Origin of the sequence: Mesorhizobium sp. dw_380, from assembly GCF_018588885.1 — a bacterium.
Lineage (GTDB): Bacteria > Pseudomonadota > Alphaproteobacteria > Rhizobiales > Rhizobiaceae > Mesorhizobium.
The window spans coordinates 1-224779 of record NZ_JAFFIW010000006.1 but is presented as its reverse complement, the minus strand read 5'-3'; the positions used below and the strand labels follow the sequence as shown (position 1 = coordinate 224779).

235 protein-coding genes, 1 tRNA gene, 3 pseudogenes and 1 riboswitch (1 of these 240 cut by a window edge) are annotated in these 224779 nt (G+C 61.4%); of the genes and pseudogenes, 88 read left to right on the top strand and 151 right to left on the bottom strand.

Annotated elements, in window-relative coordinates; translation table 11 throughout:
- From JT360_RS08740 to JT360_RS08720, 5 genes are all read left to right on the top strand, one after another.
- Positions 1 to 374 carry the end of an ABC transporter permease gene (locus tag JT360_RS08740; protein WP_214471117.1) on the top strand. Its footprint begins 451 nt before the window's first position, so 374 of the gene's 825 nt are visible here — the last part of the coding sequence; its start codon lies beyond the left edge, outside the window; its stop codon occupies positions 372 to 374.
- 120 nt (positions 375 to 494) lie between these two features.
- A complete protein-coding gene (locus JT360_RS08735; RefSeq protein WP_214471115.1) occupies positions 495 to 1364 on the top strand; it encodes an NAD(P)-dependent oxidoreductase in 870 nt (289 codons plus the stop codon).
- A gap of 6 nt (positions 1365 to 1370) precedes the next feature.
- Positions 1371 to 2075 carry a DNA alkylation repair protein gene (locus JT360_RS08730; RefSeq protein WP_214471114.1) on the top strand — a complete coding sequence of 235 codons (705 nt, stop codon included), beginning with the start codon at positions 1371 to 1373 and terminating at the stop codon, positions 2073 to 2075.
- A complete protein-coding gene (locus JT360_RS08725; protein ID WP_214471113.1) occupies positions 2035 to 2613 on the top strand; it encodes a GNAT family N-acetyltransferase in 579 nt (192 codons plus the stop codon). The genes JT360_RS08730 and JT360_RS08725 overlap by 41 nt, the downstream gene beginning before the upstream one ends.
- A 45-nt stretch (positions 2614 to 2658) precedes the next feature.
- Positions 2659 to 3222: a DUF3299 domain-containing protein gene (locus JT360_RS08720; RefSeq protein ID WP_214471111.1), complete on the top strand. Its 564-nt coding sequence runs from the start codon at positions 2659 to 2661 to the stop codon at positions 3220 to 3222.
- 14 nt (positions 3223 to 3236) lie between these two features.
- Here the strand turns inward: JT360_RS08720 and JT360_RS08715 are convergent, their stop codons facing one another.
- From JT360_RS08715 to JT360_RS08700, 4 genes are all read right to left on the bottom strand, one after another.
- Positions 3237 to 3728 (bottom strand): Lrp/AsnC family transcriptional regulator, encoded by a 492-nt coding sequence (locus JT360_RS08715; protein WP_006205209.1) that lies wholly within the window; start codon positions 3726 to 3728, stop codon positions 3237 to 3239.
- Positions 3729 to 3836: 108 nt separating this feature from the next.
- Positions 3837 to 4511, bottom strand: coding sequence for a uracil-DNA glycosylase family protein (locus tag JT360_RS08710; protein WP_214471109.1), 675 nt, complete (start codon positions 4509 to 4511; stop codon positions 3837 to 3839).
- The gene (locus JT360_RS08705; protein ID WP_214471108.1) at positions 4451 to 5062 is read right to left on the bottom strand and encodes a glutathione S-transferase; all 612 of its coding nucleotides are present in this window, start codon (positions 5060 to 5062) and stop codon (positions 4451 to 4453) included. Before JT360_RS08705 ends, JT360_RS08710 begins: the two co-directional genes overlap by 61 nt.
- Positions 5063 to 5094: 32 nt before the next feature.
- Positions 5095 to 5718 (bottom strand): thermonuclease family protein, encoded by a 624-nt coding sequence (locus JT360_RS08700; RefSeq protein ID WP_214471106.1) that lies wholly within the window; start codon positions 5716 to 5718, stop codon positions 5095 to 5097.
- 73 nt (positions 5719 to 5791) lie between these two features.
- Here JT360_RS08700 and JT360_RS08695 point away from each other — a divergent pair, with 73 nt between their 5' ends.
- Together JT360_RS08695 and JT360_RS08690 are read left to right on the top strand one after the other, a co-directional pair.
- The gene (locus JT360_RS08695; protein WP_214471105.1) at positions 5792 to 7312 is read left to right on the top strand and encodes a sensor histidine kinase; all 1521 of its coding nucleotides are present in this window, start codon (positions 5792 to 5794) and stop codon (positions 7310 to 7312) included.
- Positions 7313 to 7363: 51 nt separating this feature from the next.
- A complete protein-coding gene (locus tag JT360_RS08690) occupies positions 7364 to 7891 on the top strand; it encodes a GNAT family N-acetyltransferase (protein WP_214471103.1) in 528 nt (175 codons plus the stop codon).
- Positions 7892 to 7913: 22 nt separating this feature from the next.
- Here JT360_RS08690 and JT360_RS08685 read toward each other — a convergent pair whose 3' ends face one another.
- On the bottom strand, positions 7914 to 8912 hold the full coding sequence (locus tag JT360_RS08685) for a nicotinate-nucleotide--dimethylbenzimidazole phosphoribosyltransferase (protein WP_214471102.1): 999 nt from the start codon (positions 8910 to 8912) through the stop codon (positions 7914 to 7916).
- Positions 8913 to 9110: 198 nt separating this feature from the next.
- Between JT360_RS08685 and JT360_RS08680 the strand changes: the two genes are divergently transcribed.
- Entirely contained in the window at positions 9111 to 9341 is a 231-nt protein-coding gene (locus JT360_RS08680; RefSeq protein ID WP_214471101.1) for a DUF1289 domain-containing protein, read from the top strand.
- Between the two features lie 10 nt (positions 9342 to 9351).
- On the top strand, positions 9352 to 10056 hold the full coding sequence (locus JT360_RS08675; RefSeq protein WP_214471099.1) for a TIGR02281 family clan AA aspartic protease: 705 nt from the start codon (positions 9352 to 9354) through the stop codon (positions 10054 to 10056).
- 2 nt (positions 10057 to 10058) lie between these two features.
- Here the strand turns inward: JT360_RS08675 and dusA are convergent, their stop codons facing one another.
- Positions 10059 to 11093 carry a tRNA dihydrouridine(20/20a) synthase DusA gene (dusA, locus tag JT360_RS08670; protein WP_214471097.1) on the bottom strand — a complete coding sequence of 345 codons (1035 nt, stop codon included), beginning with the start codon at positions 11091 to 11093 and terminating at the stop codon, positions 10059 to 10061.
- 95 nt (positions 11094 to 11188) lie between these two features.
- On the opposite strand from dusA, the gene JT360_RS08665 reads away from it, so the two are divergent.
- The 5 genes from JT360_RS08665 to JT360_RS08645 all read left to right on the top strand — a co-directional run bounded on the left by JT360_RS08665 (position 11189) and on the right by JT360_RS08645 (position 14482).
- Positions 11189 to 12289, top strand: coding sequence for a tyrosine-type recombinase/integrase (locus JT360_RS08665; RefSeq protein ID WP_214471167.1), 1101 nt, complete (start codon positions 11189 to 11191; stop codon positions 12287 to 12289).
- Positions 12286 to 12888, top strand: coding sequence for a hypothetical protein (locus JT360_RS08660; protein ID WP_214471095.1), 603 nt, complete (start codon positions 12286 to 12288; stop codon positions 12886 to 12888). The genes JT360_RS08665 and JT360_RS08660 overlap by 4 nt, the downstream gene beginning before the upstream one ends.
- Before the next feature lie 77 nt (positions 12889 to 12965).
- Positions 12966 to 13166 carry a helix-turn-helix transcriptional regulator gene (locus tag JT360_RS08655; RefSeq protein ID WP_214471093.1) on the top strand — a complete coding sequence of 67 codons (201 nt, stop codon included), beginning with the start codon at positions 12966 to 12968 and terminating at the stop codon, positions 13164 to 13166.
- Positions 13167 to 13358: a hypothetical protein gene (locus tag JT360_RS08650; protein ID WP_214471091.1), complete on the top strand. Its 192-nt coding sequence runs from the start codon at positions 13167 to 13169 to the stop codon at positions 13356 to 13358.
- 344 nt (positions 13359 to 13702) lie between these two features.
- The gene (locus JT360_RS08645) at positions 13703 to 14482 is read left to right on the top strand and encodes a helix-turn-helix domain-containing protein (RefSeq protein ID WP_214471089.1); all 780 of its coding nucleotides are present in this window, start codon (positions 13703 to 13705) and stop codon (positions 14480 to 14482) included.
- Between the two features lie 28 nt (positions 14483 to 14510).
- Here the strand turns inward: JT360_RS08645 and JT360_RS08640 are convergent, their stop codons facing one another.
- Entirely contained in the window at positions 14511 to 14714 is a 204-nt protein-coding gene (locus tag JT360_RS08640; RefSeq protein WP_214471088.1) for a hypothetical protein, read from the bottom strand.
- 41 nt (positions 14715 to 14755) lie between these two features.
- Here JT360_RS08640 and JT360_RS08635 point away from each other — a divergent pair, with 41 nt between their 5' ends.
- The 10 genes from JT360_RS08635 (at position 14756) to JT360_RS08595 (ending at position 19126) form a co-directional block, all read left to right on the top strand.
- A complete protein-coding gene (locus tag JT360_RS08635; protein WP_214471086.1) occupies positions 14756 to 15040 on the top strand; it encodes a hypothetical protein in 285 nt (94 codons plus the stop codon).
- A 156-nt stretch (positions 15041 to 15196) separates the two neighbouring features.
- The gene (locus tag JT360_RS08630; protein WP_214471085.1) at positions 15197 to 15877 is read left to right on the top strand and encodes an ATP-dependent Clp protease proteolytic subunit; all 681 of its coding nucleotides are present in this window, start codon (positions 15197 to 15199) and stop codon (positions 15875 to 15877) included.
- The gene (locus tag JT360_RS08625) at positions 15874 to 16038 is read left to right on the top strand and encodes a hypothetical protein (protein ID WP_214471084.1); all 165 of its coding nucleotides are present in this window, start codon (positions 15874 to 15876) and stop codon (positions 16036 to 16038) included. Before JT360_RS08630 ends, JT360_RS08625 begins: the two co-directional genes overlap by 4 nt.
- Positions 16017 to 16958 (top strand): hypothetical protein, encoded by a 942-nt coding sequence (locus JT360_RS08620; protein WP_214471082.1) that lies wholly within the window; start codon positions 16017 to 16019, stop codon positions 16956 to 16958. Before JT360_RS08625 ends, JT360_RS08620 begins: the two co-directional genes overlap by 22 nt.
- Positions 16955 to 17173, top strand: a complete 219-nt coding sequence (locus JT360_RS08615; RefSeq protein ID WP_214471081.1) for a hypothetical protein — start codon at positions 16955 to 16957, stop codon at positions 17171 to 17173. Before JT360_RS08620 ends, JT360_RS08615 begins: the two co-directional genes overlap by 4 nt.
- 16 nt (positions 17174 to 17189) lie before the next feature.
- A complete protein-coding gene (locus JT360_RS08610) occupies positions 17190 to 17417 on the top strand; it encodes a hypothetical protein (RefSeq protein ID WP_214471079.1) in 228 nt (75 codons plus the stop codon).
- A 129-nt stretch (positions 17418 to 17546) separates the two neighbouring features.
- Complete coding sequence (locus tag JT360_RS34050; protein WP_352126998.1) at positions 17547 to 17960, top strand: P27 family phage terminase small subunit; 414 nt, start codon at positions 17547 to 17549, stop codon at positions 17958 to 17960.
- A 4-nt stretch (positions 17961 to 17964) separates the two neighbouring features.
- Positions 17965 to 18225, top strand: a complete 261-nt coding sequence (locus JT360_RS08605; protein ID WP_214471078.1) for a hypothetical protein — start codon at positions 17965 to 17967, stop codon at positions 18223 to 18225.
- Complete coding sequence (locus tag JT360_RS08600; protein WP_214471076.1) at positions 18222 to 18500, top strand: hypothetical protein; 279 nt, start codon at positions 18222 to 18224, stop codon at positions 18498 to 18500. The genes JT360_RS08605 and JT360_RS08600 overlap by 4 nt, the downstream gene beginning before the upstream one ends.
- On the top strand, positions 18491 to 19126 hold the full coding sequence (locus JT360_RS08595) for an SPRY domain-containing protein (protein WP_214471075.1): 636 nt from the start codon (positions 18491 to 18493) through the stop codon (positions 19124 to 19126). The genes JT360_RS08600 and JT360_RS08595 overlap by 10 nt, the downstream gene beginning before the upstream one ends.
- A 6-nt stretch (positions 19127 to 19132) precedes the next feature.
- Here JT360_RS08595 and JT360_RS08590 read toward each other — a convergent pair whose 3' ends face one another.
- Positions 19133 to 19330, bottom strand: coding sequence for a hypothetical protein (locus JT360_RS08590; protein ID WP_214471074.1), 198 nt, complete (start codon positions 19328 to 19330; stop codon positions 19133 to 19135).
- Between the two features lie 255 nt (positions 19331 to 19585).
- On the bottom strand, positions 19586 to 19873 hold the full coding sequence (locus tag JT360_RS08585) for a hypothetical protein (protein ID WP_214471072.1): 288 nt from the start codon (positions 19871 to 19873) through the stop codon (positions 19586 to 19588).
- A gap of 119 nt (positions 19874 to 19992) precedes the next feature.
- On the opposite strand from JT360_RS08585, the gene JT360_RS08580 reads away from it, so the two are divergent.
- Positions 19993 to 20289, top strand: a complete 297-nt coding sequence (locus JT360_RS08580; protein WP_214471071.1) for an HNH endonuclease — start codon at positions 19993 to 19995, stop codon at positions 20287 to 20289.
- A gap of 367 nt (positions 20290 to 20656) precedes the next feature.
- On the top strand, positions 20657 to 20809 hold the full coding sequence (locus tag JT360_RS08575) for a hypothetical protein (RefSeq protein ID WP_214471070.1): 153 nt from the start codon (positions 20657 to 20659) through the stop codon (positions 20807 to 20809).
- Positions 20810 to 21004: 195 nt separating this feature from the next.
- Here JT360_RS08575 and JT360_RS08570 read toward each other — a convergent pair whose 3' ends face one another.
- Both JT360_RS08570 and JT360_RS08565 read right to left on the bottom strand, forming a co-directional pair.
- Entirely contained in the window at positions 21005 to 21193 is a 189-nt protein-coding gene (locus tag JT360_RS08570; RefSeq protein WP_214471068.1) for a hypothetical protein, read from the bottom strand.
- 67 nt (positions 21194 to 21260) lie between these two features.
- Positions 21261 to 21461 (bottom strand): hypothetical protein, encoded by a 201-nt coding sequence (locus JT360_RS08565; RefSeq protein WP_214471067.1) that lies wholly within the window; start codon positions 21459 to 21461, stop codon positions 21261 to 21263.
- A gap of 85 nt (positions 21462 to 21546) precedes the next feature.
- Between JT360_RS08565 and JT360_RS08560 the strand changes: the two genes are divergently transcribed.
- The 3 genes from JT360_RS08560 to JT360_RS08550 all read left to right on the top strand — a co-directional run bounded on the left by JT360_RS08560 (position 21547) and on the right by JT360_RS08550 (position 23351).
- The gene (locus tag JT360_RS08560) at positions 21547 to 22410 is read left to right on the top strand and encodes an ATP-dependent DNA ligase (RefSeq protein WP_214471066.1); all 864 of its coding nucleotides are present in this window, start codon (positions 21547 to 21549) and stop codon (positions 22408 to 22410) included.
- A gap of 108 nt (positions 22411 to 22518) precedes the next feature.
- Positions 22519 to 23007 carry a hypothetical protein gene (locus tag JT360_RS08555; protein WP_214471064.1) on the top strand — a complete coding sequence of 163 codons (489 nt, stop codon included), beginning with the start codon at positions 22519 to 22521 and terminating at the stop codon, positions 23005 to 23007.
- A 56-nt stretch (positions 23008 to 23063) separates the two neighbouring features.
- A complete protein-coding gene (locus tag JT360_RS08550) occupies positions 23064 to 23351 on the top strand; it encodes a hypothetical protein (protein WP_214471063.1) in 288 nt (95 codons plus the stop codon).
- A 60-nt stretch (positions 23352 to 23411) separates the two neighbouring features.
- Here JT360_RS08550 and JT360_RS08545 read toward each other — a convergent pair whose 3' ends face one another.
- From JT360_RS08545 to JT360_RS08525, 5 genes are all read right to left on the bottom strand, one after another.
- Positions 23412 to 23963: a hypothetical protein gene (locus JT360_RS08545; RefSeq protein WP_214471062.1), complete on the bottom strand. Its 552-nt coding sequence runs from the start codon at positions 23961 to 23963 to the stop codon at positions 23412 to 23414.
- Positions 23964 to 23973: 10 nt separating this feature from the next.
- Complete coding sequence (locus JT360_RS08540; RefSeq protein WP_214471061.1) at positions 23974 to 24774, bottom strand: hypothetical protein; 801 nt, start codon at positions 24772 to 24774, stop codon at positions 23974 to 23976.
- 44 nt (positions 24775 to 24818) lie between these two features.
- The gene (locus JT360_RS08535; RefSeq protein ID WP_214471060.1) at positions 24819 to 25127 is read right to left on the bottom strand and encodes a hypothetical protein; all 309 of its coding nucleotides are present in this window, start codon (positions 25125 to 25127) and stop codon (positions 24819 to 24821) included.
- A 96-nt stretch (positions 25128 to 25223) separates the two neighbouring features.
- A complete protein-coding gene (locus JT360_RS08530; RefSeq protein WP_214471058.1) occupies positions 25224 to 25433 on the bottom strand; it encodes a hypothetical protein in 210 nt (69 codons plus the stop codon).
- Positions 25430 to 25633, bottom strand: a complete 204-nt coding sequence (locus JT360_RS08525) for a helix-turn-helix domain-containing protein (RefSeq protein WP_502845461.1) — start codon at positions 25631 to 25633, stop codon at positions 25430 to 25432. The genes JT360_RS08530 and JT360_RS08525 overlap by 4 nt, the downstream gene beginning before the upstream one ends.
- A 111-nt stretch (positions 25634 to 25744) precedes the next feature.
- On the opposite strand from JT360_RS08525, the gene JT360_RS08520 reads away from it, so the two are divergent.
- Positions 25745 to 26449: a hypothetical protein gene (locus JT360_RS08520; RefSeq protein ID WP_214471054.1), complete on the top strand. Its 705-nt coding sequence runs from the start codon at positions 25745 to 25747 to the stop codon at positions 26447 to 26449.
- Complete coding sequence (locus JT360_RS08515) at positions 26446 to 26829, top strand: peptidylprolyl isomerase (RefSeq protein ID WP_214471053.1); 384 nt, start codon at positions 26446 to 26448, stop codon at positions 26827 to 26829. Before JT360_RS08520 ends, JT360_RS08515 begins: the two co-directional genes overlap by 4 nt.
- A gap of 808 nt (positions 26830 to 27637) precedes the next feature.
- On the opposite strand, the gene JT360_RS08510 is transcribed toward JT360_RS08515, so the two are convergent.
- From JT360_RS08510 to uxuA, 13 genes are all read right to left on the bottom strand, one after another.
- Positions 27638 to 28471 (bottom strand): SMP-30/gluconolactonase/LRE family protein, encoded by an 834-nt coding sequence (locus JT360_RS08510; RefSeq protein ID WP_214471051.1) that lies wholly within the window; start codon positions 28469 to 28471, stop codon positions 27638 to 27640.
- Positions 28472 to 28478: 7 nt separating this feature from the next.
- The gene (locus JT360_RS08505) at positions 28479 to 30248 is read right to left on the bottom strand and encodes a CoA-transferase (protein ID WP_214471049.1); all 1770 of its coding nucleotides are present in this window, start codon (positions 30246 to 30248) and stop codon (positions 28479 to 28481) included.
- A gap of 14 nt (positions 30249 to 30262) precedes the next feature.
- Complete coding sequence (locus JT360_RS08500; protein ID WP_214471048.1) at positions 30263 to 31279, bottom strand: hypothetical protein; 1017 nt, start codon at positions 31277 to 31279, stop codon at positions 30263 to 30265.
- Positions 31276 to 32064, bottom strand: coding sequence for an enoyl-CoA hydratase/isomerase family protein (locus tag JT360_RS08495; protein ID WP_214471047.1), 789 nt, complete (start codon positions 32062 to 32064; stop codon positions 31276 to 31278). Before JT360_RS08495 ends, JT360_RS08500 begins: the two co-directional genes overlap by 4 nt.
- Positions 32065 to 32066: 2 nt before the next feature.
- A complete protein-coding gene (locus JT360_RS08490) occupies positions 32067 to 33272 on the bottom strand; it encodes a CaiB/BaiF CoA transferase family protein (protein WP_214471045.1) in 1206 nt (401 codons plus the stop codon).
- Positions 33273 to 33294: 22 nt separating this feature from the next.
- Positions 33295 to 34080, bottom strand: a complete 786-nt coding sequence (locus tag JT360_RS08485) for an SDR family NAD(P)-dependent oxidoreductase (protein WP_214471044.1) — start codon at positions 34078 to 34080, stop codon at positions 33295 to 33297.
- A gap of 1 nt (position 34081) precedes the next feature.
- Positions 34082 to 35077, bottom strand: a complete 996-nt coding sequence (locus JT360_RS08480) for an ABC transporter permease (protein WP_214471042.1) — start codon at positions 35075 to 35077, stop codon at positions 34082 to 34084.
- Positions 35078 to 35119: 42 nt separating this feature from the next.
- Positions 35120 to 36652: a sugar ABC transporter ATP-binding protein gene (locus JT360_RS08475; protein WP_214471041.1), complete on the bottom strand. Its 1533-nt coding sequence runs from the start codon at positions 36650 to 36652 to the stop codon at positions 35120 to 35122.
- Positions 36642 to 37625: an ABC transporter permease gene (locus JT360_RS08470; RefSeq protein ID WP_214471040.1), complete on the bottom strand. Its 984-nt coding sequence runs from the start codon at positions 37623 to 37625 to the stop codon at positions 36642 to 36644. The genes JT360_RS08475 and JT360_RS08470 overlap by 11 nt, the downstream gene beginning before the upstream one ends.
- Positions 37626 to 37757: 132 nt before the next feature.
- Positions 37758 to 38789 (bottom strand): sugar ABC transporter substrate-binding protein, encoded by a 1032-nt coding sequence (locus JT360_RS08465; RefSeq protein ID WP_214471038.1) that lies wholly within the window; start codon positions 38787 to 38789, stop codon positions 37758 to 37760.
- 27 nt (positions 38790 to 38816) lie between these two features.
- Complete coding sequence (locus JT360_RS08460; RefSeq protein ID WP_214471036.1) at positions 38817 to 39668, bottom strand: IclR family transcriptional regulator; 852 nt, start codon at positions 39666 to 39668, stop codon at positions 38817 to 38819.
- Positions 39668 to 40810: an ABC transporter substrate-binding protein gene (locus JT360_RS08455; protein WP_214471034.1), complete on the bottom strand. Its 1143-nt coding sequence runs from the start codon at positions 40808 to 40810 to the stop codon at positions 39668 to 39670. The genes JT360_RS08460 and JT360_RS08455 overlap by 1 nt, the downstream gene beginning before the upstream one ends.
- A gap of 119 nt (positions 40811 to 40929) precedes the next feature.
- Positions 40930 to 42114 (bottom strand): mannonate dehydratase, encoded by a 1185-nt coding sequence (gene uxuA / locus JT360_RS08450; RefSeq protein ID WP_214471033.1) that lies wholly within the window; start codon positions 42112 to 42114, stop codon positions 40930 to 40932.
- A 164-nt stretch (positions 42115 to 42278) separates the two neighbouring features.
- Between uxuA and JT360_RS08445 the strand changes: the two genes are divergently transcribed.
- The 3 genes from JT360_RS08445 to JT360_RS08435 are packed head-to-tail and all read left to right on the top strand — an operon-like array spanning position 42279 to position 44932.
- Positions 42279 to 43061, top strand: coding sequence for a FadR/GntR family transcriptional regulator (locus JT360_RS08445; protein ID WP_214471031.1), 783 nt, complete (start codon positions 42279 to 42281; stop codon positions 43059 to 43061).
- Positions 43054 to 43839 carry an SDR family NAD(P)-dependent oxidoreductase gene (locus JT360_RS08440; RefSeq protein WP_214471030.1) on the top strand — a complete coding sequence of 262 codons (786 nt, stop codon included), beginning with the start codon at positions 43054 to 43056 and terminating at the stop codon, positions 43837 to 43839. The genes JT360_RS08445 and JT360_RS08440 overlap by 8 nt, the downstream gene beginning before the upstream one ends.
- A gap of 4 nt (positions 43840 to 43843) precedes the next feature.
- Positions 43844 to 44932 (top strand): mannonate dehydratase, encoded by a 1089-nt coding sequence (locus JT360_RS08435; protein ID WP_214471029.1) that lies wholly within the window; start codon positions 43844 to 43846, stop codon positions 44930 to 44932.
- 192 nt (positions 44933 to 45124) lie between these two features.
- Here JT360_RS08435 and JT360_RS08430 read toward each other — a convergent pair whose 3' ends face one another.
- The 16 genes from JT360_RS08430 to JT360_RS08355 form a co-directional block, all read right to left on the bottom strand.
- On the bottom strand, positions 45125 to 45463 hold the full coding sequence (locus JT360_RS08430; RefSeq protein WP_214471027.1) for a DUF190 domain-containing protein: 339 nt from the start codon (positions 45461 to 45463) through the stop codon (positions 45125 to 45127).
- Positions 45464 to 45466: 3 nt separating this feature from the next.
- A complete protein-coding gene (crcB, locus tag JT360_RS08425) occupies positions 45467 to 45961 on the bottom strand; it encodes a fluoride efflux transporter CrcB (protein ID WP_214471025.1) in 495 nt (164 codons plus the stop codon).
- The gene (gene crcB / locus JT360_RS08420; protein ID WP_214471024.1) at positions 45958 to 46359 is read right to left on the bottom strand and encodes a fluoride efflux transporter CrcB; all 402 of its coding nucleotides are present in this window, start codon (positions 46357 to 46359) and stop codon (positions 45958 to 45960) included. Before crcB (JT360_RS08420) ends, crcB (JT360_RS08425) begins: the two co-directional genes overlap by 4 nt.
- 18 nt (positions 46360 to 46377) lie before the next feature.
- Complete coding sequence (locus JT360_RS08415; RefSeq protein WP_214471022.1) at positions 46378 to 46683, bottom strand: hypothetical protein; 306 nt, start codon at positions 46681 to 46683, stop codon at positions 46378 to 46380.
- Between the two features lie 21 nt (positions 46684 to 46704).
- Positions 46705 to 48225, bottom strand: a complete 1521-nt coding sequence (locus JT360_RS08410) for a MutS-related protein (protein WP_214471020.1) — start codon at positions 48223 to 48225, stop codon at positions 46705 to 46707.
- Positions 48222 to 49880 (bottom strand): MutS-related protein, encoded by a 1659-nt coding sequence (locus tag JT360_RS08405; protein WP_214471019.1) that lies wholly within the window; start codon positions 49878 to 49880, stop codon positions 48222 to 48224. The genes JT360_RS08410 and JT360_RS08405 overlap by 4 nt, the downstream gene beginning before the upstream one ends.
- Positions 49877 to 50296 carry a universal stress protein gene (locus JT360_RS08400; RefSeq protein WP_214471017.1) on the bottom strand — a complete coding sequence of 140 codons (420 nt, stop codon included), beginning with the start codon at positions 50294 to 50296 and terminating at the stop codon, positions 49877 to 49879. The genes JT360_RS08405 and JT360_RS08400 overlap by 4 nt, the downstream gene beginning before the upstream one ends.
- Position 50297: 1 nt before the next feature.
- Complete coding sequence (locus JT360_RS08395; protein ID WP_214471016.1) at positions 50298 to 51458, bottom strand: cation:proton antiporter; 1161 nt, start codon at positions 51456 to 51458, stop codon at positions 50298 to 50300.
- Between the two features lie 116 nt (positions 51459 to 51574).
- Positions 51575 to 51636, bottom strand: a riboswitch (Fluoride riboswitch).
- A gap of 213 nt (positions 51637 to 51849) precedes the next feature.
- Positions 51850 to 52152 (bottom strand): DUF982 domain-containing protein, encoded by a 303-nt coding sequence (locus tag JT360_RS08390; RefSeq protein ID WP_214471015.1) that lies wholly within the window; start codon positions 52150 to 52152, stop codon positions 51850 to 51852.
- A 135-nt stretch (positions 52153 to 52287) separates the two neighbouring features.
- On the bottom strand, positions 52288 to 53274 hold the full coding sequence (locus JT360_RS08385) for an ABC transporter ATP-binding protein (protein WP_214471014.1): 987 nt from the start codon (positions 53272 to 53274) through the stop codon (positions 52288 to 52290).
- A gap of 8 nt (positions 53275 to 53282) precedes the next feature.
- Complete coding sequence (locus tag JT360_RS08380) at positions 53283 to 54242, bottom strand: ABC transporter ATP-binding protein (protein WP_214471013.1); 960 nt, start codon at positions 54240 to 54242, stop codon at positions 53283 to 53285.
- On the bottom strand, positions 54239 to 55210 hold the full coding sequence (locus JT360_RS08375; protein WP_214471011.1) for an ABC transporter permease: 972 nt from the start codon (positions 55208 to 55210) through the stop codon (positions 54239 to 54241). Before JT360_RS08375 ends, JT360_RS08380 begins: the two co-directional genes overlap by 4 nt.
- Positions 55210 to 56226 (bottom strand): ABC transporter permease, encoded by a 1017-nt coding sequence (locus JT360_RS08370; protein WP_214471010.1) that lies wholly within the window; start codon positions 56224 to 56226, stop codon positions 55210 to 55212. Before JT360_RS08370 ends, JT360_RS08375 begins: the two co-directional genes overlap by 1 nt.
- A 23-nt stretch (positions 56227 to 56249) precedes the next feature.
- Complete coding sequence (locus tag JT360_RS08365; RefSeq protein WP_214471009.1) at positions 56250 to 57911, bottom strand: ABC transporter substrate-binding protein; 1662 nt, start codon at positions 57909 to 57911, stop codon at positions 56250 to 56252.
- A gap of 17 nt (positions 57912 to 57928) precedes the next feature.
- Complete coding sequence (locus JT360_RS08360) at positions 57929 to 58834, bottom strand: proline iminopeptidase-family hydrolase (protein WP_214471007.1); 906 nt, start codon at positions 58832 to 58834, stop codon at positions 57929 to 57931.
- Between the two features lie 49 nt (positions 58835 to 58883).
- Positions 58884 to 60398 carry a leucyl aminopeptidase gene (locus JT360_RS08355; protein ID WP_214471005.1) on the bottom strand — a complete coding sequence of 505 codons (1515 nt, stop codon included), beginning with the start codon at positions 60396 to 60398 and terminating at the stop codon, positions 58884 to 58886.
- A 259-nt stretch (positions 60399 to 60657) separates the two neighbouring features.
- On the opposite strand from JT360_RS08355, the gene JT360_RS08350 reads away from it, so the two are divergent.
- On the top strand, positions 60658 to 61560 hold the full coding sequence (locus JT360_RS08350) for a LysR substrate-binding domain-containing protein (RefSeq protein ID WP_214471003.1): 903 nt from the start codon (positions 60658 to 60660) through the stop codon (positions 61558 to 61560).
- Positions 61561 to 61766: 206 nt separating this feature from the next.
- The gene (locus tag JT360_RS08345) at positions 61767 to 63224 is read left to right on the top strand and encodes an NCS1 family nucleobase:cation symporter-1 (RefSeq protein ID WP_214471001.1); all 1458 of its coding nucleotides are present in this window, start codon (positions 61767 to 61769) and stop codon (positions 63222 to 63224) included.
- 75 nt (positions 63225 to 63299) lie between these two features.
- Here the strand turns inward: JT360_RS08345 and JT360_RS08340 are convergent, their stop codons facing one another.
- The 5 genes from JT360_RS08340 to tpiA all read right to left on the bottom strand — a co-directional run bounded on the left by JT360_RS08340 (position 63300) and on the right by tpiA (position 68424).
- Complete coding sequence (locus JT360_RS08340) at positions 63300 to 63839, bottom strand: DUF1697 domain-containing protein (protein WP_214471000.1); 540 nt, start codon at positions 63837 to 63839, stop codon at positions 63300 to 63302.
- Positions 63840 to 63863: 24 nt separating this feature from the next.
- Positions 63864 to 65501: a CTP synthase gene (pyrG, locus tag JT360_RS08335; RefSeq protein WP_284731552.1), complete on the bottom strand. Its 1638-nt coding sequence runs from the start codon at positions 65499 to 65501 to the stop codon at positions 63864 to 63866.
- 196 nt (positions 65502 to 65697) lie between these two features.
- Positions 65698 to 66819: a L,D-transpeptidase gene (locus JT360_RS08330; RefSeq protein WP_214470998.1), complete on the bottom strand. Its 1122-nt coding sequence runs from the start codon at positions 66817 to 66819 to the stop codon at positions 65698 to 65700.
- A 211-nt stretch (positions 66820 to 67030) separates the two neighbouring features.
- Positions 67031 to 67486, bottom strand: a complete 456-nt coding sequence (gene secG / locus JT360_RS08325; RefSeq protein ID WP_214470997.1) for a preprotein translocase subunit SecG — start codon at positions 67484 to 67486, stop codon at positions 67031 to 67033.
- A 167-nt stretch (positions 67487 to 67653) separates the two neighbouring features.
- Positions 67654 to 68424 (bottom strand): triose-phosphate isomerase, encoded by a 771-nt coding sequence (tpiA, locus tag JT360_RS08320; protein ID WP_214470996.1) that lies wholly within the window; start codon positions 68422 to 68424, stop codon positions 67654 to 67656.
- Between the two features lie 144 nt (positions 68425 to 68568).
- On the opposite strand from tpiA, the gene JT360_RS08315 reads away from it, so the two are divergent.
- The 5 genes from JT360_RS08315 to JT360_RS08295 all read left to right on the top strand — a co-directional run bounded on the left by JT360_RS08315 (position 68569) and on the right by JT360_RS08295 (position 74074).
- On the top strand, positions 68569 to 70461 hold the full coding sequence (locus tag JT360_RS08315) for a SurA N-terminal domain-containing protein (protein ID WP_214470994.1): 1893 nt from the start codon (positions 68569 to 68571) through the stop codon (positions 70459 to 70461).
- Complete coding sequence (trpD, locus tag JT360_RS08310; protein WP_214470993.1) at positions 70458 to 71468, top strand: anthranilate phosphoribosyltransferase; 1011 nt, start codon at positions 70458 to 70460, stop codon at positions 71466 to 71468. The genes JT360_RS08315 and trpD overlap by 4 nt, the downstream gene beginning before the upstream one ends.
- A gap of 3 nt (positions 71469 to 71471) precedes the next feature.
- The gene (gene trpC, locus JT360_RS08305) at positions 71472 to 72320 is read left to right on the top strand and encodes an indole-3-glycerol phosphate synthase TrpC (RefSeq protein WP_214470992.1); all 849 of its coding nucleotides are present in this window, start codon (positions 71472 to 71474) and stop codon (positions 72318 to 72320) included.
- A gap of 66 nt (positions 72321 to 72386) precedes the next feature.
- Positions 72387 to 72869 carry a cyclic pyranopterin monophosphate synthase MoaC gene (gene moaC / locus JT360_RS08300; RefSeq protein ID WP_214470991.1) on the top strand — a complete coding sequence of 161 codons (483 nt, stop codon included), beginning with the start codon at positions 72387 to 72389 and terminating at the stop codon, positions 72867 to 72869.
- Entirely contained in the window at positions 72869 to 74074 is a 1206-nt protein-coding gene (locus JT360_RS08295) for a molybdopterin molybdotransferase MoeA (RefSeq protein ID WP_214470989.1), read from the top strand. Before moaC ends, JT360_RS08295 begins: the two co-directional genes overlap by 1 nt.
- Positions 74075 to 74121: 47 nt before the next feature.
- Here JT360_RS08295 and JT360_RS08290 read toward each other — a convergent pair whose 3' ends face one another.
- Entirely contained in the window at positions 74122 to 74952 is an 831-nt protein-coding gene (locus JT360_RS08290) for a hormone-sensitive lipase (protein ID WP_214470988.1), read from the bottom strand.
- Positions 74953 to 75265: 313 nt separating this feature from the next.
- On the opposite strand from JT360_RS08290, the gene JT360_RS08285 reads away from it, so the two are divergent.
- Together JT360_RS08285 and kynA are read left to right on the top strand one after the other, a co-directional pair.
- Positions 75266 to 76891, top strand: coding sequence for an AMP-binding protein (locus JT360_RS08285; protein ID WP_214470986.1), 1626 nt, complete (start codon positions 75266 to 75268; stop codon positions 76889 to 76891).
- Positions 76888 to 77724: a tryptophan 2,3-dioxygenase gene (gene kynA, locus JT360_RS08280; RefSeq protein WP_250888674.1), complete on the top strand. Its 837-nt coding sequence runs from the start codon at positions 76888 to 76890 to the stop codon at positions 77722 to 77724. The genes JT360_RS08285 and kynA overlap by 4 nt, the downstream gene beginning before the upstream one ends.
- A gap of 68 nt (positions 77725 to 77792) precedes the next feature.
- Here the strand turns inward: kynA and kynU are convergent, their stop codons facing one another.
- From kynU to JT360_RS08260, 4 genes are read right to left on the bottom strand one after another with little or no spacing between them, the layout of a single operon-like run.
- Entirely contained in the window at positions 77793 to 79040 is a 1248-nt protein-coding gene (gene kynU / locus JT360_RS08275) for a kynureninase (RefSeq protein WP_214470985.1), read from the bottom strand.
- A gap of 18 nt (positions 79041 to 79058) precedes the next feature.
- The gene (locus JT360_RS08270) at positions 79059 to 79982 is read right to left on the bottom strand and encodes an ABC transporter permease (RefSeq protein WP_214470984.1); all 924 of its coding nucleotides are present in this window, start codon (positions 79980 to 79982) and stop codon (positions 79059 to 79061) included.
- A gap of 5 nt (positions 79983 to 79987) precedes the next feature.
- Entirely contained in the window at positions 79988 to 80767 is a 780-nt protein-coding gene (locus JT360_RS08265; RefSeq protein WP_214470983.1) for an ABC transporter ATP-binding protein, read from the bottom strand.
- 58 nt (positions 80768 to 80825) lie between these two features.
- A complete protein-coding gene (locus JT360_RS08260) occupies positions 80826 to 81812 on the bottom strand; it encodes an ABC transporter substrate-binding protein (protein ID WP_214470982.1) in 987 nt (328 codons plus the stop codon).
- Positions 81813 to 81963: 151 nt separating this feature from the next.
- Here JT360_RS08260 and JT360_RS08255 point away from each other — a divergent pair, with 151 nt between their 5' ends.
- Entirely contained in the window at positions 81964 to 82737 is a 774-nt protein-coding gene (locus JT360_RS08255; protein ID WP_214470980.1) for a GntR family transcriptional regulator, read from the top strand.
- A 449-nt stretch (positions 82738 to 83186) separates the two neighbouring features.
- Positions 83187 to 83939: a transcriptional repressor LexA gene (gene lexA / locus JT360_RS08250; protein WP_214470979.1), complete on the top strand. Its 753-nt coding sequence runs from the start codon at positions 83187 to 83189 to the stop codon at positions 83937 to 83939.
- On the opposite strand, the gene JT360_RS08245 is transcribed toward lexA, so the two are convergent.
- On the bottom strand, positions 83933 to 86386 hold the full coding sequence (locus JT360_RS08245; RefSeq protein ID WP_214470977.1) for a ComEC/Rec2 family competence protein: 2454 nt from the start codon (positions 86384 to 86386) through the stop codon (positions 83933 to 83935). The genes lexA and JT360_RS08245 overlap by 7 nt on opposite strands.
- Positions 86387 to 86487: 101 nt before the next feature.
- On the opposite strand from JT360_RS08245, the gene gltX reads away from it, so the two are divergent.
- Positions 86488 to 87912 carry a glutamate--tRNA ligase gene (gltX, locus tag JT360_RS08240; protein WP_214470975.1) on the top strand — a complete coding sequence of 475 codons (1425 nt, stop codon included), beginning with the start codon at positions 86488 to 86490 and terminating at the stop codon, positions 87910 to 87912.
- Between the two features lie 183 nt (positions 87913 to 88095).
- The gene (gltA, locus tag JT360_RS08235) at positions 88096 to 89424 is read left to right on the top strand and encodes a citrate synthase (protein ID WP_214470974.1); all 1329 of its coding nucleotides are present in this window, start codon (positions 88096 to 88098) and stop codon (positions 89422 to 89424) included.
- A 73-nt stretch (positions 89425 to 89497) separates the two neighbouring features.
- On the opposite strand, the gene lpxB is transcribed toward gltA, so the two are convergent.
- The 13 genes from lpxB to JT360_RS08170 all read right to left on the bottom strand — a co-directional run bounded on the left by lpxB (position 89498) and on the right by JT360_RS08170 (position 102626).
- The gene (lpxB, locus tag JT360_RS08230; protein WP_214470972.1) at positions 89498 to 90676 is read right to left on the bottom strand and encodes a lipid-A-disaccharide synthase; all 1179 of its coding nucleotides are present in this window, start codon (positions 90674 to 90676) and stop codon (positions 89498 to 89500) included.
- On the bottom strand, positions 90669 to 91583 hold the full coding sequence (locus JT360_RS08225) for an LpxI family protein (RefSeq protein ID WP_214470971.1): 915 nt from the start codon (positions 91581 to 91583) through the stop codon (positions 90669 to 90671). Before JT360_RS08225 ends, lpxB begins: the two co-directional genes overlap by 8 nt.
- Complete coding sequence (gene lpxA, locus JT360_RS08220) at positions 91555 to 92388, bottom strand: acyl-ACP--UDP-N-acetylglucosamine O-acyltransferase (RefSeq protein ID WP_214470970.1); 834 nt, start codon at positions 92386 to 92388, stop codon at positions 91555 to 91557. Before lpxA ends, JT360_RS08225 begins: the two co-directional genes overlap by 29 nt.
- 13 nt (positions 92389 to 92401) lie before the next feature.
- On the bottom strand, positions 92402 to 92869 hold the full coding sequence (gene fabZ, locus JT360_RS08215) for a 3-hydroxyacyl-ACP dehydratase FabZ (RefSeq protein WP_214470969.1): 468 nt from the start codon (positions 92867 to 92869) through the stop codon (positions 92402 to 92404).
- A complete protein-coding gene (lpxD, locus tag JT360_RS08210; RefSeq protein ID WP_214470968.1) occupies positions 92862 to 93917 on the bottom strand; it encodes a UDP-3-O-(3-hydroxymyristoyl)glucosamine N-acyltransferase in 1056 nt (351 codons plus the stop codon). Before lpxD ends, fabZ begins: the two co-directional genes overlap by 8 nt.
- A gap of 74 nt (positions 93918 to 93991) precedes the next feature.
- A complete protein-coding gene (gene bamA, locus JT360_RS08205; protein WP_214470966.1) occupies positions 93992 to 96373 on the bottom strand; it encodes an outer membrane protein assembly factor BamA in 2382 nt (793 codons plus the stop codon).
- A gap of 217 nt (positions 96374 to 96590) precedes the next feature.
- Positions 96591 to 97733, bottom strand: a complete 1143-nt coding sequence (gene rseP, locus JT360_RS08200; RefSeq protein ID WP_214470964.1) for an RIP metalloprotease RseP — start codon at positions 97731 to 97733, stop codon at positions 96591 to 96593.
- 96 nt (positions 97734 to 97829) lie between these two features.
- Positions 97830 to 98648, bottom strand: a complete 819-nt coding sequence (locus tag JT360_RS08195) for a phosphatidate cytidylyltransferase (RefSeq protein WP_214470963.1) — start codon at positions 98646 to 98648, stop codon at positions 97830 to 97832.
- Complete coding sequence (locus JT360_RS08190) at positions 98645 to 99379, bottom strand: isoprenyl transferase (RefSeq protein WP_214470962.1); 735 nt, start codon at positions 99377 to 99379, stop codon at positions 98645 to 98647. Before JT360_RS08190 ends, JT360_RS08195 begins: the two co-directional genes overlap by 4 nt.
- A 32-nt stretch (positions 99380 to 99411) precedes the next feature.
- Positions 99412 to 99966: a ribosome recycling factor gene (gene frr / locus JT360_RS08185; RefSeq protein WP_214470961.1), complete on the bottom strand. Its 555-nt coding sequence runs from the start codon at positions 99964 to 99966 to the stop codon at positions 99412 to 99414.
- Positions 99967 to 100074: 108 nt separating this feature from the next.
- Positions 100075 to 100797, bottom strand: a complete 723-nt coding sequence (pyrH, locus tag JT360_RS08180; RefSeq protein WP_214471165.1) for a UMP kinase — start codon at positions 100795 to 100797, stop codon at positions 100075 to 100077.
- 160 nt (positions 100798 to 100957) lie between these two features.
- Positions 100958 to 102067 (bottom strand): aldo/keto reductase, encoded by a 1110-nt coding sequence (locus JT360_RS08175; protein WP_214470960.1) that lies wholly within the window; start codon positions 102065 to 102067, stop codon positions 100958 to 100960.
- 31 nt (positions 102068 to 102098) lie between these two features.
- Positions 102099 to 102626: a nuclear transport factor 2 family protein gene (locus tag JT360_RS08170; RefSeq protein WP_214470959.1), complete on the bottom strand. Its 528-nt coding sequence runs from the start codon at positions 102624 to 102626 to the stop codon at positions 102099 to 102101.
- Between the two features lie 115 nt (positions 102627 to 102741).
- Here JT360_RS08170 and JT360_RS08165 point away from each other — a divergent pair, with 115 nt between their 5' ends.
- Positions 102742 to 103677 carry a LysR family transcriptional regulator gene (locus JT360_RS08165; RefSeq protein WP_214470958.1) on the top strand — a complete coding sequence of 312 codons (936 nt, stop codon included), beginning with the start codon at positions 102742 to 102744 and terminating at the stop codon, positions 103675 to 103677.
- A 13-nt stretch (positions 103678 to 103690) separates the two neighbouring features.
- On the opposite strand, the gene tsf is transcribed toward JT360_RS08165, so the two are convergent.
- The 5 genes from tsf to JT360_RS08140 form a co-directional block, all read right to left on the bottom strand.
- A complete protein-coding gene (gene tsf / locus JT360_RS08160) occupies positions 103691 to 104611 on the bottom strand; it encodes a translation elongation factor Ts (RefSeq protein WP_214470956.1) in 921 nt (306 codons plus the stop codon).
- Positions 104612 to 104723: 112 nt separating this feature from the next.
- Positions 104724 to 105512: a 30S ribosomal protein S2 gene (rpsB, locus tag JT360_RS08155; RefSeq protein WP_023812937.1), complete on the bottom strand. Its 789-nt coding sequence runs from the start codon at positions 105510 to 105512 to the stop codon at positions 104724 to 104726.
- Positions 105513 to 105689: 177 nt separating this feature from the next.
- Positions 105690 to 106301 (bottom strand): LysE family translocator, encoded by a 612-nt coding sequence (locus tag JT360_RS08150; RefSeq protein ID WP_214470955.1) that lies wholly within the window; start codon positions 106299 to 106301, stop codon positions 105690 to 105692.
- Positions 106298 to 106576: a DUF4031 domain-containing protein gene (locus tag JT360_RS08145; protein WP_214470954.1), complete on the bottom strand. Its 279-nt coding sequence runs from the start codon at positions 106574 to 106576 to the stop codon at positions 106298 to 106300. The genes JT360_RS08150 and JT360_RS08145 overlap by 4 nt, the downstream gene beginning before the upstream one ends.
- 31 nt (positions 106577 to 106607) lie before the next feature.
- The gene (locus JT360_RS08140) at positions 106608 to 107438 is read right to left on the bottom strand and encodes a cell envelope integrity EipB family protein (RefSeq protein ID WP_214470952.1); all 831 of its coding nucleotides are present in this window, start codon (positions 107436 to 107438) and stop codon (positions 106608 to 106610) included.
- A 138-nt stretch (positions 107439 to 107576) separates the two neighbouring features.
- Between JT360_RS08140 and JT360_RS08135 the strand changes: the two genes are divergently transcribed.
- The 5 genes from JT360_RS08135 (at position 107577) to JT360_RS08115 (ending at position 111944) form a co-directional block, all read left to right on the top strand.
- Entirely contained in the window at positions 107577 to 108041 is a 465-nt protein-coding gene (locus JT360_RS08135) for a RidA family protein (protein ID WP_214470950.1), read from the top strand.
- Between the two features lie 14 nt (positions 108042 to 108055).
- Positions 108056 to 108784: a glycerophosphodiester phosphodiesterase gene (locus tag JT360_RS08130; RefSeq protein ID WP_214471164.1), complete on the top strand. Its 729-nt coding sequence runs from the start codon at positions 108056 to 108058 to the stop codon at positions 108782 to 108784.
- 55 nt (positions 108785 to 108839) lie between these two features.
- On the top strand, positions 108840 to 110054 hold the full coding sequence (locus JT360_RS08125) for a GNAT family N-acetyltransferase (protein ID WP_214470948.1): 1215 nt from the start codon (positions 108840 to 108842) through the stop codon (positions 110052 to 110054).
- A gap of 204 nt (positions 110055 to 110258) precedes the next feature.
- Positions 110259 to 110696, top strand: a complete 438-nt coding sequence (locus JT360_RS08120; protein ID WP_214470946.1) for an HIT family protein — start codon at positions 110259 to 110261, stop codon at positions 110694 to 110696.
- A 93-nt stretch (positions 110697 to 110789) separates the two neighbouring features.
- Entirely contained in the window at positions 110790 to 111944 is a 1155-nt protein-coding gene (locus JT360_RS08115; RefSeq protein WP_352126997.1) for a phosphatase PAP2 family protein, read from the top strand.
- Here the strand turns inward: JT360_RS08115 and JT360_RS08110 are convergent.
- The 4 genes and pseudogenes from JT360_RS08110 to JT360_RS08095 all read right to left on the bottom strand — a co-directional run bounded on the left by JT360_RS08110 (position 111945) and on the right by JT360_RS08095 (position 116077).
- Positions 111945 to 112585: pseudogene (locus JT360_RS08110) on the bottom strand (chloramphenicol phosphotransferase CPT family protein).
- 79 nt (positions 112586 to 112664) lie between these two features.
- Positions 112665 to 115133 (bottom strand): ATP-dependent Clp protease ATP-binding subunit ClpA, encoded by a 2469-nt coding sequence (gene clpA / locus JT360_RS08105; RefSeq protein ID WP_214470945.1) that lies wholly within the window; start codon positions 115131 to 115133, stop codon positions 112665 to 112667.
- A gap of 6 nt (positions 115134 to 115139) precedes the next feature.
- Positions 115140 to 115469 (bottom strand): ATP-dependent Clp protease adapter ClpS, encoded by a 330-nt coding sequence (clpS, locus tag JT360_RS08100; protein ID WP_027029050.1) that lies wholly within the window; start codon positions 115467 to 115469, stop codon positions 115140 to 115142.
- Positions 115470 to 115747: 278 nt separating this feature from the next.
- Positions 115748 to 116077 carry a phasin family protein gene (locus tag JT360_RS08095; RefSeq protein ID WP_095200145.1) on the bottom strand — a complete coding sequence of 110 codons (330 nt, stop codon included), beginning with the start codon at positions 116075 to 116077 and terminating at the stop codon, positions 115748 to 115750.
- A 287-nt stretch (positions 116078 to 116364) separates the two neighbouring features.
- Here JT360_RS08095 and JT360_RS08090 point away from each other — a divergent pair, with 287 nt between their 5' ends.
- Positions 116365 to 117825, top strand: coding sequence for an SPOR domain-containing protein (locus tag JT360_RS08090; RefSeq protein WP_214470944.1), 1461 nt, complete (start codon positions 116365 to 116367; stop codon positions 117823 to 117825).
- 46 nt (positions 117826 to 117871) lie between these two features.
- Here JT360_RS08090 and JT360_RS08085 read toward each other — a convergent pair whose 3' ends face one another.
- From JT360_RS08085 to JT360_RS08075, 3 genes are all read right to left on the bottom strand, one after another.
- Entirely contained in the window at positions 117872 to 118573 is a 702-nt protein-coding gene (locus tag JT360_RS08085; RefSeq protein ID WP_214470943.1) for a DnaJ domain-containing protein, read from the bottom strand.
- Between the two features lie 269 nt (positions 118574 to 118842).
- Positions 118843 to 119280: a DUF1489 family protein gene (locus JT360_RS08080; protein ID WP_214470942.1), complete on the bottom strand. Its 438-nt coding sequence runs from the start codon at positions 119278 to 119280 to the stop codon at positions 118843 to 118845.
- A gap of 77 nt (positions 119281 to 119357) precedes the next feature.
- On the bottom strand, positions 119358 to 120761 hold the full coding sequence (locus tag JT360_RS08075) for an L-serine ammonia-lyase (RefSeq protein ID WP_214470941.1): 1404 nt from the start codon (positions 120759 to 120761) through the stop codon (positions 119358 to 119360).
- A 190-nt stretch (positions 120762 to 120951) separates the two neighbouring features.
- On the opposite strand from JT360_RS08075, the gene JT360_RS08070 reads away from it, so the two are divergent.
- Entirely contained in the window at positions 120952 to 121647 is a 696-nt protein-coding gene (locus JT360_RS08070; protein ID WP_214470940.1) for a cysteine hydrolase family protein, read from the top strand.
- 135 nt (positions 121648 to 121782) lie between these two features.
- Positions 121783 to 122526: a DUF599 domain-containing protein gene (locus JT360_RS08065; protein WP_214470938.1), complete on the top strand. Its 744-nt coding sequence runs from the start codon at positions 121783 to 121785 to the stop codon at positions 122524 to 122526.
- On the opposite strand, the gene JT360_RS08060 is transcribed toward JT360_RS08065, so the two are convergent.
- Positions 122475 to 123272: a YdcF family protein gene (locus JT360_RS08060; protein ID WP_214470937.1), complete on the bottom strand. Its 798-nt coding sequence runs from the start codon at positions 123270 to 123272 to the stop codon at positions 122475 to 122477. The two genes, JT360_RS08065 and JT360_RS08060, sit on opposite strands and share 52 nt — an antisense overlap.
- 173 nt (positions 123273 to 123445) lie before the next feature.
- On the opposite strand from JT360_RS08060, the gene JT360_RS08055 reads away from it, so the two are divergent.
- Positions 123446 to 124212, top strand: a protein-coding gene (locus JT360_RS08055; RefSeq protein WP_214470935.1) for an IS5 family transposase whose coding sequence is annotated in 2 segments (ribosomal slippage) — positions 123446 to 123791 and positions 123791 to 124212 — 768 coding nt in all. Because the reading frame shifts where the segments join, the coding sequence is not laid out codon by codon here.
- A gap of 30 nt (positions 124213 to 124242) precedes the next feature.
- Here JT360_RS08055 and JT360_RS08050 read toward each other — a convergent pair.
- From JT360_RS08050 to JT360_RS08030, 5 genes are all read right to left on the bottom strand, one after another.
- Positions 124243 to 125808, bottom strand: coding sequence for an amidase (locus JT360_RS08050; protein ID WP_214470934.1), 1566 nt, complete (start codon positions 125806 to 125808; stop codon positions 124243 to 124245).
- A complete protein-coding gene (locus tag JT360_RS08045; protein ID WP_214470933.1) occupies positions 125805 to 126263 on the bottom strand; it encodes a GNAT family N-acetyltransferase in 459 nt (152 codons plus the stop codon). Before JT360_RS08045 ends, JT360_RS08050 begins: the two co-directional genes overlap by 4 nt.
- A 7-nt stretch (positions 126264 to 126270) precedes the next feature.
- The gene (gatC, locus tag JT360_RS08040) at positions 126271 to 126558 is read right to left on the bottom strand and encodes an Asp-tRNA(Asn)/Glu-tRNA(Gln) amidotransferase subunit GatC (protein ID WP_027166257.1); all 288 of its coding nucleotides are present in this window, start codon (positions 126556 to 126558) and stop codon (positions 126271 to 126273) included.
- An 89-nt stretch (positions 126559 to 126647) separates the two neighbouring features.
- Positions 126648 to 127064, bottom strand: a complete 417-nt coding sequence (locus JT360_RS08035; protein WP_214470931.1) for a hypothetical protein — start codon at positions 127062 to 127064, stop codon at positions 126648 to 126650.
- Positions 127065 to 127088: 24 nt separating this feature from the next.
- Entirely contained in the window at positions 127089 to 127796 is a 708-nt protein-coding gene (locus JT360_RS08030) for a metal-dependent hydrolase (RefSeq protein WP_214470929.1), read from the bottom strand.
- A gap of 124 nt (positions 127797 to 127920) precedes the next feature.
- Here JT360_RS08030 and ruvX point away from each other — a divergent pair, with 124 nt between their 5' ends.
- Positions 127921 to 128427, top strand: a complete 507-nt coding sequence (ruvX, locus tag JT360_RS08025; protein WP_214470928.1) for a Holliday junction resolvase RuvX — start codon at positions 127921 to 127923, stop codon at positions 128425 to 128427.
- On the opposite strand, the gene JT360_RS08020 is transcribed toward ruvX, so the two are convergent.
- From JT360_RS08020 to JT360_RS08010, 3 genes are all read right to left on the bottom strand, one after another.
- Positions 128345 to 128686 carry a DUF6105 family protein gene (locus JT360_RS08020; protein ID WP_214470927.1) on the bottom strand — a complete coding sequence of 114 codons (342 nt, stop codon included), beginning with the start codon at positions 128684 to 128686 and terminating at the stop codon, positions 128345 to 128347. The genes ruvX and JT360_RS08020 overlap by 83 nt on opposite strands.
- Entirely contained in the window at positions 128686 to 129243 is a 558-nt protein-coding gene (locus JT360_RS08015) for a hypothetical protein (RefSeq protein ID WP_214470926.1), read from the bottom strand. Before JT360_RS08015 ends, JT360_RS08020 begins: the two co-directional genes overlap by 1 nt.
- Positions 129244 to 129389: 146 nt before the next feature.
- On the bottom strand, positions 129390 to 131018 hold the full coding sequence (locus tag JT360_RS08010) for a DNA alkylation response protein (RefSeq protein WP_214470925.1): 1629 nt from the start codon (positions 131016 to 131018) through the stop codon (positions 129390 to 129392).
- A 178-nt stretch (positions 131019 to 131196) separates the two neighbouring features.
- Here JT360_RS08010 and JT360_RS08005 point away from each other — a divergent pair, with 178 nt between their 5' ends.
- The 4 genes from JT360_RS08005 to dprA are packed head-to-tail and all read left to right on the top strand — an operon-like array spanning position 131197 to position 135214.
- A complete protein-coding gene (locus JT360_RS08005) occupies positions 131197 to 132162 on the top strand; it encodes an aspartate carbamoyltransferase catalytic subunit (RefSeq protein WP_214470924.1) in 966 nt (321 codons plus the stop codon).
- The gene (locus JT360_RS08000; RefSeq protein ID WP_214470923.1) at positions 132159 to 133445 is read left to right on the top strand and encodes a dihydroorotase; all 1287 of its coding nucleotides are present in this window, start codon (positions 132159 to 132161) and stop codon (positions 133443 to 133445) included. The genes JT360_RS08005 and JT360_RS08000 overlap by 4 nt, the downstream gene beginning before the upstream one ends.
- A gap of 54 nt (positions 133446 to 133499) precedes the next feature.
- On the top strand, positions 133500 to 134087 hold the full coding sequence (plsY, locus tag JT360_RS07995; protein WP_214470922.1) for a glycerol-3-phosphate 1-O-acyltransferase PlsY: 588 nt from the start codon (positions 133500 to 133502) through the stop codon (positions 134085 to 134087).
- On the top strand, positions 134084 to 135214 hold the full coding sequence (gene dprA / locus JT360_RS07990) for a DNA-processing protein DprA (protein ID WP_214470921.1): 1131 nt from the start codon (positions 134084 to 134086) through the stop codon (positions 135212 to 135214). Before plsY ends, dprA begins: the two co-directional genes overlap by 4 nt.
- A gap of 64 nt (positions 135215 to 135278) precedes the next feature.
- Here the strand turns inward: dprA and JT360_RS07985 are convergent, their stop codons facing one another.
- The 5 genes from JT360_RS07985 to JT360_RS07965 all read right to left on the bottom strand — a co-directional run bounded on the left by JT360_RS07985 (position 135279) and on the right by JT360_RS07965 (position 141421).
- On the bottom strand, positions 135279 to 135491 hold the full coding sequence (locus tag JT360_RS07985; protein ID WP_214470920.1) for a hypothetical protein: 213 nt from the start codon (positions 135489 to 135491) through the stop codon (positions 135279 to 135281).
- A gap of 16 nt (positions 135492 to 135507) precedes the next feature.
- On the bottom strand, positions 135508 to 136290 hold the full coding sequence (otsB, locus tag JT360_RS07980) for a trehalose-phosphatase (protein ID WP_214470919.1): 783 nt from the start codon (positions 136288 to 136290) through the stop codon (positions 135508 to 135510).
- On the bottom strand, positions 136290 to 138056 hold the full coding sequence (locus JT360_RS07975) for an alpha,alpha-trehalose-phosphate synthase (UDP-forming) (RefSeq protein ID WP_214470918.1): 1767 nt from the start codon (positions 138054 to 138056) through the stop codon (positions 136290 to 136292). Before JT360_RS07975 ends, otsB begins: the two co-directional genes overlap by 1 nt.
- Before the next feature lie 101 nt (positions 138057 to 138157).
- Positions 138158 to 140320 carry an amylo-alpha-1,6-glucosidase gene (locus JT360_RS07970; protein ID WP_214471162.1) on the bottom strand — a complete coding sequence of 721 codons (2163 nt, stop codon included), beginning with the start codon at positions 140318 to 140320 and terminating at the stop codon, positions 138158 to 138160.
- Between the two features lie 39 nt (positions 140321 to 140359).
- The gene (locus tag JT360_RS07965; protein WP_214470917.1) at positions 140360 to 141421 is read right to left on the bottom strand and encodes a glycosyltransferase family 4 protein; all 1062 of its coding nucleotides are present in this window, start codon (positions 141419 to 141421) and stop codon (positions 140360 to 140362) included.
- Between the two features lie 158 nt (positions 141422 to 141579).
- On the opposite strand from JT360_RS07965, the gene JT360_RS07960 reads away from it, so the two are divergent.
- The gene (locus JT360_RS07960) at positions 141580 to 142083 is read left to right on the top strand and encodes a hypothetical protein (RefSeq protein WP_250888671.1); all 504 of its coding nucleotides are present in this window, start codon (positions 141580 to 141582) and stop codon (positions 142081 to 142083) included.
- A 28-nt stretch (positions 142084 to 142111) separates the two neighbouring features.
- Here JT360_RS07960 and JT360_RS07955 read toward each other — a convergent pair whose 3' ends face one another.
- Positions 142112 to 142255 (bottom strand): hypothetical protein, encoded by a 144-nt coding sequence (locus JT360_RS07955; protein ID WP_214470916.1) that lies wholly within the window; start codon positions 142253 to 142255, stop codon positions 142112 to 142114.
- 342 nt (positions 142256 to 142597) lie between these two features.
- Positions 142598 to 143317: a carbonic anhydrase gene (locus tag JT360_RS33520; protein WP_214470915.1), complete on the bottom strand. Its 720-nt coding sequence runs from the start codon at positions 143315 to 143317 to the stop codon at positions 142598 to 142600.
- A gap of 507 nt (positions 143318 to 143824) precedes the next feature.
- Here JT360_RS33520 and JT360_RS34225 point away from each other — a divergent pair.
- A pseudogene (locus JT360_RS34225) lies at positions 143825 to 143959 on the top strand (IS481 family transposase); the annotation flags it as partial.
- Between the two features lie 39 nt (positions 143960 to 143998).
- On the opposite strand, the gene JT360_RS07945 reads toward JT360_RS34225, so the two are convergent.
- Positions 143999 to 144074 (bottom strand) — tRNA-Lys (locus JT360_RS07945).
- 230 nt (positions 144075 to 144304) lie between these two features.
- Here JT360_RS07945 and JT360_RS07940 point away from each other — a divergent pair.
- Positions 144305 to 144775 (top strand): BA14K family protein, encoded by a 471-nt coding sequence (locus tag JT360_RS07940; protein WP_214470914.1) that lies wholly within the window; start codon positions 144305 to 144307, stop codon positions 144773 to 144775.
- Between the two features lie 83 nt (positions 144776 to 144858).
- Here the strand turns inward: JT360_RS07940 and JT360_RS33515 are convergent, their stop codons facing one another.
- From JT360_RS33515 to JT360_RS07860, 17 genes are all read right to left on the bottom strand, one after another.
- Entirely contained in the window at positions 144859 to 145155 is a 297-nt protein-coding gene (locus tag JT360_RS33515; RefSeq protein WP_352127000.1) for a DUF6882 domain-containing protein, read from the bottom strand.
- Entirely contained in the window at positions 145077 to 145334 is a 258-nt protein-coding gene (locus JT360_RS33510) for a hypothetical protein (RefSeq protein WP_250888669.1), read from the bottom strand. Before JT360_RS33510 ends, JT360_RS33515 begins: the two co-directional genes overlap by 79 nt.
- A gap of 30 nt (positions 145335 to 145364) precedes the next feature.
- The gene (gene glpK / locus JT360_RS07930; protein ID WP_214470913.1) at positions 145365 to 146858 is read right to left on the bottom strand and encodes a glycerol kinase GlpK; all 1494 of its coding nucleotides are present in this window, start codon (positions 146856 to 146858) and stop codon (positions 145365 to 145367) included.
- A gap of 92 nt (positions 146859 to 146950) precedes the next feature.
- Positions 146951 to 148675 (bottom strand): ABC transporter substrate-binding protein, encoded by a 1725-nt coding sequence (locus JT360_RS07925; protein WP_214470912.1) that lies wholly within the window; start codon positions 148673 to 148675, stop codon positions 146951 to 146953.
- 83 nt (positions 148676 to 148758) lie between these two features.
- The gene (locus tag JT360_RS07920) at positions 148759 to 149046 is read right to left on the bottom strand and encodes a DUF2160 domain-containing protein (protein WP_214470911.1); all 288 of its coding nucleotides are present in this window, start codon (positions 149044 to 149046) and stop codon (positions 148759 to 148761) included.
- A 2-nt stretch (positions 149047 to 149048) separates the two neighbouring features.
- The gene (locus JT360_RS07915; protein ID WP_214470910.1) at positions 149049 to 149969 is read right to left on the bottom strand and encodes a carbohydrate ABC transporter permease; all 921 of its coding nucleotides are present in this window, start codon (positions 149967 to 149969) and stop codon (positions 149049 to 149051) included.
- Between the two features lies 1 nt (position 149970).
- Positions 149971 to 150837, bottom strand: a complete 867-nt coding sequence (locus JT360_RS07910; RefSeq protein ID WP_027044598.1) for a carbohydrate ABC transporter permease — start codon at positions 150835 to 150837, stop codon at positions 149971 to 149973.
- Positions 150838 to 151905 (bottom strand): ABC transporter ATP-binding protein, encoded by a 1068-nt coding sequence (locus JT360_RS07905; protein WP_214470909.1) that lies wholly within the window; start codon positions 151903 to 151905, stop codon positions 150838 to 150840.
- A gap of 10 nt (positions 151906 to 151915) precedes the next feature.
- Entirely contained in the window at positions 151916 to 152995 is a 1080-nt protein-coding gene (locus tag JT360_RS07900; RefSeq protein WP_214470908.1) for an ABC transporter ATP-binding protein, read from the bottom strand.
- 42 nt (positions 152996 to 153037) lie between these two features.
- A complete protein-coding gene (gene glpD / locus JT360_RS07895; RefSeq protein ID WP_214470907.1) occupies positions 153038 to 154564 on the bottom strand; it encodes a glycerol-3-phosphate dehydrogenase in 1527 nt (508 codons plus the stop codon).
- A 137-nt stretch (positions 154565 to 154701) separates the two neighbouring features.
- The gene (locus JT360_RS07890) at positions 154702 to 155469 is read right to left on the bottom strand and encodes a DeoR/GlpR family DNA-binding transcription regulator (protein ID WP_199644289.1); all 768 of its coding nucleotides are present in this window, start codon (positions 155467 to 155469) and stop codon (positions 154702 to 154704) included.
- 128 nt (positions 155470 to 155597) lie between these two features.
- Entirely contained in the window at positions 155598 to 157010 is a 1413-nt protein-coding gene (locus JT360_RS07885; protein ID WP_214470906.1) for a pyridoxal phosphate-dependent decarboxylase family protein, read from the bottom strand.
- 108 nt (positions 157011 to 157118) lie between these two features.
- The gene (locus tag JT360_RS07880) at positions 157119 to 157850 is read right to left on the bottom strand and encodes a proteasome-type protease (protein WP_214470905.1); all 732 of its coding nucleotides are present in this window, start codon (positions 157848 to 157850) and stop codon (positions 157119 to 157121) included.
- Between the two features lie 31 nt (positions 157851 to 157881).
- Complete coding sequence (locus JT360_RS07875; RefSeq protein ID WP_214470904.1) at positions 157882 to 158673, bottom strand: transglutaminase family protein; 792 nt, start codon at positions 158671 to 158673, stop codon at positions 157882 to 157884.
- Between the two features lie 65 nt (positions 158674 to 158738).
- Positions 158739 to 159680: an alpha-E domain-containing protein gene (locus tag JT360_RS07870; protein WP_214470903.1), complete on the bottom strand. Its 942-nt coding sequence runs from the start codon at positions 159678 to 159680 to the stop codon at positions 158739 to 158741.
- 134 nt (positions 159681 to 159814) lie between these two features.
- The gene (locus tag JT360_RS07865) at positions 159815 to 161227 is read right to left on the bottom strand and encodes a circularly permuted type 2 ATP-grasp protein (protein ID WP_214470902.1); all 1413 of its coding nucleotides are present in this window, start codon (positions 161225 to 161227) and stop codon (positions 159815 to 159817) included.
- A gap of 172 nt (positions 161228 to 161399) precedes the next feature.
- Positions 161400 to 161636, bottom strand: coding sequence for an Lrp/AsnC family transcriptional regulator (locus tag JT360_RS07860; RefSeq protein ID WP_010909609.1), 237 nt, complete (start codon positions 161634 to 161636; stop codon positions 161400 to 161402).
- A gap of 312 nt (positions 161637 to 161948) precedes the next feature.
- Between JT360_RS07860 and JT360_RS07855 the strand changes: the two genes are divergently transcribed.
- A complete protein-coding gene (locus JT360_RS07855; RefSeq protein WP_214470901.1) occupies positions 161949 to 162362 on the top strand; it encodes a DUF4864 domain-containing protein in 414 nt (137 codons plus the stop codon).
- An 11-nt stretch (positions 162363 to 162373) separates the two neighbouring features.
- Here the strand turns inward: JT360_RS07855 and JT360_RS07850 are convergent, their stop codons facing one another.
- From JT360_RS07850 to coaD, 8 genes are all read right to left on the bottom strand, one after another.
- Positions 162374 to 163099 carry an SDR family NAD(P)-dependent oxidoreductase gene (locus JT360_RS07850; RefSeq protein ID WP_214470900.1) on the bottom strand — a complete coding sequence of 242 codons (726 nt, stop codon included), beginning with the start codon at positions 163097 to 163099 and terminating at the stop codon, positions 162374 to 162376.
- A gap of 73 nt (positions 163100 to 163172) precedes the next feature.
- Positions 163173 to 164303, bottom strand: a complete 1131-nt coding sequence (tgt, locus tag JT360_RS07845; RefSeq protein WP_214470899.1) for a tRNA guanosine(34) transglycosylase Tgt — start codon at positions 164301 to 164303, stop codon at positions 163173 to 163175.
- On the bottom strand, positions 164296 to 164565 hold the full coding sequence (locus JT360_RS07840; RefSeq protein WP_214470898.1) for a hypothetical protein: 270 nt from the start codon (positions 164563 to 164565) through the stop codon (positions 164296 to 164298). The genes tgt and JT360_RS07840 overlap by 8 nt, the downstream gene beginning before the upstream one ends.
- Entirely contained in the window at positions 164555 to 165643 is a 1089-nt protein-coding gene (gene queA / locus JT360_RS07835; protein WP_214470897.1) for a tRNA preQ1(34) S-adenosylmethionine ribosyltransferase-isomerase QueA, read from the bottom strand. Before queA ends, JT360_RS07840 begins: the two co-directional genes overlap by 11 nt.
- A 6-nt stretch (positions 165644 to 165649) precedes the next feature.
- Positions 165650 to 166099: a DMT family transporter gene (locus JT360_RS07830; RefSeq protein ID WP_214470896.1), complete on the bottom strand. Its 450-nt coding sequence runs from the start codon at positions 166097 to 166099 to the stop codon at positions 165650 to 165652.
- Positions 166100 to 166111: 12 nt separating this feature from the next.
- On the bottom strand, positions 166112 to 166624 hold the full coding sequence (locus JT360_RS07825; protein WP_214470895.1) for a peptidylprolyl isomerase: 513 nt from the start codon (positions 166622 to 166624) through the stop codon (positions 166112 to 166114).
- 27 nt (positions 166625 to 166651) lie between these two features.
- A complete protein-coding gene (locus JT360_RS07820) occupies positions 166652 to 167146 on the bottom strand; it encodes a peptidylprolyl isomerase (protein ID WP_250888676.1) in 495 nt (164 codons plus the stop codon).
- Positions 167147 to 167313: 167 nt separating this feature from the next.
- Positions 167314 to 167814 (bottom strand): pantetheine-phosphate adenylyltransferase, encoded by a 501-nt coding sequence (coaD, locus tag JT360_RS07815; RefSeq protein WP_214470893.1) that lies wholly within the window; start codon positions 167812 to 167814, stop codon positions 167314 to 167316.
- Positions 167815 to 168007: 193 nt separating this feature from the next.
- On the opposite strand from coaD, the gene JT360_RS07810 reads away from it, so the two are divergent.
- Positions 168008 to 168160 (top strand): hypothetical protein, encoded by a 153-nt coding sequence (locus JT360_RS07810; RefSeq protein ID WP_214470892.1) that lies wholly within the window; start codon positions 168008 to 168010, stop codon positions 168158 to 168160.
- 73 nt (positions 168161 to 168233) lie between these two features.
- On the opposite strand, the gene gyrA is transcribed toward JT360_RS07810, so the two are convergent.
- The 3 genes from gyrA to JT360_RS07795 all read right to left on the bottom strand — a co-directional run bounded on the left by gyrA (position 168234) and on the right by JT360_RS07795 (position 172206).
- Positions 168234 to 171035, bottom strand: a complete 2802-nt coding sequence (gene gyrA, locus JT360_RS07805) for a DNA gyrase subunit A (RefSeq protein ID WP_214470891.1) — start codon at positions 171033 to 171035, stop codon at positions 168234 to 168236.
- Between the two features lie 24 nt (positions 171036 to 171059).
- Complete coding sequence (locus tag JT360_RS07800; protein ID WP_214470890.1) at positions 171060 to 171212, bottom strand: hypothetical protein; 153 nt, start codon at positions 171210 to 171212, stop codon at positions 171060 to 171062.
- Positions 171213 to 171357: 145 nt separating this feature from the next.
- Positions 171358 to 172206: a helix-turn-helix transcriptional regulator gene (locus JT360_RS07795; RefSeq protein ID WP_214470889.1), complete on the bottom strand. Its 849-nt coding sequence runs from the start codon at positions 172204 to 172206 to the stop codon at positions 171358 to 171360.
- Between the two features lie 85 nt (positions 172207 to 172291).
- Between JT360_RS07795 and JT360_RS07790 the strand changes: the two genes are divergently transcribed.
- Together JT360_RS07790 and JT360_RS07785 are read left to right on the top strand one after the other, a co-directional pair.
- Positions 172292 to 172825: a hypothetical protein gene (locus tag JT360_RS07790; protein WP_214470888.1), complete on the top strand. Its 534-nt coding sequence runs from the start codon at positions 172292 to 172294 to the stop codon at positions 172823 to 172825.
- A 195-nt stretch (positions 172826 to 173020) separates the two neighbouring features.
- On the top strand, positions 173021 to 173650 hold the full coding sequence (locus JT360_RS07785; RefSeq protein ID WP_214470887.1) for a MarC family protein: 630 nt from the start codon (positions 173021 to 173023) through the stop codon (positions 173648 to 173650).
- Positions 173651 to 173676: 26 nt separating this feature from the next.
- On the opposite strand, the gene JT360_RS07780 is transcribed toward JT360_RS07785, so the two are convergent.
- Together JT360_RS07780 and JT360_RS07775 are read right to left on the bottom strand one after the other, a co-directional pair.
- A complete protein-coding gene (locus JT360_RS07780; protein ID WP_214470886.1) occupies positions 173677 to 174102 on the bottom strand; it encodes an OsmC family protein in 426 nt (141 codons plus the stop codon).
- Between the two features lie 513 nt (positions 174103 to 174615).
- On the bottom strand, positions 174616 to 174885 hold the full coding sequence (locus tag JT360_RS07775) for a hypothetical protein (RefSeq protein ID WP_140750205.1): 270 nt from the start codon (positions 174883 to 174885) through the stop codon (positions 174616 to 174618).
- A 176-nt stretch (positions 174886 to 175061) separates the two neighbouring features.
- On the opposite strand from JT360_RS07775, the gene JT360_RS07770 reads away from it, so the two are divergent.
- From JT360_RS07770 to JT360_RS07760, 3 genes are all read left to right on the top strand, one after another.
- Positions 175062 to 175403, top strand: coding sequence for a hypothetical protein (locus tag JT360_RS07770; protein WP_214470885.1), 342 nt, complete (start codon positions 175062 to 175064; stop codon positions 175401 to 175403).
- A 386-nt stretch (positions 175404 to 175789) separates the two neighbouring features.
- Entirely contained in the window at positions 175790 to 176503 is a 714-nt protein-coding gene (locus JT360_RS07765; RefSeq protein WP_214470884.1) for an ATP-dependent metallopeptidase FtsH/Yme1/Tma family protein, read from the top strand.
- A 92-nt stretch (positions 176504 to 176595) separates the two neighbouring features.
- Positions 176596 to 177354 (top strand): metallophosphoesterase, encoded by a 759-nt coding sequence (locus JT360_RS07760; RefSeq protein WP_214470883.1) that lies wholly within the window; start codon positions 176596 to 176598, stop codon positions 177352 to 177354.
- Positions 177355 to 177516: 162 nt separating this feature from the next.
- Here JT360_RS07760 and JT360_RS07755 read toward each other — a convergent pair whose 3' ends face one another.
- From JT360_RS07755 to JT360_RS07720, 8 genes are all read right to left on the bottom strand, one after another.
- Positions 177517 to 179364 carry a hypothetical protein gene (locus tag JT360_RS07755; RefSeq protein WP_214470882.1) on the bottom strand — a complete coding sequence of 616 codons (1848 nt, stop codon included), beginning with the start codon at positions 179362 to 179364 and terminating at the stop codon, positions 177517 to 177519.
- An 11-nt stretch (positions 179365 to 179375) separates the two neighbouring features.
- Positions 179376 to 179597 (bottom strand): hypothetical protein, encoded by a 222-nt coding sequence (locus JT360_RS07750; protein ID WP_135900566.1) that lies wholly within the window; start codon positions 179595 to 179597, stop codon positions 179376 to 179378.
- A gap of 1081 nt (positions 179598 to 180678) precedes the next feature.
- Complete coding sequence (locus JT360_RS07745; RefSeq protein ID WP_214470881.1) at positions 180679 to 181836, bottom strand: dCTP deaminase/dUTPase family protein; 1158 nt, start codon at positions 181834 to 181836, stop codon at positions 180679 to 180681.
- Between the two features lie 216 nt (positions 181837 to 182052).
- Complete coding sequence (locus JT360_RS07740) at positions 182053 to 183117, bottom strand: dCTP deaminase/dUTPase family protein (protein ID WP_214470880.1); 1065 nt, start codon at positions 183115 to 183117, stop codon at positions 182053 to 182055.
- The gene (locus JT360_RS07735) at positions 183114 to 184163 is read right to left on the bottom strand and encodes an adenylosuccinate synthetase (protein WP_214470879.1); all 1050 of its coding nucleotides are present in this window, start codon (positions 184161 to 184163) and stop codon (positions 183114 to 183116) included. Before JT360_RS07735 ends, JT360_RS07740 begins: the two co-directional genes overlap by 4 nt.
- On the bottom strand, positions 184145 to 186019 hold the full coding sequence (locus JT360_RS07730; RefSeq protein ID WP_214470878.1) for a ribonuclease H-like domain-containing protein: 1875 nt from the start codon (positions 186017 to 186019) through the stop codon (positions 184145 to 184147). The genes JT360_RS07735 and JT360_RS07730 overlap by 19 nt, the downstream gene beginning before the upstream one ends.
- Before the next feature lie 542 nt (positions 186020 to 186561).
- Complete coding sequence (locus tag JT360_RS34045) at positions 186562 to 187386, bottom strand: 23S rRNA (adenine(2030)-N(6))-methyltransferase RlmJ (protein WP_214470877.1); 825 nt, start codon at positions 187384 to 187386, stop codon at positions 186562 to 186564.
- Between the two features lie 178 nt (positions 187387 to 187564).
- Positions 187565 to 188260 carry an HD domain-containing protein gene (locus tag JT360_RS07720; RefSeq protein WP_214470876.1) on the bottom strand — a complete coding sequence of 232 codons (696 nt, stop codon included), beginning with the start codon at positions 188258 to 188260 and terminating at the stop codon, positions 187565 to 187567.
- Positions 188261 to 188502: 242 nt separating this feature from the next.
- Here JT360_RS07720 and JT360_RS07715 point away from each other — a divergent pair, with 242 nt between their 5' ends.
- From JT360_RS07715 to JT360_RS07700, 4 genes are read left to right on the top strand one after another with little or no spacing between them, the layout of a single operon-like run.
- Positions 188503 to 191241 (top strand): type I restriction endonuclease subunit R, encoded by a 2739-nt coding sequence (locus JT360_RS07715; RefSeq protein WP_214470875.1) that lies wholly within the window; start codon positions 188503 to 188505, stop codon positions 191239 to 191241.
- Entirely contained in the window at positions 191241 to 192155 is a 915-nt protein-coding gene (locus JT360_RS07710; protein ID WP_214470874.1) for a restriction endonuclease subunit S, read from the top strand. Before JT360_RS07715 ends, JT360_RS07710 begins: the two co-directional genes overlap by 1 nt.
- Entirely contained in the window at positions 192127 to 193845 is a 1719-nt protein-coding gene (locus tag JT360_RS07705) for a DUF262 domain-containing protein (RefSeq protein WP_214470873.1), read from the top strand. Before JT360_RS07710 ends, JT360_RS07705 begins: the two co-directional genes overlap by 29 nt.
- A complete protein-coding gene (locus JT360_RS07700; protein WP_214470872.1) occupies positions 193842 to 195299 on the top strand; it encodes a class I SAM-dependent DNA methyltransferase in 1458 nt (485 codons plus the stop codon). Before JT360_RS07705 ends, JT360_RS07700 begins: the two co-directional genes overlap by 4 nt.
- Positions 195300 to 195478: 179 nt before the next feature.
- Here the strand turns inward: JT360_RS07700 and JT360_RS07695 are convergent, their stop codons facing one another.
- The 5 genes from JT360_RS07695 to JT360_RS07675 form a co-directional block, all read right to left on the bottom strand.
- Positions 195479 to 195922, bottom strand: a complete 444-nt coding sequence (locus JT360_RS07695; protein ID WP_214470871.1) for a hypothetical protein — start codon at positions 195920 to 195922, stop codon at positions 195479 to 195481.
- On the bottom strand, positions 195906 to 197549 hold the full coding sequence (locus tag JT360_RS07690; RefSeq protein WP_214470870.1) for a hypothetical protein: 1644 nt from the start codon (positions 197547 to 197549) through the stop codon (positions 195906 to 195908). Before JT360_RS07690 ends, JT360_RS07695 begins: the two co-directional genes overlap by 17 nt.
- Before the next feature lie 376 nt (positions 197550 to 197925).
- Entirely contained in the window at positions 197926 to 199503 is a 1578-nt protein-coding gene (locus tag JT360_RS07685; RefSeq protein ID WP_214470869.1) for a site-specific integrase, read from the bottom strand.
- Complete coding sequence (locus tag JT360_RS07680; protein ID WP_214470868.1) at positions 199496 to 200761, bottom strand: site-specific integrase; 1266 nt, start codon at positions 200759 to 200761, stop codon at positions 199496 to 199498. Before JT360_RS07680 ends, JT360_RS07685 begins: the two co-directional genes overlap by 8 nt.
- A gap of 1120 nt (positions 200762 to 201881) precedes the next feature.
- Entirely contained in the window at positions 201882 to 202403 is a 522-nt protein-coding gene (locus JT360_RS07675; RefSeq protein WP_214470867.1) for a single-stranded DNA-binding protein, read from the bottom strand.
- A 227-nt stretch (positions 202404 to 202630) separates the two neighbouring features.
- Between JT360_RS07675 and JT360_RS07670 the strand changes: the two genes are divergently transcribed.
- The 9 genes from JT360_RS07670 to JT360_RS07630 all read left to right on the top strand — a co-directional run bounded on the left by JT360_RS07670 (position 202631) and on the right by JT360_RS07630 (position 211129).
- A complete protein-coding gene (locus tag JT360_RS07670) occupies positions 202631 to 202945 on the top strand; it encodes an ArsR/SmtB family transcription factor (protein WP_214470866.1) in 315 nt (104 codons plus the stop codon).
- A 50-nt stretch (positions 202946 to 202995) separates the two neighbouring features.
- Positions 202996 to 203466 (top strand): SRPBCC family protein, encoded by a 471-nt coding sequence (locus JT360_RS07665; protein ID WP_214470865.1) that lies wholly within the window; start codon positions 202996 to 202998, stop codon positions 203464 to 203466.
- A gap of 22 nt (positions 203467 to 203488) precedes the next feature.
- Complete coding sequence (locus JT360_RS07660) at positions 203489 to 204094, top strand: ATP-dependent Clp protease proteolytic subunit (protein WP_214470864.1); 606 nt, start codon at positions 203489 to 203491, stop codon at positions 204092 to 204094.
- Positions 204095 to 204184: 90 nt separating this feature from the next.
- Positions 204185 to 204484, top strand: a complete 300-nt coding sequence (locus JT360_RS07655; RefSeq protein WP_214470863.1) for a hypothetical protein — start codon at positions 204185 to 204187, stop codon at positions 204482 to 204484.
- Between the two features lie 694 nt (positions 204485 to 205178).
- Positions 205179 to 208100, top strand: a complete 2922-nt coding sequence (gene uvrA / locus JT360_RS07650; RefSeq protein WP_214470862.1) for an excinuclease ABC subunit UvrA — start codon at positions 205179 to 205181, stop codon at positions 208098 to 208100.
- 9 nt (positions 208101 to 208109) lie between these two features.
- On the top strand, positions 208110 to 208580 hold the full coding sequence (locus JT360_RS07645) for a GNAT family N-acetyltransferase (protein ID WP_214470861.1): 471 nt from the start codon (positions 208110 to 208112) through the stop codon (positions 208578 to 208580).
- A 25-nt stretch (positions 208581 to 208605) separates the two neighbouring features.
- Positions 208606 to 209412, top strand: a complete 807-nt coding sequence (locus tag JT360_RS07640) for a DUF72 domain-containing protein (protein ID WP_214470860.1) — start codon at positions 208606 to 208608, stop codon at positions 209410 to 209412.
- 195 nt (positions 209413 to 209607) lie between these two features.
- Positions 209608 to 209865, top strand: coding sequence for a hypothetical protein (locus JT360_RS07635; RefSeq protein WP_214470859.1), 258 nt, complete (start codon positions 209608 to 209610; stop codon positions 209863 to 209865).
- A gap of 115 nt (positions 209866 to 209980) precedes the next feature.
- A complete protein-coding gene (locus JT360_RS07630; RefSeq protein WP_214470858.1) occupies positions 209981 to 211129 on the top strand; it encodes a GGDEF domain-containing protein in 1149 nt (382 codons plus the stop codon).
- Positions 211130 to 211179: 50 nt separating this feature from the next.
- On the opposite strand, the gene JT360_RS07625 is transcribed toward JT360_RS07630, so the two are convergent.
- The 6 genes from JT360_RS07625 to urtA form a co-directional block, all read right to left on the bottom strand.
- Positions 211180 to 211356 (bottom strand): hypothetical protein, encoded by a 177-nt coding sequence (locus tag JT360_RS07625; protein WP_013531844.1) that lies wholly within the window; start codon positions 211354 to 211356, stop codon positions 211180 to 211182.
- 396 nt (positions 211357 to 211752) lie between these two features.
- Positions 211753 to 212448 carry an urea ABC transporter ATP-binding subunit UrtE gene (gene urtE, locus JT360_RS07620; RefSeq protein ID WP_214470857.1) on the bottom strand — a complete coding sequence of 232 codons (696 nt, stop codon included), beginning with the start codon at positions 212446 to 212448 and terminating at the stop codon, positions 211753 to 211755.
- Between the two features lie 69 nt (positions 212449 to 212517).
- Positions 212518 to 213264: an urea ABC transporter ATP-binding protein UrtD gene (gene urtD / locus JT360_RS07615; RefSeq protein WP_214470856.1), complete on the bottom strand. Its 747-nt coding sequence runs from the start codon at positions 213262 to 213264 to the stop codon at positions 212518 to 212520.
- A 6-nt stretch (positions 213265 to 213270) separates the two neighbouring features.
- Positions 213271 to 214503, bottom strand: a complete 1233-nt coding sequence (urtC, locus tag JT360_RS07610; protein ID WP_502845462.1) for an urea ABC transporter permease subunit UrtC — start codon at positions 214501 to 214503, stop codon at positions 213271 to 213273.
- Entirely contained in the window at positions 214503 to 216119 is a 1617-nt protein-coding gene (gene urtB, locus JT360_RS07605; protein ID WP_214470854.1) for an urea ABC transporter permease subunit UrtB, read from the bottom strand. Before urtB ends, urtC begins: the two co-directional genes overlap by 1 nt.
- 115 nt (positions 216120 to 216234) lie before the next feature.
- Positions 216235 to 217515 (bottom strand): urea ABC transporter substrate-binding protein, encoded by a 1281-nt coding sequence (urtA, locus tag JT360_RS07600; RefSeq protein ID WP_250888666.1) that lies wholly within the window; start codon positions 217513 to 217515, stop codon positions 216235 to 216237.
- Between the two features lie 344 nt (positions 217516 to 217859).
- On the opposite strand from urtA, the gene JT360_RS07595 reads away from it, so the two are divergent.
- Positions 217860 to 218258 carry a hypothetical protein gene (locus JT360_RS07595; protein WP_214470852.1) on the top strand — a complete coding sequence of 133 codons (399 nt, stop codon included), beginning with the start codon at positions 217860 to 217862 and terminating at the stop codon, positions 218256 to 218258.
- Between the two features lie 70 nt (positions 218259 to 218328).
- On the opposite strand, the gene JT360_RS07590 is transcribed toward JT360_RS07595, so the two are convergent.
- From JT360_RS07590 to JT360_RS07580, 3 genes are all read right to left on the bottom strand, one after another.
- Positions 218329 to 219900 (bottom strand): GMC family oxidoreductase, encoded by a 1572-nt coding sequence (locus JT360_RS07590; protein WP_214470851.1) that lies wholly within the window; start codon positions 219898 to 219900, stop codon positions 218329 to 218331.
- 47 nt (positions 219901 to 219947) lie between these two features.
- Positions 219948 to 220478 (bottom strand): gluconate 2-dehydrogenase subunit 3 family protein, encoded by a 531-nt coding sequence (locus JT360_RS07585; protein ID WP_214470850.1) that lies wholly within the window; start codon positions 220476 to 220478, stop codon positions 219948 to 219950.
- Positions 220479 to 220549: 71 nt separating this feature from the next.
- A complete protein-coding gene (locus JT360_RS07580; protein WP_214470849.1) occupies positions 220550 to 220945 on the bottom strand; it encodes a VOC family protein in 396 nt (131 codons plus the stop codon).
- 233 nt (positions 220946 to 221178) lie between these two features.
- Between JT360_RS07580 and JT360_RS07575 the strand changes: the two genes are divergently transcribed.
- On the top strand, positions 221179 to 221484 hold the full coding sequence (locus JT360_RS07575) for a ribbon-helix-helix domain-containing protein (protein ID WP_214470848.1): 306 nt from the start codon (positions 221179 to 221181) through the stop codon (positions 221482 to 221484).
- Positions 221485 to 221494: 10 nt separating this feature from the next.
- Here JT360_RS07575 and cckA read toward each other — a convergent pair whose 3' ends face one another.
- Positions 221495 to 224071 carry a cell cycle histidine kinase CckA gene (gene cckA / locus JT360_RS07570; protein WP_214470847.1) on the bottom strand — a complete coding sequence of 859 codons (2577 nt, stop codon included), beginning with the start codon at positions 224069 to 224071 and terminating at the stop codon, positions 221495 to 221497.
- A 326-nt stretch (positions 224072 to 224397) separates the two neighbouring features.
- Between cckA and JT360_RS07565 the strand changes: the two are divergent.
- Positions 224398 to 224779, top strand: a pseudogene (locus JT360_RS07565) (flagellar biosynthetic protein FliO); the annotation flags it as partial.

Sequence of the window (224779 nt, the reverse complement as noted above, 5' to 3'; positions counted from 1 at the left end):
CGCTCAACACCGCCGCCTACCAGGCGGAGATCCTGCGTGGCGCCATTGAGAGTGTGCCCAGGGGTCAATGGGAAGGGGCCGCCTCGCTCGGCCTGCACAAGCTGCAGACATTGCGCAAGGTCATCCTGCCGCAGGCGATCATCGTGGCGTTGCGGCCCTACGGCAATGAACTGGTTCTGATGATCAAGGCCTCGGCCATCGTCGCCATCATCACGGTCTACGACCTGATGGGCAATGCGAAACTCGCTTACGCCAAATCCTTCGACTTCCAGGCCTATGTTTGGGTTGCCATCGTCTATCTGGTGATGGTCGAGATCCTGCGCCATGGCGTCGAATGGATCGAGCGCAGGATCACGATTCACCTGCACCGCTGACGTATCATCGATGCTGTTTCCGATCAGCCTGTGCCAGTCGATGCGGCGGCGCGCGCCTTGACGAATTCGCCGCATGGCCTAGAGCTTCCGCAACTGAAATCCGTCGGAAAAGGCAAGCTCATGGCATCTGTGGCATTTCTCGGTCTTGGCGTGATGGGATACCCGATGGCCGGACACCTCAGGAGCAAGGGTGGCCACGACGTCACCGTCTACAACCGCACCAAGGCCAAAGCCGAACAGTGGGTTGGCCAGCATGGCGGCAGCCTTGCGGTGACGCCGGCGGAGGCCGCCAAGGACAAGGACTTTGTCTTTTCCTGCGTCGGCAATGATGACGATCTGCGCTCGGTGACGACAGGTCCGGACGGTGCCTTCAAGTCGATGAAGAAGGGTTCGATCTTCATCGACAACACCACGGCCTCGGCCGAGGTCGCGCGCGAATTGGCGGAAGCCGCGCAAGTCGGCGGGTTTTCATTTCTCGACGCGCCGGTTTCCGGTGGCCAGGCCGGTGCCGAGAACGGTGTGCTGACCGTCATGGTCGGCGGCGATCAGGCTGCCTTCGACAAGGCCCGGCCGGTTATCGACGCCTATGCCCGCATGGTCGGACTGATGGGGTCGGCGGGCGCCGGCCAGCTGACCAAGATGATCAACCAGATCTGCATCGCCGGACTGGTGCAGGGACTGTCGGAAGGCATCCATTTCGGCAAGAGGGCCGGGCTCGACATCGAGAAAGTGATCGAGGTGATCTCCAAGGGCGCGGCCGGTTCCTGGCAGATGGAGAACCGTCACAAGACCATGAATGCCGGCAAGTATGATTTCGGTTTCGCCGTCGACTGGATGCGCAAGGATCTCGGCATCTGCCTGGCGGAGGCCGACCGCAACGGCGCCAGGCTGCCGGTTACCGCGCTTGTCGACCAGTTCTACAAGGATGTGCAGGCAATGGGCGGCAAGCGCTGGGACACGTCCTCGCTGCTGGCGCGGCTGGAGAAGTAGGCGGCCATGTCCCTGCCCGCTCCAGACTGGGCCGCGCAGGACATCATCGCGCATCTCCGCTCGATCGGCAGGGCGGAGAACCGCGCCGGCATGGCGCGGTTCGGCATCAACACCGCGACCGCGCTCGGTGTCGGCAACGCCGATTTGCGGCCCTTGGCGCGCAAGCTGAAGCGCAACCATGAGCGGTCCTTGGCGCTGTGGGACAGCGGCATTCGCGAAGCCCGGCTGATGGCGGTGTTCACAGGCGAGCCGAAAAAGATCAACGTCGAGGAGTGCCGGCGCTGGGCCGGCGATTTCGATTCCTGGGAAGTCGTCGATACCGCCTCCGACCTGTTCGTCGATACGCCGTTCTGGCGGGCGCTGATCGAGGAGTTCGCGGCCGACGAGCGCCAATTCGTCCGCCGCACGGCCTTTGCCATGCTGGCATGGGCAGCCGTGCATCTGAAAAAGGAGCCGGACGCGACGTTCCTGTCCTATTTGCCTCTGATCGAAGCGCATGCCGGCGATGAGCGCAATTTCGTCAGGAAAGCGGTCAATTGGGCGCTGCGGCAGATCGGCAAACGATCGACGGGCCTGCACGCCCCTGCCCTGGCCCTGGCGCAGAAGCTTGCCGACTCCAAAGACAAGACCGCGCGCTGGATCGGCAAGGATGCGGTGAAGGAACTGTCACATGCCAAAACGCTCGAACGCCTCGCCGGCAGAAAAGTTTGATCTTGCCGATATCCGTTTCACCGAGGTGACGCGGGCAACGCGCGGCAGCTTCGAGACCTTGTTCGACCAGCCGGGTGCGCCAAAATACTGCTGGTGCATGGCGTGGCGGCACTCCGGCCCGGAGCATATCCCGAATGATGAGAAAAAGCGCCGGATGATGGCACTTGTTGATGCCGGCACGCCGGTCGGCATGCTCGCCCGGATCGGCGGCAAGACCGTCGCCTGGTGTTCGGTCGCGCCGCGCGAAACCTATCGAAGGCTTTCAAAGCAGCAGGACGACAGCGAGACCGGCGTATGGTCGATCGTCTGCTTCTACGTGCCAAGGGCGCTACGCGGCGGCGGCCTCGCCTCCGCATTGCTCGATGCGGCCATTGACCATGCGTTCGCCAAGGGTGCGCGTGTCATTGAGGCCTATCCGGTGGACGAGGCGTCGCCAAGCTACCGTTTCATGGGCTTTCGCGACATGTTTGCGGCGCGCGGCTTTCGCGAGGCCGGCATGGCCGGTTCTCGCCGACATGTGATGCGGCTCGAGCATTGACGTCATTGGCAGCGGCGTCTTTACTCCTGGGCAAAGGAAGCGGCCATGAACCATTTCAGATCAACTATAGCGCTGGCGGCCGCACTTTCTCTCTCCGCGGCCGGCGCCTCGGCCGGGACCATGCACATCTTCTGGAAGGATTTGCGCCCGGCGACCCAGGCGGTGGCCGGAGATGCCGGCCTGCCGATGATCGCGGCAAAATTGCCCGATCACGGCGAGACGCTTTCGCTTGATCTGCAGGACAGGACCATACAATTAGCTGGCTATGCTTTGCCGGTCGATCGCGACGGCGATCTCGTCTATCAGTTCCTGCTGGTGCCGTGGACGGGTGCGTGCAGCCACATGCCGACGCCGCCGCCCAACCAGATCGTGCTGGTCACTCCCGCGCATCCCTACAAGATGTCGGAAGCCTACCAGCCGGTTGCCGTCACCGGCGCCCTGAAGCCGGACATGGAGAAAAGCCAGCTGTTCATTCTCGACGGCGTCAGCGTCATCCAGTCCGGCTACACCCTGCGCAAGGCGGAGGTGGCCAGTGTCGACATTGTGCCCGACAGCGTCACGCTGCCGGTGAACTCGCCCTGGAGTTTCCTCAACAAGAAGAAAAACTGAGCTGCGCTGTCGGCTCAGGCGGCGTTGGCACCCGATTCCTTGTCCAGCACCATATAGTCGAGCGGGATTTCGGTCGTGTACTTGATCTGCTCCATGGCGAAGGACGACGACACGTCACGGATTTCGATCTTGGCGATCAGCCGCTTGTAGAAGGCGTCGTAGGCGGCGATGTCGGGCACCACGACGCGCAGCAGGTAGTCGACGTCGCCGCTCATGCGGTAGAATTCGACCACCTCGGGAAATTCCTGGATGACCTCGGAAAACCGCCGCAGCCATTCATGGCTGTGTGAGTTGGTGCGGATCGACACGAAGACCGTGACCCGAACATTGACCTTTTCATGGTCGAGAATGGCGACGCGCCGCTTGATGACGCCTTCCTCCTCGAGCTTCTGAATGCGGCGCCAGCAGGGCGTGGTCGACAGGCCGACTTTCTTGGCAACATCGGCAACCGCGAGCGTCGCGTCCTCTTGCAGGAGGCGGAGAATTTTTCGGTCAAGGCGGTCCATCGGAGGCTCCTGGGGGAATAGTTTGGCTATAATCCCTTTTATTTAGGGCTTTCACAAGAAAGAAATTCTGCTGATCGCCACCAAAGCGAGTGATTTCTTGCTTAGTGCCTAACCGAGACGATAGCGGATTTCCGAGCGCAGGAAAGGCAGCAAATCCATTTCAAACCACGGATTCTGCTTCAGCCAGCCGGTGTTGCGCCAGGATGGATGCGGCAGCGGCAGCACTTTCGCACCGACGGAATTCTCCCAGATGGCGCGCCAGTCCATCACCGTCGCCGTCAGCGAGGGGCGGCGCGCGGCGCCCATGTGCCAGGACTGCGCATAGAGCCCAATCGTCAGCACCAGGTCGATCCGCGGCATCAGGGCCATCAAAGGCGCGCGCCAGGTGGGCGCGCATTCGCGCCTTGGCGGCAGGTCGCCGCCCTTGGCATCTTGTCCGGGAAAGCAGAAGCCCATTGGCACGATGGCGAATTTCTCGGTGTCGTAGAATTCCTCGCTGGTCACATCAAGCCAGTTGCGCAGGCGGTCGCCCGAGGCATCGGTGAACGGCATGCCTGATAGGTGCACCTTGGTTCCCGGCGCCTGGCTGGCGATCAGGATGCGCGCGCTGGACGAGGGCCGCAGAACCGGACGCGGCTCATGGGGCAGTGGTTTGCCGATGGGGTTTTCGATGCAGATGCGGCAGGCCCGGACCTTGGCTGCAAAGCTGTCCAGTTCCACGCTCAAGCGGCGGCACTCGGCCGGTTGGAGATCGCCTGATGCCAACGCAAGACATTGGTGCATTCCTCCGGCACCCTGATACGGGCCGGCTTCATGAAGTCGATGGCGATCAAGCCGGTGATATCGGCAATCGAGTAGTCGTCGCCAGCGGCGAATTCGCGGCTCGCCAACTCGCGGTCGAGGAGATTCAGGAATTCGACCGCCTTCGGCTTGTTGGCCTCGCCCCATTCGGGGATCTGCGGGATTTCCCATTCCTTCATGGCCGGATGGATATGGCGAAAAGCCTGCGTGACGCAACTAAGCAGGTTGAACTCCATCCGTCTCTGCCACATCTCGACCAGCGCCTTGCCGAGCGCGCCACGTCCGAACAGGGCAGGCTCCGGATGCAACTCCTCGAAATAGCGGCAGATTGCGACGGATTCGGTAAGGATGGTGCCGTCGTCAAGCTCAAGCACCGGCAGGCGTCGCAAAGGGTTGCGCGAGCTCACCATTTGGCCCTTGTGCTCCAGTGCGCCCATGTCGACGGGCACCAGCGGAACCGTGATCCCCTTCTCGGCGAGGAAAACACGAACCCGCCGCGGGTTGGGCGCCCGGCCGCCGTCGAAGAGCTTCATTCGATCCTCCGTTACCTTCCACCAGATACGCTTCACCAGAAGCGGAATATCTCCCGCACGGCGTCGCCGATCGACGCCAGCGTGCCGTGCTTTCGCTCCACGACCTCGCCGTGATGGCTGTCGCGCCAGTCCTGCGGCTGGTCGAACGTGCCCGCCCAGATACCAGCCTTTGCCGCCCTGGCAACAGTCTCCTCGCTTTCGAAATCGCCATAGGCGACGGCCCAACCCGCCTCGACCTGGGCGCGGTTGAGATCGGTGCCGCCAGCCTTGCAGTCGCCAAGCAATCGGCCATAACGATCCCGCTGCCAACCGCTGCAGGTGACCGGCCTGCCGGCGATCAGGCGTACCAGGGACTGGCGCGCAAGCGTGCCGCAGGCATAGTCGGCGCCGTTCCTGCGGCAGGTCTGGGTGTATTCCGGGGCGTCGATGCCGCGCATGCGGATACGCTCGGTGCCGAGTGTGATCGAATCGCCGTCATTGATAATCGCCGCGCCTTGCGTCTTGCGCGTCTCCACCCGATCGAGGCGCGCCGCCAGCAGGATCAGCAGCCCCAGAATGATGACGGCCAACCCGTAGTCGAGCACTTTGCGCCACAGGCTTCTTGGGCGCGGCGCCGCGTACCGACGGCGCGATCTTGGCGACCAGGAACGGCTCATATGGCAAACGGTTGGTTAATCATTCGAACGTAGCTTAACACCTTGAAACCGCTGCACGTAAATTGAAGTTTTGATGCCCTTGCAACGCTCGAACACAGCGGACAAGTTCATTGTGGACCGCCGGAAACGGCATCGCAACAGCGATGTCGCGCGCGCGGTGCGCAAGACGCGCGACCGTCTTTCGCAGCAGGCCGGCAATCCCGATTTCGACCGCGAACTGCTAAAGCTCCACGCCCGGGCGATGACGAGCGGCGCCGTGGCGATCCCGCTGCTCGTCCTGGCGATCGCCGCGGCCGGCCGGCTCGTCGGCGTCGGCAATGAGATCGGGCTTTGGGCGTTGTTCACGCTGACCTGCTATACCATCGTGGCTTTCATGGCGCGACGCATCGAGCGTACGGAAGCTTCCCAGCTCAACTCCTTGCAAACGCGACGGGAATTCCTGGTCGGCCATTTCCTTTGCGGCCTCGGCTGGGCCTGGTTCGTCTGGCTTGGCTGCGGCGCCTGCGACGTCGACCAATTCCAGGTGATCAAGGCAGTGGTGCTGCTGTTTGCCATGGCCTGGACGGCTCTCATGGCCTCATCTCTCAGCGGAGCGCTGCTGGCGACCTTTGCCGTACCGGTGGCGGTCTATGCCTATGTCGGCACCAAGCTTTGGATGCCGGTTGAGGCGATCATGGCCGGACTGCTTGTCTTGTCGCTGCCTTTCTTTGTCTACGTCGCCAGTCACCGCAACCGCTCCTCCAGAATGATGTTGTCGTTCCGCTCCGAAATGGATGCGCTGATCGTCGAATTGGAGACGGCGAAATCGATGTCCGATGAGGCGCGGCGGCGGGCCGAGGACGCCAATTTGGCAAAGTCGCGGTTCCTCGCTTCGATGAGCCATGAATTGCGCACGCCGCTCAACGCCATTCTCGGCTTTTCCGAGGTGATGGCGAACGAAGTGCTGGGGCCGATGAGCAATCCCACCTATCGCGACTACGCCAACGACGTGCATGATTCCGGCCAGCATCTGCTGGACCTGATCAACGAGATACTCGACCTTTCGCGCATCGAGGCCGGTCGCTACCAGCTCAACGAAGAGCCGGTGATGTTGCTCAACATCGTCGAGGATTGCTGCCATATGATGGAGTTGAAGGCGCGCAACAAGGATATCCGCGTCGTCCAGGATTTCGAGCAGACATTGCCGCGGCTGTTTGCCGACGAGCGCGCCGTGCGCCAGATCACGCTCAACCTTCTGTCCAACGCCATCAAGTTCACCGCCACCGGGGGCGAAATCCGCGTCCGCGTCGGCTGGACGGCCGGCGGCGGGCAATACATTTCGATCAAGGACAATGGCCCCGGCATTCCCGAGGACGAGATCCCGGTGGTGCTTTCAGCCTTCGGGCAGGGCTCGATCGCCATCAAGAGCGCCGAGCAGGGCACCGGGCTTGGCCTGCCGATCGTGCAAGGGCTGCTTGCCATGCATGGCGGCGAGTTCGAACTCCATTCCAAGCTGCGCGAAGGCACCGAGGCGATCGCCATCTTCCCGCTGAGCCGGGTGATGGAAGAACTGCCGGCGCTGCCGACCGCGGCGGTGGCGGTGCGCAGGCGGTAGCAGTCCTGCGGCCTGTTTCCATCCGGCCTGGAAGAAGGAACGCGGACCGCAATGACCGCACATTGGGATGCCAGCGGCGTCGAAATCAAATCAGAACGGCTTCGCCTGAAGCTGTTTAAGGCCGACGACGCTGAAGAGGTCTTTGCCGCCATCACGCCCGCGATCACCCGGTTCATGCAGTGGGAGCCGCCTCGATCACCAATGGCCTTTGCCGAGGTATGGCGCTCCTGGCTGACGCCGATCCTTGACGGATCGGATTTGCATTTCGTCGTGCGCGCGTTGGCTGACGATCGTTGTCTGGGGCTTGTCGGACTTCACGCGGCTACGACCGCCTGTCCCGAGATCGGAATTTGGATAAGGGAGGACGCCCATGGAAACGGCTTCGGCCGGGAGGCCGTTGCCGCTGTGGCGGCCTGGGCATCCGACGAACTCGATCCGGATTGCTTCGCCTACCCTGTCGCCGAAGAAAACGTGGCGAGCAGAAGAATCGCGGAAGACCTTGGCGGCCGCGTAGTCGGGACCCGCTCCAATTCGAAATATAGTTCAGTCGTCTATCGTATCCCCAATTTCAGGCGTTGACGCGCCGGGGGCCGAAAGACTCTTAGCCCCGAACAGCCGCCGCCATGCCTGAACTGGTCAGCGCCGCCGCCTTGACCAGGCCTGCGGCAAGAGCTGCGCCTGCTCCTTCGCCATGGCTTATACCCAGGTCGAGCAACGGGCGCAGGCCGATCCGCTCGGCGGCCCGTGCATGCGCGGGCTCCGACGACAGGCTGGCGAGAAGACAATGGTCAAGAGCTGCAGGGTTCGCGGCGTGCAGTGCCGCCGCGGCTGCCGTTGCTGCAAAGCCGTCGAGCAGCACCGGGATCTTCTGCATCCGCGCGGCGATGATGGCGCCGGCTATCGCGGCGAACTCGCGGCCGCCGACGCGACGCAGCGCCTCCAACGGGTCTTCGAGATGGCCGCGGTGAAAGGCCATCGCCGCATCGACCACCTCCGCCTTGCGGGCCTGCATCGCCGCATCGGCGCCCGATCCCGGGCCGACCCAGTCGGCACCCCTGCCCCCGAACAGCGCCGCAAACAGCGCCGCGGCTATGGTGGAATTGCCGACGCCGAGATCGCCGAGGCAAAGCAGGTCGGTGCCGCCGGCGATCGCTTCCATGCCGAAGGCCATGGTGGCCGCACAGCCGCGCTCATCCAGCGCGGCATCATCCGTGATATCGCCGGTCGGGATATGCAGGGCAAGATCGAACACTTTCAGCCCAAGATCGTTGGCAATGCAGATCTGGTTGATCGCCGCACCGCCGGCCGCGCAAAGCTCGACCGCTTCGGCGGTTGCCGCCACCGGCCGTGGCGAAACGCCATGCCTGACGACACCATGATTGCCGGCAAAGACCGCCATTAGCGGCCTTGTGACGGCGGGCGGAGCCCGGCCGCTCCAGGCAGCAAGCCACGCGGCGATGTCCTCGATACGGCCGAGCGAATTCGCCGGCTTGTCGGCCTTGGCAAACAGAGTGCGAACCCGCGCCTCGGCTTTGAAGTCGGCTGCCGGCAGGGTGTCGAGCAGGTTGCGAAAATCGTCGAAGGGCAGTGCGCTGGTCATGTGATGGGCAATCATTCCTGGAACTGGTGAGCGGCATAGCTGCCTTGCGTGGTCGACACAACCTCCTCCTGATCATCCTCTTTGATTGCCGCAAAGGCGGCTGCGGAGGGCGCGATCGCGAGGGCTTGCATTGGCTTTGCCGTTGCACCATGTGGAGGTGGAAGAGCGGATTCCGGACGGGTCCCTCAAGAGAAAGTCATGACGGCCATCGAATCCCCCTGCATCCTGGTCTGTTCGATCGACATGAAAACCGGCTTCTGCTTCGGGTGCGGTCGCACGCGCGAGGAAATCGGCGCCTGGATGGGGATGACGCCGGAAACGCGGCGCGGCGTGATGGCCGAACTGCCTGCCCGGATGGAAACCGTCGAGCGCCGGCCGCGCCGGGAAACGCGCCGTACCCGCATGGCACGCGAACGCGACGCACTTTAGCGAGGGGCGGATGAGCCGGCTGTTCTGGATTCTAATGGCTGTGATCGGCGTCGCAGCAGTCCTGCTGATGTTCAACGATTCCGCCGGCAGCACGCTCGGCATCGAGAATTATGATTTCGGCCGGCTGATCTGGCTTGGCGCCTTCGGCGCCGTTATTGGCGCCGGCCTGCTGCGGTCAGGCCGCCCGTTGGGCGCCATGGCCCGCAATCTCGGCGCCTGGGCGGCAATCGTGCTCGCGCTGATCGCAGGCTACCAGTATCGCTACGAACTGCAGGACGTTGCCAGCCGGGTGACCGCGGGCCTCGTTCCCGGCAGTCCGCTGGCGCTCGGCATCGAAGACGGCCACGCCACCGTGACCCTCGACAAGGCCGAAAATGGTCATTTCGAAGCGCGCATCCTGGTCAATGGCAATCCAGTGCGGGCCGTTGTCGACACCGGCGCGACCAGCACCGTGCTGACGTCCGAAGACGCGCAAGCTGCCGGATTCAACCCGGCCGCACTCAACTACACGATAGCGGTATCGACGGCCAACGGCATGGCACGCGCCGCGGCTGTGAAAACCGACCAACTCGCGATCGGCGGCATCGTGCGCAAGGACATGCCTGTCATGGTCGCGGCGCCCGGCATGCTCAGCCAAAGCCTGCTCGGCATGAACTTTATCGGCTCGCTGTCGGGCTTCGACGTGCGCGGCGACCGCATGATCCTCAGGGACTGAGGTCAGGCGGCTTCCGCGACCCCGCCAGCGAATTCAACGGCCGCGAACGCCGTCTTCAGCACATCGGGCCCGGCGCCGGGCCGCGTCGCGTCGGTCGACAGGATCTGCCGATAACGGCGCGCACCGGGCAGCCCGTGGAACAGTCCGACCATATGTCGGGTGACATGCCCGAGCCGCCCGCCCTGTTCTATGTGGCGCGCCGCATAATCCGCCATCGCATCGATCAGCGCGGCAAAATCGAACGCCTCGGGCTTCGCGCCGTAGAAGTCCGCGTCAACGCCGGCCAAAATGCCGGGCGTGTGGTAGGCAGCGCGGCCGAGCATGGCGCCGTCGACATGATCGAGATGCGCCCGCGCCTCCTCAAGCGACTGAATACCGCCATTGATGCCAATGAATTCGTTTGGTTTTCTGGCCTTCAGCCGATAGACCCTGTTGTAGTCTAGCGGCGGGACATCGCGGTTTTCCTTGGGGCTCAGCCCTTCCAGCCACGCCTTGCGTGCATGCACCCACAGGGCGTCGGCGCCGGCATCGAAAACCCCGTCCGCCAGCGCATCGAGCGCCGGCTCCGGATCCTGTTCGTCGACGCCGATGCGGCATTTGACGGTGACGGGGATCTTCACCGATGCCTTCATCGCCGCGACGCAGCCGGCGACGAGGTCGGGCACTTTCATCAGGCACGCACCGAACGTGCCCGACTGGACGCGGTCGGACGGGCAGCCGACATTGAGGTTGACCTCGTCATAGCCGAAGGCTTCGCCGATGCGCGCTGCCTCGGCAAGTTTTGCTGGATCGGAGCCGCCGAGCTGCAGGGCAACCGGATGTTCCGCTTGATCGAAGCCAAGCAGCCGCTCGCGCGTCCCGTGGATGACCGCGTCTGCCACCACCATTTCAGTATAGAGCAGCGCATGGCTCGTCAGCTGGCGATGGAAGAAGCGGCAATGCCGATCCGTCCAGTCCATCATGGGTGCAATCGACACGACCGGGACGCCGGAAATCCGGGCTTTCTCGTAGTGATCTGCGGGCTTGGTGCCGGTCATATGTTGTAGCTCATTGCAGGGCATTGTTGCATTTTGCAGGGCATTGTTGTAACGGATACAACATTGTTGTAGGCGAATGGGGCGATGTTGTAGCGATGGGCACGATAGTTACCAGAACGCGAAGCGACGGGAAACCGTCCTACCTATGTCAGATCGCCAGGAAAAGCGACGGCAAGACCGTCCGGGAAAACCGAACGTTCCGCGACCACAAGGCAGCAAAGGCGTGGCTGCGGCAACGGGAAGCCGAACTCGACAACCCGAAGGCTTTCAAGGCCGCGACGCAAGAGGTCAAGACGCTCGGCGACGCCATAGGCCGATACCTGGAGGAATATGGTGGCGAGATCGGCAAGACCAAAGCCGCCTGCCTTGCGGCAATTCAACGTCACTCAATAGCCGGTATGTCGTGCGCCGACATCGGCAGCGACGACATCGTTTCCTTTGCGAGGACCATTCACACCGTCACTGGCTTGGCGAACCCCGGACCGTCGACCATCAACAACTACCTCTCGCACATGGCCAGCGTCTTCGCCATTGCCAAGAAAGCGTGGGGCTATCCGCTCGACCCGGAGGCGATGTCCGACGCGATGTTCGTGCTGCGAAAGCAGAGGGCCATTGCCAAGTCGGACAAGCGGGAAAGGCGCCCTACCCTCGATGAGCTCGACCGGCTGCTGACGTTCTTTCAGGAGCGCGCAGAACGTGCGCCGCATTCCGCGCCAATGGTCGAGATCGTACTGTTCGCCGCATTCTCGACGCGCCGCATGGAAGAGATCACGCGAATCCGTTGGACCGACTTCGAGGCGACGACAGCGGACCATGCCGGCCGCGTTATGGTCCGCGACATGAAGAACCCTGGCGCGAAACGTGGCAACGATGTCTGGTGCGAGTTGCCGCCGGAGGCAGAAGCCATTGTGTTGCGGATGAAACCGACCACCGGCGGCGGCGAATACATTTTCCCCTACACCACCGACGCCATCGGCGCCGCCTTCACTCGTGCTTGCAAGATGCTCGACATTGAGGGTCTGCATTTCCACGACCTTCGCCACGAAGGCGTCTCACGGCTGTTCGAGGCCGGCTGGAACATCCCGCACGTTGCGCTTGTGTCCGGGCATCGCTCTTGGGCATCCCTGCAGCGCTACGCGCAGCTCCGGCAGCGAGACGACAAGTTTGCAGGCTGGAAGTGGAGGCCGAAACTATGAGCGGGCGCGCCGCCGACCTAGCCTACCGACTCGAAATCGCTGAGCAGCACGCGGCGCAGATTGTCGCGGACAAGCGACTTCCAAAAATGCGTGACTTCCAACCTGATCCCGCGTGGAAAACGTTCTTCGCCGATGCCATCAATCCCGCTCGCCACAAGAACGTCTTTGACGACGTGCGCTTCTATCTGAAGGTCGCTGCATCCAACGAGATGGACCCTGACGAAGCCTACGACAAAGCCGAAGAGAAACTTAGAGAGTTCGACGGCATCCGGAACTATCTCGCAGAGGCCATTGCGCGCTGGGATGCGGACTCGCAACAACGACGCGCACGTCAGCCCAGGAAGCAAAGAGCCATCTGGAAAAGAGCCATCGCCGAGCACTTGGCTGCCACGGTAGGAGGAACGAAAAAGGAGCAATGGGCCGCCATACCGGACCGAAGTCCCGGCCTCTTAATCAGGCTCGATGATAACGATGAAGAGATCGAGGCTTATCGCGATGGCGACAAACTTCTGTGCGAGATCGGCGGCAAGATTGAGGAAATTGCCTTCTCTACATTCCACGACACCTACATGAAGAAAAGCAGGACGGTTAGCGGCTAACCATCCTAAGCAGCCAGCTACAGCCCTTTCCAACGCGCCACAATTGGGTGGAGCGGCTGGCAAGGGAGACAACGTAGATGCTGCTCAACTCCGAGCAAACTGCATCGCGCATCGGCAAGTCCAAGTCGTGGCTGGAGCATTCCCGGCAGACTGGCGCTGGGCCGCGCTATCTGAAGATTGGCCACCAAGTTCGCTACCGCCCCGAAGACATCGACGGGTGGCTCGAACAGCAGGCGCGCACGCGCGTCTGGCAATTTGACAAGCCGGAGGCCGCATAAATGGTCAACTCCGGCATCGACCACGAAAGCACCGAGCTTATCAGCCAGGCGGCGCTCTGGCTGGCCACCACGCCCAAGCATAGCCGCCCGCATTCCTCAGTTGTGGAAATCAGGAAGCGCTTTGGTCTCACCAGCCTGGAGGCGATTTCGGCCATTCGGGAAGCCGACCTCATCAAAGCGAGGGCCGCCTGAATGGACATGAAAACGAAAGAGCCGGCCGCGCTTGAGACGCGAACCGGCTCCGAAATGTCTTGCTTGGCAGCTACAGACAGTTCGGACAGTAGCCCACCAGCCTCCACCCCGCAAGCGCGGTGGCGCCAGCGTAACCCGATCGCCTACTGGTGCCACAGCGCCACACGTTCGGCTCTCAGGCGCGGAATCATCCAGCGGCAGGATTGCGAATTTTGCGGCGATCACCGGACTGATGCCCACCACGAATCGCATTTGGAGCCTCTGCGCATTCGCTGGGCCTGTCGGCTACATCACAAGCAACTTGAGCGCGAACTGAAGCTTTCGCAGCAATCCGAGGCGAGCTGATGGCACCGGCAAAGGAAACGTTTTCGCCTGTGCCGTGCAGGGTGATGGGCGACAAGACACTGACTCGCGAAGATCTGCGGGTGCTCATAGCGCTGGCCGCGCACGACCGTTTCGGCGCCAACGGCATCGGCTGTTACGCAAGCCATCCACGTCTTGCGGGGCTCGTTGGATGTCACCTGAAAGCTCTCTCGCGGTCGCTGAGCATCTTGGCGGAAAAGAAGTATCTGACGGCCAAGCAGCACCCATTGAACCGACGACTTAGGGTTTATTCAGTCGTCTATACCGAGTTCGATGCACTCTATCTCAAGGCCGGGATAGGTAGCGAACCCGCTACCTATGACGACACCAAAGGTAGCGAACCCGTTACCTATCATCAGCCGACAGGTAGCAGCACAGTTACCGAAATCGGCCCAATAGGTAGCGGCGATTTTGAGAAAACCGAGCAGGATCAATCACTTCCTGAGGTAAATATATTAGGTGAAACCTATAATAGATCCCGCGAAACGATTTTAATAGATCCCGTTGAAACGGCGTCATCGACGAAAGCGCCTTTCGAAAAAGGGGCAAGGAAGGCAGCGAACACCACCAGTGTCGGCGCCATGTTGGCGATGGTCGAGCGCTCGTTGAAGAACGGTGGCGACACTTCCCGGCTGCGCTACTGGCTCACCTGGCTTGACGGCCTTGTCGGTGAACGTGCCACCCTGGACAACAAGGATCAGAATTACGGTCGAGCCTGCCGCCTCTTCGAAGAGATCGGGGGGACGCTCGATGCTGCGTGACCTCATTCACCAAGGACGCCGGCCGGGGTCAACCCCCGCGAACTACCAGGCGGTCTGCCGCCTCGACCAGACGCCGCATCCTGCTGCTCCGCTCGATGTTTTCGGCCACCAATTCTTCGGTGCGTTTGAGAGCGATCTCGGTCCGTTTGATGCGCTGCTGGGCATTGGCGATCTCGGCCGCCATCCCGAGTCCGTGGTGTTCTTTGTCGTTCATCATGAGTTTGTAACCCATGGATGGCGATATCGTTCCCTGTCGGGCGAAACGGGTGCCACATGAGCACCGGGCGCAAACTCGATCGACCGTGCCGGCATTGTGGCGGCAGTCTCAATGGCAAGCGCAGCGATGCGCGGTTCTGCAACGTGAATTGCAGGAATGCTCACTTCAAGCGTCGGATGGGCCGAGTTGAAGCAACGCCTGCCCAGGTCATCATCACTAAGCAGGAGCGTGAAGCTCTCATCGAGGCCGGGCACCTGGAAATCCAAGACGAGCACGACCCGGCGAAGGTCCGCGAAGCGTTCTATGCCATGTGGGACGATTTTCTCAGCCAGTATGCGTAACTCAAACGCCCGGTTACGCTTATTGCGCTCGTGGTAAATTGGCGCCGTGATTTGAATTCCACCTACAAACGCGGAGCGCTGCATGCTTGCCCGTCTGAAATCTTCGCCGCCGACTGATGCCCGCCATTTCCGGGCAGTGCTGATTGGAGCTCGACGTTGACCGAGCCTGATCTCCTCAACCGCATCGCCCTGCTTGAGCAGCAAGTCGGCGAATTTTTGCCGGCGGCGCTGGAGCGCAAGCGCAGCGGGCTGGAGCCGGGTGACTGGTTGATGGCGCAAGTTCGAGCCAAGGCTGAAATTGGCCGCGACCAGGCAAACATGTCGGTCATCGAGACGGCGGAAATACGCATCATCGGCGACATAGACGACGCCATGGCCTTGAGCGCTCACGATCAGCTTGAGGCGGCTCGGCTGTCTCCTGGGATCAATGTTCTGATCGATACCGAGGGCGGTAACTTCGATGCCGCCGTTCGGATCTATCGCGCCATCCGCTGGCACCCTGGCACAAAGCGGGCGAAGCTCGGCAAGCGGTGCATGTCGGCCGGCGTGTTGATTTCGATGGCATGTGACCATCGTGTGGCATCAGCCAACTCCCAATATTTGATGCACCTCACCGCGGACAGTCCGGACGGCCGAGACCGCTGGACGCTGCTCCGGCACATAGCTGCAATGCGCCAGCTTCGGAAGCTGGACAGCTTGTACCTGAACGTCATCGCCGACCGCTCCGGCGCCGATCTCGCCGCGTTGGCGATGGAGGCCGCAAAGGACGAGCAGCAGTCGCTTCAGTGGTGCCTTCAGAACAATCTCATCACTGCGATCGAGGAGGTCGGCGAATGAAACGAAACCGCGTTGTGACACTCAGTGGCGGCCCGCCGGCACCGCGCAAGGAATTCGTGGTGCCTCTCAACGAGACCGGAGCTGAGCGCAAGCGCCGCCTAGGCATGGCGGAATACCGGTATCAGCGCGAATTGGCTGCATGGAAGCGCGCGAAGAAATGACCAGGAAACCCGCCCTTGTCGATCGGCGCGCCGCCGATCTCGCCAAGATCGATGTCGAGATCGAACGCCTCAGCAAGCAACTTGCCGGAAAAAAATCGGCGATCGATGCCGACAAGCGGCTTCATGCTCTCGATCAGAACGCGGATTTACAGAAGCGTCTCGGTGCCGAGGCTAACAAGATAGGCGAACTGATCGAGAATCTCCGCGACAAGCGGTTCAAGGCAGAGATTGGCGAGGCAGCGGAGATTCCCGCACCCAAGCCGTCTACGCCACCTACGGAGCCAACCCAGCGTCGCGCATGGGATCTCCAGCCGGCCCAGGAACCGGAATATCCAGCCGTCGCCCGAACCGCCGCAAACCACAAAACGTTTTCCGACGCGTTCGACAGGCTTAGTGCCTTTTGTGTGTACCGGCGGGCCCTCGCGCTAAAAGCGGCTGGGTGCCATCCAGACGATCGGGTGCCCCTAGACTTGGCAGCAGCGATTGCCGCGCAAAGTCAGGCCAGCTTCATCTGGCTAGCGCATCGGTGTCAGGCGATGGAGACCCGCCTCGCCGAGATCGAGAACCGTCCCGCGGCCGAGCATCGCGCCAACACCAAACCTTTGCAGCGGTCCGTAACCAAGGTTCTGAAGCACGACGCCACCGGCCGGATCGCAGAATTCGAAAAGGTCGACGGCGAGGCGGAACAGATCGACGTCTGGCAACGGCTTGAGCAGGTCGAGAAGCAACTCTCTCAGGTTCAGGGCGGTGGCATCCGCTACGCAGGCGTGTGGTCGCAGGACAAGAAATATACGCCCGGCGAGTTTGTGACGCATGGCGGCGCAATGTGGGCAGCCAAGGTGCAGTCGACCGGAGTCAAGCCAGGCGAAGGCGGCCTGTGCTGGCAACTGGCAGTGAAAGCAGGAAGGGACGCGAGATGACCCTCGACCAAGCAGACCAGACATTGCGCGATGCAATGAAGCAGGCACTCACGGAATACGCCTTAGACATGCATTCGCGTGGGATCGGACACGAGGAGATCAGCACCAAGCTCGATGCCTACTTCGAGGTGATGAAGACATGGCGATGGGACACCCTGACCACGATCACCCGCATCATCAACGAACCCAAGGCACCAACGCACTCCCTGCAGTGAACATGGATCAATCAACGTGACAGACCGACACACAATCGCAAATGACAACACCGAGTTCGATCAGGTTGACGTGACGCTCACGGAAGACCGCAAGAGCGTCTTGCTCCACGCCTATGTTGGTGAGCGGCTCTACATGCAGACTGTCGGCACCTCATCGACGGAGCTGGACGCAGAGACCGTCGAGGATGTCGACCGCGACAAGTGGCGCGCCAAGGCCAAGCCGGAAGGTTGGGTAAAGCTGTGACCTCTATGACCGCGACCACCACCCGGGGGGCCGAACAGGATTCAGGCCTCATTCTCCCTAGACCGCTTGCGATAGGTTTTCTTTCAATTCTGCTCCCCCGGTTCAACCCGCGCGCGCGAGGTTTGCGTAATGGGCGCTAGGGGTCCGGTTTCAGCAGCATCATTGAATGTGGTCCCGATCGCCAACCAGTCTGGCGGCAAGAGTGTCCGCGTTCCCAAGGTGCCGGCACCCGCGCATCTCTCGGCAGCCAGCAAAAAATGGTGGGCTGAGGTAAACGCTGAATACAGTTTGGAAGCCCATCACCTTCGCTTGCTGCAGATGGCTTGCGAGTCTTGGGAGCGCACTCAAGCGGCTCGCGCGGCGATTGCGAGATTCGGGCTCACCTTCACAGATTCACAGGGCAACCCGAAGGCGCGGCCTGAGATCGCGATTGAGCGAGACAGCAAGATCGGCTTCGCCAGGCTCGTTCGGGAATTGGATCTCGACGGAGAGCCGGCTCCGGAGTCGCGGCGCCCTCCTGCAATCCGAAGCAACAGGGATTGATCAGATGCCGGTGAAAAGAAGGGCGGGGAAGAAACACATTTCAGCGGAGGTCCAGGCATGGGCCGAGTTGTTTCAGACCGGGCACGATGGTTTCGGCGATCTCTCGGAGCTTGGCTACCCCTGGACACGCGAAGGCGAGGAAGCGGCACGCTGGGCCGCGCCGGAGGCCTGGGCACGTCTCGGTGCCGCTTTTCTCAACACGCGGCCCGACTGGTGGACAACGACGCCTGCATGGGCGTTGGACAAGTTCGGAGATCCACAATGAAGCGCCGCCTTTCCAAAACCAAGACGGTGAAGATCACGCCAGAAGCTGTCGCGGCTTTTGAAGCAGGCGACCGCCAGACCCTGCATCACGCTCTCGGACTTCGTCCGTGGGAACCTAATCCCTTGGAGATCGATGGTCCGACCTCGCCGGCATGGGCAAGCGATGGCACAGCCTGGTCTCAGGCATGGCCAGACATGTGGACCATCCGGCAGGAATTGGAGGCGGCATGTCGATGTTCGAACGCTAAGCAAAAGGGACGAAACCAATGCTTCTGATCAACCAACTGATCGGATTTGGCGCAACCTCTGACGCCGCGCCGGCAATCGGTACGCTGAACCCATCTGACAAAGCCGCTGACATCGTTCTGTCAAATGGAAATCTGACGGCCACCAACAACAGCTTTGCTGGCGCCTGGGCGACTTGCCGCTCGCAGACATCGCACAGCAGCGGACAGTGGTATTGGGAATGGACAGTGGGGCAAAAAGGCTCAAACAACGGAGTCGCCGGCTTCCTCAACTCCACGGCACCTCTCAATGTCGGCCTCAATTCGTTCATCGGCTGCGATGTCAATGGCGTCGGCCTGGTCACGAACGGCCAAGTCGTCCAGAATTTCGCCTTCACCAGCTATCTGGCAACCATCGTCAATGGGGATATTTGCCCCATGGCCATTGACCTGACCGCGCACCTGCTCTGGGTCAGGATCGGCGCCGGCAATTGGAATGGGTCGGGAGTGGCAAATCCGGCCACTGGCGTCGGGGGCATCTCGTTGCCGAGCGGCCTCAACTCTGGTGCTGTTTTTGCCGGCATCAGCGTGGTGAACCATGACGACTTCAGCACCGCCAATTTCGGCGGCAGTGCCTTTAGCCAGGCGCCGCCCTCTGGCTTCAGTGCCTGGGGCTAAACTCTCTCATACCACACCGGGATGCAGTATCTGGCCGATATCGACGGTTGGCAGTTGCGGCTCGTCGTGAACGGTCGCTTTCAACGCAACGTCGACGCCGGCAAAAGCGGCGAGAATGGCAAAAGTCACCAGCACAACCCCGAGCCGAGCGCTCTTTGGAGTTGCCTTCACAGCTTCGACTAGGTCATCGAACGTGGTATCCATCCGCGGAAGCTAGTCGAGAATCGGCGAACAACCGGTTAACACATCGGATCAGTCGATGATGATCTGCCCCTCGGCATCGTCGTCGATGCTCAGCGTGCTTAGCCTGTGATGCCAATAGCGACACTTGGCCGAATGATGCACCAGCGTCCCGTGGTCATCTCGTGACGAAAACTCGTTCTCCCGAGGGCAGAATGCGACTCTTGCCGTTTAGAGTCCAGATACGCCGTCGGACCCTAGCCGGCGAAGGCGTGGACGCTACCAGCGCCCTTCGTCTCGCGCCCTATCGTCGACGGCTCGCTGCATGGCTTCGTCACGCCCGCATCCGTGCTTCCGCGAATAATAGGAGATGAGCGACTGTCGGCGGTCTTCTGTCATCATCGCGAACACGTTTCGAAAACGCCGTTCATTGGGTGACATTGCCTTTGGGCGTTTTCGACCCGTGATCAATAGAAACACGGCAGCGACCACTGCCATCGCGACGACGGCTACCCCGATGGCGGGCATGTTGCCCATGGCGAAAGCAACGATGTGCTTAATGTCCAAATGACTTGTCCTTGTGCACCGCACCACTTTGGCGGGCCCGACGGCGTAGTCAAGCATCCTCTAAATGCAAGGATTGACGTTCTCTCGCGGACATGATCCCTTTTGTTTGGGGGATATGCATGCCGACACTAAAAGATCCGCAATACCGGGCATTTGCACGACGCGAGGTTCATAGGCGTCAGGGTGGGAGATGCTTGTACTGTCACCGCGAGTTCACCGAGGCTGGCGAACTGGCAATGACCCTTGAGCACTTGAAGGCCAAGATGAAAGGCGGAACCGACCATCTCAAAAACTTGGCGGCCGCTTGCTGGCACTGCAACCAGCATCGCGGCAAGCAGATGAACACCACCAAGCTGCTGAAAGAGGCGAAGATGGCCAAGAGGGCAGCGGATGCTCGCTCCGAAGAAAAAGTCTAAGAGGGCTTATCCGAACAGCGATCGTTTCGGAGAGGACGGCCGGCGCCTCTACAGCGCCTACGCTCAAGCGGATGGAATGAAACGCGTCAATCGGCGCAAACGGCAGCGCCGTCTCATGTTCATAGCCGGAGCGTCAGTCGCAGCGGTTGTGAGCGCTTTGCTCTACCTGACCGGGGCCGGCTAAGTGGCCTTGCGCGCCGGCGCGAATTTCGACGGCTCCGACGATCTTCTGGTAAACACGTTTTCTAGGAATTGTCCGTTCGGCCCTGCCGCCGCTGCCTGTACATCCGAGGTCAGCGACGACATAGCAACGGGCCAACCAATATGTAGACGCCGGCCGCCGCGAACATACACCCAGGCTATCAGAATGGCATCATTCGAACAGCGGGGCGTTTTATCCGGCCAGTGCCATTCCAACGGCAATGCCGAGCCCGATAGCAAGGCCTGTGGCGAGATTAGCGGCCAATTTCAGGGCAATGTCACCGACGATGGCGCGAACGCCCCTGTGGGGCTGCACTAGCGCTTTGGAGAGGTCATCAAACACCGTATCCATGCCGAGATTCTAGATCGGATCTGGCTGAATGTGAATCCCCAGCGTCATGGCGTTATCGCACCAGTGCTTAGCAACTGCTAATTTAAGGGTGGAGGGAAAAATGCGAGAACAGCGAACTCACGGAACGCCCTGGCCGCGGCGGCGAAGAACGCCCGCTGGCGGCTATAGTGGACCGATCACGCCTTCCATCAGAAAGGCTCCCAGCGCACTCATCAGTGCCTCGGCCGTTTCCTTGTCGAGTTGCAGCTCGACCTCATCATCGTCATCCGTGATCAGCAGCAAGGTGCCTTTCAGCGGATTGCGCGACGTGACCACCACATCATCGTCCTGAAACTCGACTTCGCGGGCCATGACCTCCGTCCCTCGATTGATCGTACCAACATGCCGCACGAGTGACGCGAAAGGAAGCTTCGGAGATTTAGTTTTGGTCGCCGGTCAGCTTCTCGACCGTTGCAATGATCGCCTTCGCCAAGGCTTCGGCCTCGTGCACAGGTTCTGGTCCGTAGAGCCCGAGCACTGCCTCCCGGCTGGGCAAAACACCGGCGGGACATGTCTCCTCGATCGCCATCCTGATCAGGTGCAAGGCCGCTTCGCAGTCTTCCATGTCGATCGTCGCCATGCCGGTGAAAACACCCAATTCGTCTAAAATGTTCCGGAACTATTTTAGCGCGCTCTAATTGAATCGCACTATTGCGAGTCAGTGCATGCGTCTGAAGTTCATCAAGCCCATGGAGCCCGAATTGGTCGACACGCCACCGCAGGGCGATGAGTGGCTTCATGAGTTCAAATTCGATGGCTACCGCACGCAGGTTATAAAGGATGAGGACGGCATCCGCCTCTACACCAAGAACGGTTATGACTGGACTGCTCGGTACCGACATCTCGCTGAAGAGGCGGAAGCGATCGAGGCGGAAAGCTTCATCATCGATGGCGAGGCGATCAAGGTCAATGAGGCTGGCCTAGCCGATTTCCGCGCCCTGCAATCGGCCGTCACCAGTCGCAAGCCCTCGCGCGACCTGTACTTGGTGGCATTCGACCTCCTGCACCTGAACGGACATGATTTGCGCAACATGCCGGTGGAAGACCGGCGCGAGATCCTACAGGAGATGATTCCAGCCGTCGGCCGCATTCAGTTCAGCAAAGCTATGCCTGGCACCGGCGATGCCGTCTATCACTTGGTCGACAAGGCGGGGATGGAGGGCATAGTTTCGAAGCGTCGGGATAGCCTATATCGCAGCGGTCCAACGATGAACTGGCGCAAGATCAAGTGCTATGCGGAGAAGGAAATGGACATCATCGGCGTGCAGCGCGAGGCCGGCAAGCCGGCCATGGTGCTGATGGCCGACAAGGGCCGCTATGCAGGCGGCGCCTTCGTCACGTTCAAGGCCGACATGCGCCAGCGACTGTGGGACCGCGTGCAAGGCAAGGTTGGCGGGCCGGCGCCTGTAGGACTCAAGAGCAACAAGGCCGAATGGCTGAAGCCTGGTCTCGTCGGGCGCGTGCGGTTCCTGAAGGGCGAGGAGAAGCTGCGCCACGCTAAGTTGCTCGATTTCAGGGACAAGCAATAGAGACTCGGAAGATCTATGACCCCACTACCGCAGCTAATTTAGCTGAAATGCAGGGAGTGATCTGCTTCGGCCATTCTTTTGCGCAGATTGGTCGATAAAGAGCGCCCCATGGACATCCGGTTGAAACGGGCGATTGCTGTCTACGTACTGACCATTGGGTTCACCGCTGACGCGGCGATGGCTTTCGAAGACACGGAGGAGCCTGTTCGCAACACGACTAAGCCTGTCGTGATTGTTCGCGAGCCCTGGACCGCTGATGCCTTCATCGACGGATTCACCAGGGAGATCGCAGATCTGCCGTTCATCAGGGCATACGCTTACTCCGAAGCGATCGACAGGTTTTGCTTTCCTGAGAAGCCCGATGTGGGCTCAATCTTGAGGGAGACAGCTCGTTCTCAGGATTCATTCAAGCCGGGAATGCTCGCCAGCGCTGAGCGCGATGCGGCAGACCATCTCCGAGGCGAGTATCTGGCTTGCGCTCCGGCGGCGAAATTCGTCGAGCGAACGGTCGCTCAAATACCAGCACTGGCAAATAAGTTCACATTACTGATGAGACAACTCGCCCACGCCAAGGAATTGAAAGCTGCTGGTCATTGACATCGAAATCGGGAATATAATCCTCCCGTTGCGGCGACCCTTCACAGGAGATCGCCATGCCCAAAACCCTCGCCGATACCCTGGCTGCCCGCGAAACGATGCATGTGATTTGCTCGCATCCGGCTTGCGGCAGATCGACCCGGCTTGACCTCCAGGCGCTAATCGATCGCCTCGGGCCGGATCACGGTTCCATGCACCAGGATCTTGTCGGGCTGTTCATCTGCTCGGCATGCGAGGCCGCTGGACGCGATCGGCGGCCGGTGTTCTTCACATGCATTCCTGATTACGAACGCCACCAGCAGGCCCGCATGAAGGACTGGAAGCCGACGTTCCGCAAGCGCTAGGCTGGGGCTTCTGCCGCAACCGCTCCCGTTCCTCTCGACCGCCGGATCGCGTCTACCGCGCTATGATTGAAGCTCGGAAGTGAATTTGAAGATGCGGTTATGTAGATTTTCGAAAGCCTTCTGATCGGTCTCTATCGTTGACGCATTTACCCCGACAGGATTTGTGCGGAGTGTCCCCGTCGAGTACCAGGGAGCGCCCCACCGATATAGAATCTGGCCGGTGACTTCGAACGGGCCCTTGGCTTCCGGGAGTTGGAATTCTGTCCACATTGTTATGTGGCCATGCGCAATGCGGTGTCGTTTGATCGAGAGGTCGGCGGCAGCCGTTAGAAGGTCTTGGAGGATAGCCTCATTCTCTTGGCTCGGCTTTAGGCAGAAGTACCTTTCGCCGGCCGCACGAATAGCAGCCATCCGATCAACAAAGCGCCGATTATCTGAGCCATATTCCATCAGCGCATCTGGTTGCTCGGGAAGGCCTGTGAAGGCTGCGAACAGGCGGGCGAACGCTTCCTCCATAGCTTCCCATGCGTGGATCGCCCGGCCCACGGCGTTATAAAGTAGGTTAGGGTCTGTTTCGCCTTCGGGCAGCGACACCTTTGGCTTGCTCTTCATTGGGTTGGCTTCACTCAGGCGTTTCGTTCACCACCGCCGCATCGCTCTGCGCGATCTCTTTTCGCATCCTTTGCGCAAATTCCTCAGTCGGCTCATTTGTGGATTCGTGCCAGTCCGCCGGATAGAATTTAAAGTTGACCAAGAACATTCCGCCTAGCAGCACCGTCCAGACCGTGATTGCCACCGAAAGCGCCGAAATGGCCTTCGCAATCCAACGAGCGTCCGAACTCACAATGTCTGCGAAAACTCGGACGATCATGAACGCCGGATAGAGGAACATGCAGGCAGCAACTATCAGCACAACGACGGTCAAAATTATGAACGCTATCGATTGGCCCCGACCAGATTTCTCGCCATGGACTCGCGGGACGATAGCATCTCCCCATAGATTGTGTGCCATCTTATCGATCAGAAGAAGCGGGAAGTTCTGAATGTCTATGCGGCTGCCAAGCTTGAGCAAAATTCGAAAAATGATTTGCTCATCGATCATCGCAAATGTCGTGTTGAGCAATGAGCCGGCAGTCAACAGAGCGATGATTGGCGCAAGATCTTTCGTGATCTGAACGGTGAGACCACCATAGGAAAAACTGCTGCCTGAGATTAGATCAAAAAACGCGAGCAGCGTGGCGAGCAAGAACGTTTGGGCTGCACCCTTGCCAACCCGCGTGACGATCTCAAGCCGCCTGGCGGCAATGCCGTTGAGGAAATCCTCCTGATAGAAGCGCGTCCCAAAATCTCGATACAAGAAGGATTGGAACGTGAGAGCACATCGTTCGATGAGACTCATTCTGGTAAATTTGGGCTTTGACACTTACGCTTGCTCCTATCCATTCGAATCTTATGCAGCCCAGAGGATTAGGGCTGTGTGAGACCAATTCGGCAGGATGCGCTCGCTACAGGCGCTGCTACCAGCGAGATGTCGACGTCCGCCGATCCAAACGCCGTCTCTCCAGGGGCTAAGTTCGATAGGAGAGCGCCGCCTACTTTTACAGCCGTTCCGGCGGAATTCATAAATGCGCAATTGATGAAAACGGAGTCAAAGGCGTTCGTTCCGGAGTTTGTTACGCGAGCGATGGCGCTGGCGATGTGACGCCTATTGTCGATCGTCACCGAATCGACGGTCACGCTTAAACCGGACGCGAGTGCGACGAACGCGATGATCATCTGTCTCCCCCAAGCCGCGAGCATCGCCCCAGCCGCGAGCATCGCCCCAGTCGAGCGCGAACGCAAGCCGTCCTCCAGAGAGAGTGCTTGACGATCTCAGGCTAGATTTGTCCAGAACAAGATCGCCTGACAGGCGAAGCCCACACAGGCCGATATCCCGCCTGCAGCATTCCACCGGCCCGCGCGCTGCAACTCTCCGATGAACGTGTCGATATTGTCGGGGACGCGGATCGATGCTGCCACGAGCCAAAAAGCTGCAGCGAGGCCGGTCGAGACAAGTCCGATCAGATTGATCCAGAAGGTCATTGCTTCCTCAACCTCACCCCGGCGCCGCCGCCATTCTCGGGGATGAACTCGACGCCGGCAGCTTCGAGCGCGCGGCGGATGGCTTCAACCGTGCCTTCCCTCATCGCCTCGCCGCGCTCAAGACGCGCAATTGTGTTGGGTGACACTTCGGCTTTCGTCGCCAACTCCCTTACGCCGAGGCCAATTGCCGCCCTCGCCATTTTGCACTGCGCAGCGTTCATTAGTAACCCTGTTACTTTTTAGCTTGATATGAAGCGGATCGTTTGGCTATAGTAACCCCGTTACTAAACATGCTCAAGGAGCAAATCACCATGCCGAAACTCACGTTTCCGGCGGCCGGCGAAGCTATGCCCGGCGCCGAGGTAATGCCGATCACTGGGAGATTTTCCCGCCGCCTATTGCTTGGCGCGTTTGCCGCTGCTCCCGCCATGGCGGCCACAGCAGCGTTAGCCGCGACCATTCCGGCCGCGCCTGCCGAGCATCCCGACGCCGAACTGTTCCGGCTCGACTGCGAAATGGAGGAAGCCCAAGCCAGGATGGAACAGGCTTCCAAGGTCGAGAAAAAGATCTATCGGAAATGCGCCAAGCTCTACCCGCCAAAGCCTGCGGAATGGGAAGAGCCGCGCATGCCAGATGATGTAATGGAGGCATTCGCAGCCGCGACGATTGGAGACACGTGGAACAACAAGCTCCCGACCATCTGGACAGCGTGGAACAAGGAGGTCACTGCGCAGAGATCCGCCTGGAAGGCCTTGAAGGAAGCCCATGCCGAGAAGGTGGATGCGATAAACCGCGAGGGCGGGCTCTACGCTGTAGACGACGCCTCCGATGCCCGCTTCGCCGAGGTGGGGCAGGTCGGCAAGCGAATTTTCGCAACGCCGGCTCACACGCTCGACGGGATGGTGATCAAGCTCCGAGCATCGGACAGGCTTAGCCTCGAGGATTTTCCAGACAATGAGGCTTTCGTGTCGATCGCGGCCGACATCAGGCGCCTTGCACAAGGGGCGAAGTCATGAACGCGCACACGCCCGTTCTGAAGCCCTACGGCATGCCGAAGGGGATGAACCCACGCGAATGGCGCCAGTCGGTCGAGAAGCGTCTGAACGACCTGCTGGACCGCGCCATGAGCCTCATAACGGCGCTCGACCTCATGGAAGCTGACTATAGCGACGATGAGGGCACCGGAGACGATGAGCCATCGCTCGGCTGGGGAGATCGCACCGGGCAATCGTTCCTGGCCACTGCGCCGAATCTCCCGCCCGGTGACGTGCTCGACCTGGAGCTAGACAACGCGGACGATGAGGACGGCCACGACGCCGAACCCGATCAATGCGACGGCGAAACCGTGACCTGGGAGAACGATCACCAGTCGCAGGCTGTGCTGGTGTCGCTATGACCGCGAAGACCGAAACCGAGGTACTACGCCTTTTCAGGCAACTCTCGCCCGACAAGCGGAAGGCATTCCTTGCCGTGCTTCATCTGCTGATGCCGCTAGGCTGATAAGTGGATAACTCGGAATGGCCCGGATGCTTCGGTGGCGGGCCATTCTTATTTCTGTGGCAGAAAAGTCACGCAACTCGAATATGCAGTGCTTCAACCGGCGCGCGCTTATTATCCAGTTAAGCGAGGCGTACCGTCGTCAACGGGGCGAAGGGGACGCCCCCTTGACCGCATTTCCTCCCGAACTAGCGCCCGCTGCCTCTCGGTGGCGGGCTTTTTCATGCCGACAAAACTACAACTTTTCCTACAACATCACCACTGGAACCCAACGTTTGCAAGGTTGTCCGTCCAGTCCATCATAGGTGCAATAGCCAGTCTATGGTCTTGATTTTTCAGCATTTTTTCTTCTACATCAAATCGTTAGAACCTGCCGAGTGCACACGAACGCCAAGTCCGTCGCGAAGGGCGCTACGTCAGCGAGACCCTCCTGCGCCGAGACAACGCACGGCGCTGGGCAACCGACGCCGAGCGCCAACGATCGTGGTGAGGCGCCGACCAATCCCGCATAGCGCGCCCGAAAACCTTCGGCGAACTCATAGCCCTCCATATCGGCGACATGTGCAATGTAGGCAAGCCCTCTCTCCGGTCCAAGGCCGCGACACTCGACATGCTGCAAAGACATCTTGGAAAGATCAATATGGCGGCGCTCGATCGATAGGATTTGCACCGGTCACCATGAGCATTTGACGACGTGCGTCGGTTTATCAACCGGACAAGGTCAAATCGATCTCGGTAATGTGCCAACGGCCAAGATTCGCGGTGTAGAGCTTGTCGCCCTTGAAGGCGATGTTGGTGGGGTGCGCCAGCGTGGTCGCCGCCGGATCCTCGATCAGCACTTCGAGACCTCGGTCCTGCCGCCAGCGATAGATCCGGCTTGGCTCGTAGCACGAGATGAACAGCGAGCCGTCGGGCGCGAAGGCCAAGCCATCCGGAACATTGTGCACGCCTTCGACGATGACCTTTCGCGGCCCTGCCGCGCCGTCGGGAAGGATTGGCACATGGCTGATGCAGGGCGCATCGCTTTCCACGACGTAGAGGCCGTTGCCATCTGGCGCCATGGCCATGCCATTGGCGAACGACATCGCTTCCCGGCACCACAGGCCGCCCTCGCCGGTCTCGAGGTCGTAGCGGAAGATGCCCGAGCGCTTGTCCTCGCCAACACTGTCCGACACGTAGAGCCAGCCTCTCGCTTCGTCGACGACCGGATAGTTCGGCACGCGGATGCCGGACGACGCGAAGCGCTCCATGTGACCTGTCGCGGCATCCCAGCGGAAGATCGCGGCATGCCGGAGGTCGCAGGCAAAGCAGTTGCCCGCGCTGTCGAAAGCGATGCCGAGCAAAAAGCCATCCGTGCCGCCCATGCGCTCGACAGAGCCGCCGTCGGCTGCCAGGCGCAGGAGGTCGCCGGTTTCGGTGCCGCACCAGATCGAACCGTCCTGGTGGACGGCCACGCCCTCCGGATGTGCGACGCGCGGGCTGGTGAAGATGCCGTCGAAGAAGACGCGCGCGGCGGACATATCGAGCAACGGCTTTGCCATGGAGTCCTCAGTTTCCGACAAGCGATCCCTGTGCGGCGATGCAGCGCTCGACCGCGGCGCGGTCGGCCTTGAGGATCTCGGCGATCAGCGCGCCGCGTTCCTTGGCGCTGACGAATTCCAGGCGACGCAGACCAAGCGGGTCGATGCGGTTTCGCAAGGTGGCGAGCGTATCGTCGGAAGGCAGCGGAACCTCCCCGCAACCGGCGTCGAACGTCACCGCAAATCCGGTGGCGTCACGGATCTGCTGCCGCGTGACGCCCGGAATGGTTTCGATGACGACCAAATCCCTTGAAGTCTCGTCGAGCCGGAACACGCAGAGATCGGTGAAGACCAACGCTTTGCCTGCACGATAGCCCATCGGCCCACGCTCGGCCGCCGTCAGCAGCCCACGGGCGGAACTGACGATCTCGACATCATCCACCAGCGACTGCACCGAATGACGGGGAATGTAGAGCAAATAGTCGCGATGCATGTTGGCGACGTCGGCCATGCCGCCCTGACCGGACAATCGGATCAGGCCGCCGCTTGGCTTGCGCAGTGCGATTGTGTTGACGCGGCCGCGCCGGTCGACCTGCGCCGCGCCGACGATCTCGTGCGTCACCGCTCCGGCCTGATAGTAGGTCGAGTAGGTGTCGTCGCCGCCGGCATATGCCGCCGCCGTCTCGCAATCGAGGCTCTCGATCAGCGACAGGATCATCGGGCTCGGCGCGATATCCAGATGGCCGCAACTCATCGTCGCGATGATCATGTCCGGCGCATGCGTCGCCTTGGCCAGCCGGTAGGCGACGTTGGCCAGCGGCGAGACCGCGCCGGCGCTGGCGAAGCTCTCATTGTCGAGTTCGGCAGCGATGCGCGCGGCAATGATCTCGTCGACCGACGCTTTCTTTTCGGCGTGCGCGAGCATTGGCGTGGCGAGGATCGTCCCAGCACGAATCTTCGCAGCCTTTTGATGCAATTCCGGCACGCCTTCGGACGGCAGGCGCAGACTGTCCACTAATGGCGTTTCCCTGGCCGTGAATGCCGCCGACAATGCCTGGTAGTCCGTGACATAGAATGGCAGGCACGAGGCCGGATAGGCGCCGCCCGGCGCCAGCGCAATGGCCGAAACCTGGTTGCGGGTGAGGATGCTCTGACGGCCGTCCTGCCGCAGCGCCCCGACAGGGACGATTTCCTCGACGGTGACCAGCACCTGACGTGCCGCGCCCGCCATGGCGAAGTCCAGCGCGCGCGGCCCGATGATCTGGACGTTACCGCTTTCATCCGCGCGCTGCGAGTGGACGACGAATGTATCGAGCCGCAATGGCGGGATGAACCCGGTCGAGGCTCCATCAATGGGATCGGGCGCGGCGCGCGCGCCCGGAACGCGCGCCAGCATGCCGGATCCCTCCGGAAGTTGGAACGGCATCGATGGCAGGTTCTGCTGTGCTGCCCGCAGCGCCTGGATCATGGCCAGTGCCGTCCAATCGCGAACCGGTATCGCACCGCTCTCGGCGGCCGCGCGAAAACGCGGCGGAAGTCCAAAAATGTCGAGGCTGGAAAAGCAGAGGTCGATTTCCGCAACCGCATCCGCTTCGAGCAGCAGTTCAAGCGGCAAGCCGCCGGCCCAGCAGATATAGCGCAGGTCCTTGACGCTCGATTTGGCTATCGCACGCAGCAATGCGATCGGCAGCCGGGCGAAATGATGGCCGCCGACGCCAAACGAGTGGCCGTGGCCGACCATGGCCACCAGTCCCTTGATATCGGTGAAGCGCGGCCGGTTCGACTTGACCAGAGACATTGCGGCACGGTTCGTCACAGCGCGGCTGCCTCGATGCGGTAGCGGGTCACGAACGGCTTTTCGGGCGAAAATTCCAGCGCCGTCGCAATGCCGGATTGCGCGATGGGATTGTCGGCCAGCGCGGTCGCCGGGCCGAGTCCGAATGGCGAGCAGATCGGCTCGATCCCAATGGCGACATGACGCCCATTCCAGGGTGCGGCCTTGCGGCCGCGATTGGAGTACCAGAGCAGAAGGCTTGGGAAATGCTCCTTCTGCCAGGACAGTTGCATCCGGTACCCATCCTCATGGTTGGCGAGTGCCGCGACACCGTCGACGCCTTCGATCTGCAGCAGCTCCTCCGTGTCGGCAGCCAAAGGAAGTCGCGAGGCATCGACCACTCCGCCTGTACGCGATGGCACGGCTGTCAGTTCGAAGAACGTTTTGTTCCGGGCAAACAGCGCCGCGCCGGGTTCGACGTCGTGCGGGTAGGTGCGGCCCTCGTCGAAGCCACCGAATTGCAGCGTGGCCGCACCCGTCTCGAACGGCAGCCGGAATACTGGATGCAGGCCGATCGGCAAGCGGCAGGCACGGCGAACGACGATCTTCAACACGATGTCGATGGCCGGCGCTGACGGGTCGGGCCGCACTGTCCGTTCAATGCGCTCGACCGGACCTCCCTCGGGATAGGCTAGCATCAGCGACAATGACCCGCGGTCACTGGCACGCCATGTCCACCCGTGATTGGAGCCATGGCCATGAATTTCTTCGTCGGTTGCTGGCGAACCCATCACCCGTGCCCAGTTCTCGGGCCACCCTTCAGCAGGCACCGAATAGCCGAAGGGCACGCAGGGCCATTCGCCGCGCAGCTTGCGCAGAATGCCCGGCAGCGCTTCCGCCGCAGGTTCATTCGACCACGGCGCGATGTGCATCGGCGAGACCTGCCTACCGTCATCGAGGATGAAAGTAACCGGCGCCAGCATCGCGCCGAGACGCTGGACGGTCAGCGCGCCATGCGCCCAGCCCAGTCCGCGATAGTCGTCGCCCGTGTTCACGGCGCGCCCGTCCTTGTCTTTGTCGTACTCTTGTGGGCGAATTCCTTGACGCGCTGCTGGCCGATCTCGCCGCGGTAGAGCTCACCCAATGTGTCGCGTTCCATGGCAAGGCCGTCGGCCAGATCGCCGGACACGGCATGCGCCGTCAACGCCTTCAGCGCTTCGATAGCCGGGGCGGGTTCGGCGGCGATCATTTCGGCGAGTTCCAGGGCGCGGGGCATAAGCCGATCGACATCGACGATCTCGTGAACCAGGCCGGCAGCGACGAATTCCGAGGCCGGCACGATGGCGCCGGTCATCAGCAGAAAATTGGCGCGATTGCGGCCGAGCTTGGCGACGCTGCGCTGTGTGCCGCCGCCGCCAGGGATCAATCCGAGCTTGATTTCCGGCAGGCCGAGTTTCGCGAACTGGTTGGCGATCACGATGTCGCAGCACAGCACCAGTTCCATGCCGCCGCCCAGGGCGAAGCCGTTGACCGCCGCGATCACCGGCTTGCGATTGTTCTCGATCGCCGCGTACATGCGCGTGCCGGCGGCCTGGAAAATGTCGAACTCAGGCCCGGTCTGCGCGGCGTATTCCTTGATGTCGGCGCCGGCCATGAAGCCACGCCCCTCACCGGTCACCACGATCGCCCCGACATCAGCATCGTCCGACAGCGCCTCGAAGGCCTCGGTGATCTCGCCTTGCATCAGCCGGTTCATGGCGTTGAGCTGGTCGGCGCGGTGGAAGGTGACGACCGCGATGCGACCCAAGATTTCGACGGTGAGTGTCTGGTAGCCAGTCATCGTCAGGCCGCATCCACGGTCATGTCGCCGGATGCTTCCAATGCGGCGATCTCGTCCCTGGACAGGCCGAACTCGGCCAGGATTTCGCGGCCATGCTGGCCGACCAGCGGGGCCGGCCGCTCGATGGTTGCGGGCGTCTCGCTCATCTTGACCGCGGGTGCCACCACTCGCACCTTGCCCCCGCGCGGGTGATCGTAGCTGGTGATCATGCCCATATGCTTGACCTGCGGGTCCTCCGCCGCGCGGCGGATATCCTTCACCTCGGCGCACCAGATGTCGGCCGCCAGCAGCCGTGCCAAAAGATCCTGCGTGGTGAATTTCCTGGTCTCGGCATTGACCTTCTCGAACACCTCGTCGCGCTTGTCGAACAGGGTTTTCAGGTCGTCGTAGACGGCAAGCTGCGGCGCCTGAAGGACCTCGTACAGTGTCTTGAAAGGGCTCATGGCGATCGATACGTAACCGCCGTCCTTCGTCTCGTATATGCCGAACGGCGCCTGCATGCCGGGATGGCCGATGCCGGAATTGGGCCGCACGAAATCCTCGCCGAGGTTGAGCACGGCGACATATTCCTGGTTGAGATGCGCCAGCAGGCCGGCCAGCAGGTTGACCTCGATCTTCTGGCCCTTGCCGCTCTTCTCGCGGTAATAGAGCGCCGACAGGATGCCGTAGACCATGTTCATGGCGCCGATCTGGTCGGCAAGGCCGGCGCCGGCGGGAACCGGGGCCTGGTCACCGCGACCGGTGTTGGCGATCAGCCCGGCAAGACCCTGGATCAGCATGTCCTGGCCGGGGCGTTCGACATAGGGGCCTTCCTCGCCATAGCCGGAACCAGAACAATAGATGATGCGCGGATTGACGGCCTTGAAGTCCTCATAGCCGTAGCCGAGCTTGGCCAGCACGCCGGGGCGGAAATTCTGCACCACCACGTCGGCGCTTTTCGCCATCTCCATGATAATGGCATGCACCTTGCGACTCTTCAGGTTGAGCGCGATCGAGCGCTTGTTGCGGTTCCAGGCCAAGAAGTTCGGGCTCTCCGAGCCACCCACCCATTTGGCGAAGAAGGTCATGCCCCGGAACATGTCGCCGGCGCCGGCACGCTCGATCTTGATGACGTCGGCGCCCATGTCGCCGAGCAGCTGCGTGGCGAACGGCCCTTGCAGCAGATGGCTGAAATCGAGGATGCGGACGCCTTCGAGGGCCTTGTTCATTTCAAATCTCGTTTCAACGTTTTCAAAGCAGTTCGGGGACGTAGCGCGGCGCTGCGGTCAGCCCGCCATCGACGCGCAGATCGGTGCCGGTGGTGAAGCCGGCGGCATCGGAGGCAAGATAGACGGCGGCCTCGGCCACTTCGGAAGGTTCGCCGATGCGGCCGAGCGGATGCATTTTCACCCAAGCCTTAGCGAGGTTGCCGCCGATCTCTTTGACCAGCCTGTCGTTCATCGGTGTGTTGATGGTGCCCGGCGAGATCGAATTGACGCGGATGTTCACCGGGCCGAACTCGACCGCCATCTGACGCGTCATCGCCATTACCGCGCCCTTGGCGCCGGCATAGGCGGTCCAGCCATCGAGGCCGATATGGCCCTGTGCCGAGGCCATGTTGATGATCGAGCCCGATTTCTGCGCGATCATGTGCGGCAGCGCATATTTGCAGCCGCGAAACACGCTGGTCAGGTTGACTGATATCAGCCGGTGCCACTGCTCGTCGGTCATCTCGTGCACCGGCATGCCGCCAATGGCGATGGCGGCGTTGTTGACCAGGACGTCGAGGCGCCCGGTCCTTTTGACCGCGCTGTCGATGAGGCCGGCGATGTCAGCCTCTTGCGAGACGTCGCAATGCACATAATCGGCCTCGTGGCCGGCCGCGCGCAATTCGGCCGCGAAGGCCTCGCCGGCGCTGTCGGCGATATCGCCCAGGAAGACATGCGCGCCTTCGCGCGCCATCGCCTGCGCGATCGCGTGGCCTATACCGTCGGCGGCACCGGTGATGATGGCGGTTTTTCCTTCGAGACGGGCCATGTCAGCCTCCATTCGCGCGCCGGCGTTTCGCCTCGTCGAAGGCGACCGCGGCGATGATGATCATGCCGGTGATGACCAGCTGCCATTCGGTCGGCAGGCCAAGTCCGCGCAGGCCGTTGGACAGGAACTGCAGGATCAGCACGCCGAGCGCCATGCCGGTCAGGCTACCGATGCCGCCGGCAAGGCTGACCCCGCCGAGCACCGTCGCCGCCACGACCTGGAATTCGAAATTCAACCCCGCCGTGTGCTGCGCCGAGCCGACACGCGCTGCCAGGATGATGCCGGCGACCGTCGCCAGCAGCGCGCTGATGATGAAGCAGATGAACTTGACACGCCGCACATCGTAGCCCGCCAGCCGCGCCACTTCCTGATTGCCTCCGACGGCATAGATCTGACGTCCGAAAGGCCGGTGCTGCATCACGTAGGCAAAGGCGGCAAGAAGCACGATAGCGATGACCGCCGAATAGGGCAGTACGTTGAACAGGCGGCCATCCGACAGTGCAATGAAGCTGTCGAGGCTGGCATCGTCGGGGATGGCGCGCTGGCCGGTGTAGAGATAGACGCCGCCGCGCATGATGAACATCGTGCCCAGCGTGACGATCAGCGAGTTGATGCCGGCATAGGCGGTGAGATAGCCGTTCACCAGCCCGATGATCAGTCCGAACAGCAGCGCGCCACTGATGCCGAGCAGCAGCGAGTTGGTGTCGTTCATGATGATGATCAGCGGCAGGGCGATGGTGGCGAGCAGCGATCCGATCGAGATGTCGACCTCGCCTGAGATGAAGACGACGGCGCAGCCGATGCCGGCGATCAGCGGCAGCGACGCCTGGCCAAGCACGTTGGTCAAATTGCGCACCGAGAAAAAGTTCTCGACCGTGACGGAGAAGAACGCCAGCACCAGGAGGAGGCAGACCAGCAGCGCCAGTTCCTGCCGGGCAAAGAGCCGCGCCAGCATCGACGGCTGGGCTTTTGCGGAAGCCGTGCCTGCAAGGCTCATCACTTGCTCCCTTCAAGGATGTGGGACTGAAGCACCATGGTCCTACCCGATCGCCGCATTGAGGATCTTCTCCTGCGTGGCTTCCTCGCGCGACATGATCGCGGTCAGGCGCCCTTCGCACATCACTGCGATGCGGTCGGCGAGGCCGAGCAGCTCCGGCATCTCGGACGTCATCATGATGACCGCCAGACCCTCGCCGGCGAGCCGGTCGATCAGCGCGAAGATTTCCGACTTGGCGCCGACATCGATGCCGCGCGTCGGCTCGTCGACGACGATCACCTTCAGACCCCGCATCAGCCAGCGCGCGATCAGCACCTTCTGCTGATTGCCGCCCGACAGGTTCTTCACCTGCTGGAACAGGCTGGGCGTCTTGATGCGAAAGCGATCGACATAGTCCTGCACCGCCCGGTGCTCGCTGGCCTTGTCGACGAACCCCAGGCGGGCGAAGGCTCCGAGCGAGGCGAGGCTTGCATTCTGGTACACAGGCAGCTCGCCCATCAGCCCTTCGCTCTTGCGATCCTCGGTGAGCAAGCCGATGCCGAGCTTGACGCCGGTGCGCGTATCGTGCGGGGCGAGCCGGCTGCCGTCGACGGTGATCGTACCCGCTGTGATCGGGTCATAGCCGACGATCGCCTTGGCAAGTTCGGTGCGGCCAGCGCCCATCAATCCGAAGAAGCCGAGAACCTCGCCGGCGCGCGCCTCGAACGACACGTCGTTGAGTTTCTTTGCGGTGCTGAGCTTCTCGACCGACAGCGCGATCTTGCTGCCCGCCGCGCCGCGCTTGCGCGGGAACAGATTGTCGATGCGCCGGCCGATCATGTCCTGGATCAGCGTGTCGCTGGTGTGCTCGCCGATCGGCCTGGTCGAGATGTGGCGCCCGTCGCGCAGTACCGTCACCGTGTCGGCGATCTCGAACACCTCGTCGAGCTTGTGGCTGACATAGACGACTGCGATGCCGAGGGCCGCGAGCCTGCGGATGACGGTGAACAGCAGCGAGACTTCATTGGGCGTGAGCGAGGATGTCGGCTCGTCCATCACCACGACGCGGGCTTCATGGGCGAGCGCGCGGGCGATCTCGACCATCTGCTGCTGGCTGACCGGCAGCGAACCCGTGCGCGCCGACGGATCGACGTTGAAGCCGATCCTGTCGAACAGTGCGGCTGAATCGGCGCGGATCTTCTTCCAGTCGATCGAGCCGGCTCTGCCGGTCGGATAGCCTTCGAGGAAGATGTTTTCGGCAACGGTGAATTCGGAGATCAGTGCGATCTCCTGGAACACGACCTTGATGCCTTCCTTCAAGCTGTCGCGCGGCGACTTGATGTCGACCTCGCGCCCGCGCATGCGGATTGTGCCGGCATCCTTGCCGTAGACCCCGGCGATGATCTTGATCAGCGTCGACTTGCCGGCGCCGTTCTCGCCCATCAAGGCATGGATCTTGCCGGGCTCCAGGATGAAGTCGACATTGTCCAGCGCGACGACGCCCGGGAAGCGCTTGTCGATGCCGCGCAGTTCGAGCGCCGGCACATTGGTGTCGATGGCCGCGCCTTTTTCGGGGTGAAGGAAATCAACGGACATTGGCTCTGTTCCGGATGATGTCGAGATAGGTGGCCAGGATGATGACGACACCCGGCACCACCATCTGCAGGTCCTGGTTCCAGCCGAGGATGATGATACCATTGTCGATCACCTTCAGCACCAACACGCCGAGCAAGGTGCCGAACAGCGAGCCGCGCCCGCCGAGCAGGCTGGTGCCGCCCAGGATGACGGCGGCAATGACGGTCAGTTCGAAGCCGCGCCCGGCGGTCGGCTGGCCGGCATTCATCAGCGACGACAGGATCATGCCGGCAACGCCGACACAGAGCCCGGTGACGACGAAGGCGAACAGCTTGAGCCGCTCCGAGCGCAGGCCGGACAGGCGCACCGCCTTGTCATTGGCGCCGACCGCGTAGAGGTAACGGCCGAGCGTGGTGAAGCGCAAGGTGATATAGGCGACCACGAAGATCAGCGCCGCCAGGATGACGGGCACCGGCACCGCGCCGACATAGCCGGCGCCGAGATCGGTAAAGCTCGCCATCTGGTTGTGGTTCTGCACCGCCTCGCGCGTGAACAGATAGACGCCGCCCTGCAGCATCATCATCGTGCCGATGGTAGCGATCAGCGAGTTGACCCTGAGCCGGGTGACGACCAGTCCGTTGAACAGGCCGACGCCGCCGGCGAAGGCAAGTGCCGCCAGCATTCCGAGCGAGAGGCTGTGGGTGGAATTAAGCACCGCCATGCCGATGCATCCGACAAAGGCGAGCGAGGCGCCGACCGAGAGGTCGACCTCGGCGGTGATGATGAGCATGGTCATGCCCGAGGCGACGATCAGCACCAGCGCGCACTGGCGCAAGATGGCGATGATGTTGGCCTCCGAATAGAATTGCGGCGCCGCGATCGAGATGGCGATGCACAGCGCGGCCAGGATGGCGCCCAGCACGAGTTGGCTGCTGCCCAGAAGCTGGCGGCCGACAAAGCGCTTCGGCGCGGAGGCGTGTGTAAGCTCGCTCATCTCAGTCCATTCCGGGTTAGTCCATTCCGGGCCGCTCGCGCAAAGCGTCGATCCGACGCCCCCCGCCTAACCGCCAACAGCCTTTGACCGCACGTCCTTCCCGCGACGCGGGAAGGACGATGTCGGCCAGCCTTATTTCTTCAGGTCGGCAGAGGTCTTCATGCACTTTGCCGGCGGCTGCAGTGCGTTGACGGCATCCCATTTGATGGTGCGCGCGGTGCCGTCATAGTTGTAGTATTTCTTCCAGTCCTCGCCGTTCATCGGCGCGGTCGGGCTGACGATGTGCTCCGGCACTTCTTCATTGTTGAAGAGCTTGACCGCGGCGTCGATGGCGGTGAAGCCTTCCTTCTCCGGGAACATCGCGGCTTCGATGCGGTAGGACGGCTCGTTCTGCATGGCGTTGATGAAGGCAAGTCCTTCGCCGCCGGTGCCTACGGTCAATAAATTGTCCTGCGACTTGCCGGCCGCCTTCCAGGCCTGCAGGCCACCCAGCGAGGATGAATCGTTGATGCCGTAGATGATATTGATGTCGGCATTCTTGGCCAGAGCCGCCGAAGAGACTTCGAGCGCCCGATCCGGATTGCCGCCGCCGTCGAGGTCGTGCACCATCACCGCGTCGGGAATGATGGTCTTCAACCCATCCATGAAGCCGTGCGAGCGCAGCACCGTGGCGGAAAGCAGCGGCAGGCCGACATTCATCACCTTGGCGACGCCGCCAAGTTTCTCCTTGGCGTATTTGCCGGCTTCGACGCCGGAGAAATAGCCGGTGTCGTAGTCGCAGATGGCCACCATCGTGGTCATGCCCTTGACCGGGTTGCCTTCAAGCACCACGGGGATGTCGGCAGCTTTGGCTTGGCGCAGCAGCGGCACCACGCCTTCTTCATTCACCGGGGTGATAATCAGCACGTCGACCCCCTTGGCGATGAAGTCTTCGGCCGCAGCGACCTGCTTGGATATGTCGAGATTGGCGTCCTGGACCTCGACTTCGATGCCGAGTTCCTTGCCGTGAGCCTTCATGCCCTTGATGACGTTCTGATACCACTCATGGGTGGCGTAATTGGTGACGTAGCCGATGCGCTTGGGCATGTTCTCGGCATGCGCGGTCGCCGCGCCCATCGCCAGCACGGCGGCGGATGCGAACAGGATTGATTTGGACCAGTTCATGTTTCTTCTCCCAGATTATCGCTTTTGTCAGTCGCTGAACGGGTAATCCCCCCGCTCCGGGTCGGCACGTAACAAAGAAGTGGATTCGCCCCAGCCAAGCGCCGCCGATATCTTCTCGGCGGCCGTCCGGGTGCGCTCGAAGACCGTTTGCCGGTCGAACCGCGCCGCCTTCTGCGGCAGCAGCGGAACGGTGAGCGCCGCGATGACGGCGCCGGTGTGGTCGCGCACCGGCATCGAGATGTTGGTGCAGCCTTCAACCGCCAAGGAGGCACGCATCTCGTAGCCGAGCCTCGCAACCTCGTTCAGCCGCGCTTCGATTTCGACCCGCGCGCCCTGTCCCTCACCGGCAGCAACGATCCGCTCAACGATGCGGTCGCGTTCGGCGCGATTCGAATGGGCGAGCAGCACAGCGCCCGAACTGGTCTCGAGGATCGGGAAATGCGAGCCCAGCGCAACCGAGTAGCGCATAGGCAGCGGTGAATCGATCTGCAGCACCACCAGCGCGTTCTGGCCTTCGCGCACCACGAGGTGACAGCTTTGATCGGCGTTGGCGGTCAGCTCGCGCATCACCGGCAGCGCGCATTCGACCAGCCGGTTTACCGGCGGATGCATATGCGCCAGCTCGAACAGTTTTAGCGACAGCCGGAAGCGGTCCGACTGCGTGCGGAAGATGTAGCCACGCTTCTCCAAGAGAAGCAGGATGCGATAGATTTCGTGGATGGAGCGGCCGAGGCCGGCCGCGATCTCGGTTTGGGTCAGCATTTCGGCGCTGGCGGCCATGAACTCCAGAACATCGAGCGCCTTATCCACTGCCGGCACGCGATAGCCGCTGCGGCCGCCTTCGGCTTCGTCGAGTGTTTCGGCAACACTGGCGGTCATCACGCGACGCTCCGTTCCGGTTGCCTGGTTTCGCGGTAGAGGCGATTGACGTGGTCAGCGAGTTCGGCCGCCGATATGTCGCCGGCGATAGCAGCGGCGGCATGCGGTGCGCATTCGCGGAAGAAGGCGATGAAGCCAGGATGCGTCGGGCGCAGATAAGACGAGGCTATCGTCCGCAGCGTCGAGCTGAAGAAATCGCCGGAGAGATCGTTGACCCCGGCATCCTTCCAGGCCGCCAGGGATCCCGGCTGTCCACCCGACTTCACATAGTCGCCGCGCTGGTATTCGGGCGAGCACAGGAATAGCGCGTAGTCGATCGCGGCCTGCTTGTGCCTGGACCGGGCGCTGACGCCGATGCCGGCACCGCCGAGCAGGGCGCCGGCGCAGTTCGGGGTCGGCACGTCAGCGAAGCGCAGATAGGGCCTGTCGGTTTTTGCGGCGTAGTTCACATAACCGAAGGCGAACGGCACATAGACCACGTCGTCACGCTCGATCATGTGATCGTAGCAGCGGATCGGGTTCCATTTCGATGAGTTTGGATGCGACAGGCTCGCCAGTTCGCGCAATTGCGCGATCGCCCGCTCTACCCTCCCCTTTGCAATGAATTCTTCGCCATCTTCCTGCGGCTGGCCGAGGGTCAGAAGCAGGCACATGGCATCCGTCGGTACGGAAGGCAGGCCGAGCCACTTGCCGTCCCGGCGCGCCTGCCGTCCGAGTTCGATCACCTCGTCATGCGTGCGCGGAACCGGCCCGTAGCGCTCCAAGAGATCCGGGCGATAGGAAGCGACTTGGCAGGCGGCATCGATCGGCAGCGCCCACTGACGGCCATTCTTTGTGTAGGAGCGCCAGGACGCGCCGACTGAATCGCCTTCGAAGAAACGGATCTGCTCCGCTGACAGATACGCGTCGAACGGCACCATCAGCTCGTCCTGCGCGATGTCGCCGATGAAGGGGTGGTCGAACACGATCAGATCGTAAGTGCCGAGGATTGGGCCGAGCGCGCCTTCGCCGAATTCATGGAGGCTGCGGCGGTCCCATTCGATTTCCACGCCGGAATTGGCTGCGCGATATGGCGCCACGCTGGCGTCGAGGGGCCCCCAGCAACGGCGATGATCCCACGCAAGACCGCGCAGCCGCGTCATTTCAGATATTCCTCCCTGGAACCGGGCACATCCGCCCGGCCGATAGTCGTAACAGCTATTTTCACCTAGACAAGTCTTTTTTATATACGCAAAACTGCTTCTTGTCCGCCTGGCGATCGTCAGGCCAGGCCGAAGCGCTCCACGGCGCGCATGATGCCGCGCAGTTCGGCGAGGCCTTTCAGGCGGCCGATCAGCGAGTAGCCGGGATTGATCTTTTTCTTACCGATGTCGTCGGCGAGCAGATGGCCGTGATCCGGCCGCATCGGGATGCGCCAGTCGGCGCGGCCTTCCTGGCGGCGGCGCGTCTCCTCCTGCATCAAAGCGAGGATGACATGCGCCATATCGGTGCCACCCTCGAGATGTTCGGCTTCATAGAACGAGCCGTCCTCCTCGATGGTGATGTTGCGCAGATGGACGAAATGGATGCGATCAGCGAATTCCTTGACCATGGCGACGATGTCGTTGTCGGCGCGCGTGCCATAGGAGCCGGTGCAGAAGGTCAGGCCATTGGCCGGGCTGTTGACGGCGTTGAGAATGAAGCGGGCATCATCTGCGGTCGAGACGACGCGCGGCAGGCCATAGAGCGAGAAAGGCGGGTCGTCGGGATGGATGCACATGCGCACCCCTTCCTCTTCGGCGACCGGTATGATCTCACGCAGGAACCAGGCAAGGTTGTCGCGCAACTCCTTCGGCCCGATCGCGTCGTATTCGGCCAACGCCTCGCGAAAGCTGTCCCTGTCGTAGCGGCGCTCGGTTGCCGGCAGGCCGGCGATGAGGTTGCGCTCGATCTGGTCGACCTGCTCCGAGGTCAGCGCCTTCAGCCGCTTCTCGGCCTCGGCAATGCGCGCCGGCGTATAGCTGGCGGCGCCGTTCTTGCGCTGCAGCACGAAGAGATCATAGGCGGCAAAGTCGACGGCGTCGAAGCGCAGCGCATAGCCGGTTGTCGGCAGGCGATACATGAGGTCGGTGCGCGTCCAGTCCACCACCGGCATGAAATTGTAGCAGATCGTTTCGATGCCGGCCCTGGCGAGCGCCCGGATGCTGTCGCGATAATAGCCGGCATAGCGCTCGCGTTCCGGCGCGCCGATCTTGAAGGAATTGTGGACCGGAATGCTCTCGACAACCGACCATGTCAGGCCGGCGGCCTCGATGATCCGCTTGCGCTCGAGCACGTCGGCTTCGGGCCAGGCCCTGCCATCGTAGATGTGGTGAAGCGCCGAAACCACGCCGGTGGCGCCTGCCTGCTTGACATGCTCAAGCGTCACCGGATCATCCGGACCATACCAGCGCCAACACTGTTCCATGAAGCCTCCTCAACGTTTCGGGGGCGACCATATTGTTGGACCACAAGCGTGTCAATAAGCCGGAATATCGTTCATCTCACTCGTCAAATGCATTTTTCGGCGGCTTCCAGTTGATTTCTCATCTGCTCGCCTTTAGTTTGGTCCAACAAATAGGAGGCAATTGCTTGGATCAAGCTGACCACGAAGCGACGGACGATGCGTTAGCCAGCAGTTCGGCCGTCGACCAGACCGTGCGGCAGATCCTCGACCTTATTCGCAACCGCGCCATGTCCGTCGGCGACGTGCTGCCTACCGAGCGGGAGCTTGGCGAATTGTTCGGCGCCAGCCGCAACACGATACGCGAGGCGCTGCGCACTATCCGCACCTACGGCTTGATCGATCCCAAGCCGCGTGTCGGCGCGGTGCTGGCCGATCGCCAGAATGTTGCGATCCAGAACTTCTTCGCCGCGCAGATGGATATTTCCAGGACCTCGTTTCACGACATACAGGGGTTTCGCCGCATCATCGAAGTGAGCGTCGGGGACCACCTCATTCTCAATGCCAGCGCCGCCGAGCTCGACGCCCTGGACGAGGTCAACGGCCTGATCGAAACCAGCAAGGATGTTCAGGAAGCCGCACAGCGCGATTTCGATTTCCATCTGGCGCTGATGAAGCTCGCCGGCAATCGCATGCTGGTCCAGACCTATCAGTTCCTGTCGCCAGTCATCCTGCACATCATGACCGTCGGCAAATCGATCCGTCCGATCCTTAGCGAAACACGCCGTGCCCATGGCGAGATCATCGCCGCTTTGCGCGCGCGCGACCGCATCGCCTACAGCTACCTGATGAGCCGGCATCTTGATTTCGGCCTGCGCTTCGTTCCCGACGACCTCGAAAACACCCGGACCTCGCCGGCAACGCCTGCCCAGCCGGAACCGACATCTTCCAAGGATTTGCATCATGTCTGATTTTGAGAACAAGGTGGCGCTGATCACCGGCACGACCGGCATCGCGCTCGCCACCGCGAGGCGTCTGGCGCAAGCTGGCGCGGCAATCATCGCCTGCGGCATCGACCGGGCCGCAAATTCGGCGATGAAAGCGGAACTGGAAAGCTTCGAACCCGGGGCGCGGGTCCTGGACATCGACGTCTCCGTTGCCGATCAGGTCCGTGATGCGGTCGCGGCTGGTGTCGAGCGGTTCGGCGGCCTCGATATCATCGTCAATTCCGCCGCGGTCCATCCCTACGGAACCGCGACGACGACCGACTGGGAAACCTGGAACCGGGCGATGACGGTCAATGTCGGCTCGATCTACCTGACCGCGCATTTCGGCATTCCGGAAATGATCAAGCGCGGCGGTGGCGCCATCGTCAATGTCGCCTCGGTGCAAGGCTTCGCCTGCCAGCAGAACGTTGCCGCCTATGCCACGACCAAGGGCGCCATCCACACGCTGACGCGTTCGCTCGCGCTCGACTACGCGGCATCAGGCATCCGGGTCAATTCGGTCAGCCCGGGCTCGATCCGTACGCCGATCCTGGAGAAGGCCGCGCGCGGCGAAAACGGCAGCGATGCCGATGTCGAGGAAGCCTATAGGCGCTTCGGTGCGGCGCATCCGCTTGGCCGCATCGGCGAACCCGAGGAAGTGGCGGAACTCATCGCCTTTCTATGCTCCTCCAAGGCCGGCTTCTGCACCGGCGCGGATTACAAAATAGATGGCGGCCTGACCGCCGGCATCGGCGTGAAGTAGAACCATGAAGATCGGTCTTGGCCTTTACCGGGAATCGCTGACGCCGGACAATTTCCGCTTTGCCCGCCAGGCAGGCGCCACACACATTGTTGCCCACCTCACCAACTATTTTCGCGGGCGCGATCCTTCGCTCTCCGCCGGCAGCGAGAAGGAAGGCTGGGGCGACTGCTCCACCGATGAGCTCTGGAACTATGAGGATTTTGCCGGCCTGGTGAAAACCGTGCGCGATAATGGGCTGGAAATCGCCGCGATCGAGAATTTCTCGCCGCGCTTCTGGTCCGATATTTTGCTCGATGGCCCCGATAGGGCAAAGCAGATCGAAGGCTTGAAGCGTCTGATCCGCGATGCCGGACGCGCCGGCATTCCCTGCATCGGCTACAACTTTTCCATTGCCGGCGTCTGGGGCTGGTCGCGCGGACCGTTCGCGCGCGGCGAGGCGATGTCGGTGGGACTCGACCTCGCGGCCATCGATCCCGATCTGTCCCTCCCCGATGGCGTCGTCTGGAACATGCGCTACCGCGCCGGCCGGCCGAATGCCGAGCCCGTGACGGTGAGCAGCGTTGAGCTTTGGCAGCGGCTCGGCGCGTTCTTGCGGGAAGTCATTCCGGTGGCCGAGCAATCCGGCGTGGTGCTCGCCGCGCACCCCGACGATCCGCCGGCCGAAACACTGCGGGGCACTGCACGGCTCGTCAACCGGCCGGAGAAATACGACCGGCTGATGGACATCGTCGACTCGCCGTCCAACGGGCTGGAGCTCTGCCTGGGCTCGCTGCAGGAGATGCCGGGCGCCGACGAGATTTACGGGCATGTCCGGCGCTTTGCCCGAAGAAAGCGGATCGGCTATATCCATTTCCGCAATGTGCGCGGCAAGGTGCCCAGATATCACGAGACCTTCGTCGACGACGGCGACATCGACATGGCCGAGATCGTCCGCATCCTGCGCGACGAAAACTATGATGGCGTCATGATCCCCGACCACACGCCGGAAATGTCCTGCGATGCGCCCTGGCACGCCGGAAAGGCCTTTGCATTGGGCTACATGCGTGCGCTCGTCCAGAACGCTGCAGCGCTGGGGCCTTCTCGCATCGCCTAAGCCATCATCGGCGATTGCCGAGGCCGTTGCGTCGTCACGGTTGGTGAACGAAACACATTCGGCAAACCATGCTCAGTCAGCTGCGGGTTGGATATGATCAAAGAGATAAGAGGCATGGCTGCACCTAAGCTTGGGGCGAGACTGAAATCCAGAACGCTCCGAAGGCACGCCGCGTGGACCATCAGAGCAAACTCAATTTCGATTGGCCCCGTACTGCAGCACCTGGACCTTCTCCAGCGTCACCAGGCCGCTGCTCATGATCGCTTCCAGCACCGGCAGGAAAGCGTTGATCTTGTCCTCGCCGTCGACGATCTCGACGACAATCGGCAAGTCTTCCGAAAGCCGGAGGATCTTTGTCGTGTGCAGCCGGCTCGAATGGCCGAAGCCCATGCCGCCCCGCAATACCGTCGCGCCCGCCATATGCATTTCGCGGGCCTTGAGCACGATTGATTCATAGAGCGGATGACCGTCGTCCCGGTCGTCCTCGCCGATGAAAATGCGCAGAAGCATCGCCTGTCTTGGTATCTGCATGATTCAGACTCCTCCCAACCTGTTGAGACGCGATGCCACCATGTGGCCGAGCCACACTGCAAAAAGCCAGGTCACAATCGAGACGCCGACGTTCAACCCTGCCATCGGCCAGTGGCCTCCCTGCAAGAGACGGAACGTTTCGAGGCTGAAAGTCGAAAAAGTTGTGAACCCACCGCAGATCCCGGTCATGACAAACTGACGCCACCGCGTCCCGGCAAGCACGCGTCCATCCGGCCCGGTCAACGTCGCATAAAAGCCGATGATGAACGAACCCAGGACGTTCACGAACAAGGTGCCCCAGGGAAAACCCGGACCGAGCCAAGCAAGGGCGCTGATCGAGGCAAGAGCGCGCAATACGCTGCCGATGACAGCGCCGGCGGAAACGGCAAGATAGAGTTGCGCGATCTCAGGGATCGCCTGCCGTCGGACCTTGCCCGGGCTTTCTGATTGCAACGGCGGGGGTTGCTCGTCGGCCTGGACTTCCTCCAACTGGTTCATGCGTTCGCACCCCACATGGCCGTGCCGACCACATATCCGAGCGCCACCGCTGACAGGCAGAGAAGAAGCGACAAGGTCACGTTGACGCCCGCACGCAGGAACTGGCCGTCACGGACGAGCGCCAGTGTCTGCAGGCTGAACGACGAAACGGTGGTGTAGCTGCCAAGGAATCCAGTGGCAGCGAATTGCCAGGCGACAGGCATCGGCAACATTCCCCCTATCGCGGCGGCGGCGAGCACGCCCATGAAGAACGCACCGCTGACATTGATGACCATCGTGCCCAAGGGAAACGTCTCGCCGATGTGGCGGCCAACGAGGCCGGACACGAAATACCGTGTCGGGCCGCCGATAGCGCTTCCCAGAATGACCCATATCAATCCCTGGAGAACATCCTTCATGCTCCGAAGCCCGATTTGCTATGGTTGATCTGCTGGCGGCTTGTCGCCGCGCTTTGACCGGGCGTCGAGGTCCATTCCCTCGATCAGCATATGCACACGCGCAACGCCAAGGCCGACCGCCTGCCAAATAGCCGTGGCCAGTATGATGGTGCCCATCAAGATGAGGGCACCTGTCCGCTCGGCTGCATCCCTGCCGGCCTGATCGTAGAGCACATAGGTCCCTGTGAAGAGCACGAGGATCAGCAGCAGGGTTAGCAACGTGTAGCCGTCCGCCCATCTCTTGTGCAGCCGGACGATCCGGACGAAATCGGCTTCCCTACTCATGTTCGCCTCGCTTGTTGTGTCCTACTGGTGGAGTTCATGGCCCGTAGAAGGAGTCTCGAATATCCTATGATACAAATCTTCGCCGTAGCTTGTCTGCAACGGCTCGCCCTCGTTTAATCTGAAAGTTCGCGTTCCATCGGCCTGCCTTTCGGCGCGCAGGAATTTCACGTCGGGCCGTTCCGTGTTGTGAAGATCGTGCGCAAATTCGTACAGATGCGTAACGAAGAAGACTTTGATCCCCTGCTCGGTCAGTGCGTTCACGATTTGGGTAGCGATCTGCGACCCCTCTCTTTCGTTGGTTGCGGCAAACGACTCGTTGAACAAGACCATCGAGCCGGATGTCGTATGATCCACGATGTCGCTCATTCTGGCGAGTTCCTCGTCCAGCTTGCCACTCTTCATCGTGGCATCTTCCTCGCGCCTGTAATGCGTGATGACGCCGTCGCAGACGCTGGCGCGAAGGGATTGCGCCGGCGCGAACATGCCGCATTGCATCATCAGCTGGGCAAGGCCAATACCCCGGAGGAATGTCGACTTTCCGCCTTGGTTGGCGCCGGTAATGACGACCATCTCCTTCCCGTTCGCATCCAGATCATTGCCGACGACCCGCTGCCCTTTGGTCAGTGCAAGGCAGATGTCGTACAGGCCGACGAACGTTTGCCGGTGCTCCGTGCTGTCGACCGGCTCCGGGAAGCAGATCGGCTCGCCGAGCTCGGAAAGCCGCTTGTTCAGGTTGAGGCAGCCCAGATAGAACGCAAGTTCGGCCCGCAACTGCCTGAAGAAACTGAGAATGTGATCGTTGGATTGCGCGAGCGCGTTGGCTGCGAGGTTGAGGCCTCGGTCCCGCAACTCCGAAAGCGCCCTGGCGCCATTTTCATCGCGAGAAGCAAGCTGGTAGCTGTAGGCAGGAACTTTCCTCGCGAAAATACGCCTTATCCACCCGCGGTCGATGTCGAGCGGCTTGCGCAGGACGTAGTTCACACCCTTGTTGCCCGCTCCCAGCTCCGCGCTGACCAAGACCCCGTTCCAGAATTTCAGCTCTTTCAGATGCTCCTGGACCTCGGCGAAATAGTCATCGCCGAGTTCGCTGGCGAGCATGGCAAAAAATGTCCTGAACCCCTCGGAGCTGAAGTTTCCGGCATGGCTTTCGCCGAAGGCGCGAAGTTTCTTCAGGGACACGATGAACAGGCCCATCACATCGACCGACCGGCGCAGCACCGAATCGGGATATCCCATGACGAGCCCCCAGTGGTTCTTCCTTTCGCCCTCTATGGCATCGACCGCGATCTCATAGATGGCATGGACGACGGCTGGTTTGTCCAGGCAGTCCTTCAGAACGTCCTGGCGGTAGACGATGGACGACGGATCAGTCGCGGATGCCAGGATGCCCCGTCTTGCCATGTCCTTCAGAAATGCATCGCCGTGCGCCATGGCCTCGAACAGCGTGCCGAGTTCGAGGTCTTGGGTCAGATCCTGTTCGTTCCACGGCAAGGCATCCTGCAGATCAAAATCATGATCCCTGTGCATGAGAAGCGGCTTCATGTCCGCAGCCTTTCCTTCAAGTCGTCATACGCGAGGCGATGTCGTCTTGCGATCGCCATGGCGTAGGCTCGACCATCCGCGGGCTTTCTGACGATCTTGTAGGTGCGCTCCGCCGAATTCGTCGTGCCGACCGTGCTCACCAGGCTGACGGTTTTCTCATTAAGGGATGCCAATTCATCGACGAATGTCACGCAGACGCACAGCGCGTCGAGTGCGGCAATGCTTGCCACCACTTTCTTGCCCAGGAACAGGGCATCGTGCAGCGTGGTCGAGGTGAATATCTCGTTCATGATCACGATGCTGTTCGGGGTTGCCTGTCCGAGACTGTCGTGAATCCGGATCAGGTCTTCCTCAAGCTTGCCGTGCTGCGTGTGGATGTCCTCCTCTTTCTCGAAATGCGTGAACAGCTTGTCGAACAGGAACAAACTGGCTTCCCTGCCGGGAACCGGGCATCCGACGCTCGCCAGGAAATGCAGCTGCCCGAAGGTCCGGGCAAAGGTGGTTTTTCCCCCCTGGTTCGGCCCTGTCACCACGAAAATGCGTTCGGGGTTCTGTAGGTGGAAGTCGTTGCAGACGATCGAAGTGTTCTCGGCGATCAGTTTCCCGGCAAGCGCCAGATCGAAGCCGTCGACGCTGCCGATCGCCTTGTCGCTGGCTGAAACCCGAGGGTAGCAGAAGCTGAGCCCGGCATGCTTGAAGCGTTCGATGTATTGGAGATAGCCGATGTAAAACTGCACCTCGCGGTCGAAAGCGGAGATTTTCGGGTCAAGATAGATTGCATTGCGGGCACAGAAGTCGCTAAGCGCGAGAAACACGTCCGGGTAGAGTTTCGCGACCATACCCAGGACCGCCGCCTCGATATGGTTCATATCCAGCGTGTCACGGAATTCGACCAGGTAGCTTTTCACCGCCCCGCGTTTGAATTTTTCGAATGTTCTTTCCACCTCGGCGCTGTAATCGATCTCGGATTCCGGTTTGCGGACCCTGATGCGAGTACCTTTGATGTTCATGCAATACTTCACGGTCGAAAGACCGTAATAGAGGCCTTTGGCTTCGTTCCGAAGCGAGGCGAAGGGGGCAGAGCCTATATAGCCGGCCAGGAATTCGCGAAACGCGACAAAGCCGCGTGAGCGCAGATCGGCGGTGCCCAGATCTCTCGCCAGGCCGGCTACGGCCTCGCAGTAGGTCGAGACTGCGTCCAGAAACAATCTTTCCTTCTGGTATTTGTAGTAAAGCTTGCCGGATTTTGTGATCTGCTCGCGCATCTGTCGCATCTTGCGCGTGAACTCCGTGACGAATTCGAAGAGCGCCTCGCTTTCGAGGTCGCGAAACACCTCGTGACGATAGTGGATCGCATCGACACCGTGCAGGGACGCGTGAAAGAACGGCCGCAATTCGTACTCTTCCCGGCCAGCCGTGACGGCCGCGATGATCTGGTCGAGATTGAGGTCCACGAAACAGGCCGGTGTTTCGGGAATTTCCTCGGGCGCCTCACCGAATATGCTTTGGAAAACCTTGGGCCCGAGCTCCGGATGCGGCGGACGCGCCTCGGCATTCTTTGCAGGGATCGGGCGGCCGGGCGATGCGCCGTTTCGCTTCGCTTCCCGCTCATCGACCGAAGCGAACTGCCCCGAGATTTGACGGCCGTCGTTCATTTCACCACCAGCACGTGGCAGGGTGCTAGTTCGACCAGACGATCGGTGGTGCCCCCGATCAATCGGTTGTAAAGGGCGGAGTGGCCCATGAAGCCAACGACCAGCAGGTCGTATCCGCCGCGCTCGATGAATTCGACGATGCTCGACACCGCATGACCGGAGACGACGTGAGTCTCGATCTTCACGCGGGCGGCCGTCGCCTGGGACCGGGCTTGTCCGATCACCCTTTCGTAGCGGTGATTTTCCTCGAGCTGTTCTTCGATTATCTCGTCGATGGTTGCCGGGGCGATCGGCATTTCCTCGACGCAGATCATGTCCAGCCTTGCCTTGAGCCGATGGGCCAGCTTGATAGCGACGGACAGCGCCCTTGCGCCTCCCTCGGAGCCGTCATTGGCGATCAAGATCTTCTCGTACATGTCAGGCCTCCTCTTCCGAGGACAGTGCCGGGTCCCTGCCGATCGGCTTGAACGCCGGCTGGAACCAGCGCTGGGCAATCAGCGTCGGCACCAGGGCGCTGCCGATCACGGCCGTCACCAGGATCGTGTACTGGTGCTGGTCTATGACGTGGTTGGTGAGGCCGAAAAGGGCCGAGATCGTGCCGAAGGTCAGTCCGGTCGACATCAGAAGCGTCGTGTACATGCCTTCGCGCGCCTCGAACCGGAACACCTTGGTGAGCGGCAGGATACCGACGAACTTGGTTGCCATCTTGATGGCGAGAAAGACCGCGATCAGTCCGGCTGCGGAAACGACGGCATGGAAGTCGACGAACGACCCGGCTTTCAGGAAGTAGAAGGGGGTCAGGATGGTGAAGGCGATGATGCGCATGCGGTGGGGCAATTCTGGATCGGCAAGGAAAGCGGGGGCCAACGCCATGCCGACCAGGTAGGCCGGCAGCACCGCCTCGCTGCCGGCGATCGAGGCAAGTCCGCCGAGGCCGAGCAGCACCAGCGAGATGAATTTTGTTTCCGGTTCGCTGACCCGGTGACCAACCTTGGTGAAGAACCACGGTGCGAAGCGCGGCAGCATCCAGAGCGCGGCAGCGGTGACAGCCCCGAACAGCGCCAGCCAATAGTCGAAATGCGCGAAGACGATGCCAAGCGCGAGCACCGTGCCGAGATCGTTGATGAAGCAGGCGGCAAGGATGATCTTGCCCATCTCGGATTTGTTGAAGCCGGTCTCCACCATGACCGCGTAGACGACCGCGACCGAAGTCGTCGACAGCGATATGCCGGCGATCTGCGCCTGCGGCCACGGCCAGCCGATGACGTAGTGTGCGTAAAGCAGAACCCCCAGATAAGGCGCGATGAACCCGACGACGCCGATCGTCATGCTCGACCAGAAATGCTTGCGCACGACACGGCTGTCGATTTCGGTGCCCGCGAGGCAGGTGAGCAGGATTGCGCCGAAGCCGGCGAGGAAGTTTACCCACTCGGTCAGGTGAAGGCCGATGGTGTTGCCGGCGACAGCGCCGACGATGATCTCGATCAGAGCGACCGATATCGCCACCCGTATGGAGATGATCGACGCGAACAGAGCCAGCCCCAACCAGACCGCTGAAACCAGCCAGACGTTTTCCATCGTGCACTCCTTGCGGCCGGAACGGGCCGGCAATCTCGGGTGCGTGGAAGCGGCAATAAAAAACCCGCATCGCGGCGGGTCGGTCGGTCACTCGTCCGGCTCCCACCGCGCGTCTCCACGCGGCAGGAGTCATCAGCCCTTGTGGGCGGTTTTGGGGGACTCCATCCCCTTGCAATTCAACATAAGGAGGTTGTGTAGAATCGGCAAGACCGGCAGCCGGCCAACTCGTGAACAACAAAGGTAAGGCCTGATCGAACTTGACTGCGCACATCATTACGGGGCGCAGTGCCCCTGATTTGCTGTGACCTTGCGCTCACGTCGACCCCAGACACACAAAAACCCGGCTGCGCCGTTACGCACGCAGCCTTCGCATTCAACGCCGCAGCGCCGCTTACCGTCGCAAGGCGTACACGTCTGCCTTGTGTTCGCTGGCGACCGGCAGCGCCATGTCGTCGTCCAGAAGTCGGGTGATCCTGGCAAAGCCGGTGAACGCTTTCCTGGCTTCCTCGGCCGACATCTGACCTGACAAAGCGGCCGCGCAGCAATTCAGCGCGCACTGATACACAGGTCCACGTCGTCCCGTCGGCCACTTACGCAAGAAAACCATCGCCTCGGCGACACTATCCACTTCTTCTACAGGGTGTCCCTGCCCGCGGGATATCCGCACGGGCGCAAAGAAATGCAGGTAGTCCATTGGTTCCTCCCGGTCGATCGCGATGCGCGTGATCGAACCGTATAAAACGCACCAACTGGCGGTTGGTTCCAGAAAAAAATGGAATCGTTAGAAAATCTTTTGGTCCCCATGCGACCATTCGTGCGCCTGTGGCGGCTACACCGTCGCAAAGTGGCAGGCGGCTTTGCGGCCCGGTCGATATTCCCTCAGCTCCGGCCGCTCCGTGCGGCAACGGTCAGCAGCAATCGGGCATCGTGGGTGAAAGCGGCACCCGGATGGCGGCTTGAGCGGGCTCGGCACGTCGCCGGTGAGGATGATGCGCTGGCGCGTGCCGCTGGGCGTCGTCTCCACGACGGGAACAGCCGAGATCAGTGCCTGGCTGTAGGGATGTGCCGGGGCTGCAAACACCTCCGCCGCCGGACCTTCCTCGACGATCGAGCCGAGATACATGACCGCGATGCGCGTCGAGACCTGGCGCACCACCGACAGGTCATGGGCGATGAAGATGTAGGTGAGTTGCAGCTTCTCCTGCAGGTCGGCAAGCAGATTGACGATCTGCGCCTGCACCGACACGTCGAGCGCGGAGACGGGTTCATCCAGCACGACGAGATCGGGGTTAAGGGCAATCGCCCGCGCAATGCCGACACGCTGGCGTTGGCCGCCGGAGAATTCGTGCGGATATCGCATGACATGATCGGGCAACAGCCCAACGAGGTCGAACAGTTCGGCGACGCGCGCGGTGATCTCGCGGGACGAAAGCTTGCCGTGGATGCGCAGCGGCTCGGCTACGAGGTCGCCAACACGCCGGCGCGGATTGAGCGAGGCCGACGGATCCTGGAAGACCATTTGCAGGCGGCGCCGCAACGGCCTGAGTTCGGCCAGCGATTTCGAGGTGATGTCGTCGCCTTCGAACAGAAGCTCACCGTCCGATATGTCGTAGAGCCTCACCAGGCAGCGCGCCAGCGTGGACTTGCCGCATCCGGATTCGCCGACCAGCCCAACTGTCTCGCCGCGCCGCACGGTCAGCGACACATTGTCGACCGCATGCACGGTTCGCTTGCCTTCGGCGGAAAAGCGGGTGCCGATCGAGAAGCGCTTGCCGAGCGAGCGCGTCTCGAGGATTGGGCGGTCTTTGTCGGTCATCGGTCCGCTCATGCCTGTGCCACCCGGAAGCATGCCACGGCGTGGGTGCCGCTCCCAAGGTCGGGCTTGCCGGTCACGCAGGGTTCGTAGTGCGCCGGGCAACGCGGACCGAAAGCGCAGCCCTGCGGCAATCGCAGCAGCGACGGCGGCGAGCCGGGAATGGCCGGCAGACGGCACGGTTTTTCACCGGTCAATGGCGGGATCGAACCGAGCAGCGCCCGCGTATAGGGATGTCGCGGGTCGGAAAACAGCTCCATGCGGCTGCCGCGCTCCACCACGCGGCCCGCATACATGACCATGACCCGGTCGGCGAGTTCGGAAACTACGCCCATGTCATGCGTGATGAAGACGACAGCCGACTTATGCGTCGCGCGCAGCTTGCGCACGAGGTCGAGAATGCCGGCCTGCACCGTGACGTCGAGCGCCGTGGTCGGCTCGTCCGCCACCAGCAATGCCGGATTGCAGGACAGAGCCATTGCAATCACCGCCCGCTGGCGCATGCCGCCTGAAAGCTGATGCGGATAGCGCGACATCGCCTCGTGCGGATTGGGAAAATTCACCTCGGCCAACAGTTCTTCCACGCGCTCCAGCGCCTTGGCCTTGCTGATGTTGCGATGCGCGCGGATCTGTTCGGCGATCTGCCAGCCGATCGTGTAGACAGGCGTCAGCGCCGTCATCGGATCCTGGAAGATCATCGCGATCTCGTTGCCGCGCAGCCGCCTGAGTTCGCGCGGCGGCAGCCCCACGAGCTCGCGGCCCTTGTAGCGGATCGAGCCTTCGATGGTGGCGTTGGGGTCGGTGATGAGGCCCATCACGGCCAGCAGCGACACCGTCTTGCCGGAGCCGGATTCGCCGACGACACCGAGGATCTCGCTTTCCTCGAGGTCGAAGGAAACGCCATCGATGGCGCGCACCAGACCGTCATTGGTGCGGAAGGATACACTGAGATCACGCACCGACAGTATCATGATGTCCTCAGGCGCGGATCGAGAAGGATGTAGACGAAATCGACGACGGCATTGGCGACGACCACAAACATCGAAGCGTACATTACCGTCGCCATGATCATAGGCAGATCGAGGTTCTGCAGCGCGTCGTAGGTGAGCTTGCCGATGCCATGCAGCCCGAACACCACCTCGGTCAAAAGGGCCGAGCCGCCCACCAGGGCGCCGAAGTCGAGGCCGAACAGGGTGACGAACGCAATGAGCGATGTGCGCAAGGCATGGCGCAGCAGGATCCGCGTCTCCGACAGGCCCTTGGCCCGGGCGGTGCGAATATAGTCTTCCTGCAGGGATTCGATGATGGCCGCGCGCAACACGCGCCCGTAAATGCCGATGTAGAGAATGGCCAGCGTGATCCACGGAATGACCAGTGTCAGGAACCAGCCTTTCGGATCGTCGGAAAGATTCTTGTAACCGAGCGGCGGCACCCAGGAGAACGCCCAGCTGTCGTGATAGCGGCTTTGGGTGATCAGGTTCATCACCTCGCCCAGCCAGTAGACCGGCATGGATATGCCGAGAAGCCCCAGGGCCATCAGAAGCTTGTCCAGCCAGCTGTCGCGGGTGGCGGCGGCGACGATGCCGATGACGATGGAGACAACCACCCACAGGATCGCCGCCCCGAAGACCAGCGAGAGCGTGACGGGAATCGAATCCATGACCGCCGGCACCACCTTCCAGCCGCGATTGACGAAGGAGGTCAGGTCACCCGTAACGAAGATCTTCTCCATCATCTTCACATATTGCACGTAGAGCGGCCGGTCGAAGCCGAAGCTGTGGCGCACCGCGTCCAGCACCTCGGGCGATGCATTGCGGCCGGCGATGCGTGCCGCCGGGTCAGCGCCCGGCGTGGCGAAGAAGATCAGGAAGACGATGACCGAGATGCCGAACATCACGAACAGCATCTGACCGAAACGACGCAGGATGGCGTAGATCATCAGTCGCGCCCCAGCCGAACCTTGGAGCGCGGGTCGAGCGCGTCGCGCAGGCCGTCGCCGAAGACATTGAGCGCCATCACGGAAACCGCGATTGCGAGACCCGGCACGAGTGCCACCAGCGGCCTGGTATAAAGCAGCGCCTGTCCGTCCTGGATGATGGTGCCCCAACTCGCGGCCGGCGGCTGCACGCCGATCGACAGGAAGGAGAGTGCCGATTCCGTCAGCATGTTGAGCGCCATCATCAGCGGCACGAAGACGATCAGCGTGGTGGTGATGTTGGGCAGGATGTCGCGCCACAGTATGCGCCATCCCGGTACGCCCAGATTGACCGCGGCGTGGACGAATTCGCTGTGGCGCAACGACAGCACCTGCCCGCGTATCGGGCGCGCCACATAGGGCACGTAGACAATACCGATGATGATGACCGGCAGCCACAGGCTGCCGGATTCGATTTCGATCGGCCCGATCGAAATGCCCTGCGCGATGGTGACGATGGAAAGCGAAATCGCCAGCAAATAGATCGGAAACGCCCACAGGACATCCAGCAAGCGCGACAGCACCGTGTCGGTGACACCGCCGAAATAGCCGGCGATCAGTCCCGCCGCCGTGCCGAGGATCAGGGTGAAGATGGTGGCGGCCCCGGAAATCAGCAGCGAGATCAGCCCGCCATAGAGCATCCTGGCCATGACATCGCGCCCCTGGCTGTCGGCACCGAGGAAGTAATTGCCGAGCCGCCAAGTCGGACCGAGCGGCGTGTAGCCAAGCCCGAGCCCCTCCGTCGATTGTTCCATCACGGGAACGTCGGCGCCGTCGATCTGGATGACGGCGTCGAGCGTAGAGGCAAATGGGTCCACATCAGCCCATTTCGCATAGAGAGGCGCACTGAGACAGGCAAGGACGATGAGGAGGAACACGGCCAGGGAGGCCATGGCGGCCCTGTCCGTTGCCAGCTTCGCAAACGCGACGGCCCAGGGCCCTCGCGTCTTGCGCGGCATGGCGACAGCTTCGTTCGACACGGGACGTGCCCCTCCGCAGTTCGTTACTGCACCCAGGACTGGGTGATCATCCAGTTGAACTGCCGGTTGAACTTGAAATTGCCAACACGTTTGCTGACGAAGTCAAGCCGCTTCGGCGTGAAGAGGCCGACGGCCGGTGCCTTGTCCGTGACTTGCTTGTCGACTTCGGCCCACAATTTGTCGGCGGCTTTCTGGTCGGTCACGCCGAGGTCCAGCGCCTTTTGCATCTTGGCATCGATATCCTTGTCGCAGAAGCCGGCAATGTTGATCGAAGCGTCCGAACCTTCGCGGAAGGAGGCGCAGCTGAACAGGATGTTCAGGAAGTCGGAAGCCGCCGGATAATCCTTGTACCATTGGGTCACGGACATCTGCACCTTGTTGTTGGTGTTCTGGATGTAAGTGAACTGGATGTTGGACGAGATCGGCTTGACGTCGGCGACATAGCCGATGGTGGTCAGCACGCTCTGCAGATAGACGCCGATGGACCGTGAAATGGCGGTGTCCTCGACAATGATGGTCACCTTCTGGCCCTTCGTGCCGGATTCCTCGACGAGCTGCTTTGCCTTGTCGAGATCGGGCGCCGACCATTTGGCTCCGGGGTTCTTGGTGAAGGAGCAGTAGTCTTCATGGCCGGGGAAGTCAGGCGGCAGAACCTGGCAGACCGGCGAGGCCAGCACCTTGCCGCCGAACAGCTTGACCAGCGTGTTGCGGTCGACCGCGTAGGCGACGGCCTGGCGCGCCTTTTCGTTGTCGAACGGAGCGAGACGGTTGTTCAGCGGCGCGTACCACCACGCCGAAAGTGGCGAGATGTGCAACTGGTCCACGGACTTGCTGCCAAGTTCGCCCAGGCGGTCGCTCGGCAGCGCATCGAACATCCAGTCCGCTTCGCCGTTCTGGATCGCCGTGACGGCTGCTTCCTCGGAAAGGCCGAAATCATATTGGACGACATCCGGATAGCCGTCAGGCTGCGCTTCCTCGCTCCACTGTTTGAAATTGGGGTTGCGGGAAACCGTCATGCCCTTGTTCGGGTCGAAGGCGGAGATCATGTACGCGCCGGTGCTGGGGATGGGCTTGGAGCCCATGTCTTCCGCGGGCGTGTCCGCCGGCAGGACCACGGCGTGGGGCAAGGCGAGCTTGTAGAGGATCTCAGCGTCAGGCTTGGTGAGATTGATGGTGATGGTGCCGGCGGCTTCATCGCCGACAACGCCGCCTTCCAGCGTGCAGCTTTTGGTATCGGCCAGGCATTTGTCGGCGCCGACGATGCCGGCATAGAAGGTGCCGGAGGTCGGCCCGGAAATCTTGAAGATGCGCTGGAAGGAGGCGACGACGTCCTTCACGCCAAGATCCTGGCCGCTGGAGAACTTGATGCCCTTGCGCAGCTTGAAGGTGAAGGTCTTGCCGTCATTGCTGACCTGCGGCAGCGCCTCGGCGAGGTCAGGCACGATGGTAAAGCCGTCAATGCCCTCGGCCTTGCGGAACGCCACCAGGCCGTCATAGATCGGCTGGTACATCTGCCAGCCCTGGTCGGTGTAATTGATGTGCGGATCGAGCGTTCCCGCCGCGGAGCGGGCCAGAAGGCGAATGGTGCCGCCTCGGTGCTCTTTGAGATATTCGGCCTGTGCCGGGGCCAGCCATGTGCCGGCCAGAAGTGCCGCGGCCGATGCCGCCAGAAGCAGTTTCTTCATGCTTAGTTCCCCTTTTTTCAGTTGTCGTTGTGGTCCAGGAAGTCTCCCACCACCCGCATGCATCGATCCTGCTCTTCAACATGCGGCATGTGGCTGGAATGCTCGAATATCTCCCAGTGCGATCCCTTGATGCGGTCCTTGTAGGGCTGAACGGTCGCCGGCGTGGCCTCGTCGTGGCGTCCGGAGATGATCAGCGTGGGAACATCGATAGCCGGCAGGCGGTCGACGATGCTCCAATTCTTCAGGGTTCCAATGACGTGGAACTCGTTTGGCCCATTCATCAGATGATAGACGGTCGGGTTGCGCACGACCTGGGCGAAGCTCTCCGTCACCTCGGGCGGGAACGGCACGACCCGACAGACATGCCGCTCGTAGAACACCATGGTCGCCGCCTGGTAGGCCGGATCGTCCGTCGTGCCGGCCTGCTCGTGCCGGGTCAGCGTCTCCTGCACATCCCCGGGCAGGTCGGCGCGCAACCGGTTGGCCTCTTCGACCCAGAGCTTCATGGAGGCCGGCGAGTTGGCGATGGTCAGCGACTTCAAACCCCGAGGCCGCGTGACCGCATATTCGGCGCCCAGCATGCCGCCCCAGCTCTGGCCGAGGACGTGAAAGCCCGCGCGAATGCCGAGATGGTCGACAAGGTTTTCAAGCTCATTGATGAAAAGCCGGGGCGTCCAGAAGTCGGCACCCTTCTCGGGCAGCAAGGTGGAATTGCCGCAGCCCAACTGGTCGTAGTGGATGACGGCACGATCTCTTCGGGCAAGAAGCTTGTAGGCATCGACATAATTATAGGCGACGCCGGGCCCGCCATGCAGGATCACCACAGGAGGCTTTTCGCCGGCGAGTTCGCCGCTGACCCGATACCAGGTCTCGTAGTTGCCGAAGGTGGCCCTTCCTTCCCTGCCAATGATCTCAGACGACATTCCGGTTCTCTGTATGGTTGAAAGGCATCTTGCGGGTTCGTGACGGCGACTAGTTCCTGCTGCGGCTGGCGTGCACCCACTCTTCCAGCATTTGCACGCCGAAGGCGGTGGCCCCTTGCCTGCCCAGGGGCCGATCGGTGTCGGTCAGCTCCTTGCTGGCAATGTCGAGATGCACCCAAGGCCGGTCTTCCGTGAAATGGCGCAGGAAGGCCGCTGCATAGGGAGCATCGCCATCTTCCATGTCCTTGGCGTGGTGCCGCAGATCCGCGAAAGGCGATTGCAGCCCCTCGTCGTAGGCCCGGTCGAGCGGCAGCTGCCAGAACCGCTCGCCGACCGTTTCGCCGGCAGCGATCATCTGCGACGCTATGGCATCGTCGGTGCTGAACAGGCCGGCGAATATCGATCCGAGGCCGCGCGTCACCGAATAGGTCAGCGTCGCCAGATCGACGATCACCGACGGATTGAAGCGCGTGGCCGCATAGTGGAGGCAGTCAGCCAGGAGCAGGCGTCCTTCTGCATCCGTGTCGAACACCTCCACGGTCTGTCCCGAGGCCGTCGTGATGATATCGCGCGGTTTGAGCGCGGTGCCGGAAGGCATGTTCTCGGCAATGCCGAGAACTCCTACAGCGTGCACCGGACTGCCTTGCCGGGCGAGCGCGATCAGCAGGCCGACGACAGCAGCCGCACCGCCCATGTCGGCCTTCATGTCGAACATCTGCTCGCCGCGCTTGATGCAGAGGCCGCCGGAATCGAAACAGACGCCTTTGCCGACGAAGGCCAGCGGTTGGGAAGGCGCGCCTTTGCCGCGATAGCGCAGGACTGCAACTCTCGGCGGCCGCACCGAGCCTGAGCCGACGGCCAGCAGCGCGTTCATGCCGAGCTCTTTCAATTGCGCGGCATCGAGCATTTCGATATCGATGCCGGCTTCGCGCAGCGGCTCCAGATGATCGTGGAAATTGTCGGGGTGGAGATGGTTCGGCGGCAGGTTGACCAGCGTGCGCGCATATTCGACGCCATCGGCAATGGCATTGATCCGCGCCAGCGCCGAGGTCAGTTCCGGGCCGCCTGCCCCAACCAGTTGCACCCGCAGGGTCCGATCCGCTCCCGCTCCCTGGCGCCGGTTGCGCATGTCGAAACGATAGCGCCGCAGCCGCATGCCAAGCGCGACCCTAGCCAGGATTTCCGGACCCGGCAGCTCGACGCCGGCGATCGGGTCAAGGACAAGCGTGGCCGCGCATTCGCATTTGCTTTCCAGATGCGCGGCAAGCAAACCGCCGGCACGCGCCAATGACAGGCTGGTTACGGCTTCAGCCTTGCCCAAGGCCAGAACGATCACGCGCCGGGCCGATACCGCCTGCGGGGCGATAAGATCGATGCAGGTGCCGGATTCAACCAAGGCCGCCGGATCGGAGCAGGCACGAGAAAGAATTCCGCCCATTTCAGCATCCAGGGCCGCTGCCCGGGGGCCAAAGCCTGCCTGGGCAGTTTGCAAGATCACGACGACGGAGGTTTCCGCGGAAATCTCGTCGGCCGCTTCAAAGACCGGCACTGGCGATTGAGGCATAGGCGGTCGTTCTCCTTTACGGGCGATTTCGGCCGAGGCTGCTTGCGCAGTGCGCACAGCTTCGCCTGCCACCGATGGAAACCGGTCAGGCCGGTCTCCGCCGTTGGTGGAACGGGGCCGAAGTCCCCAAATAGTCGTTTTCTTAAGGCGGCTTAGTTGCTCTTGCCCTTCTGGGTATCCCCGAACAGGGCAAGCGATCAAACGCCAATTTTGTCCATGTCGATTGACAAAAACTCAACTGACATTTCATGATCGGCCAATGGCCCTACCCTCACTCAACGGCATGCGCGCTTTCGAGGCCGCCGCACGTCTCGGCAGCGTCAAGGACGCAGCCGAAGAGTTGCACCTGACGCCCTCTGCCATCAGCCGCCACATCCGCGCACTTGAAAGGAATCTCGGCCAGGATCTGTTCGAGCGCGGCTTTCGCCAGATAACGCCGACCATCAGAGGCTCTTACTATGCGCGCAGCCTCTCCGAAGCGTTCGAGGCCATCTGGCGCGCCACTGACGATGTCAGCGTCTCCGATGGCCCGAGCCACGGCAGGATCCAACGTGTCAGGGTCTTGTGCGTCCCGGCTGTCCTGAATCTTTGGCTGGCGGACCGGTTGCCGAATTTTCGCCGGCAGCATCCGGCGGTGGAGTTGGAGATATCGACCTCGGGCAAGCGCGCCAACTTCGATTTGGCCATTGTCGACGAGTTCGTCTACAAGGCCGGCCCGGCCTTGACGCTGCTGATCCCGCTGGTTCTGACGCCGGTCTGTGCGCCCTCACTGCTCGAAGGGCCTGTGCCGCTGCGATCGCCCGCCGATCTGGTCAATCACCACCTGATCCATGAATGCGAGACCATGAGGTGGAAGCGTTGGCTGGAGCAGGAAGGTGTTTTGGACACGACGCCGAAATCCAGCACAACCCTGGATGATTGCACGCTGATCATGCGCGAGGCGATCAATGGCGCTGGAATAGCGCTTGCCGACACCATGATGGCACAGGATTTTCTGCAGCAAGGCAAACTTGTCGCCCCGTTCCATGCCCGCCACACCTATCCGGCCGGCATCTACCTGCACCAGCGTCGCAGCATCGGCAACAAGCCGGGCACGGGCCTGTTTCAGGATTGGTTATTGTCCGAAGTCGAGGACCACAAGCGGGTGATGGCCATCGCTTAGGCAGAGCCACCGTTCCCGAGATTCGAATCACCTCGCCGGTGGAATTCAGCAGCGGCCACCATAGCGCGCCCTCGATAATCGCGGTTCGCATTGAATATCTTTAAGGCCAAAGCCGGCAAATTGGTTGCTTGTCGGTTCCCCGGCGTCAGGCGTAACCTCCGCGGTCAACGCGTGAGGGCGCGTTTTTGCAAAAGGGGAACATTGCAATGACGATACAAGGCGCATCGCCTGATCTATACAATGAGGACCTCGCTCCGGCCCAGGTTCGAAACTGGGGACCATTCTCGATCTTCAACGTCTGGACATCGGACGTTCACAGCCTATGGGGCTATTATCTCGCCGCCAGCCTGTTTCTGTTCTGCGGCGGCTTCGTCAACTTCATCATCGCCATCGGCATCGGGTCGCTGATCATCTACGCCCTGATGAACCTGGTCGGCTATGCCGGTGTTAAGACCGGCGTGCCCTACCCGGTGCTTGCCCGCGCTTCCTTCGGCATCTGGGGCGCCAACATACCGGCGCTGGTGCGCGCCGTTGTCGCCTGCTTCTGGTACGGCGCGCAAACGGCTGCTGCCTCCGGCGCCATCGTCGCACTGCTGATCCGCTCGCAATGGTTCGCCGATTTCAATGCCAACACGCATTTCCTCGGCCATTCCGGCCTGGAAGTGATCTGCTTCGTCGTGATCTGGGCGCTGCAGCTGCTGATCATCCAGCGCGGCATGGAGACGGTGCGCCGCTTCCAGGATTGGGCGGGGCCGGCCGTCTGGGTGATGATGCTGATCCTGGCGATCTATCTCTGCGTCAAATCCGGAACCTTCGCTTTCACCAGCGACATCCCGATGGACGTACTCCTGGAGAAGACCAAGGATGCCGGCGTGCCGGGCACACCGGGCTCGTGGACGGCGCTGTTCGCGGTGGCGGCGATCTGGGTGACCTACTTCTCGGCACTCTATCTCAACTTCTGCGATTTCGCCCGCTATGCGCCCGACCAGGCGTCGCTGCGCAAGGGCAACATCTGGGGCCTGCCGGTGAACCTGATCCTGTTTTCGCTGGTCGCCGGCGTCACCACCATCGCCGCCTATGACGTCTATCACGAGGTGCTGCTGCATCCCGACCAGATCTCGGCCAAGTTCGACAGCTGGTTCCTGGCGGCACTTGCGGCCCTGACCTTCGCGGTTGCGACCCTGGGCATCAACGTCGTGGCCAACTTCGTCTCGCCGGCCTTCGACTTCTCCAACGTCTTCCCCAGGCAGATCGACTTCAAGAAGGGCGGCTACATCGCCGCACTGATCGCGCTGGTGCTCTATCCCTTCGCGCCGTGGGAAGGCAGTGCCGCATCCTTCGTCAACGTCATCGGCGCGACGATGGGACCGATCTTCGGCGTCATGATGGTGGACTATTACCTGATCCGGAAGGGTGAGGTCGACGTCGAGGCGCTGTATCGCGAGGACGGCGAGTTCCGCTTTCAGGGCGGCTGGCACGTCAATGCCTTCATTGCCGCCGGCATTGGCGCCGTCTTCTCGTCGATCCTGCCGAACTTCACCAGCTGGCTGCCGTCCTGGTGGGGCGTCTATGGCTGGTTCTTCGGCGTCGCCATTGCCGGCATCATCTATTACGTCCTGCGCACCGCCGCCTTGGGTGCCGGCGCCAAGATGGCGAAGGCCTGAAAATTAGGGAGTAGGCAGTAGGCGCTAGGGAATAGAGAACCGCTTCCCTACTGCCTACTGCCTACTGCCTACTGCCTAACTGCCTACCATCTCGGCCAGCTTTTGCACCGTGTTCCAGTTGCGCGACGTGCCTATGCCCATCCGCTTGTGACTGGCGGCCGCAAGCAGCCGCGAGCTTGGCCTTTCACGCGAGAACACCAGCCATATGTCGCCGCCGACCAGGAGCACCTTCTCGTCCTCGGCGGCACAGGTCTGAAGTCCCGATAGGGCATCTTCGGCCACGGGTTTGCGCATCACGCGCACCGCGACCTGGTCGCCGGCTTCCGCCGATTCTCTGGGGAATGGATTGCAGCTTGCGAGTTTCAGCCAATCTCCGGCACCACGGACAATGATGTCGACGTGGCGGCCAAAGGCCGTTTCAAAGGCGGCCTCCAGCCGCTTTTCAAGTGCGGAGATCGTGGTCTTGTCACTCTCGAAGACAAGATTGCCGGTCGCCACCAGCGTACGAACATTCCTGAGGCCGAGGCCTTCCGCCATCGCCTTGAGGTCCGACATGACGACCCGGCGCCCCTCGCCCAAAATAATGCTGTAGAGGAGCGCGACATAGGTCTGCATGAGGCGCGGTCCCGCTTGACGAGCCTATACCAGGCGCGACTGCTCGACCGCCGCCTCGATGAAGCTGGCGAACAGCGGATGCGGATCGAGCGGCCGGCTCTTCAATTCGGGGTGATACTGCACGCCGATGAACCAGGGATGGTCGGGGTATTCGACCGTTTCCGGCAGCACGCCGTCAGGCGACATGCCGGCAAACACCAGGCCGCAATCCTCCAGCCGCTCCTTGTAGTCGACATTGACTTCATAGCGGTGGCGATGGCGTTCGGAAATCTGCGTATCGCCATAGATCTCGGCGATCTTGGAGCCCTTGGCGAGATCGGCCTGATAGGCGCCGAGCCGCATCGTGCCGCCGAGATCGCCGGTTTCCCGGCGCTTCTCCAGCATGTTGCCTTTCAGCCATTCGGTCATCAGGCCGACGACCGGTTCGTTTGTCGGGCCGAACTCGGTCGAGGACGCGTGCTCGACGCCCGCCAGCGACCGCGCCGCCTCGATGCAGGCCATCTGCATGCCGAAGCAGATGCCGAAATATGGCACCTTGCGCTCACGCGCGAACTTCGCCGCCAGGATCTTGCCTTCGGAGCCGCGCTCGCCAAAGCCGCCGGGAACCAGGATGCCGTGCACCTTTTCCAGCCACGGCGTCGGATCTTCCTTTTCGAAGATCTCCGATTCGATCCAGTCGAGCTTGACCTTGACGTGGTTGGCCAGGCCGCCATGCGAAAGCGCCTCGATCAGCGATTTGTAGGCGTCCTTGAGGCCGGTATATTTGCCGACGACGGCGATGGTCACCTCGCCTTCCGGATTGTGGATGCGGTTGGACACCGCTTGCCAGGGCTCCATGCGCGGCTTCGGCGCCGGGTCGATGCCGAAAGCGGCCAGCACTTCCGAATCGAGCCCTTCCTTGTGATAGGCCATCGGCACGTCATAGATGTGCGGCACGTCGAGCGCCTGGATGACCGCGCTTTCCCGGACATTGCAGAATAGCGACAGCTTTCTGCGCTCTTCCTTCGGAATGGCGCGGTCGGCACGGACCAGCAGGATGTCGGGCGCGATGCCTATGCCGCGCAATTCCTTGACCGAATGCTGGGTCGGTTTGGTTTTCAGCTCACCTGCCGTTGGGATGTAGGGCATCAGCGTCAAGTGTACGTAGACGGCGTTGTTGCGCGGCAGATCGTTGCCGAGCTGGCGGATCGCCTCGAGGAACGGCATCGCCTCGATGTCGCCGACCGTGCCGCCGATCTCGCACAGCACGAAATCATAGTCGTCATTGCCGTTGAGGACGAAATTCTTGATCTCGTCGGTGACGTGCGGAATGACCTGCACGGTCGCGCCGAGATAGTCGCCGCGCCGCTCGCGCTCGATGATGTTCTTGTAGATGCGGCCGGTAGTGATGTTGTCCTGCTGGTTGGCCGAGCGGCCGGTGAAGCGCTCGTAGTGGCCAAGATCGAGATCGGTCTCGGCACCGTCGTCGGTGACGAACACCTCGCCGTGCTGGTACGGCGACATCGTGCCGGGATCGACATTGAGGTAAGGGTCGAGTTTTTTGATACGTGCGCGATAGCCTCGCGCCTGCAGGAGAGCCCCAAGGGCCGCTGCGGCTATGCCTTTTCCAAGAGAGGAAACCACGCCGCCTGTGATGAATACATATCGCGCCATGGGAGTCATCGCTTAACGCGGCTGGATTGATTCCGCCAGAGAAAAAACCACCGCGAAGGCTTTTTCCCGAGAAGGCGCTCGGACCGTGATCCCGAAAAGTGGAATCCGGTTTTCGGACTGGCCCGTAGCCAAATAGACTTGGTCGTGGGCAAGGCAAAACAAAAGGGCCGGCTGAGCCGGCCCTTTCGGCATGATGGTGAAAACGTCAGATGATGACGACTTTGGTGCCTACCCTGACGCGGCTGTAGAGGTCCATGACGTGCTCGTTCATCATCCGGAAGCAGCCATTGGAGGCGCTGGTTCCGATCGATTGCGGCGCGATCGTGCCGTGGATACGCAGATGCGTGTCCTTCTTGCCGTCATAGAGATAGATGGCGCGCGCGCCGAGCGGGTTCTGGCCACCGCCGGGCATGCCGTCCTTGTACTGGCCGTAGTGCTTCGGCTCACGCTTCTGCATGTCGAGCGTCGGGATCCAGCGCGGCCATTCCTGCTTGTCGCCGACGGCGACCGTGCCCTTGAACTGCAGGCCCTCACGGCCGACCGCGATGGCGTAGCGGCGCGCGGTGTTAGACGATTCGACGAGATAGAGGCGGCGCGCACTGGTGTCGATGACGATGGTGCCTGCGTCATAGCCGGTGAATTCCACGTCCTGAGGGACGAATTCCGGCTTTACCTTGAACGGCTTCCTGGCGTTCTTCTGGGCAAGTGCCGAGTCGAGCGCGCGCGTCTCGGGCAGATAACTGATCGACGAGCCGGAGGACATCCCGCCGAACAGGCCTGCGAACAAACCGCCGCTCGGCTGCTTCTGGCCGCCGATGACCTCGCTGCGCAGCTCGCCATTGTTGCCGGTCAGGGCGACATTCATCGCCTCGGCCGGAAGCGGCTCGGCCGACTGGATCGGCGCCACCGGCGTCAGCGGTTCGATGATTTTGGTGGTCTTCTTGGCCAGCTTGGCCTCGGCCACTTCGGTTGGAGCGGTTTGGCCCTTCTTGGCCAGGAAGGCCTGCCGTTCCGCGTCGGCCCTGGCCTTCGCCGCCTCGCGCATCGCCAACTTCCTGGCTTCCAACGCCTTGGCCTTGGCGTCTTCCTTGTCGGCAACGATCCTGGCCTCGATCTTCTTGATCTGGGCGAGATCGTCCGGTGTCGGGTTTTTCTTCTTCTTGAGAAGCCTCAGTTGCGCCGCATCGCTCTTGGCTGCGACGGGGATGGCGTCGGTTTTGTCGGCCGACTGATTGGCGGCCAAATTGGCCGGCACGCCGGCGAAAGCCGGGGAACTCAGGCCCAGTGCGGCGCAAAGTCCCAGGAAAATGAAGCTGCGAAGCTGCATGGCGAAGATCCGATCGTTCAATGCTTGTTGCCCACGGCGTCGCCCGGCGTCCCCCAAGGACACCGAAAATGCCGCGCGCAATCTATAGTCGAATAAGCGCGGACGCCTCAAGCGCGAGACCGTGTTACTGCCCGTCGAATCTTCGTGATCACGCAGCATTTGCCGCGACTGTGTTCAAACAACAACAGGTCGCGGTTTAGACCAGGTGGAGTTACTGGTTCGGAACCTGCGGTGCCGCCGGCGCAGTGTTGGTGGTTCCGTTGGTCGCCGGCGCTGTGGAACCGGCGGGCGCGGTGGCCGGAGGCTTGGTGGCGGCGTCATTGCCGGATGGCGGTGTCGGCGTGGCGTTGCCGGCGGGTGCCGGAGTGGCAGTGCCAGGCAATTGGTTGAGCACGCCCTTGCCGTCCGACGACGCGGGAACGCGGTCGAGAATGTCGATCGGCTTTTCGCCGTAGCGGGCAATGATCGACAAGGTCAGCGACGTCACGAAGAATGCGGCCGCCAGGATCGCCGTCGCCCGGGTCAATGCGTTGGCGGCGCCACGCGCCGTCATGAAGCCCGATCCGCCACCAATGCCAAGGCCGCCGCCTTCGGAGCGTTGCAGCAGCACCACGCCGACCAGGGCGAGCACGACCATGAGATGGATGACGATCAGTACGGTTTGCATAGTTTATCCTGGCAAGGCCTTGCCCGGCCGCGGACACGACCGGTGAATTGGAGGCGGCTCAATACAATGCTTTCACGGCATTTCCAAGCCCGTGGCCGGAATATGGGAAGCAACGCGCCCTTTGCAACGAATTTGGACGGGACGAGACCCGGCCGGCGTCGTGGATGTCAGCCTGCAATGCTGCGATAGGCTTCCGCGATACCGAGGAAATCAGCCGCTTTCAGGCTGGCCCCGCCGACCAGGGCGCCATCGACATTCCTGACGCCCAGCAGTTCCACCGCATTGGACGGCTTGACCGAGCCGCCATAGAGAATGCGCATCCTGGCAGCGGCGGCGCCGAGCTTTTCCGACAGCGTTTCGCGAATATGCGCATGTGCTTCGGCCACGTCGGCCGCGGTTGGCGTCAGGCCGGTGCCGATCGCCCATACCGGCTCATAAGCAATGACGGTATTGGATGGCGTGGCACTGGGCGGCACCGAGCCGGCGACCTGGCGCGACAGCACGTCGAGCGTAGCGCCCGCTTCACGCTGTTGCTGCGTCTCGCCGATGCAAATGATCGCCACCAGCCCGGCGCGCCATGCGGCGGCCGCCTTGGCCTGGACCGTCGCATCGTCCTCGCCGCGTTGTTCGCGGCATTCGGAATGGCCGACAATGACATGGCTCGCACCCGCGTCTTTCAGCATCTCGGCTGAAATGCAGCCGGTGTAGGCGCCGCTTTCCTTGGTGTGGCAATCCTCCCCGCCGGCATGGACCGGCGTGCGCGACAGGATCTCGGCGGCGTGGGCCAGCAAGGTTGCCGGAACACAGACCAGCGCTTCGGTCTCCGCATCGAGCCCACTCATGAAACCGTTGCCGATCATCCTGAGTTCGTTGAGCGAGGCACTGGTGCCGTTCATTTTCCAGTTGCCGGCGACGAGCGGGCGAATTCCTGGCGTCATGGGTTTGCTTCTCCGGGCGATATCAGGCTCTGGCCCTCACTACCAAAATCAGGCCACAAAGCAATCGACAGTGGACCGGAAGGGCGCTATTGCGCTTGTTTCAAACTCGGCGCATCCGAAAATGCGCATAAATCGGAAGTAACGATGCTTGGTGTATTGAGAAGCGCGGCGGGTACCTGGGTCGCGAAGACGCTGCTTTCGCTGCTGGTGGTCAGTTTCGCCGCCTGGGGCATTTCCGGGCGGCTGATGGGTGGCCTTGCCGGCCATGATTCGGTTATTACAGCGGGTGGCACCAAGGTGTCGATCAACGAATACCGCCTCGCCTACGATCGCCAGCTGGCCGTCATGTCGCAGCAGTTCGGCCAGCGCCTGACCCACGAACAGGCAAAGGCGCTCGGCATCGACAACCAGGTGCTGGCGCAGCTCGTTTCCGGCGCGGTTCTCGACGAACAGGCGCGCAAGCTCGGCCTCGGCCTGTCCAAGGACAGGCTCGCCGAGTTGACGCGCGAGGATCCGGCTTTCAAGGGTCCCGGCGGCCAGTTCGACAGGCGAACCTTCGAATACAGACTGCACGAGGTCGGCATGCGGCCGGAGGATTATCTGAAGAACCGCGGCCAGGTTGCCGTACGCCAGCAGATCGTCGAGGCGGTCTCTGACGGCCTCAAGGCGCCGGACACTTTCTTCAAGGCGGTGGCGCTCTATCGTGGCGAGGACCGCACGGTCGACTATCTGACATTGCCGAAGACGCTCGTCGGGCCGATCGAGGCGCCGGGCGACAGCGTGCTCCAGGCCTATTTCGAGGCCAACAAGAAAACCTACGCCGCCCCGGAGTATCGCAGATTCTCCTATATCCGCCTCGAGCCGGTGGACATCATGGATCCGACGGCGGTCACCGACCAACAGGTCAGCGACGATTACAATAAGAACAAGTCGCGCTACACGACGCCCGAAATGCGCACCATCGAGCAGCTTGTGTTCAAGACCCCGGATGCGGCCAAGGCCGCGCTTGATTCGCTCAAGGCGGGTGCCACCTTCGACAAGCTTGTGGCGGCCGAAGGCAAGACGCCGGCCGATACATTGCTCGGCACTCTGGCCAAGGACAAGATCGCCGACAAGGCGGTCGCTGACGCGGCCTTCGCACTCAACGCCAATGAAGTCAGCCCGGTCGTCCAGGGCACCTTCGGCCCGGTGCTGCTGCGCGTCACCGAGATCAAGCCCGAGGTGGTGAAGCCGCTGGCCGAAGTGTCCGACCAGATCCGCAAGGATTTGGCGCTGGGTGAGGCAAGCCGCATCCTTCTGGATGTGCACGACAATTACGAGGACACCCGTGCTTCGGGCAGTTCGCTGGCCGACGCGGCCGCCAAGCTGAAGCTGAAGGACGTCACCATCGACGCCATCGATCGCAGTGGCCTGAGGCCGGACGGGTCCATCGTCAAGGACCTGCCGGAATCGCCAGCGCTGATCAAGTCGGTCTTTGACGCAGAACCCAAAACCGAAAACGAAGCGCTGACCACGGCCGACAACGGCTTCATCTTCTATGAGGTTGCATCGATCACGCCGGCTCGCGACCGGACACTGGATGAGGTCCGCAAGAAAGTCGTCGCCGACTGGACGGCGGCGGAGACGACCAAGCGGCTCGCCGCCAAGGCGGACGAACTCGAAAAGCGTCTCAAGGCCGGTGCCGCGCTCGATGTCGTCGCCGGCGAGCTCAAGCTGGAGAAGCAGACCAAGCGCGGCCTGAAGCGCGAAGCCGACGATGCCGATTTCGGCAAGGAGGGCGCCGCCGTGATGTTCGGCGTCGGCGAAGGCGGCACCGGACTGATCCCCTCGCCGACCGGTGACGGGCAGATCCTGTTCAAGGTCGCCGAAGTGTTCGAACCCGCAGGGGCCGACGCCAGCTCGGTGCCGGAGGACGCACAAAAATCCTTCACCTCCGGCATGTCGGATGATCTGCTCGACCAATTGGTGGCGCAGCTGCAGACGCAGTACGACGTCCGCGTCGACCAGGCCGCCATTGCCCAAGCCTCGACAAGATGAGCGCGCTGAAAACCCATATCGCCAAGGTCGCGGCCGGCACCGCGCTTTCCTTTGAGGAAGCGCGCGAAGCCTTCGACATCATCATGTCGGGCGACGCGACCCCCGGGCAGATCGGCGGCTTCCTGATGGCGCTGCGCGTGCGCGGCGAAACGGTGAGCGAGATTTCCGGCGCCGTCGCCACGATGCGGGCCAAGATGCTCCGCGTCGAGGCCCCAGCCGGCGCGATCGATATTGTCGGCACCGGTGGCGACAATTCCCACAGCGTCAACATTTCGACGGGGTCGGCGTTCGTCATCGCCGCCAGCGGCGTTCCGGTCGCCAAACATGGCAATCGCGGCTTGTCCTCACTGACCGGTGCGGCCGATGTCCTGACCGCGCTCGGCGTCAAGATCGACCTCTCGCCCGAGTTTATCGGCCGCTGTATCCATGAGGCGGGTGTCGGCTTCATGTTCGCGCCCGCGCATCATCCGGCGATGAAGCATGTCGGCCCGACCCGCGTCGAGCTCGGCACCCGGACCATCTTCAACCTGCTCGGGCCGCTCTCCAATCCGGCAGGCGTAAAGCGTCAGATGGTCGGCGTCTTCCTGCCGGAATGGATCATGCCGGTGGCCGAGACATTGAAGGCGCTTGGCACCGAGCACGCCTGGGTCGCCCATGGCGACGGCTATGACGAGATCACCACCACCGGCGAGACGCAAGTCGCCGAACTGGTTGGCGGCGAGATCCGCAGCTTCACGCTGACCCCTGAAGAGGTTGGACTGAGGCGCCATACCAAGGACGAATTGCGCGGCGGTGATGCCGCCTACAATGCCAAGGCGTTGCGCGATATGCTGAGTGGCGCTGCCGGCGCCTATCGCGACACCGTGCTGATGAATGCCGGCGCCGGGCTGGTGATTGCGGGCAAGGTGACGACGCTTGGCGACGGCATCGCGCTTGCCGCGCAGGCCATCGACAGTGGTCGGGCGCTGCAGGTGCTCGACCGGCTGGTCGAAATTTCGAACGGGTGAACCGTGTCTGACATTCTGCGCAAGATCGAAGCCTACAAGCGCGACGAGATCGCGGCCGCCAAGGCGCGCATGCCGCTGGCCGAGATCAAGGCACGGGCGAAGGATGCCGACGCACCGCGTGGTTTTCTTGCGGCACTCGAGGCGAAGCGCAGATCGGGCGGCTTCGCCCTGATCGCCGAAATCAAGAAGGCGAGCCCCTCCAAGGGGCTGATCCGTGCCGATTTCGATCCGCCGGCATTGGCGCGGGCCTATGAGAAAGGCGGCGCCGCCTGCCTCTCGGTCCTGACCGATGCACCGTCCTTCCAGGGCGCTCCGGAATTTCTCACCAAGGCAAGGGCAGCCACCGCCCTGCCCGCACTACGCAAGGATTTCCTGTTCGACCCCTACCAGGTCCATGAGGCGCGCGCCTGGGGGGCTGATGCCATCCTGATCATCATGGCCAGCGTCGATGATCATCTGGCGGGCGAGCTTGAAGCGACGGCATTCGACCTCGGCATGGACGCGCTGATCGAGGTGCATGACGAGGCCGAGACGGAGCGCGCGCTAAAGCTGTCATCGCAACTGATCGGCATCAACAACCGCAATCTCAGGACATTCGAGACCAGTCTCCAGACCTCCGAGCGACTGGCGTCGATGGTGCCGGCCGATCGTCTGCTGGTCAGCGAGAGCGGTATTTTCACGCATGACGATTGCCTCAGATTGCAAAAGAGCGACATCGGCACCTTCCTTGTCGGCGAGAGCCTGATGCGGCAACAGGACGTCACGTTGGCCACGCGCCTGCTGCTGACGGGCAAGGCTGCGGATGCATCGGCCCGAAAATCGGAATCGATTTTCGGAGAGCACGATGCATAGATTCAAAGTGATAGAGCGCACTTTGTGCGTCCGAATGGACGCACGTCGCTCTATGGCTGTCTGACGATGGCCGCCGCCCTCACCCATCTCGGCGCGCAAGGCGAGGCCAACATGGTCGATGTCGGCGACAAGCAAGAGACGACGCGCACCGCGATCGCCGAGGGTTTCGTCTCGATGAAGCCTGAGACGTTGAAAACCATTCTCGCCGGCAATGCCAAAAAAGGCGACGTCCTCGGTACCGCGCGCATCGCCGGCATCATGGCGGCGAAGAAGACGCATGAGCTGATCCCGCTCTGTCATCCGCTGCTCTTGACCAAGGTTTCCGTCGACATCGAACCGGACCATGCCTTGCCTGGCCTGAAAGTCACCGCATTGGCGCGTGTCACCGGCAAGACCGGCGTCGAGATGGAAGCGCTGACCGCCGCTTCAGTGGCCTGCCTGACCATTTATGACATGGCCAAGGCGGTGGACCGCGCCATGATCATCTCCGGCATCCGTCTGGTTGAAAAGACCGGCGGCAAGTCCGGCGACTACAAGGCCAACGCCTGATGGCCCTGGTTCCGGTAGCGGAAGCGCTCGAACGGCTGCTTGACGGTGCCGCACCGCTGGCCGGCGAAAGCGTCCCTCTCATCGAGGCGGCTGATCGGGTGCTGGCGGAGCCGGTCGTGGCACTTCGCACCCAGCCGCCCTTCAACGCCTCGGCCATGGACGGTTATGCGGTGCGGGCAACCGATGTGGCGTTGGTGCCATCAAAACTCTCGGTGATCGGCATGGCGCCGGCCGGGCGCGGCTTTTACGGCACCGTTGGCAAGCGCCAAGCGGTGCGCATCTTCACCGGCGCGCCGCTGCCCGACGGCGCCGATACCATCGTCATCCAGGAAAATGTCCGGGATCTCGGCGGTGGCGATATCGAAGTGATCGAGCCCACCGCAGAGGGACGCAACATCCGCCGTATCGGCCTCGACTTCACCAACGGCGACGTCCTGCTGGAGAAAGGCCGCTTGCTCGACCCTGCGGCGCTGTCGCTGACGGCGTCGGCCAATCATCCCAGCGTGAGCGTGGTGAAACGTCCGCTGGTCGCCATCATCGCCACCGGGGACGAGTTGTTGCCGCCCGGCAGCGAACTCGGACCGGACCAGATCATCTCGTCCAATGCCTATGGCGTCGCCGCCGTCGCGCAATCGGTCGGCGCCCGCGCGCTCGATCTCGGTATTGCCGCCGATCGCAAGGATGCGATTGCTGCGCTGGTGCAAAAAGCGGTCGTCGCTGGTGCGGATGTGATCGTCACGCTTGGTGGCGCCTCGGTGGGCGACCACGACCTGATCCATGACGTGCTGACCGGCGAAGGCATGGCGCTCGGCTTCTGGAAGATCGCCATGCGCCCGGGCAAACCGCTGATGTTCGGGCGTCTCGGCAAGATCAGATGCATCGGCCTGCCCGGCAACCCGGTGGCAAGCCTGGTCTGTTCGCAATTGTTCCTGAAGCCGCTTCTGGCGAGGCTTGGCGGCCGCGATTATCGCCAAGACATCCGTCAAGTCCGGTTGGGCGCCGCAATGGCGGCCAATGACCGGCGCCAGGATTATGTGCGGGCGGTGGTCAGGGAAGACGATCGCGTACTGGTCGCGACGCCGTTCAGCATCCAGGATTCCTCGATGCTGAGGATGCTGGCCGACGCCAACGGGCTGATCGTGCGGACGCCGTTTGCGCCTGCGGCGGCTGCTGGGGACGCTTGCAACGTCCTGATGTTGCGCTGAAGAACTGCCTTATAAAGACAAATGATCACAAAACAAAATGATCCCGGCTATTCCGAGATCAAGGCCCGCGCCAGTGGATGCGCCGGATCTGCCAGTCCTTCGACGATATCGAAATGATGCCGGTCGGGTTCGACCACGGCGCTGGTCGTGGCGCCAAGGCCGGTCCAGATGTTGGCAAGCAACGCATTCTGGCGCAGGAACTCGGAACGCTCGCCGCCGCCGGCCCAGCAGGTGAGACGCACACCATCCATGGGGCGCAGCAACGCCGGGCTTTCGGCCTGGGCCTCGGCCTCGTCGATTGCCAGCGCCGCGTTCATGCCGGTGCGCATCAACGGACGCAGGTCATGGAGACCTGAAATCGAAACGACATGACGTATGCGCTTTGCCACCTCGGCGGCCAGAGGCGTTGATATGGTCACCATTCGAGTGGCGAGATGTCCGCCGGCCGAATGCCCGGTAAGCATCAACGGTCCCCCGACCATTGCCGCCGCCTTGCCGATCGCCGCGCCGATTTCGCGGACGATACCGGCGATGCGTATGTCCGGGCACAGCGTGTAGGACGGCATCGCCACGGCGAAACCGCTGCTGACCGCGCCCTTGGCGAGGTGCGACCAGCCGCTCTTGTCGGACTCCAGCCAGTAACCGCCATGGATGAACACCACGAGCCCCTTGGGAGCGGCCTCGGGCAGGAAAAGATCGAAGCGATTGCGCGGTCGGTCGCCATAGGCGATGTCGATGCGTGCCCGGCCCTGCGCCGACAGCATGTCACGAAACGCTTGCGCCGGTTCCGCCCAGGCAGCCGGCCAACGGTCGCTGCCGGCGATATTCGCGCCATTGGCGTAGGCATTGTCCCAATCGGCAATGCGATGTCTAGGCATCGGCTCTCTCCCCGAGTGGCATCATTTCAGCGCTAGCAATGGCCGCCGCCATGCCATGCGTCAATGCTCCAGAGTAAAACATTTTAGGCTTGAAACAAATTTCGACTGGTGCGATCCTGCCTGCGGAACAGCCGACAAAATGGGAGGTCTGCTGTGCTGCGGTACCTGCGGATGTTCATCCTTTTTGGATGGAATGATCGAGCAGGTGCAACCGGCAGCACGAAACCCTCCACGAAAGACAGGAACTTCAGATCCACCACCTCAGGCCCGACGCGTTATGCATCGGCCGGGTAGCAGACAGGATAGCGGCGACATGCTTGGGCCTTCAGCGCATATCGACACGTTCACGCGCGATCACCTGCCGCCGCCGGATCAATGGCCTGATTTCCTGCTCGACGGTTTTGAATATCCAGAACACCTCAACGCCGGTGTCGAACTGACCGACAGGCTGGTGCAGAAAGGCCTTGGTGACCACACCGCCCTGATCGGCAATGGCCGCCGCCGCACCTACAAGGAGCTGTCCGACTGGACGAACAGGCTGGCGCACGCGCTGGTCGAGAATTATGGCGTGAAGCCGGGCAACCGGGTGCTGATCCGTTCCGCCAACAACCCTGCCATGGTCGCCTGCTGGCTGGCCGCCACCAAGGTCGGCGCCGTCGTGGTCAACACCATGCCGATGCTGCGCGCCGGCGAACTCGCCAAGATCGTCGACAAGGCGGAAATAACGATCGCGCTCTGCGACACAAGGCTGATGGACGAGATGACCGCCTGTGCCAAGGACAGCATGTTCCTGAAGCAGGTCATCGGCTTCGACGGCACCGCCAACCATGATGCCGAACTCGATCGCGCCGCCCTCGACAAGCCGGTCACCTTCACCTCCGTCAACACCGGCCGCGACGATGTCGCGCTGCTCGGCTTCACCTCGGGCACGACGGGCGTGCCGAAGGCGACGATGCATTTCCACCGCGACCTGCTGATCATCGCCGACGCCTATGCCCGCGAGATCCTGCAGGTGACGCCGGACGACATCTTTGTCGGCTCGCCGCCGCTCGCCTTCACCTTCGGGCTTGGCGGGCTTGCCATCTTTCCGCTGCGCTTCGGCGCGGCGGCGACGCTGCTGGAACAAGCGACGCCACCCAACATGGTCCACATCATCGAGACCTACAAAGCGACTATTTCCTTCACCGCGCCGACAGCTTACCGCGCCATGCTGAAGGCCATGGATGAAGGGGCCGACCTGTCGTCGCTGCGTGTCGCCGTTTCGGCCGGCGAGACATTACCGGCTCCGGTCTTCGATGAGTGGACGAAAAAGACCGGCAAGCCGATCCTCGACGGCATCGGCGCAACCGAAATGCTGCACATCTTCATCTCCAACCGTTTTGACGACATGAAGCCCGCATCGACCGGCAAACCGGTAGGCGGCTACGAAGCGCGCATCGTCGACGACGAGATGCGCGAGGTGCCGCGCGGCGAGACCGGCAGGCTGGCGGTGCGCGGGCCGACCGGCTGCCGCTACATGGCCGATGACAGGCAGAAGGACTATGTTCGCGACGGCTGGAACCTCACCGGCGACACCTTCACGCAGGATGAGGACGGCTTCTTCCATTTCGCCGCGCGCTCCGACGACATGATCGTCAGCGCCGGCTACAACATAGCCGGCCCCGAGGTCGAGGCGGCGCTGCTGTCGCATCCCGATGTCGCCGAATGCGCTGTGATCGGTGCCGATGATGCCGAGCGCGGCCAGATCGTCGAGGCGCATGTCGTGCTGGTTCAAGGTGTTTCGCCCGACGCATTGACCATCAAGCGCCTGCAGGACCACGTCAAGGCCACCATCGCGCCCTATAAATATCCGCGATCGGTGAAATTCATCGCCGCGCTGCCCAAGACCCAGACCGGCAAGATCCAGCGCTTCCGGCTGCGCACGGAGAAAATCAATTGAGCGAACCCTACGATCCGGCGTCCGAAGGCGCGCAGATGTCGTTCACGGAGCGCATGTCCTACAGCGACTATCTGCACCTGGAGAAGGTGCTCGAGGCGCAAACGCCGCTGTCCTCGGCGCATGACGAGATGCTGTTCATCATCCAGCACCAGACCTCGGAATTGTGGATGAAGCTCGCTTTGCATGAGATCGGCGCCGCGATCCGCTCCATCCGTGCCGATCGCCTCGAGCCGAGCTTCAAGATGCTGTCGCGCGTCGCCCGTATCTTCGAGCAGCTCAACAACGCCTGGGACGTGCTGCGCACGATGACACCAAGCGAATACACGGAGTTCCGCGACGCCCTCGGCCAGTCCTCCGGCTTTCAGTCCTGGCAGTATCGCGCCATCGAGTTCATGGCTGGCAACCGCAATCTCGCAATGCTCGGGCCCCACAAGCACCGGCCGGAACTCACCGACAGGCTGGAGGCGATCCTGGCCGAGCCGTCGCTCTACGATGAAGCCTTGCTGCTTCTGGCGCGCAACGGCTTCGACATCGGCGCCGATGCCAGGCGCACCGACTGGCGCGAGACGCGAACCGAGAACGAAGAGGTCATGGTCGCGTGGCAGACCGTATACCGCGACCCGCAGCGCTACTGGATGTTCTATGAACTGGCCGAGAAGCTGGTCGATTTCGAGGATTATTTCCGCCGCTGGCGCTTCAACCACGTCACGACAGTTGAACGAATCATCGGCCTGAAGCGCGGCACCGGCGGCACATCAGGCGCCTCTTATCTCAAGAAGATGCTCGAAGTCGTCCTGTTTCCAGAACTCTGGACGGTCCGTACCCGGCTCTGACTCTTTTGTTTTGACGCAATTCCGTAGGGAAAACCGCGTCACACTTTTCCTGGTATTGCGCTGGCTTTTCAGGTCACCGCCGTCTTGACCGCGAAGCGTGCTTCCTGCCAGGCGCCCGTGCGCAAAATGTCCTCCAGCACTTCGACAGCCTGCCAGACATCCTTGTAGCCGACATAGAGCGGCGTGAAGCCGAAGCGGATGGTCGAGGGCGCGCGGAAATCGCCGATCACGCCGCGCTCGATCAAGGCCCGCATCACCTGGTAGCCATGCGGATGAAGGAACGACACCTGGCTGCCGCGCGCATTGCCGTCTCGCGGGCTTTCCAATTCAAGGCCGTAAGGACCGCACCTGGTTTCGACGAGCCGGATGAACAGGTCGGTGAGCGCGATGCTCTTCCTGCGCACCTCTGCAATGTCGACATCGTCCCAAATATCCAGCGCTCCCTTCAGCGCCCGCATCGAGAGCACAGGCTGCGTACCGCACAGGAACCGGCGGATGCCGCTGCCGGCAGCAAAACCCTGTTCGAAGGCGAAGGGTCGTGCATGCCCCCACCAGCCGCTCAGCGGCTGGTGGACCTCGCCGTGATGGCGCTTTGCGGCATAGATGAAGGCCGGCGCGCCCGGACCGCCATTGAGATATTTGTAGCTGCAGCCGATGGCGAAATCGGCGTTGGCACTGTCGAGCTCGACCGGCAGGGCACCGGCGCTGTGGCAGAGATCCCAGACGATCAGCGCGCCGGCCTGGTGGGCCTTGCGCGTCAGCGCGGCCATGTCGCGCAGTTGCCCGGATTTGTAGTTGACGTGGTTGACCAGGATGACCGCGACGCGCTCGTCGATCAGTTCTTCGATGGTTGGCGCATCGACGCCCTCGAGCCGCAGCATCGTACCCGGTCGCGTCGAGGCCACGCCTTCGGCCATATAGAGGTCGGTCGGAAAGCTGTCGCCTTCGGCGATGATGACCGACCGGTCCGGCCGCATGCCGAGTGCCGCATGCAGCACCTTGTAGATGTTGATCGAGGTCGTGTCGCAAACCACCGTCTGGCCTGGGGCGGCGCCGATCAGGCGTCCGAGCTGGTCACCAAGCGCGACCGGCATGTCAAACCAACCGGCGGTGTTCCAGGCGCGGATCAGGTCCTGCGCCCATTCCTGGGTCGCTGCTTTCTGCAGCTCGTTGAAGACGGCGGGTGCCGCGGCGCCCAGCGAATTGCCGTCGAGATAGATCACGCCTTCCGGCAAGGTGAACCGGTCGCGCATGGCACGCAGGGGATCCGCCGCATCCATGGCTTCGACTGCCGCGAGGTCGAGCATTGCGTTCATGACTGGTGATGTCCTCGGTTATTCACGAATGGCTTCGCGAGCGGGCGCGGGTCCCCGGCTGCGCTTGAGGCTGGGCAGGGCAAGCATGGCAAGCACGAACAGGCCTGTGGCAAGCTTCAGGTCGGGAGGCGGCATGCCGGCGGCAAGGCAGAACGACACCAGCTGGTAGTAGATGATCGCGCCAGCGAAAGGCGCCAGCAGCTGACGCCAGACGGTCTGCTTGCCGACAACGGCTTCGCCGATCATCAGCGCGGCAAGGCCGTTGATGAGAATCCCGAGCCCCATATTGACATCCGCGAAGCCCTGCGACTGCACCATCAGCGCGCCGCTTGAGGCCGAAAATGCGCTCGCCAGCCCGACACCGCCTATGGTCGCGGCCCAGACATTGATGCCTTGAGCCTCGGCCATATCAGGATTGGCGCCCACGGCGCGCACCGCGGTCCCCTTCTCGGTCCTGAAGAACATGTAGAGCAGCACGAAGACGACGAGCGCGAGAAGGCCGGCGATGGCAATCTTGCTGGCCGGGAAGCCCGGCCGCGCGAACGGCACCCAGTCGAACACGGTGGGCGAGCCGAAAACCGACAGGTTGGATTTGCCCATGATGCGCAGATTGATGCTGTAGAGCATCGTCATCATCAGGATGCCGGCAAGAAGCGTGTGGATGCGGAAGCGCAAATGGATGAAGGCGGTGCAGCAGCCCGCCGCGAAGCCCGCTACGAATGCGATCAGGATGCCGGTCAGCGGCGCTGCTCCGGCTGCCAGCAGCACGCCGCAGACGCAGCCACCCAGCGGAAAGGCGCCTTCGCTGGTGAGATCGGGAAAATTCAGCATGCGAAACGGGATCATGATCCCGAGCACGACAAAAGCCAGGATCAGGCTTTGCGCCAGGGTAACCGGCATGATCGAGATGAAGCTGGAAAGAACGTCCTCAACAAAACCCATTGTGATCAGCTCGCCAGCAACATGCGGTCGGTCTTGACGGAAAAATGGCCGATCAGATCGATAACCGTGACCCTGGCCTTCTCCTCGCCGGCGACCTCCAGCAGGACCCGACCCGCGTCGAGCATGATCACCCGGCTGCCATAGTCGACGGCGTGCTGCATGTTGTGGGTCACCATCAGGGTGGTCAGCTTCAGCGCGTTGACGGCGCGCACCGTCGCCTGCATGACGATCTCGGCCGTGCGCGGATCGAGCGCCGCGGTATGCTCGTCGAGCAGCAGCAAATCAGGCGATCCACCGACCGCCATGATCAGCGACAGGGACTGCCGCTGCCCGCCCGAGAGCAGGTCGACGCGGGTATCGAGACGATTTTCGAGGCCGAGGCCCAATATCGACAGGCGCTGCTTGTAGGATGCAAGCCGCGTGGCGTTCAGCCCTTGCCGCAAGGTGCGTTTGTGGCCGCGCAGATCGGCCAGCAGCATGTTCTCCGCCACGGTCATGCTGGCGGCGGTGCCGCGCATCGGATCCTGGAAGACGCGCGCCAGTCGTGCGGCACGCTTGTGCACCGGCATGTTTGTAACGTCGGCGCCATTGATCAGGATCTTGCCGGAATCGAGGATGAGAGCTCCGGAAATGGCGTTGAGCATGCTGCTCTTGCCCGCCCCGTTGGAGCCGATGACGATGCCGAACTCGCCTGTGGCCAGCGACAGGCCAAGGCCGTCCAGTGCGACCTTCTCGTCGGCCTGCCCCTTGTAAAATACTTTGCGCGCGGATCGGATCTCGAGCATCGTCCCTCCTGACCTGAAAGGTGACGGCTCCAACGCCGTCACCTTTGCGGGCCCGATTTCAGTCGACGATGCAGCCGCAATCGGCCATCGAAGCTGGTATCTCGATGCCGAACGCCGCCATCGCCTTGCGCGAGATCAGCGCCATGTGGTCCTTGTAGGCCGGGCGTGACGGCGCGATCGTCTTGGGATCCTTGCCTTTGAGGATCTCGGCGGCGATGTTGCCGGCATTCATGCCGACCTGCTGGTAATTGACCGCGAAACTTGCCGGCACGGTGCCGTTGCGGACCGCGCTATCGTCGGCGTTGACGACCGGGATGCCGGCTTGGCGAGCGGCCGCGGAGACGGCGGCGATCGCCGGCTGGATCAGGTTCGAGGTCGGGCCGTAGATCACGTCGGCTTTGCCGGCGAGCGAAGCGATGCGTTGCTGGATGTCATTGACGTTGTCGATGCCGACTTCCACGACCTCGAAGCCTGCCGCGGGCGCCGCCGCCTTGATCTTTTCGATCAGGGCAACGTCATTGGCCTCACCCGGATTGTAGGGCACGCCGAAGCGCTTAGCGTTCGGCAGCAGCTTCTTCGTGAAGGCCATCACTGCGGCGACGTCCTGCAGATCGGAGGCGCCGGTCATGCCTTCGTCTCCAGCGTCCCACGACGGCACGAGCTTGGCCGCCACCGGATCGGTGACCGCGGCAAAGACGATCGGAATGCCGGAGCCCGCCAGCGCCTTCTTGGCGATCTGCGAGACCGGCGTGGTGATGGTGTAGATGAGCTTAGGCTGCTCAGCCTGCAGCTTGGCGATCATCTGCGGCACCAGCGATGCATCGAAATTAGTATGGCTTTCCGTGTAGACGACGTCCTTGCCCTCGACGAAGCCGTTTTCCGTCAGCGCCTTCTTGAAGCCGGCTATCGCGGCGTTGAGCTGGGGATGCTCGCCGAAATTGGCAATGCCAACACGAATCTGATCGGCCGCGGCACTGCCGGCGCTGATCATCAATGCGCCTGCCAGGGCCAATCCCGACAGCCAAGCGGATTTCGACTTCAACATCATTTCCTCCCAGATTTGATTGGTGCCGCTTATTGGACGGCACGTCAGCGATCATGGTCAGTCCATCACCGCATGTCAAACATTATATATAATTCTTGCTATGCCCACCCATCATATATAATTTCGCAAGCCCGACGATGGACGGACCGCGATGCAGGACCAGAACAACTCCACAAAGACGGAGGCGGCCTATCAGCTGCTGCGGCGCGATATCCTGACCACTCGCCTCATGCCGGGCGCGCCGCTCAAGCTGAGTGCGCTGCGCGGCATATATGGCGTCGGCTGGACGCCTTTACGCGAAGCATTGTCTCGCCTTGAAGCCGAGCGCCTGGTCACCGCCATCAGCAATCGCGGCTTTGCCGTCGCCCCCGTATCGCGAGCCGAACTCGAGGATCTGGCGCGTGCAAGGATGGTTGTGGAAATCCCGCTGTTCCTGGAATCGATCGAGAAAGGCGGCCGGGAATGGGAGGATGCGGTCGTCACCGCTCACTACCGGCTCTCCCGCTGCAAGACCGCGGTCGACGATCCCTCGGATGAGGCCGTCGACAAGTGGGACGAGAGCCACGAGGCCTTCCATGCGGCGCTGCTGAGCGCGGCGACGTCCAACTGGCTGTTGCGTTTCCGCTCGACGATCGCGGATCAGCTGCGGCGGCATCATCGTTTTCTCGGCCTGGCGCCGACATTGCGGGCGGCGGCCGGCCTCAAGGCTGGCTATGGAGAGGCAATGGACGCTCTGCGCGAGGCAATCGCGATCGAGCATCACACCGCGATCATGGAAGCCGCCCTCGATCGCGATGTCGAGCGGGCAAAGGCACTGATGACGGCGCATATCGGCTACACGCTGCATGTCTATGTTCACAGCGAAGACAGCAGCGCCAACAATTACACCGCACGCGCCGGCAGCTTGAAAGCGGTTTCTGGATGACGCGCGTCCGGGCAGGCGACCTGCAACGTCGTCTGCGTCATCTCAGGCGACAATATCGATGCCGGCGCCTATGCGCAGGTGTTGGCCGGAACAGTGCCGGAACCCTGAACCTGTCGCTCCCTCATAGGCCAGCGACCGTTGGCGTTTTGATTTCGTTTCGTTCCTATACGAAATCAGGGCAACTCCACTGCGTCAACGCCCTTCAAACGACCGATGCCAACCCGCGTCAAGGGTCTCCCCGAAGGCCATTAACCAAACGATTTCAACGCCTGCGCCGGCAATGGCGACGCACGATTGCCGCCTGTTGCCGGGGGCAATAATTTCGGATGTCTTAATAAATTCACTAAACTTTAAACGGTTGCAGAACACAACTGGAACAGATAGTGTTTGTTCTGGGTTTGTTTTTCGATTCTGGTTTAGACCCTTCGTTCAATGCCTTGGGGGCCGCCATGCTGACGCGCAAGCAACATGAACTGCTGATGTTCATTCATGAACGGCTGAAGGAAAGCGGTATCCCGCCCTCCTTCGACGAGATGAAGGAAGCGCTCAATCTTGCCTCCAAGTCGGGGATCCATCGCCTGATCACGGCGCTGGAGGAACGCGGTTTCATTCGCCGGCTACCAAACCGGGCGCGCGCGCTGGAAGTGCTGAGATTGCCTGATTCGATCGCGCCCGGTCTCAACGCGGCGAAAAAGTTCTCGCCAAGCGTCATCCAGGGCAGTCTCGGTCAAGGCGGCCTCGGTCAGGGCAGCCTTGGCCGCCAGATCAAGCCGGCGCCGTCGCGCTTACCGTCGGCCGGCAATGACGACGACGCGGTTTCCGCCGTGTCGATCCCGGTGATGGGCCGCATCGCCGCCGGTGTGCCGATCGATGCCATCCAGCACCAGACGCATTCGATCTCTGTGCCTCCGGACATGATCATGGGCGGCGAGCACTACGCGCTTGAGGTCAAGGGCGACTCGATGATCGAGGCCGGTATCTTCGATGGCGACACGGTCATTATCCGCAATGCGAATACGGCAAGCCCGGGCGAGATCGTCGTGGCGCTGGTCGATGAGGAAGAAGCGACACTGAAGCGGTTTCGCCGCAAGGGTGCCTCTATTGCCCTTGAAGCCGCCAACCCGGCCTATGAGACGCGCATTTTCGGACCGGACAGGGTCAAGGTGCAAGGCAAGCTCGTTGGGCTGATCAGGCGTTACTGAGCAGGGACGGCAACCGGCTTTTCGGGTTTGCTATAGGGCGGCATTCCCCTCGCCTCGCGTGAAAATTTTCGCTGCGCATGCCAGGGCCGATATGGCCTGTCCACCGCGAAGCTGATGATCGGTGGACCGGTGGCGGATTGGCGGTCGAAGAAGACGGCCGCACTGCCCTTGCGGGCGAGTTGCCGTTTGGTGACGACGAGAACCAGGGGATTGTGGCAGGCATCATAGCCTGTCGCGTCATTGACGACGATCAGGTCGGCGAAACCGCAGGCCTTCCAGGTGTCCTTGCGATCTTCGACATGCGCTATGATCGCACCGGACGGATGCCTGGCGAGACAGATCCCTTCAGTGCAATAGAACGGCGCTCCCGGCGGCAGATTGACGGCATCGGCAATGTCGAACTGTCCCTCCGCCTTGTTGAACGTCTCCGGTACGATGATGGTTTCGGATTTCAGCGCGCGTTTCCAGTTGTCGACGGTGAATTCATTCGGACGTGCCCGGCTGACCGCGAGTTCGCCGCCCCCGATCGGCAGCGCGACCAGCCGCGCATCTTCCGAGATCAGCACATCGGGCGTACGCGTGTCCGACACCGTCAACAGGCCGGCAAGCGCGAATGGGAGCGCCGCGAGCCGCAGCCATGTCGTCGCCATCGTCGCGATGACCAGGGCGATCGTCACGAGCAGCACTGATTGCTGCGAGATCAGCCCGACCGCGTCGACCGGCGAACGGTCCGAAATCCACGCCGATATGGCGATCATGACGGTCAGGCCCTTGCCCATCAGGTAGAGCGCTGGCCAGTCCAATCCGAACGGCATGAGCAGCGCGCTGGCAACGGCCAGGAACATCACGACCGACACGATCGGCATGACGGCCAGGTTGGCGAACAGGCTGAGCGGCGATACCCGCTGGAAATGCCAGATGGCAAACAGCGCCGTGGCGCTTCCGGCGATGATGGAGGTCATGGCCAATCCACCTGTCGCCAGCAGGAATTTTCGCGTCAGGAACCCGGGCAAGGATCGCTTTGCCGGTGGCGGTCTCGTCTTTCCCGCTCGGTGATCCGCCCAGCCGGCATAGGCGCCCACCAAGGCCGCGGTCGCGGCGAACGACATCTGGAAGCTCGGGCCTGCCACCTCATGCGGCGACACCACGATGACAGCAATCGCCGAGATCGCCAGATTGCGCATGGTCAGCGCCGCGCGATCGAACAAAACGGCAATCAGCATCACCGCCAGCATGATGAAGCTGCGCTCGGCGGCAACGACGATGCCTGAAATGACGAGATAGGCGGCAATCGAGAACAGTGCGGCGGCGGCGGCGTATTTCTTCACCGGCCGACGTGCGGAAAAGTCCGGGAACAGCGCGAAGGCGCCGCGCAGCAGACCCATGATCGTGCCGGCGACCAATGCCATGTGCAGTCCGGAAATGGAGATGATGTGATAGATGCCGGTGCGCCGCATCGCTTCGTTGATTTCATCGGGAATGCCGGCGCGCACACCCACGATCAGCGCCGCCGCGATCTCACCTTCGGCGCCGCCAACGCTGCCCCTGATATGGTCGGCGATGGCCTCGCGGGCATTTTCTATCCCGGAGGAAAGGCGGGCCGACAGAGGCATGTCACCGTCGTCGGCGGGGACAATCTTTGGATTGCCGAGAAAGAATCCGCTGCCGCCAATGCCGGCGAAATAGCTGTCGAAGGAGAAATCATAGCTGTCCGGACGCACCGGGCCGGTCGGGGGCAGCAGTTTGGCGTAGCCTGATATAAGCGAGCCGGCGGTCATTTCCGGCGGTATCTTGCGAGCCGAAAGCCGGACCCGTTCCGGCGCATAGCGCAGTTTCGGCCGGGCGGTCGAAGTCACGTCTATGGTTAGTCGGATGCGGCCGGTCTCCATCTGCTCCAGTGAGACCACGCGGCCGGTCAGTTGTGTCGAGATTTCCGAGCCCAGCGTTCGGGTTCCGGTGCGCCAAGTCTCGACTTTCGCGGCGAGCAAGCCAAGCGTGCACAACAGCACCGCCATGAAGCTCAGATGGGTTTTAGGCCGGGAGCGCGCGGCAAGCGCGCAGATCGCCATCAGCACGACGACCGCGACCGGCTTTGCAAAATCGGGCTCCTCCGCCAGCGAGAAGTAGCCGATCGCTCCAACGGCCAGACAGACCGGCACCAGCAGGAAGGCGATGCCCCGGTCAAGCTCCAGTTCCGCCGCCTTGGCCACGCCGTGGCGCAGGCGAGGCCATGATCGCAGGCTGAATTGCCGGCGCACACGCACGATCCTGCCCGCGGCAGGGGGTGGAACTGGCGCTGGGATATCCGCCTGCAGCGGCGGGCCGCCGGGCGCAGGCACGAAGGGCGATGGCAATGGGGCCGCCAAAGGCGCCGCAAACAGCAAGCGTTCGCTGACGCCAACCCCAGCGTCCTCGCCTCGATCCGAACCCCGGCCCCGTCCAGCCATCGGGTCTGCCCCTTGCGCCCTCGACACCCTATGCTACATGAACGCGCACCGCGCGAAAGTCCGCGCATCCGCACCCCGCTTCAGACTTTCCCGAGAGTTCCATGTCCGACAAGGTCGTCACCCGTTTTGCCCCCTCGCCCACCGGCTACCTGCACATCGGCGGCGCGCGCACGGCGCTGTTCAACTGGCTCTATGCCAAACACACCGGCGGCACGATGCTGCTGCGCATCGAGGACACCGATCGCGAGCGTTCGACCGAGGCGGCGACGGCTGCCATCCTGGACGGCCTCTCCTGGCTCGGGTTGACCTGGGACGGCGACGCGGTCTCGCAATTCGAGCGTGCGCCGCGCCACCGCGAGGTGGCCGAGGAACTCGTGCGCATGGGCAAGGCCTATTACAGCTACGAGACGCCTGCCGAACTCGAGGCGATACGCGAGGCAGCACGGGCCAAGGGCCTGCCGCCGCGCTACAATGGCCAATGGCGCGATCGTGATGCGTCCGAGGCGCCGTCCGGTGTCAAGGGTGCCATCCGCATCAAGGCGCCGACCGAGGGCGAGACGGTGGTGCACGACCGCGTCCAGGGCGAGGTGCGCTTCCCCAACAAGGACCTCGACGACTTCATCATCCTGCGTTCGGACGGCAACCCGACCTACATGCACGCCGTCGTCGTCGACGACCACGACATGGGGGTCACGCATATCATCCGCGGCGACGATCACCTGACCAATGCCGCCCGCCAGACCGTGATCTACGATGCCATGGGCTGGGACGTGCCGTCGATGTCGCACATCCCGCTGATCCATGGCGCCGACGGCGCCAAGCTGTCGAAGCGGCACGGAGCGCTCGGCGTCGAGGCCTATCGCGCCATGGGCTATCTGCCGGAGGCGCTGCTCAATTACCTGGCGCGTCTGGGCTGGAGCCATGGCGACGACGAGATCATGTCGATCAAGGACATGATCTCCTGGTTCGACATCGGCGATGTCAACAAGGGCGCGGCCCGCTTCGACTTCGCCAAGCTGGAGGCGCTGAACGGCGTCCATATGCGCCGCATGGCCGATGCCGAACTCTTCGACATCTTCATCGCCACCCTGCCCTATCTCGAGGGTGGCCCGGCGATGGCCGCGCGTCTTGACGAACACAACAAGGCGCAGCTGCTGGCGGCACTTCCGGGCCTGAAGGAGCGCGCCAAGACGCTTGTCGAGCTCGTCGATGGTGCGGCCTTCCTGTTTGCCACGCGGCCGCTGCCGATCGACGACAAGGCAGCGCTCCTGCTCAATGACGATGCCCGCAAGATCCTGCGCGGCGCTCACGAAGCTTTGAACGCGCTTTCGGGCGACTGGACGGCTGCAGCGGCGGAAGCGGCGGTCCGCGACTACGCGCTGGCCGGAGGCTACAAGCTTGGCGCCGTGGCGCAGCCCTTGCGGGCCGCCCTGACCGGCAAAAGCACCTCCCCGGGCGTATTCGACGTACTGGCCGTTCTGGGGCGCGAGGAAAGCCTGGCGCGCATAGGCGATCAAATCGATTAGGAGCAAACTGGCCCAAGAAGATTGGCATTGAAAGGCGGGTTTCGCAGTGCAACATTAGGCTCTGGCCCAATCTGGCACGCACCTCCTAAAATGCGGTGGCGAATACGCGCATTGCGGTGATTTCGACGTGTCGCTTTGCAAAAATTTGCCTTTGCCGGCATGAGAAACAAGAAGGAGTTCGCAATGACCGAAGCTGCTAAAAAACTGGATGTGGGCGGCAAGGGCCAGGAGGCCACGGCAACGCTGGAATTCGGCGGCAAGACTCATGAATTCAAGGTGCGAAGCGGTTCTGTCGGACCCGACGTCATCGACATCGCCACGCTCTACAGCACCACCGGCGCCTTCACCTACGATCCCGGCTTCACCTCGACCGCAAGCTGCGAGTCCGAAATCACCTTCATCGATGGCGATGCCGGCATTCTCCTGCACCGCGGTTATCCGATCGACCAGTTGGCCGAGCACGGCGACTTCCTCGAAGTCTGCTATCTCCTGCTCTATGGCGAACTGCCGACCAAGGCGCAGAAGGACGATTTCGATTACCGCGTGACGCGCCACACCATGGTGCATGAGCAGATGTCGCGCTTCTTCACCGGCTTCCGCCGCGACGCGCACCCGATGGCGGTGATGTGCGGCGTGGTCGGCGCGCTGTCGGCCTTCTATCACGACTCGACCGACATTTCCGATCCCTACCAGCGCATGGTCGCTTCCATGCGGCTGATCGCCAAGATGCCGACGATCGCGGCCATGGCCTACAAGTACCACATCGGCCAGCCCTTCATTTACCCGAAGAACGAGCTGAATTTCGCCGCCAACTTCCTGCACATGTGCTTTGCGGTGCCGTGCGAGGAGTACAAGATCAATCCGGTGCTGGCCCGCGCCATGGAGCGCATTTTCATCCTGCACGCCGATCACGAGCAGAACGCCTCGACCTCGACCGTTCGCCTTGCCGGCTCTTCGGGCGCCAACCCGTTCGCCTGCATCGCCGCCGGCATCGCTTGCCTGTGGGGCCCGGCCCATGGTGGCGCCAATGAAGCTGCGCTCAACATGCTGGGCGAGATCGGCCATGTCGATCACATCCCGGAATTCATCGCCCGCGCCAAGGACAAGAACGACCCGTTCCGGCTGATGGGCTTTGGCCATCGCGTCTACAAGAACTACGATCCGCGCGCCAAGATCATGCAGAAGACGGCGCATGAAGTTCTGGGCGAACTCGGCATCAAGGACGATCCGCTGCTCGACATCGCCATGGAGCTGGAAAAGATCGCGCTGACCGATCCCTATTTCATCGAGAAGAAGCTCTACCCGAATGTCGACTTCTATTCCGGCATCACGCTGAAGGCGCTGGGCTTCCCCACCACCATGTTCACCGTGCTGTTCGCGGTTGCCCGCACCGTCGGCTGGATTGCGCAGTGGAAAGAGATGATCGAGGACCCGCGCCAGAAGATCGGCCGCCCGCGCCAGCTCTACACCGGCGCGCCGGAGCGCGACTACGTGCCGATCGCCAAGCGGTAAGTTTCAGCGAATAGCGAATAGCGAATAGGAAGGCAGCGGGCGCTGGTCGGCACCCGGCCCTACTCGCTATTTGCTACTCCCTATTCGCTCTTTTGATGCATCCCATCACCACCTGGGCCGCGATCTCGCCCGACGGTCTGTCCGTTGCCATGCGCCTGGCGATCTCGGCAAAGCCATCCTTCTGCCAGGCGCGCATGCCGCTGTCGGCGAACAGCGCTTCCATCTGCCGGGCCAGATTGTTCGGCCTGACGTACTCATTGTAGAATTCCGGAATAAGCGCACGATCCGCGATCAGGTTGGGCAGCAGCGCCGACCAGACTGGAACCAGATATGGCACGACGGCCCGTGCAATGGGATCGAGCCTGTAGCACGAGACCATCGGCACGCCGGCGAGCGCGAGTTCCAGCGATACCGTCCCTGATGCGATCAGCGCGGCATCGGCCTTGCCGAAAGCCTGCCATTTGCGTTGGGGATCGATGATGATCTCGGGCTTTTCATCCCACCTTGCGACCGAAGATTTGACGAGGTCGGCGACGTGCGGCACCGTCGGTAAAAGCAGCCGCAGGCGATGTCCGCGAGCGCGCAGCATCGACACCGTTTCGCCGAATGGGTCGAGCAGCCGCCGCACCTCGCCGCGCCGCGAGCCGGGCAGGACGAGCAGCGTCTTGATGCGATCCGGAGCAAGATCGCGCGGCAGCTCCTGCGCCTTCGCGGCAGCAAGCACACCCGCATCATGTGTGAGGCGATGCCCGACATAGGTGCCGGGCGGCCCATCCAATCGCTCGAGTTCCTTCACCTCGAACGGCAGGATGCAGAGGATATGGTCGACATAGGGCTTCATCGCCACCGCCCTGCCCGGCCGCCAGGCCCAGACGCTCGGGCAGACATAGTGGATGATGGGGATCGACGGATTGGCCGCACGCACCTTCTTGGCGACGCGCAAGGAAAAATCCGGGCTGTCGATGGTGACCAGGCAGTCCGGCCTTTCGTCCGCGACGGTTTTGGCCAGCTGGTTGATCCGCCTGACCAAACGCGGCAGATCGCGCAGGACGGCGCTAAAACCCATCAGCGCGATCTCGCCGGCATCGAAGGGCGACACCAGGCCCAATTCCGTGAGATGGCGGCCGCCGAGGCCGACGAGTTGCACCTGGCGGCCTGTTGCCTGGCGGAGCGAACGCACGATGTCGGCGCCAAGCAGATCGCCTGATTCCTCGCCCGCGACGATCGCGATCTTGAGCGCCTTGTCAGCCATCCGAGGGCTCCGCTGCGGCCACTCCGACAATGAACAGGCCGAGTTCATTGGCGCGCGACAAGGTTGCGGGACTTTCGAGGATCAGTGAGCGTCCCGCTTCGACGGCAATGCCGGCGAGCCCGGCCGCATGCGCTGCTTCGACAGTCTGTGGACCAATGGAAGGAAGATCCGCGCGCAGTTCCTGGCCAGGCTTGGCGCATTTGACCAGGACACCGCGCGTCTTCCCGGCGATACGGCCGTGACCACGCAGCAGCTTGGCACGGTCGAGTAATCCGGCCGTGCCCTCGATGCCCTCGAGCGCAATGGTCCGGCCGCCGACCGCGATCGCCGCCTGGCCGATATCCAGCGCCCCGATGGCTTTTGCCGCCGCAAAGCCTGCCTCGATGTCGCGCCGGTCCGATTTCTGTGGCGCGGCCTTGGTCAAGACCCCTTCGCCGACGACAAGGTCCGGCACGATTTCGTGGGCACCGATGACCTTTATCCCCCGGGCCTCGAGACCTCGCGCCAGCACCTTCAACAAGCCATCGTCACCGCGCGCCAACGCCATGACGACAAGAGGTATCACCGCGAGCAGGCCGAGGCTTGGACGCAGATGCGTCAGCCTTGGCCGGCGCTTGATCTCCCCGGCAAGCACCAGGTGGGTAATCCGGCGATGTTTGAGCAAAGGAACAAGTGAGCCGATCGCCTCGAGGGCAAGGGTCTCATGCTCATACCGGCACAATTCCGGCAGGCGATCGGCCTCGCCTTCCATGAGGACGATGAAGGGCGGATAACCCTGCCCGGCCGAGCCGGCCGCGACCTCGACCGGAAGACTGCCGCCGCCGGCAATGATGCCGATCCTGGCATCAGGCGGGAGATCAAGACCAGCAGAAGCTGTCTCAGTCTTCATCATCGGCATCGTCGCCATCGCCGCCCTTGAGCGATGGCACCGCATAGTGCCGCTTGCCGCGACTGGTGATGAAATCGATGATCTTCATGGCGGTCGGAGACGAGGCGAACTCGGCCTTGGCGAATTCGATGTTCTCGCCGACGGTGCGGGAGCGGTCGAAGATCGTCTTGTAGGCGCTGCGCAGCAGATGGATTTCGGACCTCGGCAGGCCGGCACGCTTCAGCCCGATGATGTTGAGACCGCGCAGGCTGGCGCGGTTGCCGACAGCGATGGCGTAGGGAATGACGTCGCCGACGATCGCGGAGCAGCCGCCCAGAAACGCGTTGTCACCGACGCGCACGAACTGATGAACGGCGGTCAGGCCACCAATATAGACATTGTTGCCGACCTCGCAGTGGCCGCCCAGCGTCGCCCCGTTGGCAAAGGTGGCATTGTTGCCGACCACGCAATCATGGGCAATGTGGGCGTAGGCAAGGAAATTGCCATTGTCGCCCACCGTGGTTTCGCCGCGGCTGGTGTCGGTGCCGACATGCATGGTGACGCCTTCGCGGATGGTGCAGTTGGCGCCGATGACCAGCGTCGTGCGGCCACCCTTGTGCTTGGTGTTCTGCGGCGGTCCGCCCAGTATCGCCATCGGATAGACCTTGGTCGAGGCCCCAATGGTGGTCGCGCCCATCACGGAGACATGGCTGACCAGTTCGACACCATCGCCGATCAGGGCATCGGCGCTGATATGGCAGAACGGCCCTATGCGCGCACCTTGGCCGATTTGAGCACCTTCTTCCACAACGGAGGAAGGATGGATTGAAGTCATGATTTTCATAGGCACTCGATCGTCAGTCGCTGGTGACCATCATGGCTGAAATCTCGGCCTCGGCCGCCTTGGTGCCATCGACCAGGGCTTCGCAGGCGAATTTGAGCAGGTTGCCGCGCTTCTTGATTTTCTTGACGTGGATCTTCAACTGGTCGCCGGGAACGACCGGTTTGCGGAATTTGGCGTTGTCGATGGTCAGGAAATAGACCAACGACGGCTTCGACGCCCCGAGGCTTCGGATGCAGATGGCGCCTGCCGTTTGCGCCATCGCCTCGACGATCAGCACGCCCGGCATCACCGGCTGGTCCGGGAAATGCCCCTGAAAATGCGGCTCATTGATGGTGACGTTCTTTATACCGATGGCCGATTCATCGCCGTCGATGTCGATGATGCGGTCGATCATCAGGAAGGGATAGCGGTGCGGCAGGAGCTTCATCAGCCCCATTATGTCGACCGCCTCCAACGTCGCCGCCGCCACCATGTCAGCCATTGTCCTTGCCCTGCTTGCGTGCCCTGGCCATCGTGCGCAACATGGCTATCTCCCGCATGGCTTCGGCCATCGGCTGTGCCGGGTAACCGCCCCAGATCTCGCCCGCAGGGACATTGCTCATAAACCCACTTCTGGCGGCAAGCTTGGCTCCCGTGCCGATGGTCAGGTGATCCGCAAGCCCGACGCCGCCGCCCATGGTGACATTGTCACCCACGACCACGGAACCGGAAATACCCGAAAGCCCGGCCACGATGCAATTGCGCCCGATGCGGACGTTATGGGCGATCTGCACCAGATTGTCGATCTTGGTGCCCTGGCCGATGATCGTATCGGACATGGCGCCGCGATCGACGGTTGAATTGGAGCCGATCTCGACGTCGTCCTGGATGACCACCCGTCCGATTTGCGGAACACGCTCCGGTCCCTTGGCGCCGCCAACAAAGCCGAAGCCATCCTGGCCGATCCTGGCGCCACCATGGATAATGACCCGATTGCCGATCAGCGCATACTGGACGCTGGCGCCCGGGCCGATATAGCCGTCGCGGCCGATCTGGCAGGACTGTCCAATGACCGCGTTGGGCGCGATGACGGTGCCGCTGCCGATCGAGACGCCTGGCCCGATGACCACGCCGGCCTCGATGACAGCGCCGGCTTCGACATGCGCGGTCGGATCGACATGGGCATGCGGCGAAACACCGGTTTCACTGGTCATTGGCCCTGGTGTGGCGGCTGTAGGGAACAGCAGTCGGCCGACCAGCGCGAATGCCTGCTGCGGACGCGGATGGATCAAAACGGCAATGTCGGCCGGTGCCTTGTTGGCGAATTCCGCCGGGCACAGGACGGCCGCCGCGCGCAGCGACGGCATCAGCGCGGAATTACGCTTGCCGTCGACGAAGACGAGCGCATTGGCTCCGCCTTCGCTGGCCGGAGCCAGCGCCGAGATCGAAACGTCGGATTGGCCGGAATCGACAAGCACCGAGCCGGTCAGATTCGCGACTTCGGCCGCCGTATACCGGCGTGATGGCGCGAAGAACACCGGATCGGTCATTCCAGAAGCTATATCCAGCTAGGTCGGAACATTTCTCCCGGATCCGAAAACCCGGGAGCATCGTTGGCCGCCGATCAGAAGCGGGTCGATATGCCGAAGTTGAATTCCTGCACGTCGTCGCTCGCTTCCTTCTTGACCGGGATCGCGTAGTCGATACGGATCGGACCGAACGGCGAAGCCCACATCAGGCCGAGACCGACCGAAGCGCGCAATTTCATACCAACCGACGACTGGTCAACCAGGCTCTGGTCGCCAATCTGGCTGCCATAGAGCGTTGCCGCGTCTGCGAACACGGCGCCGCGCAGGCCGAAGCTCTCGGGAACGACCGGCAACGGAAACTGCGCCTCCGCCGAGGCGTTGAAATAGGTGGTGCCTCCCAGATGGTCGCCTACACCGGCAGAGTCGACCGGGCCGATGCCGCCATAGGCAAAGCCGCGGATCATACGATCAGTGCTCTGGAACTGATCGAAGATGCGTAGACCGCCTTCGTTGCCGTAACCCTCGACATGACCAGCGCCACCTGAGATGAGGCCAACCAGATCAAGCTGCTCCGACAGCGTTTGGTAGACACTGCCGCGACCGGTGATCTTTACGAACTTTGCATCGCCACCAAGACCAGCCACTTCGACTGTCGTATTGGCGTAGATACCCTCATGCGGATTCTTCATGTCATCGATCGTGTTGTAGACCAGCCCCAGGCTGATCGACGACTTGATCCAAGGGCTTTCAGCGATGCCATCCAAGATGGCCGGCGAAATCGTGCAGGTACCGTCTGGATTTCCAACTGTGGTAGGACCGCAATTATCGTCGACTTTATACTTCTCTTGCGAGATGTTGTACGCCAGTTGGGTTGTGATGCTGTTGGTGATCGGCAGCCCGAAGCGCACAGTCGCACCCGTGGTGTCGCTGTCATAGTTGTTCTTGTACTGCCTCGTCGACTTATAGACGTCGAAGCCGGCTGCGATGCGCCGACCGAGGAAATACGGCTCGGTGAACGAAACGCTGTAGTCGCGTGAATTCTTGCCGCCACCGGCCGACAGCTTGATGAACTGGCCGCGGCCGAGGAAGTTGCGTTCGGTGATCGATCCTTCGACGGACGGACCCGCCGTGTCGCCACCGGTGGAATAGCCGGCGCCAACCGAGAATTCACCCGTCGACTTCTCGACCACGTCGACCACCAGAACAACCTGGTCGGGCTGCGAGCCGGGCACCGTCGAGATGTCGACTTTGTCAAAATAATTCAGGTCTTCCAGGCGCTTCTTCGCGCGCTGGATGAGCACCTGGTTGAACGCGTCGCCCTCGCTGACGTCGAATTCGCGGCGGATGACATAGTCGCGCGTGCGATCGTTGCCGCGGATCTCGATGCGCTCGATATAGGCCTTGGTGCCCTGGTCGACCGTATAGACCACCGAAATGGTGTGGTTCTCGAAGTTGCGATCGCCGCGTGGCGTCACCTGCGCGAAGGCGTAGCCGGAGCCGGCCACCTTCTCGGTGAGCGCGATGATGGAATCCTCGACGTCCTTGGCGTTGTAGACGTCGCCCTTATGGGTCTCGACCACCGATTCCAGCGACTTGGCGTCGACTTCCGGGATCGTGCTTTCGACGCTGACGTCGCCGAACGTGTAACGCTCGCCTTCCTGAACGGTGATGGTGACCGTGTATTTGTTCGTCGCGTTGTCGAGTTCGCCGACAGCCGACACGACCTGGAAATCGGCGTAGCCGTGATTGTAGTAGAAGCGGCGCAGCAGTTCCTGGTCGGCGCGCAGCTTGTCCTCGTCATAGACGTCATCGCGCAGGATGAACGAAACCCAGGACGAGCGCTTGGTGTTGATCACATCCGACAGTCGGCGGCTCGAATAAGCGCTGTTGCCGACGAAATTGATCGCGGCGATCTGCGTGCGTTCGCCTTCGGTGATGTGGAACACCACATTCACGCGGTTGTCGCCGAGTTCCATGATCTGCGTGGTCACGCCGGCATCGTCGCGGCCGATGCGCCTGTAGGCGGCCTTGACCGCCTCGACATCGGAATCGAGCGCCGCCTGCGAGAACGCGCTGCGCGGCTTTAACTGAACTGCCGCCTGAAGCGCATTGTCCTTGAGCTTCTTGTTGCCCTGGAACAGCACCTGGTTGACGACCTTGTATTCAGCAACCTTGACCACCAGCGTCGAGCCGACCTGGTTGATCTGGACATCCGAGAACAGGCCGGTACCGAACAGCGCCTTGACCGCGGCGTCGATGTCGGAACTGGAGAACGCCTTGCCCGGCTTGATGGTGATGTAGTTGCGGATGGTTTCGGCGTCGACACGCTGGTTGCCGCTCACCTCCACCCTGCTGACGACAGCGGCTTCAGCCGTCGATGTGGCAACGAATTGCACTGCGAGCGCACCTGGTACGACCAGAGCGGCGGACAGTGCCGCCGCTGACGCGGCGTTCAGAAACTTGGATGCTGCCTTCATCGGGCTTAATAACCTTTTCTCGTAGTCCCCACGGCGAGAAAACCGGACGTGCGGTAATTTCCCCTACCGTATTAACCGGATTTTCCCTACACGCAAGGCTTCTGGTTAATTTGTATTTACTTAACCGAGCTGCGTGGCTTTCGCGTCACTCATATCCCCGTGCATGGTAAACGGCGTCTCAACATCGACCATGCCAAAGCCAAATTCCTTCATGATTTCAGCATCCAAACAGATCGTTCCAGAAAACGAACCCCATGAAGGACAAGACCAGAAGCAGACCGGCCCGATAGGCCAATTCCATCATCCGTTCCGACACCGGCCGGCGAATGAGGGCCTCCACCCCGTAGAACAAGAGGTGGCCGCCGTCGAGGGGGGGAATCGGCAAAAGGTTTAGAATACCTATCCCGACGGAGAGCAGCGCGACGAGCTGCACCAGCCATTCGAAACCCAGCTTGGCGGCCTTGCCGGCCATGTCTGCGATCTTGACCGGACCGCCCAGCTGGCACTTGTCCTCGCGCCCGACAGCGAAACGCTGCAGGAACTGGCCGGTGCGCTCGATGACGTGGCCTGTTTCCTCGACTGCCGCCGCAACGGCCCCAACGGGCGTGTAGGTGATGAGACGAGGCTGGCCGAGTTCCTTGTTGTTGACGACGCCGATCACGGCGACTTTGACCTTGTTGCCGAGTGCGTCTTCCTGCTCCATCAACCGCGGCGTCGCGGTCACCGTGACTTCCTTGCCGCCGCGCAGCATGACGAAGGTGATGGTATCGCCGGCGCGGCCTGAAACCAGCCGCTGGACGTCGCCGAAGGTTTCGACCTTGCTGCCGTCGACGCTGACGAATCGGTCACCGGGCAGGATGCCGGCTTTGGCCGCCGGACTGTCCGTTGTGACTTCCGCCACCATGGGCTCCGCGACATAGCGCCCGTAGGCGGCAAACAGGACAGCAAAGACGACGATCGCCAGCAGGAAATTGAACAGAGGCCCGGCCGCCACCGTCGCCGCGCGCTTCCAGATCGCCTGGGTGTGGAAGGCAACCTTGCGCTCCTCGTCGGTCAACGTTTCCAACTCTTCCGACGTGGGCTGGCTGGAGGTTGCGCTCATATCGCCGACAAATTTGACATAGCCGCCAAGCGGTATGGCGCAAAGCTTCCAGCGCGTGCCGTGCCTGTCGTTGAAGCCGATCAGTTCGGGGCCGAAGCCGATCGAAAAAGCCTTGACCCCGATGCCGCACCAGCGGCCGACGAGGTAGTGGCCCATTTCGTGGACGAACACCACCACAGTCAGCACGAAGAGAAACGGTACGAGCGTGCCGAGAAAGAAGCCCTCGGTGCTGAAGATCGCGTGAAGAATCCCGTTCAACTCAAGCCCTCAATTCTTCCGCGGTTGCCTTGAGACTGTGGCATCAATCCAGGCGAATCCAAGGCGCGCCCGCACCAGATCGTGGAACGACATCGTTCAAATCGAAAACAGCCCCTGTGCCGGATGATCGGCGCCCGCCGAAATCCAGCCAATGACGTATAGGGCAAGAGCCGCCGCGACAAGCCCGTCGACACGGTCCATCACGCCGCCATGGCCGGGAATGAGGACGCCCGAATCCTTGCGGTCGTGCCGCCGCTTGACCCAGGATTCGAACAGGTCGCCGGCCTGGGCGACAATCGAAAGCACGAGCGCCACCACGCCGAGCAAGGCCAGATTCCCGCCACCGGCAGCAACGGCGGCCAGAATGAGCCCGGCAACGACACCGCCAACCGCGCCGCCCAGCGCGCCGCTGCGCGTCTTGCCAGGCGAAATCGACGGCGCCAGTTTGGGACCGCCGACGGCGCGCCCCACGAAATAGGCAAAAATGTCGGTCGCCCATACGACCGCGAACAGGAACAGGATGGCGACAAGGCCCGAACGGTCGCCATCGCGCAGCAGGGCGAGCGACAAGCCGGACACGCTGGCATAGGCAAGACCGCTCGCCTCCCACTGCCCGGTGTTGCGAACCAGAGCGGCAATCGCCGTTGCGGCAGTCAGAATAACGACCAGCGGCAGCAGCCAGGATGCGGGAAAGCCGGCAATCAAGGCGCCGATGAAAACGACCATCAGCGCTTCGGGCAGGAAGCCGAGCTCATTGGCCGCGGCGGACCGCGACATGCGTGTCCACTCGTAAAAGATCATCGCCGACATCACCGCGCACAGCAGCCGGAAAGGCAGGCCGCCAAGCCAGGTCAGGCCAAGGGCGATGACGGCAAGCACGACCGCTGAAATGACGCGGAGCTGAAGGTTGCTCATCCCGCGGCCGGTCGCGAAGCGACGTCCTGCGCGCCAAGTCCGCCAAAGCGGCGCTCGCGGCCGGCAAATTCACGCAAGGCTTCGGCGAGGTGCTCGCGGTTGAAGTCTGGCCAATAGCAAGGCAGGAAGACGAGTTCGCTGTAGGCAGCCTGCCACAAGAGGAAGTTGGACAGGCGAAGCTCGCCGCTGGTGCGTATGACCAGCTCCGGATCGGGAATGCCTTGCGTGTCGAGACAACCGGCAAAGCTTTCGGCGGTGATCGCCTCGCTGTCGATTTCGCCACGCGCCACGGCCGAGGCAAGTTTGCGCGCCGTGCGAACGATCTCGTCGCGCCCGCCATAGTTGAAGGCAATCACCAGCGTCAGCGCTTCGTTGCCTGATGTGAGCGATTCGGCTTCGTCGAGCAGCCCTCTGATATCGGCCTTCAGCCCTGTCCTGTCGCCGATGATCCTGACACGCACGCCGCTCTGGTGCAGTTCGGCCAGGTCACGGCGGATGAACAGCTTCAACAGCCCCATCAGGTCGCTGACTTCGGACTTCGGCCGCGACCAGTTCTCCGACGAGAAGGCGTAGACGGTCAGGAAGGAGATGCCGAGATCCGGTGCCGCGCGAACCGTCTTGCGCAGCGCCTCGACACCGGCGCGATGACCCGCGAGCCTCGGCATGCCGCGCGCCTTGGCCCAGCGTCCATTTCCATCCATGATGATCGCGACATGCGCGGGCGTTGTCATGATCTCGCTTTCGGGTCAGCCGACGGCCAACCCTAAACCTGCATGATTTCAGCTTCCTTGTCGGAAAGCAGATGATCGATGGTGCTGATCGTTTCGTCGGTAAGCTTCTGGACCTGGTCAGAACGCTTGCGCTGATCGTCTTCGCTGATCACGCCGTCCTTCTCCGCCTTCTTCAGGAAGTCCATGCCGTCGCGGCGCACATGGCGCGCGGCGACGCGGGCATTCTCGGCGTAGGTATGCGAGATCTTGACCAGTTCCTTGCGGCGCTGTTCGTTGAGCTCCGGCAGCGGAATCCTGAGATTGGTGCCGTCGACGATCGGGTTGAAGCCCAGATTGGATTCGCGGATGGCGCGGTCGACGGCGCCGACCATCGACTTGTCCCAGACCGACACCGAGATCATGCGCGGCTCCGGCACCGTGACGTTGGCCACCTGGTTGATCGGCATGGTCGTGCCATAGGCTTGTACCTGGATCGCATCGAGCAGGTTGCTGGAGGCGCGACCGGTCCGCAGCGAAGCCAGATCATGCTTGAACGCCGCGATTGCCCCATCCATGCGCCGCTTGAGATCGTCGTACTCACCACTCATCTTAGTCTCCTCAACCCGTCTGCGCGGGTTCACTGCTTCGGGGCAAGGCCCCGTTCGAGCCTGATTTTCGAAACGCCGGTTTCCCTTTTCTAGGAATCGGGCCCCGGATCATTCGTCCGCGACGACCGTGCAGCGGCCGCCGCCCCTCAGAATATCGCCGAAACCACCTTTTTCGTGGATCGAATAGACGATTATCGGAATGTTGTTTTCGCGCGCAAGTGCAATCGCAGCCGTATCCATGATGGAAAGGCCGCGATTTATGACTTCGGCATGGCTGATGCGCTCGAAACGCGTCGCGTTCGGGTCCTTCTTCGGGTCGGCCGAATAGACGCCATCGACCTGCGTGCCCTTGAACAGCGCATCGGCGCCGATTTCGGCAGCGCGCAGTGCTGCGGCCGAATCAGTGGTGAAGAACGGATTGCCGGTGCCGCCGGCGAAGATCACCACCTTGCCCTGGTTCATGTAGGCAGTGGCCTGGCGCTGCGAAAAGCTCTCGCACAGCTCGGGCATGGCGATCGCGGACAGCACCACGGCATCGACTCCGATCTTGTTCAGCGATGTGCGCAGCGCCAGCGAGTTGATCACCGTGGCAAGCATGCCCATGTGGTCGCCGGTGACGCGGTCTCCGCCCTTGGACGCGACGGCCACGCCGCGAAAGATGTTGCCGCCGCCGATGACAACGCCGACCTCGATGCCCAGTGCACGGGCCTCGGCGATGTCGGCCGCGATGCGATCCACGACCGAGACGTCGATGCCGAAATGCTGTTCGCCCATCAACGCTTCACCCGACGCTTTCAGCAAGACACGTCGGTAGAGGGGCTTCACCGTCATCTGGTCCTCGTCATTTTGCATGTAGGTCGCGCCTGGGCCGGCCGCCTTCGCGCGGGCGCCGCCCCGAACATCGGCACGATGCCGAGTTCCGATACACGAAGGGCGCCGCGATGTCACGCGGCGCCCAATCGGCAAATTCGTGGCAACCGTGCCCGGCTGATCAGTTGGTGGACACGCCGGCCGGCTCGCCCTCGATGAGCACCGGCGACGCATAGCCGGAGGGCTTGTCGCCGGTTGCAGCACCGCCGGTGACGCGCGCCTGTATCTGCGGCCCGAAATAGGAATAGGGAAACGGCGCTGGAGTTCTGCTGACGCAATCCAGCCGGTCGCGAAGCCCTGCGGGAATCTCGAAATCCAGCGCGCCGAGATTGTCCTGCATCTGGCTGAGCTTCGTCGCACCGAGGATGACGGTGGCGATCCCCGGCTGCGTCGCCACCCAGTTGAGCGCGACCTGGGGCATGCTGCGGCCGAGCTCGGATGCGACCTTCTCGAGTTCGGCCACGATGGTCCAGTTGCGCTCGGTGAATTTCTGGAAGCCTGGATGCGTCGAGTTGCGAAAACCGTCAAGCCGGCCCGCGTTTCCGGCCTGAGCCGGCCGATATTTGCCGCTCAGCAGCCCGCTGGCCAGCGGGCTCCAGACCATGATGCCGGCGCCATGGCGCGTGCCGAATGGCACGAACTCGTTCTCGATGGCGCGTTCGGCCAGGGAGTATTCGAGCTGCAAGGCCGAAACCGGTTCATATCCGCGCAGCTCGGCGATCGCCTGTGCCCGCCCCGCATACCAGGCCGGCACATCGGACAGGCCGACATGGCGCACCTTGCCTATCCGAACCAGATCATCGAGCGTGCGCATCACCTCTTCGGCGGGTGTCAGCCTGTCCCATATATGCATGAGATAGAGATCGATATAGTCGGTGCCCAGGCGCTTCAGCGAAGCATCGACCGCCCGCATGATGTTCTTGCGGCCGTTGCCGCCGGCATTGGGATTGCCGGGCTGCATGTTCATGCTGAACTTGCTGGCGATCACCGCCGTGTCGCGCAGCCCGCGCTCGGTGATGAATTCGCCAAGCCAGGCTTCGGCGGTGCCGCCGGTATAGAGGTCCGCGGTGTCGAAGAAATTGCCGCCTGCCTCGACATAGGCGTCGAAAATTGAGCGTGCGGTGTCCCTGTCGGCTCCCCAACCCCATTCCTTGCCGAAAGTCATCGTGCCCAGTGCCAGCCGGCTGACCCTGAGGCCGCTGTTGCCGAGAGTGTAATAGGTCATGGTCATGATCGTCCTCCAATGCTTGGTGGCCGCGGCGTCACTGGCCTGGGGTCGTCTTGACCCAAGGATTGCCGCGCTCATGCGTCATCCGAAACGCGAAGCCATCAACCTTCCAGCCGGCAGTGGAACGCGTCAGGTGATGCTCATAGGTGCCCCAGACTTCCCAAAGCGGGTCGCCATTGCCTTCCATCCTGTTCCAGGCATAACCGTTGGAAAGGACCGTCGCCGTGTCCGCCTCGAGGACGACCTGGTGATTGGTTCGCAGATGCAGGCTTGTCTTGCTGCCCTTGAGATTGCCGGCCCAGGCGCCGATCAGGTCGTCGGAGGCGATGTTGGCCGCCAGCTGCCCGGTCAGGCTGCTGAAATCGGCGGTAACCCGATCCGCGAAATAGCTGCGCGCAAGTTTCCAGTCCTGCGCGTCGACGGCACGGTCGATGGCATCGGCAATACGGATGACCGCGCGTTCGTCCGCCAGCGCCCGCCAGTCGGATGGTTCCGCCCCGCCGGCATCGATCGGCGCCAACGCCATGCCTGCCGCGAAAGTCATGTGCTTCAACGCATTCATGTCTCTTCTCCCTTGATGCTCGGCCAATCGCCGGTGTGTTGGCGATAATGTGAACCGCTCTCCGGACATCGATAAGATTGCATTGTTCGCAAAGACCATGCGATATCGTTCATGAATGGACCGAGACCTGCTCAGCCATCTGCCTGTCATCGTTGCCGTTGCCCGGCGCGGCGGCTTCGCACTTGCCGCCGCCGAACTCGGGATGAGTCCTTCGGCGGTCAGCCATGCGGTGCGCATTGTCGAGGAGCGCATCGGCCAGCCCCTTTTCGCCCGCACGACGCGCAGCGTTTCGCTCACCGAGGCCGGCAAGGCGCTGGTGGAGACGGCGGCCCCTGCCCTCCAGGATATTGCCGAGCGGATGGACCGTATCCGCAGCGTCAAAGGCAGGCCTTCCGGCTTGCTCAGGATCAACGCCTCCAACATCGCCGTCCCATTGGCAGTGACGCCGGTCGTCGCAGCCATGGCCGAGCGCTATCCCGACGTTACGGTGGAGGTTTTCGCCGATCAGGGGCTGGTCGACATCGTCGGAGAAGGCTTCGACGCCGGCATCCGGCTGGGCGAGATGATCGCGCAGGATATGGTGGCTGTCCGGCTTACGCCTCCGTTCCAAGCCGTCATCGTCGCCTCTCCCGCCTATATCGGGCGCCGTGGCCGCCCACGCAGCGTGGCCGATCTCGCGAACCACAATTGCATCGGGTACCGGCTCGTCCGCTCCGGTGCGCTCTATCGCTGGGATTTGACCGACGGCGGCAAGGATGTCGTCATGGAGACAGGCGGTACGGCCATCGTCACCGATTCGCTCGCCGCGATTGACCTCGCGCTTGCCGGTGTAGGTCTCGCCTATGTCTTCGAGCCGCTGGTGAGGGCGGATCTTGCCGCTGGCCGCCTTGTCCAGATCCTGCCGCAAACAGCGATCGAGGAACCTGGACTTTTCCTCTACTTCCCGCGCCGGGCGGCGATGGCCCCGAAACTGCGGGCCTTTATCGACACCGCACAAGAAATCGGCCGGACATCCCTGCGGATGTCCGGCCGAAAAACGCTGTCGGAATAAAGCGGTAGGAAGCTTACTTCTTGACCGCCGCCGCGACTTCCGCGGCGAAATCGGTCTCGTCTTTCTCGATGCCTTCGCCGAGCGCGAAGCGCAAATAGGCCGTGATCTTGGCCGGCGCGCCAATTTCCTTCTCGGCATCCTTCAGCGCCTTCTCGACGGTGATGTCGGGATTGAGCACGAAGGCCTGCTTCAAGAGCACTACTTCCTCGTAGAATTTGCGCATGCGGCCCTCGACCATCTTCTCGATGATCGCTTCCGGCTTGCCCGATTGACGCGCCTGATCGGAGAAGATCGCCTTCTCGCGTTCCACTGCGGCCGGATCGATCTGCTCAGCCGTTAGAGCCATCGGATTGGTTGCAGCGACATGCATGGCAACCTGGCGGCCAAAGGCATTGGCGGCATGCTCGTTGCCCGTGGTCTCGATCGCGACCAGCACGCCGAGCTTGCCAAGGCCGTCGGCAACCGCGTTGTGGACGTAGGTCGCGACCGCGCCGTGCGGTACGGTCAGCTTGGCCGAGCGGCGAAAGCCCAGGTTCTCGCCAATGGTGCCGACAGCATCCTTGATGGTGTCAGTGACCGACTTGTCCGAACCCGGATAGTTTGCGGCAGCCACGGCCTCCGTCGTGCCATAAGCCAGCGCAACCTTGGCGACATTGGCGACGATTTCCTGGAACGCGGCATTGCGGGCAACGAAGTCGGTCTCGGAATTGACCTCGACGACGGCAGCCTCGCGCACGCCATTGTCAATGCCGATAAGGCCTTCGGCCGCGGTGCGGCCAGCCTTCTTGTCGGCCTTCGAAATACCCTTCTTGCGCAACCAGTCGACGGCCTCTTCCATGTTGCCGTTGGTCTCGTTCAACGCCGCCTTGCAGTCCATCATGCCCGCGCCGGTCAAGTCGCGGAGTTCTTTGACCTGTGCAGCCGAAATGCTCATTGTCGCCTCTTTGTTTTAAATGCACCGACGCACCATCGGTACTCGATGGTGCGTCTGTCTAGCGTGCCAAAAATATGAGAAAGATGAAGGCCGTAAAACCGGCCTTCGATTATCAAGCCTCGGGGGCTTCCGATGCCGGAGCCGGAGCCGGATCGAGCGCAGGCTCGACCGGAGCTTCGACCGAAGCGCCGATGTCGACGCCGAGCGCGCCCTGCTGACGGGCGATGCCATCAATCGCAGCCTTGGCGATCAGGTCGCAATAGAGCTGGATCGCGCGCGCCGCGTCGTCATTGCCGGGGATCGGGAAGTCGATCTTGTCCGGATCGCAGTTCGAATCGATGATGGCGACGACCGGGATGCCGAGACGCTTGGCCTCGAGGATGGCGATCGCTTCCTTGTTGGTGTCGATGACGAACATCAGGTCGGGCGTCGAGCCCATGTCCTTGATGCCGCCCAGCGCCTTGTCGAGCTTCTCGCGCTCGCGGTCGAGGTTGAGGCGCTCCTTCTTGGTCAACCCTTGCGCCTCGCCGGCCAGCATCTCGTCGAGCTTGCGCAGGCGCTGAATCGAATTCGAGATCGTCTTCCAGTTGGTCAGCATGCCGCCGAGCCAACGCGAATTGACATAGTACTGAGCCGAACGCTGAGCCGCGTCGGCGACGATGTCCGACGCCTGGCGCTTGGTGCCGACGAACAGCACGCGGCCGCCCTTGGCGACAGTGTCGGAAACCTGCTTCAGCGCCTGGTGCAGCAAAGGCACCGTTTGGCTGAGGTCGATGATGTGGATGTTGTTGCGGGCGCCATAGATGTAGGGCGCCATCTTCGGGTTCCAGCGATGGGTCTGGTGGCCGAAGTGAATGCCAGCTTCCAAAAGCTGGCGCATGCTGAAATCAGGCAGTGCCATTCTCATTTCCTTTCCGGTTAGCCTCCACGGACACAGGCATTTCCGGACCTCGGTCCTCGAACGCCACCGGAGGTTTCAGCCGGATTTCTCCCGGGCAGACACCAAAGTCCGTGTGTGGAATGAGCGCGCATATAGAGGGGAACAGCGGCAAACGCAAGCGAAGAGGTGCTTCACCGCTCAGCGTGCGGCAATCAGCGCTCCGGTGCCGATCATGGCGCTGCCGGCAAACCGGTTCATCAGCCGCATGCGCTTGGGTGTCCTGAACCAGCCTGAAGCCCTGCCCGCGAGCGCGGCATAAATACCCATTGTGACAATATTGACGCTAATGACGACGGCCACCACCAGCAGGCCATCGACAAAGGTCATCGTATCCAGATTGAGGATCAGCGGCATGATCGAGGCATGGAACAGGATCGCCTTCGGGTTCCCCAGCGCAATGGATGCGCCAAGCAAGAAGGACCGGGACAATCTCGCTTCGCCCGCCCGCGGCTCGTTGGACTGCGTTGCCGAGGCTTTCCACATCTTGATGCCAAGAAAGATCAGATAGGCGGCGCCGGCATATTTCAGCAGGAGAAATATCCATTCGAAGGTCTGAGCCAGGGCCACCAGCCCGAGCAGTGCCAAGGTGACCAGCACGGCATCGCCGGCGGCGACCCCGACGCCCGCCATGAAAGCGCGAAGGAAACCGCGTGATACGCCATTGGTGATGACCGTGAACATCGCTGGTCCCGGTGTGGCGGCGGCGAGCGTGACAGCGGCGCAATACGCCAGAAATGCCGCTGGTGTCATGACTTGGCCTTTCCGTTGGGCACCCGTACGCGCCGGAAGATCGCGACGATCTCCTCGCGGCTGCATTCGATCGCGCCGAACCGCACAGCACGGTCGCGCTCGAAGCCGGTTATGTCATAGTGCGGGGCGGATGTCTTGGGCGGGCCCTGGTAAGATGAGCGCTTGATGCCGAGTTCGGCTGCAAAGCGATGCAATTCGTCGGTATCATCAGCCAGCAGATGGCACCATAGATGCCCGGCCCACTTCCAGATCGCCGCATCGACATAGACTGCCATCAAGCCCGCCGTGGCCAGCTGCGCATTCCTGCTATTTCGATACTGGGCAGGGCTTCGTCTGGTCGAACAGCGACAGGTTGACCAGCTTGCCGGTCATCGAGAAGTCGCCATAGTCCATGACGAGATCGCGGGTGATGCCGTTCTCATGCAGCTTGAAGCTGATCCGGTATTCCGGCACTTCTTCGCCGTTCTTGGCGCTGTCGTCGAAATAGGCGATGTCGACCGGCCAGTATTTGTCGGTGGCGAGCTTCGCCAGCGCCGGCGCCTCCGGATCGGCGTTGTCGGATTGGGTCTTCTTGCCGACGACGACGGTGGTCGCCATCACCTTGTTGGCGTCCTCCGAGCCGTCGAACAGGTTTGTCTGGTAGAAGTTTTCGCCCTTCTCGGCCTTGCCGATCAGTTCGACCAGATGCTGGGTCGGAAACTGGGTGGCGGCGAGTTCCAGGCTGTTCTTCTCAGGCTTGTCGATATCGACCTTCAGCCCCTTGGCGTCTTTCGTGGCGATGCCCTTGACCTCCTTGTCGAGGTTCTGGTCGACAAAGGATTTGGTCACGAACGAAAACGTCTTGCCTTCGGCATCCTCGAAAGTCGTCGTCTGCTGGTCGGTCAGTCTTGTGTTGTCGTTGGTGACGATCTGGGTGACGAAACGGAACTTCACCGTATAGCCTTCGCAGGCCGAGCCGTTGAACTCATAGACCATGCGGCCGGATATGCCTGTTATGCCGGAACGGTCGGAGGCCTTGTTGAGGGTGAGGTCGTACACGGCGCGATGCGCCTGCAGCGCCGGTACGGCGAAAGCGGACCCTGTCGGCAAGAACGCCGACAACAGAACGGCGTGGAATGCAAGGCGCGCTGCGCGCATGAGGTACTCCGATCGTCGCGGCTGATGGCAGACCGCAGGGAAAGATGGTCCAGCTTAAAAAAAGTCGTGGCGGAAGCGAGGCAAAAATAGCAATTTCGGCCCGGCCAGCGCGGCACCTTCCAGCAATAGGGAAAAGCAATGAGTGAAACAATCGAAAAGCGGCTAAGTGATCTCGGCGTGGCGCTTCCCGTTGCCGCCGCGCCTGCCGCCAACTACGTGCCCTATTGCAGGACCGGCAGCCTGCTGTTCACCGCCGGACAATTGCCGCTCAAGGACGGTAAGCTGCAGGCGAGCGGCTTGCTCGGCCGTGATGTCGATACCGCTGCCGGCAAGGACGCGGCAAAATACTGCGCGATCAATATTCTGGCACAGGCCAAGGCCGCGCTCGGCGATCTCGAGAAGATCCGCCGCCTAGTGAAGATCACCGTCTTCGTCGCCTCCGCCGCCGATTTCGTCGAGCAGCATCTGGTCGCCAACGGCGCCTCCGATTTCCTGGTCGCCGTCCTTGGCGAGCGCGGCAAGCACGCCCGCTCCGCCGTCGGCACCGCCTCCCTGCCGCTTAATGCCGCGGTGGAAATCGAAGCGATCTTCGAAGTCGAATGAGCGAAGGTGAAGACATGACCGACCTCTCCTGGCTCACCGCCCGGCCGGTTGCCCATCGCGGCTTTCACGACATGAACAGGACGCGCTGGGAAAACACGCTTTCCGCCTTCGCCGCCGCGGCCGAGCGTGGTTACGCCATCGAATGCGACGTGCACCTGTCGTCGGATGGCGTTCCCATCATCATCCATGATGCCGATCTGCAAAGGCTGACCGGACAGGACGGCTTCGTCTGGCAACGCAGCGCGGCTGAACTTACCGCGCTCAAGGTTGGCGGCACATCGGATCACGTGCCGACGCTGCAGGAAGCGCTCGACCTGGTTGACGGTCGCGTGCCGATGGTTGTCGAACTGAAGGGGATTCCCGGCCGGGACGAAGGTCTGGTGGCGCGCGTCGGCAAGATGCTCAAGCGCTACAAGGGCAAGGCGGCGATCATGTCGTTCGATCACTGGCTGATCCGCGACTTCCCGAAACATGCGCCCGGCATTCCCGCTGGTTTGACCGCCTATGGCAAGGACCTCAAGCTGATCGAAGCGCATTTTTCCATGCTGGCGCACGAACTCTCCTTCACCTCCTATGCCGCCGGTGACCTGCCGAATCCGTTCGTCAGCTTCGTGCGTGAAAAGCTCAAAATGCCTGTCATCACCTGGACGGTGCAAGATCAGCCCGCGGTCGACCTGACTTTCAAATACGCCGATCAGATGACATTCGAAGGGTTCGAACCCGACCTGGTCAAAGTCGCCTGAGCGGGGTGTCCGAAAAGTGACTTGTAGCAGCCCGCATGGAGCTTAAATAAGCCTGATGGATCAGGGCGACGATGGCGACGGGCAAACGGCAAATGCGGACTATTCGATCCGCATCGCGGCGGGCATAGGCGCGTTCACCTGCGATGAATGGAACGGCTTTGCCGGCACCGCGCGCGGTGACGCTGAAAACGGCTATAACCCGCTCGTTTCGTTTGCCTTTTTAAGCGCGCTGGAAGATTCCGGTTGCGCCGTTCGGCGCACCGGTTGGCAAGGACATCACCTGCGATTGGAAGCCGCGCAAGGCAGGCTGCTGGGCGCGGTCCCTTGCTATCTCAAGTCGCACAGCCAGGGCGAATATGTGTTCGATCACGGCTGGTCGGATGCCTTCGAGCGGGCCGGTGGCCGCTATTACCCGAAATTGCAAAGTGCCGTGCCGTTCACGCCCGTCACCGGCCCTCGCCTGCTGGTCGCCAAAGGCGAGGATCAGGATGCGGTGAAAGCCGGCCTTGCCGCCGGTCTCAAAATGGTCACCGACAAGCTCGGCGTGTCCTCGTCGCATGTCACCTTCGCGCAGGAGAGCGACGTCGCGACCCTCGAGGCCGCGGGCTTCCTGCATCGCACCGACCAGCAATTCCACTTCTTCAACGAAGGCTTTTCGACTTATGACGACTTCCTCGCCACGCTTGCCTCGCGCAAGCGCAAGGCAATGAAGAAGGAACGGCGCGAGGCGCTTGCCGATGGCATCTCGATCGATTGGCTGACCGGCAAGGATCTCACCGAAAAGGCCTGGGACGACTTCTACGCCTTCTACATGGACACCGGCAGCCGCAAATGGGGCCGTCCCTATCTCAATCGCCAGTTCTTCTCATTGATCGGCGAACGCATGGCGGACGACATCCTGCTGGTGATGGCAAAGCGCAACGGCCGCTATATAGCCGGCGCCATCAACTTCATCGGCTCCGACGCGCTCTATGGCCGCAACTGGGGCTGCATCGAGGATCACCCCTTCCTGCATTTCGAGGTCTGCTACCACCAGGCCATCGACTTCGCCATCGAACGCAAGCTGAAGGTAGTCGAGGCCGGCGCGCAGGGAGAGCACAAGCTGGCGCGCGGCTACCGGCCGGTGACCATGCATTCCGCGCACTACATTGCCCATCCCGGCCTGCGCAATGCGGTGGCCGACTATCTCAGGCGCGAGCGGCGCGAAGTGGAGCGGATGGGTGAATATCTGGAAGAGCATACCCCGTTCCGCAGGGATATCGAGGAATAGCTGGCTCGGCCTTCCGAGCCTGTCTTGCGCGCCAGACATTCTACGCGGTCCGCTGTTCGCCACGCGGGCCGCTTTGTTGCTTCCACCGCGCGCTTGTCGAAGCCGGCGGCATGGTCGATCTCGCCTGATCACACCCACATTGCCTTGCCGCTCCAGGACAGCTTCGCTACATGGGACTGCGAGGCACAATCCGGAGCGTTCGCCATGGCCGAAACCGCCTATGAAACCGACAATATCTTCGCAAAGATCCTGCGCGGAGAAATTCCTTCCCACCGCGTTTACGAAGACGACGCGGTCATTGCCTTCATGGATGTGATGCCGCAGGGGCCGGGCCATACGCTGGTGATGCCGAAGGCACCGTCGCGCAACCTGCTCGACGCCAACCCGTCGACCTTCGGCCCGCTTTTCACGGTCGTTCAGAAACTCGCGTTGGCGGTGAAAAAAGCCTTCAGCGCGGATGGCGTCACCATAATGCAGTTCAACGAGCCGGCCTCCGGGCAGACCGTCTATCACCTGCATGTGCATGTCATCCCCCGCTTCGACGGCATCCCGCTGAAGCCGCATAGCGGCGCGATGGAGAAACCCGAAGTGTTGGCTGAGAACGCCGAAAAGATCCGCGCCGCCCTTTCGGCAGAATCTTAAGTCTTTGTAAACCGAGCGATCATCGCGGCCGCTGAGACACCACCCAGCGGCTTCTTTCTTAATACTCTAGCAAGCCCTTGCGAGGCATTTCTCGTGCGCGAGGGACATGCATTGCAAGATACTTTCGAATATTTGAGCCGGCGGTCCGGAGCCAATGGTGAGGCCGCTTTTTCAAAACTCTTGGTCGAATCGTTTCTTCGACACCGTATTATTCATGCGGTTGCGCTGTTTACTCTGGGATTAGGCTTTGCGGTTGGCGCCCAGATCGGGAATTTGCCGGATTTCGCATTGCTTTATGAATATGCCTTCTATCTGGTGGTCTATTTCTGGATTGTTGGATGTGCATATGCAGTCTTCCGGCTGCTTCAACTGGCGTTGGTCCATCGCGCAAAGTCGCCGGCCAACCATTTGTTGGTTTCCTTCCGGCAATTGTTGATCGATAGAAACCGCATTGCCAATGGCGTGAACGGCCTTGCCGCGATCTTGATTTTTGTTTCGGGTTTTTCAGTGCTGAAGGGCGCGATCGCTGTATTGGCGCCTTTCTCCTGGGACCAGGCCATCGCACACTTCAGCACCAAGCTGCATTTCGGTCGTGCTTCTTACCAATGGCTTTGGTGGATTCTTGAAAGCCCGATAACCATCCGTCTTCTCAATTTCTGCTATAATTTTTGGTTTGCGGTGCTGATCGTGACTGTCTTTTCAAGTGTCATGGCGACCCGCGATACTCTTCTGCGTCATCAGTTTTTGCTCAGCTTCATGCTGCTCTGGCTGATCGGCGGCTTCTTCGTTGCTTTGACATTCTCATCCGCCGGCCCTTGCTACTTTGCAAGGTTGGGGTTTGGCGATCTCTATCAACCGTTGATGGACGCACTTCAATCGGCGAATAGCCAGTATCCGGTTTGGGCCCTGTCCCTGCAGGAGCGGTTGTGGAACGGCTACGAGGGTGTGTCTTCAAGAACCATGGGCATATCAGCGTTCCCTTCCATTCATGTCGCGTCATCCGTGCTTTTTGCGCTGTATGTAACGAGGCTGTCTCCACGGCTGGGCGTCGTAATGTGGATATTCGCGGCGATCATCATGCTCGGGTCAGTGGTTCTTGGGTGGCACTACGCCCCGGACGGTTACGCGGGCATACTGATCTCGATCGCCATCTGGAAAGTCACCGGCGTGGTATTGTCCCGGACGACGATTGCTTCGCGTTTCGCGAGCGAGGTTCCTTTGGCCCGCCCGGAAGCTGCGTCGGTATAGTCAGGAACGCTGGTAGGTTGCGGGGACGTATCCACATGCCTCTGAAAGGCTATCGGGTGCGCCGCTCCCGGTAGAAGCTTCGCGCATCGCATCCGCACACTGCACCGGGCTCAGCAACGAAGTGTCGACCTCAAGATCGTATACGTCCGGCCAGTGTACCTCATCCTGCCACAGACGCACCGGCGAAGGTACCGGATCAGCTGGCGAACCGACGACATAATCCCTGCCCGCCTCGCTGGCGGCTCGTCTTTCCAAAATGATCTCTATCGGACAGCGAACGCCGACAAACAGCACCGGCAGGCCGGCGAATCGGCGCACGCAATCGGCCAGGATGTCGAGTGGTTTCGAATAGCCATCGTGATGACCGACATCCGCCACGACGTTCAGATCGAGCCGGCTATGGGCAGCGATCGATTCGTAGAGGGCCGCATAAAATACCGCGGCACGAAAACTTCGAGGTCCGGGCGCTCGCTGCCCGGTCGTAGGCCAATTCCCGGACGATATCGCGGCGGCGTGATCCGCGCATAGCTGTCGACGCCCAGGTTCATCCACAGACCTTCAAAACTGTCCTGGATGGCCTGAGCGATGCTCGACTTGCCCGATCGCGGCGCGCCGTTGAGGATGATGATCTGGCCAGCCATATGCCACCTCACTATTCCACCACCTCACGATGCCAACGAAAAAAGCCCCGTTGCCGGGGCTTTTTTCTTTCGTCAGGGATCAGCCCTTGCGGGGCAGTTGCGGCACCAGACTGCGCTTGCCGCCATCCTTGCCCTTGGGTTCCGGCTTCTGCGCCACGACCTTCTTCGCGGTTGGCTTTTTGGCCACGGCCTTGGCCGGCTTAGGCGCGTCTTCCGGCTCTTCCTTCTTCGGCTTCACCGGCGCCTCGTCGGCCAGCGATTCGAGCTTCAGGCCGGTCTCGCCGGTTTCCTTCTTCTCGACGGTGACACGCACCGTGCCGCCCTTCTTGAGCTTGCCAAACAGCACCTCGTCGGCCAACGGCTTCTTGATGTGCTCCTGGATGACGCGGCCGAGCGGCCGTGCGCCCATGCGCTCGTCATAGCCCTTGTCGGCGAGCCACGCGATCGCATCCGGCGACAGGTCGAAGGTGACGCCACGCTCGGAGAGCTGCGCCTCGAGCTGCATGACGAACTTCTGCACCACCTGATGGATGACCGGAACCGGCAGCGAGCCGAACGGGATGATCGCGTCGAGACGATTGCGGAACTCCGGCGTGAACAGCCGGTTGATCGCCTCGACATCGTCGCCTTCGCGCTTGGTCGAACCGAAGCCGATCGCCGCGCGCTGCGCATCGGATGCGCCCGCATTGGTGGTCATGATCAGGATGACGTTGCGGAAGTCGATCTGCTTGCCGTTGTGGTCGGTCAGCTTGCCGTGGTCCATGACCTGCAACAGGATGTTGAACAGGTCAGGATGGGCCTTCTCGACTTCGTCGAGCAGCAGCACGCAATGCGGATGCTGGTCGACGCCGTCGGTCAGCAGACCGCCCTGGTCGAAGCCGACATAGCCGGGAGGCGCGCCGATCAGCCGCGAGACGGTGTGGCGTTCCATATATTCCGACATGTCGAAGCGGATCAGTTCGACGCCGAGCGAGGCGGCCAACTGCTTGGCCACTTCGGTCTTGCCGACGCCGGTTGGCCCTGAGAACAGGTAGGAGCCGATCGGCTTCTCCGGTTCGCGCAGGCCGGCACGGGCCAGCTTGATCGCCGAGGTCAGCGCGGTGATCGCGGTATCCTGGCCGTAGACGACGCGCTTCAGCTCGATATCAAGCCCCTGCAGCACCTTCTCGTCATCGGCCGAAACCGTCTTCGGCGGAATGCGCGCCATGGTGGCGATCGTTGCTTCGATCTCCTTGATGCCGATCGTCTTCTTGCGCTTGGCTTCGGGCACCAGCATCTGCGAGGCGCCGGTCTCGTCGATCACGTCGATCGCCTTGTCCGGCAGCTTGCGGTCGTTGATGTAGCGCGCCGACAGCTCGACCGAGGCCTTGATGGCTTCGCTGGTGTAGCGGACCTTGTGGAACTCCTCGAAATAGGGCTTCAGGCCCTTCATGATCTCGATGGCGTCCTCGATGGTCGGCTCGTTGACGTCGATCTTCTGGAAGCGCCGCACCAGAGCGCGGTCCTTCTCGAAGAACTGGCGGAACTCCTTGTAGGTGGTCGAGCCGATGCAGCGGATCGCACCCGACGACAGCGCCGGCTTCAAAAGGTTCGACGCGTCCATGGCACCGCCTGACGTGGCGCCAGCACCGATCACGGTGTGGATCTCGTCTATGAACAGCACCGCACCCGGATAATCCTCGAGCTCCTTGACGACCTGCTTCAGGCGTTCCTCGAAATCGCCGCGGTAGCGCGTGCCGGCCAACAGCGTGCCCATGTCGAGCGCGAAGATGGTTGCATTGTGCAGCACTTCGGGAACGTCGCCCTCGACGATGCGCTTGGCCAGGCCTTCGGCGATCGCCGTCTTGCCGACGCCGGGGTCGCCGACATAGAGCGGGTTGTTCTTCGAGCGGCGGCACAGCACCTGGATGGTGCGGTTGATCTCGCTTTCGCGGCCGATCAGCGGGTCGATCTTGCCGGCCTTGGCCTTGTTGTTGAGGTTGACGCAATAAGCGGTCAGCGCATCCTGCTGCTGCTTCTTCTTGCCGCCTTCCTCCTGTGGCTCGGCGCCGTTCTGGCCGCCCTGTTCGTCATCGGCGCCGCGCGGCGAGCGCGTCTCCGATGCGCCCGGACGCTTGGCGATCCCGTGCGAGATGTAGTTGACCGCATCATAGCGGGTCATCTGTTGTTCCTGCAGGAAATAGGCGGCATGGCTCTCGCGCTCTGCGAAGATGGCGACGAGCACGTTGGCGCCCGACACTTCCTCGCGGCCCGACGACTGCACATGGATCACCGCGCGCTGGATGACGCGCTGGAAACCGGCCGTCGGCTTGGAATCCTCGTCATAGCCGGTGACGAGATTGTCGAGCTCGGTGTCGATATAGGTGAGAACAGTGTGCTTGAGCTCGTCGAGATCGACGTTGCAGGCACGCATGACGGCGGCCGCCTCTGTGTCGTCGATCAGCGCGAGCAGCAGATGTTCAAGGGTTGCGTATTCATGGTGCCGCTCGTTGGCGAGCGTCAGCGCCTGGTGAAGCGCTTTTTCCAGGCCTTGGGAGAAAGCCGGCATGTTACCTCACTTCTTCTCCATCACGCATTGCAGCGGATGCTGATTCTGTCGGGCGAAATCCATGACCTGAGACACTTTGGTCTCGGCCACCTCGAATGTATAGACCCCGCACTCGCCCACTCCATGATTGTGAACATGAAGCATGATGCGTGTGGCGGCTTCGCGATCCTTCTGGAAAAAACGCTCCAGCACGTGAACCACGAACTCCATGGGAGTGTAGTCGTCGTTGAGGATGAGAACCCGGTAAAGGCTGGGCTTCTTGGTTTTGGTTTTTGTGCGCGTGATAACGGCCGTCCCGCGGCCGGCCTCATTGCCGTCGCCGCCGCCGTTTGCCATCCGCGCCACTCGTCTCGTGGCAGTCAAACCGATCGTCACGTATCCTGCCTCTTTCGAATCCTCATGCGAGATCAACATGTAGGTGTTCGATGGACGATTTTAAGCCCTTCTGGTTAGCTGACAATATGGCTAGGTGACCAAACTTGGCGGTTTTTCGCAATCGTGAAGCGGTATGACGTCCCGAACCGCCAATTGACATGAAAAAACCCGGCCGCGCTTCCGCAACCGGGTTTTGTCCCGAGCCAAACGGCCCGGATCTGGAACTGTCAGGCCGAAAATTACTTCGCCTTGGCAACGATCGATTCGAACGGCTTGTAGGCTTCCTTGGCGAGTTCGGCATAGAGATCGCCGATCTTGGTGGCCTCGGCGACGAACGCCTCGTAGGACTGCTTTGCGTAGTCGGACTGGATTTCGATGGCCTTGTCCAGCGACTTGGCCGAGAACAGCTTCTCGACAGCGGCGCTGCCGGCTTCAAAACTCTTCTTGGTGTATTCACCGGCCTCGGTGGCGATCGCCTGAGCGCCCTTGGAGAGCGAAGCGAAGCTCTTCAATCCGGTATCGGCAAACTCTTTGCCGTATTTGCTGAAGTCCTCATAGGTCTGGGTCATTTCACGATTCCCTTGACGGTTGAGACGTCCTTCTTCGGGGCGCCCTTGTGCAACGCACATGAATATATTGTGCACCGCACAAAAGTCAATATTCACCCACCTTCGGACGCGCGCCCTCGCGGCGAATTGCTAAAAATCGAATAAACAGAACTTCAAGCCCGAAGAAAATGGTGAACGCGGCGGTTACCATAAACGGATTGGTAACGCCGCCCCGGTAGCTTGGCCGGAAGCGGGGCAGGATCCCTTTGCCGCCTCCAACGCAACGAGAAATTTCAAAGGAACTACCAGTGCGTCAGGCGTTGTCGGGCATCGTTTCCAAATCCACCTCCTCTCTGAAAACGATCATGATCATCGCCTTGGCGATGGTGTTTGTCGTTGCCAGCGCCGCTTCGTCGATGGCGGCGAGGCCCGCCGCCATCGTGGTCGACGCCAAGACCGGCAAGGTGCTCTATTCCGCCGATGCGGACGGTCGTCGCTATCCGGCATCGCTCACCAAGATGATGACGCTCTATTTGACCTTCGAAGCGCTGGCCAAAGGCAAAATCAACAGGAACACGCCTGTCGTGTTTTCGGCCCATGCCTCCGCCGAGGCGCCGACAAAGCTCGGCGTGAAGCCGGGCGGTTCGGTCACCGTCGACACCGCCATTCTGTCGATAGTCACCAAGTCGGCCAATGACTCGGCGACCGCGCTAGGCGAAATGATTGGCGGCAACGAAACCAATTTCGCCCGCATGATGACTTCCAAGGCGCGTCAGCTTGGCATGAACGGCACCGTCTTCCGCAACGCCAACGGCCTGCCCGACCCAGGCCAGTTCACCACCGCGCGCGACATGGCCACGCTCGGCATCGCGCTGCGTGAGCATTTTCCGCAATATTATGGCTATTTCTCGCAGCGGTCCTTTCTCTACGGCCGCCAGCGCATCAACGGCCATAACCGTCTGCTCGGGCGCATCAAGGGCGTTGACGGCATCAAGACCGGCTACACCCGCGCCTCCGGTTTCAACCTTGTTTCATCCGTATCCGACGGCAACCGCCGTCTCGTCGCCGTCGTCATGGGCGGCACGTCGGGCGGCAGCCGCGACAACCATATGGCATCCCTGATCAACACCTATATGCCAAGAGCCTCGACCCGCGGTGGCGGCGATCTGGTAGCCAAGGCCGACAGCAGCAATCCGATCAAGGCACTTGCCAAGGTCCTTCTGCCCAAGCATGACGCGCCGACCCCCGATGACAAGCCGGTGGCGGTGGCCAGCGCCGACGACGCCGTTGCCGACGACGCGACGGTTGCCCAGGATGACGGCAACGCGGAAGACAGCGCAGCGGCAGAGGACAGCGCAGCCGCAGACGACAGCGCAGCGGCGGAAGAACCCAAGCTGGTTGTCCCGGCAAAGAAGGTGAAGACGGTCATCGTCTCCGCCCCGAAGGTCGCCACAGCACAGATCGTGGCCGCCTATGCCGAGCCGACGCCGGCTGTCGATCCGGTCAACACCGCCTCGGTGCCGTCGGGCTGGGCCATCCAGGTCGCCTCTTCACCGAAACAGTCAGAGGCCCAGGCCTTCCTCGACAAGACCGCGAAGCAGGCGCCCAAGGTGCTGGCTGATGCTAGCGGCTTCACTGTCGCCTTCGACAAGGACGGGGCCACTTATTACCGCGCCCGCTTCGGCGGCTTTGGTTCGAAGGACGCCGCCTGGAAAGCCTGCACTGCTTTGAAGAAGAAGAAAATCGAGTGCTACGCCGTCCAGCAATAGGACAGCGTGGAAACGATCTCCCGGAAAATTACTGCGTCGAAGGAGACTAGTTGTGATTGGAGAGCAAGACGTCCTTGGCTTCGTTGATTCGCGCCGCCAGGAAAGACGTGCCGCCGATATCGGGGTGCAGGCGCTGCATCAGGCGGCGGTGCGCCTTGCGGACATCCGCCGCGGCGGCCCCCGCTTCAAGACCAAGGACCTTGTAGGCCTCCTCCTTAGTCATGGCGCCCGGACCTGGCGCAACACCCAGCCCTTCGCCACCGTTCGTCTCAGTGTTTTTGCGCCAGACGGGAAATCTGCCGTCAAGATACGTCTCTAGCAGCTGGCGGCTCTCCGCATCGCCGGAGAGTTCGCGGTAGAGATGCTGCAGCTCCGCAAGGCCCATCGCGCCAAGCATCTTGCCGTCATGGCGGCCGGCCAGAACCAGTCCTTCGAGGCCGCCCGTATTGTGATCGAGTTCCATCTCGAGCGCTGCCGTCCGCACCGTTGAGCGCTTTCCGGCCGTCGGCCTGGTATTTGGCCGGCTTGTGCGCGTAGCGCCGTACCAGCCGATTGCCGCGAACAGAATGACACCGCCGATCCCGCTGCGCCCGACCAGCAGCAGGGCGCCGCCTACCAGGGCCAATAGGATCGGACCCAATGTTCTTGTTGTGCTTGCAAGCGTGGCCGGATCGGCGCGAAGAAACGCCGAGGCTACTGTCAGCAGCACCAGCAGCAATGCGACCAGGACGATAATTGCGCCTAACATTTCCCACCGCCTCGCGGACTCCCTGCCCGCTTGGACAGCCGCGTCATTTCCTTCAACACTTTTTCTGCGCCGGAATCATGGCCCCCAGCAGGAAGAGGCCCGCCATGCGGGCTCGCCAACGCTGTGGCTTTTGCCGAGCTCGACAGCTTTTCATCGCGCATGAATTTCAAGATGTGGCGTTGTCGCGCAGCTTGCAAGTCCAGTGCGAGGCAAGATTGAGGGCCAGCGGACGGCCGCGATCGAGATCAGGCAAACGCCTCGGCGCCGGGCTACAGCAAGCCGAGGTCGGCAAGCTCACGCCTGAGTTTCGGCGGCATCTCGACCAGCCCCGCCTTGCCCTTGCCGAGGTCGGGTGGCGCGTCCGAAGGTTTCAGATAGCGCCAGCCCTGAAACGCGCGGCGCGGCTGCCAATCAGTGCGAATGACGTGCGGGTCCAGCATCAGGTGGCAGCGGCCGATCCCTTCGTCGTCGGTAAATGGCCGGATCTCGGTGATCAGCTGCCGGCATTGCACATTGCCCTTGATCACCCAGTAGAGCGAACCGCCATCGGTGATCTCGGCGCTGCGCGTCGGCACCATGCGGGTGGTGTGCCAGTGTTCGGCCGGCTCACCGGCACGGCGCCGTTCATCGAGACGGAACGCGATCCATTCCTCGAGATCCTCGACGCTGTCGCAGCCGACGCACAGTTTTAGGAGATTGAGGGCCATGCGCTAAGGTTAGTCCGGAGCGCCGGGACGTCAACGGCCTGGCGGACTTCTCCACAGTGCCGGTTTAGGCCAGAAGCTCAGCACTCCACGACATTGACCGCGAGACCGCCGAGGCTGGTTTCCTTGTACTTCTCGTTCATATCGAGGCCGGTCTGGCGCATGGTCTCGATCGCCGCGTCGAGCGGCACGAAGTGGACGCCGTCGCCTTTGATCGCCAGGGATGCCGCTGTCACCGCCTTGACCGCGCCGAGCGCGTTGCGCTCGATGCACGGCACCTGGACCAGGCCGCCGACCGGATCGCAGGTCATGCCGAGATGGTGTTCGAGCGCGATTTCGGCGGCATTCTCGACCTGCTCTGGGGTACCGCCCATGACGGCGCACAAGCCGGCGGCGGCCATTGCCGAGGCGGAACCGACCTCGCCCTGGCAGCCGACCTCGGCGCCCGAGATCGACGCATTGGTCTTGATGATGCCGCCGACGGCGGCCGCCGTCAGCAGGAAGTCGCGGATGCTCGGCTGGTCGGCTTCGGGATGGAAATGCAACCAGTAGCGCAACACCGCCGGCAGCGTGCCGGCCGCGCCGTTGGTCGGCGCGGTGACGACGCGGCCGCCGGCGGCATTCTCCTCGTTGACGGCCATCGCGTAAATCGACAGCCAATCATTGGCGAGCAACGGATTCGGCCGGTTCTGCTGCCACTGTTCCTGCAGCTTGTCATGGAGCTGCCTGGCACGCCGGCGCACCTTGAGCCCGCCCGGCATGATGCCGTCCTGCGACAGGCCACGGTCGATGCAACGCTTCATCGCATCCCAGATGGCGTCGAGGCCGGCGTCGAGCGCCTCGCGCGACATCTGTGTTTCCTCGTTGACGCGCTTCATCTCGGCGATGGAAAGGCCGCTCTTGGCCGCCATTTTCAGCATCTCAACGGCGTTCTTGAAGGGATACGGCACCTTCTTGCCCTCTGATGTCACCGACCCCTTGGCCTTCATCCGCTGCAGTTCTTCTTCGGAAACCACGAAGCCGCCGCCGATCGAATAGTAGATGCGCTTGAGCAGCAGACGGCCGCTGGCATCGTAGGCATAGAATGCCATGCCGTTGGCATGTCCGGTGAGCGGCGTCTTGCGGTCGAGCACCAGATCGGTGGCCGGGTCGAAATGGTAGGATGGGTGGCCGGGCGGTGAAATCAGTCTGTCGGCGGTGATGCGGTCGACGATCACGTCGGCCTGGTCGGGGTCGACCGTTTGCGGGGTCTGGCCGGCAAGCCCGAGGATGACGGCGCGGTCGCTGCCATGGCCGATGCCGGTATAGGCCAGCGAACCATGCAGGCTGGCGCCGATGCGGGCGACCTTGGCGCCGGCGGGACGCGGCCAGTCGTCTCCCGCGACCTCGTCGAGAAAGCGCCGCGCGGCCGTCATCGGCCCCATCGTGTGCGAGCTGGAGGGGCCGATGCCGATCTTGAACAGGTCGAAAACCGAAAGGAACACGTTGTCTCCTGGAGTCACGTCAAGGACTACATATAGGAATTCCCACGATGTTTCCGCTCTTTTGGCATTCGCGGCGCAGCGCCTGCCGACCTTGTTTGCTCCGGCAGCGACATTGATTGCCGGACCATGGGCGCGCTGCTATTCTGTACGTGGCGCACCGGCGCGGTTTGCGGTTGCCGAGGGGGATGCGATGCTCGTGTTGAATGCCAGGCCGAAACCATTGCAAATCGATCCCGTCAGGACAGCCGTGGTCGTTGTGGACATGCAGAACGCCTTTGCCTCGGCGGGCGGCATGTTCGATCTGGCAGGCTTCGACATTTCAGGCGCGGCCCCGGCAATCGAAGCCAACAAGCGCCTGCTTGCGGCGGCCCGCAAAGCCCGCATGGCCGTAGTCTACCTCCAGATGTCCTACCGGCCCGACCTCAGTGACGCGGGAGATCCCTCCTCGCCGAACTATCAAAAGGAATTGGGCATGGTCCTGATGCGCGAGCGCCCTGAGCTTGCCGGCAGGCTGTTGATCGACGACAGCTGGGATTGGCGGATCGTCGACGCGCTGAAGCCCGAGCCGAGCGACCAGGTCATCCGCAAGTCGCGCTATAGCGGTTTTTGCAAGACCGGGCTGGAAGCGTATCTGCGCGCCCGGCAAATCCGCTATCTCCTGTTCACCGGGGTCGCTACCAACATTTGCGTCGATGCGACCGCCCGCGACGCCTACATGCTGGAATTCTGGCCCATCCTGGTCGAGGATGCGATCAACCATTCAGGGCCGGACTTCAATCGCCAGTCCACATTGTGGAATTTCGAGAACGCCCTGGGATGGGTCACCAGCACCGACATGGTCGTCGAAGCCTTGCAAAGGGAAGCCATCGAAGCCTTGACGACATAGAGCATTTCCGACGAAACAGCATCGTCGTCAATGCTCTATCTCTTTGTTTCTATGCAATTCCGGACGCAAAACCGCTGCGCACTTTTGCGGGGAATTGCTCTAAGCCAATCATCAAAGCCAAGGTAAAAAGAGAGCATGGGCTATTCCTCCTATCTGTCCACGGCCGATCTCGCGGCGCTGGGCCTGTTCCTCTTCGCATGGGTGCTGCACACGCTCGCTTCGGATGGCAGGCTGGTCAGTCGCATGTCGCTGACGACGGCCATGAATGCGCAACGGCAAGCCTGGATGCGCACCATGGCCGAGCGTGAGATCCGTATCGTCGACACCGCCATCATGAGTGGCCTGCAGCAGGGAACCGCCTTCTTCGCTTCGAGTTCGCTGATCGCGCTCGGCGGCTGTTTTGCCTTACTCGGCGCGTCCGACCGCGTGCTCGAGGTGCTGAGCAACCTGCCTTTGGGCGGTGCGCCGTCGCGGCCTGCCTTTCAGATCAAGGTGCTGGGACTGGTGCTGATCCTCGCCTTCTCCTTCTTCAAGTTCGGTTGGGCCTACCGGCTGTTCAACTATTGCTCGATCCTGATCGGCGCCGTGCCGATCCCGCATGGCGAAGCCTCGCGCAATCCGGTCACGGAAACAGCGGTATGGCGCGCGACGCAGATGAACATGCTGGCAGGCAAGCATTTCAACTCGGGCCTGCGCGGTTTGTTCTTCTCGATCGGTTATCTCGGCTGGTTCGTCGATCCCCTGGTGTTCGTGCTGTCGACGCTTCTGCTGCTGGCCGTGCTGGTGCGGCGCCAGTTCTTCTCGGCGGCGCGGCGCGCTGTCATCGGTCAGCCACCCGGCGCCGGAAAAGGCCGGTCGATGCGGCCGGAAAGCCAATAGGCGAAAAGCCCGATCCATTCGCGGATCGCGATGGTCGTATTCTCTACTGAATCGGCCGCATTGTCGCGAAACAAGCCGACGCCTTCCTTGCCCGAGGTGCGATAGTCGACAGGCCATGTGACGACTGGAAACCCGGCCTTGTCGAACAGCGCCTTGGCCCGTGGCATGTGGAAAGCGGAGGTCACCAGCAGCCAGGTCTCGCCCGGCTTCGGTTCGACAAGTTTGCGGCTGAAGACCGCGTTTTCGTAGGTATTGCGGGACTTGTCCTCGAGGATAAGACGGTCCGCCGATACACCCAGCGGGCCGAGCAGGCGGGGCGCAGTGTCGGCGTCGCCCTCGCGGTCAACGAAAAGCGAGGCGCTTCCGCCTGATACAACCACCTTGGCCTGCGGGAAGCGCCGGGCAAGGATTGCGGTCTCGACCATGCGATCGCCGCTGCTGCTCAATTCATAGCCGCCCCGCACGAGGTTGATGGCACCCTCAAAGCTGCCGCCAAGCACGATGATGCCATCGACCTTTTGGGGCAGCGGCGGGCGCGGAAAGCGCTCCTCGAGCGGGTTGAGCATCATCGCGCCAAGCGACGTCCAGGCCGACAGCGCAAGGATCAGAAACGCCAGCACGCTGCCCGTGACGGCCAGCCGCCGCCGGCCGATCATGCCGGCGATCAGCCCCGCCAGAAGCAGGAAGATCGTCAGGTTGAGCGGCTGGATGAAGAACCCGAAGACCTTGGAAAGATAGAAGAACATCGCTCACCCCATTACAGCGTCGCTCGTCCTTTGGACGCGCAAAGGACGCTGTAACGCTTTAATCTTTGCGCATGATCCTTTCCGAAAATCGATTCCGATTTTCGGGATCATGCGCTAAGGCCTGTTTACAATCAGGATTCCCAAAGCGGCAGAAAATTGATTCAAGGCTGGAAATGGAGACCCAGCCTTTGATTCGATTGATGTTGAGCGACAGCCAATGGGAGCAAATCGCGCCGGAGCTGTCGGGTAAAGCCGGTGATCCCGGCTGCAGCGGGCGCGACAACCGGCTATTTATCGAAGCCGTTCTTTGGATCGCGCGCACCGGCTCGCCGTGGCGTGATCTGCCGGAGGCGTTCGGCAAGTGGTTCACCGTATATACGCGCTTCTGGCGCTGGGCGCAGAAGGGCGTCTGGGAGCGTATTTTCAAGACCCTCAGCGATGATCCCGATTTCGAATATGTCCTTATCGACGGCACGCTCGTCCGGGTCCACCAGCATGGCACCGGCGCAAAAGGGGGACTCAAAATCAGGCCATAGGCCGCTCGCGTGGCGGCCTGACCACCAAAATCATGGCCTTGGTCGATGCCCTCGGCAATCTCATTCGCTTCGTCCTTTTGCCCGGCCAGCGTCACGACAGCATCGGGGTCGAGCCTTTGATCGCCGGCCTCGATTTTGAGGCGCTCCTCGGCGATAAGGCCTTCGACAACAACTGGCTGCGCGCCAACCTGAATGAACGTGGCGCCGTGGCGGTCATCCCGTCCAAAGCAGACCGGGCCGGGCGCATCCCTCACGACACCGAAATGTACAAATGGCGCCATCTCGTCGAGAACTTCTTCTGCCATCTCAAGGCATTCCGACGCATCGCAACCCGTTACGAAAAGACCGATGCTTGCTTTGCCGGACTCCTCAATCTCGTCACCGCTTTCCTCGCAATCCGATGATTGTAAACAGGCCTTAGACGAGCGATACCCTTACCACCACTTCTCCGGCTGGAATGTGCCGGCCGCCTGCTCGATGACGGCAGCGGTCTGGAACAGCGTTTCTTCCTCAAATGGCCTGCCGATGAGCTGCAGGCCGAGCGGCAGGCCCTTGGGATCGAGGCCGGCAGGCACGGCGATGCCAGGCAGGCCGGCCATGTTCACGGTGACCGTGAAAATGTCGTTGAGGTACATCTTGACCGGATCGGCGGCCATGTCCTCGTCGGCGATGCCGAAGGCGGCGGACGGCGTTGCCGGCGTCAGGATAACGTCGACGCCGGCGGCAAAGACATTCTCGAAGTCGCGCTTGATCAGGTTGCGCACCTTCTGCGCCTGCAGATAGTAGGCGTCGTAGTAGCCCGCCGACAGCACATAGGTGCCGATCATGATGCGGCGCTTGACTTCGCGGCCGAAGCCGGCGGCGCGGGTCTTCTCATACATCTCGACGATGTCCTTGCCCGGCACGCGCAAGCCGTAGCGGACGCCGTCATAACGCGCCAGGTTGGACGACGCCTCGGCGGGCGCGACGATGTAGTAGGCAGGCAGCGCGTATTTCGTATGCGGCAGCGAAATGTCGACGATCTCGGCACCGGCATCCCTGAGCCAGGCAATGCCCTTCTGCCACAGTGCCTCGATCTCCTCGGGCATGCCATCGACGCGGTATTCCTTGGGAATGCCGACCTTCATGCCCTTGATCGGCTTGCCGATCGCCGCCTCATAGTCCGGCACCGGACGGTCGACCGAGGTGGTGTCCTTCGGATCGACGGACGCCATGGATTTGAGCAGGATCGCGGCGTCGCGCACGTCACGCGCGATCGGTCCGGCCTGGTCGAGCGACGAAGCGAAGGCGACGATGCCCCAGCGCGAACAGCGGCCATAGGTCGGCTTGATGCCGACCGTGCCGGTGAAGGCGGCCGGCTGGCGGATCGAGCCGCCGGTATCCGTGGCCGTCGCGCCGGCGCACAGGAAGGCGGACACGGCGGTCGCCGAACCGCCGGAAGAGCCGCCCGGCACCAGCTGCGCATTGTCCAGGCTGCGCTGGGTTTTCGTGCCGCTGGCCGATACGAAGCCGCCATCGCCCTGATGCGTCGTCGGCATCACCACCGTGTCGAGGCGCGAACGCCGCCACGGGTTGATGACCGGGCCATAGTAGGAGGTCTCGTTGGAGGAGCCCATTGCGAACTCATCCATGTTGAGCTTGCCGAGCATGACGGCGCCGTCGGCCCACAGATTGGCGGTGACAGTCGATTCATAGTGCGGCTTGAAGCCGTCGAGCACATGGCTGCAGGCCTGGGTATGCACCCCTTCGGTGCCGAACAGGTCCTTGATCCCCAGCGGAATGCCTTCCAGCGCGCCGCCCTCGCCCTTGACCAGCCTGCCGTCGGATGCCTTGGCCATGTCGCGCGCCTTGTCTCCGGTCACCGCGACATAGGCATTGAGCGCCGGATTGGCGCGATCGATCGCAGAGAGATAGGCCTCGGTGATCTCGGTCGCGGTGATTTCCTTGCCGCGCAGCTTGGCGCGGGCCTGCGAAATCGTCAGTCGGGTCAGGTCGCTCATGAAAGGCTCTTTTCGTAAAACACCGACCACTGGGAATCGGGATAATCCAGCACCGGGCCGCAGCGTGAGAACCCGGCACGTTCGTAGACGGTCCATGCTGCGGGATGGCGGTCGCCCGTCTCCAGCACCAGCCGCTTCAATCCTTCATCGCGCGCCAGCGCCTCGACCCGCTCGACGATCCTGGCGCCGATCTTCTGGCCGCGATGCGAAGGCCTGGTGTACATGCGCTTGACCTCGCCGATGGCGTCGCCATGGCGCTTCAGCGCACCGCAGCCGATGGCGAGGCCGTTGTCGCGGGCGATGAAGACGGTCGTATCCTGGCCCGCCATCTGCTCGACCGTCAGATGGTAACAATGCTCCGGCGGCGTCAATTCGAGCAAGGTTTCGTTGAGTTCCTTGACCAAGCCGCGCACGTCGTCCTGCAGCGGCGTCTCGATGGCGATCTCGATTGCCATCGGCGACTTACTCCACGACCTTCGGCACGAGGAAGAAATTCTCTTCGGTTGCCGGTGCGTTGGCGACGATGTCGGCCGCCTTGTTGCCGTCGGTGACGGCGTCCTGGCGCTTCTTCATCTCCATCGGCGTCACCGAAGTCATCGGCTCGACGCCGGAAACATCGACTTCGTTCAGCTGTTCGACGAAGCCCAGTATGGCGTTCAGCTCGCCGGTCATGCGTTCTGCGTCCTCTTCGCTCACCGCGATGCGGGCGAGACGCGCGACGCGCTTCACTGTCTGGAGATCAACGGACATGTATTTGCCTCGGGGAAAAACCAGTTCGGGCTATAGCGGCGCCGCGCGGCGTGCGCAACATGCGTATTCCCATGAATCGGGCCAATGGCTTATGGCAGGGCAAGGCCCTCGCACAGATAGTAGCTGCCGCTGTTGCCGCGGGCCCCGCTTTCGTCGTCGATCGGCCGGACCGACACGAGATCGAGCTGCGTCGGGCTGACCCGCGTTACCGACAGGACATCGGGAAAGACATAGCCCGGGTCCTGGCAGATGGCCGTCACCGCCCAGCTCGGCGCGCGCGTTGCCTTGCTGACCTGAACGAACTCGCAGCTATATTCGACACCTAGCAGTCCGTGCGACGAGTGTACGATGTTGCCGGCATCGATCAGCGTCTGCAGCGTGTCCTTCCTGGCCTGCGCGCAAAGCTCCTCGGACTGCAGATAGGTGCCTTCGACAAAATCATCTGCGGCGAGCGCGGGCGACGCCTCGACAAACATCGACACGCAAAGAGATCGCCGCAACGCCATGGATTTGTTCCGCTTTGGCTGTTTCTAGACTGTAATCGTTTCCCCGATGGCAGGCGATGCGAGCTTCACGCCGGACCCTTCGAGGCCGGCCTCGAATTTTTCGGGCGTCGGATCGATCATCGGAAACGTGCCGAAGTGGCAAGGAACGACAGTGTCAAACTTGAAGAACCGGCGGCAGGCAAGTGCTGCCACGGCACCCCCCATGGTAAAACGGTCGCCGATCGGCACGATGCCGATCTTCGGCTCGTGCAGTTCGTTGATCAGCGCCATGTCGGAAAAAATGTCGGTATCGCCCATGTGATAAAGCGTCCTGTCTTCCGGGAAATGCAGAACCAGCCCACCCGGATTGCCGAGATAGACGTTCTTGCCGCCCTCTTCGCCGAACGAGGAGGAGTGCAGCGCCTGGACGAAGGTGGTGGTGAAGCCGCCGCAATCGACCGTGCCGCCGATGTTGCCTGGATTGATCTTCTTGTCGCTGACGCCTTTGCCGACCAGATACATGCAGATCTCGAAATTAGCGACCAGCTGGGCGCCGCTCTTGCCGAGCACTTCCAGCGCGCCGCTGATATGGTCGCTGTGTCCGTGCGTCAGCAGGACATGCGTGACCCCTTCCGCCGGTCCCTCCCAGCCGCCCGTCCAGGACGGGTTGCCGATCAGATAGGGATCGATGAGGATCTTGGCGTCGCCGGTTTCGATACGGAAGGCCGAATGGCCGTACCAGGTCAGTTTCATGAATGCATTCCTCGATTTTTGCCGTGCCAGAGGATAGAACGCCGATGGCCCCGAGATCAAAGGGTACCGTGTCCGCCTTGCATCCGGAAGAACGCTTGCCGCTGAAAAAGACAAAGGAAAACCGTTGGCTGTCATCACGATTGAGCAATTGCCGGCACGGCTCGCCGGCGGCAGGACGCTGGCGGGGCTTGACCTCGGCGACAAGACGATCGGCGTCGCGGTTTCGGACCGGGGATTCTCCTTCGCTCATCCACGCCCGGTCATCATCCGAAGAAAATTCTCGCTCGACGCCGCCGTGCTTTTGGCCCTGCTGGAGAAAGAGAATGTCGGCGCCGTGGTGATCGGGCTGCCGATCAACATGGACGGGTCGGAAGGTCCGCGTGCGCAGAAATCGCGCGCCTTCGTACGCAACATGGCGCAGCTCAGCGATCTGCCCTTCGTGTTCTGGGATGAGCGGCTATCGACCGTCGCCGCCGAGAGGACGCTGATCGAAATGGATTTCTCGCGTGCTAAACGCGCCGGCAAGATCGATTCGGCTGCCGCCGCCTTTATTCTGCAGGGAGTTTTGGACCGGCTTCAGTCACTCGCTGCATCCGCTCGAACGGAACCGGACCCGCCCAGCGCTCCTTGATCCAGCGGGCGATTTCCCCGCGACGGCGGAACGCCCAAAGCGCCATCAGCAGAAATCCGTCGAAGATGCAGGTCTTGGCCACCATTCCGGGGATGATCGCCGGATCGATGCCGAGCATCTGACCATAGAGTTGGAAGAAGAAGTCGTGCATCCTGCGGCTGAACATGACGTAGCCGAAATTCATGTCGTTGAGCGACAGGTAGAACCAGCCCCAGAACAGCGCCATCGGGGCCGCCCACATCGCGAAGATATAGCGCATCAGCGACCTCCCTCGGGATTAGAGCCTGTCCGGCCTGAGATCAGCGAAAGCAGCGAGATGTGAGCAGCGGCCGTTGCCATGCTGTGCGCCGTTGCGCGGATCTCGCCTTCGCCTGGTGCGACTGCCGCAACAGCTGAGCGCCGCTCGGCAAGCATCGCGACATAGGAAGCCAGAAGAGCGGCCAGTTGCACAGCCACCACCATGAACAAGCCATTGATGCCTTGGGCCGCACCACCGATCAGGATCATCGACAGGACACCGGAAGCGGAAATGAAGGCGATACGGACGACACTGTCGGCGCCTGGGCTGGCCGCATCGTTGATCAGCGTATCGACGAAGGCCCAGAAGAACAGCACCGCCACGACCAGCAATGCGATCGCCAGCGGCGCGACCACGACGACGTTCTCCAGATTGACGAAGCGAGCACTCTCAATGGTCACGCCAAGCACGCCGAGCGCTGCCGCCACACCCCGGTTTCCATCGATGCAGATCAGCGCCAACAGGGCGAAAACGATCGCCCAGTGCACGGACAGAAAGGAGGTCAGTACGTGTCGCATAGTGGTTCCTGCTTCGGCAGGAATGACAGTGGGCTTTGCCGCCCGCCGCCGCAATGGAAACCATTTGTTAAGGTTAACGACGATCCACAGGCCCTCCGAAAGTGTTCTGCGGGCGCTCAAATGATCGGATGCGCGTCGCTCGCGGCTCAGTTTACCGGCGGATAGAGCGTGTCGATGATCATGCGCGCGTCGTGGCGCGAATCGAGCATGCCATAGGTGTTGCGCCATTGGCCGGCCAGGCGCGTCTCGACAAAAGCATCGGCAATCCGCCCTGCCCCGAGCCGGCGCAGTTCCGCCGCCGCCGCCGAAAGTGCCAGTTGTTCGGTCAGCAGGCGGGCCGAGCCCTCATCGGTCGAAGCGACCTGCATGGCCGCTTTGAGAACGCCGATCGTGCCGCGCCCGCCGGCGCCGAGGTCACGGTCGATGCCGGCCAGCACCTCGTCGAACAGGCCGGGCGCGCGACCGAGCACGCGCAGCACATCGAGTGCCATGACATTGCCCGAACCTTCCCAGATAGCGTTGACCGGAGCCTCACGGTAATAACGGGCGAGCGGTGCCTCCTCGACATAGCCGTTGCCGCCAAGGCACTCCATCGCCTCGTAGAGCAGCGGCGGCGCGATCTTGCACACCCAGTATTTGACGACCGGCGTCATGGCCCGGGCGAATGCCGCCTCGCCGCGATCGCTCGCCGCCTCGTCGAAGGAGCGCGCCAGCCTGAACGACAGCGCCGTCGCAGCGGCGACATCGAGCGCCATGTCGGCCAGCACGCGCTGCATCAACGGCTGTTCGATCAAGGGCGAGCCGAACACCTGGCGATGACGGGCATGATGAACCGCTTCCGCCAGCCCCGCCCGCATGAGCGCCGAAGACGCCACCGCGCAGTCGAGCCGGGTCAGCGTCACCATATCCATGATCGTCTTCACGCCGGCGCCGGGTTCGCCGACCATCTCGCCGATGGCATTGACGAATTCGACTTCAGAAGACGCGTTGGAGCGGTTGCCGAGCTTGTCCTTCAGCCGCTGGAAGCGGAAGCCATTGCCCGACCCGTCGCCGAGGACGCGCGGCACGAGGAAGCAGGACAGTCCCTCCGGCGCCTGCGCCAGCACCAGGAAGGCGTCCGACATCGGCGCCGACATGAACCATTTGTGCCCGGTCAGGCGATAGAAACCGCTGCCGGCGCGCTCCGCCCTTGTCACATTGGCGCGCACATCGGTGCCGCCCTGCTTCTCGGTCATGCCCATGCCGAGCGTCAGTCCGGTCTTTTCGACCGGCGGCTTTTGGCTCTGGTCGTATTTGCGCGTCGTCACGCGCGGCGCCCATTCGCGAAACAGTTTTGGACTGGCCATCAACGCCGCCAGCGAGGCACTGGTCATGGTGATCGGGCAGAGGTGCCCGGTCTCAAGCTCGGCGGTCAGATAGAAACGCGCGGCGCGCACCTGATGGCGGCGGCCGATCTCGGCATCGCCATTTTCCCACACCGAGGAATGCAGCCCGTTCGCCACCGAACGGCGCATCAAGGCGTGATAGGCGGGATGGAATTCGACCAGGTCGATGCGCCGCCCCTGGCGATCATGCGTCCTGAGTTTCGGCGTCTCGACATTGGCGAGGCGTGCCAATTCCTGCGCTTCCTGCGTGAGCACGAAACGGCCAAGCCCGTCGAGTTCCCTGCGTACCGGATCGGAAAACCGTTCCGCCAGCTGGATCAGCAACGGATCGCCCCGCCAGGCGTTGCCGCCCGTCAGCGGCGGCGGCTGGTTCGTCACGTCGTCGGCCACGCCCAATCCTTCTACCGGTAGAAAGGTCCTTGTCACCAGAAGGCCACGAATCCGAGGCCATCGCCGGTTTATAGCCCAAGCCAAGCAACACGTGCGATGAAAATACCGGGGAGAACGGCGCCAATCCAAAGCCGGTGCTTGCGGGCGCAAAATCCGCACCCTATAGCAACCCCTTGAGATGACCGACGCTTCGTCCCTGCCACTCTATCCCCACCGCCATCTTCTGGGCATCAGCGATCTTTCGCCCGCCGACATCGAGCTGTTGCTCGACAGGGCGGATCGGGCAGTCGCGATCTCGCGGCAGTCCGAGAAAAAGACCTCGACGCTGCGCGGCCGTACCCAGATCAATCTCTTCTACGAAGCCTCGACCCGCACACAGTCTTCGTTCGAGCTGGCGGGAAAGCGGCTCGGCGCCGATGTCATGAACATGTCGGTGGCGAGTTCCTCGGTGAAAAAGGGCGAGACGCTCATCGACACCGCAATGACGCTGAACGCCATGCGGCCCGATATCCTGATCATCCGCCACCAGTCGGCGGGTGCGGCCGCCCTTCTGGCGCAGAAGGTCGGTTGCTCGGTGGTCAATGCCGGCGACGGCGCGCATGAACACCCGACACAGGCACTGCTCGACGCACTCACCATCCGCCGCGCCAAGGGCCCGCTGTCGAAGCTGATCGTGGCGATCTGCGGTGACATCCTGCATTCGCGCGTGGCTCGTTCCAACATCATGCTGCTCAACGCGCTCGGCGCACAGGTGCGGGTCGTCGCGCCCTCGACGCTGCTGCCCTCGGGTATCGAGAAGATGGGTGTGATCGTCACGCGCTCGATGGCCGAGGGCCTCAGGGGCGCCGACGTGGTGATGATGCTGCGCCTGCAGCGCGAGCGGATGGAAGGCGCCTTCGTGCCTTCGGTGCGCGAATATTTCCGCTATTTCGGCCTCGACGCCGAGAAGCTGAAGGCCGCCAAGGACGATGCGCTGGTGATGCATCCCGGCCCGATGAACCGCGGCGTCGAGATTGCCTCGGAAATCGCCGACGGCCCGCAAAGCGTCATCCAGGAACAGGTGGAGATGGGCGTCGCCGTGCGCATGGCGGTGATGGAAGCGCTGCTCGACCCCCGTCGTAATCAAGAGGGTCGCGGCGCATGAGCACGACCGTCTTTGAACGCGCCCGCATCATCGACCCCTCGCGCGGCATCGACGAAGTCGGTTCCGTCATCATCGAGGCCCGCAAGATCGTTGCCGCCGGCAAAACGGCGTTGAACCAGGGCATTCCGGGGGGCGCCACCGTCATCGACTGTGCCGGCAAGGCGATCATCCCCGGCCTGATTGATGGCCGCGTGTTCATCGGCGAACCCGGCGGCGAGCATCGCGAAACCATCGCTTCGGCGAGCGTTGCGGCGGCGGCCGGCGGCGTCACCTCCATCGTCATGATGCCTGATACCGACCCTGTGATCGACAATGTGGCGCTGGTCGAGTTCGTGCTGCGCACCGCCAAGGACACGGCGATCGTCAACATCTTCCCGGCGGCGGCGATCACCAAGGGGCTCGATGGCCGTGAGATGACCGAGTTCGGCCTGTTGCGCGAGGCCGGTGCCGTCGCCTTCACCGATGGTCGCCACACCATATCAAGCGCGCTGGTGATGCGCCGGGCGCTGACCTACGCACGCGACTTCGGCGCCACGATCGTACATGAGACGCAGGATGCCGACCTCGGCTCGTCCGGCGTCATGAACGAAGGCCTCTACGCAAGCTGGCTTGGCCTCTCTGGTATTCCACGAGAAGCCGAATCCATCCCGCTGGAGCGCGACCTCGCGCTGGCGCGGCTGACGTGCGGGTCTTACCATGCGGCGAAGATCTCGACGGCGATGGCGGCAAACGCCGTGACGCGCGCGAAAGCGGACGGCGCTGCCGTCACATCAGGCGTGTCGATCCACAATCTGTCGCTCAACGAAAACGATGTCGGCGAATACCGCACCTTCTTCCGCCTGACGCCGCCGCTGCGCGCCGAGGAAGACCGGTTGGCGATGATCGAAGCGGTCAGGGATGGCACGATCGACATCATCGTCTCCTCGCATGATCCGCAGGATGTCGACACCAAGCGCCTGCCCTTTGCCGACGCGGCGGCCGGTGCCATCGGACTGGAGACGTTGCTTGGCGCCGCCTTGCGGCTCCACCACAATGGCGACGTGCCATTGCTGCGGCTGATCGAGACGCTCTCCACCGCACCGGCAAGGCTGTTCGGATTGCCCGGCGGCACGCTGAAGCCCGGCGCCATCGCCGACCTTGCGCTTGTCGACCTCGACGAACCCTGGATCGTCAATGAAAGCGGCATTCGCTCGCGCTCGAAAAACACCTGTTTCGAGGGTGCACGGCTGCAGGGCAAGGTCTTGCAAACGCTGGTCGCCGGCCGCACAGTGTTTTCGGCCTGAGCCGTCGGAGCGCTTTGCGCCTGACCGTTGGCCGGGAGGAAATGCGGGGGAACAATGACTTACGGTCCGATCCTGGCGCTGGTGTTCGGCTATCTCCTGGGCTCGATTCCGTTCGGCCTGCTGCTTACCCGTGCGGCCGGCCTTGGCGATGTGCGCCAGATCGGCTCCGGCAATATCGGCGCCACCAATGTGCTGCGCACCGGCAACAAGGGCCTGGCCGCCGCGACCTTGCTGCTCGATGCGCTGAAGGGCACGGCCGCCGTGCTCATAGCAGGCCATTTCGCGCCTGAAACGGCGGTCTGGGCCGGCCTCGGCGCCTTTCTCGGCCATCTCTTTCCGGTCTGGCTGGGTTTCAAGGGCGGCAAGGGCGTCGCGACCTATCTCGGCGTGCTGATCAGCCTTGCCTGGCAGGTGGCGCTGATCTTCGCCGTCGTCTGGCTGGTGATGGCATACCTCTTTCGCTTCTCCTCGCTGGCAGCGCTTACGGCGGCCGTTGTCGTGCCGATCGCGCTTTATGTCCTGAGCACGCCGCAGGTCGCCCTGCTGTTCGTGGTGATGAGCATCATCGTCTTCATCAAGCATAGGGCCAACATTTCACGCCTGCTCGCCGGCACCGAAGGCAAGATCGGAGTCAAGGGTTGAGCGAGCCGGCCGCCGGGCCGCGTCTCAGCGACCGGCAGCGGCTGAGCTGGCTGCGGCTGATCCGCACCCAGAATGTCGGCCCCGCCTCCTTTCGCGATCTGATCAACCGCTTCGGGTCGGCCGAGGTTGCGCTGGAAATATTGCCGGAACTGATGATTTCGGGCGGCGCCAGCCGGATCGCCCGTATCCCTTCCGTTGGCGAAGCCGAGGCCGAGCTGGAAGCCGCGCGCCGGGCTGGCGCGCGTTTTGTCGGCATCGGCGAGGCCGACTATCCGCCGCTGCTGCGCAGCATGGACAACCCGCCGCCGCTGTTGGCGGTCAGGGGCAATGCCGCCGTGTTCCGGCTGCCGGGCGTTGCCATTGTCGGCGCCCGCAACGCATCGCTGGCCGGCGTCAAGATGGCACGCATGCTGGCGGCCGATCTTGGCCGCGACGGGTACGGCATCGTGTCGGGGCTGGCGCGCGGCATCGACACCGCGGCGCATCAGGGCAGCCTTGCGACCGGCACGATCGGTGTCCTGGCTGGAGGCCTCGACCTGCCCTATCCGCCCGAAAATGCCGGCCTGTGCGATGAGATTGCCGAACGTGGCGCCGTCATTTCGGAAATGCCGTTCGGCTGGCAGCCACGCGCCCAGGACTTTCCGCGCCGCAACCGCCTTGTCGCGGGTGCTGCCCTTGGGCTGGTGGTGGTCGAAGCAGCGCAGCGGTCGGGCTCACTGATCAGCGCCAGGCTTGCCGGCGAAATGGGCCGGCTGGTCTTTGCCGTGCCGGGCTCCCCGCTCGATCCGCGCGCTGCTGGCACCAACGGCCTGCTCAAGGACGGCGCCACGCTGGTCACCGAGGCATCGGACATTTCAAGGGCGATCGCGCCGTTGACCGGCATGCGAGCGCCTGAAATGCCGCCATTTGAGGACCCGCCCGACTTTTCGGCCACACCGCCACCCGGCGAGAGCGACCGCGCCAAGGTAATCGAGGCTCTCGGCCCGACGCCGGTCCCGGTCGACGAGATCATCCGTCACACCGGCATGCATCCGGCCCAGGTCTTCATGGTATTGCTTGAACTCGATCTCGCCGGCCGGCTCGAGCGCCATGCCGGCGGCAATGTTTCAATGATTTTCGGGAACTGATGCAATTCCAGGAAAGGTGTTTCCCGTCGGCAATTGCGTCAAAACAAAGAGACAGAGCCAACCGTCAGTGGCGATGGGTGTTCTTCTCTTCGGTTTCCGCATAGTCCGGCGTATTGGCTCCAAAGAGATCCTTTTGGACAATCTCGCGCCAGACCATGTCCGCATCCTCCGGGCGAGACGGATCGAAACCTGGCTCGCTCTCGCGCACGTTCCGGCGCGAGCGGCGGCGCAACCAGGCAGGCATGATCTCGCGGATGAGGCTGGTGAATGGGGTCATTGCCGATTCCTCCGATTCATGGGGCGATCAGACTGGTCGATCTTTCCGCATTGCGCTGGCTCACCATGTCAAGCCATGCCAAGGCTTCGTCGACACTGGCAAGCGCATGACGCGCGGCGGTCGCTCCGCGCGGTCTGATGCGCACCGATATGCCATTCATTTCATTGATGGCATCAAAGCCGTTTTCATCCGAAGTATCATCTCCAAGGAATACTGGCCTGCGGCCCGCAAAAGCCGCTCCTTGCATGAAACGCCGGATAGCCGCTCCCTTCGCCGCCTCCAGCGGCATCAGTTCGACGCCGGCATTGCCGGCAAGTACCCGATAGCCCGCGGGCAGTCTGGCCAGCGCCTGTTCGACCAATCGTGTCGCGCGTTCCAACAATTGTGGCGCCGCGCGCGTATGAATGGCCAGGATAGGCCCCTTGCGCTCGATATAGACATCGGCGTTGGCCAATTCAGCCTCGATTTCCTGGGCAAGCGCTGCAATGTCGGCCGGCTCGCCGGCCGCTTCGACCGGGCCGTTACGGACCAGTCTGTGTTCGAGGCCATAAAGGCCGGCGGCGCGCAATCTAAGGGGCTGGAAGAGATGGTCGACGGCGGCGATCGACCGCCCCGTGATGAATGCCAACGCTCCGTCCAATTGCGCTTCGAGCCTTGTCAGCAGGCTCCGCAGCTCACCGCCGACGACCACCGCATCGGGATGCGCGGCATGTTCGAGAAGCGTGCCATCAATGTCCAGGAACAAGGCCCATGGCCCCTGCGGGACAGCCGGCGCCGGTTGGTTTGGCGACATCGACATCACAGCGCCGCCACGCGTTTGCGGTCGAGCAGCGATATCACGTTGCCGGGAGCCGTGGGAGCCGCGCCGACGGCACGATCGACCGCAACACGCTTGCGAAGCCGCGCGGCGTCGAGAAGCATGCTGCCTGCCCATCGATAGACATTATTGTCGCGCACGATCTCGCGCATGTGCTGCATGCGTTGGCGCTGCTCCTCCTGCGACATGGTCAGGGCCTGCAGCAAGGCGTCGCCCATCGTCGCCGCGTCATAGGGGTTGACGATCAGCGCCTCGAGCAGCTCCTTGGAAGCGCCGGCAAACATGCTTAGCAGCAGGACGCCCTGTTCGTCGTCGCGCGCCGCGACAAACTCCTTGGCCACCAGGTTCATGCCGTCATGCAGGCTTGTGACCATGCAGACGTCGGCGGCGCGGTAGATCTCGTAGACCTGCTCCTGCGCGTGATGTTCCGTCACCATCAGCACGGGCGAGTAGCCCTCGCGACCATAGCGCTGGTTGAGATCGTCGGCCTGCCGCAGGCACTCCTCGTACAATTGCTGATAGGCGGGCAAGGTGCCGCGGCTGGGCGCGGCGATCTGCAGCAACGCCACCTTGCCGACCCATTCCGGATGAAGCTTCAGCAGCTCGTCGAGTGCGTTGAAGCGATCCAGGATGCCCTTGGTGTAGTCGAGACGTTCAACGCCCACGCACAGTCTGACATTCTCGGCCAGGCCGAATCTTTCGCGAATACGCCGGCGGCATTGCGCCACGTCAGGCAGCTTGCCCAACTGGGCCGGCGGCCATTCAATTGAAATCGGATAGGCGTGAACCAGGCTGATCTCACCGCCGTAGGAGATGGCCGAATCCTCGCGCTCGATCCTGCTCTCCAGGAAACGGTCGACGCTCTCGATGAAGTTGTTGCAATGAAACTGGGTGTGGAAACCGACAATCGAACTGCCGAGCAGGCCCTCGAGAATCTTCTCGCGCCACGGGCAGATGCTGAACACCTCCGAATTCGGCCATGGGATATGCCAAAAGGTGATGATGATCGCTTCCGGAAGGCGCTCGCGGATCATCCGCGGCAGCAATGCGAAATGGTAGTCCTGTACGAGCACGATCGGCCGCTCATTGCGGGCTTCCGCCACGACGGTGTCGGCGAATTTACGGTTGACCGCTTCGTAGGTTTCCCAGTCGGAGGCGCGGAATATCGGTCGGGTGAAGGCAATGTGGCACAGCGGCCAGAGGCCCTCATTGGCGAAGCCGAGATAATAGCCTTGCTGTTCTTCCTCGCTGAGCCAGACGCGACGCAACGTGTAGGAAGGATTTCCAGGCGGCACCTCTATCCGGTCATTTTCGTCGACCACCAGCGCATCAGCCGAACCGCCTCCATAGGCGATCCACGTGCCCGCACAGGCGCGGGTGATCGGTTCGAGAGCGGAGACGAGCCCGCTGGCCGGTACGACCAGTTGGATGTCGTCCCCCTTGCGGTTGTGGATATACGGCTCGCGATTTGAAACCACGATCACCTGGGCGTCGGGAAGTTCCTTTGCCAATATGTGACGCAGCGTATCCGGCGACCATTGGACAAGGGAAGCTGCAGCGGACTGCCCATTCTTCTCGAATTCCGGCAGTGGGCCGCCAGCGGGTTCAGCTGCCACGGTAGCACTCCTCGCCCGGCGTGCTCGCAGAACCAACGTTGCAATGATGATGATCGAGATGCTGACAACTGCAAGACCAAGGAGCCACAATACGGACGAAGGAACGACCAGGTACGAACTGTTGTCAGGCATTTGAAATCGACTTACCTTTCAATGAGATTTGCGGCGGGTCGGCCGCCCGGGCACCCATGCGTGATGGTCAAACGCCTGCCACGCGCGATGGTTCCGATTTTTCAGCTCCTGACCACGAGCGGCACCAGCCCTTCATGGCGGTCGGCCAGAAAGGCGCCGACGCGATCTCCGACCCGTTGAAATGTCAGGTCGACGGCAGTACCCGCCACCGCCAGATGGCGAACCACCAGATTATCGATGCCGATCGGCAGACGCGGTCTCGTCACCTGGATTTCGCCGGTCCAGCCGTCGATCTGAAGGCCCAGGCACGCTTGCATGAGCATGAAGGCGGAGCCGGCCGACCAGGCCTGCGGCAGGCAGGCAACCGGATAGGCGATGGGAGCCTCGCCAGGTGCGCGGGTGAAGCCGCAGAAAAGTTCGGGCAGGCGCATGTTGAAATGGACCGCAGACTCGAACGTTCCGCTCATCAGCCGCACCACATTGTCCCGGATGCCGTATCGCGCCAGTCCGGCCGCACATATCGCGGTGTCGTGCGGCCAGATGGAGCCATTGTGATACGACATCGGATTGAAGAAGATGGCGTCGTCCGCCAGCGTTCGCAGGCCCCAGCCGGAGTGGAATGAGGCCGACAGCAACTTGTCGGCGACGATGCGCGCACGATCCGGGTTGGGCAGGCCGACATAAAGCAGATGGCCGGCGTTGGAGGTACTCACCTTGCAAGGCTCGCCATCGCCGTCCAGGGCGAGCGCATAGTAACCGAGCTCTTCGATCCAGAAATGGCTTTCGACCCGTTGGCGGATTTCATCGGCACGCATATCCCAGGCTTCGGCCTTTTCGGTTTCGCCGCGCAGTCTTGCCAGTTTCGCCAACCCCTGAAACGCTGCAAAGACGTAGCCCTGCACCTCGACCAGTGCGATCGGCCCTTTCGGAATGCGGCCGTCGGCGTGAAAAACGGAATCGAAACTGTCTTTCCATCCCTGGTTGACAAGGCCCGAATCCGCCGCACGACTATAGGTGACGAACCCGGTCGGCTGGCTTGCCGCTTCGATCCATTCGGCAGCGGCACACAGTGACGGCCACAGGCCATCGATAAACTCCATGTCGCCGGTGCGGTCGGCATAGGCGCAGGCGAGATGGACATAGAGCGGTGTGGTGTCGACACCGCCATAGTAACGGCCGAACGGCAGTTCGCTGAGCGCCGTCATCTCACCTTTGCGCGTCTCATGCATGATCTTGCCGGGTTGCGAGTCGCTGAAGGGCGAGGTTTCGGTTGCCTGGTGCTGCGCCAGGAAGGCGAGCACGCCCCGCGCCAGGCCGGGATTGAGCCAAAGCATTTGCAGAGCCGAGATCACTCCGTCCCTGCCGAAGGCCGTCGAGAACCATGGGATGCCGGCATAGGGATAAGGACCTGTCGCCAGTTCCGTGGTCAGCAGCGCCACGTCGGCGCGTGCCCGCTCGATCCAGTCGTTGAACACCCTGCCCGAGCTGTGCAGCGTTGCACCATGGCGACGCTTGGCCCGCATGCCGAAGCGTGCACGGGCAGCGGCGGCGCGAAATCGCTCGCGCTCGGGAGCATCCGCGATCTCGGTGCCGATCTCGACATAAAGCGTCTTGCGGCTGCGCTTGGTGACGGCGATGAAGAAGTCCGCCCGCTCCGAGGTCAATTCGTCCGGCACTTGTGAAAACGATATCGCGGACGTGCGCTCCACCTTGTCCAGGCCCTCGTAGCGCAGCATCACCGTGGTCTTGCCGACCTCGGCCGTGTGCGCGGTGCCGCGTTTTGGCCGCGTCGAGCCGCGAACTTCAAACATGTCGCGGAAATCCGCGGCGAAGCGCAGCGAAAGCCGTAGGGTCGAATGTTCCTGGCTGTAGTTGGAAAGCGTCAGGCGTTCGTAAAGCCGGTCCTGCCAGATCAGCCTGACGCGCTCGATGTGGATCGCGCCTTGTGGAATAGGCCGGCCGCCGACGCTCTCGATTGGCAGGTTGGTTAGATTGGTGGTGAACAGCACGTTGTCCTGGCTGAGCGACGCGCCGAGCAACGACGTTGACCGCCCGCCGATGCTCAGCCGGAATTCAGAAAGCACACGCGTGTCGTCGCGGAAGAACCCGTCACCGACGCCGCGTATGTCGCCATAGGCGTCAGAGACGGCGAAGCAGTCGCCATACTTGAGCGCGAACAGCCTGTGCGGCTCTCGGGGGGCGGTTTCGTCAAGAGAAGCCAGTGCTATTGCAGGATCGAGCTTGCGCTCGTCGAGTTGGGTAATGGTCAAGAGATTGTCCCGTGCATGGTTTTTCGAACGGCGCTACGAGGCTTTGATTTCCTCATGGTTGCTGGTCAGTCGGGAATAGGCCGCGACATAATCCCTGGCCATTCTATCGGCTGAAAAGCGCCTTTCGAAGACTGCCCTTATTCGTCGCCTGTCGAGTTGGAGAAGCGCCGGCATCGTCGCGACGGCATCTTCAATCGTCTCGACGACGAAGCCGGTCACGCCATAATCGATGATCTCGGGCATGGCGCCGCAACTCCAGGCCATGACCGGGGTTCCGCAGGCCATGGCCTCGATCACGGCAAGGCCGAAGGGCTCCGGCCAGTCGATGGGAAACAGCAAGGCCGCCGCGTTGCCAAGAAACCGGCTCTTCTGATCTTCGCTGATCTCGCCGACATATTCGACCCGGTCGCCATCGATCATCGGTTGGACGACCTCCTCGAAATAGGCGCGATCGCCATCACCGATCTTGGCCGCGAGCTTGAGTTTCAGCCCGGTGCGGCGGGCAATCTCGATCGCCCGGTCCGGCCGCTTGTCGCGCGACATCCTGCCGAGGAAGGCAAGATAGGAACCATCCGATCCCGCCTCGAAATCGGGTTCGTAGAGTTGGATTGGCAGCCCGTGGTGGATCGTTGCCAGCCAGTTCGCCGATGCGAACCGTGCCCGCTGGCTGCGGGATATGGAAATCATCGGAAACCGCGGGAACCGATCGTAGGCTTCCGCCAGATCCGCGTAATCCAGCCTGCCATGCGGTGTCGTCACCGTGCGTTGCGGCATATCACGGAAAAACGGGAAATGCAGGAAATGGCTGAGATGGAAATGAATGACGTCGAAATCGTCGGCCCGTTTCCGCACCTCGTCGAGCATCGACAGATGCGCCGCGATCTCGGACTTCAGCGGACGCGGGTCGAGACGGAGCGCCCGTTCGCGGCACGGCACGAGCTTGGCCGAGGTTTTCGTGTCGCCGCTGGCGAACAATGTCACGTCGTGGCCAAGGTCGACGAGCGCTTCGGTCAGGTAGGAGATGATGCGTTCGGTACCGCCATAGAGTCTCGGCGGCACGGATTCGTAAAGTGGTGCGACATGGGCAATCTTCATGGCCCGGCCTTCCCTCAATGAGCTGGTCATAGAGCGAAATGCTTGAGCGCCAGGATCGTTCCTGCATCATTGGAAGATGTGTCGAATGATCGATCCGTTCCCCTGTTGGTACGATCAACCCGCCCTATTTTCCTGCTGGTGCTGCCGAAATTGCGCTCATGGCAGCCAAGGAGACCAAGATGCAGGAACCGGAGGACATCGCAGCCCGACGTCTGAGCATGATCATCGAACAATATGTCGAGGCCAGAAAACAGCGTTTTGGCTTTGTGTCGACGGACCAGGCTGCTCGAGTGATCCGCAGAACCTTGAAACCCACTCCTTCGGATCCGGCGCTCTCGGACCGCGAACTCGACGATATGGTCGCCGCCCTCGCCGTGAAGAACGGCCTGGCCGTCTTCTTCGATCGCGGCGTCAGAGGATCGACCGGGACCGAGGCCGAGCTGAACAGAAAGGAACCGACCATGCGAGGACCAACGGAAACCCCGGATGTTGCCGGCGCGGTCGATGCCATTCTGAGCGGTCAGACTGCCCAGCTCTCGATGAAAGCAGTGATCTCGCTGCTGCGCGAACGGACCGGCACCAAACGGTCGGACGCGGATCTGGAAGGCTTGATTGCCAAGAAGGCCGCCGTTCTGGACGTGCATTTGTCGCACAGCGGCTAAGCGATCGCTGCGCGTCGGGCGTCGCAGTTCATGGACGGGATAAGGGAGCGAGTTTCGGTGTTCGCAGTTCCTGGGCCAATCTTGCCGTCTGGAAAATTGTCATCAGAACGAAGATCGCCTCACCCTCGGTGGAGTTGATCGTCAGGACTACACGGCCGAGTTCGTCGCTCATACCGCAAGTCCAGTCCTTGAGTGCGATCACCTTCTTTCCGGCCATATGCCCAGGGCTTTACGCGGTCTGAAGGCGGTTGACGGAACCTTCGCCGGATATTGCAACCAGCCGTGCAACGGCAAACGCAGCCAGAATTATGAAAAACGCCGTGATGTTCAGAAACATCGTTGATGCAAAAACGCTCGCGCTTTGGTCATAGCAGCTTGCGAATTCCATGACGCTGTACCCCTACAAAGCCATCGCATCATGATCCTGCTTCGGGAGAAATTCAAGCAGATGCTAAAATACGCCAACGGGGGCTCGAATGCGCTCCGACCTGCAAAGCACGCGCACGACGCTCTCTTATTCGATGTAGGTCACCGCACCCGTCTGGAGATCGTAGATCGCCGCGACGATCTTCAGCTTTCCCGCCTTGGTGAGACCGGCCAAGAGCTTGCTCGAAGCGGTGAGCCGCCTCGCCGTCCTCCGCGCGCTCTCCTTGGCGGTGTTGTCGACGAAATCGCCCGCCTCGCTGCGCACTGCGATCGCCGCAGGCAAGATCGGTTCGATCATCGGGCCAATCGCGCCGGGATAGGTCGCGTTCTTGGCAACCACGTCGCACGCTGCCTTGACGGCGCCGCAACTTGTGTGCGCGAGGACGACAATCAAGGGGGAGCCAAGCACCGCCGCGCCGTATTCGACCGTGCCGAGCGTCGCGGTGTCGACGAGGTTGCCGGCATTCCGGGCGACAAACAGTTCTCCAACACCGTGGCCGCCGAAGATCAGCTCCGGGGGAACGCGACTGTCGGCGCAACTGATTATCGTGGCCCAGGGCGCCTGGTGTGCCGCGACAGCGCTCCGCTGCGCGGCAAGGTCGATCGAGCAAAGGTCCGGGTGGCTGATGTAGCGTTCATTGCCGGATTTCAGCGCAGCGAGCGATTCATCGAGGGTCAGCGGCGTCGCCGCGCCCTCGGCCGCGCCCGCTGGCCACGACGCTCCACCAAGACCGAACGCAATGAATGCGGCGCCGACTTTTAGGAAATCCCTCCGGCCAACCCCTTCACCGTCGCAGTTGCTGCACACTGTTTGGCTCCGTCGCCGAGATTTTGGGACTGTTCTACGATAAACATGCGCCTTCTCTAATATAGTCGCAAGGAATTACGGAGCGAGGAGACCACGCCGGCGGTGAAGAAGGGGCGCTGGCGGTCAACAATCCCGTGCACCGTGGGCCCAAAACAGTCCGGATTAATGAAAAGCCCGCCACAGGCGCGACCTGCGACGGGCTTTTGGAGTGGCTACATCCCTGAGGAATCGACCGCTTGTGTTTGTATTGTGAACTGTGTGATCGCGTTGGCCTATGGTGTGATCGCGGAAGCCTTGGGCCTGAGCCCGCGAATGTGAGGCGTGTCATTCACCAGTTGTGATCGAGGCGGCCCGCTGGGGCGGGTCTTTCTCTGCGGTCTCGAGGACACGCATGGCAGTATCACTTATCGACAGGCTTGGGGCCCCGTCACGGCTCTGTGCATTAGGATCTCGACGGGGCTCTTTGGCTGCTCGTCATGCAAGGCTACCGGCCGCGATCGCCGGCATAAACAGGTCGAGGACCATATCTGGCTGACCAGCTTCTTTGATTATGATTTGGGATAGTTCGACGATGAGACATGCAGGCTCGAACCACTCAAAAACCCTTTCGGGCCAAAAGTGTTACCCATGTCTCCGGTATAAACCGTAACCTATGTCTCCGGGCCGTACACAATCTGACAATGGTGAGCGCGATGGGATTCGAACCCATGACCTACTGATTAAAAGTCAGTTGCTCTACCGGCTGAGCTACGCGCTCCCGCGGGCTCGAAAAGGCCGCCCTCGAAATTGCGCGGAACATAGGGAGAGTGCTTCGACCGGTCAACCGGAAAAGATGGTCCGCGAACCTGTTCTGCGCCTTTGACCGCAGCACCGTAGGGCCACTCCTGACCTCGGCCTGATAGCGGCGATTGATTTGGGGAACAAATCCTGAGCGCAGCCCGTTTTCCGCCAACAGGGACGTCCGCCAACCTTTCGAGGAGAAGACTAATGAACAGAACCGTATCCGGCCTGCTTGCAGCCACCCTTTCAGCTACGTTTGTCGCGGCAGAGGTGGTGCCAGTCAACGCCCAACCGGCCTATGTGCCACTCTCCCAGACCGTAACGCCGGACGTGCAGACGGTGCAGTACCGGGAGTGGAGGAGAAACCGCTCCTTCGACCGCAATTTCTCGCGCAACCGCAGTTTCGCCCGCAATGGCGACATGTATTGGAACGGCCATCGCGGCTATCGCGACTATCGCCCCGGCTATCGCCGTCATGGTGACTACTGGTTCCCGCTCGCGGCCTTTGCCACCGGAGCGCTGATCACAGGCGCGATCGTCAACAGCGAGAACAATCGCGTCTATCGAGGCAATGCGCATGTCCAGTGGTGCTATGACCGTTACAGGAGCTACCGGGCTTCAGACAACACGTTCCAACCGAACTACGGTCCGCGTCAGCAGTGCCGTTCACCATATTGATTGCGGGTGAATACGAGCAGCTGACGAATAGGCCCGTGTCAGAGCTGGCGCGGGCCTTTCTCTTTCAGTATGACGAGCCGGCATCAGCCTGCCCAACTGATGGCCTTGATAATGTAATAACGTGCATCACCTTCCCCAAGCGGTGAGCGATATGCTCCAAGGGCGTCGCAAATTCGAACCGCCACGGCGCTCAGTTCCCAACCAAGCACTTCCAGCTCATTATCCACGTCCCTAACGTAAGATTGGGCCAATTCGTCGATGCTGTTCGTCTCGCCAAAGGATCGAACCAGCTTTGCGTCAATCATGACGTCGTCGGGCCAATTTGAATTTGTCCAAGCCCAGAGCCAACTCTGTGACTTAGCGCTCGTGGAACCGGCAATCTGGACCCTGCAGTCACTTTGATTTCCCCGGCTTTGGAAAACAGAAGCCTTCTGGTCTCTATGTCATAGTCGTAGCGAGACCAGTGGCCGATGTTGAAGTCTTTCTCCAACCGGTCATTCTTGACCTTCAGTTGTTTGATGGCTTCGTCGCGCCAAGCTGGATACCAATCAGGCTTCATTTCTCTCGTCCCAAGACCCCGATGGTTTGATTATTGCACGCTCAGCGTCCTGCGCACAGCATCGCGCCAGCCTGTCAACTTGAGGGATCGTGTGGCGTTGTCCATGTCCGGCTTGAACCGCCGGTCGAGAGCCCAGGTCTTGGCGAATTCCCTCGCCTTGGGCCACACGCCTGCCTTCGAGCCGGCGAGCCAGGCCGCGCCGAGCGCGGTCGTCTCCAGTATGGTCGGGCGGTCAACCGGCGCGTCTAGTATGTCGGCCAGGCGCTGCATGGTCCAGTCCGACGCGACCATGCCGCCATCGACCCTGAGCACTGTCTTGGCCGAAGTCGTCTTCCAGTCCTTGCGCATGGCATCGAGCAGGTCGCGGGTCTGGTAGGCAACGGATTCAAGTGCGGCGCGCGCGAACTCCGCCGGCCCGGAATTGCGGGTCAGCCCGAAGATGGCGCCGCGTGCGTCGGCGTCCCAATGCGGTGCGCCGAGCCCGACAAAGGCCGGCACCAGATAGACATTTTGCGTCAGATCGGCCTCATCAGCCAGCTGGCCGCTCTGCTCGGCCTTGCCGATCACCTTGATGCCGTCACGCAGCCACTGGACGGCCGCTCCGGCAATGAAGATCGAGCCTTCCAGCGCGTAGGTGGTCTTGCCGTTCAGCCGATAGGCGATGGTGGTCAAAAGCCGGTTCTTCGAACGCACCAGGTCGCTGCCGGTGTTGAGCAGCGCGAAACAGCCGGTGCCATAGGTGGATTTCATCATGCCCGGCTCGAAGCAGGCCTGGCCGATGGTCGCGGCATGCTGGTCGCCCGCGACCCCAAGGATCTTTATCTCGGCGCCGAACAGACTTTTCTCCGTGATTCCATAATCATCGGCGCAGTCTTTAACCTCCGGCAGCATTCTTGCCGGAATGTTTAGAATGGCCAGCAGTTCCTCATCCCAGACATTCTTCTCTATGTTGTAGACCAGCGTGCGCGAAGCATTGGTGGCATCGGTGGCATGGACCTTGCCGCCGGTCAGCCGCCAGATCAGAAAACTGTCGATGGTGCCGGCCAGCAGCTCGCCCTTCTCCGCGCGTTTTCTCGCGCCCCTCACCTTGTCGAGCATCCAGGCGATCTTGGTGCCGGAGAAATAGGGATCGAGCAGCAGGCCGGTCTTGCGGGTGAATTTCTTCTCGAGCCCCAGCTTCTTGAGTTTCTGGCAAAGTGGTGCCGTGCGACGGTCCTGCCAGACGATGGCGTTGTGGATCGGCTTGCCCGTCGCCCTGTCCCAGATGACGACGGTCTCGCGCTGGTTGGTGATGCCGATGGCCGCGACATCGGCAGCCTTGCCGCCAGCCTTGTTCAGCGCGGCCTTCACGGTCGTCACGACACTTGCCCAGATCTCCTCCGGATCATGCTCGACCCAGCCGGAGGCCGGATAGTGTTGGGTGAATTCCTTCTGGCCGCTGCCGACGACCTTCATCTGGCTGTCGAATAGGATTGCACGGGTCGATGTCGTTCCCTGGTCGATCGCCAGCACAAAACCGCTCATCCAACGTCCTCCGCTTTGACACAAAGAAGGGAGACGGCAACGCGCCGCCTCCCCCTAATTTCACACGGGCACGAACGCCCGCATAGACAGCGTTACTTCTGCCAGCTCTTCACCAGTTCGTCGTAGTTGATGGTGATCGGCTTGTCTTTCTCCTGCTCGAGCCTCAGCTGAGGCGCGAGGTTGCCGGCCTTGACCGCGTCGGCATTCCAGTAGGCCAGATCGTGCTCTTCGGCCATCTTCGGCCCGATGTCGCCCTGGACACCGGATTTCTCGATACGGCTCATGACCTTTTCCTGATCGGCGCAGAGCGAATCCATGGCTTCCTGCGGCGTCTTGGCACCCGAGGATGCGTCGCCGATGTTCTGCCACCAGAGCTGCGCCAGCTTCGGATAGTCCGGCACGTTGGTGCCGGTCGGCGTCCACTGCACACGGGCCGGCGAGCGGTAGAACTCGATCAGACCACCGAGCTTCGGCGCACGTTCGGTGAAGCTCTTGTCATGGATGGTGGAGTCGCGAATGAAGGTCAGGCCAACCTGGCTCTTCTTCACGTCGACGGTCTTGGAGGTAACGAACTGCGCGTAAAGCCAGGCGGCCTTGGCGCGGTCGGTCGGCGTCGACTTCATCAGCGTCCAGGAGCCGACGTCCTGATAGCCGAGCTTCATGCCGTCCTTCCAGTAGGAGCCGTGCGGAGATGGTGCCATGCGCCACTTCGGCGTGCCGTCCTCATTCATGACCGGCAGGCCAGGCTTGACCATGTCGGCGGTGAAGGCAGTGTACCAGAAGATCTGCTGGGCAACATTGCCTTGCGACGGCACGGGGCCGGATTCGGAGAAGGTCATGCCCTGGGCTTCCGGCGGCGCATAGGCTTTCAGCCAATCAAGATACTTCTGGATGGCGTAGACCGATGCTGGTCCATTGGTGTCGCCACCGCGGGCCGTGCACGAGCCGACAGGCCGCGAATTCGCATCGACCTTGATGCCCCATTCGTCAACCGGCACGCCATTCGGCAGGCCCTTGTCGCCGTTGCCGGCCATCGACAGCCAGGCGTCGGTAAACCGCCAGCCGAGCGACGGATCCTTCTTGCCGTAGTCCATGTGGCCATAGACTTTCTTGCCGTTGACGTCGCGACCGGTGAAGAACGCGGCGATGTCCTCATAGGCCGACCAATTGACGGGGACGCCGAGGTCGTAACCGTACTTGGCCTTGAAGTCGGCCTTGTTCTTCTCATCGTTGAACCAGTCGTAGCGGAACCAGTAGAGGTTCGCGAACTGCTGGTCGGGAAGCTGGTAAAGCTTCTTGTCCGGCGCGGTGGTGAACTTGGTGCCGATGAAGTCGTCCACGTCGAGCATCGGATCGGTAACGTCTTTGCCTTCGCCCGCCATCCAATCAGTCAGGTTGCGCACCTGCTGGTAGCGCCAGTGCGTGCCGATCAGATCCGAATCATTGACCCAGCCGTCGTAGATGTTCTGGCCGGTTTGCATCTGGGTCTGAATCTTTTCGACGACGTCGCCTTCCTGGATCACGTCATGCGTGACCTTGATGCCGGTAATGGCGGTAAAGGCCGGCGCCAGCACCTGAGACTCGTACTGGTGCGTGGTCAAGGTTTCCGACACGACCTTGATGTCCATGCCGGCGAACGGCTTGGCGGCGTCGATAAACCACTGCATTTGCTTTTCCTGGTCGGCGCGGGAAAGCGACGAGACGCCGCCTATCTCCTTGTCCAGGAAGGCCTTGGCCTCGTCCATTCCGGCATAGGCATTGCCCACACCGAGCAATAGGACGAGCGCCGTCGTTGATGTTAGAAATTGCCGTCGCATTGTGTTTCCTCCACATTTTGAAAAGATTTCAAGTGCGATCTGGAGCGGTCGCCAGTAGGCGGCCGCTCCAACAGTTTCCCCCTCTATACGTAGCGGAACACGCCGATCGCGTAGACTACGGAGAGAGCGAGAGCCCACCACAGGTTGGGTCCGACAAGACCCAGCCAAGCGAGATGGATAAAGGCGCTGCCAAGCAGCGATAGGAACAGACGGTCGCCGCGCGTGGTCTCGAAGCGCAGCACGCCGACACGCGGATTGCCGCCCGGCGAGGCGTATTCCCAGACGCCCATGCCGCAAAGCAGCAGGGCGATGACGATGAAAAAGGCAGCCGTCGGCCAGGTCCATGCCATCCAGGAGAAGTCGAGGTTCATGATCACACCCTCCCCAGGGCGAAGCCCTTGGCGATGTAGTTGCGGACGAACCAGATGACGAGCGCGCCGGGGATCAGCGTCAGCACGCCGGCCGCCGCCAGCAGCCCCCAATCCATGCCGGATGCCGACACGGTGCGGGTCATGGTGGCGGCGATCGGCTTGGCGTCGGTCGTGGTCAGCGTGCGGGCGATCAGCAGCTCGACCCATGAGAACATGAAGCAGAAGAAGCAGGCGACGCCGATGCCGCTGGCGATCAGTGGCATGAAGATCCTGACGAAGAAACGCGGGAACGAATAGCCGTCGATATAGGCGGTTTCGTCGATCTCCTTTGGCACGCCCGACATGAAGCCTTCGAGGATCCACACCGCCAGCGGCACATTGAACAGGCAGTGCGCCAGGGCCACCGCGATATGCGTATCGATCAGGCCGAAGGCGGAATAGAGCTGGAAGAACGGCAGCGCGAACACAGCCGGCGGCGCCATGCGGTTGGTCAAAAGCCAGAAGAACAGATGCTTGTCGCCGAGGAAGCGATAACGCGAAAAGGCGTAAGCCGCCGGCAGCGCCACGGACACCGAAATCACCATGTTCATGACCACATAGGTGATCGAGTTGATATAGCCGGAATACCAGGCCTTCTCGGTAAAGATGGTGACGTAGTTGGCGATCGTCGGCGCATGCGGATAGAGCGTCAGCGAGTTGACGATCTCCGCATTGGTCTTGAAGCTCATATTGATGAGCCAGTAGATCGGCAGCAAAAGCACGATGATGTAGAGCGTCGGCACGATCCACCACCAGCGCGATTCTTCGCCGCGCCGGCGCATGCGCCTGTCGAGTTCGCTCTGCGACAGCGAACTGGCAAGACCTTCCGAAGCCGCGGCTCCGTTCACCAGATTGCGCTCGGTTCGTTCATTGGCGCCGGCCATCTCAGCGCTCCGCGTCATAATTGGTCATCACGGTGTAGAACACCCACGACAACAACAGGATGATAAGGAAGTAGACCAGCGACATGGCCGCCGCCGGGCCGAGGTCGAACTGGCCGAGCGCCGTCTTGACGAGGTCGATCGACAGGAACGTCGTCGAATTGCCGGGACCGCCGCCAGTGACGACGAAGGGTTCGGTGTAGATCATGAAACTGTCCATGAAGCGCAAAAGCACGGCGATCAAAAGCACGCGCTGCATCTTCGGCAACTGGATGTAACGGAACACCGCCCAGCGCGAGGCGCCGTCGATCTTGGCGGCCTGATAGAAGGCGTCGGGGATCGAGACCAGGCCGGCATAGCAGAGCAGCACGACGAGGCTGGTCCAATGCCAGACGTCCATGACGATGATCGTCACCCAGGCATCGAACGGATCCTGCACATAATTGTAGTCGATGCCGATCGCATTGAGATAATAGCCCAGCAGGCCGATGTCGTTGCGTCCGAACACCTGCCAGATGGTGCCGACGACGTTCCACGGGATCAGCAGTGGCAGCGACATCAAAACCAGGCAGACCGGAACGCCCCAGCCCTTTTTCGGCATGTTGAGCGCGATGAAAATGCCGAGCGGCACCTCGATGGCCAGGATGATGAAGGAGAAGATCAGATTGCGCACCATCGCTTCCCAGAAGCGGCTGGACGAGAGCAGTTCCTCGAACCATTCGGTGCCGGCCCAGGTGAAGACATTGTTGCCGAACGTGTCCTGCACAGAGTAGTTGACGACCGTCATCAGCGGGATGACAGCCGTGAAGGCCACCAGCACCAGCACCGGCAGCACCAGGAACCAGGCCTTGTTGTTCCAGGTCTTGTCCATCTATGCCCCCATCTCGACACGCCAGGAATCGGCATAGATGTTGATACCGGCCGGGTCGAACCGCACCTTCGGTTCAGCCGGGACCGTTTCGTCCTCGCCGATCACGGCCGCGATGTCCCGGCCTTCCAGCTTGGCGCGCACCACCTTGTGGCGACCGACGTCTTCGACCTTGCTGATCGAGACAGCCATGCCGTCGCGGCCGAGCCGCACATATTCAGGACGGATGCCGAGTTCGACTGCGCCGCTGCCGGCTTTGGGCGAGCCCGGCAATTCGATCCGTTGCGAGCCGAGCATTGCCGTCTTGCCTTCGATCGCCACCGGCATGACGTTCATGCCCGGCGAGCCGATGAAATAGCCGACGAAGGTATGGCGAGGCCGCTCGAACAACTCCGCCGGCGTGCCGATCTGGACGATGCCGCCATCATACATGACCACGACCTGGTCGGCGAAGGTCAGGGCCTCGGTCTGGTCGTGGGTGACATAGACCATGGTGTAGCCGAAGCGGCGGTGAAGCTGCTTCAACTGCGAGCGCAGCACCCACTTCATGTGTGGGTCGATGACGGTCAGCGGCTCATCGAACAGGATGGCGTTGACGTCGGAACGCACCAGCCCGCGGCCGAGCGAGATCTTCTGCTTCTGGTCGGCGGTCAGGCCCCTCGCCTTCTTCTTCGCCCAGGAGGTCAGGTCGATCATCTCCAGCGTCTCGCGCACCTTGCGGTCGACGTCTGCTTCCGGCACGCCACGATTGCGCAGCGGAAACGCCAGATTGTCGTAGACGGTCATGGTGTCGTAGATGACCGGGAACTGGAACACCTGCGCGATGTTGCGCTCCTGCGTCGAGAGCGTGGTCACGTCCCTGCCATTGAACAGCAACTGGCCATGCGAGGGGTGAAGCAGGCCCGAAATGATGTTGAGCAGCGTGGTCTTGCCGCAGCCGGATGGTCCCAGCAGGGCGTAGGCGCCGCCGTCCTCGAAAATGTGGTGTACTTCCCGCAGCGCGAAATCGGCATCCGTTCGCGGATATGGCAGGTAGGAATGCCTGACATGGTTGACGTCGATGCGCGCCATATCGTCCTCCTCAAGCCGCCAGCTTCGGTGCGGTCACGGCGCGGCCGTGCCCGTCGAAGACCATGATGTGGCGCGGATCGATGAACACCTCGACCACCGCGTCGATTTCGAAATCGCGGATGCCGTGGGTCAGCATCACCCAGCGCGCATCGGCGAAATCGAGATGGATGAAGCTCTCGGACCCGGTGATCTCGGTGATGGTGACCTTTGCCCGCACCGGCACGGCGCCGGCATTGGGCCGTTCGAGCGATAGATGGTGCGGCTGGAAGCCGATCGTGTAGTTGCCGTCAGCAACGCCGACGAGTTCGGAGGGCACCGGCAGCTTCACCCCGCCTTCGAGCAGGAAGTCGGCGCCCTTCTTGGCCAGCACAATGGTGTTGAGCGGCGGATCGGCGAAGGTTCGAGCCGTCACCAGGTCGACCGGCCTGCGGAAGACGTCGATGGTCGGTCCGAACTGGGTGATGCGGCCTTCCGACAGCGTTGCCGTATTGCCGCCGAGCAGCAGCGCCTCGTGCGGCTCCGTCGTGGCATAGACGAAGATGGTGCCGGTGGCGGCGAATATCCTCGGCAGTTCGGCGCGCAATTCCTCGCGCAATTTGTAGTCGAGATTGGCAAGCGGCTCGTCGAGTAGCACCAGGCTGGCGTTCTTGACGATGGCGCGCGCCAGTGCGGTGCGCTGCTGCTGGCCGCCCGACAGGCTGAGCGGCGTGCGGTCGAGATAGGGCGTCAGCTTGAGCAACGCCGCGGCCTCGCGGACCTGGCTGTCGATCTTGCCCTGCTCGACGCCGGCCACCCTGAGCGGCGAGGCGATGTTCTCGTAGACGGTCATCGCCGGATAGTTGATGAACTGCTGGTAGACCATGGCGATCTTGCGCTTCTGCACCGGCGTGCCAGTGACATCATGGCCGTCAAACCAGACCGAACCCGAGGTCGGCACATCGAGGCCGGCCATCAGCCGCATCAGGCTGGTCTTGCCGGAAAGCGTAGGCCCAAGCAGAACGTTGAGCGAGCCGTGCTGAAGCGTCAGCGACACGTCGCGTATATGCTCGACCGCGCCGACCGTCTTGGTGACGTTCCTCAGTTCAAGCATGACGCCTCCTCCCAGGCTTTTTGCATCAGCTCAAAACCCTCTTCATTCGGCGGCCGCGACATGCCGCCGGCTTATGCCGTTCATGAATTCATCAAGCGCCGCGACCTGCTCGCGGCTAAGGTGCAGGCCGCGCTTGGTCCGCCGCCACAACACGTCTTCCGCCGTGATTGCCCATTCGTTTTCAACGAGGTAACGCACCTCGGCCTCATAGAAATCGCCACCGAAATTGCGGCCGAGTTCGGCATTCGACTTGGCAAGGCCGAGCAGAGCCTGTGCACGCGTCCCGTAAAGCCGGGTCAGCCGGCGGGCAAGACGCGCATCGAGGAACGGATAGGCCGCCTTCAGCTTCGCAACCTGCGCGTCGAAACCGGTCGCCGGGAAATCGCCGCCCGGCAGCGGCGCGTCCGATGTCCACGGCTTGCCACGCTTGCCGAGAAAACCCTCGATCTTCTCCAGCATCGATTCGGACAGCCGGCGATAGGTGGTGATCTTGCCGCCGAACGCATTCACGATCGGCGCGGCGCCCTCGCCGCCATCGGCCTTCAGCACATAGTCGCGCGTCGCCTCCTGCGCCTTGGAGGCGCCGTCATCGTAGAGCGGCCGCACCGCCGAATAGGTCCAGACAATGTCGGAGCGCTTGACCGGCTGCGCGAAATATTCGCTGGCCGCGGCGCAGAGATAGTCGATCTCGGTCTCGCTGATCTTCACATCGTGCGGATCGCCGGGATAGTCCTGGTCGGTGGTGCCGATCAGCGTGAACTCTTCCTCGTAGGGAATGGCGAAGATGATGCGGCCATCCTTGTTCTGGAAAAAGTAGGCGCGCGGATCGTCGAATTTCTTGGCGATGACGATATGGCTGCCCTGCACGAGGCGGACATTGTGCACATCGTTCAGGCCGACGACGCCGGAAAGCACATGGTCGACCCATGGCCCGGCCGCATTGACCAGCAGCCGCGCCTTGACCTCTTCGGTCTCACCGCTCCGCAGGTTTTCGATCTCGATTGTCCAAAGACCGTTTTCGCGGCGCGCTGCAACCACCTTCGTGCGGGTCCGGATCGTTGCGCCCCGGTCGGCGGCATCGCGTGCGTTGAGCGCCACCAGCCGCGCGTCGTTGACCCAGCCATCCGAATATTCGAAAGCCTTCTTGAACAACGGCTTTAAAGGCTTGCCCGCCGGATCGCTCGCCATGTCGAGCGTCCTGGTCGCCGGCAGCAATTTGCGCCCGCCAATGTGGTCGTAAAGGAACAGCCCGAGCCTGATCAGCCATGCAGGACGCAGGCCCTTGGCATAAGGCAGCACGAAGCGCATCGGCCAGATGATGTGCGGCGCGTTCTTCCACAGAACCTCGCGCTCCATAAGCGCTTCGCGCACCAGGCGAAATTCGTAGAATTCGAGGTAGCGCAGTCCGCCATGGATCAGCTTGGTCGAGCCGGAGGAGGTTCCGCTGGCGAGATCGTTCATCTCGGCCAGAAAGACAGAAAACCCGCGCCCAACGGCATCGCGGGCAATGCCGCAACCATTGATGCCGCCCCCTATGACGAAAATGTCATGGATCGAAGATGCGTCCACTAATTCCTCCAACGATTTCGCATTGCACCATTTTTTGGCCTTTACGAAACCGTGTCGGAATTATTTCGAAATAGGAACGAATGTCAAACGAAATGTCGCGAGCCGGTGAGAAGCCCGTGGTTGGGCCTCGAAGCCACTTAACCGAGGGATGTTTCAATCAGTTGAACCTCGGCCTCCTGGCAGATCTTGCGCACCGACGGGATGTCGCAGCGGTCGGTGATGAAGGTGTTGACCTGTGACAGGTGGCCGATACGCACCGGCGCAGTCCGTTCGAACTTGGTCTGGTCGGAGACCAGGATCACATGCCTGGCATTGGCGATAATTGCCTGCGCCACCTTCACCTCGCGGAAATCGAAGTCGAGCAACGCGCCGTCATGGTCGATGGCCGAGGCGCCGATGACGGCATAGTCGACCTTGAACTGCCTGATGAAATCGACCGCTGCTTCGCCGACGACGCCGCCGTCCGAGCCACGCACCACCCCGCCCGCGATCACCACCTCGATCGACGGATAGATGCGCATCCTGTTGGCAACATTGATATTATTGGTGATGACCATCAGGCCGTTGTGGTCGAGCAATGCCTTGCTGACCGCCTCCGTCGTGGTGCCGATGTTGATGAACAGCGAGGCATTGTCGGGGATCAGCCTGGCCGCGGCACGGCCGATCGCTTCCTTCTCGTCCGCCGCTATCTTGCGCCTCGCCTCATACTCCATGTTCTCTATCCCGGAGGGGAACAAGGCCCCGCCATGGACACGCGAAAGCAGCCGCTGGTCGCACAAATCATTAAGATCCTTACGTATGGTCTGCGGCGTCACGTTAAAATGGGTGGCCAGATCATCGACCAGCACACGGCCATGATCCTTGGCCATCTGGATGATCTCGGCATGACGCGGCGACAGATACATAAGGCAAGCTCCCGTTTTCGTTTTTCTTGTCTATAGCCGAAAACGAAAGCAATGAAAAGGCATAAGCCGGCTAATGAAAATTACGTGATTGCAAAGGCAAACCTCTGCGCAATTGCTTCCGGACTTGATCAGACCATGCCGCGCGCGATGTCGGTGATGACGGCAAAAGCGGCATCGACGTCACCAGCGGTCGTCTCGAACTGGCCGACCTGGAACCGGATTGCCACCTGCCCGTCGACCTTCGTCTGCGTCAGGTAGATGCGCCCATCGTCGTTGATCGCATTGACCAGCCGCAGATTGTGCTCGTCGGCATCGGCCTTTGGAGCCGCCTTGTGCCGGAACGAAAACAGCGACAGCATCGGTTTGCTGACGATCTCGAAATCGGGCTCCTTAGCCAGCCGCGCGGCAAGGCCTTCGCTCCAGGCGACATGGTTGCGGATCATGGTGCGCAGGTTTTCCAACCCGTGGGCGCGCAGCAGGAACCACAATTTCAGGGCGCGAAAGCGGCGGCCGAGCGGCACCGACCATTCCGAATAGTTGATGATGCCGTCACGTCCATGCGTCTTGAGGAATTCGGGCTTGATCGCCAGCGTGCGCACCAGGTCTTCCGGCTGTCGCAAGAACTGGATGGAGCAGTCGAACTGCGCTCCAAGCCATTTGTGCGGGTTGAAGACGATAGAATCCGCCTGTTCGGCGCCGGCCCAGAAATGACGATATTCCGGGCAGATCATTGCCGATCCGGCCCAAGCGGCATCGACATGCAAATAGAGCCCATGCCGGCGCGCCACACTGGCGACCGCCGCGATATCGTCCGTGCCGCCGATGCTGGTTCCGCCGACGCTGCCTATGATGCCGGCAGGCAGCATTCCAGCCGCCCGATCAGCGACGATTGCCGCTTCCAGAGCCGCTGTATCCATGGCGCGAAAACGGTCGGCGACAGGAATGCGCACCAGATTGTCCTCGCCGATACCCGAAACCCAGATCGCACGGTCGATCGAAGTGTGCACCTGATCCGAGGAATAGATGCGCAACCGCGCCTGCCCGGTCAGCCCTTTTTTGTTGCCTTGCCAGTCCAGCGCCCGCTCGCGCATGGTCAGCACGGCGTTGAGTGTCGCCGACGAAGCAGAATCCTGGATCACGCCGGAGAAGCCTTGGGGCAGGCCGAGCGCCTGGCGCATCCAGTCGACGGTGCGGGTTTCGAGCTCGGTTGCCGCCGGCGAGGTCTGCCAGAGCATGCATTGCGCGGCCATCGCCGACACCAGATATTCCGCCACCACCGAAACCGGCGCGGCGTTGGCCGGGAAATAGGCGAAGAAGCGCGGATGCTGCCAATGCGTCATCCCCGGCACGATCTTCTCCTCGAAATCGGCGAAGATCCTGTCCATCGGTTCCGCGCTTTCCGGCGGCGAGGCTTCTATGCTCCTGAAGATGTCGCCCGGCTCGACCAGCGGCCGCACTGCCCGCTCGCGCAGCGTGTCGCGATAGTCGGCGCCCCAATCGGCAGCACGCCGCGACCATTGCCGGAACTCATCATTGTTCATCCTGTCCTCCCGACACGATCGCAATGCCGGCACTCTTCACCCGGCTTCAAAGCCCATTGCTAATTAACATGTGAATATATTCGACAACTGTCGATCGCTGCACGCGCCCTACCCCGGGAAATCCGGCAGGCTGGCAAAGGCCGACTTCAGCGCGCTCGACCAGCCGTCCGAAATCGTACGGTAATACTGGTCGTCCTGAGCGATCCGCTTCTTCAGGCCGACCTTGAAAGCGTCCTTCTCCAGGAAGAGCAGGTCGAGCGGCAAGCCGACCGACAGGTTCGACTTCAGCGTCGAATCGAACGACACCAGAAGGAGTTTCACCGTCTCGGCCAGGCTCATCGTCTTTTCATAGGCGCGGATGATGATCGGCTTGCCATATTTAGTCTCGCCGATCTGGAAAAACGGCGTGTCATCGGTCGATTCGATGAAATTGCCCTCGGGATAGATCATGAACAGGCGGGGCGGACTGCCCTTGATCTGGCCGCCCAGGATGAACGAGGCATTGAAATAGGAATCGGCCTTCTCGCCGGCGGGCGATGACTGCGCGATCACTTCCTTGACCGTATCGCCGACCATTCGCACTGTCTGATACATGGATGGCGTTTCAAGCAATGTCGCATGGCGGTCCGCCACTGCCTTGGTGCGCTCGTCGAGCAGGCTGACCACGGCTTGCGTGGTCGCTAGATTGCCGGCCGACATCAGCACGATGACGCGCTCGCCCGGCTGTTCCCAGACATGCATCTTCTTGAAGGTAGAGATCGAATCCATGCCGGCATTGGTGCGCGTGTCCGACATGAACACGAGCCCACGATCGATCTTGAGGCCGACGCAATAGGTCATGGAATCTCTTAAGGCGGCAAATCCTATTGGATTACTGCTCTACCGTGACGGTGACCGCAAGCTGTTCTTCCGCCTGTCCCAGTCGAATTCCCGACACCGGCGAGGCGTCGCGGTAGTCGCGACCGGTGGCCACCTTCACATAGCGTTCGTCGGGGGAAATACCGTTGGCAGGATCGAAGGCAACCCAGCCCAGACCCTGAACATGCGCTTCGGCCCAGGCATGGCTTGCCGCTTGCTCGACAGCATCCATCATCAGATAGCCGCTGACGTAGCGCGACGGAAAACCCATGGCGCGCGCAGTGGCGGCGAAGATGTGGCTATGATCCTGGCAGACCCCGGTTTTCAGCATCAAGGCTTCCTCGGCCGAGGTCGTCGCGCTGGTGGTTTCCGGTGTATAGGCGACGCGCTCGCCGATGGCAGCCATCAGCCGATGCAGCCTTTCAAGGTCGGTGCCCTTGCCGATCGCTTCGGCAAGATCTCGGATGCCGCTGCCTATGGTGGTCAAAGCCGTCTCCTGCGTGAACAGCCACAGCGGCGCGAAGCCCTGATGCGGCCCGCAAACGCCTGATGTATCGCGCGTCACCACCTCGCCCGACGCCTCGACCGTGATCAAGTCATGGTCACCCTCGACGCTCAGCAGCCTGTTGTCATTGCCGTACTGGTCGGTGAACCGCACTTCCTCACGCGCGCCTTCGATCTTCAGCGCCCAGGACAGCACAGTTTGGGTCGGCCCGCTCACCGGAAGCAGCCGAAGCCTCTGGAGCAGATATTGCACCGGGGCATCGTAGCGGTATTCGGTCCGGTGGGTGATCTTGAGCCGCATGGCTTCATTTTCCGTTTGTAAGAATGAGCCTGTCCGCAAACCGTTTCCGCTTTGCCGGATCATGCTCAGTAAAACCGGTAGTCCTGCGCGATCTCGTCGCCGAGCCTGGTGTTGTCGCGAATGAACCCGGCCAGGAATTCATGCAGGCCGGCATCGAATATGTCCTTGATCGACCCCGCCCTCAGCATGGCCTGCGTCTTCTCCGCCGTTGCGTGGCAGGCATGGCGCTCGCCATAGTCGTCGCCGAGGAATTTCAGGTGTTCGGCCAGGAATCGATAGCAGAAGGTCAGCGACCGCGGCATGCGCACATTGAGGATCAGGTAATCGGCGATATTGGTCGGCTTATAGTCGGCATCATAGACCCAGCGGTAGGAGCGGTGCGCCGATACCGAGCGCAGGATCGATTCCCACTGGTAGTTGTCCAGCGTCGAGCCGACCCAGGAGATCGACGGCAACAGCACATAGTATTTCACGTCGAGGATGCGCGCCGTGTTGTCGGCGCGCTCGACATAGGTGCCGAGCTGCGAGAAGTCGAAGATCTCGTTGCGCAGCATGGTGCCGTAGAACGAACCGCGGATCAGCGCCGTCTCGCGCTTGATCGCGTCGAGCACACTCGGCAGGTCGCGCTCGTCGATCGGCCTCGCCAGCATCCGTTTCAGCGCCATCCAGGCTTCGTTGATGCTTTCCCACGTCTCGCGCGTCAGCGCCGTGCGCACCATGCGGGCATTGTTGCGGGCGGTCTCGATCGAGGACATCGTGCTCGACGGGTTCGACGTGTCGCGCAGCAGAAAATCGGCGACATTGGCGGCCGTATAATCCGAATATTTCTGCTTGAAGGCGACGTCGGAGCCGGCGCTGAGCAGCACCGAATTCCATTCCTCCGACGCGCTTTGGGTGCGGGTCAGCGCCATGCGCAGACCGGCATCGACCAGCCGCGCCATGTTTTCGGCCCGCTCGATATAGCGGTTCATCCAGTAAAGCCCGTTGGCGGTGCGGCCGAGAAGCATGGGAAGGCCCTTCGGGCTAGTGAGTAGGAATTAGTGCGTAGGAATTAGTAAGTATTTGAATTTCAATGGAATATGACATTCGCTTTCCCTTTTTTACTCGCTACTCACTACTGACTATTCCCTACTCACTCATCTCAATCATCCAGCACCCACGTATCCTTCGTCCCGCCGCCTTGCGAGGAATTGACCACCAGAGAGCCTTCCTTCAGCGCAACGCGCGTCAGTCCGCCGGGTACGATCTGGATGCGGTCGGAGACCAGCACATAGGGCCGGAGGTCGACATGGCGCGGCGCCAGCCCCTTATCGGTCAGGATCGGGCAGGTCGACAGCGCCAGTGTCGGCTGGGCGATGTAGTTGGAAGGCTTCGCCGCCAGTTTCTTGGAAAACTCCTCGCATTCCTTCTTGGTCGCCGCCGGCCCGACCAGCATGCCGTAGCCGCCGGATCCGTGCACTTCCTTGATCACCAACTCGTGGATGTGTTCAAGCACATATTTCAGGCTGTCCGGTTCCGAACAGCGCCAGGTCGGGATGTTGCCGAGGATCGCCTTGCGGCCGGTGTAGAATTCGACGATCTCGGGCATGTAGGAATAGATCGCCTTGTCATCGGCGATACCGGTTCCCGGCGCATTGGCGATGGTGATGTTGCCGGCCCGGTAGACGTCCATAATCCCAGGTATGCCAAGGGCCGAATCCGGCCTGAAGGTCAGCGGGTCGAGGAAGGAATCATCGACGCGGCGATAGAGCACATCGATCTGCTTGTAGCCTTCGGTCGTGCGCATCGCGACATGGCCGTCGACGACGCGCAAATCCTGGCCCTCGACCAGTTGCACGCCCATCTGGTCGGCGAGGAAAGCGTGTTCGAAATAGGCGGAGTTGAAACTGCCGGGCGTCAGCACCGCGATGGTCGGCGCGCCCTTTGTCCTCTGCGGGCGAACCGCCGCCAGCGACTGGCGCAAAAGCTGCGGATAGTTCTCCACCGGCCGCACCTTGATCTTCTGGAACAGCTCGGGGAACAGCTGCATCATCGTCTCGCGGTTCTCCAGCATGTAGGAGACGCCCGACGGCGTGCGCGCATTGTCCTCCAGCACGTAGAATTCGTCCTCGCTGATGCGCACGATGTCGACACCGATAATGTGGGTGTAGACACCGGCCGGCGGGCGCACGCCGATCATTTCGGGCAAAAAGGCTTCGTTCCTGGCGATCAATTCCTTGGGAACGCGGCCGGCGCGCAGGATTTCCTGGCGATGGTAGATATCATCGAGGAAGGCGTTCAGCGCCTGCACGCGCTGTTCGATGCCTTGCGTCAGGCGCCGCCACTCATTGCCTGAAATGATGCGTGGAACGATGTCGAACGGAATGAGCCGCTCGGATGCCTCCTGCTCGCCATAGACGGCGAAGGTGATGCCGGTCTTGCGGAAGACGCGTTCGGCGTCCTGCATCTTCTCAGTAAGCCTGGCTGGATCCTGCTCCTTCAGCCAGCGATCATAAGCCGAATACGGTCTTCTAAGCCCGGAGACCTCCGGAAGCATCTCATCAAACGCTGCCAATCGCATACTCCCCTGTGACGCCATTTCACTGGCGTCGCCGGAGAAAATCAAGCGCAATCGGTGATTTGTGGGAAGCGGACGATCAGTATGTTGCGCCTGCCTAAAATTGAGGCAGCCGAAATACCGCCTTGATCAGGCTTTGCCTCGTGCCCGGGCAAATACGTTTGGCAGCCTAGAACGCGCGGAAGGTGACGACGGTGAACGTGTCCTTGATGCCGGGGAGAATCTGCACCTTCTCGTTGACGAAGTGGCCGACGTCTTCCTCATCATCGACATAGAATTTGGCGAGCAGATCGTAATTGCCGGCGGTCGAATAGATCTCCGAGGCGATCTCGGCATCGGCAAGCGCGCTGGCGACCTCATAGGATTTGCCCAGCTCGCATTTGATCTGCACGAAAAACGCCTTCATGGCTTCGTCCCGCTAAACGTCCAAGTCCAAGCGGCCCTTCTGGCAGACTGGAGGCGGCCTTTCAAGCGTTGGAATCGCAGCTGGCCGGCGCGGACGTTGGCTACGGCCTCACGCAGCTCCGCAACTGCCGCGCTTGAACAGCGTGCCACCGATCACCAGTGCCGGCGTGCCTACTGTTTGAAGGCCGTTGCCGTCGAGGCGAGATGAATTTCACCGTCACTGAAACCGTGAAGCGCCGCCAAGCGTATGTTAAAATGCCTCTTGCAACAGTTTGGAGAGAGGCAGCTTCTCGAGAAACAACGGAGACAGGCCATGCGCCGCGCCTTTTTCGGATTCGCGTTCGTCATGCTGGCTTCCTCGGCATTTGCCGGCGATGCCGAGGTCAAGGCTGGCCAGGCTGTCATCGATGGCCAGCTGAAGGCCCTTATCGCCAATGACGGCGCCAAGGCCTACAGCTTCGCCGCTCCGAACGTGAAGCAGGTCTTCCCGACCATCGATGCCTTCATGGACATGGTGACCAATGGCTACCCGCCGGTGCGCCGGCCGCAGTCCTATTCCTTCGGCAAGGTCGAGCAGACGGGCCCGGGTTCGATCATCCAGCAGGTGCTGATCGTCGGCCCCGACGGCAAGGATTATGAGGCGGTCTACACGCTGCAGCAGCAGCCCGACGGCACCTTCCAGATCACCGGCTGCAGCCTGCGCGCGTCGAATTCACTCAGCACCTGAGTAGAGAACGCTTAATAGCGCGCCCTGCCGCCCGACATATCAAACACCGCTCCAGTGTTGAACGCGCTGGCATCGGAGCATAGCCAAAGCACCAATGCCGCGACTTCATCCACAGAGCCGAGGCGCCTGAGCGGACTGGCGTTGATCATGTCGTCGACGACATCGTTGCCAAGGCGCCTGATGAGCTCGGTATCGATCGGCCCCGGCGCGACGCAATTGACGCGGATATCGGTGTCACTGACCTCGCGCGACAGTGCTTTCGTGAAGGCAATGACACCCGCACTTGCCGCGGAATAGGCTGCGAGGTTCGGCAGTCCTTCCTTGCCCGCCAGCGAACCCATATTGACGATACGACCACTCCCGGCCTTGCGCATGATCGGTAGAACCTGGTGGGTGACTTCGAAAACGCCCATCAGGTTGACGCCGATGATGCGTTGCCACTCTATCGGATCGAAGGCTTCGAACCCGCGATAACTGCCAAGGTAGCCTGCATTGTTGATGACGATATCGATCCGCCTGTCATTGGCTATGATCCCAGCCAAGGCGTCCTTTATCTGGTGTGCCTTGGTCACATCGACAGTCTGGCAATGGGCGCCATCGAGAGGCAAGGGATCTGCATCCCATATCCAGACATCGGCACCGGACTGTATCAACTGTGCGGCAATGGCTTTGCCGATACCCCTTGAGCCGCCGGTCACGATCGCGGTCTTGCCGCCAAAGTCATACGTCACGGTCATGGCTTAACCCCCGACCGGACTCTGCGTCCGGACAATCGACCAGTCAATCGTTGTCAGGCAGACGCACGCTCGTTCAAAGGGCGGGAATATCGCCTCTCGCCCAGCCCTCGGTGATTTCTGCGCCGCGCGACTCAAAGGTACCGGTCTCGATCGCCGCCCGGATGTCCTGCATCAGCTTCTGATAGTAGGAAAGATTGTTCCAGGTCAGCAGCATCGCGCCTAGCGCCTCCTGCGAACGCACCAGATGGTGCAGATAGGCACGCGAATAATCGCGCGCCGCGGGGCAGTCGCTTTCCTCGTCGAGCGGGCGCGGATCGTCGGCGTGGCGGGCGTTGCGCAGATTGACCTTGCCACGCCTGGTATAGGCAAGGCCGTGGCGGCCGGCCCGCGTCGGCATCACGCAATCGAACATGTCGATGCCGCGCGCCACCGATTTCAGGATATCGTCAGGCGTGCCGACACCCATGAGATAGCGCGGCTTGTCATCCGGCAGCTCCGGGCAAGTGATGTCGAGCATCTCGAGCATCACCGCTTGCGGCTCGCCGACGGCGAGGCCGCCGACCGCATAACCCTTCAGTTCCAGGGCGCTCAGCGCTTGCGCCGATCGCACCCTGAGCGCGGCGTTGTCGCCGCCTTGCACGATGCCGAACATCGCCTTGCCCGGCTGGTCGCCAAACGCCACCTTGCAGCGCTCGGCCCAGCGCAGCGACAGCTCCATGGCGCGCTCGATCTCCTTCAGCTCGGCCGGCAGCGCCGTGCACTCGTCGAGCTGCATCTGGATGTCGGAATCGAGCAGCCCCTGGATCTCAATCGAGCGCTCCGGCGTCATTTCGTAGGCGGCACCATCGATATGGGAGCGGAAGGTGACGCCCTTTTCGGTCAGTTTTCTCAATTTCGACAGCGACATCACCTGGAAACCGCCGCTGTCGGTCAGGATCGGATGCAGCCAGCGGGCGAACTCATGCAAGCCGCCAAGCCGCGCCACGCGCTCCGCACCGGGCCGCAACATCAAGTGATAGGTGTTGCCCAGGATGATGTCGGCGCCAACGCCGCGCACCTGGTCCATATACATCGTCTTGACGGTGCCGCCGGTGCCGACCGGCATGAAGGCCGGCGTGCGGATTTCGCCGCGCGGCATGTCGATCACACCGCGCCGCGCCTTGCCGTCAGTCGCCAGAACCTTGAAGGTGAACGGCTTAGCCATTGAATTCCTTGTCATGGACCGGAGCGCTCGGAGCCTGCTTATCGAGCGACTGGCGGTATTGGATGCAGCCGCGCATGAATTTGGGCCATGGCGGCACGGCGATCGATGGCTCGGTCTTTTCCGGCAGCAGGTCCCACAGGTCGGGGTGATGCCAGCAAAGATCATGGCCTGAAGCATCGCGATGCTGGCGGATGCCGGCGCGCAATTTCTTCACTTCCGCGATCAGGCTTTCCCGATCAAGGGCCTGCAGATCATCGTCCATCGCTCATCTCCGCTCTATAAAGCAGGCTTGCGTCTCCATACGAATAGAACCTGTAGCGGTCCGCTATGGCATGCGCATATGCGGCACGCATCGTGTCGAGCCCGCTGAAAGCCGAAACCAGCATGAACAGCGTCGAGCGGGGCAAATGGAAATTGGTCATCAGCAGGTCGGCGGTGCGAAACCGATAGCCGGGCGTGATGAAAATGTCGGTCGGGCCGGACCAGGCGACCACCATGCCGTCGTCACGCGCGGCACTCTCAAGCAGCCGCAGCGAGGTCGTACCGACAGCGATGATGCGCCCGCCCCTTGCCTTGGCCGCATTCAGCGCATCGGCGGTCGCCGCGCTGACCGAGCCGATTTCGGCGTGCATCTTGTGGTCGGCGGTGTCGTCCGCCTTGACCGGCAGGAACGTGCCGGCGCCGACATGCAAAGTGACGAAGTGGCGCTCGACCCCCCTGGCGTCGAGTGCTGCGAAAAGCTCCGGCGTGAAATGCAGGCCAGCGGTCGGTGCCGCAACAGCACCTTCCTCGCGGGCATAGATGGTCTGGTAGTCCGCCCGGTCGCGTTCATCATCGTCACGCTTCGAGGCGATGTAAGGTGGCAGCGGAATGTGTCCGACGGCGTGCAGCGCCTCGTCGAGAAACGGCCCCGACAGGTCGAAGCCGAGCAGCGCCTCGCCGCCCTCGCCTTTCTCGATCACCGTGGCGTCGAGCTGGCCGAGGAAACAGGAATTGCCGTCATGGCCAAAGTGGATGCGGTCGCCGATGGCGATGCGCTTGCCTGGCCGCATGAAGGCCAGCCAGCGATCCGGCGCCACGCGCATATGCAGCGTGGCTTCGACTTGTGCCTGTGCCTCGCCGCGCCGCCTGATGCCTTTCAGCTGCGCCGGGATGACCTTGGTGTCGTTGAAGACCAGCACGTCGCCCGCCTCGAGCAAGGACGGCAGATCGCCGACCGTGCGGTCTTCGAGCGCCTCGCCCGGCTTGACCACCAGCATCCTGGCGCTGTCGCGCGGCTCCGCCGGGCGAAGCGCGATGCGCTCCTCCGGCAGGTCGAAGTCAAAGAGGTCGACGCGCATCGGAAATCAAAACAGCCGGACGAGCAGCGCTCCGGCCAAGAGCATCGCCGCGCCGGCAACGCGGCCGACCGAGATCTCACGCACCGCGACACCGAGGAAGCCGATGCGGTCGATGAGCATGCCGGCCAGCAATTGGCCGGCCACCAGGAATGCCATCAGGGCAGCGGCACCGATGCGCGGCGTCAGGATCGTGGAGAGCGTGACATAGAAACCGCCGAGCATGCCGCCGGCGACGAACAGCCAGGGCGCCGGCGCCTTCCACTCGAGCGAGATGCCTTGCAGCTTGACCACAGCGACTGCGATGATGCCGAGCACCACCGCGCCCGACAGGAACGAAAACGCAGCCGCCGCGACCGGGAGACCCAGGCCGCGCGCCAGCTGCGAATTGATCGGCGCCTGAATGGCAATGAAGGCACCGGAGAGGATGCCGAGAAGCGACCAGACGACGCCCATCATTGTCGTTTCGCCTTACTTGACGTCGGCCGCGACCTTCAGCGACACGATCTTGTCGGGATCGACCACCGGCTCGCCGCGCTTGATCTTGTCGACATTGTCCATGCCTTCGATGACCTGGCCCCAGACCGTGTACTGGCGGTTGAGGAAGGCAGCGTCGTCGAAGCAGATGAAGAACTGCGAATTGGCCGAATTCGGGTTCTGCGCCCGCGCCATCGAGCAGGTGCCACGGCCATGGTTGGCGTTGGAGAATTCGGCCTTCAGGTCCGGCTTGTCGGAACCGCCCATGCCGGCCCGCGACGGCGCGAAGCTGGGCTTGGACGAATTGCCGAACTTCACGTCGCCGGTCTGCGCCATGAAACCCTCGATGACGCGGTGGAAGACCACGCCGTCATAGGCGCCTTCCCTAGCCAATTCCTTGATGCGGGCGACATGGCCGGGCGCCAAATCGGGGAACAGTTCGATGACGACCTTGCCCTTGGTCGTTTCCATGATGAGCGCGTTCTCGCGGTCCTTGATCTCAGCCATGTCAGATATCCTTTTGATAAAACAGAATTATTTGTCGGCGGCGATGCGCACTTTGATCATCCGGTCGGGATCGGTGACCGTGCCGTTGTCCGCCTCGTCGCCCTTCTTGATCTTGTCCACCAGCTCCATGCCGCTGACGACATTGCCGACGATGGTGTACTGGCCGTCGAGCGGCGGCGCCGGCGCGAACATGATGAAGAACTGCGAATTGGCGGAGTTCGGATCCTGCGAGCGGGCCATGCCGACCACGCCGCGCTTGTAGTGCTCGGTCTGCGAGAATTCGGCCGGGAGGTCGGGCAGGTCGGAACCGCCGGTGCCGACGGCCTGGGCGTTGAGGCCCTTTGTCATATTGCCGAACTTGACGTCGCCGGTCTGCGCCATGAAGCCGTCGATGACACGGTGGAAAGCGACATTGTCATAGGCATGATCACGCACGAGCTTCTTGATCTGCGCGACATGCTTGGGCGCCAGATCGGGCCGCAACGCGATGGTGACGTCACCATCCTTGAGCGTGATGATCATGGTGTTTTCCGGATCGGCGGCATAGGCGGAGACCGATGCCGTCACGAGACCGGCAAGCACGACGAGGAACGAGGCAAGCTTTTTCAGCTGCATATCTATCTCCGGAGATCTTTGTTTTTATGCATGTCGTTGCCCCAAAACCGGGTTCCACTTTTGGGCGACATGCATCATTTCGCGAATTTGGCGGTGAGCGCGCCGGCGACCGCGGCCGGCACGAAGTGGCGGATGTCGCCGCCCATCGAGGCTATCTGGCGCACAAGTGTGGCGGTAATGGTGCGTACCGAGGGACTGGCGGGCAGAAAGACCGTCTGCAGCTCAGGCGCCATGGTCTCGTTCATGCCGGCCATCTGCATCTCATAATCCAGATCGGTGCCGTCGCGCAGGCCGCGGATCATGATCGAGGCGCCCTCTCTCCTGGCGGCGTCGATGACCAGCCCGTCGAAGGCAACCACCTTGATACGGGCGCCATCGCGGCCGAATTCGGCCCTCGTCGCGGCTTCGATCAACTGCACCCGTTCCTCGAACGAAAACAGCGGCTTCTTGTCCGGATGAATGCCGATCGCGGCATAGACGATATCGGCCACGGCCAGCGATGCCTTCAGCACATCGAGATGGCCGTTGGTCAGCGGGTCGAAGGAACCGGCATAAAGGGCGATGCGTTCGGTCATGCCGGAGCTTCTAGCGAGCCTCTCTCACAAAGGCAAATCCGATTGGCGCGCGGGCCGTGAACCTTTTCCGGCACATGAACGACAGATGAACATCCTTATCACGAAGCCTTCACGCAGCGTTCACTAGGTTGCACCTTAATAAGATGAAACCAAAATCCCATCTATCCGTTGTAAGGCGCAGGAGAACACGCACATGCTGATCTACATGCTCGCCACCGCAATGACCGTCGCCATGCTGATCGCCACCGTATTCGGGCTGCATCAGGAGGCACAACGCGTCCGCGTCAAGGCCGCCACGAAACACTTCGAAGGCTTCGGCCCTCGCAAGCCGTATCGTCACTACTAAGATCAAATTCGCCTGGACTTGCTGCCGCGCCGGCCCAGGGGCCGGCGTTGCTATGTCACTATCCGTTTACGGCTTACTCTGCGTTTTCCGGACCAGTTTCGGTCGCGGCAGCAGACTCACCACCAACCTCGACGATCTCTTCGCTTTCTTCGTCCGATTGCGGCTCAGAGATCCGCTCGACCGAAACGACCTTTTCACCTTCAGCCGTGTTGAAAATGGTCACGCCCTTGGTGGCGCGGCTGGCGAAACGGATGCCGTTGACCGGCACACGAATGACGGTGCCGCCGTCCGATACCAGCATGATCTGATCGTCATTGCCGACCGGGAAGGTCGCCACCAATTGGCCGATCTCGGCAGTTTTCGACACATCGGTGGCGCGGATGCCCTTGCCGCCGCGCCCGGTTAGGCGGAAATCGTAGGACGACGAGCGCTTGCCGTAGCCATATTCGGTCACCGTCAGCACATACTGCTCATGCGCCTTGAGCTCTTCGTAACGGCTGTCGGAAAGCTCGGTCTCCTCGCCGATCTCCTCATTGGTGAGCGCGATCTCTTCTTCCTCTCCGGCCGTCTCGGCGGCAAGCCGCCGCTCCGACGCCGCCCGCTTGAGGTAAGCGGCGCGTTCGGCCGGTGAAGCATCGACATGCTCGATCACCGACATGGAGATGATGCGGTCGGTCGCAGCCATGGTTATGCCGCGCACGCCGACGGAATTGCGGCTCTGGAAGACGCGCACGTCGCCGACGGAGAAGCGGATGCACTGGCCTGAGTTCGCCGTCAGAAGCACGTCGTCATTGTCGGTGCAGGTCTCGACGCCGAGGATCTCGTCGCCCTCCTCCTCCAGCTTCATGGCGATCTTGCCGTTGCGGTTGACCTGGACGAAGTCGGAAAGCTTGTTGCGGCGCACAGTGCCACGCGTCGTGGCGAACATCACGTCGAGTTCGCCCCAGCTCGTCTCGTCCTCCGGCAGCGGCATGATGGTGGTGATGCGCTCGCCTTGCTCGAGCGGCAGCATGTTGATCAGCGCCTTGCCGCGTGACTGCGGATTGCCGATCGGCAGCCGCCAGACCTTTTCCTTGTAGACGATGCCGCGCGAAGAGAAGAACAGCACCGGCGTGTGCGTGTTGGCCACGAACAGCCGGGTGACGAAATCCTCTTCCTTGGTCGACATGCCGGAGCGGCCCTTGCCGCCGCGGCGCTGCGCCCGGTAGAGCGACAGCGGCACGCGCTTGATATAGCCGGAATGGCTCACCGTCACGACCATGTCCTCGCGCTGGATCAGATCCTCGTCTTCCATGTCGGCACCGCCGTCGGTGAGCTCGGTGCGGCGGGGCGTGCCGAACTCGTCGCGCACGGCGGCGAGCTCGTCCTTGACGATCTTCTGGACACGCGCGCGGGACGACAAAATGTCGAGATAATCAATGATCTCGGCGCCGATCGTGTTCAATTCGTCGGCGATCTCATCGCGGCCGAGCGCCGTCAGGCGCTGCAGGCGCAGTTCGAGGATGGCGCGTGCCTGTTCCTCCGAGAGGTTGTAGGTGCCGTCCTCGTTGATCCGATGGCGCGGGTCGTCGATCAGGAGGATCAGCGATTCGACATCGCCGGACGGCCAGCGCCGCTCCATCAACTGCTCGCGCGCCGTCTGCGGATCCGGCGCGGTGCGGATCAGCTTGATGATTTCGTCGATATTGGCGACGGCGATGGCGAGACCGACCAACACATGGGCGCGGTCGCGCGCCTTGCGCAGCAGGAATTTGGTGCGCCGGGTGATCACCTCCTCGCGGAAGGAGACGAACGCCTTCAGCATGTCGGTCAGATTCATCACTTCCGGCTTGCCGCCGTTCAGCGCCACCATATTGGCGCCGAAGGATGTCTGCAGCGGCGTGAAGCGGTAAAGCTGGTTGAGGATGACGTCGGCGACAGCATCACGCTTCAGCTCGATGACGACGCGGTAGCCCTGGCGGTCGCTCTCGTCGCGGATGTCGGAAATGCCCTCGATGCGCTTGTCGCGCACCAGCTCGGCCATCTTCTCGATCATCGAGGCCTTGTTCACCTGGTAGGGAACCTCGGTGATGATGATCGATTCACGGTCATTGCCGCGCTGTTCGATGTTGACCTTGCCGCGCATGACGATGGAGCCACGGCCGGTCGAATAGGCGCTGTAGATGCCGGAACGGCCAAGCACGATGCCGCCGGTCGGGAAATCCGGTCCCGGAATGATCTCCATCAGCGCCGGCAGGTCGATCGCCGGATTGTCGATGATGGCGATGGCGCCGTTACAGACTTCGCCCAGATTGTGCGGCGGGATGTTGGTGGCCATGCCGACGGCAATGCCGCCCGAGCCGTTGACCAGCAGATTGGGGAACCGGGCTGGGAGGACCTTCGGTTCGGTATCCGACGCATCATAAGTGTCCTGGAAATCGACGGTGTCCTTGTCGATATCCTCGAGAAGCTCATGCGCGACCTTGGTGAGCCGCGATTCGGTGTAGCGCATCGCCGCTGGCGGATCGCCGTCGATCGAGCCGAAATTGCCCTGCCCGTCGATCAGCGGCACGCGCAGCGACCAATCCTGCGCCATGCGCACCAAGGCGTCATAGATCGAGGCATCGCCATGCGGATGGTATTTACCCATCACGTCGGCGACCGGGCGCGCCGATTTCACATATTTGCGGTTCCAATGGTAGCCGCTCTCATGCGCCGCATAGAGAATGCGGCGATGCACCGGCTTCAGGCCATCGCGCACGTCGGGCAGCGCACGGCTGACGATCACGCTCATGGCGTAAGAAAGATAAGAGCTCTGCATCTCCTCGATGATGGAGATCGGCTCGATGCCGGTGGGGCCGCCGTCGGCGCCGCGCGGTGTTTTTTGGTCGGTCAAATCGGATCACAATCTAATCAGGAATCACTCGATGCTTATATAGGAAGCACGGCCGAAACTCCAATGTCCGCCGCACTTTTCCAGTGTCATTTTTGATGGTGATTTCAAAAGGATACCGCTGATTGCGACGATATGGCCACCACGCTTTTTCGCTGCCACCGAGGCAAAAGCCGCCAATGGACCAACTTCCCCTAGCAGGAGCCGCGAGCCCCGTGAATTTGAGCGGTAGCTGCCTTCGCGGGCGCTGAGCGGCTGGCAGCCCTCTGGACTCAAAGGTGATCTGATGGCGGGTTGGCGGTGCGGGCCGACGCCGGACTGAACCCTAACCGAAACGCGCGCATACCGGGGCGATTGATCGGCGAGCGCGATAATTGCCCGGCGTCTCGCCCATGTCGCGTCGAAACCGACGGTTGAAAGTCGACAGGTCATTGAACCCGGCGTCGAAGGCGACCGCCGAAATCGCATCGTCCGACAGGCGCAGCCGCATCGCTGCTCGGTGCAGCCGGGTCTTGAGCAGGAACTGATAGGGCGTCATGCCGGCGACCTGCCGGAAAATGCGCAGGAAATGATAGGGACTGGTCGCCGTCTCATCCGCCAGTGCCGACAGGGAAACCGGCCCGTCGGCATCCATTTCGATCCGCCGAACCGCCTCGGCCACTCGTTTCTGATCGCGGCGGCTCGGCGCGCGCCTGACAGGCGGTGCGCCGGAAACCGTCTCCACGGCGGCGGCGGCCATGCGCAGCCCCAGTTCCTCGAAGGCGCCTGCGTCGGCTCTTTCGCGTGCGGCTTCCGCCTCGGCCAGCAACGGCGCCAAGGCCGGCAAAGGCGGCAGGCGCGCCGCGTCGAAGGCAAGCCTCCTGGCGCCCGGCACGCCGGCGACGATGCGCTCCATATAGGCCGCTCCGAAATGGAACGAGAGGCAACGGTCGCCGCTGCCATGTTCGTGCCCGCATTCATAGCATGTGCCGGAGTTGCCGAGCAGCAGCGCGCCGGGCGCCAGCATCGTGGTGCCTTGTTGCGCGCGATAGCGGAACGTGCCGCCGGTCACCGCCGCGACACAGAAATCCCGATGCTCTTCCTCGAACGGCCGGTCGCCGGCGCCGGCCGTGCAGATCACATCCGCCACGTGCCAGCCGGGTCCGGATGCGAGCGTATGCGTGGTCGCCGTCATGGCCGAAATATAGCAATTTTTCCCAAGCCCAGAACCCCGTCACCGGCTAATCCTCACGGTCTCCTGACAAAAAGAGAGCACAGCCATGTTCGACCCTTTTGCCGAAGCCCTGCACAGTCCCGGACCGATCGATGGGCTCGCCGAAAAACTGAACCTTTACGGCCGCTTCGTCGGCGCCTGGACATTCGATGCCTCACGCCACCTCGAGGATGGCACGGTGCTGACCGGGCGTGGCGAGGTCCATTTCGGCTGGGTGCTGGAAGGCCGCGCCATTCAGGACGTCTGGATCCTGCCCGCGCGGAACAGTGGTTCCCAGCCTTCCCTCGGCAACTGGACTTTCTATGGCACGACGCTGCGGGTCTGTGATCCCGGCGCGGACGCCTGGCACATCTTCTGGAGCGATCCGCGCAACCAGTATTTCAGCCGCCAGCTCGGCCGCGCCGAAGGCGACACGATCGTGCAGGTCGGCGCCGACGGCACCGGCTCTTCGGTGCGCTGGAGCTTTTCGCGCATCACCGAGAGCAGCTTCCGCTGGCTCGGCGAGCGCTCGCACGACAATGGCGCGACATGGCGGCTCGAAGTCGAGTTCCTGGCGCGTCGAGCGAATGAAGCTCCTTAAGCCTTCGAAAAGTCACTCGAAATGATAGGAGCGATCCTTCGCGCCCCCCTCTGGCCTGCCGGCAGGCCAGAGGGGGGCGCTGTCCCGCCGGCTTCCACGGCTTCGCGCACCATTTCTGTCGCCACTGTTCTCAGCGCCCAGGCTTTGCTCTATCAATTGCAGAGCTTGGGCTTCGCCCGGCGGGAGGGGTCAGCGATGCCGAGTTTCGACAGCCTGTTCAATGCCTTCGTGACCATTCTCGTGACCATCGATCCGCCCGGGCTGGCACCGCTGTTCCTAGCCGTGACGCGCGGTATGAACCGTGAGGAGCGCCAGCAGGTCTCCGTGCGCGCCTCGGTCATCGGCTTCCTGGTGATGGCGCTGTTCGCGGTCGCCGGCGCCTCGATCCTGTCGGTGTTCGGCATCACGCTGCCAGCCTTCCGCGTCGCCGGCGGTTTTCTGTTGTTCTTCATCGCTTTCGAGATGGTGTTCGAGCGCCGCCAGGACCGCAAGGAGAAGATCGGCGACGTCGCCATCACCAAGGACATGATCCACAACATCGCCGCCTTCCCGCTGGCGATCCCGCTGATCGCCGGCCCCGGCGCCATTTCGGCGACGGTGCTGCTCTCAGGGTCGTTCCAGGGTTTTGCGGCACAGGCGGCGATGGTCGGCATCATCTTCGTCTGCCTCGCCATCACCTATCTGGTGTTCGTGCTGTCGGAGCGCATCGACCGCATCCTCGGTCAGACCGGCCGCTCGATCCTGACCCGCCTTCTCGGCGTCATCCTGGCGGCATTGGCCGTGCAGTTCGTCGCCGATGGCATCAAGGCGCTGATGGCAAGCTAACGCCCGAGAAGCCGCTGCCTCACGGCCTACTTCGCCGTCGTTTCGATGACCTCGAAGTCGTGAGTGATGGTAGCGGTCTTGGCCATCATCGCGGAGGCCGAGCAGTATTTTTCGATCGACAGGGCGATTGCCCGCTTGACCTTGTCGGGCGAGAGCGCTCTGCCTTTGACGATGAAATGCATATGGATGCGCGTGAACACTTTTGGATCGGTCTCGGCCCGATCCGCGTCGAGTTCGACGACGCAGTCCTCGACTGCCTCGCGGCCTTTCTCGAGGATATGCACGACATCATAGGCCGAACAGCCGCCGGTGCCGATCAGCACCAGTTCCATCGGGCTCGGCCCCGGCGTCTTGCCCTCAGGGCTGGCGGCTGTGCCCAGCACCAGCTTATGGCCGCTGCCGGATTCGCCGACGAAGGTGCGCTCCTCGACCCATTTCACGCGTGCTTTCACCGACCTGTCCTTTCAGTCCTTGCCTGCAGTCAGGCCAAATCAACAATGCAAAACCCCGAAAGTCCATTCAGGACCCTCGGGGCGTATCGATCGCGCGGCGTCAGCCGTTCGGTCTTGCTTTCGGTCAGAACGGTTCTGTGCGGTGAAAAATGTAAACATAAGTCCCATTCATCTGATTTCTCATCGGAAACTCCTGCGCCGCTGATCACCTGTGTAAACTCGACAGGTGTAAACTAGCGTCTTTTTCGGCATCGTCACAGGGGGATTGGAAAGGGTCGTGCGGCGCAGCCGCAAGGGCCTTTCCAATTCACATGTGGCGATCAAAATGCTGCGACAGTGAAACCTCCGAGCCGGTTCCGAATGTCCCCTGCCTGCGGTCGAGGCGTCTGACCGCGGGCGCTTTCCGGCCAAAATCAACATGATGCTGCCGATCAGGCTGAGGACTACTGGGCCGAGAGCGAAAACTGCCTATCACCGTGGATATCGTGGCTCTTCAGCCGACACCAGGCGCGGCTACCTGTCCGACAACTGAAACCCAATCTTCTTGACCAGGCCCTTTCGAACGCGCATCGCGGGTCCATTGGATTTCGTTTCGGGAAGGAACTCAACGCCAAGCTCCTCCAATGCCGCCTGGACGCGCAGACTGATCTCCAGACCTACCGGCTCCCGTGCCTCGATCCGGACAATTGAGCGAGTGCTCACACGCGCCTTGTCGGCGAGTTCTTTCGGGGTGATGTCCAGGAGCGCGCGGGCCGCGCGAAGGAAGTCGTAGGATGCCTGCATGCCATAAGTTCTACCCGTAGCGAAACGTGAAGACCAGCTATCCTGTTGATAGGCGCCCCGACGCCGATATAGGCGTATGGACGCCTGGACCCGGGCGCCGTATCTATCGGGCCGTTGATTCCGCGAATCAAAGGATTCTACCCAAGCGGGATCCTTACCGGAGCATGGAGGCCCCAATGTTGCTGTTTGGCCGCGAGACGATGACCGACGCTATGTTCAACTTCCAGATCGCCCGTCTTCTCGCATTGGCCGATGACATGGAGCGCGTCCGTTGTGGCGTTCCGCCGGAAGTGATGGCGGGTGATGCGGCCCCAATTCTCGACCGATGGATCCTTGCCCAAAGGATTGTTCCCTGCCTTGCTGGGCTGTCGACCGGCCATCCCCGACTTGTCGGCCAGGACAGATTGATCGCCACAACAGATTTGTGGCTGCTCTCCGAAGACCGGGCTTGGGCACGAACGCTGTCGCGATGGTACAGAGTCGGACGTCCTGCCGAGCAGTCCGCTCTCGATTCATGAGGGCTCGCCATGACATCCAGGGATTCGACCTTCGACCGCCGCCTGAAGGCAGCGAAAGCCCGCTTGCATGAGACAGGAGGATCATCGCTTGTCGATGATCCTCCTGGGGGCAGATCAAAGCACAACTTGATGGAGCGCGGGATTCCTATGGCGAATCCTTCGGCGTCTGCATCACAGCGGCCACTCGCGTTCGGCAGGTACATAGCCAGCGAAGCGCTGCTCGGGCCTGCATCGAGTTGGCGGAATGGCTTGAGGCGACTGGTCTTCTCGACCTCTCGCCGCAGGCGAACAGCCACCAGGGAGCGGACCATTCATGAACCATCGTCGGGAAGCTAGTCGGGCCAGCCAGCTCCATCGGGCACGGCAACGATCGAAAGGATTGGGAGATGAAAAAGCGTCACACACCACGTGTCTCGCGACAGCATCGTAGCAAGAAGACGAGAGCTGTCGAGGCTGCGGGTGACTCCGGCATTTCTGCTGAAAGGGCTGCAGACGCTGTTGGCAACGCGGACAGTTTTCTCGGGAACGCGATGCTTCTGCGATCGCCGCAGCTCCAGTTCCGGATGGCCGTCCACGAAGCCGCTCATGCGGTAGCGCGCCTCCATCTCGATCTTGGAACCATCGTGAAGATCACCATCGAAGCGCCGGAAGGTGGCTATGTTGCTGGAACCATGTCGGGAGAGCAGACCGAAGCGATGCTCACGGGCGTTCTCATCGCAGCACTCGCAGGCCGCGCGGCGGAGGAAGTGATCGTGGGGTCGGTCGCCGCAGGATCCGGCTCTGAGTCCTGTGATCTTGCAGCTGCAACCGCATTGGCATTCGACATGGAGACGGTGATGGGTTTTTCGAGGAAATGGCCGCTGCTTTACCGCAAAGTCGAGGATCGGGCATCGATGCTCGCGACCGACCACGAACTGGCGACGCGGGTGAACGCCCGGCTCGAGAGCGCCTATGCCGTCGCCCGGAAAATGGTCGTCAACCAGGAGATCGCGATCGATTTCCTTGGCGAGATCTTGCTGGAGCGAAAGACGCTGGTGGGAGATGAACTGGACGCCGTACTCCAGCAAGTGAAGCAGCGGATCGTTGCGACGCCAGGGTGATCCGAAAAACGGTCGCAAAACACCGCGGTCACGTTTGCAGGATTCGTGAAGCTTTGGAGCGCCCGCGTGAATGAAATCAAGGTTTCGGTCCTATGAAGCTATGGCTATTCTCTGACTTGCACCTCGAAGTTGCCGATCTACGCCCGCCGATGACTATCCCGGATGCCGACATCTGCGTTGTGGCGGGAGACCTTTGCCGTGCTCCCGCCAACGGCGTTCACTGGTTGGGCAAAAACATCGCGCATGAGATGCCGTGCATCTATGTTGCCGGCAACCACGAATTCTACAAAGGCTCAATCCGGGAGGGACTGGAAGACGGGCGCGCCGCGGCCGCCCAGTTCCCGAATGTGCACTTCCTGGAGAACGATTTTGTCACGATCGACGGCGTTCGGTTCCTCGGCGCGACGCTATGGACCGACTATCGGATCGAAGGGCATCCAGACCTCGCCATGGTCCACGCGCGCGAACGCATGAACGACCACAAGCTGATCGCAGAACAGAGGAATCCCTGGAAAAGATTCGTGCCGGAGACGGCATTCCGAATGCATCAGGAATCCCGTCTGTTCCTCACTTCCGTTCTGAAGGCCGATCCAATCAAGACCGTCGTCGTCACCCACCACCTCCCGCACGCGAAATCTATCCCGTCGAGATTCGAGGGCGACCTGCTGAATGCCGCCTTTGCGTCAGACCTCTCCGAGGTGATCGAAGTCGGTCGTCCTGCCCTATGGTTGCACGGGCATACTCACGACACCTGCGACTATCGGGTCGGCAGCACGCGCATTCTCTGTAATCCGCGCGGCTACGGTGACGAGAACATCGCATTTGATCCGGCGCTGGTCGTGGGAGTGTAGCCCGCCAGCGTTGACGTGCGCCCGAGCCAGCTTCCCAGCATCCATTGCGGTGAAGGTAGCCTCGAGCTTTGAATTCAGCTCGGGAAGTCGGAAGGAATGGAAAATTGCCGTTCGGCTCGTCTGCAGCGCGGCGCTGTTTTTAGCGCTACTGGATAGTGACCTCTACGCCACCTCCGGCTCCACGGCGGCAAATCCATGCGCCTTGAGCTCAGCGCTGATCCACTTCCGTGCCGTTGTGATACTCTGACGATAGTCGTCCGCCGCTAGAGACAGCGACTCCGGCGAGGTCGCCCTCTCGAGATCTTCGAGTGACCATCCATCGACCAATCGTTTGCTGATCGCGTAGCAGGTACCTTTGCCCACGCGAAATGCCATAGATCGCTGTGCCGCCCTGAGGATGATGCTGCGAAGCGCCTCGCCTTCTGCTTGCCCCGCGAAGTGTACTTCTAGCTCCGCAGTCATTCTATCGACCGCAGAATAGAGGCCGTTGACGAAGAGCGTCTGCGCATCCCTATAAAAGCGGCCCGCACGCCCCTTCATCTGCTTCTCATCGATCTCCGCTGGATCGTCCAATATCTCGATCGTAGGGACACGTTCGAGTGCCTGCGCCTCCTTGGAAAGCCTCGCGCCCTCTGGGGCCTTCCGAATCTTCTTATCCGTCGCCCTCTGGCCGGTGGTCCGTTCGCCGCGAAGGAATCGATCCTCCTCGTCGTCGACGGAATCGACGTCAGCCGAGCCAGCCTCGTCGAGACCGACGTCACTATCCTCAGTGCGCTGGGGCGTGTTGAGCGACTTCACGTAGGTCGAAGTCGGCAAACGGAACTCGTCAAGTAGCTTCTGAAGGTCATTCTGCAGATCATCGAGGTTCTCGTCCCTCGGAGGATGAGCCTTTCTGATCACGTCTTTCACCCATTCGGGCATCAATTCGCGAACCTTCACGGCATAGTCGTCGGTCGTGATCGGAATGCGCTCCTCGATGGTCGTGGCGGCGTCACGATATTGGTTTGGAAGAGCTGCATTCTCCGGCAGGTATATCTCGACCGTAAGGACGGTGGAGCCGAAAGGTATCCCGTAATTCGGGGCGACAGCCGACCATTTCGGCCCGGTACGGAAGTCGTATCGCTCACCCTTATGCACCAGGGCACAGAACGACGTCGAGGATGTCGCTGGGTTGTTGAGCGCGCTTAAAGAGTGGCTGTAGTTGGCATGCTTCGGGTCGTGCAAGTACTGAATATTCACACCTGTCTCTGGACAGAGAACAGTCTGAGCGTTTGGCAGTTGCGGGATCACGTCTTGAAGCGTTTTTAGGGTGCGAGTCCTTCCTGTTTCATCTCGCCCGCCTCCTTTTGTCATGGCGACATCCAAAATCACTTTGACACCCGGACGAAACTCTGCGAACCGCCGAAATATCTGTGTTGCGACATAGCTACGGTCAACACGGATTCCTCTGCCGATCGGCTCCGTCACCGTGTCGTGGAGATCGTCCTCGCCCATAAGCACGACTTCCGTCCAGTCCTGTGAGAGATCGGCTGTCTTCCGCACCGCCTCGGTGACATCAAAGACGGTCTCCTGCCGCCCTTCGACCTCGAAGGCAAATCGAACAAACGTATCCGCTTCATCGTCGAATCCTATTGTAACCTCGTGAACCACGCCGGCCTTGCAGGACCGATAGCGGATTCCTGCGGGCGAGACGGTCAGGCCGGAGACTTTGGCGCCTATGCCGAAATTTTCACTCAGCGACATCTGTTTGTTGATCGAGGCAGAGATGTTCGTTGCCGTCCGAAGTTCCCCGGAATCCATTCCTGGTCCGGTGTTCCAGAGCGTCAATTTCCGAACACCTCCGACTAATGACGGATAGATGCGCACAGTTCGATTGCCCTCGGCTGCCAGTGCCGCACTTTCCTGCGCGTTCATGAAGAACTCACGGACAAGCGTATTTCGCGGCGCTTGACCGATCAGGCGGTTGATCAGAAATTTATCGTCCTGGATTGTTAGGCGTTCGAAGCTCATCGCATAGACCCCTATAGCTTGAAGACATCCTTCTCGGCTGCCGACGTTGATCCGAACTTCCGTTCGAGATCTGACGCTGCATCGCGAAGCGCCCTGACAATCTTCTTCACGTCACTCTCATCAAATTCGTAGGCTCTTCGATTTGAAAGATTCCCGATTTTCCGGACAGCCTCCAAAGCTGCCTGGGTCCTACCCTCGGCAAGCTTCACGAATTTCTCCCTCTTTTCGGACATGTAGGTGCTCCCGCGCTCGGAAGAATAAGTGATTAAACGGCACGCTGAAGATGTCAACATTCAAGAGAATATCTTGACGAATTTCATTACGTATTTCGGACCACAATGCGCAAGATGCTCACCCCGCAGAACGGCAAACGCGCGAGGCGGCCCGTATTATCGTGATAGGGAGCTGCGTAAATCGCACCGAAAGTGGTATGTCCGCTTGCGTCAGGGAGGGCGAACTTGGCGCCCGTAAGATCGTAAAGATCAATCTGTGATCTGTGATCCAAGATCAGCCGCTTCGATGGACTCGCCGCCTGGACTACTGGATAGTGCCCAGCGCCCAAGGAGCTTGGGACCTTCAGATCCAGTTCGGCATTGATGATTTTGGCATTCAGTAGCCTAGCGTGGCGCGTGAAGACGGACCTTGTGATCTTTCCACCTTTCGCAGAACGAACGGGTACGCTCCACGATCTCGGTATCCGGATTGACCACAAAGAAAGTACGACAGCTGTAAGCCGTAGCCCTCACTGCAATCGCTGGCATCGCAAGAGCCCGCAACCAACTATCCACCTCGGCGTCATGCCCGCCTTTGAACCGACTATTGTGGTGGTAAATCACCACGCACCGCCCCGCGCTTAATGCACGTGCCTCCGAGAGAGGCATCTGCTTACCGAAGCCTGTGGCTTTCCGACGCCAAGCCTCATCGCCAACTAACCCGTTGTCTGGATCCGCGAAGACGAGGTCGCACTGATTCAAGTGTTCAAGAGTCGTTTCAAACCAGTGCCTCCGCCGAGCGCTCCGTTCAGGAGCTGTCAGTCCGGTCGGGACAGGTTCAGCGACAAAGCACGCCTCGCTATCGAAGGCCCTTTGAATGGTCTGCACTGACCTTTCGCAATGAACTACTTCCCGGAGAAGGTCGAACAGCGCGGGATCGAGATTTCGCCAAACCGCAGGCATGGAGAGATAGGCAGTGTGCTTCCCGTCAGAATTGTGGCCTTCATTAGGATACAAGTACCACAGTATGCCAAGTCGCCGACTAGGGGCGAGAGTACGCAATAGCCCAATTTTAATATAGTCCCCTATATCGCCAGCGTATCTATTTTGCATCTTGAAGGGGAGGCGCTGTGTTTTGCATTGGCGGCGGATTCTGCCCTTTCCGATACCCTTCAATTTCACGCCGCAGAGAAGCTATTTCAAGCTCGCTCTTGCGCAACCGGTCCAGCATCTCTTCGTGTATCGCGCGCAATGTTTCGAGACGCTCTTCTTGAGAACCGTTCGCACTCCGAAGGTCTGTTACGATCGATCCTACTTGCGCCACATTGCCTGATACCGCATTTATATCGTTCCGAAGCCCGAAATAGAACGTGGCCCAAAGTGTCACAAGGGCAACGGCCGCAACCAATGCTCCAAGCCAACCAATCCGATTAAATAAATCTTTAGTCTGCTTTGCCTCCATCTGCGCAGCAAGCGCGTTCTCGGTGGCTTTATTACTGGCATCCAGCGCTTCATTAGAAGCCTTATTAGCCCTATGCGCTTCATCCGTAGCTATGGACACCATCTTGGGTATTGAGCTTCGAATGCCGATGCTGGGCTTTCCTTCAATTAGAGGCTTCGCAGCCTTCCTAAGGAACTCTTCGATTTCCCAATGTTCGGAATGTTTCTCGCCATCAGCTAGAGTGACCCGACCAAGCTTTGAGTCTGAGGTGGTCTTGGTGAACTCCACCCAAATCAACCCCTCCTTGATGGGAATCTCGTAGGGCTCATTGGTTAAATTGTGCAGCGGAATGCACAGCTTCCCCCAGTATCCAGGATCCACAAGGGGGCCAGTCCCGAGTAAAAGCCCTCGATGCACGTGCCTTATCTGCAAGTTGAAACGAAGACCAATATATCTCGGAAGCCTAAAATCCAGGTCGCATTCTACAAAAACTATCGAATTCGCCGGAATCAGTAATGGCATGTCCGGCACTAGAACTGGAATCAACTCGTTACTATTTTGATCGAAGACATAGGCCTTGCTTCCAATTCTCCCCTCATAAGATGCTTTCTTGAGGCGAGCCTTGCGCCCCCCTCCCGTATAGAACGGAGATATGATCCCAATCTCTTGAATATACTTTTCGATATGCTCCGCAGATAGCAACGATGGAGCGATGTCTGACGCGAAGGGGTCAGGCTTCTTCAAAAATGACGCAGCCCTCTTGGCAGCCTCAACTGTCGACAAAGCAAGTATTTCTGGATCTTTCCCTTCAGCTGTCAAGTCGGAATCCTCGCTGGCTCTACTACCTCCAATGTGGAGAATCCGAGCCAATCAATCCTGCGGTTAATAGATCGCTCGACCTCCTCACGGAATGATAAGAGGCTTCGAATGCTATACTAGGGTCCGCCCGGTCCGCGCCAACATGCCCGAGCAGGGATAGCTTGAGATAGTCGCCGATATCGCCAGCGTATCTATGCTGCAAGATGGACTACCCTATCAAAGTTTCTCATCCGACGGACGTTCCGGCGAGCCTTGGTTGCGCAACACTTTACGAAGGCTTGCGCTTTCGATTTCCAGCGCTTCGATCCGCGTTTCGAGATCCGATCTGGTCGCTTTGACCCTGGTCTGCAGGTCCTCAATTTGACCCCTTATCTGAGAAATGTCTTTCCCAAAGCCGGAGGCTGCTTTTACTGGCTCGCCTCCCTGTGACAAAAGCAAATTGTAGGCGGACTGCATAAAACTGCGGTTCGAGTAGATCTCGCTCATAAATATGATGCCGAAAGTAATTATCAAAGATAAGGCTCCAACCGCGCCAACGCCCTGAACCCATCTCACGCCTTTTAAGGCTTTGGTCGCCTTTTTCTCTACTCGTTCGACGAAAGGTTTGATCGAACTACGAATAGCGACTTCACGATCTAGATAGCCGTCATAGGCAGCCTTGTGAAGCCATTGCAAGCCGTCTGATATTTCCTTATATTTTGGATAGTATCCATACTGGAGTTTTCGATCTTGATTGTATGTTGTTCGGGTAAATTCGAGCCATATAAAGCCATCGTCTTCATGGATGTAATAGTCTTCGGAAGTCAGATTGTGCAGCGGTATCAATAGACGGCCGCGAAATCCGGGATCAACGAGCGGACCGGTGCCGAGAAGGAGTCCGCGGTGCACATGCTTGATCTGTAAATTAAAGCGAGCAGCTATGTATCTCGGTAGCCGGAATGTGACCCTGCTCTCCACGAAAACAATCTCGTTGGCTGGAACCCTAAGCCAGCCATCCTTCAACGGGATCCGCTGAATCCCCTTCCGGTCGTAAATGTACGCGTTCTTGCCAATACGGTCCTCATAAGATGCGTGCTTTAGCTTCTCCGGAGTCGCATGAAACGGTGAGATCATCGCGGTCTTTTCGACGTACCCGACTATGTCCTCGGCCGATAGCAAGGAAGGTGGGACTCTACCCCGCGTCTTGTGAAATGGGTCGTGATCAAACACGTCTTTTGCGATTTGATCTGCTTCTTCGTCGGTCCAGCTGAAAAGCTTGGGCTCAGGCGTAGAACTGGTCATCTTGAGAACGCCACTTGAGGTCTCTCGACGATCGAGAGGGGGTCAAAGCCGAACCAGTCGATCTTTTGATTGATCGCCGTCTCCACCTCAGAGACGAAGCTACGGACTCGACTCGTCGGCTGGTCGAGATCCTGTACAGGTCCAACGTAGTCCATGTGGTTGAGCACGATTCGATGCGGCGCATTTGCGCGGATGGCCCTTCGCACAAGTTCTCCATCGAACTCGCCAACCCGCCGCAGCTTCCTAGTAACAGTCGTATATTCCTTGAGATCGTCCATGCGGAGAGACCGTTCCCTTATCTTCTCCCAGGTGGTCTCTCCAGGCAGAGGACCCGAATCGCCAGCGACCCTTATCGGAAAGCTTCGAATGACCAGCGTGATGTCGTCAACGTGTCGAGGGCTGACGCCGGCTTCCGCCAGAGCTGCGGCAGCCGTTGTGGAGCGGGCCGTTGCCTTCGGCCAATAGCCTCCATCGAGCAGTGATAGGCCAAACCCCTGTGAGCCCTCAACAACGATCCTGCGATCGAGCTGAAGTCCGTTATGCAGCACAGTTGTCGTATCGCGCAAAAACGGTTGGAGTAGGCCATGGTCCCGAGCGTGTAGAGCCTTGACGGGGAAATTTCCCGCCTCTCGGGCTACGGACGCCATAACGGCCGTGCCAACTCCGGACCCCGTCGAACCAATTGTTGAAATCAGTCCTGCGTTCGTCTCCCAAGCTTTGTGCTGCTCCGTGATGACGTTGGCGAAGTGACTGATGAATATTCGTTCCGCAGGATAGGCAAGATCCGCGATCTCACGCAATAGAATCTCTACATCCAAATACGATCCGGCAGGAAAAACAACATCGACATTGCGATCAATGCACGCGGCAGGCATCTGCCGAAGAGCCCATTTTTTCCCATTGCGATCATATGCGGTATGGCCTGAGTTCGGCCCGCCAACGCGGACGACGGTTACCGGGCCACGGGTGCGCCGGACGATCTCGAGCGCGACCTTTCCTTTGCCTTCAGATCCAAATTGGCCACCTACTACGATGGAGACTGGCATGTCTTATCCCTCAACTCCGCAGCCAATTTCATAGCCCACGGACCTATGTCCTCCATATGCCCCTCATTCAAGAACACTCGATGCGCCAGGGAACGCATGGATTCCACCTGCCCCTCAACTTCGGAGCCAGCTACTGCATCGAAATCACCTTCGACAGCCCGTTTGTTGTATCTCTTGCGGCGCATGTTCTCGTCAGCGTCAATATAGACGTGGACATAGCTTCCGCCAGCACGCTCTGCAAGGAACGCATGGTCTTCAGGAAAACGGAGCCCGTCTACGACAACGGCTGAGGCCTCGACACGGGAGAGTGTTCGCTCAGCTAGCCAGCGCTGTTTGCCTGTGCGGTTTATTTCGTTGCCCAGTGCCTGTCGATTACTCCTGTCCAGAGGCTGACCTCGAGCCCTCAACTCGTCATCGATTACGAGGCTGAAACGCGTGTACGCGAAACCTAGTTTTTCAAAAGCCCGTGCGACAGTCGTCTTTCCAGCGGCGATTGGACCACTAATGCCGATAATGGTGGGATGGGCCTTGCCATCAAGCTTTGGAATGATCAATGGCGGCTCCTCGGAGGTTCCCATGGCTTCTACGAGACCAGCCCAATGAAACGAGCCTACCAGCGCCGAAGTGATAGCGTCGAGCTCATCATGAGACGCGACAGTTAAATCGCTGATCACACCAAAATCGGCGAGACCCAGCTTCAACCATTCGACACCGGCTCCCTTTCTGGGAATACGCATGATGTCCTGCGCGGCGCCAGGATAGCTTTCAATAACCGGAACTCCAAGGTTCCTAAAAGATTCCGCTAGTCGGATTCCTCGCGCGGTCAGTTTCTGCATACTCGGCAACAGGCACGGATATACGTTAACGCCGCGCCTCTTCAGCTCCCGTTCGCATTCCCGCATGATTCCAAAGCGCTCTCGCCCGGGGTCGGCATCGTCGACGCTTGTTCGCCCGGCCGGAAGGCACAGTGGGGAGTCTATGGATACAAGGTCAGGTTTACTGCTCATCGTGTGCCGGAGGATCTCTTCGTCAGTGAAGACCGTCTTGAAAGACGCCTTCTTTCCTTCGAGCAAGCACCAGCCGGACCCTCGGGCCTCGGAACCCGTAAGATCAATTCCAACGATGCGGGCGCCTTCTGCCGGGCTACCTCCGAGGAGCTGATTAAAATCAGGAGCGGACGACAACTCGGTTCTGGCAGCCCCGAATTGCGGAATGTCGATCCATCCAGATGGCGCCGCCCAAGTCTCAAAGGCCGCGCGTTTCAGGAACAGGTCCGGCTCGATCTGAAGTCTGTCGATGACGTGATCAAAAATAGCACCCATGGCAGCAATGTCGGCCCGGTTGTACCGGACGAGGGTCTCCAACGCAGCGACGTCGCCACGGAGGTAGCGATGCCAGAGAAGGACGGCAGCGAAGCCATCGACATTCGCAATTTCGCCACGTAGCGCAAGCCCTAGCTCTCTCTCAATCGCCTTTTGCCCCCCTGTGAGGCCTACTCGGCGGCAGAGGTACATCAGGTCGATGTGATGCGGTGGCAGTGCGACATCCGGAAATTCCTGCCGGATGAACCTTTGGTCAAACCGAATACCGTTAAAGGTGACAAGGGCAAGCGCATCCATGGCGTCTTCGCGCAACCGTTGATGGCTTTCCCCCTTGATCATGGTGGAAGCTCGGCCACCGACGGACCACCCGATGACGGTGATCTCGTCATAGTGATGGCTCAGCCCGGTTGTCTCTATGTCAAGAAATAGCACGCGCTCCGGGAATTGGCTGCAGAGGGCCAGTTGCTCCTTAAGGCGCAAAGGCAAGGCCGGCCGGCGCTTACTTGCATTGGTTCTCGGCGTGCGAGCGAGCATCACTTGGTGTCCCTGACAGCCCACGCGAATGTAGTCGCATGGTGGTTGAAGGGCGCCATTTGAGGGCTCTCGTGATCGGACTTCGCATGTGCGACTAGGCTCCCAGTTGGCCTGATGGCTGGCACCCGCATCCTCCGATTGTTTCCCCGCTTTAGGCTACCTCTATCAGGTCCTTTTGGCGATAATTGGCGATTCGTTATACAAAGGATATTCGATACGGTCGTGACATGCACGGTGACCCATGAAGCGAAAGAAGTCGGAATACGTGGTTGGGAAGTACGACGTGACGATTGAGTCGATTGTCGACGATGTGTCGCGCCTTCACGACTACGGGTTCAGCCGCTCTACCTGGTATCGAGGTGCGAACTTGATGGTGCGTCTTGGGTCCGATCGTGCGCTTGAACTCATGGATGCAAAGGCGGACCGGGCGCTCTCCCGGGGGGATCTCGCAATGTGCCATAAATGGCGAGATCTAATGGGGGTGATCCACGCGATCGAGTCTGACGAACCTCAACCGACGGACAGGGTTCATTAGGCTCGAGCTAACAGCCCGGCACCAATTCTACCGACCAGGAACTGTGCTTGCCACCCAAAAGCACGGCGAGTTCCTTGCAGAGGCGCCGGAGCCTGTCGTCGATTCTCCAAGGAGGATTGCAAATAATCAGGCCGCTACCCGCCAATGTTACGCCGTCAGGCCGATACGGACAGAATTCTGTGCGTAAGACGCTATTAAACCCCGCTGCAGTTGCGGCGGCGGCGATACAGTCGCCTAAGACGGCATCTTTGATGGGGTACCAAATTGCGTAAATCCCAGTTGCCCATCTGCGATTTCCAGCTTGAAGCGCAGCCGCGATCTGATCCGGTTCGTCCTTCCGCTCAAATGGGGGATCTATGAAGACCAATCCCCGACGTTCCCGGGGCGGTAGCATCGCCCCTATTGCTTCGTAACCATCTCGCTGATGGACAGAAACGCGACGGTCCTTGCGGTATCGCTCCTTCAGCAGCGATCCGTCCTCCGGATGCAGCTCACACACGTTAAGACGGTCCTTCTCCCGCAATGATTGTCTGACTAGCTCCGGTGAGCCGGGGTAGATCCTCAGGGACTGTGCATTGAGGGATTCGAGAGTTTTCAAGTACCTGGGTGCCGATGAAAGGGTTCTGCCGAAAACCCTATTCACGCCCGCATCACGCTCGTTGGTTCGCATAGCTTCATCTGAACACAGGTCGTAGATGCCTATACCCCCGTGAGTATCAAGCACGGCGAATGGGGTGGGTTTCTGCAATAGGTGTTCAAGAATGAGCGTCAAGGCGGCATGCTTGAAGACTTCGGTGTGGTTGCCAGCGTGGAACGCGTGTCGATAGTTCATTCCTTTTCGATGCCTTTCCCTCGCATGAGCCGCAGACTACTCCAAGGGGTCTTAGATCGAAGGGCGGCTTTAGAGAAGGTCGGAACGAACCGATCTGGCGGGATCACGCCAACGTTGGTTTCATCTGTCTAGCACCGCCAACGAAGAATGGAACAGCGAACTCGGGGAATGTTGACCGTCAGATTGCAGCAAAGCCTCGATGCGAAACGATCCCCGCCTCTTTCCGAAATTCCTCCACGAAACGAAGCATCTTGTCGTGACGGATGCGAGCCAGCTGCACCCCAGTGACCGTTTTGAAACCGGAAGCAAGTCTCAAGAGTTTTGTGTGGAAGTGGTCGAGCGCATATCGGCTGTCATCATATGGTCGGCCTTTCGCGTCCGGGTCGGACAGGTCATAGAAGGCTTGCCCCAGTCGGCCACTGACATAAAAGCAGCGTGCAACGCCTATAGCACCTATTGCATCCAGTCTGTCGGCATCCTGAAGAATTCGCGCTTCTAGCGATCTCGGCTCTATTCGTGCTGAGAAGCTGTGCGCCTCAATCGCATGCCCCACCGCTTCGATTTGATGAGGTTCCCAGTGTTCATCAAGCAGCAGGCTGTGTGCACGTGTCGCCGCTAGGCAGGATGCCTGCGAGCGGAGTGGGGAATTCTTCTCGACGGAAACGCAATCGTGAAGAAGACAAGCAGCAATAAGAACGTCGAGGTTCCCGCCCTCCTCAGCCTGAATCACCTGCACATTTCCCCAAACTCGAAGGATATGCGCGAGATCATGCGAGCCGTCGCTATCATTGCCCAGTTTCGGCAAGAGAGAGGCAGCAAGCGAGCCATAGGGGGAAAAAGCGTCCCGAATCGAATTGATAACCGAGCTCTGCATTTCGACAGGATGCTTTGCCTCGATGTTTCAGGCAATGGTCCAGCGTCCGGATGAGGTCGACTCCGGCCGATGCGGAAAGGTCGGCTTCTGACATACCTTCCGGAGGTCTCCTTCCAACACAATCGAGATTTCCACGCCTCCCTCCTGGGAGGGAGTCTTCAAACTTGTCGTCTGCAACCTGCAACAGCAAGCCGTGTTTTATCAGGCTTTCGCCGAACGGTTGCACATCATAGTGTGCGCGAATGAACGAGGGGGCTTTCCATCCGGAAGACAAGGCGCGATCCCACATTGATCGGCGTCTGTTGTTGTGCGGGTGGATGGTGCAGACCCGCGCCGAGATGAACCTGGGAGCGGGCCTTGGCGTCGCCGTCCGGGAATTCCAGACCGCTAGCGGTCCCGTCGATTATGCCCTGTTCGTCGGACGAATCCTGTGCGGCGTCGTGGAAGCCAAACCGGAAGGATCAACGCTTTCAGGTTTCGCCGAGCAGGCGGCGCGGTACATGGTGGGCGCGCCAAGCCATCTGGTGAGGTCGGATGGACAGGTACGTTTCGAGTATGTTGCCTCCTCCTCGGAAACGATCTTCAGGGACCACGCCGATCCGGATTCCACATCACGCATCGTGTTCTCGTTCCACCGTCCGGAGACACTTGAACGCTGGATCAAGGATACCACGACGCTTCGTGCCCGGCTGCAGTCAATGCCACCGGTTGATTCAACTGGGTTGCGTGCCTGCCAAGTAGACGCTGTAGCTGCCCTTGAGCAGTCGCTGGCGGTGAACAAGCCGCGGGCGCTCGTCCAGATGGCCACGGGCGCCGGGAAGACATTCACTGCCTGCACGTTGAGCTATCGGCTGCTGGCGCATTCCGGCTTCCGGCGCATCCTGTTCCTGGCGGACCGGGCGAACCTGGTGCGCCAGACCCGTGACGAGTTTCTCGCTTATCGCCCGCCGGGAACAGGCAGATCCTTCTCAGAGATCTACAACGTCCAGAAACTCGGCGCGGCGGGGCTGGACAAGGATTCACAGGTGGTGGTCGCGACTATTCAGCGCGTCTACTCAGTGCTCACCGGCAAGGAGCTTGCCGAAGAGGACGAAGAGATTTCGTCATTCGAGCAGTCCGGCCCGGCGACGGAACGCCTGATCAGCTACAATGCCTCGATCCCGATCGAGAGCTTCGATCTGGTCATCACCGACGAATGCCACCGATCGATCTATGGCACGTGGCGGCAAGTGCTCGAATACTTCGATGCCTTCACGGTCGGCCTCACCGCGACCCCCTCCCTTCACACGCTCGGCTTCTTCAACAAAAACCTCGTGGCCCAGTATCCCTATGAGCGGTCGGTGGTCGATGGCGTCAATGTCGGCTTCGAAATCTTCCGCATCCGGACGGAAATCGGCGAACGCGGCTCGACCGTGAAAGCCGGCTACGACCTTCCGGTCCGCGATAAGCGAACGCGAGCCGAACGCTACGAGACCCTGTCGGAAGATTTCTCATACACGCCGGACAAGATCGACCGGACTGTCCTAGTCCCCAACCAGATCCGCACGGTTCTCGAATCCTTTCGTGACACACTCTTTACCGAACTATTCCCCGGCCGCCACGAGGTTCCGAAAACACTGGTATTTGCCAAGGACGACCACCACGCCGAGGAGATCGTTGGGCTGGTCCGTGAGGTGTTCGGCAAGGGAAACGACTTCGCGAAGAAGATCACCTACAAGACTGATGGCGCCGATCCCGAACAGCTGATCCGCGCGTTCCGCAACGACTACAACCCGCGCATCGCCGTCACCGTTGACATGATCGCGACAGGAACGGACGTGAAGCCCATCGAGGCGCTGATCTTCCTGCGCGATGTCCGTTCCGAGCTCTATTTCGAGCAGATGAAGGGACGTGGCGCCCGCACGATCTCGCCAGAGAAGCTGCGCGAAGTCACTCCGGATGCCGAAGCAAAGACACGCTTCGTCCTGGTCGACGCCGTCGGCGTCTCCGAAAGTCTCAAGACGGTGTCGCAGCCGCTCGAGCGTGATCGGGTTATAGGATTCGATCGCCTGATCGACGAGATCGCCTCGGGACGGCGGGACGACGACGCCTTCTCAACCCTCGCGGCCCGTCTGGCCGCCCTAGATCGCAGGATTGGCGACAAGGATCGCGCGGCAATCACAAAGGCGGCTGGCGGCGTCGATCTCGCAGGTTTGGCAGCACGCTTGCTCGATGCTGTCGATCCGGACGCGCTGGCAGCTCGTGTGGGCCAGGACGCGCCGGAACCGGAGCAGCGCAAGGCGCGCGAGGCGGCCAAGGACAGGGCGGTCGAGATCTTTGATGACCCGGGGCTGCGCAAGCTGCTGAAGGACGTGAAGGCGGCGGCGGATATCCGGATAGACACAATTTCCACGGACGCCGTGGTGTCATCGGGATGGGATGAGAAGCGCGCAACTGACACCGTCGAAAGGTTTCGACGGTTCCTGGACGAGCGTCGCGATGAACTTGCTGCCCTACAGATCCTCTACCGTCTCCCGTACGCGCAGAAGCGGCTGACCTACGAGGCCGTGGACGATTTGCGAGAAGCGTTGAAGCGGCCTCCATGGCTCCTGGAGCCGGTCGATATCTGGCGGGCCTACAAGCGTATCGCCGCCGACAAGGTGCGCGGCAGTCCTTCCGGAACGCTGGCCGATATCGTCATGCTCGTCCGCTACGCGCTCGGGCAGAACGAATCCCTGGAACCCCTGCCATCTGTGACCGCCGGACGGTTCAATCTCTGGCTCGGGCGTGAGGAGAAGGCAGGGCGAGTCTATTCCGACGAGCAGAAGGCATGGTTGGCCGCCATTCGCGATCATCTCGCCGTGAACATAGAAATCCGGCCGGAGGACATGATGGACGCGCCGGAGTTTGCCGCCAGGGGTGGAATCGTGCGAGCGCGGGGTCTGTTCGGAGCAAGGCTGCCGGACGTACTCGATGAACTGACGGAAGTGCTGGTGGCGTAATGGAGGCAGTGACGGCGTGGGAAGAACGGCCGGAGGCCGTCGAGGGACCATGGACGCTGCCCGAGGGGTGGTGTTGGGCGCCGCTAGGTAAGCTTGGCTTATGGACGGGCGGTGGCACTCCAGCCAAGGCCAATGCTCTCTTCTGGACGAATGGAACCGTGCCCTGGGTCTCCCCGAAAGATATGAAAGTCAAAATCATCGGTGAGACCGAAGACAAGATTACACCAGAAGCGGTTGAGGGCTCGTCGGCAAAATACGTTCCCAAGGGGTCAGTGCTGATGGTCATGCGTTCCGGCATATTGCGCCACTCTTTTCCGGTTGCGATTACGGACCGGATCGTCACCCTCAATCAGGACCTACGAGCGCTCACACCCTTAAACGGCATCAGCCCGAGTTATGTGGGATACTACCTCACACTAGCTGTAAAACGCGTTCTGGATGATTGTTCGAAGGACGGCACGACGGTCAACAGCATTGAAGTCTCGGCTTTGGAGCGGTTTTCAGTACCCCTCGCACCCCTCCAAGAGCAGCGCCGCATCGTGGCCCGAATCGATGAACTCTTCGCCGAGATTGCCGAAGGCGACGCGGCCATGGCCGACGCGCGCAAAGGGCTGGAAACCTTCCGCCGCGCGTTGCTTAAAGCTGCCGTCACAGGCGAGCTGACGGAGGACTGGCGTGGCGCGAACCCCGTTGGTGAAACCGGTCACGATCTCCTAGCCCGCGTCAAGTCGGATCGCGCCGCGCATGATCCCGCCAACCGCCGTGGCAGCCGTGCGGCTGTGACGCGGCCGCTCGATACTTCCGCGCTGCCAACACTTCCTGAGGGCTGGATTTGGACAACCTTGGGCGAGATTGGCGAGATCGTCGGCGGCGCCGGTCAAAATCATGATCAAGGACGCCAGAATGCAATTTGAACCGATGGAATTGGAACCGATCAAGGCCGGGCAAGAGCGCTTGAGCCGCGTGTTCAGCGATGAGTTCGCCTTCGCCATTCCAACCTATCAGCGTCCCTACGCATGGGAGAAGGAGCAGGCCGAAGCGCTACTCGACGACATCCTCGCCGCGCTAAAGGACGCAACTCATACGCGCGGACCCGTGACCTATTTTCTCGGCAGCATCGTGCTCATCAAGCAGCCTGGCTCGCCTGAAGCAAAAGTCGTCGACGGCCAGCAACGGCTAACGACACTGACGATCTTGCTCTCCGTTTTGCGGGATTTCTCAACACTGGAAGTGGCAATCAAGCGCCACGATTACATCTGTGAGGAAGGTGATCCGGACAAAGGTACCAAGAGCCGATATCGCCTCACTCTGCGCAAGCGCGACGAGGAATCCTTTCGCGAGACGATCCAGAAAAAGGGAGCCACCACGGCTTTGCCCAGCACCAAGGGTCTGACCGACAGCCGCTTGCGGATCGTCGAAAATGCGACGCTGTTCTATGAGCGTGCCAAGGCCATGACTCCGGAAGCGCGTGATCGATTGGTCGCGTTCTTGCTGCAGCGCTGCTATCTGGTCGTCATCGCGGTTGCCAATGTCGACATGGCGCATCGGGTCTTCACCGTACTCAACGCGCGCGGTCTCGATCTGACACCAGCGGATATTCTGAAGGCCGATCTACTCGATCGCGTGCCCGCCGACGACGAGAAAGACTATTCGGATTCCTGGGAGACAATTGAGGAACAGCTTGGAAGAGAGCGTTTTGTCGAACTGTTTCAGCACATTCGGATGATCTACCAGCGCGAGAAACCGCGCGAACGGCTGGAAGTTGGATTCAAGAGGTTCGTGTCTGACTTTGCCGATCATAGGCTTTTCATGAAGGACGTATTGCAGCCGCTGGGCGCGACCTACGCCAAGCTGTTGTCGACTCCCGAATTCGCCACGCTCTACGGCGACGAAGCCACCAAGCGGCTGCGTTATCTCAGCAAGCTCGACAACAATGATTGGTTGCCGGTCGCACTCAAGTTCTTCGCCCACACGAGCCCTTCAGCCGAGGATGCTGCTCTTTTCATGCGACGGCTGGAGACGCTCGCCTATTTCCTGTTCGTGACCCGGGCCGACATTAATGAGCGGATCAGACGCTATGCAAACGTTCTCACCAATCTCGTCGGCGGCACCTGGAAGGGCAAGTCGATTGAATTGACCAAGGAAGATAAGACGGCGTTCCGTGTCCACCTCGACGGCCCTATCTATCAGGTCACGCGGGTGCGGTTGCCGCTCCTCCTGCGGCTCGATGCCGAGCTTTCCTCTGGCGGCGCGACCTACAGTCACGACATCGTTTCGGTGGAACACGTCCTGCCGCAAACGCCTGATGCCGCCAGCCAGTGGCTGAAAGACTTCCCCGATGAGGTAAAACGCGATGAGTGGACCCACAAGCTGGCCAATCTCATGCTGCTGACGCTTCGCAAGAACATTCAGGCGAGCAACTGGGATTTCACAACTAAGAAAGATCGCTATTTTTCCGAAAGCGGTGGCGTATCCCCCTTCGTCATCACCACCCAGGTGCTCGGTGAAATAGGGTGGACGCCAACCGTGCTGGAATCTCGCCAGAAGGCCCTGCTCTCCAAGCTCTATGCCACTTGGGATATTGCACCCGAGGTGGAGGTATGAACGCTCAAACTCTCGTCGCCAAGGTCTGGAACTTCGCGCATGTGCTGCGCGACCAGGGCGTTTCCTACCAGGCCTATATCAGCCAGATCTCCTATCTGCTGTTCCTCAAGATGGACGAGGAGCGGGTGACGCAGATCGGTGAGGCGTCCATGCTTCCGGGCGGCGCGCGCTGGTCCGACATCAAGGACCTCACTGGCGAGGCGCTGTCGCTACACTATACGCACCTTCTCGAAACGCTGTCGAAACAGGGAGGCATAATCGGCGCCATCTTCCTGAAGGCCCAGAACGAAATCCAGGATCCCGCCAAATTGCGGCGCCTGGTTGGGCTCATCGACAGCGAGGTTTGGCTAGGCCTCCCGGTCGACGTAAAAGGCGACATCTATGAAGGGCTCCTCGCCCGCAATGCCGAGGACGTGAAATCCGGAGCGGGGCAGTACTTCACGCCGCGCTCCGTCATCGAGGCGATGGTCGAGGTCGTCGATCCGCAGCCGGACCAGACGGTGCATGATCCCGCCTGCGGCACGGCAGGATTCCTACTGGCCGCCTGGGAACACATGAAGGAGAACCCGAAGGCCCGCGATCGAGCGGTATATTCTGCATTGAAGAACAAGTTTTCCGGCGTCGACATCGTCCCTGAGGTCGTTCGCCTGGCGGCGATGAACCTCTATCTGCATGGCATAACCGGCGTCGATTCCATCGTGGAGGCAAAGGATGCGCTGCTCGGCGCGGGCGGCAAGAGCTACGAAATCATCCTGACCAATCCGCCCTTTGGCAGGAAGCAAAGCTACCGGATCGTTCGCGATGACGGTGAAATCGACAGCGAACGCGAGGATTACGATCGCCAGGACTTCTTCGTCACGACCTCGAACAAGCAACTGAACTTTCTCCAGCACATCATGACGGTGCTCGCGCCCGAGGGCGAAGCTGCGGTCGTGCTTCCGGACAACGTCCTGTTTGAAGGTGGGGCCGGCGAGACAATCCGGCGACGGCTACTGCGGAATTTCGATTTCCACACGCTGCTACGCCTGCCGACTGGCATCTTCTACAAGCAGGGCGTCAAGGCCAATGTGTTGTTCTTCGACAAGAAGCCGCCCTCGGAGACGGCCGCCACGAAGGACCTCTGGATCTACGATCTCCGCACGAACAATCGCTTCACGCTGAAAGAGCGGCCCATGACGAAGGGCGACCTGTTGGACTTCATCAAATCCTACAGGAGCGGGCGCCGACGCGAGCGGGAGGAAGCGGAGCGCTTCCGTAGCTTCCCCTTGGAAACCCTGCTCGCCCGCGACAAGGTCAACCTCGACATCCTCTGGCTGAAGGACGATACACTCGACGATCCAGACCTACTGCCACCGCCCGATGAGGTTGCGGCGGAAATCATCGAAAGCCTTCAGACGGCGATTGATCGGTTTCGAGGGGTTGCGGCGGCGCTAGGCGGCGGCACACAGACCTGATCGCCACACTTCCCTGATCGAGACCCAATTCGATCGCCTTATAGGCGGCAGAGACGTATCCAGTTTGGCAGGAGAAATGCCGCGGCTAAGGCATCCATTTTGCACAATCGGTGGCGAGCAAGGTTGGAATCTCGGCAGTCTTGGTAAAGGCCAGAGAAGGCTCGGCTAGTGAACGAAGATCATCGTTTCCTCTCAATCGGCGACAGGGGCAGTTCAAGCTCCCCCGGAGTAATTCCACGTCGATGCGCGTTCGCCTGATATCTAACGAAGAGCTCGTCATACCTACTAATGACATCCCGAAGCTGGCTCAATTCGATCTCAAGTCGCTCAATCTTCTCTGATAGATGAATTGTCGCAAGGTCACCTTCTTGGTGGTCTCTAACTTTTGATATCTTCTTTTTCTGGAATGCGCTCTTTATGTCGATATGATTGAAGAGGCCCTGGCGCGTCCATTTGTTGCCACAGATGAGTTCAGCTTTCTTCACGACGTTATCCCACGTCAGCGGGCCTTTCCACTCGAGGATTAATTCTCTGATCTCGGCAACATCCTCGTCCGACAGGCGGACACGGGATTTTGCCTTTGCCTTCCGAGGTCTCGGTTTTTTGCTAACAGCGCGGGGCATCGTCGATCGCCTCAAGCGAATAGTTTTCCAAGCGAAGTGGCATTGCCATATTCAGGTGAACGACCGTCCCATCTGGGATATCAGGATCGTTGTGCACTGCCAGGATGCGTCGTAACCCTTCGACCATCGAACGGTGATGGGCGACATAATTTGACGCGCCATAAGTCTCTTCATCTGCCTCGATCACAGCTGCTGCAAGGAGCCACTCATGTTCATTTAACATCTCCTGTGCGGCGGCTTTATGTGTAGCATCTCCCTTGACAATGAGATGCTCCGCACACCTTGCACAGCTTCCATGGTCGGGACACGGCGCTAGGCTCCAATCCGTAATGCACAGACCCAAGTCGGTGGTGTGCGCGGTCGCGACCACGGTGCCTCGGAATTCGGGGCGAAGGATGGGAGGCAGCGACTCGTGAAGTTCCGCCATGCCTCCCCGCATGCTGCCGCTCTCCATGAGACGGCGAACCTCTTCCGCCTTTTGCATCCCGGTGACGTGATCGTAGGCAGCGTTCTGTCCGATATCCTTCCGGCCGAACCATCGCGCTATCTCGTGTTCGCCCATGCCACCCTGCTGGGCGAGCGTGTTCAGCCAATGGCGGAACATGTGGGAGGTGAGTTCGATCGGGCTCCCGTCTGGCTCTGTGAACCCGTACCGGGCGAAAACGGATCGTGTCGCCCCCCTCTTCGATTTTCTACCGGAAAGGAAGTCCCTAATCTGCAGGTCCGTTAAGATACGGACTACGAAGGAAATTGTCGCCTTGCGATCGTGGCAGAAATTATGCGGAACGACGAAAAGGAAGTTCGACAACGGCAACGGGGACGACCGGCCTGGAAACCACTGCATTGCGAGCAGCGCACCTTCGATGTCGCCTCGCCGATAGTAGGGTGCACGACCGATGGTCGTCGCAGCTAGACCGCGCACCTTGGCCCAAGATTCCACTCCTCCGTAGGAGGAAATCCCTAAAATCCCCTCAAGGTCATTTACAGAATAGAGCTGGTCCGGACCTTGATCGTTTTCCAGATCGAAGTAAGCACGTCCAGGATGGCTTTCCAACCATCTAGCGACTTTGCGAGTTGGAGCAGTGTGGATCCTTATTTCCCTAACCGCTCGCCTCACGACGTCGATCATAGCGGTGGGAATCCATTTGATGTCGGGGTCGCCGCCTTTTTCCGGCCAGTACCTGAGTCCATAACGGACACGACGTCTTCCATCGCGATCAAGCAGCGGCTTGCCGTTCTCGATGACTTCCTCCTCGACTTCGCAATGCTCTGGGAGGGTAAGGGCCTCATTTATGCGGAACCCAGTTGCGACGAGAATCTCGACAGCACGTATTCGGACCACTTCAGAGGCTTCTTCAACAAGATTAGATATCGCTCCCAGCGCTTCATACGCCGCAAGGCTGGGAAGCTTGCCCGCTCGGCGTTCATCGTGCTGCTTGCCTATTCTCGTGTCATCGAAGACGACCCTTGGAAACGGGTTGCAGAAGTCGATCCTGCTCTTGGAGATCGCATATCGGTTCAGCCAGTCGGCGATTTCTTCCAGCCATAGGCCTATCCGGTATCGCGAAGACTGCTTCTCTCTTGCGCCGCATGCTCGCGCTGCCGAGTTGAAGTCGTCCGTCAGCAATGAACAGGGGTCTCCGCAGCGCTCGATTAGCGCGTCGTGCAGATATCGGGAAGCTCGAATGAGGACACGTAGGATAACGGGTTGCCTTGGGTTCGTCTCGTGGCGGAGCCGCACTACCGCCTTGATGAAGTCTCCGAACGGCAAGAGCATCGGCCGGCGGCTTGACATTCCCTTCGCCGTTCCGTTCTCGTGTGTCGTGAAGTAAAAAATGAGGTTCTTGGCCTGCGAGGATGCCCTCGGTTCATGCCACTGGCTGACATCCCAAGACGAGGCGTCGAAATCCAGGTCGCGTCCGAACGCTGCACTGGCCCGTGCTCGATCTATGAATGAAGCCAGGTTCGCGTGTGCATCTCTAAGCCGAGCGGAAGGTAGCTGTTCAGCCGGCATTCGCACCACCAATCCGAGCCGCCTCTATCCGTCTGATGACGTCGGCGATCGCTAAGATTGTCATGTCGAAGAGCATAATCATGCTCGGGTCTAGCCCCGCCTCCTGCCGCCGCTCTCGCTCGGCGAGGAGCGCGCTCAGTGCCTTATCGTGCGGAGCATCCATCCAAGGCTGGAATCGAACGCAGGTGTAACAAGCGATCGGGGCTGTAAGTCCGCAGAAGGAGAACGACCCGCATGTGCCAAGCGCATCCAGTTGATCCCGTTTAGGGTCGAAGCGGTAGATGCGGCTACTTGGCCGGTCGCCACGGACGGCCTCCTTCTCGGTCCGGACAAGTGTCCCCAGGAAAGCCTGCGAGAGGGGGCCGAGATCCAACGCCATGGCCGCGTCCAAGTGCTCGACTATGTCGCTCGTGATATCAAAGTAGACACCGACGTTCTGGAGGTCTGTGTGGTCTAGGAGTTGCGCGACGACCTTTGGAGACGCCCCCTCCCTCACAAGCCTGGTTGCCAAAGTGTATCTAAACCGCCTCATCGTGACCTTAAGGGGAAGGCCGGTCCGGGGAGAAACCACCGAGAGTCTCTCCACCGTACGCGCGACCATGGCTGAAAACTCGCTCGAAGCATGGTGGTAGCGGTAATCCGAGCCAGCGCCATACTCAGGAAGGTCCCTTCTGGGGGCCGGGCGCCTGAACAGCGGCCTGCCGTCATTGTCGCCATCCCGAACAGGGCTGTTCCTGCGGTTCTGATCGATTAGCGCCCGGACAATCTCGCCTGTTTCCGGATTGAGACGCCGTTCGCGGAACTGCGTCCGGGGGACAGGGTCACCTTTCTTGTGCCTGGGTATATTCAGAAGGTGGATCGGCGTATCTTGGCTCGAGTCGGTGAGCGCCCAGAAATCTCCCTCTCGGAGCAGAGCCATTGGTTCCGGATTCGAACCGAATGCCAGAGCCAACCACACTGCGACCTGTTCTTGGAGATTGATTGCCCCTGTCGTTCTCGAAGCGCGTAGCGCATTGATCAGCGCCAAGATTTCGCTGTCCAGAAGCGGTCCCTTTTCCGGATCAGCTGACCGGACTGCATGCCCTTTCTCGTTACCGCCGACGACCCGTTCTTCAAGGTGGAAGGCGACCTCAGGTGAAAACGAAGAGTACCCGAGATCGCAGCACCAGATGTACCATTTGCGTATGAAATGAAGACGATACTTCTCATGCTTCGGCAGGGCGTTCTCCAATTCGGTAAGGATTTGGAACGGGATCTGCTCGCCCGCACGAAGCGCCTCTAGCGGCCATACGCGTTTAAGTAAGTCCCAGTTATTCGCCACCTCCTTTGACGAATACTCGCGGATAAGAAGCCGAAAGTATTCTTCTGTGGCCTCCCTGATCGGTCCGCGTTCGAGATCGATTTGACTCCAATTCAGTGTGACGGACCGGCTTGGATGGGGAATTCGCCAGATGTCACCCGAGGTATCTACCTTATATCCCGCGCGGCTGATGACGACGTAATCGCGGTCCGGGAAGGCTAGGTCGATGGCCTCTTCAGCCGCGGCAAGGACAGCCCGTCTACCCATCGACGAGCCTTTCCTGCATCTTCAGACTGAGCTCCTGTGCCTGCCGCTCGGTCGAGCGGGCAGTGTAAAGCACCCCTGTTTTGGAATTCTTCTTCCACCCCATGAGGTAGTTTCTCATGCTGGCTTCACGCGCATCCGTGAGGCGCGTTTCCGGATCGCCCTCGCGTATTGCTTCTCCTTCCCTGACACTGTCGCACAGTTCGGAGAACCGGTCGTTCCAGTCATGTCTAAGGCTGTGGGGCGACAAGTCGGGAGGAAACTCCGGAAATGCCTCCCGGATAATGACGAAAAGATCGTAGACGGTCCGGCCTGCCAACGGCCGTCCATTCTCGGCAACGAAAACAAAAGGCTGCCTCTTGGCGCCAGGATAGAGCCTCGCACTGCCGCGGCAGACCAGCCAGTCTAGCAGCGCTTTGAGCAGCACCGAGTCGATGTGCAGTATCCGGTCCGCTGTCTTGACCGACGGCTGATCAGGGCGCGGATCTTCAGGATCGTCAGGGCGACCGTGGACGCAGATGCGAGGCTTGGAGCCAGCGAGAATAAGATCCGCTGACTTCAGAACGAGCGGTTCCGCCCTCCTGACACCGAGCTTAAAGTACATAATTAGCAGTGCAAAGTTCCGCTTCCTGTGCCTCGGCTCGAACGGATTATCAGGATAATCTGGTTGGATCACTTCGAGGAACCGGAGCCGGAGTTCCTCCGGCAGGCCCATCTTGGCGCTTTTTCCTTCACCTTGTACGATGCGTATTGACTGGCCCAGCAGTCTCTTCCAGTCCTCCAGCTTCCGAGATGCATCGCCGTATCGTCCGCTCGACACCGAGATGCGGTGGAGAGCATGTTCCGAACGCCATACGAAGTACTGGCGCACTACCATGGCGCGCGTGTATCTCGTATCGGCGTTGACGCTTAACCGGTGGCGTCGCTTCTTGTCTGTAGCGCGTCCAATACCGAGCCAGTTGATGAGGTCCCCGGTCTCCTCTGCCGTGAATAGCTCAAGGCTGTCCAGACGAGCGTCCAAGTCGATTCCGCGCGCCAATCCCCATTGAAGCGCCAGCACGATCGCGGAAAGGGCTCGCGCTATGGTGGTCTCTGCCTTTGCCTGCGTTCTCTGCCGGCCGGCGTTGTATCGTGTGGTCCACGGGTCGGGTAGCCCTGTCCTCCGGTCTTTGAGCAATGTGAACCGTTCTCCCGAGCTGGTTATCAGGCGGGATAGGTAGTGGACAGGTTCGGCCGGCGTTCCAAGAACAAGGGTTCTCATTTCTCATTGTCCTCCAACAGGAGGCAGGAGCACGCCGCGCACCGCAGTTGGTGGCTTTCCCCTAAGACGTGCGGGCTTGGGCAAATCCCGGGTACGAACGAATCGAACGAGCGATAATCCACTGTCGGGCGATGGAATCTAAGGCGAAGGAAATTCTCCACGGGCTCTGCTTGGGCGGGCATCTCGTTCTCTCCTTCTCTCGCATCCGCGGGAGAGGAGGCTGCGGCGGCCGCGGATGCACGCGGGAGGAAAGCCGGCGTGCCGGATGGCGTCAATCGGGATGAACCCAGCAGACGCCACCACTTACGAAGCGGATACCTCGCGCATAACCTTATGATTTTGTTGAGTCAGGGTGACATCAGGAAGATTTCGTTCGTCAACGGAATCGCAACGAATCCTTCTCCGCAGAACGTGCCGGATAAGAAAGTGAAGGATTAAAGCTGTGGAAAACTTCCAAGGACAGCTCCGGCGGATTACCTAGCGATCCAAATGCCGCCCGCCAAGATGCTCATCTGATTCGCGACAGATGGCAACGTTGCCCCATGCACCTTCCTCAACCGAGCACGCAGCCGGTTCTTAGACGGTCGTGGATGTGGTCAGCAGCCTCGGGACCGATCATCGCGATAGGCGCGCACCACAGGGCTGCACTGCCACCACCTGCCCGGACTTTCCGTGCGATTCGACAACGCTCATAAAGCTGAAGCCGGCGAGCCCCAGATGACGCGCCCGACCGGCCTCGGCTAACCGGACCAGTTCCGCCCCCTCGGATGCTCACCGTTGCGCCTTCCATCAGAGGGGGTAGAGGATTTGAATACCGATCGGGCGAGTGGCAACTTCGGATGACGTTTCAAGCAGACCAACTCGGAGGGAGCCGGATTTCCACTGCTGCGCGCCGTCACCTAGCAGACGCGCGCCCAGCTAATACTCGTTTACGTCGAACTGGCAGCCGACTTCGCCGAAGCCTCCCGATTCTCTACAGTTTCTGGCGCATAGTTGACTGCATGAATGAATGAGCGCGCACAATTTCGTGCAAACAACGCCATCGCTGGCACTTTCCCGCTAAGCCGTTGCAGCATCTCGTGAAATGCGGTTCTCGTTTCCAGGGTCAACTGGCCACCTGTCAGAACGGGATTTCGTCGTCCAACTCGCGCGACGAACCGCCGCCACCGCCGCCTCTCGGCGTACCGCCGCCACGGTTCAAGCTCTCGTTCGGGCCGGACTGGCCGAAATCGGAACCGCGGCTGCTGCCGCCACCGGAATAGCCGCCGACCTGGCCGCCCTCGCCCTGGCCGCGCGCGTCGAGCATCTGCAATTCGCCGCGGAATTTCTGCAGCACCACTTCCGTCGTGTACTTGTCGGCACCGGTCTGGTCCTGCCATTTGCGTGTCTGCAGCTGGCCCTCGACATACACCTTCATGCCCTTCTTCAGATACTGCTCGGCCACCTTGGCGATGCCCTCATTGAAGATGACGACATTGTGCCACTCCGTCTTTTCCTTGCGCTCGCCGGAATTCTTGTCGCGCCAGCTCTCCGACGTGGCAATGCGGATGTTGACGACCGGCTCGCCCGAATTGAGGCGGCGGATTTCAGGGTCCGCGCCGAGATTGCCGACCAGAATGACCTTGTTGACGCTACCCGCCATGATTTTTCTCCGCGCTCATCCGAAACAAATTTTTGTCGCAGCACCTTACAGGCTACGCACGTCAGCCGCCTGCTAAGGCTGGCTTTTCCCACAAAGTTTTTTGTTCCCTTTTCGTTCCTATATGCATCGCCGCTGATTGTCAAGGAATGGCAGCAATGGCTGAACCCTGCATATGGGTTTCAAAACAGCGCTTGCCAAATCAATAAGTATCGACTTATGCTTTCGCCATGATCGAAGCAGAGATTTTCCGCGCCTTGGCGGACCCGACGCGCCGCGCCGTCTTCGAGCGTCTCGCCACCAGCGAGATGAGCGTGTCGGAATTGCGCAGCGGCCTGACGGTGTCGCAGCCGGCGGTGTCTCAGCATCTTGCGGTGCTGCGCGGCGCCGGCCTCGTGGTCGAGCGGCGGACCGGCCGCAACGCCTATTACCGCGCCGACCCACAGGGGCTTGCCCCCTTGCTCTCCTGGATCGAACGCTACCGGACCTTCTGGCCGGAGCGCATCGAAAGGCTGAAGACGGTTTTGAAGGACATGGACCAGTGAAGGACGGGGGACCAGTGAAGGACGGGGGACCAGTGAAGGACGCGGGATCAATGAACAGCCAAAGCGAAATCGCTGAAAATGCGCTCGAGTTCGAATGCGACCTTGCCGAGCCGCCGGAAAAGGTGTGGCGGGCGCTGACCGTGCCGGAATTGCTCGCCGCCTGGATGATGCCGAACGACATCAAACCGCAGGCCGGCAGCCGTTTTGCCTTCGCGGGACCGGAGGCTCCGATCGAGTGCGAAATCCTCGACGCCGAGCCCGAACGCATGCTGCGCTATTCCTGGCGGGAGCAGCCGGGGGACGCCGAGCGGCAGGATCCGCTCGACAGTATCGTCACCTTCACACTCGCCCGCACCGTTTCCGGCGGCACGCATCTGCGCATCGTCCATGACGGCTTTGCCCGCAAAGCCATGCCCGCCGTCGCTATGGCGGGCGCCGGCTGCCGGCTTTCACTTGGGTTGGGCCGGGCCGGAATGCCCCTCGCCGCGAACACACCGCGCCTTCTGCTGCGCGCTGCCTGAACATGGAAATCGGAGAAGCAAAATGAGCGGTGTTGCCAGTCTGGTGCCGATGGTGATCGAGCAATCGAGCCGCGGCGAACGCGCCTTCGACATTTTCTCGCGGCTGCTGCGCGAGCGGATCATCTTCATCAATGGCGAGATCAACGATGACGTTTCGGCACTGGTCTGTGCACAGCTTTTGTCACTGGAATCAGACAATCCGGACAAGGAGATCTCGCTCTACATCAACTCGCCGGGCGGCGTGGTGACCAGCGGCTTCGCCATCTACGACACGATGCAATATATCAACTGCCCGGTGTCGACCGTGTGCATGGGTTTTGCCGCCTCGATGGGATCGTTCCTGCTGATGGCCGGCACGGCGGGGCGCCGGATTGCACTGCCGAACGCCACCATCCTGCTGCATCAGCCGCTGGGCGGCTTCCAGGGCCAGGCATCCGACATCCAGCGCCATGCCGAGCGCATCGTCCAGACCAAACGCCACATGGCCGAACTCTACGCGCAGCATTGCGGCCGCAGCTATGAGGAGGTCGAACGCACGCTGGACCGCGACCATTTCATGACGGCCCGCGAAGCACAGGCATGGGGCATCGTCGACCACGTCTTCGACACCCGCAAAAAGGCGGCGTGAGGCCAAGGCCAGATCGGATTTCTTGCCCCCTGCCGAAGATTTGACGATACCGGTCTGGTCCCGGTGGCGGCACGTCCCTATAGTCCTGGGATGACCGACACTCATTTGTCCAGGACGCCGCATCGTATCATCGCCGCTACAGTGCTCGCTGTCGCTTGCCTGGTATCCGGCGTGGCACTTGCACAGGATAGCTCGACCCAGGCGCAGAAAAGCGTCCTGCCCGGTGTGAGTGGCGATTACAGAATCGCCAAGCCGGCTCCCCAGCCGGAACCCGACGATGCCTTTCCCAGCAGCGGGAACGGCCAGTTCAAGATCGGCGATACGGATGTCAGGATTTCCGGCAGCATCACGGTGGATGTCGCCACCGGCGGGTTCAAGCCGCCTAGATAGACCACGCCGTTGCTAACCAAAGCATTGTCGCAAAAGAATAGCCCCGCCGTGCCTTGGGCAACCGGACGGGGCTTTTCTGGATCTAAAATCCATATTTTGCCGGGAGTGTACTGCCGGCGTTTGATTTCGGATGCTTCGCGGCTTCAGCCGACGATCCGACTAGCAGTCTCTGATTTTTAGGGATACGGCCGGTCACGGTTTGTGGGGCAGCGTAGCTAAACCCTCACCCTTCTACCTGCCGCGGCTCCAACTAGATGTGGAGCCCTTGGGGACTGTCAGGTGGCGTCATGCTCCGCTCCTTTGTCCGTTGCGACGATGTCGTGGCGAAGCGCAAATCGCAGACGCCTGCGGCGTCTCGCAGGCCGCCTTGGGGCGGCGAGGCCATCGAAAGACGGCCGGCTTCGCTTGACGTCCAGAGATTGGCCCCGTGGGCCGGCCGCGTCAACTGTCAATAGCCGGTTACGGAAAAATGTGATCGCCGGGAGGTTACGTGAAGGTCAGTTTTTGCACAGCTTTGTCAGGAGCGTGTTCGGTCTTTGTTCTTTCCGCTTGCTGGTTCGCGCGAAAGGCGGTTAAACGACTTCTGTCGGGAATTGTGGCGTCTCTCGACGTGGCGGCAAAAACACCTACATAGGGGATGGCTGGGAAGAACCCGCCATTCCCACGAATTCAAGATCTGAGGCGGCGACCGGCGATGGCCGACCATAAATTCCTTTCCATTCGCGGGGCCCGCGAACACAATCTGAAGAACGTCGATCTCGACCTGCCGCGTGACAGCCTGATCGTCATGACCGGCCTGTCCGGTTCCGGCAAGTCGTCGCTCGCCTTCGATACCATCTACGCCGAAGGCCAGCGCCGCTATGTCGAGAGCCTGTCGGCCTATGCCAGGCAATTCCTCGAAATGATGCAGAAGCCGGACGTCGACCAGATCGACGGCCTGTCGCCGGCCATCTCCATCGAGCAGAAGACCACGTCGAAGAATCCGCGTTCGACCGTCGGCACCGTCACCGAGATCTACGACTACATGCGCCTCTTGTTCGCGCGTGTCGGCGTGCCCTATTCGCCGGCCACCGGCCTGCCGATCGAGAGCCAGACCGTCTCGCAGATGGTCGACCGTGTCCTGGCGGTCGAGGAAGGCACGCGCCTGTTCCTGCTGGCGCCCATCGTGCGCGGCCGCAAGGGCGAGTACCGCAAGGAACTGCTGGAATTGCAGAAGAAGGGTTTTCAGCGCGTAAAGGTCGACGGGGTGTTCTATGAGATCGCCGACGTTCCGGCGCTGGATAAGAAGTACAAGCACGACATCGATGTCGTCGTCGACCGCATCGTCGTGCGAGGCGATCTTGCCACGCGTCTCGCCGACTCCATCGAGACAGCGCTGAAGCTGGCCGATGGGCTGGCGGTAGCCGAGTTCGCCGACAAGCCGCTCGACGCCAGCCAGACCGGCGAGGATTCAGTCAACAAGTCGAAGAACGAGACGCATGAGCGCATCCTGTTCTCCGAAAAATTCGCCTGTCCGGTGTCCGGTTTCACCATTCCCGAGATCGAGCCACGCCTGTTTTCCTTCAACAACCCGTTCGGCGCCTGCCCGACCTGCGATGGTCTGGGCAGCCATCGCGCCATCGATCCCAACCTCGTCGTGCCCGACGAGAACGTCTCGCTGCGCGATGGCGCCGTCAGCCCGTGGGCGAAATCGAGTTCGCCCTACTACGTGCAGACGCTCGAAGCGCTGGGCAAGGCTTACAATTTCAAGCTCGGTGACAAGTTCAAGGATTTGAGCGCGGAGGCCCAGCAGGCGATCCTGCGCGGCACCGGCGAGCGCGAGATCACCTTCCATTACGATGACGGCTTGCGGTCCTACAAGACCACCAAGACCTTCGAAGGCGTCATCCCCAATCTCGAGCGGCGCTGGAAGGAGACCGAATCCGCCTGGATGCGCGAGGAGATCGAGCGCTTCATGTCGGCGACGCCCTGCCCGGTCTGCAAAGGCTATCGGCTGAAGCCTGAAGCGCTGGCGGTGAAGATCGCGGGAAAGCACATCGGCGAAGTCACGGAACAATCGATCCGCAACGCCGACCACTGGTTCACCGGCCTGCCCGCCCAGCTCAACGACAAGCAGAACGAGATCGCGGTGCGGGTGCTGAAGGAAATCCGCGAGCGGCTGCGCTTCCTCAACGATGTCGGTCTCGACTATCTGACGCTGTCGCGCAATTCCGGCACGCTGTCCGGCGGCGAGAGCCAACGTATTCGTCTGGCCTCGCAGATCGGCTCGGGCCTCACCGGTGTGCTCTATGTGCTGGACGAGCCGTCGATCGGCCTCCACCAGCGCGACAACACGCGGCTGCTGGACACGCTGAAGCATCTGCGCGACATCGGCAACACGGTCATCGTCGTCGAGCATGACGAGGACGCCATCCTGCATGCAGACTATGTCGTCGACATGGGACCGGCCGCCGGCATCCATGGCGGCGAGATCATCGCCCAGGGCACGCCCCAACAAGTCATGGCCAATCCGAATTCGATCACCGGCAAATATCTGTCGGGGGAACTCGAGGTGGCAACACCTGGCGCGCGGCGTGAGGCGAAGAAGAACCGGCGTTTGAAAATCGTCGGCGCGCGCGGCAACAATCTGAAGAACGTCACCGCCGAAATCCCGCTCGGCACCTTCACCGCCGTGACCGGCGTGTCGGGCGGCGGCAAGTCGACCTTCCTCATCGAGACGCTGTTCAAGGCGGCCTCGCGCCGCATCATGGGCTCGCGCGAACATCCGGCCGAACATGACCGTATCGAGGGTCTCGAATTCCTCGACAAGGTCATCGACATCGACCAGTCGCCGATCGGCCGTACGCCGCGTTCGAACCCCGCGACCTACACCGGCGCATTCACGCCGATCCGCGACTGGTTCGCCGGCCTGCCCGAGGCGAAGGCGCGCGGCTACCAGCCCGGCCGCTTCTCCTTCAACGTCAAGGGCGGCCGCTGCGAGGCCTGTCAGGGCGACGGCGTCATCAAGATCGAGATGCACTTCCTGCCCGACGTCTATGTCACCTGCGATGTCTGCCACGGCAAGCGCTACAACAGAGAAACACTCGACGTCCTGTTCAAGGGTAAGTCGATCGCCGACGTGCTCGACATGACGGTTGAGGAAGGCGTCGATTTCTTCGCCGCCGTGCCCGGAGTGCGCGACAAGCTCGAAACGCTGAAGCAGGTCGGCCTCGGCTACATCCATATCGGCCAGCAGGCGACGACGCTTTCGGGCGGCGAGGCGCAGCGGATCAAGCTGGCCAAGGAACTGTCGCGCAAAGCGACCGGCAAGACACTCTATATCCTCGACGAGCCGACCACCGGCCTGCACTTCCACGATGTCGCCAAGCTTTTGGAAGTGCTGCACGAACTGGTCGACCAGGGCAACACTGTGGTGGTCATCGAGCACAATCTCGAAGTGATCAAGACCGCAGACTGGGTGCTCGACCTCGGCCCCGAAGGCGGCGACGGCGGCGGCGAGCTGGTTGCCTCCGGCACGCCGGAAGCGATCGTGCGCGAAAAGCGCAGCTACACCGGCCGGTTCCTCAAGGAATTGCTTGAGCGTCGCCCCGGAGGCAAGCGCGAAGCGGCGGAGTGATGGCTTAGCATGAACCTCAGAGCGGCCCGCCCCGAGGACCTCACCGCAATCGTCTCGCTGACGCAAGCGGCGTTCGCGCCCTACACCGCGCTGTTCGGCGGACCGCCGATCCCGGTCACCGAGGACTATGCGCCGAGGATTGAACGCGGCGAGGTCTGGCTGCTGGAGAGCGGCGGCGAACTGGCCGGGCTGATCGTCCTCGAGCGGCATCCCGACCATGCTATGATCTTCAGCGTGGCCGTCTCCCCTGCCTTTCAGGGTAAGAAGCTCGGCATCGCGCTGCTCGATTTCGCTGACGAGCAGACGCGGCTATGGCACTTGCCGGAGCTGCGGCTCTACACCAATTCGCGGATGGAGCGGAACATCGCGCTCTATGCGGCCTATGGTTTCCGGGAGACGGGTCGCCGGCCCAATCCCTACCGGCCAGGATGGATCGTCGTCGACATGACCAAGCCCGTCGATGGCGCCGTACCGGTCTGATTTAGGATTGATTGGGAGGACGACAATGAGCAAATCGGGAACAATCCGCGCCGGCATGGGCGGCTGGACCTTCGAGCCCTGGGACACGTCCTTCTATCCGGACAAGCTGCCGAAGGCGAAGCAGTTGCACTATGCCAGCCGGCAGGTTCCGAGCATCGAAGTCAACGGCACCTATTATTCCAGCTTCAAGGAGCCGACCTTCGTCAAATGGGCCAACGAGGCGCCGGAGGGTTTTGTCTATTCGCTGAAGGGCAATCGCTTCGTCACCAACCGGCGCGTGCTGGGCGAGGCCGGTGAATCGATGATGCGCTTCCTCGGTTCCGGCGTTGCAGCACTTGGCGACAAGCTCGGGCCGATCCTATGGCAGTTCGCGCCGACCAAGAAATTCGACCCCAGCGATTTTGAAGCCTTCCTGAAATTGCTGCCGGAGAAGCAGGATGGCGTGGCGCTGCGCCATGCGCTCGAAGTGCGCAACGACAGCTTTGTCGTGCCGGAATTCGCCGCGCTCGCGCGCAAATACAAGGCGGCGATCGTCCATGCCGATCATGCCAAATACCCTGACATCGCCGACGTCACCGGCGACTTCGTCTATGCGCGGCTGCAGACCGGCTCAGACGACAATCCCGATTGCTACACGCCGAAGGGCCTCGACGAGTGGGCAGCGCGGGCAAAAATTTGGGCACAGGGCAAGCAGCCGGCCGATTTGCGGCGCGCCGATCCCGCCACCGACGCGCCTGTCCAGCCGCGCGACGTGTTCGTCTACTTCATCACCGAGGGCAAGGTGCGCGCGCCGTTCGGGGCGATGGCGCTGATGAAGCGCGTGACGGATTAAAGCAGCGAAGTTGCGGCTCTTTCTGTTTAGGCGTCGAATTCTCCGCTATCGGGGAGGCATACACCTGTGTCCAGCAGCTCCTGTCGGAACTTGCAGGGCAGGTTGACCGTTTTTGCTTCACTGGAGCAATTCCAGGAAAAGTGTGAAACGGTTTTCCCACAGGAATTGCGTCAAACCCGAAGAAGGCGAGGAAAGATGGCGATCATCCTCATCGGGGCGTTGCTTACCGTCGGCGGCGTTGTGTACATGGCGAACGCGGCTCTCAGGCGCGGGCGGCTCAGTGGTCCGACACCAGCAGCTTCGGACCGCTCGATGCCAAATCTCGCAACCTCAGGCCCGACGCTTGAGCCACGACGGCGCGGACTGGGCTTTCTCGGCCTGTCCCAGAATTGGCCGGGTCTGCTGATGATGGCGGTCGGCATCATTCTGCTCTTGTCGGTGATGGTCGTCTAACCCAACAACCCGAGGAATTACGGCATCTTCATCGCCGTCGTAACCTTATCGATACCTCCTTGCTGCAAGAATCCAGGCAGCCAAGTCGCGCAGGTCTGGGGCAAGGACGAGGGGCATGTCGCTCGACTACACTTCACTTCTGCTGGCTGTCGGCTTCTCCGCCGCCTGCCTGAGCCTGACATTGTTCGGCATGTGGCTGACCGCCCGCTCGGAGCGCTTCCTGCTGACATGGGCGACCAGCCTTGTATTCGTGGTCGGCGATATCTTCGTCTATGACGCCTATATCGACATGCCCGGACGCCTGCTCGGCATCGGCGCCCTGGCCCTCCTGCTGATTGGCTTTTCGGCCATGCTGGGTGCCGCCTACCAGTTCCGAACCGGCGGCTCGCCGCTGCCGCGGGCGTTGCTGGGCTGCGTTTCGCTGGTGGTGGCGCTGCCTCCCATGGCTCTCGGCTATGATGGCCTGGGCTTCATGTTCGAGAACCTGTTCGCCGCCCTGCTCCTGCTCGCGACGGCGTTCGAATACTGGAGGGGCCGCGATGAGGCCCCTGCCCTGACGATCGGCATCACCGCGCTCTATTCGGCCACGGCCACGTCCTTCGCGCTCTGCGCCATGGTTCTTGCCTGGGACGGAAAACTGATCCTGGGACATGCGCCAAGCAACTGGGCCGAGGAACTGAGCCTCATCGTGGTCATCGCCAGCATGACGGGTATTGGCGCCTTGTCGCTTGCCCTTAACCAGGGTCGACTGGCCAGGTATCACCGCCGCGATGCGCTGACCGATCCCTTGACCGGCCTGCTCAACCGGCGCGCTCTGTTCGACATGCATGGCAATGTCCCGGTCGGCGCCTTCACCGCTGTGGTCGTCTTCGACCTCGACAACTTCAAAGCCATCAACGACGAATTCGGCCACGCTGCCGGCGACGAGGTGCTGAAGGTGTTCGCCGGGGAACTCGCCGGCAGTCTTCGCCAGACTGACGTCGCCGCGCGCATGGGCGGCGAGGAATTCGCACTGGTGTTGAAGCGCACTCTGCCGGAGACGGTCGAGGAAACAGCGGAGCGCATCCGGACCGCATTCGCGACGCGCCTGATAGAGACCGAAACCGGTTCCCTGAACTGCACGGTCAGTGCCGGGTTTGCGTTTGGCAGCAAAGAGGGCCTCAGCTTCGACAAAGTGCTCAGCGCTGCCGACAAGGCGCTCTATGACGCCAAGCGCGGCGGCCGCAACCGCGTCACTGCCTCTCCATTTCGACGGGCGGGCTGACCGCGCGTATCAATGCCAGGCCTGCGACTGCTGGATCGGCGAAAGCGCGTCTACGCCGCCATGACGATTTCATTGAAGGTATCGAGGTCGACGTAGAAGACCTTGGTGATCTCCTCGATCAGATCGTCGTAATCGCAGCCCTGTGACCTCAATATGTTGATGGCGGCGATAATGTCGACGCGTTCGGTAAGCCGCCGCTTCTGGTAGTCCTCGACGTAACGTTCCATGGCTGTCCCTTAGCCTGTGTGCCCAAACGCGTTTGAACGACTGAGATCGCAGGAGGGAAGCTAGGAAGCCTTGCTTGCGTGGAACTTGCCCGGCATCAGGCGCGCGCCCCTCGATCTGCGACAACCAGACTGGTACGGAAGCGGCCGACTCACAAAAGCCAATGCAAGATTAGCACGCGACGTTGAGCGTGCCAGAGATACAGATGAAAGGATTGGAGAAATATTGGACTTGCCAGGTGCTTCGGATTCTTCAACTGAAGTCCTGCGCCGATTCTAGAGCGGCTCACCGTTTCATGGAAACGGCGAACCACTCTAACTCTTTGTTTGACGCAATTCCCCAGGCAAAGCGCTACGCGCTTTTGCCGGGAAAACCGTTTCACACTTTCCTGGAACTGCTTAGACCGTTAGGAACTTCCGAACATCAGCCCGGTCCAGATCTTCGGCCGGACCGGTATGGACGATCTGGCCGCGGTCCATGATGTTCACCTCGTCGGCGAGTTCGCGGCAGAAGTCGAGATATTGTTCGACCAGCAGCACCGCAATGCCGGCCTGGTCGCGCAGATAGCGAATGGCACGGCCGATATCCTTGATGATCGATGGCTGGATGCCTTCTGTCGGCTCGTCGAGCACCAAGAGTTTCGGCCGCATGACCAGCGCCCTGCCGATGGCGAGCTGCTGCTGCTGACCGCCGGAAAGATCGCCGCCACGGCGGCCGAGCATCTGCTTCAGCACCGGAAACAGCTCAAAGACATGCGGCGGCACGTTGCGGTCGGCCCGTTTCAGCGGGGCAAATCCGGATTCGAGGTTTTCACGCACCGTGAGCAGCGGAAAAATCTCCCTGCCCTGCGGCACGAATGCGATGCCCGACCGGGCGCGATCATACGCCGCGCTCCGGTCGAGCGCCTTCCCCTCGAAGGCAACGCTTCCGCTCGTCAGCCGGTGGTGGCCGACGATCGATCTCATCAAACTGGTCTTGCCGACGCCGTTGCGGCCGAGCACGCAGGTGATCTTGCCGGCGCCCGCCTTCAACGACACGCCGCGCAGCGCCTGGGCGGCGCCGTAGTGGAGCGTGGCGTTGGAAACTTCGAGCATGTCAGCGCCTTCTCCAGAACCGGAGGAACGACAGATCGAAGCGATGGAATTGAACCCGCCACACCATTCTCATCTCCCCAGATAGACTTCGACGACGCGCTCGTCGGCCGAGACGAAATCGAGCGTGCCTTCCGACAGCACCGAGCCCTCATGCAGGCAGGTGACCTTGACGCCGAGCTCGCGCACGAAATGCATGTCGTGCTCGACGACGATGACCGAATGGTCGCGGGCAATATCCCTAAGCAGCCGCGCGGTTTCCTCGGTCTCGGCATCAGTCATGCCGGCGACCGGCTCGTCGACCAAAAGCAGCTTCGGGTCCTGCGCCAGGAGCATGCCGATCTCCAGCCACTGCTTCTGGCCGTGGCTAAGATTGGCGGCGAGTTCACCGCGTCTGTCGCCCAGCCGGATGACACCAAGAATGTCGTCGATCCGCCGCGCCTCGGCCGGCGAGCGGCGATGGAACAGCGCCGGGAAGATCGAACGCGGCCCCTTCAGCGCCAGCATCAGGTTTTCCTCGATCGTGTGGCTTTCGAAGACCGTCGGCTTCTGGAATTTGCGGCCGATACCCATCATGGCGATCTCGGCCTCGTCATGCCTTGTGAGATCAATCTGGCCATCGAAGAACACTTCGCCCTCGCCGGGCCGTGTCTTGCCGGTGACGATGTCCATCATCGTCGTCTTGCCGGCGCCATTGGGGCCGATGATGGCGCGCATCTCGCCCTTGTCGAGCACCAGCGACAGATTGTTGATGGCGCGAAAGCCGTCGAAGGAGACCGAGACGCCGTCGAGATAGAGGATGGTGTTCGATTTGCTCATGGCCGCTTACTCCGCCGCCTGCGGTTCAGGGTCGGGCCAGGACCATTCGCCTGGATTTCTCGCCGGCGAGCGAGCGGGCTTCGAGGTTACGGACGCCACTCCAACCTCGGTTACGGCTTCTTCAGCGACCGAGGCCGCACGCAACGCCTTCGCGTTGCCGCGCCAGCTATCCCACATGCCGATGATGCCCTTGGGCAAAAGCAGCGTGACGGCGACGAACAGGCCGCCCAGCGCAAACAGCCAGAGTTCCGGCAGCGCGCCGGTGAACCAGGATTTTCCGGCATTGACGAGCAGCGCGCCGATGATCGGTCCGACGATCGTGCCGCGTCCGCCGACGGCTGCCCAGATCACAACCTCGATCGAATTGGAGGGCTCGAATTCACCGGGATTGATGATGCCGACCTGCGGGACGTAGAGCGCGCCGGCAATACCGGCCATCACAGCCGAGACCGTGAAGGCGAACAGCTTGACGTTCTCCGCCCGCCAGCCAAGGAAGCGCGTTCGGCTCTCGGCGTCACGCACGGCCATCAGCAACTTGCCATATTTGGAACCGACGATGGCCCTGGTGATGAAGACAGCGACTGCGAGCGTCACCGCGCTGGCGGCAAACAATGCCGAGCGCGTGGCATCGGCCTGCACGTTGAAGCCCAGAATATCCTTGAAATCGGTCAGGCCGTTGTTGCCGCCGAAACCCATGTCGTTGCGGAAAAAGGCGAGCAGCAGCGCGTAGGTCATCGCCTGCGTGATGATGGAGAGATAGACGCCGGTGACACGGCTGCGGAAAGCGAACCAGCCGAAGACGAAGGCGAGCAGGCCGGGCACCGCCAGCACCATCAAGCCCGCGAACCAGAAATGGTCGAAACCGGTCCAGAACCAGGGCAATTCCTTGTAGTTCAGGAACACCATGAAATCAGGCAGGATCGGGTTGCCGTAGACACCGCGTGAGCCGATCTGGCGCATCAGATACATGCCCATCGCATAACCGCCGAGCGCGAAGAAGGCACCGTGGCCGAGCGAGAGGATGCCGCAATAGCCCCAGACCAGGTCGAGAGAAAGCGCCAGCAGCGCATAGCAGAGATATTTGCCGGTCAGCGCCACGATATAGGACGGGATGTAGAACGCGCTGGTCGGCGAAACCACAAGATTGAGCAGCGGCACGATGATGGCCGCCGCCAGCAGGATGAGAATCGTGATGGCGATGCGGCGGTCCGCACCGGCTGCGAAGAAGCGTCCTGACATCATGCTTCCACCGCCCTGCCCTTGAGCGCGAACAGGCCGCGCGGGCGCTTCTGGATGAACAGGATGATCAGCACCAGCACGACGATCTTGCCGAGCACCGCACCGGCATAGGGTTCGAGGAATTTGTTGACGATGCCAAGCGAGAAGGCGCCGACCAGCGTGCCCCACAGATTGCCGACACCGCCGAAGACGACGACCATGAAGCTGTCGATGATGTAGCCGCGGCCGAGATTGGGCGAGACATTGTCGATCTGGCTGAGCGCGACGCCGGCAATGCCGGCAATACCGGATCCCAACGCGAAGGTCAGCGCGTCGACCCATGGCGTCCTGATGCCCATCGAGGCCGCCATGCGCCGGTTGGCTGTGACGGCGCGCATCTGCAGACCCCAGGGCGTGCGCTTCATCACATAGAGCAGCACCCCGAAGACGGTGAGCGCGAAGACCAGGATCCAAAGCCGATTCCAGGTGATGGCCAGCTGGCCGACATCGAACGAACCCGACATCCAGGAGGGATTGCCGACCTCCTGATTGGTCGGCCCGAAGATCGAGCGCACAGCCTGCTGCAGGATCAGCGACACGCCCCAGGTCGCCAGCAGCGTCTCCAGCGGCCGTCCATAGAGGAAGCGGATGACGCCGCGCTCGATGGCGAGACCGACCAGTGCGGCGACCAGAAAGGCAAGCGGCAGCGCGATCACCAGCGACCAGTCGAACAGGCCGGGAAAGGATGTGCGGATCACCTGCTGGACGACGAAAGTCGTGTAGGCGCCGAGCATCACCATCTCGCCATGCGCCATGTTGATGACACCCATGACACCGAAGGTGATGGCAAGCCCGATTGCCGCCAGCAGCAGCACCGAGCCCAATGAAATGCCATACCAGATGTTTTGGCCGGCATCCCACAAGGCCAATGTCGAATTGATGTTGGCGATCGCGGCCGTCGCGGCGTCCTTGACCGCGCCCGAGGCATTTGCCTCGACCGAGGTGAGCAATGAAACCGCGTTGCGGTCGCCGCGCGCGCCGATCAGCGCGATGGCCGCCAGCCTATCGGCCTCCGGCCGGTCCGAGACCAAGACCGATGCGGCACGGGCCTGTTCGAGCAGAGCCTTGACGCTGGCCACCGTCTCACTGGCGATAGCCGTATCGAGCGGCTCGATGTTGGCGGCATCGGGTGTCTTGAACATGGTATCGGCGGCGGCGATGCGCACGGCCGGATCCTTGGCGCCAAGCGTCAGCGTGCCCAGCGCATCGCGAATGACGCGGCGCAACGTGTTGTTGACCTTGATCTTGGTGATGTCGTCCTTGGCGGCCTCGCCGGATGCTTCGTTGCTCAGCGGCTCGAAAAGCTGAATGGTTTCGCCGGTTTCCTTGCCGATGACCACCAGGGAATCGGTCTTGCGGATGTAAAGATTGCCGTCGGCGAGTGCGGCAAGCGGCCGTTCGACCAGGGGGTCCCCAGTGGCCGCCAGTTCATGGACGACAGCTCCCGTCTCCGAAAAACCCTTGGCAGTCGCGAATTTGGCGACGATGCCACGCAGATCGGCTTCGCTTGCCCCCGACGACGACAGCGTCGCCAGCAGGAACAGCAGCATCAGGCCAATCGTGCGGAACAAGGTCATCGGCTCCAGGTAACTCCTGAACGGTTGATGTCGCGCCCGGGCGGATTTGGAGGACGAAGTCCGCCCGGAGCGCTTGCGGTCTTGGTCATGGACCCGAAGGTCCAGACCGGGAGGGTCAGTTCGTCCCCTTGCCGCCGCACTTGCCGGTGGCAACGTTGAAGTTGCCGCAGGACAAGGGCTTGCGCCAATCGGAAATCAGGTCCTTGGAGTCCGGCAGGTAATCCGACCATTCGTCGCCCATCACCAGGCCCGGTGTGCGCGAAACCGTCTCGAACTGGCCGTTGGCCTGGATTTCACCGATCAGTACCGGTTTGGTGATGTGGTGGTTCGGCATCATCGTCGCATAGCCGCCGGTCAGGTTCGGCACCGAAACGCCGATCATGGCGTCGATGACCTTGTCCGGGTCGGTGGTGCCAGCCTTCTCGACCGCCTTCACCCACATGTTGAAGCCGATATAGTGGGCTTCCATCGGGTCGTTGGTCGTGCGCTTGTTGTTCTTGATGAACTTGTGCCAGTTGGCGATGAACTTCTTGTTTTCGGGCGTATCGACGCTTTCAAAGTAGTTCCAGGCGGCGAGATGGCCGACGAGCGGCGCGGTGTCGAGACCGGCCAGCTCTTCCTCGCCGACCGAGAACGCCATGACCGGGATGTCCTCGGCCTTGATGCCCTGGTTGCCGAGTTCCTTGTAGAACGGCACGTTGGCGTCGCCGTTCACGGTCGAGACGACGGCGGTCTTCTTGCCGGCCGAGCCGAACTTCTTGATCGCCGAGACTTCGGTCTGCCAGTCGGAGAAACCGAACGGCGTGTAGTTGACCATGATGTCTTCGGCCGCGACGCCCTTCGACTTCAGATAGGCTTCGAGGATCTTGTTGGTGGTGCGCGGATAGACATAGTCGGTGCCTTCGAGCACCCAGCGCTTTACCGAACCGCCATCTTCGCCCATCAGATAGTCGACGGCCGGAATGGCCTGCTGGTTGGGCGCGGCACCGGTGTAGAACACGTTGCGCTCGCTCTCCTCGCCCTCATACTGGACGGGATAGAACAGGATGTTGTCGAGTTCCGAGAACACCGGCAGCACCGATTTGCGCGACACCGAAGTCCAGCAGCCGAACACCGCCGCGACCTTGTCCTTCGAAATCAGCTCGCGGGCCTTTTCGGCGAACAGCGGCCAATTGGAGGCCGGATCGACGACGACGGCTTCGAGCTTCTTGCCGAGCAGGCCGCCCTTGGCGTTCTGCTCGTCGATGAGCATCAGCATGGCGTCCTTCAGCGTCGTCTCCGAAATCGCCATCGTCCCCGACAGCGAATGCAGGATGCCGACCTTGATCGTATCGTCGGCCGCCCTGGCGGGAGCCGACATCAACAGACCGGCGGCGACCACGCTCGCCGAAAACATTTTTGTTATTGTCGAGAAATTACCCCTCATACGGAAGACTCCCAAGCTGGTTGATTGCACCGCAGCCATGCAATGCAACCCCCATGCCAACCGCTGCGGGGACGTTCAAAAGCGGCAAATAGCCAAACGTTATCAGCCTGTTGTTATATCAGGTTGAACCTGACAAAGAGAGCCGGTTAGAAATTGGTTGAGGGAAATTTGCGCAGAGCATAGGACATCTGCCTAATTTTCGCCCAATTTGATCAAATGCCTAGATTTTGATCTTCGCGACGCGTGCCGTGGACGACAAATGTTGCGGTACAGCGCAAAAATAGGGCAAGCTCGCCCCTCAATCGAGTGACGCCATGGCATTCCTGATTTCACGCATTTTTATCGGCATCTTGCTTCTGGCGACAGCGACCGGTGCCGCCCGGGCCGACTTCAGCGACGGCAAGATGCCCGATGGCACCTATCATTGCGAGGTCTACCTGCTCGGCATGTTCCTTAACCTCGGCGACATCACCATCAAGGGAAATGTCTACACTGGCCCGGTCACCTTCGGGAAGGCCCAGCAGGGTTATAACTACCAGATGGATGCAAACGGTGTGATCTCCTGGCTGGGACCCCTCGGAGGCTATACGGCTGGCGGCAATTCCTTGTCCCTCACCCAGGCAACGCTGGATGGCCAGACCCCGCCCTCCTTCGACATCATCATGAAGCAGCCCGACGGGGCCTTCACCGCCTCGACCTGCACGAAGAACTGAGACACCGACCAAAAAAAGGCGCGGAACCTTGTGGGATTCCGCGCCAGCAGGCAGTTGGGAGGAGCTGTACTCAGATGGTCTTGGCCGACATCTGGGCGGCGATGTAGTCGGCCTGGCGGATCGCCAGCGACACGATGGTCAAGGTCGGGTTTTCGGCGGCACCCGTCGTGAACTGACTGCCATCAGACACGAACAGGTTCTTGATGTCGTGCGTCTGGCCATGCTTGTTGACGACGCCGTCGTCCGCCCTTTCACTCATCCGGTTGGTGCCGAGATTGTGCGTCGACGGATAGGGCGGCGTCGGGAAGGTGCGTGTTGCGCCAACCGCTGCGTAGAGCGCCGAGGCCTGCTTGTAGGCATGGTTGCGCATGGCCGTGTCGTTCGGATGGTCGTCGAAATGCACGTCGGCGATCGGCATGCCGTGCTCGTCCTTCTCGTCCGCATGCAGCGTGATTCGGTTCTCCGCGCGTGGCATGTCCTCGCCGACGATCCATAGGCCGGCCATATGGTCGTAATGGTCGAGCGCCGTGGTGAAGGAGCGCCCCCAGCCGCCGGGGTTCAGGAAAGCCGCCATGAACGGCAGTCCGAGCGACAGCGTCTCGAACTCGTAGCCACCCGCGAAACCGCGCGACGGATCATGGCGTGCTTCGTCGCGGATGATGCCGGCCATGGTGGTGCCGCGATACATGTGCACCGGCTTGTCGAAGATGGCGTAGACCGAGCCGGTGGTGTGGCGCATGTAGTTCTTGCCCACCTGCCCTGACGAGTTGGCAAGTCCGCGCGGGAATTTGGCCGATTCGGAATTGAGCAGCAGGCGCGGGCTTTCGATCGAATTGCCGGCGACGGCGACGATTCGAGCCTTCTGCTCCTGCAGCTTGCCGTCCTTGTCGGCATAGACGACGCCGGTCACCCTGCCCGAAGCATCATGGTTGATCTTGATCGCCATGGCGTTGGGACGGACTTCGAGATGGCCTGTCGCCTCGCCCTTGGGGATCTCGGTGTAGAGCGTCGACCATTTGGCACCCCATTTGCAACCCTGGAAGCAGAAGCCGGTCTGCTGGCAGGAGTTGCGGTCGTCGCGTTCTACCGAGTTGATCGCCATGTTGCCGGTGTGGCATTCCTTGTAGCCGAGCTTGTCGGCGCCGGCTTTCAGCACCTTGAAATTGTTGTTGCCGGGCAGCCGCGGCCAGTCATTGGTGCCGGTCACGCCCATCTTGGCTTCCGCCTTGGCGTAATAAGGCTCCATCTCGGCCAGCGTGACCGGCCAGTCCAAAAGGTTGGCGCCTTCCAGCTTGCCGTAGGTCGACAGCGTCTTGAACTCATGCTCCTGGAAGCGCAGCGACGCTCCGGCCCAGTGCGTGGTCGATCCGCCGACCGACTTGACGATCCAGGCCGGCAGGTTCGGAAAATCCTTGGCCACGCGCCAGTCGCCAGACGTGGTGCGCTTGTCCTTCCAGGCGAGTTGGGAAAAGGAATCCCACTCGTCGTTGATGAAGTCCTCATATTCGTGGCGCGCGCCGGCCTCGAGGATGACGACGTCGACGCCTTTCTGCGCCAGTTCGTTGCCGAGCGTGCCGCCGCCGGCGCCCGAGCCGATGATGACGACCACGCCGTCATTGTTGAGATCAAATGCTGCTGCCATGGTTTCCTCCCATGAATTCCTGTTTGCGGGTATCGAGACGACGGGGCTCAGAGCCACTCGATGTCGTTGAAACCACGCGCGATGTAGCCGCCCTTGGAATAGGATTCGCCCTCGTAGCCGAAGATCGGCCAGATCTCTTTCTGGTTGTAGAGACTGACCACGAGACCGCCGCGGACAGTCTGGAAGAAGGGCGAACTCTCGATATCCCTGAGCAGCGCCACACGCTGCTCTTCCCAGCCAAGCCCACGATAGCCGCCGCTGCCGGCCTTCTTGTCGAGATCGGCGATGCCGTTTTCGATCAGCTCCTTGTGAGCCGGATCCTTGCCGGCCATCTCGTCATGCCCCTTGACCGCGACGGCGTAATATTTGTCCGGGACCTGGTCGTGCGGGTAGATATCGCGCGCCACCTGGATCAGCGTTGCCATCGTCTCCGGCTTCAGCGCCGAGGTCTCCAGCCCCCAGGCATGTTGCGGGCTGATGACGGCGCTGCCGGAGATGACGAGCATCGCGCCGATCCCGCCGCGTTTCAGAAGCTCGCGCCGCGAAAGGCCAGGCTTCCTCTCATAGATCGTGACCATATTGTTCCTCCCTGCTTGCTGTTCGCACCCCATGGGTGCCGTTGCTGGCGCCGCGCTGGTCCGCGCGGCCGCTATTGGAAGCGCCCTCCACGCTGCAGAACCTCGATCTTGTAGCCGTCGGGGTCCTCGATGAAGAAAAAGCGGGCGATGAGCGAACCGTCGCGGTTGAATTCGACGATCTTCTTCGGGCTGAGGCCGAGCGCGCCGAGCCGGTCGTGCTCGCTGTCGAGATCGGCGACCGAGACCGCAAGGTGGCCATAGCCGTCGCCAAGGATATAAGGCTCCTGCCGCCCCTTGTTGACGGTCAACTCGACTTCGAAAGGCGCGTCGGCATTGCTGAGGTAGACCAGCGTAAAGGTCTCGAAATCCAGCCGCTGAGCGATGTCGAGGCCGAAGGCCTTGTTGTAGAAATCGATGGACCGGGCCTCGTCGAGAACCCGGATCATGGTGTGGATTGCCTTCGCCAAATCAGACTCCGCAGCTTCAAAGCTTTCGAAGCTGATTATGCGCGCCGGCGAAGAAAGGTGGTGGCAGCCGATTACCACGCCTGGGATCGGAAAATTGATAGTGTCGCCCCGTCTAAGGACGAAAGTCCGATTGCCGTTATCGACCGTCCGGTCGAAGATGAAATCGTAGGCAGTGTTCAAAAGGCGTCGACGGCTCCGTCAGTGCCCAAGACCAACAAAAACGGGAGGTAACGATGTGCAGAGTGTTTGCCGCACAGGATCCGCAGGGCTATCGCCAGATCAACCGGTCGATCCGCATCGACGGACATTCGACCAGCATCCAGCTCGAGGCGACGTTCTGGGCCTTGCTCGACGAAATCGCTGAAAGCCAGAACCTGACGACGCCGAAATTCATCTCGAAACTTTATGACGAAGCCATCGAGATCAACGGCGAGATCCCCAATTTCGCGTCCATGCTGCGCACCACCTGCGCGCTCTATCTGCGTGGCCATCGCCCTGGTCTGGACGAGCGGATGGCGCTGAAGCAGGAAGCGGCCTAGCCAGCGACTTCTAAGACTCCAGCACGTCCTTGACGATCGTCGCCAATTGCTTGAGCGAGAACGGCTTCGGCAGGAAGCCGAAATGCGCGTCGGCCGGCAGGTTCCTGGCGAATGCGTCTTCGGCATAGCCTGACACGAAGACGAACTTGATATCCGGCTGGCGCTTGCGCAATTCGCCAAGCAGGGTCGGCCCGTCCATCTCCGGCATCACCACGTCGGAAACGACGATATCCACCTTGCCGCCGAGTGCCTCGAACACTTCCAGCGCCTCGACGCCCGAGGACGCCTCGTGCACCGTATAGCCGCGCGAGGTCAGCGCACGCATGCCGCCCATGCGCACGGCATCCTCGTCCTCGACCAGCAGCACCGTGGCCGACCCGGACAGGTCCTTGCTGCTGTCGGCCGGCTTGACCGGCGCCGCGCTGGGCGCTTCACCGAGCTCGGCTGCCGTCTTTGCTTCCGCGATGTGGCGCGGCAGGAAGATACGGAAGGTCGATCCCTTGCCGACTTCCGAATCGCAGAAAATGAAGCCGCCGGTCTGCTTGATGATGCCGTAGACCATGGACAGGCCGAGGCCCGTGCCCTTGCCGACCTCCTTGGTGGTGAAGAACGGCTCGAAGATCTTCTTCAGCACCTCGGGCGCGATGCCGCTGCCGGTGTCCTCGACTTCGACCACGACATAGTCGGCGGCGGTGAGTTCGCGATAGGGGAAGGTCTTGCACTCTTCGGCGGTCACGTTGCGGGTGCGCACCGTGAGATCGCCGCCGGCCGGCATTGCGTCGCGCGCGTTGACCGCCAGGTTGACCACCACCTGTTCGAACTGGCCGATATCGACCTTGACCGGCCAAAGATCACGGCCGTGGTCGACCTTCAGCTTGATGTCGTTGCCGACCAGCCGGGCAAGCAGCATCCTGAGATCGGCGAGCACGTCAGTCAGGTTCAGCACTTCCGGCCGCAGCGTCTGCTTGCGCGAGAAGGCCAGCAGCTGTCTGACCAGCGAAGCAGCGCGATTGGCGTTCTGCTTGATGTTCATGATGTCGGGGAAGGACGGATCCGACGGCCGATGATTGGTCAAAAGCAGGTCCGACGCCATGATGATGGCGGTCAGCACATTGTTGAAATCGTGGGCGATGCCGCCGGCGAGTTGCCCGACCGCCTGCATCTTCTGGCTTTGCGCCATCTGCCCTTCGAGCGCCTTCTGCTCGGTCGTCTCGACGGCATATACGATGGCCGATTCTTCGGCACCCTCGCCGCCGGTGCCGTCGGCGACGGCGTTGACGTAGAAACGGATGTGCCGCTCCTCGTTGCCGGGCAGCATGGTGTCGATCGGGTCGATGTCGGCCTGCCGCTGCCGGGCTTTCTCGAATGCGGCGGCAAAGGCCGGCCGGTCGCGCCCATGGATCACCGTGTCGAGCCGCACGCGGCGATCCACGGCGTCGCGGTCGACGACCGAGGAAAACAGCGACAGGAATGGCGCGTTGGTGCGCAGGATGCGTCCGCTGGCATCGACGCCCGCGATCGCCATCGGCGTCGAGTTGAAGAAGCGGGTGAAGCGCACCTCCGAGGCCCGCAGATCAGCCGAGGCGTCCTCGCCCTGCGTGCGGTTGAGCACGATCGTGCGCGTCGGGCCACCGACGCCTTCGCGGCTGGCCGAAACGCGATGCATGAAGCGCACCGGCAGCGCTTCCCCCGTCATCGTCGTCAGGTCGAGATCGATGACCGCATTGCGCGTCGTGCCGGGGTCGGCCTTGACCGAGCGCACCAGCGCCATGCCGTCCCCGGCAACGATATCCGGCAAGGTCACGGCGCCGGGCGTGAAACTGGCGAGATCGATGCCCAGCCATTCCGCGAGCGTGGCGTTGATATAGGTGACGCGGCCGTCCTGGTCGGCGGAAAAGAAGCCGGCCGGAGCGTGGTCGAGATGATCGATGGCCTTCTGCAGGTCGAGGAAGAAGCGCTCCTGCTCGGCGCGCTCCTGCGAAATATCGGCGAGTTGCCAGGCCAGCATCGGCAAGCGCTGGCCCGGAACGCTGAACGTGCGGGCGCGCGCCCTGTACCAGCGGGCGCCCGGTTCGGCGCCGGGCCGGATCGATTGCGCTAGCCGGAACTCGCCGTCGCCCGGCTGGCCGTCACGCAGGCCGGAGGCCAGCCGGTAAATGGTCACCGAGGCCTCCGGAACGTCCGAAAGCAGCCCTTCGACCGTCTTGAGGTCGGCGGCCGAGGAGGCTCCGGTCATGTCGGCATAGGCGCGGTTGGCATAGACGACGCGGCCTTTGGTGTCCGTCACAAGGAGGCCTTGGCCCATTGAATCGACGAAAGCCTTGGACAGTTCATCGCCGGTCGAGCGCGGCGTGATCTGCACGAAGCCGATCGCGGTCGCAAACAGGAAGCCGACACCGATCATCGCCAGCACGCCGAGCATGCCGAGCAGGAAGGGATCGCCGAGGCGCTCGCGGAACAGGCCGAAGACGATCGCGGCCCCCGTCAGAACGACGATGAAGATGACAAGCCGGGTGACCGCGCCCGGTCGCGTGTTCTGATCGACGATCGGTACCGGATAGAAATCGCCGCGCGCTTCCTTGGCCATATGCCCCCTGCTCGTGAAGTCCGATGTTCAGACACCCGCCCCTAATGCATGTCGCCCAAAAGTGACTTCGGTTTTGGGAAAACGACATGCATCAAAACAAGGACCTAAAGCGCGTCGCATGAATCCGCTTCAGCGCGACGCGCTTTAGCCGGTTGAATCACATTCTCCTAGTCTGGAAAAGGCCCGGGCGGCAAATGTCAGATAAAAATGATGCCGGCCGGCCTGCGAGTGTTTCAAGCTGTTCACGATGCGTGAAAGGTAACTTGCAGTGGCCCTCCGCAACGGTCTAGTGTCGCCTCACTTTCCAAACCGATCAGGGGAAACCAATGCAGTGGCTGGATAGCGTGGCGGGCCCCGGTTATGCGGCAGCACTCCTGTGGACCTTCGCGGCGCTGATCCTGCTGGTCATCGTGCTCGTCATCATCAGGCTCGTGCGCAACCTGACCTTCGGCACGTTTGTCGCCGGTGGCCGGAACCGCAAGACGCGGCTGGCCGTCATGGACGCCACCGCCGTGGACAGCCATCGCCGGCTGGTGCTGGTGCGCCGCGACGACATCGAACATCTGCTTCTGATCGGCGGCCCGACCGACGTCGTCGTCGAACGCGACATCCGTCTGGCTGCGCCGCGGCGTCCGGCGCTGACCGGAGATGGCGGCCTGCAGCCTGTCCCAGCCGCGACGGCCCCGGCGGCGAAACCACGGCCACCTC

Bases quoted from the DNA above. Each gene is read 5' to 3' on its own strand.
- JT360_RS08735 (WP_214471115.1), top strand. From the start codon at position 495: ATGGCATCTGTGGCATTTCTCGGTCTTGGCGTGATGGGATACCCGATG.
- JT360_RS08730 (WP_214471114.1), top strand. From the start codon at position 1,371: ATGTCCCTGCCCGCTCCAGACTGGGCCGCGCAGGACATCATCGCGCAT.
- JT360_RS08725 (WP_214471113.1), top strand. From the start codon at position 2,035: ATGCCAAAACGCTCGAACGCCTCGCCGGCAGAAAAGTTTGATCTTGCC.
- JT360_RS08720 (WP_214471111.1), top strand. From the start codon at position 2,659: ATGAACCATTTCAGATCAACTATAGCGCTGGCGGCCGCACTTTCTCTC.
- JT360_RS08715 (WP_006205209.1), bottom strand. From the start codon at position 3,728: ATGGACCGCCTTGACCGAAAAATTCTCCGCCTCCTGCAAGAGGACGCG.
- JT360_RS08710 (WP_214471109.1), bottom strand. From the start codon at position 4,511: ATGCACCAATGTCTTGCGTTGGCATCAGGCGATCTCCAACCGGCCGAG.
- JT360_RS08705 (WP_214471108.1), bottom strand. From the start codon at position 5,062: ATGAAGCTCTTCGACGGCGGCCGGGCGCCCAACCCGCGGCGGGTTCGT.
- JT360_RS08700 (WP_214471106.1), bottom strand. From the start codon at position 5,718: ATGAGCCGTTCCTGGTCGCCAAGATCGCGCCGTCGGTACGCGGCGCCG.
- JT360_RS08695 (WP_214471105.1), top strand. From the start codon at position 5,792: ATGCCCTTGCAACGCTCGAACACAGCGGACAAGTTCATTGTGGACCGC.
- JT360_RS08690 (WP_214471103.1), top strand. From the start codon at position 7,364: ATGACCGCACATTGGGATGCCAGCGGCGTCGAAATCAAATCAGAACGG.
- JT360_RS08685 (WP_214471102.1), bottom strand. From the start codon at position 8,912: ATGACCAGCGCACTGCCCTTCGACGATTTTCGCAACCTGCTCGACACC.
- JT360_RS08680 (WP_214471101.1), top strand. From the start codon at position 9,111: ATGACGGCCATCGAATCCCCCTGCATCCTGGTCTGTTCGATCGACATG.
- JT360_RS08675 (WP_214471099.1), top strand. From the start codon at position 9,352: ATGAGCCGGCTGTTCTGGATTCTAATGGCTGTGATCGGCGTCGCAGCA.
- dusA (WP_214471097.1), bottom strand. From the start codon at position 11,093: ATGACCGGCACCAAGCCCGCAGATCACTACGAGAAAGCCCGGATTTCC.
- JT360_RS08665 (WP_214471167.1), top strand. From the start codon at position 11,189: ATGGGCACGATAGTTACCAGAACGCGAAGCGACGGGAAACCGTCCTAC.
- JT360_RS08660 (WP_214471095.1), top strand. From the start codon at position 12,286: ATGAGCGGGCGCGCCGCCGACCTAGCCTACCGACTCGAAATCGCTGAG.
- JT360_RS08655 (WP_214471093.1), top strand. From the start codon at position 12,966: ATGCTGCTCAACTCCGAGCAAACTGCATCGCGCATCGGCAAGTCCAAG.
- JT360_RS08650 (WP_214471091.1), top strand. From the start codon at position 13,167: ATGGTCAACTCCGGCATCGACCACGAAAGCACCGAGCTTATCAGCCAG.
- JT360_RS08645 (WP_214471089.1), top strand. From the start codon at position 13,703: ATGGCACCGGCAAAGGAAACGTTTTCGCCTGTGCCGTGCAGGGTGATG.
- JT360_RS08640 (WP_214471088.1), bottom strand. From the start codon at position 14,714: ATGGGTTACAAACTCATGATGAACGACAAAGAACACCACGGACTCGGG.
- JT360_RS08635 (WP_214471086.1), top strand. From the start codon at position 14,756: ATGAGCACCGGGCGCAAACTCGATCGACCGTGCCGGCATTGTGGCGGC.
- JT360_RS08625 (WP_214471084.1), top strand. From the start codon at position 15,874: ATGAAACGAAACCGCGTTGTGACACTCAGTGGCGGCCCGCCGGCACCG.
- JT360_RS08620 (WP_214471082.1), top strand. From the start codon at position 16,017: ATGGAAGCGCGCGAAGAAATGACCAGGAAACCCGCCCTTGTCGATCGG.
- JT360_RS08615 (WP_214471081.1), top strand. From the start codon at position 16,955: ATGACCCTCGACCAAGCAGACCAGACATTGCGCGATGCAATGAAGCAG.
- JT360_RS34050 (WP_352126998.1), top strand. From the start codon at position 17,547: ATGGGCGCTAGGGGTCCGGTTTCAGCAGCATCATTGAATGTGGTCCCG.
- JT360_RS08605 (WP_214471078.1), top strand. From the start codon at position 17,965: ATGCCGGTGAAAAGAAGGGCGGGGAAGAAACACATTTCAGCGGAGGTC.
- JT360_RS08600 (WP_214471076.1), top strand. From the start codon at position 18,222: ATGAAGCGCCGCCTTTCCAAAACCAAGACGGTGAAGATCACGCCAGAA.
- JT360_RS08595 (WP_214471075.1), top strand. From the start codon at position 18,491: ATGCTTCTGATCAACCAACTGATCGGATTTGGCGCAACCTCTGACGCC.
- JT360_RS08590 (WP_214471074.1), bottom strand. From the start codon at position 19,330: ATGGATACCACGTTCGATGACCTAGTCGAAGCTGTGAAGGCAACTCCA.
- JT360_RS08580 (WP_214471071.1), top strand. From the start codon at position 19,993: ATGCCGACACTAAAAGATCCGCAATACCGGGCATTTGCACGACGCGAG.
- JT360_RS08575 (WP_214471070.1), top strand. From the start codon at position 20,657: ATGGCATCATTCGAACAGCGGGGCGTTTTATCCGGCCAGTGCCATTCC.
- JT360_RS08570 (WP_214471068.1), bottom strand. From the start codon at position 21,193: ATGGCCCGCGAAGTCGAGTTTCAGGACGATGATGTGGTGGTCACGTCG.
- JT360_RS08565 (WP_214471067.1), bottom strand. From the start codon at position 21,461: ATGGCGACGATCGACATGGAAGACTGCGAAGCGGCCTTGCACCTGATC.
- JT360_RS08560 (WP_214471066.1), top strand. From the start codon at position 21,547: ATGCGTCTGAAGTTCATCAAGCCCATGGAGCCCGAATTGGTCGACACG.
- JT360_RS08555 (WP_214471064.1), top strand. From the start codon at position 22,519: ATGGACATCCGGTTGAAACGGGCGATTGCTGTCTACGTACTGACCATT.
- JT360_RS08550 (WP_214471063.1), top strand. From the start codon at position 23,064: ATGCCCAAAACCCTCGCCGATACCCTGGCTGCCCGCGAAACGATGCAT.
- JT360_RS08545 (WP_214471062.1), bottom strand. From the start codon at position 23,963: ATGAAGAGCAAGCCAAAGGTGTCGCTGCCCGAAGGCGAAACAGACCCT.
- JT360_RS08535 (WP_214471060.1), bottom strand. From the start codon at position 25,127: ATGATCATCGCGTTCGTCGCACTCGCGTCCGGTTTAAGCGTGACCGTC.
- JT360_RS08530 (WP_214471058.1), bottom strand. From the start codon at position 25,433: ATGACCTTCTGGATCAATCTGATCGGACTTGTCTCGACCGGCCTCGCT.
- JT360_RS08525 (WP_502845461.1), bottom strand. From the start codon at position 25,633: ATGGCGAGGGCGGCAATTGGCCTCGGCGTAAGGGAGTTGGCGACGAAA.
- JT360_RS08520 (WP_214471054.1), top strand. From the start codon at position 25,745: ATGCCGAAACTCACGTTTCCGGCGGCCGGCGAAGCTATGCCCGGCGCC.
- JT360_RS08515 (WP_214471053.1), top strand. From the start codon at position 26,446: ATGAACGCGCACACGCCCGTTCTGAAGCCCTACGGCATGCCGAAGGGG.
- JT360_RS08510 (WP_214471051.1), bottom strand. From the start codon at position 28,471: ATGGCAAAGCCGTTGCTCGATATGTCCGCCGCGCGCGTCTTCTTCGAC.
- JT360_RS08505 (WP_214471049.1), bottom strand. From the start codon at position 30,248: ATGTCTCTGGTCAAGTCGAACCGGCCGCGCTTCACCGATATCAAGGGA.
- JT360_RS08495 (WP_214471047.1), bottom strand. From the start codon at position 32,064: ATGACTGGCTACCAGACACTCACCGTCGAAATCTTGGGTCGCATCGCG.
- JT360_RS08490 (WP_214471045.1), bottom strand. From the start codon at position 33,272: ATGAACAAGGCCCTCGAAGGCGTCCGCATCCTCGATTTCAGCCATCTG.
- JT360_RS08485 (WP_214471044.1), bottom strand. From the start codon at position 34,080: ATGGCCCGTCTCGAAGGAAAAACCGCCATCATCACCGGTGCCGCCGAC.
- JT360_RS08480 (WP_214471042.1), bottom strand. From the start codon at position 35,077: ATGAGCCTTGCAGGCACGGCTTCCGCAAAAGCCCAGCCGTCGATGCTG.
- JT360_RS08475 (WP_214471041.1), bottom strand. From the start codon at position 36,652: ATGTCCGTTGATTTCCTTCACCCCGAAAAAGGCGCGGCCATCGACACC.
- JT360_RS08470 (WP_214471040.1), bottom strand. From the start codon at position 37,625: ATGAGCGAGCTTACACACGCCTCCGCGCCGAAGCGCTTTGTCGGCCGC.
- JT360_RS08465 (WP_214471038.1), bottom strand. From the start codon at position 38,789: ATGAACTGGTCCAAATCAATCCTGTTCGCATCCGCCGCCGTGCTGGCG.
- JT360_RS08460 (WP_214471036.1), bottom strand. From the start codon at position 39,668: ATGACCGCCAGTGTTGCCGAAACACTCGACGAAGCCGAAGGCGGCCGC.
- JT360_RS08455 (WP_214471034.1), bottom strand. From the start codon at position 40,810: ATGACGCGGCTGCGCGGTCTTGCGTGGGATCATCGCCGTTGCTGGGGG.
- uxuA (WP_214471033.1), bottom strand. From the start codon at position 42,114: ATGGAACAGTGTTGGCGCTGGTATGGTCCGGATGATCCGGTGACGCTT.
- JT360_RS08440 (WP_214471030.1), top strand. From the start codon at position 43,054: ATGTCTGATTTTGAGAACAAGGTGGCGCTGATCACCGGCACGACCGGC.
- JT360_RS08435 (WP_214471029.1), top strand. From the start codon at position 43,844: ATGAAGATCGGTCTTGGCCTTTACCGGGAATCGCTGACGCCGGACAAT.
- JT360_RS08430 (WP_214471027.1), bottom strand. From the start codon at position 45,463: ATGCAGATACCAAGACAGGCGATGCTTCTGCGCATTTTCATCGGCGAG.
- crcB (WP_214471025.1), bottom strand. From the start codon at position 45,961: ATGAACCAGTTGGAGGAAGTCCAGGCCGACGAGCAACCCCCGCCGTTG.
- crcB (WP_214471024.1), bottom strand. From the start codon at position 46,359: ATGAAGGATGTTCTCCAGGGATTGATATGGGTCATTCTGGGAAGCGCT.
- JT360_RS08415 (WP_214471022.1), bottom strand. From the start codon at position 46,683: ATGAGTAGGGAAGCCGATTTCGTCCGGATCGTCCGGCTGCACAAGAGA.
- JT360_RS08410 (WP_214471020.1), bottom strand. From the start codon at position 48,225: ATGAAGCCGCTTCTCATGCACAGGGATCATGATTTTGATCTGCAGGAT.
- JT360_RS08405 (WP_214471019.1), bottom strand. From the start codon at position 49,880: ATGAACGACGGCCGTCAAATCTCGGGGCAGTTCGCTTCGGTCGATGAG.
- JT360_RS08400 (WP_214471017.1), bottom strand. From the start codon at position 50,296: ATGTACGAGAAGATCTTGATCGCCAATGACGGCTCCGAGGGAGGCGCA.
- JT360_RS08395 (WP_214471016.1), bottom strand. From the start codon at position 51,458: ATGGAAAACGTCTGGCTGGTTTCAGCGGTCTGGTTGGGGCTGGCTCTG.
- JT360_RS08390 (WP_214471015.1), bottom strand. From the start codon at position 52,152: ATGGACTACCTGCATTTCTTTGCGCCCGTGCGGATATCCCGCGGGCAG.
- JT360_RS08385 (WP_214471014.1), bottom strand. From the start codon at position 53,274: ATGACCGACAAAGACCGCCCAATCCTCGAGACGCGCTCGCTCGGCAAG.
- JT360_RS08380 (WP_214471013.1), bottom strand. From the start codon at position 54,242: ATGATACTGTCGGTGCGTGATCTCAGTGTATCCTTCCGCACCAATGAC.
- JT360_RS08375 (WP_214471011.1), bottom strand. From the start codon at position 55,210: ATGATCTACGCCATCCTGCGTCGTTTCGGTCAGATGCTGTTCGTGATG.
- JT360_RS08365 (WP_214471009.1), bottom strand. From the start codon at position 57,911: ATGAAGAAACTGCTTCTGGCGGCATCGGCCGCGGCACTTCTGGCCGGC.
- JT360_RS08360 (WP_214471007.1), bottom strand. From the start codon at position 58,834: ATGTCGTCTGAGATCATTGGCAGGGAAGGAAGGGCCACCTTCGGCAAC.
- JT360_RS08355 (WP_214471005.1), bottom strand. From the start codon at position 60,398: ATGCCTCAATCGCCAGTGCCGGTCTTTGAAGCGGCCGACGAGATTTCC.
- JT360_RS08350 (WP_214471003.1), top strand. From the start codon at position 60,658: ATGGCCCTACCCTCACTCAACGGCATGCGCGCTTTCGAGGCCGCCGCA.
- JT360_RS08345 (WP_214471001.1), top strand. From the start codon at position 61,767: ATGACGATACAAGGCGCATCGCCTGATCTATACAATGAGGACCTCGCT.
- JT360_RS08340 (WP_214471000.1), bottom strand. From the start codon at position 63,839: ATGCAGACCTATGTCGCGCTCCTCTACAGCATTATTTTGGGCGAGGGG.
- pyrG (WP_284731552.1), bottom strand. From the start codon at position 65,501: ATGACTCCCATGGCGCGATATGTATTCATCACAGGCGGCGTGGTTTCC.
- JT360_RS08330 (WP_214470998.1), bottom strand. From the start codon at position 66,819: ATGCAGCTTCGCAGCTTCATTTTCCTGGGACTTTGCGCCGCACTGGGC.
- secG (WP_214470997.1), bottom strand. From the start codon at position 67,486: ATGCAAACCGTACTGATCGTCATCCATCTCATGGTCGTGCTCGCCCTG.
- tpiA (WP_214470996.1), bottom strand. From the start codon at position 68,424: ATGACGCCAGGAATTCGCCCGCTCGTCGCCGGCAACTGGAAAATGAAC.
- JT360_RS08315 (WP_214470994.1), top strand. From the start codon at position 68,569: ATGCTTGGTGTATTGAGAAGCGCGGCGGGTACCTGGGTCGCGAAGACG.
- trpD (WP_214470993.1), top strand. From the start codon at position 70,458: ATGAGCGCGCTGAAAACCCATATCGCCAAGGTCGCGGCCGGCACCGCG.
- moaC (WP_214470991.1), top strand. From the start codon at position 72,387: ATGGCCGCCGCCCTCACCCATCTCGGCGCGCAAGGCGAGGCCAACATG.
- JT360_RS08295 (WP_214470989.1), top strand. From the start codon at position 72,869: ATGGCCCTGGTTCCGGTAGCGGAAGCGCTCGAACGGCTGCTTGACGGT.
- JT360_RS08290 (WP_214470988.1), bottom strand. From the start codon at position 74,952: ATGCCTAGACATCGCATTGCCGATTGGGACAATGCCTACGCCAATGGC.
- JT360_RS08285 (WP_214470986.1), top strand. From the start codon at position 75,266: ATGCTTGGGCCTTCAGCGCATATCGACACGTTCACGCGCGATCACCTG.
- kynU (WP_214470985.1), bottom strand. From the start codon at position 79,040: ATGAACGCAATGCTCGACCTCGCGGCAGTCGAAGCCATGGATGCGGCG.
- JT360_RS08270 (WP_214470984.1), bottom strand. From the start codon at position 79,982: ATGGGTTTTGTTGAGGACGTTCTTTCCAGCTTCATCTCGATCATGCCG.
- JT360_RS08265 (WP_214470983.1), bottom strand. From the start codon at position 80,767: ATGCTCGAGATCCGATCCGCGCGCAAAGTATTTTACAAGGGGCAGGCC.
- JT360_RS08260 (WP_214470982.1), bottom strand. From the start codon at position 81,812: ATGTTGAAGTCGAAATCCGCTTGGCTGTCGGGATTGGCCCTGGCAGGC.
- JT360_RS08255 (WP_214470980.1), top strand. From the start codon at position 81,964: ATGCAGGACCAGAACAACTCCACAAAGACGGAGGCGGCCTATCAGCTG.
- lexA (WP_214470979.1), top strand. From the start codon at position 83,187: ATGCTGACGCGCAAGCAACATGAACTGCTGATGTTCATTCATGAACGG.
- JT360_RS08245 (WP_214470977.1), bottom strand. From the start codon at position 86,386: ATGGCTGGACGGGGCCGGGGTTCGGATCGAGGCGAGGACGCTGGGGTT.
- gltX (WP_214470975.1), top strand. From the start codon at position 86,488: ATGTCCGACAAGGTCGTCACCCGTTTTGCCCCCTCGCCCACCGGCTAC.
- gltA (WP_214470974.1), top strand. From the start codon at position 88,096: ATGACCGAAGCTGCTAAAAAACTGGATGTGGGCGGCAAGGGCCAGGAG.
- lpxB (WP_214470972.1), bottom strand. From the start codon at position 90,676: ATGGCTGACAAGGCGCTCAAGATCGCGATCGTCGCGGGCGAGGAATCA.
- JT360_RS08225 (WP_214470971.1), bottom strand. From the start codon at position 91,583: ATGGCGACGATGCCGATGATGAAGACTGAGACAGCTTCTGCTGGTCTT.
- lpxA (WP_214470970.1), bottom strand. From the start codon at position 92,388: ATGAAAATCATGACTTCAATCCATCCTTCCTCCGTTGTGGAAGAAGGT.
- fabZ (WP_214470969.1), bottom strand. From the start codon at position 92,869: ATGGCTGACATGGTGGCGGCGGCGACGTTGGAGGCGGTCGACATAATG.
- lpxD (WP_214470968.1), bottom strand. From the start codon at position 93,917: ATGACCGATCCGGTGTTCTTCGCGCCATCACGCCGGTATACGGCGGCC.
- bamA (WP_214470966.1), bottom strand. From the start codon at position 96,373: ATGAAGGCAGCATCCAAGTTTCTGAACGCCGCGTCAGCGGCGGCACTG.
- JT360_RS08195 (WP_214470963.1), bottom strand. From the start codon at position 98,648: ATGAGCAACCTTCAGCTCCGCGTCATTTCAGCGGTCGTGCTTGCCGTC.
- JT360_RS08190 (WP_214470962.1), bottom strand. From the start codon at position 99,379: ATGACAACGCCCGCGCATGTCGCGATCATCATGGATGGAAATGGACGC.
- frr (WP_214470961.1), bottom strand. From the start codon at position 99,966: ATGAGTGGTGAGTACGACGATCTCAAGCGGCGCATGGATGGGGCAATC.
- pyrH (WP_214471165.1), bottom strand. From the start codon at position 100,797: ATGACGGTGAAGCCCCTCTACCGACGTGTCTTGCTGAAAGCGTCGGGT.
- JT360_RS08175 (WP_214470960.1), bottom strand. From the start codon at position 102,067: ATGACCATGACCTATTACACTCTCGGCAACAGCGGCCTCAGGGTCAGC.
- JT360_RS08170 (WP_214470959.1), bottom strand. From the start codon at position 102,626: ATGAATGCGTTGAAGCACATGACTTTCGCGGCAGGCATGGCGTTGGCG.
- JT360_RS08165 (WP_214470958.1), top strand. From the start codon at position 102,742: ATGGACCGAGACCTGCTCAGCCATCTGCCTGTCATCGTTGCCGTTGCC.
- tsf (WP_214470956.1), bottom strand. From the start codon at position 104,611: ATGAGCATTTCGGCTGCACAGGTCAAAGAACTCCGCGACTTGACCGGC.
- rpsB (WP_023812937.1), bottom strand. From the start codon at position 105,512: ATGGCACTGCCTGATTTCAGCATGCGCCAGCTTTTGGAAGCTGGCATT.
- JT360_RS08150 (WP_214470955.1), bottom strand. From the start codon at position 106,301: ATGACACCAGCGGCATTTCTGGCGTATTGCGCCGCTGTCACGCTCGCC.
- JT360_RS08145 (WP_214470954.1), bottom strand. From the start codon at position 106,576: ATGGCAGTCTATGTCGATGCGGCGATCTGGAAGTGGGCCGGGCATCTA.
- JT360_RS08140 (WP_214470952.1), bottom strand. From the start codon at position 107,438: ATGCGCGCAGCGCGCCTTGCATTCCACGCCGTTCTGTTGTCGGCGTTC.
- JT360_RS08135 (WP_214470950.1), top strand. From the start codon at position 107,577: ATGAGTGAAACAATCGAAAAGCGGCTAAGTGATCTCGGCGTGGCGCTT.
- JT360_RS08130 (WP_214471164.1), top strand. From the start codon at position 108,056: ATGACCGACCTCTCCTGGCTCACCGCCCGGCCGGTTGCCCATCGCGGC.
- JT360_RS08125 (WP_214470948.1), top strand. From the start codon at position 108,840: ATGGATCAGGGCGACGATGGCGACGGGCAAACGGCAAATGCGGACTAT.
- JT360_RS08120 (WP_214470946.1), top strand. From the start codon at position 110,259: ATGGCCGAAACCGCCTATGAAACCGACAATATCTTCGCAAAGATCCTG.
- clpA (WP_214470945.1), bottom strand. From the start codon at position 115,133: ATGCCGGCTTTCTCCCAAGGCCTGGAAAAAGCGCTTCACCAGGCGCTG.
- clpS (WP_027029050.1), bottom strand. From the start codon at position 115,469: ATGGCAAACGGCGGCGGCGACGGCAATGAGGCCGGCCGCGGGACGGCC.
- JT360_RS08095 (WP_095200145.1), bottom strand. From the start codon at position 116,077: ATGACCCAGACCTATGAGGACTTCAGCAAATACGGCAAAGAGTTTGCC.
- JT360_RS08085 (WP_214470943.1), bottom strand. From the start codon at position 118,573: ATGTTAGGCGCAATTATCGTCCTGGTCGCATTGCTGCTGGTGCTGCTG.
- JT360_RS08080 (WP_214470942.1), bottom strand. From the start codon at position 119,280: ATGGCCCTCAATCTCCTAAAACTGTGCGTCGGCTGCGACAGCGTCGAG.
- JT360_RS08070 (WP_214470940.1), top strand. From the start codon at position 120,952: ATGCTCGTGTTGAATGCCAGGCCGAAACCATTGCAAATCGATCCCGTC.
- JT360_RS08065 (WP_214470938.1), top strand. From the start codon at position 121,783: ATGGGCTATTCCTCCTATCTGTCCACGGCCGATCTCGCGGCGCTGGGC.
- JT360_RS08060 (WP_214470937.1), bottom strand. From the start codon at position 123,272: ATGTTCTTCTATCTTTCCAAGGTCTTCGGGTTCTTCATCCAGCCGCTC.
- JT360_RS08050 (WP_214470934.1), bottom strand. From the start codon at position 125,808: ATGAGCGACCTGACCCGACTGACGATTTCGCAGGCCCGCGCCAAGCTG.
- JT360_RS08045 (WP_214470933.1), bottom strand. From the start codon at position 126,263: ATGGCAATCGAGATCGCCATCGAGACGCCGCTGCAGGACGACGTGCGC.
- gatC (WP_027166257.1), bottom strand. From the start codon at position 126,558: ATGTCCGTTGATCTCCAGACAGTGAAGCGCGTCGCGCGTCTCGCCCGC.
- JT360_RS08035 (WP_214470931.1), bottom strand. From the start codon at position 127,064: ATGGCGTTGCGGCGATCTCTTTGCGTGTCGATGTTTGTCGAGGCGTCG.
- JT360_RS08030 (WP_214470929.1), bottom strand. From the start codon at position 127,796: ATGAAACTGACCTGGTACGGCCATTCGGCCTTCCGTATCGAAACCGGC.
- JT360_RS08020 (WP_214470927.1), bottom strand. From the start codon at position 128,686: ATGCGCTATATCTTCGCGATGTGGGCGGCCCCGATGGCGCTGTTCTGG.
- JT360_RS08015 (WP_214470926.1), bottom strand. From the start codon at position 129,243: ATGCGACACGTACTGACCTCCTTTCTGTCCGTGCACTGGGCGATCGTT.
- JT360_RS08005 (WP_214470924.1), top strand. From the start codon at position 131,197: ATGACCGACGCTTCGTCCCTGCCACTCTATCCCCACCGCCATCTTCTG.
- JT360_RS08000 (WP_214470923.1), top strand. From the start codon at position 132,159: ATGAGCACGACCGTCTTTGAACGCGCCCGCATCATCGACCCCTCGCGC.
- plsY (WP_214470922.1), top strand. From the start codon at position 133,500: ATGACTTACGGTCCGATCCTGGCGCTGGTGTTCGGCTATCTCCTGGGC.
- JT360_RS07985 (WP_214470920.1), bottom strand. From the start codon at position 135,491: ATGACCCCATTCACCAGCCTCATCCGCGAGATCATGCCTGCCTGGTTG.
- otsB (WP_214470919.1), bottom strand. From the start codon at position 136,290: ATGTCGATGTCGCCAAACCAACCGGCGCCGGCTGTCCCGCAGGGGCCA.
- JT360_RS07975 (WP_214470918.1), bottom strand. From the start codon at position 138,056: ATGCCTGACAACAGTTCGTACCTGGTCGTTCCTTCGTCCGTATTGTGG.
- JT360_RS07965 (WP_214470917.1), bottom strand. From the start codon at position 141,421: ATGAAGATTGCCCATGTCGCACCACTTTACGAATCCGTGCCGCCGAGA.
- JT360_RS07960 (WP_250888671.1), top strand. From the start codon at position 141,580: ATGGCAGCCAAGGAGACCAAGATGCAGGAACCGGAGGACATCGCAGCC.
- JT360_RS07955 (WP_214470916.1), bottom strand. From the start codon at position 142,255: ATGAGCGACGAACTCGGCCGTGTAGTCCTGACGATCAACTCCACCGAG.
- JT360_RS07940 (WP_214470914.1), top strand. From the start codon at position 144,305: ATGAACAGAACCGTATCCGGCCTGCTTGCAGCCACCCTTTCAGCTACG.
- JT360_RS33510 (WP_250888669.1), bottom strand. From the start codon at position 145,334: ATGAAGCCTGATTGGTATCCAGCTTGGCGCGACGAAGCCATCAAACAA.
- glpK (WP_214470913.1), bottom strand. From the start codon at position 146,858: ATGAGCGGTTTTGTGCTGGCGATCGACCAGGGAACGACATCGACCCGT.
- JT360_RS07925 (WP_214470912.1), bottom strand. From the start codon at position 148,675: ATGCGACGGCAATTTCTAACATCAACGACGGCGCTCGTCCTATTGCTC.
- JT360_RS07920 (WP_214470911.1), bottom strand. From the start codon at position 149,046: ATGAACCTCGACTTCTCCTGGATGGCATGGACCTGGCCGACGGCTGCC.
- JT360_RS07915 (WP_214470910.1), bottom strand. From the start codon at position 149,969: ATGGCCGGCGCCAATGAACGAACCGAGCGCAATCTGGTGAACGGAGCC.
- JT360_RS07910 (WP_027044598.1), bottom strand. From the start codon at position 150,837: ATGGACAAGACCTGGAACAACAAGGCCTGGTTCCTGGTGCTGCCGGTG.
- JT360_RS07905 (WP_214470909.1), bottom strand. From the start codon at position 151,905: ATGGCGCGCATCGACGTCAACCATGTCAGGCATTCCTACCTGCCATAT.
- JT360_RS07900 (WP_214470908.1), bottom strand. From the start codon at position 152,995: ATGCTTGAACTGAGGAACGTCACCAAGACGGTCGGCGCGGTCGAGCAT.
- JT360_RS07890 (WP_199644289.1), bottom strand. From the start codon at position 155,469: ATGTATCTGTCGCCGCGTCATGCCGAGATCATCCAGATGGCCAAGGAT.
- JT360_RS07885 (WP_214470906.1), bottom strand. From the start codon at position 157,010: ATGAACAATGATGAGTTCCGGCAATGGTCGCGGCGTGCTGCCGATTGG.
- JT360_RS07880 (WP_214470905.1), bottom strand. From the start codon at position 157,850: ATGACCTATTGCGTCGGCCTCAAGATCGATCGTGGGCTCGTGTTCATG.
- JT360_RS07875 (WP_214470904.1), bottom strand. From the start codon at position 158,673: ATGCGGCTCAAGATCACCCACCGGACCGAATACCGCTACGATGCCCCG.
- JT360_RS07870 (WP_214470903.1), bottom strand. From the start codon at position 159,680: ATGCTTCTCGGCCGCACCGCCAACGGGCTTTACTGGATGAACCGCTAT.
- JT360_RS07860 (WP_010909609.1), bottom strand. From the start codon at position 161,636: ATGAAGGCGTTTTTCGTGCAGATCAAATGCGAGCTGGGCAAATCCTAT.
- JT360_RS07855 (WP_214470901.1), top strand. From the start codon at position 161,949: ATGCGCCGCGCCTTTTTCGGATTCGCGTTCGTCATGCTGGCTTCCTCG.
- JT360_RS07850 (WP_214470900.1), bottom strand. From the start codon at position 163,099: ATGACCGTGACGTATGACTTTGGCGGCAAGACCGCGATCGTGACCGGC.
- tgt (WP_214470899.1), bottom strand. From the start codon at position 164,303: ATGGCTAAGCCGTTCACCTTCAAGGTTCTGGCGACTGACGGCAAGGCG.
- JT360_RS07840 (WP_214470898.1), bottom strand. From the start codon at position 164,565: ATGGACGATGATCTGCAGGCCCTTGATCGGGAAAGCCTGATCGCGGAA.
- queA (WP_214470897.1), bottom strand. From the start codon at position 165,643: ATGCGCGTCGACCTCTTTGACTTCGACCTGCCGGAGGAGCGCATCGCG.
- JT360_RS07830 (WP_214470896.1), bottom strand. From the start codon at position 166,099: ATGATGGGCGTCGTCTGGTCGCTTCTCGGCATCCTCTCCGGTGCCTTC.
- JT360_RS07825 (WP_214470895.1), bottom strand. From the start codon at position 166,624: ATGGCTGAGATCAAGGACCGCGAGAACGCGCTCATCATGGAAACGACC.
- JT360_RS07820 (WP_250888676.1), bottom strand. From the start codon at position 167,146: ATGATCATCACGCTCAAGGATGGTGACGTCACCATCGCGTTGCGGCCC.
- coaD (WP_214470893.1), bottom strand. From the start codon at position 167,814: ATGACCGAACGCATCGCCCTTTATGCCGGTTCCTTCGACCCGCTGACC.
- JT360_RS07810 (WP_214470892.1), top strand. From the start codon at position 168,008: ATGCTGATCTACATGCTCGCCACCGCAATGACCGTCGCCATGCTGATC.
- JT360_RS07795 (WP_214470889.1), bottom strand. From the start codon at position 172,206: ATGACGGCGACCACGCATACGCTCGCATCCGGACCCGGCTGGCACGTG.
- JT360_RS07790 (WP_214470888.1), top strand. From the start codon at position 172,292: ATGTTCGACCCTTTTGCCGAAGCCCTGCACAGTCCCGGACCGATCGAT.
- JT360_RS07785 (WP_214470887.1), top strand. From the start codon at position 173,021: ATGCCGAGTTTCGACAGCCTGTTCAATGCCTTCGTGACCATTCTCGTG.
- JT360_RS07775 (WP_140750205.1), bottom strand. From the start codon at position 174,885: ATGCAGGCATCCTACGACTTCCTTCGCGCGGCCCGCGCGCTCCTGGAC.
- JT360_RS07770 (WP_214470885.1), top strand. From the start codon at position 175,062: ATGTTGCTGTTTGGCCGCGAGACGATGACCGACGCTATGTTCAACTTC.
- JT360_RS07765 (WP_214470884.1), top strand. From the start codon at position 175,790: ATGAAAAAGCGTCACACACCACGTGTCTCGCGACAGCATCGTAGCAAG.
- JT360_RS07760 (WP_214470883.1), top strand. From the start codon at position 176,596: ATGAAGCTATGGCTATTCTCTGACTTGCACCTCGAAGTTGCCGATCTA.
- JT360_RS07755 (WP_214470882.1), bottom strand. From the start codon at position 179,364: ATGAGCTTCGAACGCCTAACAATCCAGGACGATAAATTTCTGATCAAC.
- JT360_RS07750 (WP_135900566.1), bottom strand. From the start codon at position 179,597: ATGTCCGAAAAGAGGGAGAAATTCGTGAAGCTTGCCGAGGGTAGGACC.
- JT360_RS07740 (WP_214470880.1), bottom strand. From the start codon at position 183,117: ATGACCAGTTCTACGCCTGAGCCCAAGCTTTTCAGCTGGACCGACGAA.
- JT360_RS07735 (WP_214470879.1), bottom strand. From the start codon at position 184,163: ATGCCAGTCTCCATCGTAGTAGGTGGCCAATTTGGATCTGAAGGCAAA.
- JT360_RS07730 (WP_214470878.1), bottom strand. From the start codon at position 186,019: ATGCTCGCTCGCACGCCGAGAACCAATGCAAGTAAGCGCCGGCCGGCC.
- JT360_RS34045 (WP_214470877.1), bottom strand. From the start codon at position 187,386: ATGAACTATCGACACGCGTTCCACGCTGGCAACCACACCGAAGTCTTC.
- JT360_RS07720 (WP_214470876.1), bottom strand. From the start codon at position 188,260: ATGCAGAGCTCGGTTATCAATTCGATTCGGGACGCTTTTTCCCCCTAT.
- JT360_RS07715 (WP_214470875.1), top strand. From the start codon at position 188,503: ATGAACGAGGGGGCTTTCCATCCGGAAGACAAGGCGCGATCCCACATT.
- JT360_RS07710 (WP_214470874.1), top strand. From the start codon at position 191,241: ATGGAGGCAGTGACGGCGTGGGAAGAACGGCCGGAGGCCGTCGAGGGA.
- JT360_RS07705 (WP_214470873.1), top strand. From the start codon at position 192,127: ATGATCAAGGACGCCAGAATGCAATTTGAACCGATGGAATTGGAACCG.
- JT360_RS07700 (WP_214470872.1), top strand. From the start codon at position 193,842: ATGAACGCTCAAACTCTCGTCGCCAAGGTCTGGAACTTCGCGCATGTG.
- JT360_RS07695 (WP_214470871.1), bottom strand. From the start codon at position 195,922: ATGCCCCGCGCTGTTAGCAAAAAACCGAGACCTCGGAAGGCAAAGGCA.
- JT360_RS07685 (WP_214470869.1), bottom strand. From the start codon at position 199,503: ATGGGTAGACGGGCTGTCCTTGCCGCGGCTGAAGAGGCCATCGACCTA.
- JT360_RS07680 (WP_214470868.1), bottom strand. From the start codon at position 200,761: ATGAGAACCCTTGTTCTTGGAACGCCGGCCGAACCTGTCCACTACCTA.
- JT360_RS07675 (WP_214470867.1), bottom strand. From the start codon at position 202,403: ATGGCGGGTAGCGTCAACAAGGTCATTCTGGTCGGCAATCTCGGCGCG.
- JT360_RS07670 (WP_214470866.1), top strand. From the start codon at position 202,631: ATGATCGAAGCAGAGATTTTCCGCGCCTTGGCGGACCCGACGCGCCGC.
- JT360_RS07665 (WP_214470865.1), top strand. From the start codon at position 202,996: ATGAACAGCCAAAGCGAAATCGCTGAAAATGCGCTCGAGTTCGAATGC.
- JT360_RS07660 (WP_214470864.1), top strand. From the start codon at position 203,489: ATGAGCGGTGTTGCCAGTCTGGTGCCGATGGTGATCGAGCAATCGAGC.
- JT360_RS07655 (WP_214470863.1), top strand. From the start codon at position 204,185: ATGACCGACACTCATTTGTCCAGGACGCCGCATCGTATCATCGCCGCT.
- uvrA (WP_214470862.1), top strand. From the start codon at position 205,179: ATGGCCGACCATAAATTCCTTTCCATTCGCGGGGCCCGCGAACACAAT.
- JT360_RS07645 (WP_214470861.1), top strand. From the start codon at position 208,110: ATGAACCTCAGAGCGGCCCGCCCCGAGGACCTCACCGCAATCGTCTCG.
- JT360_RS07640 (WP_214470860.1), top strand. From the start codon at position 208,606: ATGAGCAAATCGGGAACAATCCGCGCCGGCATGGGCGGCTGGACCTTC.
- JT360_RS07635 (WP_214470859.1), top strand. From the start codon at position 209,608: ATGGCGATCATCCTCATCGGGGCGTTGCTTACCGTCGGCGGCGTTGTG.
- JT360_RS07630 (WP_214470858.1), top strand. From the start codon at position 209,981: ATGTCGCTCGACTACACTTCACTTCTGCTGGCTGTCGGCTTCTCCGCC.
- JT360_RS07625 (WP_013531844.1), bottom strand. From the start codon at position 211,356: ATGGAACGTTACGTCGAGGACTACCAGAAGCGGCGGCTTACCGAACGC.
- urtE (WP_214470857.1), bottom strand. From the start codon at position 212,448: ATGCTCGAAGTTTCCAACGCCACGCTCCACTACGGCGCCGCCCAGGCG.
- urtD (WP_214470856.1), bottom strand. From the start codon at position 213,264: ATGAGCAAATCGAACACCATCCTCTATCTCGACGGCGTCTCGGTCTCC.
- urtC (WP_502845462.1), bottom strand. From the start codon at position 214,503: ATGTCAGGACGCTTCTTCGCAGCCGGTGCGGACCGCCGCATCGCCATC.
- urtB (WP_214470854.1), bottom strand. From the start codon at position 216,119: ATGACCTTGTTCCGCACGATTGGCCTGATGCTGCTGTTCCTGCTGGCG.
- urtA (WP_250888666.1), bottom strand. From the start codon at position 217,515: ATGTTTTCGGCGAGCGTGGTCGCCGCCGGTCTGTTGATGTCGGCTCCC.
- JT360_RS07595 (WP_214470852.1), top strand. From the start codon at position 217,860: ATGGCATTCCTGATTTCACGCATTTTTATCGGCATCTTGCTTCTGGCG.
- JT360_RS07590 (WP_214470851.1), bottom strand. From the start codon at position 219,900: ATGGCAGCAGCATTTGATCTCAACAATGACGGCGTGGTCGTCATCATC.
- JT360_RS07585 (WP_214470850.1), bottom strand. From the start codon at position 220,478: ATGGTCACGATCTATGAGAGGAAGCCTGGCCTTTCGCGGCGCGAGCTT.
- JT360_RS07575 (WP_214470848.1), top strand. From the start codon at position 221,179: ATGTGCAGAGTGTTTGCCGCACAGGATCCGCAGGGCTATCGCCAGATC.
- cckA (WP_214470847.1), bottom strand. From the start codon at position 224,071: ATGGCCAAGGAAGCGCGCGGCGATTTCTATCCGGTACCGATCGTCGAT.